This window comes from Rhodococcus baikonurensis, from assembly GCF_040489275.1.
GTDB lineage: Bacteria > Actinomycetota > Actinomycetes > Mycobacteriales > Mycobacteriaceae > Rhodococcus_F > Rhodococcus_F baikonurensis.
This window is the reverse complement of sequence record NZ_JBEUOQ010000002.1, coordinates 172,393-399,848: the sequence shown is the minus strand read 5'-3', so window position 1 is coordinate 399,848 and position 227,456 is coordinate 172,393. Positions and strand designations below refer to the sequence as shown.

The following is a 227,456-nucleotide window of genomic DNA, read 5'->3' as shown; positions in this document are numbered from 1 at the left end:
CGACGCGGCGGCGCTCACCGCCGGACAGTCCGTCGACCTTGGCGTCCAATGCGGACCGCTCGCCGCCGGCGCCCAGGTTGTCGATACCGATTCCGGAGAGCACCGAACGGATGCGCGCGTCACCGGCCCATTCGTGCTGAGCTACCCCGAGCGGCCCCAGGACCACTTCACCGACCGTGGAGCCAGGAGGCAGTACTCCGCGCTGGGTCACGACGGCCATGCGCAATCCGCCTACGCGGCTGACGCGTCCCGAATCCGGCTGCTCCACACCCGCGAGGACTTCGAGCATCGTCGTCTTGCCGCCGCCGTTGAGGCCGACCACGCCGATGCGCTCGCCTTCCTCGACGCCCAGAGAGACCCCGTCGAGCAACGGCTTGACGCCGAACGACTTCGACACGTTTTCCAGATTGATCAGATTCGCCATCAGTGCTGTCCCTTTGCCGCATTGTCGAGTATTCGTGCTCCGGGAACGGGTCCGCTCGCCACGCGAACGGTGCGGCACACCCCCGCTCCCGCAAGTTCTGCGCTCACTTCCACCGCAGACTGTGCGTCCGCGCAGAGGAACGCGCATGTCGGTCCGGAGCCGGAGACGATCCCGGCCAAAGCTCCGGCCTCGACGCCCGCTCGCAGCGTCCGTCGTAGATCCGGGTTGAGTGAGAGCGCTGCCGCCTGCAGGTCGTTGCCGAGGAGCGGGGCGAGTAGATGAGCATCACCGGTGGTGAGCGCCTGAATCAAGGCGTCGGCGCTCCCCAACCGTTTCGGAGAACCTTCGGCCCGCAGCTTGTCCAGTTCTCGAAACACGACGGGCGTACTCAAGCCGCCCTTGGCCAGCGCCAATACCCAGTGAAAGGTATGGCGAGTCAAGACGGGGACAAGTTGTTCGCCGCGGCCGGTTCCGAGCGCGGTGCCACCGTGCAGGGAGAACGGAACGTCGCTCCCGAGCCGTGCCGCGAAGGCATCGAGATCAGGTCGCGAGAAGTCGAGCTTCCACAAAGAGTTGAGCGCAACCAACGCGGCGGCTGCGTCGGCGCTCCCGCCGGCCATTCCGCCCGCGACGGGAATGCCTTTCTCGATGACGATCTCCACGTTCGGGGCCACTCCACCCTCGACGGCGAGCATCTCAGCGGCACGCCAGACGAGATTGGTGCGATCGGTAGGCACAGCCGCGGCGTCGTCGCCGATCACCCGCACGGTCAGGGTGTCGGCAGGCGCCACCGTGACCGTGTCTGCCAGCGACAATGCCTGAAACACCGTCGTCAGTTCGTGATAACCGTCGTCGCGCAGGTCCCCGACGGCAAGGTGGAGATTCACCTTGGACGGGGCCCGGACAACTACGGGGCGGGGAACGACGGAGAGCACAAGGAACAACAATAGGCGCTGCGAACACCTGGGCGAAAACCTGCGACCGGGGCACCGTCCGCCGCGCCCCGTCCGACAGCCGACACACCCACGCTATTTCACCGCGCGCACACCTACGCCCAGACCGACGACCGCAACGCCCACAGCGGCCACTATTCCCGCCAGAACGCTGCCCGACGCGAAGTCACCGGCAAACAGTGCCCGCTCGGCGTCGACGACATAGCCCAGCGGATTGATGTTCACGAGGACCTTCATCCAACCCGGCGCATCGTCGAGCGGAAGCATGGTTCCGGACAAGATGAGGAGCGGGAACATCAGCGTCTGCTGAACGACCCAGAACATCCAATCCTGCTCCCGCACAGCCAGAGCGAGAGCATACGAGAGCGCACCGAGTCCGACGCCGAACACTCCGAGCAGGACGATCCCGAGCGCGGCGCCCGCTGCGTTGACGTCCAACCCGAGTGGTAGCGCGACCAGGATGATCAGAATCGCCTGCGCGGCAAGCGGAACCATCTCCTTGCACGCCCTCCCGATCAGCAACGACGAGCGTCTGAGCGGAGTCACCAGCATGCGCTCGTGCGACCCCTGCTGCATCTCCATCAGAAGGTTGGAACCGGTCATCGTCGTTCCGAAGATCGCGATCATCACCAGTACACCGGGAATGAACCAATTCCACACGCCGTCACCGGTACCCGGGACCCCTTTGAGCAGAGGACCGAACAACGCCAGCAGGATCAGCGGCTGAACGAGGCTGAAGATGACGCTGACCGGGTCACGCAACATCGGGCGCAGCTCACGGCCCATCACTATTGCGCTGTCTCGAACAATGTTGCCGTGCACGGTACGTGGGGCGTCGAGTGTGATTGTCATGGCAGATTCCTGTTCGTCGTAGTGGTTCTAGGAAGCGACTGCGGCGGCGCTCTCGCGCAGACTGCGGCCGGTGAGGGTGAGGAAGACGTCGTCGAGAGTCGGCCTGGTGATGTCGGCGGTGAGAGCGCGTGCACCGCGGGCATCCGCTTGACGCAACAACACCGGCAGCGTCGAATCACCCTCGCCCGCACGAATACTCACCACGTTTGCGTCGACGGCGACTTCACGAACGGTGACAAGTTGCTCGGCCACCGACGCTGCGACGCCGGCCGCCTCGGTGCTGTCGAAGGTGAGCAGAAGATGGTCTCCTGCAAGATCCGCTTTGAGTGCGGTAGCGGTGTTGTCGGCGATGACTGTGCCGTCGTCGATGACGATGACCCGCTCTGCCATCGAATCCGCTTCTTCGAGATAGTGCGTGGTCAGCACGATGGTGGTGCCCATCTCTCGCCGCAACCGGAGAATGTGGTCCCAGAGGTTGGCCCGGCTCTGCGGGTCCATCCCCGTAGTGGGTTCGTCGAGGAAAAGCAGTGGAGGGCGATGAACCAGACCCAGCGCGATATCGAGCCGCCGTCGCTGCCCGCCGGACAATGTACTGACCTTTCGAGTGCCCAGATCGGTGAGTTCGAGATCACCCAGCAGCTCGTCGGCCCGGACCTGCGAGTCACCCTTCGACATTCCGTAGCACAGTCCCTGCGTCACCAACTCGTCGCGAACCCGCTGGTTATGGCCGGCGCCGTTCCCCTGACCGACGTATCCGAGGCTGGAGCGCACTTCGTTTCGCGCCGCAGCGATGTCGAAGCCTGCGATCCGCGCACTTCCGGACGTGGGCTCGAGCAAGGTGGTCAGCATGCGCAACGTCGTCGATTTTCCGGCGCCGTTCGGTCCCAGCAAGGCAACCAACTCACCCTCCGCGACGTCGAGGGTGACCCCCTTGACGGCTTCCACGAGCTTCTTACCCTGGGCGAAGTGCTTGGTGAGCGCCTTCGTCTCGATCATCGGTCTGTCGTTTCCGCGACTCATGATGTGGCCTCAATTTCTTCTCGGCTGGTCGGATGTGGACCAACCTAAAATCAATTGCGGACTCGTACGGTCCTAAATGTTTGGCAGACTTCCTTCCATGAAGGAGACATCGGCTCGCCTACTGCGGTTGCTGTCACTGCTCCAGACGCGTCGAGACTGGTCCGGTGCCGAACTCGCAGACAAGCTCGCGATCACCCCGCGCACAGTGCGCCGGGACGTGGACCGCCTCCGCGATCTCGGATACCCAGTCGACGCGACGGTCGGCGTCGGCGGTGGATATCGCCTGGGAGCCGGTGCGGAAATGCCTCCGCTTCAGCTCGATGACGAAGAAGTGCTCGCGGTGGCGCTCTCTCTGCAGTCCGGGGCGACCGGATCCGTGGTCGGCATCGGCGAGGCTTCGATGCGCGCGCTCGCGAAATTACGACAGATCATGCCGTCGAGACTGCGGCACCGTCTGGAGTCCCTGTCGATCGACGTGGTGCCACGAGAGCCGGCAGCGAGCGCAGTCGATGCGTCGGTCCTGTCCGCCATCGCGTCGGTGTGCCACAACCACGAACGCCTGAGGTTCGACTACAGCACGCACGACGGGACGCAGAGCCGGCGCGAGGTGGAACCGTACCGACTCGTGAGGTCGGGAGTTCGGTGGTACCTGGTGGCCTGGGATCTCGCTCGCGAAGACTGGCGGTCGTTTCGCGTCGACAGGATGGAACCCAAGATCCCTACCGGTCCACGATTCACGCCTCGGGACCTACCGGCCGGGGGCGCAGCAGACTTCGTCTCGCGCGGTGTTGCTCGTGCCTATTCCTCCACGCGCGCAACAGTTCTACTGCATGCACCCATCGAGCAGATTGCACCCATGGTCAGTGAACAGTGGGGATCAGTGGAGTCCACCGACGAAGGCCGTTGCGTCATAGTGCTTTCGGGCACGTCCCTGCGGTCGATCGCACAGTGGCTCAGGGCCTTCGACGCCGATTTCACGGTGGTGAATCCACCTGAACTCCGTGAGGAATGCCGCACGATCGCGGCGGAAACGGCAGTGGCCGCTCAGCGGTATCTCAATGCATGACAGCACTTTCGCGCAAAATACAACAAGACCCCAACTCCGAAGAGCTGGGGTCTTGTCAGTACGTCATGCGTCGGTTGCCCGACTTACATGGACGTCTTAGACGATGGTAACGCCGGTGGCCTGCGGGCCCTTGTTGCCCTGACCGATCTCGAACGCCACGCGCTGGTTCTCCTCGAGAGTGCGGAAGCCGCCACTCTGGATCTCGGAGTAGTGAACGAAGACGTCAGCACTGCCGTCTTCGGGAGCGATGAAGCCGAACCCCTTCTCGGAGTTGAACCACTTCACGATGCCCTCTGCCATGTAAATCTCCTCTAACACAGTGTCAACAGGCAGTCGCTTCGACCGCCCGGGTCACTTACTACGACCGTTCTGAGACAAATCCGTGGAGGATGTCCAAACGCTCGCAACCTAACCATTTGCGAGCGTGGAAACACAAACACAAACACTTACGACCAACACAAGTAGACCACACATCCGCCGTGTTGTCTTCCCTGAGGCCTTCGTCACTGCCCAAGCCGTTGACAGGCATACCCCCTGGGGGTACCTTCAGATGCAGAGCGATACCTACACCGGGTATCCGTAAAATGAGTTTTCCACAATCGAGAGGATCTGCGATGACCACCGCCGAATACACCGTTTCCGGAATGACCTGCGGACACTGCGTCGGATCCGTCAAGGAAGAGATCGGCAACATCGCGGGCGTCACCGCGGTGGATGTCGAATTGGCGAGCGGACGCGTCGTCGTCACCAGCGATGCTCCCGTCTCCGCAGCCGACGTCGTCGCAGCAGTCGACGAAGCCGGCTACACAGTCGTACCAAGCTGAGTCAGCCGTGCGCACCTCGACAACACTTGCCGCCTACGCCGTAGGGCTGGTCGCCGTCTTCGGCGCCGCCCTCGGCGTGGGGGCCGCAATCGGAAGCCCGATAGACATGTCCACCACCCAGCACAGCACCCACGAATCAACCACCGAATCGATGCCAGGCATGGATTCCGCAACACCCGCAGGCCTCGAAGTCTCCTCCGGCGGATACACACTCACCGAAGTGACCGCACCCGGTCGGGCCGGGGAGCAGGGAACGTTGGCCTTCCGGATTCTCGACGGCAACAACGCACCCGTCGTCGATTTCGACCTACTGCACGAGAAGAAGCTCCACCTCATCGTCGTCCGAAACGACACGAGCGAATTTCGCCACGTACATCCTTCACTCGCCGCTGACGGCACCTGGTCGATCGACTGGACCTGGCCCGTCGCCGGTACCTACCGGGTGTTCGCGGACTTCGATCCCACCGACGGCACCCAACTGACGCTCGGCCGAAACTTCGACGTGGCAGGCGAATTCACTCCTGCACCGCTGCCGGCGAAGAGCGCTACCGCAACTGTCGACGGATACACCGTGACTCTCGACGGTGATCTGAGCACTGCCGGCGGCCCGATCACGCTGAGCGTTGCTCGCGACGGAGTCCCGGTCACCGATCTCGATCCGTACCTCGGCGCCTACGGCCATCTTGTGGCTCTGCGCACCGGCGACCTCGCCTATCTGCACGTCCACCCCGAGGGTGAGCCGGGAGACGGCGTCACAGCTCCTGGTCCGGACATTTCCTTTCACGCACAGGCGCCGAGCGAAGGCACCTACCGACTGTTCCTCGACTTCCAGCACAAGGGTGTGGTTCGCACCGCCGAATTCACCGTTGATGCAGGCACTTCCACAGCTTCAGTTCCAGACAATCACGAGGAAGGGCACTGATGACGTCACCGACTGCGGTCGACAATGCTGCCAACTCGAGCAGCGTCGAACTCGCGATCACCGGGATGACCTGCGCCTCCTGCGCGTCACGAATCGAGAAGAAACTCAACAAGATCGACGGCGTCACGGCCACCGTCAACTACGCGACGGAAAAGGCCAAGGTCACCTTCCCGGACGGGGTACCCGTCGAGGAGTTGGTGGCTGCCGTCGAGAACGCCGGCTACGCCGCCGCGCTCCCCAAGCCGCCCAGCTCGACTGACACCGTCGACCCGGATGCGGAAACACCGCAGGATCGCGATCTGCGCGAGCTTCGCGCGCGCCTGATCATCTCGACCCTTCTCTCCGTCCCTGTCATCGCGATGGCGATGATTCCCGCGCTCCAGTTCGACAACTGGCAGTGGCTCTCCCTCACGCTGGCCGCACCGGTCATCGTGTGGGCAGCCCTGCCCTTCCACCGGGCCGCCTGGGTCAACCTGCGTCACGGCGCCGCCACGATGGACACGCTCATCTCCCTGGGCACCATCTCGGCATTCATCTGGTCCCTCTACGCACTGTTCTTCGGCACCGCGGGCGAAGCAGGGATGAAACACGCCTTCAGACTCACGGTCGACCGGATGGACGGCAGCGCCAACATCTACCTCGAGGTTGCCGCGGGCGTCATCACGTTCGTGCTGGCCGGACGCTACTTCGAGCACAAGTCCAAGCGCACGTCCGGGGCCGCACTACGCGCGCTCATGGAACTCGGCGCGAAAGACGTCGCGGTATTGCGAAATGGTGTGGAAGTACGAATCCCCGCCGAAGAACTGACAGCGGGCGACTCCTTCATCGTTCGGCCCGGCGAGAAGATCGCCACCGACGGCATCATCGTCGAAGGCCACTCAGCCGTCGACATGAGCATGTTGACCGGCGAATCCGTGCCGGAGGAAGTCGGTGTCGGGGACACTGTCGTCGGCGCAACCGTCAACGTCGGCGGAACCTTGACCGTCGAGGCAACCCGCGTCGGGAGCGACACCCAACTCGCCCAGATGGCGGCACTGGTCGAAGACGCACAGAACGGCAAGGCCGAAGTTCAGCGCCTCGCCGATCGAATCGCCGGCATCTTCGTACCGGTCGTCATCGCGATTGCCGTTGCGACCCTGGGCTACTGGCTCGGCACCGGCAACCCCATCGAGATGGCCTTCACCGCTGCTGTCGCCGTGCTGATCATCGCGTGCCCCTGTGCCCTCGGATTGGCAACGCCCACAGCCCTGTTGGTGGGCACCGGCCGCGGAGCCCAGATGGGAATCCTGATCAAGGGTCCCGAGGTACTCGAATCGACCCGGGCAGTCGACACCGTCGTGCTCGACAAGACGGGAACCGTCACCACCGGTCAAATGACATTGCTCGACACCGTGGTCGGCGAAGGTACAACCGTCGACGAGGTGCTTCGGCTGGCCGGCGCCCTCGAACATCGCTCCGAGCACCCCATCGCAGCAGCAATCGCGAAGGGCGCGACCGAAGTCGTGGGCGAGTTGCCTCCGGTCGAGGACTTCGTGAACGTCGCCGGACGCGGCGTGCAGGGAATGGTCGACGGTCATGCCGTCGTCGCCGGCCGAGACGCACTGCTGGCCGACTGGTCGATGCCGTTGCCGGAAAATCTCCGTGAGGCGAAAGCTGAAGCAGAGAAGGCCGGGCGGACCGCAATTGCGGTGGGCTGGGACGGCCAGGCGCGCGGCGTCCTCGTGATCGCCGACGCGGTCAAGGACACAAGTGCCGAAGCAATCGCGCAGTTGAAGGCACTCGGCCTGGAACCGGTCCTGCTGACCGGCGACAACGCCACTGTTGCCCGCACCGTGGCGGATCAGGTCGGGATCAGCACCGTCTTCGCCGAGGTCATGCCGGCCGACAAGGTCGACGCCGTCAAGAAACTGCAGGCGGAAGGACGCGTCGTGGCCATGGTCGGCGACGGCGTGAACGACGCGGCAGCTCTCGCTCAGGCTGATCTGGGTCTGGCAATGGGCACGGGCACCGACGTTGCAATCGAGGCCAGCGACATCACCCTGGTGCGCGGTGACCTGCGGTCGGCAGCCGATGCAATTCGGCTGTCCCGCAAGACGCTCAAGACCATCAAGGGCAACCTGTTCTGGGCTTTCGCCTACAACACGGCTGCGATCCCGCTGGCCGCGGCCGGCCTACTCAACCCGATGCTCGCCGGTGCCGCAATGGCATTCAGCAGTGTGTTCGTGGTGAGCAACAGCCTGAGGTTGCGGCGGTTCAAATAGGGGGGCAAGCCCCCTGTGCGCGGTTAGGGAGTCCCTGCACTCCTTAACCGCGCACGGGGCTATTCGCCTCCAGCCAGCCGAACGAAGGCTGCTGCGTCTAGCATCTCACCACGCGTCTGTGGCTCGATACCGGCAGCGAGGAGCCGTCGTTCGGCCTCGGCGGGCGAACCTGCCCAACCACTGAGCGCGGCACGCAAAGTCTTGCGGCGCTGCGCGAATGCGGCGTCGATAGCCGCGAAAACCTGCTTGCGGTGCTTCTCGTCCATCGGCCACGGCGGCTCCGCGTACCGGTCGATACGAACCAGACCGGATTCGACCTTGGGCACCGGCCAGAAGACGTTGCGTCCGACGGCACCGGCGCGGCGAACCTCGCCGAAGAAGTTGGCCTTGACGCTGGGAACACCGTAGATCTTGCTCCCCGGATCAGCCGCCAGGCGATCGGCGACCTCGGCCTGCACCATCACGAGTGCGGTCCGCAAACTCGGCAACGAAGCGAACAGGTGCAGCAACACCGGCACCGCGACGTTGTACGGCAGGTTCGCGACCAGCGCGGTCGGCTCGCCGGGAATCTGCGAAGGCAACACACGCATCGCGTCGGCTTCGACGACGGTCAGGCGATCGGCCAACTCCGGCGCTCGCTCGGCCACCGTCTTCGGCAGGCGAGCCGCGAGGTTGGGATCGATCTCGACTGCGATGACCCGATCGACCACGTCCATCAGCGCCATCGTCAGCGAACCGAGACCAGGCCCGACCTCGAGAACGACGTCGTCACGAGTGACGCCCGCCGTGGTGACGATGCGCCGCACGGTATTGGCGTCGTGAACGAAGTTCTGCCCCAACTGTTTCGTGGGCCGAACACCGAATTCCTCGGCAAGAGCGCGCACCTCGACCGGACCGAGCAGGGCTGCCTGCCCGCGCGGAGTAGCGATGGGTTCGTTCGATTGTTCGGCGTCTGACACCAGTAGAACTTATCCCAGTCCGAGGCGACCCGAGCACGACGGCCATGCGCCCCAGCCCTGAGTGCGCTGCGTTTGCGTCGCGATCGCGATCTGCTCTTCACGGGTTGCGAGGTCGGCGCGAGGCGCATACTTCAACCCGCCCTGCCGTTCCCACGTGTTCTGATCGAACTGCACGCCGCCGTAGAAACCGTTGCCGGTGTTGATAGCCCAGTTGCCGGTGGCTTCGCACTGTGCAAGCGCATCCCACGTCGCACCGTTCTCCACGGGCGGCACCTCGGTGCCCGGCTTCGTTCCGACACGCACGACCTTCGGCTGCGCCGGTGTGGTGATCGTCTCCGATACCTGTGTACGTCCGGCCTCGACACCGTTGACGAGATTCACGGCGAACGTCACGTCACGCACGCCCGGAACCCCCGGGTTCTCGACGATCGTCCGGCTCTGGTTCATCGTCGGATCCTCGATGCGCTGATCCGGCGGATCGAGCGGCAAGGTCTCGACTTTGTTCTCGGTGCGGTTGCGCGTCACCGTGACCTCGAGACCCTCGGTCAGCGGAGCGTCGGCAGCCGGAACCACGGTGTCCGACTGCTCGAGCGGGGTGCCGTTGGCGGTGAGGAACTCCCCGACCGTGGGCGCTGCGATACGCACGTCTGCTGCTGCGTTCGCGCCGTCGACCAGTTTTGCGACGACCGGTGTCAGGACATCGAGAGCAGCGCCGTCGAGCGGAAGACGCTGCGAGCGCGACGCCGACACGTGCACATCCGCCGCGACGTCCAACTGCTCGAGCGCGTCGTCGACGGTCAAGGCAGTGGTCCAGAGCTTCTGCGGCTGACCGTCGACCGTCAGCGTGATCTCACGAGCGCGACGGAGCACTACGGTGTCGCCGTCGGACAGTGACGCGTCGGCCGCGGGAGCAACTGCGTCCTTGTCACCGATCGGGTAACCCGCATCCTCGAGAGCGCCGTCGACGTTGGTCGACATGGTGCTCAGGCGGATCTGTTCACCGTCGACGTCGAGGGTGATGGTCTTGTGCCGGACGACGGCCAGAACGCCACCCACGAGAACCGTCAGGAGAAGCGCGGCGATCACCGAGTACAACAACGGCGACCTGGTCGAGTTGATCTTGGCGAACGGTGACATGGGTTCCTGAGTTCTGTGTGGAGTGAGGCCGCGTCAGCGCAGGCCCAATTTGCTGGTGCAGGACGGCCACGCACCCCAGCCCTGACCGGCGCGGACCTTCTCGCCGATCGCGATCTGCTGTTCACGTGATGCGAGGTCGGCGCGAGCTGCGTACTGACCGCCGCCGAATGCTTCCCAGGTGCTCTGGGTGAACTGAAGTCCTCCGTAGAAACCGTTGCCCGTGTTGATGGCCCAGTTTCCGGTCGCTTCACATTGCGCAATGGAGTCCCACGTCGACGCGTTGGAAACGGCAGGCGCGGAAGCCTGCTTGGTACCGACCTTCACCACTGCTGCGACGGGTTCCTTGATCACGGTCGCGGACAATTCGGTTCGCCCGGCCTCGACGCCGTTGACGGTCTTGACCTCGACGGTGGCCGTGCGCTCACCCGGAACACCGGGGTTCTCTACGACCGTCTTGTCCTTCTCGAGCTCGGGGTCTTCGACCTTGTTCTCCGGCGGCGCGATCGGCTGCGTCTCGACGCGGGTGTCCGTGCGATCGCGGGTGACCTGGATGGTCAGGCCGTTGGTAACGGGTGTGTCAGCGGTGGGAACAACCGAGTCGGCCTGCTCGAGCGGCGCATTCTTGGCCGCGAGAAGATCACCGACGGTCACGGCGGCGAGCTTGATCTCCGCCGCGGGAGCGCCACCGTCGCTGACGCTGACGGTCTTCGGGCTGACGACGTCGAGCTCGGTACGTTCGAGGGGCAGACGATGCGAGCGCGAAGCCGAGACTGCGAAGTCGTCGGAAACATCGACCTGCTTGAGTGCCTCGTCGACCGTCAATGCGGTGGTCCAGATTGTGGTCGGCTGGCCGTCGACGGTCAGAGCCAACTCACGGGCACGGCGCAAAACGACGGTATCGCCGTCGGACAGGGAGGAATCGGCGCTGGGTGCGAGAGCATCCTTGGGATCGACCGGGTATCCGGCGTCCTCGAGGGCGGTACCGACGCTGCTCGACATCGTGGACAGCGAGATCATGTCGCCGTCGACGTCGAGGGTGATCGTCTTGTGCCGAACCACGGCGAGCGCACCTCCGACGATGAGCGTCAGAAGCAACGCACCCACCACTGAATAGAGAAGTGGTGACTTCGTGGAGTTGATCTTGGCAAAAGGCGACACAGGAAATCCCAAGGCAGACGACGTTCGATCACAATACGGTAACGACCGAGCGTTGCATCGGCAACCAAATCACAACGAAATGCGACTTTTGTCACGGAACGGCAACGGCGTGTCGTGTGTTCTGCACTTTCCGGCTCCGATACCCGTGTATCGATTCAGCTCTGGGCGCAGTATGTTCTCGTCTGGTTCAAAGCAGTCCGGCGATCCCGGGCGCGACAGAAGAAAGCTGGGCGATAGTGCGAAGAAGATTCGACAGACCACGTAATGCCAGGTGGCCGATCCTGGCCATCCTGCTGGCGCTGATCGCAGCGCTGTTCGCCCCAGGAATAGCGAGCGCGCAACCCGGACGCACCTACACGATCGCCACCGATCTGACATTCGCCCCGTTCGAATTCGAGAACGAAGACGGCAAACTCGTCGGCATCGACATCGACCTGCTCAACGCGATCGCCGAGGATCAAGGTTTCAAGGTCGACATCAAGCAGCTCGGCTTCGACGCTGCGCTTCAGGCCGTGCAGGCGGGACAGGCCGACGGCGTCATCGCCGGCATGTCCATCACCGACGCCCGCAAGCAGGTGTTCGACTTCTCCGACCCGTACTTCGAGTCCGGCGTCCAGATGGCAGTTCTCGAGACCGACAACGACGTGAAGTCGTACGAAGACCTGAAAGGCAAGCGCGTCGCCGTCAAGAACGGCACCGAGGGCGCCAGCTTCGCAGAGTCCATCAAGGACCAATACGGCTTCACCACAGTCTATTTCGCCGACTCCGCCAGCATGTACGACGAGGTCCGCACCGGAAACTCCGTCGCAGTCTTCGACGACTACCCCGTCCTCGCCTACGGCATCACCCAGGGCAACGGCCTCAAGACGGTCACCGAAAAAGAGGTGGGCGCGAGCTACGGCTTCGCAGTCAACAAGGGCCAGAACGCCGAACTGCTCCAGATGTTCAACGCCGGTCTGCAGAACCTGCGCGACGACGGCCAGTACGACGAGATCGTCTCGACCTATCTCGGCCAGGGCGCATCGACGTCGGACAACTCGATCATCGGCTTGATCAAGAGCACCTACCCCCAACTCCTCAAAGGTCTGTGGCTGACGATCGTTCTCTCGGTCGTCTCGATCGCGATCGCTCTGGTTCTCGGTGCGATCTTCGGCCTCTGCCGCGTATCGACCAACGTGTTCGTCCGCGGAATAGGCACGACCTACGTCGACATCTTCCGCGGCACACCGCTGTTGGTGCAGGCATTCTTCATCTACTTCGGCATCCCGGCAGCGCTGCATTTCCAGATGTCCGCCTTCACCGCAGGCATCATCACGCTCTCGCTCAACGCCGGCGCGTACATGGCTGAAATCGTCCGCGGCGGCATCCTGTCCGTCGACAAGGGACAGATGGAAGCGTCACGAAGCCTGGGCATCAGCTACATGAAGTCGATGCGAAAAGTCATCATGCCGCAGGCAATTCGCACGATGATCCCGTCGTACATCAACCAGTTCGTCATCACCCTCAAGGACACGTCGATCCTGTCGGTCATCGGACTCGCCGAGCTCACTCAGACAGGGCGCATCATCATCGCGCGCAACTTCCAGTCGTTCAACATGTGGCTGATCATCGGCGTCATGTACTTCATCATCATCATGGCGCTCACCAAGCTGTCGAACCGCCTCGAGAAGAGGATCAACAAGTGACCGAAACAGCCGTCAACATGGGCAAGTCAGACACCGAGGTCAAGATTTCGGTCAAGGGACTGAAGAAGTCCTTCGGCGACAACGAGGTTCTCAAAGGCCTCGACGTCGACATCAAGAGCGGTGAAGTGGTCTGCGTCATCGGACCTTCCGGTTCGGGCAAGTCCACCTTCCTGCGCTGCCTCAACCGCCTCGAAGACATCACCGCCGGATCCGTGCGCGTCGACCAGTTCGACCTCACGAACAAGGACGTCGACATCGACAAGGTTCGCCAGCACATCGGGATGGTGTTCCAGCACTTCAACCTGTTCCCCCACATGAGCGTCGTCGAAAACGTGATGCTCGCTCCGGTACAGACCGGGCGATCGACCAAGGAACAGGCCCGCGAGATCGCCGTCAAACTGCTCGGCCAGGTCGGCCTCGCAGAGAAGGCAGATGCCAAGCCCGCCAGCCTGTCCGGTGGGCAGAAGCAACGTGTCGCCATCGCCCGCGCGCTGGCGATGAGCCCGGACATCATGCTGTTCGACGAGGCCACCAGCGCCCTCGACCCGGAGATGGTGGGTGAGGTTCTGCAGGTGCTGCGCGACCTCGCCGAGCAGGGCATGACCATGGTCGTCGTGACCCACGAGATGGGCTTCGCCCGTGAGGTTTCCGATCGCGTCATCTTCATGGCCGACGGATACATCGTCGAAGAAGGTAAGCCGGAGAGCCTGTTCGGCAACCCACAGCAGCAGCGCACCCAGGACTTCCTGGCGAAGGTTCTCTAGGGCCAAGCCCCCCTGTGCGCCTTTCGGTAGTGGTGACTACCGGAAAGGCGCACGGGTGGTGGCCAATTCGACGACCAGTCCGGTCTCCATCCGATTCTGCGGCTCGAAGTCGAAGTCGCCGAACCTGCGGAACCACCGAGGACTGGCGTCGACCCTTCGATATGTCTCGCTGTCTTCGACGGGTAACCACATCTTCGGGTTTCCGACTTCCACGTAGCTGGTGGTCTCCACCAGAATCCCGAGGACTACGCCGGCGGTCTGGACTCCTGCTGCCGGCATCCCGCCGTGAACCCAACCGTCGAACTCGTCGACCTGCGATCGCGGTGTCAATGTCCACGAGCATGGTTCACCGACTACAGGAAACGGACCGCAGCACTCGACTTCGACCGCGTCGACATGAACGCTGACAATCCGGACCGAAGAGTCGACGGGCGTCGGCTCAGTGAAGCTGTGCCCCTTCATCCCCTCGCAAGAACAGCAAGCTCGACGACAACGGCCGTCTCCATCCAGCCACGACGACCGGCAACCAGTGATGACATGCCGCGAAAAGACCGTGGGACCTTCTCGACTCGAACAAAATCGATGCTCCCAGGCACCAACACCCAGCGCCCGGACCCTTGTTCGAGAAATTCACCGCGCTCGAGCCGAATCGAACGAACGATCCCGGACGTAGGTTCCACCTCGTCGGGATAGATTCCCCCATGAACCGACCCGTCGAACCACAGCGACTTCTGAATCGGGTGCAAAGCCCACGAAGATTTTTCGCCGACCACCGGTAACGGTGCACAGCACTCGAATTCCCACGTTTCGATGCGGACTGTGACCACGTTGTAGTCATCCATCTGAATACTCCGCGCAGTAGACGAACCGGAACACGACGGTCCCGGGCGCGGAGTTACCTGTCAGACCACAATAGCGTCAGAGCTTGTACACGCGCTCCGCTGTCGCCGTGGACGCTGCGGCCAGCGCCTGTGGATCCTCGCCGCGGATGTCCGCGAGTGCGCGCACCGTGTACGGCAGGCAGTACGACTCGTTGGGGGCGCCGCGGAACGGGTGCGGCGTCAAGAACGGCGCGTCCGTCTCGACGATCAGCTGATCCGAGGGCACCAACAGCGCGGCCTCACGCAGCGCCTTCGCATTCTTGAAACTCACGGTCCCCGAGAAACTCAACACGTAGCCAGCGTCGATGCATGCACGGGCCATCTCCGAATCGGAGGAGAAGCAGTGGAAGACCACGGTCTCCGGCGCGCCTTCCTCGTGCAGCACCCGTAGCAAATCCTGATCGGCTTCGCGATTGTGAATCATCAGCGTCTTTCCGAGACGCTTCGCCAGATCGATGTGCCACCGGAAACCGTCGACCTGCTCCTCGATGGTGGCACACCCCTCGAGCTTGCCGGGCCAGTAGAGGTCGAGCCCCGTCTCCCCCACGGCAACGACTCGTGGATCGGCCGCCAACCGCTCGATCTCGGCTCGCGTGCCGGCATCGAGAACGTTTGCCCTGGTCGGATGGATTGCGACGGCTGCGTAGACTCTCGAATCCCAATGAGCCGCTTCAACTGCAAATCGCGCGGCATCAAGGTCGTCGGCCACCGTGACGACTCGTCCGACGCCGACGGCCTCGGCTCGATCGACTATTTCGGCCACGGTCACAGCGTCGTGCGCACCACACGCGTCGAGGTGCGTATGGGCGTCGATCAGAGGCGACAAGGGCTCAGGGGCATCGGGGGCGGGACGGTCTTTGCTCACGCCCGATAGAGTAAGCGCACCATGACTGTGCCTGCCTCACCCTCCCAGACCCCGCGCCCGGACTCCGCCGCCCAGGAAGGCGCGGAACGACCGCCGTTCTACATCACGACAGCGATCGCGTATCCCAACGGCGCTCCGCACATCGGCCACGCGTACGAGTACATCTCCTCGGACGCGCTCGCCCGCTTCAAGCGGTTGGACGGACATGAAGTGTTCTTCATGACCGGCACCGACGAGCACGGTCTGAAGATGCAGCAGACAGCGATCAAAGAGGGCATCGACGTCCGCGAACTCGCGGCTCGGAACTCCGACGTGTTCCAGAACCTCGACAAGGTCCTGAACATCTCGTACGACCGGTTCATCCGCACCACCGACGCGGATCATCAGGTGGCCAGCAAGGCGATCTGGGAGAAGATGGCCGCATCGGGCGACATCTACCTCGACACGTACTCGGGGTGGTACTCGGTTCGTGACGAGGCTTTCTACACCGAAGCCGAGACCACACTGCTGGAGGACGGCACACGTCAGTCCACCGAGACCGGCACGCCCGTGGAGTGGACCGAGGAGTCGAACTACACCTTCCGACTCTCGGCATACGAGGACCGTCTCCTCGCGCTGTACGAAGAGCACCCCGAGTTCATCGCCCCCACGACGCGCCGCAACGAGATCGTCAGCTTCGTCAAGGGCGGCCTCAAGGACCTGTCGATCTCACGCACCACGTTCGACTGGGGCGTCGAGGTTCCCGGCGACTCCGACCACGTCATGTACGTCTGGGTCGACGCGCTCACCAACTACCTGACCGGCGTGGGTTACCCGAACGTCGACTCGGCGGAGTTCGAGAAGTTCTGGCCCGCGAGCCTGCACATCATCGGCAAGGACATCACGCGGTTCCACACCGTGTACTGGCCGGCGTTCCTCATGTCTGCCGGCATCGAACTACCGGAGCGGGTCTTCGTCCACGGGTTCTTGTACAACAAGGGCGAGAAGATGTCGAAGTCCGTCGGCAACGTCGTCGACCCCATCGCGATGGTCGATCAGTACGGCCTCGACGCGGTCCGTTTCTTCCTGCTCCGCGAGATTTCGTACGGCCAGGACGGCAGCTACAGCCACGAAGCAATCGTGACACGTATGAACGCAGACCTGTCCAATGAACTGGGCAACCTCGCGCAGCGTTCACTGACGATGGTCGCGAAGAACTGCGATGCCCAGGTCCCCACCCCCGGCGAGTTCACCGAGGACGACCTGGCGATGCTGGCGTCGGCGGACGCCTTGCTTGCCAAGTGCCGCAGCGAGTTCGACGTGCAGGCTCTGCACCTCGCGTTGGAAGCCATCTGGGGCGTTCTCGGCGAGACCAACCGGTACTTCTCCAAGCAGGAACCGTGGGTTCTGCGCAAGACCGATCCCGCACGCATGGCGACGGTTCTGTACGTGACGCTCGAAGTGGTCCGCATTGTCGGGCTTCTCGTTCAGCCGGTGATGCCCGACGCTGCGTCGCGAATCCTCGATCTGCTCGGCCAGAGCGAAGAGAACCGTCAGTTCGCCGACATTGCGGTTCGCATCGACGCGAACCGGAAACTACCTGCTCCGGCGCCAGTTTTTCCCCGCTTCGTCGAAGAATGAGCTAGGCGAGAGTGCCGCACGTGGGGTCCGAGATATCCGGTTACAGGCGGATGTGTCGGACCCCACGTGCACACTCCAGCCATGACGACGAATAGAACATACATTCGAACCAGCGCTTCGGCGCAGACACTGCCATGGAACGGAGCACGGGTGTCCACTCAGGAGGTCAGCCCTCAATCCGTTTCCGCGGCGCGAGATCTCGTTTCCGAACTGTCCGCGGCGTACGACCGCGGATGGCAGCCGGCGGATCTGATTCATCTGGCGCGCCGAAGCAAAGACGCGTCCGACGCCGATCTCGCCGCCACCACCATCCTGTTCGACGCGAAAGCGTCGCGCGCCTCCGATCGCGCACCGCTCGAATGGGTGGGGCAGTTGCAGACGATCGGCGAGCAGTATCCGAAGTCTCGGCACATCGCTTCTCGAATCACCGTGGACGACCACGTTTTTCGCTCCCTCGCGGCCGGCCTCTTGTTCCAGGATCCATACTTCCTCGTTTCGCAGATCGTCGACGTCGCGCGATCGTGGATGCGCCTGCCTCAGTGGACGGTATTGCTCGCGCCACCGTCCATCTGGCCGTCGCAACGCACCGACACCAGCTATGCCGGCGTCGGTGATACCGAGGTCGACGCCAAGGTACTCAAGCGAATTCGTGGGCTGCTCGCCAAAGCGGAAGCCACCAACTTCGCCGAAGAAGCCGAGATTTTCACCGCGAAGGCACAGGAGTTGATGACTCGATACGCGATCGATTCCGCGCTGCTCCACAGTCGCGCCGGGGTCACCGACACGTCCGTGAATGCCCGACGCATTCACATCGAGAACCCGTACGTGAAGGAAAAAGTTCACCTCCTGACCGAGATCGGTGAATCGAATCGAGTCAGGACGGTCTGGTTCAGCGACATCGCACTCGCGACCGTCGTCGGCACTCCGGTCGACCTTCAGCAAGTCGACATGCTGTTCACTTCCCTGCTCGTACAGGCAACCCGTGCAATGCAATTCGCCGACTCGAGCAATCGGGGTGGCTCACGCACCACCTCGTTCCGAAAGGGCTTCCTCTCCGGATTCGCCAGCCGAATCGGACACCGCCTACGCGACGCCGGCACCAAGGCCACCGCCGAAGCGGCCGACGCGGCGTCGATGGACGTCGCGGACCTTCTGCCGATTCTCGCCACCACATCCGAGGCTGTCGACGCCGAGTTCGATCGATTGTTCCCGACAACCCGCAAGACTCGCGGACGGTCCGTCGACGCCGAAGGCTGGCATGCCGGCCAAGCCGCGGCCGACGACGCCAACCTGCGTCCCGGTGCCCCTGCAGTGCACCGCTCCCGCTAGTCCTTTCGAGAGGCCAGGACCGTCTCGTACAACTCACGCTTGGAGACGCCGGCCGTTGCGACCAGAGCACACGCGTCCTTCAAGCGCGCTCCCCCCTCGACCAACCGTTCCACCTCGTCGACAAGATCGGCAGGATCAGATGCCACCAACACGGCGCCTTCGAGCACCACCGTGATCTCGCCGCGAACACCCTCGGCCGCCCAGGCAGCTAACTCTCCGAGAGTGCCGCGCTTCACTTCCTCGTAGGTCTTGGTCAATTCCCGGCACACGGCCGCGCGGCGATTCGGTCCGAGGACGTCCACCGCGTCTGCAAGGCAATCGGCAAGGCGATGGGGTGCTTCGAAAAAGACGCATGCTCGCTGCTCTGTTGCCAAGGCAGAGAGCCACGTCTTGCGCTGCCCCTGCTTACGCGGCGGGAACCCGTCGAAGCAGAACCGTTCCACGGGCAAGCCCGAGAGCGCGAGCGCCGTCGTCACCGCCGACGGACCAGGGAGGCACGTTATCGCGAGGTTCTCGGCTACGCACGCGGCAACAAGGCGATACCCGGGATCACTGACCGACGGCATGCCTGCATCCGTGACCAGCAGGACGGTCTTGCCCTCGGCCACATCTGCGACCAGCGCGGGCAGCCGCGAAATCTCGACCTGATCGTAGAAACTGACGATCTTCCCGGTGATGGTGACGTCGAGCGCGGACGCCAGAGACTTGGTGCGTCGTGTGTCCTCCGCAGCGACGACGTCGGCGGTTGCGAGAGCAGACCGAAGACGCGGGGATGCGTCACCGACATCTCCCATGGGTGTTGCGGCGAGTACCAAACGACCAGTCATACCTGACAGCCTACGATTGCCAGGTGACTGTGCAGACGGACGAGCGGCCAACGCCCGCCACGAGCGATCGGGTAGTGCGTAGTCCCGGCCCGCTGGTACCGGATCCTGATTTCGGCCCGACAGACAGATTGCGCGGCTGGATCGTCACCGCTTTCATCACCGCCGTCGCAGCGATCACCCGCTTCACGATGCTCGCCTACCCGACCGACGCCGGCACACCGGTCTTCGACGAGAAGCACTACGTTCCGCAGGGTTGGCAGGTCCTCACCGGCGGCGGCATCGAAGACAATCCCGGTTACGGGTTGGTGGTCCACCCGCCGATCGGCAAGCAGATGATCGCGATCGGCGAAGCACTCTTCGGTTACAACGGTTGGGGGTGGCGCTTCTCGTCGGCCCTGGTCGGAACGCTGATGGTCTTGCTGATCATCCGCATCGTGCGCCGCATGACGCGGTCGACGCTCATCGGCGCCATTGCCGGAATCCTGCTCATCGTGGACGGCGTCACCTTCGTCTCCTCACGCCTCGGGATGCTCGACATCTTTCTGGCATTCTTCGTCCTTGCGGCGCTCGGATGCCTGGTGGTCGATCGCGACCAAGTCCGCGAACGAATGGCGAAGGTGTACGACGAGGGCCGCATCGGCGATTCCGCCTGGGGTCCACGGCTGGGTTTCCGGTGGTGGAGGTTCGGCGCCGGCATTCTGCTCGGCCTGGCCTGCGGAACCAAGTGGTCCGGCATGTACTTCATTCTCTTCTTCGGGTTGCTCAGTGTTGCCTTCGACCTGTCGGCGCGCCGCGCATACCGTGTTCAGCGCCCCTGGGTCGGCACCGCCGTTCGCGACATCGGTCCAGCTCTGTATGCGCTGGTGATCATTCCGCTGGGTGTGTACCTCGCGAGCTACTGGGCCTGGTTCACCAGCGAGACCGGCGTCGACCGTCATGCCGTCGGCAACGAGATCGGTGAGGGCGGTACGTGGAGTTTCATCCCGTCTGCGCTGCGCTCACTCTGGTACTACAGCGGAAATGTTCTGCAGTTCCATGCCGGTCTGACCAACTCCGCCGGAAACCACCACCCGTGGGAGTCGAAACCGTGGACGTGGCCGATGGGGCTACGACCGATGCTCTATTACTATGCCGACGGCGAGCAGGTCACCGGTTGCGGGGCCGCCAGCTGCGTCAAGGCAGTCATGCTGATCGGCACACCGGCAATGTGGTGGCTGGCGCTACCGATGTTGGCGTGGGCGATCTGGCAGACGTTCGTGCGCCGTGACTGGCGATACGCAGTGGTCCTGACGGGTTACGGCGCCGCTTACCTTCCGTGGTTCGCGACGCTCGACCGCCAGATGTACTACTTCTACGCCGTTGCGCTCGCCCCGTTCATGGTCATGGGATTCGCGCTGGTCCTCGGCGACGTTCTGGGCAAGGCGAGCGCGTCCGTCGAGCGTCGTACCACCGGACTTCTTGCAGTCAGTCTGTACATCGGTCTGGTCGTAGCCAACTTCGTCTACCTCTGGCCGATACTCACAGCCATGCCGATCACGCCCGAATCGTGGCAGAACCATTTGTGGTTGCCGAGCTGGAAATAGGGGGACAAACGAAGGAGGCACCGAACCGGGTTCGGTGCCTCCTTCGTTTCACGATTACTCCGCCGGTTTGCCGACGCGGCGCCCCCGCCGCGGGCGTAAGAGGGCACGTTTCTGTTCCTTCGCCGCAACGATGATCGGGTCGTGCGAAAGATCCTTGTACAGCGAGAAGCACAGGCCGATCATGACCAGCACGAACGGCGCCGCCGCGATGATCGTCATCGTCTGCAAGCCGTCGAGCGCTTCGGAACCACCGGTCCAGAGCAGAAGTGCTGCGACGCCACCGGTCAACATGCCCCAGAAGACCACGACCCAGCGACTCGGTTCGAGCGTTCCGCGTTGTGAGAGCGTCCCCATCACCATCGACGCAGCGTCGGCGCCGGAGACGAAGAATACCGCGACGAGCAGCATGACCAGGACGGTCGTGACACCGGCAAGCGGCAGATTGTCGAGCATGCCGAACAGTTGAGCCTCTTCCGAGCCTCGGCCGGACAAGCCGATTCCGTCGCGTTCCTCGCCGATACCCGCGCCTCCGAAGATCGCGAACCAGAGCAAGCTGACAGTCGTGGGAACGGCGATGACGCCGACGATGAACTGGCGGATCGTGCGGCCGCGGCTGATGCGCGCCAGGAACATGCCGACGAACGGCGTCCAGGACACCCACCATGCCCAGTAGAAGATCGTCCACGACGAAAGCCACGCGCCCGTTTCAGGATTCGACGATGCACCCGTGCGAGCGGACATCTGGGCAAGGTCGGAAACGTAAGCACCGATGGTCGTCGGGAGCAGATTGAGAATCAGCACGGTCGGCCCGAGAACGAACACGAACAGGGCCAAGATCAGCGCGAGCACCATGTTGATGTTGGACAACCACTGAATTCCCTTGGCCACACCGGAAACTGCCGACGCGACGAACGCCAGGGTCAGTACCGCAACGATGGCCACGAGCAGGAATACACCGGCTTCTTCCATCCAGCCGACTACCTCGAAACCGGAGCCGATCTGAAGTGCGCCGAGCCCCAAAGATGCTGCGGTACCGAAAAGTGTGGCAAAGATCGCCAGGATGTCGATGACCTTGCCGATCGGCCCTTCGGCTTTGCGACCGAGCAAGGGGATGAAGGCCGAACTGAACAGTTGCTTGCGTCCTCGGCGATACGACCCGTACGCAATGGCAAGGCCCACAACGGCATACATCGCCCAAGGATGAAGACCCCAGTGAAACATGGTGGTGGCCATGGCAGTTCCGACGCCACCGTCGGTGCCGGGAGGCGGAGTCACGTAGTGCGCCAGCGGTTCCGCGACACCGAAGAACATCAGGCCGATACCCATGCCGGCGCTGAACATCATGGCGATCCAGCTGACGGTGCGGAACTCGGGCTTCTCGCCGTCTTTGCCCAGCGGAATGTCGCCGAATCGACTGACGGCAAGGTAGATGGAGAACAGCACGAAGGCCGAAGCCGCAAGCACGAAGAGCCAGCCGATGTTGGTCACCAGCCAGTTGAGAACACTTCCGGTTACCGAATCGAGGTTGTCGGGAGCTACGAGACCCCATACGACGATTGCCGACACGGCTGCAGCCGCGACGGAAAACACCACGTAGTCGGTCCGAACGCCTACCCGAGTAAAGCCCGTCTCCGGGCGCTCTTCGTTGGCCCCGGAATCTTGTTCGGATCGATCAGATTTCGTCACCATAGATGACTACGTTCGTCACTTTGTGGGCCAAAAGCAAGCCGGAAGGCGGGCTCAACGTCCGTTGAGCCCGCCTTCTCACCCCAATCAAGCTGGGGTTTTAACCCAACCGTTGCCCTTGCCGATCAATCCGTCGATACTGATGCGTCCTGCGCCCATCACGGCGATCAAGAGCGATCCGACACCGAGTGCGACGACGAGTTCGTAGCCGCCGTTGTCGATGAAGACACCCTTGTCCGCGTGCACGATGAAGAACGCGCCGACCATGTCGAGGAACAGCAGGGCTCCGACGAGCGGGGTCAGCAGACCTGCGATGAGCAGGATGCCGCCGCCGAGTTCGATCGATGCCGCCAGAACTGCCGAAATCTTGGGGAGCGGGGCGCCCATCCCTTCGAATGCAGCCTGCGTTCCAGCGATCTTGTAGGTGAAGAACTTCTGCCAACCGTGGGCGATGAAGATGATCCCGAGGCCGACACGGGCGATGAGGAGTCCGAGGTCACGAGCAATCGACGAATTCATGAGCCAAGACTGACAGCTTTAAGTTGAAGCGTCAACTTAATCATTGTGTCACGCACCTCTCAATGCCGACTCCACCATGGCGACGATCTCACTGTCGGAGTACCCGAGCGAGCGCACGTTATGCGCGAACGCGGTCGCCGCCTGTTCTGCCTGCGCCTGCACCGGATCAGTCCCCGAAGCGATGAATGTCCCTTGCTTGCCTCGTGTCTCGATGACGCCCTGATCGCTGAGCGCGCGATAAGCCTTCGCGACGGTATTTGCCGCCAATCCCAGCTCCGACGCCAACGCACGCACCGTCGGAATCTTGGTTCCCGCGATCAACCCACCGCCGTGCACCTGCTCGATAATCTGTTGCCGCAGTTGGTCGTACGGAGCTGTGGAGGAATCGTGGTCGATCGCGATCTTCATCGTCACCCTCGTCGTATCTTCTCGGTCACAGGCCCTCGATCGCTTCGCGGATCGTATGCGGGCCGGAGGTCAGAACCAATATCTTGCCGACACTGGACGGGGCATCGGTGAGCGCTTCGACCACCGCGGCGACATCGGCACGAGGCACCGAGCCTCGATCGACGGGCGGCTCGGCCAGAAGGACTTCACCGGTGGGATCGTCGTCCGTCAGAAGCCCTGGCCGAAGAATCGTCCAGTCCAGCGAAGTCCTAGTCTTGAGATCTTCCTCCGCTGCAGTCTTCGCTCGTAGATAGGCGGCAAAAACCTCGTCGGTGTTCTCTGGTATTTCGTCACCAGCACCCATGGCGCTGATCTGGATGAACCGACGCACTCCGGCTTTCTCGGCAGCATCGGCCAACAGCACCGCCGCGGCCCGGTCGACGGAGTCCTTGCGCTCGATCGAGCTACCAGGTCCGGCACCTGCGGCGAAGACCGCGACGTCGGCACCGTCGAGTACCTTCGCAACTTCCTCGACCGTGGACGATTCCAGATCGATCACCACGGGGAACGCGCCGAGTGTGCGGACGGCACCCTCGTGCGCGGAATTACGGATCAGCGCTACCGGCCGATCACCGTGCCCTGCCAGCAAGTACGTCAGGTGCTGCGCAATCTTGCCGTGCCCACCGGCAATGACCACGCGTCGTTCGTCCACACTGCGATGTTCCGTCATCGTTTTCTCCTCACAAATCGGTACTTCAAGTGCAGCGCGCCGGAGGTGTCCGTTGTTCCCCTGTTTGTCCCACGAGTTCGGACTCAGAGGCAGAATGACGGACATGGCATCTGCAACCATCTTCCACAATCAACGGTGCAACACCTCGCGAACTGTTCTCGGGCTCATCCGGGACGCGGGCATCGAACCCACCATTGTGAAGTACCTCGATACTCCGCCTACCCGATCCGAGCTGGAAAAACTCCTCGCCGACGCCGGCCTCGAGCCCAGCCAAGCGGTTCGCAAGCGCGAAACGCAGTACAAGGAACTCGGACTCGCCGATGCTTCCGAATCCGAAATCCTCGACGCGATGATCGAGCACCCGATTCTGATCGAACGCCCGTTCGTGGTCACGGACAAGGGCACCGTGCTCGCGCGTCCGGCAGCCAAGGTGGAAGAAATTCTCTGACAGCGTCGACGGCTTACAGCGGATCGCGGGCGATCGGGCAGGACATACACCGAGGTCCACCACGGCCGGACCCCAGTTCCGAACCCGCGATTCGCAAGACCTCGATACCCGAGGCCTCGAGCCTGGCATTCGTTTCGACGTTGCGCTCGTAAGCAACCACGACGCCAGGTTCGACGGCCAACGTGTTGTTCCCGTCGTCCCACTGCTCACGCTCGGCCGTCACCGTGTCGAGTCCGGTGTCGATCACACGAAGTTTTCCGATTCCCATGGCGTCGGCTGCCGCTTCGAGGAACGGCGTGGCCCCGCGAATACTCACCCCGTCGTCTTCCTTGCGCAGGGTGAACGCCGACAACGTGTCCTGGATGGCCGGATACATGACGACTGCGTCGGCCTCGACCATGGTGCAGACCGTGTCGAGATGCATCGACGCTCGGCGTTGTTCGATCGGAACGACCAGCACCGTATGGGCGAGACCATCGTCGAACACGCTACGCGCCAACGCTTCTGCTCCAGCGGGCGACGTCCGTTCACCGACACCGATTGCGATCACCCCTGATGCGAGAAGCAGCACGTCGCCTCCCTCGACCGGAGCCGTGTGCGACTCGTACGCGCGGCGCACGCCCTTGAATCGAGGGTGATGCGCGTACACGAGATCCGTGATCGAGGATTCGCGAGCTCGCGCCGACAACGCCAAGGACGTGATGATCACCCGTGGTCCCACCCAAAACGACGAGTCTCGCGTGAAGAGCAGATTGGGCAGGGGGTCGATCACGAAGTCACCGCCGTGATGCATCCTGCGTACCAACGAGGTCGAGTCGGCATCGATCGGCAGCTCGTCGAACGTCATTCCCGCGGTGAGGATCGACGACAACTCCTTCGGCTCCACCTTTCGCAGGTACGCAGCCAGGTGTTGCCCGAGCGCGTGCCCGATCTTGCGTGCGTCGACGGCGGCCGCGATCCCCTGGATCCGCGCAGCGCCGCTGACCTCGAGCGCTTCGGTGAGGAGATCGGACAACAGCAGGACCTCGACGCCGCGCTCACGAAGGACGGTCGCGAACTGATCGTGTTCTTCCTGCGCACGGTCCACCCACGGCAACGCGTCGAAAAGCAACTCGTCGTTGTTGCGTGGGGTCAACCGTTTCAGCTCGTCGCCAGGACGATGAAGAATGACCGATCGCAATCGGCCCACCTCGGAATCGACACCGAGGGGGACGGAGCCAGAAGCGTTCATGACTGAACACTAATCCCGTGGGCCCCACCCAGCAGGGAGGAGCAGCTGCCGTACCGGCCCGCGTAACGTCTTGTCCGACGCAGGCGAGAGGACCACCAAATGGGCAGTACGGATCAGGCGGCGCTGAGCGGCGCCGGAATCGACCGGTTCACCGGACGCTGGGTCGGCGCTGGAGCCGGACATTTCCCCACGATCGACGACTTCGAATATTCCGAGGAGATCGAGTTCGCTCCGACTCCGAAACCGTTCGTCACCTACTCGTCGCGCACTCGTGGGCTCCCCGACGGCCGACCGCTTCACATGGAATCGGGTTACCTACGCCCGACACCGGGTGGCGAGCTCGAACTGCTCGTCAGTCAACCCACCGGATTTGTCGAGATCCATCGCGGAACCGTCGACTCCGAAGGCACTCTCGCCTTGACCCGTCACACGCTCGCAGCATCACCCGACGCCAAACCGGTCCACGACGTCCGGCGGGTCATGCGGGTCCAGGGCGACACGCTGACGTACGACTTGTGGATGGCGCACGGTGACACCCCGCTGACGCATCACCTCCACGCCACCCTTCACCGGGCCACGGACCGGTAGTCGCCATGGAGATGCCTTCGTGGAAAGCCAAGGAATTGACTCCCGGTCAGCTCTCCGAGCGCAGCGGTGTCGCCGTCTCGGCCCTGCATTTCTACGAACGGGAAGGCCTCATCGTCAGTCGCCGGACCAGCGGTAACCAGCGTCGATACCAACGAGACACGCTTCGACGCGTCGCCTTCATCAGAATCTCGCAGCGCGTCGGGATTCCGTTGTCGGAAATCCGGGAAGCCCTCGGCACACTTCCTGAGGGCCGCACCCCGAACCGTGCAGATTGGGAGAGGTTGTCGACCGGATGGCGGCGCCACCTCGATCTCCGTATCGAGCAACTGGAACGTCTGCGAGACAACCTCACCGGTTGCATCGGCTGCGGGTGTCTCTCACTGGAGGGGTGCTCACTGGCCAACCCTCACGATCAACTCGCGGCCGCCGGCCCCGGTGCGCGCGTGCTGGAGGTCGATTTCGGCGCCGATTCAGGCGAGAAATGACTCGACGGCATCTCGATCGCGCCCCAGCAAGTCCTCAACGGTCTTCTTCAGCAACTTCTCGATCTGACCACCGATAATCGGCATCTTCACTTCGGCCGTTCCGTCGACGGCCAGTCGCGTGCGGGACTCGGCGGCTGTGAGGTCGAGCGTCGTCTCGATTCGTATCGGCAGTCCGTGCGCGATTCCGGTGACCGACCCAGCTGCCTTCCCGTCAGACAGGGGTCCCCAGTGGTCGACCCGTGTCAGACCGAGTCGACTCGGCGCAACCTTGGCGACCAGGCTCGGGAGGGACGCGGAGTCGATTTCCTCGGACACCGATACTTGAATCGACCCGTCTGCAACGTCGATGTCCGAGGTGGCATAGAGGTCTCCAAGTCGGACTTCCCAATAACGCGGGTCCGTCAGAGTTCGATGAACGTCGTCGATGGGATATTTGAATTCGATATCGAAGTGAAAACTCTTCGGCATGACTTTGGTCCCTATTCGACTAGATAAAAGTCCCGGCGGAGTTAACGCTCATCGCTTGAGCAATTTACTGAACTGGTCGTTCGCTTTTTGCATCACGAACTCGTATGGCGGTGCGAATTTACGCGCCCACCAGTATCCGAATCGGATGTCATTGGACGTATATACGAGATACGTGTTCTTCTCGATTCCCCGCAGAATGCACGACGCCACCTTCTCCGGCGAAACCGCACGCTTCTCGAATCGATGCGTGAGCTTTTCGACCCGCGGGTCGCCTCGGTCGATACCCGCAATTTCCACTGTTCCCACCAATGGCGTCTTCACGCCACCCGGCACAACCAGACTGACGCCGATTCCGTGCCGCTTCAGATCGAATCGCAGCACTTCGGAGACACCGCGAAGGCCGAACTTGCTCGCACTGTAGGCGGCATGCCACGGCAGGGCCAGGAGCCCGGCGGCCGAAGACACATTGACCAGGTGCCCACCCTTGCCGGCACGAATCATGGGCGGAACAAACGTCTCCATGACGTGGATCGGCCCCATCAGGTTGACGTCCACCATGGACTTCCAGTGCCGGTGTTCGAGGTTCTCGATAGTTCCCCACGCCGAAATGCCGGCGATATTCATGACGACATCCATCGGAGAGAATTGAGTGTGAATCTCGGTACCGAATTTCACGACCTCGTCGTAGTCCGAGATATCGAGCGCCTTCGCCATGCTGACCGTGCCGCCGGCGGCGCCGACCATCGCGACTGTCTCTTCCAATCCGAGGTTGTTGATATCGGTGAGAAACAATTCGGCGCCGGCCTCGGATGCACGGAGCGCAGTTGCGCGTCCTATTCCACTACCAGCGCCGGTGATCAGGCATTTCTTGCCGTCGAGCGACCTTACAGACATGGATGAACACTCCCCCGCACTCGTACTGTGGACATGCGGGAAAGTCTACGCACGCGCGGTGTGACCGCCCCGAAACACGCAAGACGGCCGAAGGGGTGCGGCCGCACTCTGCAAACCTTGCGTGGAGACGACCGCAGCGAGCACTACAGACGCTGCATCATCTGCTCTTGATAACCCCTGACCGTACGGTCGAGTTCTTCCGCCGCTACATCGTCCCCACGCTTGCGCGCGTCGTGGGCTCGATCCTGAATTTCACGGATTGCGCGGCGCAATTCATCATCGCTCATCGTGTGTTTCATGTCACAATTCTGCGCCTGCTCGCAGGGTTTAGCTAGCACAGATTGGAATCCGGCAAACCGTTCAAGGTTCAACTCGCAGGTGATCCGCGCGACACCGTAAACAGCGGCCCCGATTGCGGCCCTAATCCCTCAAACCTCGCTTGAACTGCAGTTTTTCAATCGAAATAGTCGCGGAAAACCAGGCTAACGCATAGCTAATATCGCCAAAACAGGTAAAAGGTTTGATATTGGGCACATTGGCCAAGTACTGGAAGGTTCGAATAGCGCAGTCGTAGCTGCGCATTTCCGCGCGGCGGAAACTCAATGTGCGCTGAGACATAGCTGAGCACTCATTGGCCGGACGAATCGAATCTCGGACACATTTGACAACTAGTCCACTAAACAGACTACGGTGAGCTACCGATCGGTTATCCGCGTGATACCGTAGGATTCACTGAACGGACAATTGCTAGCTAGAGAGGATTACGGGGCGGTTCACAATGGCTGACTTTGCAGAACGATTGAACAAACTGTTCGACAGTGTTCATCCTCCGGGGCGCAAACCCCACACCAATGCCGAGGTTGCGGCAGCGCTCATCGAAGACGGCCATCAGATCTCCAAGCCGTACATCTCGCAGCTCCGCTCGGGACAGCGCACCAACCCCTCCGACGAGACAGTCGCGGCGTTCGCCCGGTTCTTCAAGGTGAAGCCCGACTACTTCTTCAACGACATCTACGCAGCCAAGATCGATCACGACCTGGAACTGCTCTCGCAGCTCCAAGGCTATGGTCTTCGCCGCCTCTCGAGCCGTGCATTCGACCTCTCGGAAGAATCGCAGAATCTACTCACCACGATGGCTGAAAAGCTCCGCGCGAGTGAAGGTTTGCCAGAGGTTCCGCCTGACGCGTCGCGCTGATGCGAATGTGCTGAAGCTCTGCATTGACCTGAAGCACTGCATTGACCGGAAGTACTGAAATGACATGGAGTAGGTCGACTATGAACGTCGACCTACTTTTGTCGTTTCATCGAGTTCTTTCGCCAACAACAACACCCATCGGCGCGCCGACATCTTCTCCGGTGGCGCGATCCACCTGGTGTCCAACACATCCGAGGCCAAGGGATCAGCGATCCACCCAGCCAATATCCCCGCGTGTGCAGTGACCGCCCGCGGCGGTTCCTGTCCACCGACGTCGAACATCCCGGCGCCGGACTGGATGTACATCGCATCCATGATCTGAGCGATCATGTCAGATGCCCGCAGCACGGACGTACTCCCGGCACTGTCCGCGTCGACTACCTCGGGGAATCGCTTGACGAGAAGCGCGTGCATCCGCCGCAGACGGTACAGATCACGTCGCGCACGTACCCAGGTCTCGAGAAGCACCCACGTGATGCCCAGCGCTATCAGAACACTCGACGCAGCGATGAACCACACTCCTGCGCCCGTCCAGATATCCGATTCGAGTGCGCCGGTGCCACCGATCGATTCGACCAGCATCACGACGACCACGACGAGCAGGATCGACGAACCGGTCACGATCAACGCGATTCCACGCCCCAATGGTGCCCACGCGACGTGCCGTAACCCCGTCGAAATGACAAGGGACAGTGCAACGATGATAAAGATGAGCGCCGGCGCCGGGTAACCGAAGAGCACCGCGATCGCCACCAGCAACCCCACCGAGTACAGCACCGTGGCGAGACCGCGCATGGCTGGACGCGACATCACCGGCCAAGCGGACACGGCGCCGACTGCGCTGGCCGCAGACAACGCGGTCCACAAGACGATGACGATCATCGCTGCGGCATGTTGCTCCGGCGCAATGCGATCGACGATGTCCCACACCGCCGGAACCATGACCGTCGAGGACAATGCGACCGAGAAGCCTGCGAAGACCATCGACATCCGCAGAGGCGTCGCGGTGCGCGCGACAACTCGACCCAATCTCGCACCGGCTGCAACCCAGACGAGAAGGGCCACAGCCCAAAAGATCATCCGATCGCCTCGTCGTACCGCAATACCGACAGCGGTGTTCCACGGCCACTCATCGTTCGCAGACGCATGATCAACATCGACGCGAACGTCTCGGCTTCCCACTCCGCGATGTCATCCATCGGTACGGGTTCATTGCGCCGCAGAGAACGTTGACTCAGCATGTACGCGATCAAATCGTCACTGACCTCGAGCGTTGCCTCGGCAATCTCGGCACCCTCGTGACGAAAAACTATGTGCCCCAACTCATGTGCCAGAGTCCGCTCGACATTGGGCAACCCGGGGGCCAAAACGATGACGTCGTGATCGTCGTAGGCCCGGCGCTGACCGCACACTCCGGTGGCGAGCGGGGTTTCCAGATCGATCTCGATCGGGCGACCACGCTCGCGGGCGACTGTCTGCACCACTGTCAGCAGTGACACAGCCTCCGACGACGCTGCTGCGTCACATACAGCATCCACCGCAGCCAGAACGCGGCGATGTGAACGTCTGTCCGGCACGACTCACGCACCTCCCTGTGATCCGGGTGCCAGGAATTCGGCACGCGCTGCAGCCAATCGCGCCTTCTGCAGCGAAGCTCCACGGAAAGTCATAGCTCCCGCACCGGCCGCTACAACTGCCATGCCGCCCACACCACCGGCGACGGCGGCAGCATTGAGAATCGGTGGAAGCCCTTGAGTGAACGCCGTCGGGAATGCCTGCGGGTTCTCACTCGGACTCGCAATGTTCGGCGCGTTCGACGGTGCCTGGGGAGCTACGGGTGCCGGTGCGGCCAGAACCTCGGGCGCGGAAGGCGCTGCGACTGCGCCCGGTGCTGCGTTCGCCGGTCCACCAGCAGACGGTGCCGGTGCTTCGCCGCCGGCCGACGGCCCTTGCGGATCGGACGGCCCCGCCGGTGGAACTGCTACCGCCGAAGACTCCTCTGAGCTCTCCTGCGACTCGGAAGGGGACTGCGTCTGAGAGGTCTTCGACTCGGAGGGCGCTTCGCTCGAAGGACTCTCGGCCGGCGAGGTTGCATTGGTCGCCGGTGAGACACTGCTGCTCGGACGGTGCGACACCGAAGGGTTCGCCGAGGGCTCAGTCGTCGTGGTCGCCTCAGTCGTCGTCGTGGTGGGCTCAGTCGTCGTGGTCGGCTCGGTCGTCGTCGGCTCAGTCGTCGTCGTGGGCTCAGTCGTCGTCGTGGGCTCAGTCGTCGTCGTGGGCTCAGTCGTCGTCGTGGGCTCAGTCGTCGTGGGCTCAGTCGTCGTCGTGGGCTCAGTCGTCGTCGGCTCAGTCGTCGTCGTGGTCGGCACTACCGTCGTCCCGCAGTTGTGGTGGTGACAATGCCAGCCGTAGTTGCCGTTGTTGTTGCCGCCGTAATTGCCGTTGCCGTTGTTACCGCCACCGTTGTTGCCGTTGTTGCCGTTGTTGCCGTGGCCGTAATTACCGTTTCCGTTGCCGTTGTTTCCATTGCCGTTGTTGCCACCGGGCTGGGCGGCGACGATGGCCGGGAAAACCGACACGGCAAGGACGCCGATACCCATCAGGCACATCACAGCAACAAGCATCATCGCTAGCCGTCGTGGCTGGCTCATCGACATTCCTCCCCGACACATACGTCCGACCTGCGGAAAACTGCGGCAGACTCACCGTGCCTATCGCACCGGACACACCCTCGTTACATTTCCGGCAAACATGTATCCGCCCAAGGATCATCCCTCACTTGGAAGCTCAACGGTCCGGATCAGCGGTCGCAATCGTATGAAACGGCGCACACTCGAGCTGAATCTTCACAATTCGGGCAGGCTCTGAAAATGCAGGAAAGGGTCGTTCAACTTTCGTTGAAAGACCCTTTGCGCTGGTACTTCTTGGTGGAGCTGAGGGGAATCGAACCCCTGACCTCTTCGATGCGAACGAAGCGCGCTACCAACTGCGCCACAGCCCCGTGCCACCGCCTGAGCGGTGCTCGGCAACTCTAACAGGAGCGAATACTCCCGTTGGAATCACCCGACACGAACTTTCGGCCCTACAAGATCGGCCCAGAAGATCCTCGGTCGATCACTGTCCGGATGCGCGACGCATCTCGGTGTGCCTGACCTCTTCTTCGTAGTGATCCAAGTGATCGAACACCGGATCTTCGTCGTCGACCTCGAGGACAACCGCTCCTGGTCGGCGCAGTCGCGCGGGAATCAGGCGCAGCTCTTCGTCGGTGTGCGATTCGACTCCGAGTCGCGATCGGTTGAGGCGTTCGGTACGACGACGGCGAATCTCCTGCTCGATCCGAACCTGCCGACGCAAGTACGCCATGTACCCGCCGAGACCGCACACGGTCAGCGCAAACAACCACCACACCATCGGCGAGATGATCAATGCGAGAGCGCCCGAGAGAATCGCGACGAAGGCAAGCCCCAGCAATGTCCGCTGTCGGAAGGCGTACCGCGCCTCCCGGGCGATGGCATCCGCTTCGGGGTCGAACCCGCCTCGTCCGCGTCGTACGGGAACAAATTCTCCGACCGGTGCACGACCGCCGGCGTAGTCGTCTTCTGCGTGAGTGTCCATCTGGTCCTCCGCGTCGTAGCTGCTGCGCACTGGTTCTGGTTGCCAGTTCGGATCGCTTCGGTGTCCTGCTGCCGGTCCGCGCTGAACAGGGTTGCTGTCGCCGCGGTGGAGTACTCGAGTCGCGAGCGCCGCGTCACTCGTCTGCCGGATCCTGGGGCGCTTGTTGACGAGCATCGGCACCAGGACGAACAGCCACACGGCCACCAGCCCGATCCACACGAATGAGCTAGGCATGCCGCGGCCTCCTCCCGATCACCTACCAGCACCTATGCCAGCCGTTGACGAGTCAAGGTTAACGGCCGACGCCCTCGCATCGTTGCCGACGCGCCGAACCCCACCATACTCATGTGTCACACGCGTACCGAACTGAACTTCCGGTTCAGTCCCAAAAGTCTCAAGTTCTAGTTGAATCAAAAATCACAATTTGCCGACCAAAAGTAGGACTACTCAGCGGTAACTGCCGTTTAGCTCGCGTTTCCCACGCTACTTGCGCCGTCTTCGTCACACCCACGAAGCGCGTCCGGACCGCACCAATCTGTCGACAACGGTGGTGGGTACTTCCTCGATGGTCATTCCGACCAGAAGATGGTCGCGCCATTGGCCGTCGACATCGAGATAGCGCTTGAGGAGACCTTCCTCCCGGAACCCCACATTGCGCAGGACTGCGCGACTCGACGCGTTCTCGGGGCGAACTGTTGCCTCGACTCGATGCAGACCGACCTTCGAGAACGCGTGATCGAGCGTGAGCGCAACGGCCGCTGTGGCAACGCCACCGCCGGTGACGTGCGAGGCGACCCAATAGCCCACCCAGGCGGACCGCAGAGCGCCGCGCACGACATTTCCGATGGTGACCTGCCCGCAGTACTTCCCGTCCAGTTCGATGACCAACGGAAGGATCCTGCCCTTACGCGCTTCGGAGCGAAGATTTCCGCACAGAGACGGCCAGACGGTGATGTGATGACGCGCATCCCAGGGCGACTCTCCGGTGGGCTCCCACGGCTCGAGGTGCTCACGATCGCGTATGCGGAGTCGACTCCACACCGCAGCGTCACGAAGCTTGACGGGGCGGACGGTCACGACTCCAGCGGGCACTCGCAGCGGGCCGAGATCGTCCGGCCATCCTGGATGGACTGACATCACACCCCACTCGGGTCGGCGTTACCCACGTTGGGCGAGAAAAGCTACGTCGACTTCTTCACCGATGTGCACTTCGGTGACGTCTCGATCGACAAGAACCAAACAATTGGCTTCCGCCAAGGTCGCGAGGAGATGTGAGGACGCACCGGGCGCACCGCCGAGGGCCTGCACCAGGTACTCCCCCGTCGCTTCGTCACGCATCAGCTGACCACGCAGGAAACCCTTGCGATCGGCAATCGACGTGATCGTTCCGACCGTGCGCGCCTTCACCACTCGCCGCATCGGTTGGCGGCGTCCCAGCGCGATTCTGATCAACGGTCGAACCATGACTTCGAATACCACCAGTGCACTGACCGGGTTGGACGGTAGGAGAAAGGTCGGAACCTCGTCTCTTCCCAGCTTGCCGAAGCCCTGCACTGATCCCGGATGCATGGCTACACGCTCGACTTCGAGTGTCCCCAGATCGGCAAGTGCCTCACGGACTTCGTCGGACGCTCCGCCGCCCACGGCACCGGCGATGACGACGATTTCGGAGCGAATCAGCTGCCCCTCGACTACTTCGCGGAGACGGCGCGAGTCGTTGCCCGCGATTCCCACGCGGTTGACGTCGGCGCCGGCATCGCGAGCGGCGGCTGCGAGAGCATACGAATTCACGTCGTAGACCTGACCAGGCCCCGGCGTGCGATCCACGTCGACGAGTTCTCCACCGACGCTGATGACGGAAAGCCGGGGACGCGGGTGGACGAGCACTTTGTCGCGACCGACCGCGGCAAGCAAACCGACCTGTGCGGCTCCGATGATGGTGCCTGCCCGAACGGCCACGTCGCCCGGCTGGACGTCGTCGCCTGCACGACGAACGTAATCGCCCGAACGCACCGGCTCGAAGATCCGGACACGAGCGCGACCACCGTCGGTGTTCTCGAGCGGAAGAACTGCGTCGGCGAGTGTGGGCAACGGCGCGCCGGTGTCGACTCGGACGGCCTGACGCGGTTGCAGCCGGATCGGTTGGCGTGAGCCCGCCGTCACCTCGCCGACCACCGGCAAGCTGAGGTCCGTAGGCTCGCCGTCCTCGCCTCGGAGGTCGGCTCCAGCGCCGGCGACATCGACACTGCGAACCGCGTAACCGTCGATGGCAGCTTGATCGAATCCCGGCAATGGGCGTTCGGTCACCACTTCCTCGGCACACAGCAGTCCCTGCGCTTCCGAGATGGCGACCCGAACCGGACGGGGTGCCACTGCAGCAGCGGTAACCCTGGTCTGCTGCTCCTCAACCGACCGCATCTGGTCCGCGTCCTCCTGTGTCTCGAAATTCGGTGATATCCGTCAGCTCATGATGCCTTGCCTTCGAAAAGGGACAAGCACATTGATACTGCGTTATTGGGCGATCAACCACCGTGGCGACACGCTCAGCGGTCGAGTCGATCCGCGAGCCACTTGCGCAAGGACGGGCCGTAGTCGTCACTGTCGAGTGCCAGGTCAACCGAAGCGCGGAGGTACCCACCAGGGTTGCCCAGGTCATGACGCGTTCCGCGGTGCACCACCACGTGAACGGGATGCCCCTCGGAAATCAGGAGAGCGATGGCGTCGGTGAGTTGCAACTCACCGCCGGCTCCCGGCTTGATGCGACGAAGTGCGTCGAAGATCGCACGATCGAGTAGATAGCGACCCGCAGCGGCAAAGGTCGACGGCGCGTCTTCCACAGCCGGCTTCTCGACCATGCCGACGACCTTGAGCACGTCGGGGTTGACCGCGTCGGGAACGATCTCGACGTCGAACACGCCGTAGGCGCTGACTGCGTCTTTGGGGACGTCGATTGCACAGAGAACGGACCCGCCGCGCTTGGCCCGAACTCGCGCCATGATCTCCAGGACACCACGCGGCAGTACGAGATCATCGGGCAGAAGGACGGCGATGGCATCTTCGTCGTCGTCGAGAACCGACTCGACGCAACCGACTGCATGCCCGAGCCCGAGGGGCTGTTCCTGAATGACGGAATCAACTTCGAGCAAACCCGGCGCTTTGCGCACCTTTGCCAGGGCAGCAAGTTTTCCGCTTGCTTCCAGCTTGCTTTCGAGCACGAGGTCCTCGACGAAGTGTGCAACCACCCCGTCTTTGCCGGGGGACGTCACGATGACGAGCCGCTCGGCTCCCGAGTCCGCGGCTTCACCTGCCACCAGTTCGATGCCCGGTGTGTCCACGACCGGCAGCAATTCTTTCGGAACCGTCTTGGTGGCAGGCAGGAAACGAGTACCAAGTCCGGCTGCGGGAACCACGGCCGTACGGAAGGCCCTCGTGCTGCTAGCGACAACGTCTGTCATGCCAACACCTTAGCCGCCGCTTGTTACCGCTCGGTCAGCACGACGAATATCGTTGTGGGGTGACACCGCGGACAAAAGCACAATGGCGACAAATCGCACTCGCAGCACGTGAAGCAGTCTCCGAGCACGCTCGAAAAGCGGAAACTGCGGCGTTGATCACGCACATACCTTCGGTGATAGTCGAAGGAACAACGGTGTGTGCGTACGTCCCCACTCGCACCGAACCAGGATCCACCGACTTGCTCGACGCCGTTGCCGAGGTCGCCGGGCGTGTACTACTTCCGATCACCGGGGAGCCCGGACCGTTGTCCTGGGTCGAGTACAGCGGCGCGGACGGTTTGCGACCGGCGAAGTACGGCATTCGGGAGCCTGTCGGACCCGTCCTACCACCGGAAAGCCTGTCCGACGTGGAATGCATGCTGATCCCTGCACTTGCAGTGGACGTGCGCGGAACACGCCTCGGCCGCGGCGCAGGCTTCTACGACCGCACACTGGGGTCGGTCGGTCCGCAGACTCGGCTTGTGGCAATTGTCAGAGACTCCGAACTCGTCGAGACCTTGCCGGCCGACGACCATGACGTACCCATGGGCTGGGCATTGACGCCGGGCGGCGGGCTGACGCAGCTGCAACGTGATTGATCTGCGGGAATAGATCCCTGATTAGCGCTGTTGGCACTGTCACTTGTAGAGTGCTAAAGGCTGCGGTGTAAATACGCAGCTGCTCGAACATCACAGTGCGGAGGAAGCCCGGTGCCCACCTACTCATACGCATGTACGGAATGTGACAACCGTTTCGACATCGTCCAGTCCTTCAGCGAAGATTCGCTGACGGTCTGCCCAGCTTGCTCAGGCAAGCTCCGCAAGCTGTTCAACTCTGTCGGCATCGTGTTCAAGGGCAGCGGCTTCTACCGCACCGACAGCCGCGGCGGCTCCGGAACTGCGAGCGAGCCGGCCAAGAGTGATTCGGCACCCGCTGCGAAGTCCGAGTCCAAGTCGGACTCCTCGTCGACCTCGAGTTCGTCGACCAGCACGCCGGCGCCCGCCAAGGCTGCCGCAAGCTGATTTCCACAACCTCCGGGTTGTCCACAGGTTCACATCGTTAGGGCCGGAAGCACCGCTTCCGGCCCTAACGTGCATGAATGCCGTCAGCACGTTCTCGCTCGCCGAGGCGCTCCGACCCACTGCGCGCCCAGCTCGATCTCACCCCGAGCACCCTCGATCGCGTCGTCGAACTGACGCGCGGCACACGATTCCGCCCGGCGACAGTCCGCAAGATCGCAGCCGTTGCCCTGGCCGCACTCGGCGTCGTTCTCTTCTTCCGAGGCGATCCCGCGACCGATACGGTCGCTGTAGTTGTCTCGAGTCGCAATCTCACTCCCGGACAGGTGATCGCGAATTCGGATGTCGAGATCCGCGAGATCGACTCGAAACAACTTCCCGAAGGAGTTGTCTCCGATACCGAACTGGTAGTCGGAAGAACCGTTGCCGGCCCGATACGCACCGGTGAAACAGTCACCGACGTGCGCGTTCTCAGCCCACGGCTGGCCGGGTTGTCCGTAGGAACCGACGACGCCCGCATCGTGCCCGTGCGACTTGCCGATGCGGCCGTTGCAGACATCTTGCGCAGCGGGGATGTCGTCGACGTCCTCACCGTCGGCCCTGACACATCCCGGTCTGACACATCCCGCCCCGACACACCCAACGAATCAATTGCCGACAAGGCCCCGCAGATTCTTGCGGCGGGGGCGGTAGTCGCGTTGGTCACCACGTCGGAAAGTACACGTAACCAGCAGGAACAGGTGATTCTGCTGGCTCTGCCGACACCGGCAGCCAACGTCGTTGCCGCGGCATCGCTGTCCAATGCGATCACCGTGACATTCCGCTGACCGCACAAAGCGGCCGAAGCTCCTCTAGGATTTTTCCAGTCGGTTCGGTATCAACGGACCATCTGGCACTTGCCATCGGAGACTCGAGGGGACACCGACATGCTCAAGGGATTCAAGGACTTCCTGCTTCGCGGAAACGTGCTCGACCTGGCCGTCGCGGTTGTCGTGGGCGCGGCCTTCACCGCCATCGTCACGGCATTCACCAGCAACATCATCAACCCGCTGATCGCCGCAATCGGCGGTTCCAACGAGATGGGCTGGGGAGTCGAAATCATCTCCGGCAACCCGGAAACGTTCTTGAACGTCGGCGCTGTGGTCACCGCGATCATCAACTTCATCATCATCGCAGCGGTCGTCTACTTCGTGCTGATCGTCCCCGCGAATGCGGCGAAGAAGAAGTTCGTCTCCGAGCCCGAGGACAAGGAAGCCAGCGAAACCGATCTGCTCATCCAGATCCGCGACATCCTCTCGGCCAATGCCGGTAGCGCCGACACGGGAGCGCACGCGAAGACGCTCGAATAGTCAGTGCCCGCAGATCAAATCAGGCCCTCGGACAGTGCGTCCGAGGGCCTGATTTTTCAGCTGAGGATCTTGTCAACCACCGTGGTGCGGGGGTCGCTGACTACGCAGCCAATCGTCGTCCGATGATCCCGGCGACCCTTCCGGTCCACGCTCGTCCGACGTCGTCTCGGGAAAGACGTCCCCGAAGATGCGTGCCAGGCGCTTCTTGTCGACTGGCGGCTTCTTCGGGGTATCTGGTTGCTCCGACAAGCTGTCTCAGCCCTCGAGGCTGGACAGCTCGGCGATGACGTGGCTCGCCAATGCCGTCAGGGTTGCCATGCCGTCGCGAATCGCCGGCCTGGTCGAGGCCAGGTTGGCCACCAACGTGCTGCCCGAAACTCCGACTAGGCCGCGGGACAAGCCTGCTTCGAGCGATCCGGCCGAAAGACCGGAGGCGCGAAGTGCTTCGGCAATTCCCGGGATCTCGCGATCGAGAACCTCTGCGGTCACATCGGGAGTGACGTCACGCGGAGACACCCCGGTACCGCCGACCGAGATGACGAGGTCGACGCCGCCGATGACTGCGGTGTTGAGAGCGTTGCGGATCTCCACTTCGTCGGCTGCGACGGCAACCGTCGCATCGACGAGAAAACCCGCTTCGTTCAGCAGTTCCGTCACCAGTGGACCGATGGAGTCGGTGTTGTCGCCGTGGGCTGTGCGATCGTCGACGATGACGACCAGAGCGCGGCCGGCCGATGTGGCTTCGAGTTCCATGACTCCTACCGTAGTGTCCGATCCCGACGCCGTTGCGATCTGGCCGAAGATCGGCTCGATCGTCTGCTGATCACCGAACATCATCGGCCGCCCTGCGCCGCCGCGGTTCCCAACGTGACATCGACGGTCTTGGTCTGTCCACCGTCGGTGTAGGTGATCGAGACCTTGTCTCCAGGAGCATGCGAGCGAACCGCCGCGATCAGCGAATCACCATCTGCGACAACACGATCGTCGACCTTGGTGATGACTGCACCCTTCGGGATACCGGCCTTGGCGGCCGGCCCGTCGGCAGTGACATCCATGACGGTCGCGCCGTCGGCGTTGTCCTGCGACGGCACGGTCACGCCGATCATGGCTTGGGTCGCCTTGCCGGTCTTGATCAGTTCGTCGGCGACGCGGCGCGCCTGATCGATCGGGATGGCGAAACCGAGGCCGATGGAGCCGCCCTGGGTACCCGACGACGCTCCAAGTGAGGCGATCGCCGTGTTGATGCCGATCAGCTGGCCGTCCATGTTGACGAGGGCGCCACCGGAGTTGCCGGGGTTGATCGCCGCGTCGGTCTGCAGAGCGTCGATGACGGTGTTCTGGTTGCCCGACTCGCCGCTCGTGGACACCGGGCGATCGAGGGCGGAGATGATGCCCTCGGTGACCGTTCCGGCCAGGCCGAGCGGGGACCCGACGGCCACAACCTGCTGTCCGACCTGAACGTCGCCGGAGTTGCCGAGATCGATGGGAGTGAGGTCGTTGCGGCCGTCGACCTTGATGACGGCGATGTCGGAGACGGGATCGGCACCGACCAGGGTGGCCGAGGCCTTGGTTCCGTCGGAGAACGCGACCCGCAGTTGCGCTCCCTGGGCACCGGCAACGTGATTGTTGGTCAGGATCAGGCCGTCGGAGGACAGGATGACACCGGAACCCTCACCGCCCTGTCCCTGCGCGGTGGCCACCTCGATCTGCACGACGCTGGGCACCACCTTCGAGGCAACGGCCTGAACCGAACCGGCGGGAGCGTTGGACGTGTTGGTCGCGGTCGGCTTCGGGGCGTTCAGCGAGTTGGTGACCGTCGCGGTTCCACCGTTGCGGTCCGCGACGACGGCTCCGACCACGCCACCGACGCCGCCGCTGACCAGGACCAGAGCGAGAGCGCCGGCAACCAGGGCCATGCGTCCCGACTTCGGCTTGGTGGTGGTCGAACCGGAGTTCGGCCCCTGTAGCGGTGCGGGGATCTGGTTGTGGCCGCCGCCTGGACCGTTCGGGCCACCGGGGCCACCGGCATTGGGTGCGCCGTACGGGGCGCTCTGCTGATACGCCGCTTCATGGGCACCGTGCGGGTGGCCGAAAGCCTGAGTGGGCTGCTGCGGCGCCTGCCCGAAGGCCTCGGTGGGTCGGGCTTCGGTGGGTCGGGCAAACGACTCGGTCGGCTGGTACGGCTGCTGAGGCGCCTGCCCCTGTGGCTGCTGGGGTTGCACAGGTGGCTGCGCCTGAGGTGCTGCCGGCTGCGCCTGAGGTGCTGCCGGCTGCGCCTGGGTAGTGGGCTCGTTGTTGGGCTGCTCGGGCCGGGTCGGCCCGACGTTACGGTCCTCGGTCATCGGCTCGCTTTCGTCTACGGTGACCACCGGACGGGCAGTCACAACTGTTCTGCCGACAATGCTGCCTTGCGCTGCTGAGAAGGCGCTGAGACGTGCCTGTCACTTTACCCAGAGTTCGTCGTGAAAAACCGGTGCCGTCCGGCTCGGCCCGAAAGACTCTCGGGCCGAACACATTAACCCGTGACGTCAGTCACCGAAGCCCGGGACCAACGGGTCTGCAGAACACGCTACTCGGCACTCGGCCCGGGTTCGCCGGGAAGCACGATACGAACAAGTGCTCCCCCACGATCGGATTCGTCGATCGCGATGGTTCCGCCGTGCTTGACGACAACCTGACGCACAATCGCAAGTCCCAGACCCGATCCCGGCATCGAACGTGCCGCAGTCGACCGGTAGAAACGATCGAACACCAACTCCCGATCCTCCTCCGGAATGCCCGGTCCCGCATCACTTACGGTCAATTCCAACAATCCTTGGCCCACCGGACGCATTTCGACGCGTACCTGTTCGCCCTTCGGACTCCACTTCGCAGCGTTGTCGAGGACGTTCAGCACCGCACGCGACAGGCCTGCCTGGTCTCCGTAGACGTACCACGGGGTGGTGACCGCTTCGAACTCGATTTCGTTGCGCCTGCGCCGTGCTCGCTCGAGTGCACGTTCGACGACGTCGCTGACGTCGACGCGCTCGTACACGGTCTCGGGAGCGTCTTCGCGGGCCAGGTCGACGAGGTCGCCGACAAGGGTCGACAGTTCCTCGATCTGCGCGACGACATCGGCACGAAGTTCCGCCATGTCCTCGTCGGGAATCTGCGGCGCACCTGGGCGACTGGACGCGATCAGCAATTCCATGTTGGTACGCAACGACGTCAGCGGCGTTCGCAACTCGTGTCCGGCATCCGCAACGAGACGCGACTGACGCTCGCGGGACTCGGCGAGCGCCCGCAGCATCGTGTTGAAACTCTCTGTCAGGCGCGCCAATTCGTCGCTGCCGGTCACGGGGATCTGCGTCAGATCGTCGGTCCTGGCGACTCGTTCGGTGGCAGCGGTCAGCCTGGCAATAGGTCGTAAACCGGTGCGGCCCACGGTGGTACCCGCCACCGCAGCCAGGATGACGCCACACCCGCCGACCACGAAGAGAACCCACGCCAGCCGGTCCAGGACCGCAACCGTGGGCGCGAGTCGCTGGCCGATCACCAAAGTGCTTCCGTCATGGGTTCGTTGGGCCAACACACGCTGGCCGTCGACGGTGCGCAGCGAGGAATCCGACTCGCCACGCGCGACGGCGTCTTCGGCTTCACCGATCGGCACGTCGGAACCGGGCGGCTGATACGTGCTCAGATCCGAGAAGATCAGCGCCACACTGATGTCGGTGGTGTAGAGCGTTGCACCGGAGATGTACCGAGGATCGAAGCGCACGACATTGCTGTCGATGAGCACCGCCGCTCTGGTACGCAACTGGTGATCCACGTCCGCGTAGAGCGCACGCGAAACCACCGCGTACGCCGCGATCGCCATGACGGCGACGGCGATGGCCACCACCGACGCAGCGAGGAGCGTCACACGCCAACGCAACGACACCGAGCGGGTGAGCGGCATCGGCGGGCGCATTTCGACGGATGCGTTGGTGCTGGTGGACTTCTTCGGTTCGGCACTCTTGCCGAACGGAGCGGTGATCACGGAGGCGTCTCCCGCAGGACGTAGCCGACTCCGCGGACGGTGTGGATCAACCTCGGCTCGCCGTCGGCTTCCGTCTTACGACGCAGGTAGCCGACGTACACCTCGAGCGCATTGCCGGACGTCGGGAAGTCGTATCCCCACACTTCTTCGAGAATGCGTCCACGGGTCAGCACGCGGCGCGGGTTGGCCATGAGCATTTCGAGAAGGGAGAACTCGGTGCGGGTCAGGCTGATCGATCGTTCGCCGCGCTTGACCTCGCGGGTGACCGGGTCGAGGGTGAGGTCCTCGAACGCCATCATTTCGGAATCGGCGTCCAGATCGGGTGCGGTGCGACGCAGTAGTGCACGCAACCTGGCAAGCAACTCTTCCAAAGCGAAGGGCTTGGGCAGGTAGTCGTCGGCACCGGCGTCGAGGCCGGCGACTCGCTCGCTGACCGAATCGCGGGCGGTGAGCACGAGGATGGGCAGGTCGTCGCCGGCACTTCGAAGACGACGGCACACTTCGAGTCCGTCGAGTCGCGGCATCATGACGTCGAGTACGACGGCGTCGGGCCGGTTGGCGAGGATCTTCTCGAGTGCGTCGAGCCCGTCGACCGCGAGCTCGACCGTGTAGCCGTTGAAGCTGAGCGACCGCCGAAGCGACTCGCGAACCGCCCGGTCGTCGTCGACCACCAAAATACGCATACCGACAGTTTGGACTGAAGTGCTGAGATGCGGCTGAGAGGGTCCGATTCCGGGCTCCGGCGTGTCGCGGTCAGTCCCGGGTTCGCCTCGGTCCGGGCAGGCTCCAATGACGCCACAACGCAAGCAGTCTGAACACCGCGGCGAACGCGGTGCCGCACACCAGCGCTGCGTTGGTGGACAGTCCGGCTTGCGAGACTGTGACCACCAACGCAGCGCCGAGCAGTGCGGGAACCGCGTACAGGTCCTTGTGCAGGAGCAGCGGCACCTCGTTGACGAGGACGTCGCGGATCACTCCGCCGCCGATCGCAGCGGTCGCACCGATCAACGTCGCCGCCAGCGAGCTGGCGTTGTTGTCCAGCGCGATGACGGCGCCGGTACTCGCGAACAGGCCCATTCCCAGTGCGTCGAGCGCCAGGATTTCACGGCGCAGGCGATTGAGCGGCTCGTGTAGGTAGAACACGGCGAGTGAGGTGGCGGCGGCCGTTCCGAAGTACGGCCAACTGCTCAGGGAGCTGGGCGGATGGACGCCGAGAAGGACGTCGCGGACGATACCGCCGCCGATGCCGGTGAACACACCCACCGAGCACACCCCGAAGATGTCGAGTCGCTTGGTGACGCCCACCAAGGCACCCGAGGCCGCGAACGCCACGATGCCCACCAGTTCGAGGATCCTCAGCAGCACCGGCCAAGGATCGCACGGTCAGAGGCGGCTCGGGTCGATCACCCCGAGTCGAACTGCTTTGACCAGTCGGCGCGGAACCCGGTGGGTCTGTCCGAAGGCCGTGACCTCGACCAGATCGGGCGCCGTCGCCTTCCACTGGGCACGGCGACTGCGGGTGTTGGAACGGGACATCTTCCGCTTGGGAACGGCCATCAGAGCGCCTTGCGCTTTCCGTAGCGACGCTCGAACTTCTCGACGCGTCCGGCGGTGTCCATCACGCGTTGCGCTCCGGTCCAGAACGGGTGCGAGTCGCTCGTGACATCGACGACCAGCAGCGGGTAGATGGAACCGTCTTCCCATTCGACGGTGCGGTCACTCGTCACGGTCGATCGGGTCAGGAAGCTCTTGCCGGTGCTGGCGTCCTGGAAGACCACCGGGTGGTAGTCGGGGTGCATCTGCTTCTTCATTCGTTTCCCTCTCGCGTTGATTCGGTTTCGGCATAAGGTGATTCGGATTCGTCGCACGGGTCTTCGTGGAACTCGCCGAACGGGTCTTCCCAGGTGACCCACGACGCTTCGTCCGCCAACTCGTCGTCGGTGACCAAGGCGTGCTGCAGTGTTCGGTCGATCTCGAGCGGATTCGCACCGCATGTCAGAACAACCATCGAGGTGTCGCGATCACCGAAACGCTCGTCCCATTTCAGGGCGGCGAGCGCACGGCGTTCGGCCGGCACGCGGTCTCGTTCCTGAGGCGTCATCGCGGCCAGCCAGGTGTCCGCGCTGGCAACTCGCAGGCCGCCGCCCGCCGATTCGAGCCAGAGCGCTTCGCCAGGTTGCGTCGCCACCCAGACTCGCCCGCGGGAGTACACGACGCCTTCGAGCAGGACGTCGATCGCCTCGTGCAGACGCCCGGGGTGGAACGGCCGGTTCGCGGTGAACTCGACGAGCATCACTCCGCCGTCGTCGTCGAGCGGCGGCTGACGACGCAGCAACGGCGAGTGTGCGTCGGCCAGCTCACCGCGTCGCGCGTCCGCAGGCACCTCGAGGAGCAGTGCCTCGATGTCGTCTCCCTCATCGAAGACGGGTACCCGCGGGGCGATGCGTGCGAGAACCGCGTTCAGGCGGGACCGCTGCCAGCCGTCGAGTCCATCGGACCCGCGTAGGACGAGCGCGTCGGCGAAGTCGACCTGCCCGACGACGACCTGCGCCAGGGTGCGGTCGTCGTCGAGAGCGTCGTCGCCGGTGGCGTCGGCCAGCCAGGTCTGCGCGTCGATACACGTCACGACGGCGTCGACACGGACGTCACGCTGTGCCGGTCCGTCCAGTTGGCCGACGACGCCGGTCACGACGACGTGCTCGATCGCCCAACACAGCGCTTCGGGTTCGAGTTGGCGGTCCAGCAACAGGACGATGCGCTGCACCGAACTGTGCGAGTGAAGTCGACGCAGAAGCGGCAGCAGGTCTTCGCGCAGGGTGCAGGAGACGCAGCCGTGCGCGAGCTCGAGGATCGTCTCGCGCTCGGACACTGTGCCGGCAGACCCGGTACCCCCGGTCATCGAGGTGACCGTCCGCCTGACCACCCCTTCACGGACGTGGCTCAGGTCGTGGTGAACCAGAACAGTTCCGGTTCGCAGCAACGCTCGTGCGGTGTGTGGGGTGGATTCGCTCATACCGGCGACCAGGACCAGCGGAGTCCTGCCGTCCAAGATCGTGTTCACAGCGGGCCTTTCTGGGAATGATTGTCATTACCGAAGTTGAACGCTACATTGATCTCACCGCATTGTCGAAAATGATTGTCATCTGCAAGTTGAAAGGAATACCCATGTCGGCTCACTGCCAAGTGACCGGACGTGTGCCGGGGTTCGGAAAATCCGTCTCGCACTCCCACAAGCGTTCGAACCGTCGCTGGAACCCGAACATCCAGCGCAAGACCTACCTGCTGCCCAGCGAGGGTCGTCGCATCACGCTCACTCTCTCGACCAAGGGCATCAAGACGATCGACCGCGACGGCATCGAGTCCGTCGTCGCCCGGATCCGCGCGCGCGGCGAGAAGGTCTGAGCAGATGGCACGCAACGAGATCCGCCCGATCGTGAAACTCAAGTCCACCGCGGGCACCGGGTACACGTACGTGACCCGCAAGAACCGTCGCAACGACCCCGATCGACTCGTACTGAAGAAGTACGACCCGGTGCTGCGCAAGCACGTCGATTTCCGAGAAGAGAAGTAGGCATGGCCAAGAAGTCGAAGATCGCGAAGAACAACCAGCGACGGGTCGTCGTCGAGCGATACGCGGAGCAGAGGTCGGCACTCAAGGAGACGATCCGCTCCCCGAAAAGCTCACCCGAGGAGCGCGCGAAGGCCCAAGCGACCCTGCAACGTCTACCACGCGACGCCAGTCCGGTACGATTGCGCAATCGAGACGCTGCGGATGGACGTCCGCGCGGCCACCTGCGGAAGTTCGGGCTCTCCCGGATTCGCGTGCGAGAAATGGCGCACCGTGGGGAACTGCCTGGCGTACACAAGTCGAGCTGGTAAGGAAGTCGGATGGCAGTCAAGCGTTCACCGTCGAAGAAGCCACGCCCCGTAGAGGGTCGTAAGCCCAAGAAGAACCCGTTGTTCGCAGCGAAGATCACGCATGTCGATTACAAGGACATCAACCTGCTTCGCACGTTCATCTCGGACCGCGGCAAGATCCGCAGCCGTCGCGTCACGGGCCTGACCCCGCAGCAGCAGCGTCAGGTCGCCGTTGCAGTGAAGAACGCCCGCGAAATGGCGTTGCTCCCCTTCACCGCCGCACGGTAGTCATACGTAGAAGTACCGAAGAGGCCGCGCAGTCACTCGACTGCGCGGCCTTTTCGTTGCCCGGACTAAGATTTCCCGGAGTCGTTCATTCCAGTCGAGAGGTGCCCGCAGCGTGTCGGGAGTTGTTGCGGGTTTCACCGTCATTTTTGTGGTCATCGCGGTCGGGTATCTCCTCGGTCGCCTCGGCACCCTCGGTAGCCAAGGACAGTTCGTACTCGGTCGGCTCGTCTTCTTCGTCGCGACGCCTGCCCTGCTGTTCACCACGCTCGCGTCGTCCGATCTGTCGGTGATCTTCTCGCCGACGCTCGCGGTCGCGTCGGCCACCGCCTTTGCCGTCGGCGCCTTGTACGTCGTCGTCGCAAAGATCTGGCTCGACCGGCCGCTGCCCGAGCTGACCATCGGCGCGCTGTCGGCGTCGTACGTGAATTCGGCCAACCTCGGTATCCCGATCGCGGTGTTCGTGCTCGGCGATGCCACGTTCGTCGCGCCGCTCCTGCTCTTCCAGATCGTCGTCTACTCCCCCATCGCCTTGACGATCCTCGATCTGACGGCCCTTCGCGGCGCTGACGCCGAGAAACTCTCGCTGATCGACACCGTCACTGCCCCGTTCAAGAATCCGATCGTGCTCGCGGGCGCTGCGGGGTTGATCGTCGCGTTGATCGGTTGGGTACCGCCCCGGCCGCTGATGCAGCCTTTCGAATTGATCGGCGCGACGTCCGTACCCGGTGCACTGTTGGCATTCGGGCTCTCGTTGTACGGCGTACGGGTACTCGAGAAGGGCTCGAGTCCTCGACGCGACGTCGCGCTGGCGTCGACGCTCAAGATCGTCGTCCAACCTGTGCTGGCCTATCTGATGGCGCATTTCCTCCTCGGCATCGACGGCCATCAGCTGTTCGCCATCGTGGTCGTCTCGACGTTGCCGACGGCTCAGAACGTTTTCATCTATGCAAGCCGCTATCGGCGCGGAATGGTCCTCGCCCGAGACAGTGCCTTTGTCACTACTTTGGCGTCTATTCCGGCAATTGCGCTGGTCACAGCACTACTCGCTTGAGCAGGGTTACGGTGGATTCATGCGTGTACTAACCCTCGCCGTTCTGGCCTGCCTTGCTGTGGCCGGATGCTCCGTCGGGGCCCAGACCACGGGGCCGGTTGCCGCACCGAATCCGATGGCGGCCAACGAAGCGAGTCCCGCCGACTGGTCGCTCGGAACCCCCGTTCCCGACGAGGTCGACGACAGCGAGATGGGCACGGAGTTCGACAGCCGCGCCGACATCGTGGGTGCGACGGCCACGATGTTCGAATCGTGGTCCGAGGTCGACGATCACACGGTGGCCGTCCACTTCGTGACCGGCACTCCGGAGTGCTACGGCGCGTACGCGACCGTCGAAGAGACCGATACGACGGTGATCGTCACTCTCCGAACCGGAGCACTGCCAGAGGCCGCGGACAAGATGTGCATTCTGGTTGCCGTGTTCGGCAGCTTGGACGTCCCGCTGAGCCGACCGCTCGGCGACCGTCACGTCATCAACGGCTAGCAAGCGCGCCTAAACGGCACAACTTCGACGATCGAACACTCCGTTTCGTCAGGTGTGGCGTGCGTCTCCTCAGGACAGACTGAAAACCGACACCCGTTCACTCGCTCGTCGGCAGCTTTTCGACTCGAGCGGTGCTCAACATGAAGGAGCTCGCAAGTGCCTACTCTCCAGAGAGATGTTGCAATCGTCGGCGCCGGCCCCTCTGGCCTGGCAGCGGCAACCGCGCTGCGCAAGGCCGGCTTGTCCGTCGCCGTGATCGAAGCACGCGATCGTGTCGGCGGCCGCACGTGGACCGACACCATCGACGGCGCAGTCCTGGAGATCGGCGGCCAGTGGGTCTCCCCCGACCAGACTGCTCTGATCTCCTTGCTCGACGAACTCGGCCTGAAGACTTTCGAGCGCTACCGCGAGGGCGAGTCCGTCTACATCTCGTCAGCAGGCGAGCGGACTCGATACACGGGCGATTCCTTCCCCACGAACGAGACCACCAAGAAGGAGATGGACCGTCTCATCGACGAGATGGACGATCTCGCAGCGCAGATCGGCGCCGAGGAGCCGTGGGCACATCCCCTCGCCCGCGATCTCGACACAGTCTCCTTCAAGCAGTGGCTGATCAATCAGTCCGACGACGCCGAGGCCCGTGACAACATCGGCCTCTTCATCGCCGGTGGCATGCTCACCAAGCCCGCCCACTCGTTCTCCGCCCTGCAGGCCGTACTCATGGCCGCTTCCGCAGGCTCGTTCTCCCACCTCGTCGACGAGGACTTCATCCTCGACAAGCGAGTGATCGGCGGAATGCAGCAGGTATCGATCCGCATGGCGGAGGCCCTCGGTGACGACGTCTTCCTCAACGCACCCGTGCGTACGGTGAAGTGGAACGAATCCGGTGCAACGGTGTTGGCGGACGGCGACATTCGCGTCGAGGCAAGCCGAGTGATCCTGGCCGTACCACCCAACCTCTACTCCCGGATCTCCTACGATCCCCCGCTGCCGCGTCGTCAGCACCAGATGCATCAGCATCAGTCTCTCGGCCTCGTCATCAAGGTGCACGCCGTGTACGAGACGCCTTTCTGGCGCGAAGACGGCCTCTCCGGCACCGGCTTCGGCGCGTCCGAGGTAGTGCAGGAGGTGTACGACAACACCAACCACGAGGACGATCGCGGCACCCTGGTCGCTTTTGTCTCCGACGAGAAGGCCGACGCGATGTTCGAGCTTTCCGCCGAGGAGCGTAAGGCCACGATTCTGGCCTCACTCGCCCGCTACCTGGGCCCGAAGGCCGAAGAGCCGGTTGTGTACTACGAATCCGACTGGGGCTCGGAGGAATGGACCCGCGGTGCGTACGCGGCGAGCTTCGATCTCGGCGGCCTGCACCGCTACGGCGCGGATTCCCGCACGCCCGTCGGACCGATCCACTTCTCGTGCTCCGACATCGCAGCCGAGGGGTACCAGCACGTCGACGGTGCCGTTCGGATGGGTCAGCGCACCGCCGCCGACATCATCGCCCGCAGCAAGGCCTGACGGCCGCTTCGCCAAGTCTCGATCATTGCCCGGCAGTCACGATTGCCGGGCAATGATCGAGAGCAGCAGTTCCGCACGAACTCTCGCTACCTCCAGCCGACAGTCGATCAGGCTCTCCACCTTCGCCATTCGACTTCGCAGGGTGTGCCGGTGGACGCCCATCGTGATCGCTGCCGCTTCCCAATGCCCGTTGGCCTCGAGAAATGCCCGCAACGATGCCAACAGTTCGGTGCCGTTGTCACGATCGTAGTCCTCGATCGGGGTGATCATCGTTTCCGCCAGCGTATTGAGCACTTCACGCGTCGAATCGAAGGACAGCAGCACACTGCCGGTCAGAGCCGCGAATTCCAAAGGCTCGCCGCCGATTTCCGCCGCCGACGCACACAGCTGGGACTGTTCGACGGCGACCGCCAGTGCTGCGACCACGCGCCGCGCACTCAGACCCACACGAAGCGCGCGAAGATCCGACCTCGATGCCCCGCCCAGTAGCTCGCGGGCGAACTGGACGTCGTCGGTTCCACGCAGCAGCACCGTGACCCGAGTGTCGTTGATCCGCGAGAACAACTGCCGCCCTGCCTTGTTCATGAACTCGGCAATCTCGACTCCGACCCGTCCCGCGACGTCGGCCGTGTCCGCCAGAACGGTCAGGCCACGGATCATTCCCTCGCCGTCTGCGGCTTGGCGGATCTGTTGCCACGCCGGCGCCGGGTCACGATCTTCGGTGAGCAGCAGCCCGAGGGCATGCGAATTCAGCTGATCCTGAGTGGCGCGCAGGCGCGCAGGTTTCTCGAAGTCCAACGCCAGCAACGAGTTCGCGTGACCGAGAAGTATCTGATCGACGTAGCTGAGCGCCGACGCACTGATCACCGCCAGGTATCCGTACGGCGTTCGCCCGACACTGATCTGTTGCACGGCGATGGACGCTCCGGAACTGGCGAGCGTCACGCTACTGGACGCACCGCCCCCGAGAGTTGCTCGCAGTTCGTCGATCACCTCGTCGGTCGGCAGTTGAGGTGAGCTCTCGAGAACTCGTCCGGCGACGTCGAGCAAGAGCACCGTCGCCGACGTTGCGATCGCCAGCTCACGCACGGTCGCAGCCGTTCCGCCCGAAATGACGGCACGCGTCATCCGCGGTTGCGCCCGCGACGCCCGAAGGACCGCTTCGTATTCCTGCTCTGCCAACCGGCTCATCACACGCTTGACGACGGCGGCAAACGGCGTCGGCAGCGGCACCTCGATCAGCGGCAGGCCGATCTCGTCGGCGACAGCCACCAGATCAGCCGGAACTTCGGGGTACGAGAGTCCGGTCCCGAACCCGACCGCAGCTACGCCTGCCGCATCGAGCATTCGAAGGTAGCGGCCGCGCTTTTGCTGAGTGGACGGCAAACGGATGCCCGTCGTGAGAATGAATTCGCCGCCGGTCAACCATCGGAACGGGTCGAGCAACTCCGTGGCGTGCGCAAACGTGATTTCGCGACCGACCCCCTGCGCCCCGCCTTTGAGTTCCAGCGCGAGGTCCGGCTGCGCCAACATCCACCGCACAGCGATCGTCATGGGCAGGACTGTACAACTCGGCGCGTCAGCGATCAAAGATTTCACCTTTTTGGCAGCTGTCTTTACTTGTGAGTCAGCGCACACTTGCTCACACACGCCCCACACAGTGCGAGTTCTGTGTCGATCACCTCGGCCGGGACTCGTTCGACCTCGAGAGGAACCGGTACCGATGTCGATCGTCGTACTCGAGAACTACATCAACGGTGAATTCGTCGCCTCAACCGCGACGGAAACACTCGACCTGATCAACCCCGTGGACGAGAGTGTGGTCGGGCGTACGCCGATCTCCACCAAGGCAGACGTCGACGCCGCCGTCGAAGCCGCACAGCGCGCATTCGAGACCTGGGGCAAGACGACGCCGAGCGTGCGGCAGGCCGCACTCCTCAAGCTCGCCGACGCCATCGAAGCGCACAGCGACGAAATCGTCGCAGCCGAAAGCGCCAACACCGGCCAGGCGCACCAGATGATCGCCGACGAAGAGGTCAAGGTCGGAGCCGATCAGATGCGGTTCTTCGCCGGAGCCGCACGCCTTCTCGAGGGGAAGGCCGCCGGAGAGTACATGGAGGGTTTCACGTCGTACGTCCGTCGTGAGCCCATCGGTGTCGTCGGTCAGGTCACTCCCTGGAACTACCCGTTCATGATGGCGCTGTGGAAGATCGGGCCTGCCCTCGCGGCCGGCAACACGATCGTCCTCAAGCCCAGCGACACCACACCGGGCAGCACGCTGGTCCTGGCGAAGCTCTCGAAGGGCATCCTGCCGGACGGCGTGTTCAACGTCGTGCTCGGCAACGGCGGTACCGGCGCGACGTTGGTGGAGAACCCGGCCCTCGGTCTCGTCTCCATCACCGGTTCGGTACGGGCAGGCATCGCGGTCGCCGTGTCCGCGGCGCAGCAACTCAAGCGCGCGCACCTCGAACTGGGCGGCAAAGCACCGGCGATCGTGTTCGGTGACGTCGACATCGAGAAGACCGCCACCGGCATCGCCGAAGCCGCGTTCTTCAACGGCGGTCAGGACTGCACCGCGGCCACCCGCGTGCTCGTCCACGAATCCATCCACGATCAGCTCGTGGAAGCCCTCGTGCGCAACGCCGAAAAGCTGCGGCCCGGAGCGCCTTCCGACCCTGATGCCTTCTACGGCCCGCTCAACAACATCAACCACTTCAACGCCGTGAGCGACAAGATCGCCAACCTGCCGGCATCAGCCAAGATCGTTACCGGCGGAAAGCGTTCGGGCGAAACCGGATTCTTCTTCGAGCCGACGGTCATCACCGGCGTCGCACAATCCGACGACATCGTGCAGGAAGAGACTTTCGGTCCTATCCTCACAGTCCAGAGCTTCTCCGACGAGAAGGAGGCGATCACGCTTGCCAACGACGTTCGCTTCGGCCTCGCCTCGAGCATCTGGACCAAGGATCACGGTGTCACACAACGCGTCTCCGCTGCTCTCGATTTCGGTGCGGTGTGGATCAACTGCCACATCCCGCTCGTCGCCGAGATGCCGCACGGCGGCTTCAAGTACTCCGGCTACGGCAAGGATCTCTCGGCCTACGGAGTCGAGGATTACACCCGCCTCAAGCACGTCATGAGTTCGCACGACTGAGTCGCCGCCCCTCCTGCTGTGCGCCTTTATCAACCCCCCGCGGTTAATAAAGGCGCACAGCAGATTCCTCCAATCCGGAAAAGAGCCACCATGCGCCTTATCGTCGGATACCTCGCCACACCCAGCGGTAAAGACGGGCTGGTCCTCGGGACCCAGCTCGCGCGCAGTCTCGGCGCGCAACTCGACATCTGCATGGTCCTCCCTCCGGATCGGACACTGCCGGCCAAGGTTCCCTCGGAGGCCGGCTACGACGACATCCTCGCCGCACGTGCACACGACTGGCTTGCCGAAGCGAAAGCCTCGGTGCCCGAGGACATCCAGGTGGAAGTACACCTGAGCTTCCACGAGTCGTTCGCTCAGGGACTGCTCGACGAGGTGGACCGGCTGAACGCTCTGGCGATCGTGGTGGGCGCTTCCGGCGACGGTCTGCTCGGCCGTCACGCGATAGGTTCGGTCTCGACCGAGCTGCTGCACTCCGCTCACGTCCCGGTGGCTCTGGCCCCTCGCGGAACGCGGCACTCGGCGGCTTCGGCGATCCGAGAGGTCACCTGCGCACTCGGCACCCGCGTCGGCGCCGACATCGTCTTGAACACAGCGGTGCGCACCAGCGAACTGATGCAGGTTCCTCTGCGACTGGTCTCACTCGTCGCGCTCGACCCGCAGAACGATCTTCGCGATCATCGCGACACTGCCGAGTCGGCGAGAGAACGGGCACGAAATCACGCTCAGGACACACTCGACGTCGCCCGAGCGGCACTCCCCGCGGAGTTCCCGATCGAGGTCATCATCGCCGACGGTTCCACGGTGGAATCCGCAGTGCGCCAACTGGACTGGCAGGACGGCGACCTCGTGATGGTCGGTTCCAGTCGCCTTGCACAGCCCCGCAAACTCTTCCTGGGCTCCACCGCCGCCAAGATGCTGCGTGTGCTGCCCGTTCCCATGGTCGTAGTGCCCAAGCACGAATTCACCCAGCCGGAGGCACTGTCATGACCAGCACCGAACTGAGTTCCAAAGGCCTCGCCACCGGCAAGATCGGCATGATCTCCGGTGCCGTACTCGGAATCTCCTCCGTGGCACCGGGTTACACCCTGACCGCCAGCATCGGATTGATCGTCGCCGCCGTCGGCCTCAAGATGCCCGCCATCTTCATCGCCGGCTTCATCCCGATGTTCCTCACTGCGTACGCGTACCGTGAACTGAACTCGGACACTCCTGATTGCGGGGCGTCGTTCACGTGGTCCACCAAGGCATTCGGACCGTACGTCGGCTGGATGTGCGGTTGGGGCATGGTGATCGCCACCATCATCGTGCTCTCGAACCTCGCGGCCATTGCCGTCGATTTCTTCTATCTGTTCATCGCGCGGGTGGTCGACAATCCCTCCATCGCCGATCTACCGGGCAACAAATTTGTCAACGTCGGTACGACGCTGGTGTTCATCGCCCTGGCCACCTGGATTGCCAGTCGAGGAATCACCACCAGCGAGCGCGTGCAGTTCGCGCTCGTCGGTTTCCAGATGGTGCTGCTCGTCGTCTTCGCCGTCGTTGCACTGGTTCACGTCGGTGCCGGCGACGCCCCGGCCGGATTGTCCTTCGACCTGAGTTGGTTCAACCCGTTCAGTGGACTCGCCATCGGAGCGTTCGTCATCGGACTCACCGGATCGATCTTCGCGTTCTGGGGTTGGGATACCTGTCTCACGCTGGGCGAGGAGTCGAAGAACCCGAAGAAGACCCCGGGCCGCGCCGGTTTGCTCTGTGTCGCAACCATTCTCCTGACCTACCTGTTGGTCGCCGTTGCCGCGATGATGTACGCCGGCGTCGGCGAGGAAGGTCTCGGCCTCGGCAATCCCGACAACTCCGAGAACGTCTTCGGCGCTCTGGCCGACCCGGTACTGGGCAACTGGGGTGGCATGCTCCTGTTCCTCGCCGTCTTCGTCTCTTCCGTCGCAAGCCTGCAGACCACGTTCCTGCCTGCAGCGAGAACCATGCTCGCCATGGGTGCATACGGAGCGTTCCCCAAGAAGCTCGCCGAGGTCTCCCCTCGCTTCCTCGTGCCGTCGTACGCCACCGTGGTCGCGGGTGCTGTGACCGCAGTGTTCTACAGCGTTGTCACCTTCCTCTCCGAAAGTGCGCTGCTCGACACCATCGCCGCCCTCGGCATCATGATCTGCTGGTATTACGGCATCACGGCATTCGCGTGTGTGTGGTATTTCCGCAAGACGCTCTTCGAGAGCGTACGAAACTTCGTCTTCCGGCTCGCATTCCCGCTCATCGGTGGGCTCATGCTGCTTGCGGTGTTCGTGATTTCGGTTCAAGAGAGCATGAATCCGGACAATGCCAGCGGGGCATCGATCGGCGGCATCGGCCTGGTCTTCTTCCTCGGCTTCGGCATTCTCATCCTCGGCGCGGTTCTGATGATGGTCATGCGAGTGCGCAATCCCGCGTTCTTCGAGGGCAAGACCCTCAACCGTGACACGGAGGCTCTGCGCGACGAGAACGACCTCAGCGTGTCCTAGGAGACAGTAGCGTCGGGGGCCTGTGCGATCAGGCCCGCCATCAACACACGCAAGCCGAATTCGAAGGCGGCGTCGGCACGTTCGGGATTTTTCCCGGATGTCGCCAACGCCGCCTTCATCGCATCGTTGGCCTCGGGCCCCGACGCCCACTGGACATCCGGCGCCGCCAGATCCAACGCCGAACCGAGAACAAAACTGTCGACGGTTGTAATTGCATGCAGCGTTTCGGCCGGGTCGAAGCCGCCGTCCGCGAAGGCCTGCGCCAACGCGTTGTACAGGGTGAACGCCACACCGGCTTGCACGGTCTGCGCCGTGAAGAGCGGAATCAGACGAGGATGCGCGGCGTAGCTTCGCCGATACTCGGCCGCCAACGCCGCAACCGTCTCACTCCAGGTGCCCGAGGCCGACTCGACGTCGATTCCCGCCATCAGTTGAGCCCTCATCAGTTCGACGATCTCGGCTCGTCCGGACACGTGGTTGTACAGCGACGACGGTCGAACCTTCAGTCTTGCGGCGAGTCCCGGCATGGTGAAATCGCCGGACTCGTCCACCGACTCGATCGCTGCCTCGGTGATGATCGCCGGTGAGAGCAGTCGTTGCGATGGCCGCGGCATATGTCCTCCTGTAGTGATCCACACCGTTCGGGGCGCCGCAAAAAACAATTCCTCGAAAGTCCTTGATCAATCAGCGCTCACCCACCATACTTAACGAATCACATTCGTTTTACGTTGAACGTCGAATACCCGAGCACCGAGGAAACCCCATGCTGACGATCACCGCCCTCACCCCACCCGAGTCTTTGGCCGCGACCACGCCGTCCACGTCCGCCCCTCTGCGTGTGGGTCTCGTCCAACATCGCTGGCACGAGGACCAAGACGACCTCTACACCGAATTGAGCGAGGGCATCGCGGCCGCAGCGAAGCTGGGCGCTTCCGTGGTCTTTCTTCCGGAGCTGACGCTCAGCCGGTACCCCGCCTCCAGCCCGGCCGACGACAATCCCGGACGCCAAGCGGAAGACCTACTCACCGGACCCACTCTCGCCTTCGCCGCCAAGGCCGCCGCCGAGAACCAAGTCCTCGTTCACGCGTCGTTGTACGAGCGCAGCGAGGCCGAGGACGGCCTGGGCTTCAACACCGCGATCCTGGTCTCACCCGGAGGCGAACTCCTCGGTCGTACCCGCAAGCTCCACATTCCGGTGACGGCCGGGTACTACGAGGACACGTACTTCCGCGGCGGTCCGTCCGAGGACGCATACCCCGTTCACGAGGCACTCGGCGCCAAGTTCGGACTCCCGACATGTTGGGACGAGTGGTTCCCCGAGGTCGCGCGTGCATACTCCCTCGCCGGTGCCCAGGTTCTGGTGTACCCGACGGCGATCGGCTCCGAGCCCGATCACCCGGACTTCGACACCCAACCGCTGTGGCAGCAGGTGATCGTCGGAAACGGTATCGCCAACGGCACCTTCATGGTTGTTCCCAACCGTCACGGCAGTGAAGGTCTCATCACCTTCTACGGTTCGTCCTTCATCTCGGACCCGTACGGACGCATCCTCGTTCAGGCTCCCCGCGACGAATCTGCCGTGCTGGTAGCCGATCTCGACCTGCAGCACCGTGAAGACTGGCTGGCACTGTTCCCATTCCTGGCCACTCGCCGACCCGACACCTACTCGACTCTGACCGCACCGGTGAAGACTGCGGGAGCCAACTGATGACCTGGCGCATGCCCGCGGAAAGTGAGCCGCACGAACGTACCTGGATGGCGTACCCCAGTGCCGGGTACTCCCTCGGGGACACCGCCGAAGAACAGCATGAAGCGCGCTCGACGTGGGCGGCCGTCGCCCACGCCGTCGCCGAATTCGAGCCGGTCACCGTCGTCGTCGATCCCGCCGAGGTCGAGCAAGCACGAAAGTACCTGTCCGAGAAGGTCGACATCGTCGAGGCACCTCTCGACGACGCGTGGATGCGCGACATCGGACCGACGTTCGTCTTGTCCGACGACGGCCGTCTCGGCGGAGTCGACTGGGTGTTCAACGGCTGGGGCGCACAGGATTGGGCACAGTGGGACAAGGACTCGAAGATCGGCAGGTTTGTCGTCGAACAATCCGGTGCCCAGTTGGTCGACTCACCAATCGTCAACGAGGGCGGCGGCATTCAGGTCGACGGTCTCGGCACCGTGCTGGTCACCGAAACCGTCCAACTCGATCCGGGGCGCAATCCCGACCTGACGAAGGCGGACATCGAGGCCGAACTCGCCCGCACCATCGGAGCCAAACACGTCATCTGGCTTCCCCGCGGATTGACCCGCGATCAGGAGACCTACGGAACCCGCGGACACGTCGACATCGTCGCTGCCATCTCTTCCCCCGGAGTGGTACTGGTCCATGACCAACGCAATCCGGTGCACCCCGACTACGCCGTCAGCAAGAGGATCATCGAGTTGTTCGAAAGCTCGACGGACGTCGGTGGCCGGCCGTGGAAGGTCATTCGGGTACCCGCTCCCGAAATCCTGCGCGACGACGAGGGATTCGTCGACTACAGCTACATCAACCATCTCGTGGTCAACCGTGGAGTGATCGCCTGCAGCTTCGACGATCCTGCCGACGCCGAAGCGGTAGAGATCCTGTCAGCCGCCTACCCCGGACGCACTGTCGTCACCGTCGACGCCAGACCGCTGTTCGAACGCGGCGGCGGCATCCACTGCATCACCCAGCATCAGCCCGCTGAACAGAATTAGCAGCGACAGAATTAGCAGCGACGGGGCTAACGGCGACCTCGCATGTAGTCACTCACGACGGCTGCGCCGAGGCCGTCCAGGTCCGGCGCGATGACGCGTCCACCCACCCGGTGCGCCATCCGGTCGACCACCCTGGCCAGGCCTGGATCCTCACCGAGGCGGAAAAACGTGACCTTGGCGCCCAGCCTGGCCACCGCGTCGAGTGCTCGAACCGTCAAACCGAGGGTTCGCGCACTCGGCGGGTAGTCGAACCTGGCTTCTCCGTCCGCTTCGAGATGAGCCGTCGGCTCACCGTCGGTGACGATCAGTACCACCGGCTGCGCATTGGAATGGCGTCGAAGGTGCCTGGCTGCCAACAACAGTGCGTGGTGCAGGTTGGTTCCCTGATCCCAGGCGCCGTCCAAACCGGCGAGCTCCGACGGGCTCAGTACGTGCGCGTGGCGTCCGAAGGCGATCAACTGCAGCTCGTCGCTGCGAAACCGCGTGCTCACCAGATGATTGAGTGCCAGAGCGGTGCGCTTCATCGGCACCCAGCGATCCTCCATCACCATCGAGAACGACGTATCCACCAACAGAGCCACCGCAGCCTGGCTGCGCTGTTCGGTCTCGGCAACTTCGACATCGACGACGCTCAGCCGCACCGGCATTCGGCCCGGGTCACGCAGGACGGCGTTGGTGATGGTTCTGGTGACGTCCCACGGTTCGGTGTCCCCGAACTCCCATTCGCGGGAAGCTCCGGTGGGTTCCCCCATCGCACCGGCCCGACGCGTATCGCGTTGACCGGTTCGTGACGACAGTTGCCCGGCGACGTCACGCAGAGCGGTCTGCCCGAGCTGCCGCATGGCCTTGGGCGACAAGCGCCATTGACCGTCCGGTGCACGATCGAAGAAACCCTGCTCCTGCAAGGCCTTTTCGAGATCGGCCAGGGTGCGAGCGTCAGCAGCGGCTTCGTCGCCGAGTTGCCGCGCGAGTAGCTCGGGGTCGATGTCGTCGAGCGCCGCGCCCGCGTACTGCTGAGACAGCTGATCTGCCAAGGATTCCAGCTCGGCGATGTCCTGCAGTGCGCCGGTCCCCTCACCCAACCCCATTCCGTTGTCGCCGCGGAACTGTTGCGAACCTTCCCAGTCCTCACCCGGCCGAGCCGCCTGAAGAAACTGGTCGAGTTGACTCAGCTCACTCATCAGGCTCGGATCACCGAACGCCTGCTGCGCCAACGCATCCAACTCGTCACGCTGCTCCTGCGAGAGCGAGTTCCGCAATCGTTGTGCGGCCGCCGCGCGCTGCGCCAACGAATCCAGAAGTTCCTCGACGTTGCGAGGGTTGTCCGGGAAATACTGCCCGTGCTTGTCCATGAACTCCGCAAACTGCTCCGGAGTGTCGACACCCCGAGAGTGCGCATCGAGCAGTTGATTCAGATCTGCCAGCATCTGGCGTATCTGCTCACGATCCTCGTCGGTAGCGCCCTCGAGCGCCTGCTTCATTCCCGAGAAGCGTTGATCGAGGACCTCACGTCCGAGCAGATCACGAATCTTCTCGTAATCCGCGCGAGCCTGTTCGCTGCGCCAGTTGTAGTCGGCCAGATCTTGCACTGCCTGAGCTGTCGACGGTGGCAACTCCTCGATCCGCATTTCGTTGAACCGTGCGTCGTCGTCGAGAGCACGCGCCAGTTCCTTGCGCTCTTCGAGCACCGCCTTGTCGAGAAGCTGCCGAACCTCGTCGAGCGTCCCGTCGAGATTGTTGCGGCGCAACAACTCGCGTCGACGTCGGTTCGCCTGTGCGGCAAGCTCGTCCAGCCCGCGCATATCTCGATTGCCCCGCCGCAGCAGCTCCCGCAGGGCATGGCGCGGCGACGTGCCGGACAACACGTCGTCGCCGATTGCTGCCAAGGCATCGCGCAGATCTACCGGTGGCGCCAGCGGATCGGGACCACCGTCGTACGGCCCGTACCGCGGATTGTGAATCATCACTGCCCCTTACGAGTACACCGAGCGGCCGCCCGGGCCTTGATCTTTCGAGATCCGGCGCGCGAGGTAAAGCCCTTCGAGGGCAAGTTCGGCACCGGCGGCACGCTCGCCGTCGGATTGCGCACCCAGACGCTCGGCTACTTCGTCCAGGACCTCGAGGTCCGGAAGCTCGTCGAGAAACGCCTTGGCCGTGACAGATTCACCGGTGACGATCGTATTGCCCATCTCCACAGCGGAAACCAGCATCCCCAGATCGATTCCGCCCAGACGTACCCGAACCGTATCGGCCGTCGCGCGACGCAACAGGTGCTCGAGCACCTCCAGTTCGCGGCCCTCTTCACCGGATTCGAACTCGACCTTGCCGCGAAGCACCTCGACCACGGACTCGAGATCGACGGGCCGGGCAACAGGATCGGCCTCGCCGAGCACCGCCGCGCGTCGTACCGCCGCTGCACTGACGGTTTCGGCGCCGGCGACGGCAAAGCGAGCCGACACACCCGATCGCTGGTCCACCGAGGTGGATTCGCGGAGCAGGCGAGTGAATCTGGCAAGAATTTCGAGGAGATAGTCGGGCACCTCGGCGGGCAGATGTGCCTCCTGCTCGATCACCGCGATCTCGCCCGCCAACTCGACGGGGTAGTGCGTGCGGATTTCTGCGCCGAAGCGGTCCTTGAGCGGGGTGATGATGCGGCCACGGTTGGTGTAGTCCTCGGGGTTCGCGCTCGCGACCAGAAGAACGTCCAACGGAAGCCGAAGCGTGTACCCGCGGACCTGGATGTCCCGCTCTTCCATCACGTTGAGCAACGAGACCTGGATGCGCTCGGCGAGGTCGGGAAGCTCGTTGATCGCCACGATTCCGCGATGCGCACGGGGCACGAGGCCGAAGTGAATGGTCTCGGGATCGCCGAGGCTCCGCCCCTCGGCAACCTTGACCGGGTCGACGTCGCCGATCAGGTCGGCGACCGAGGTGTCCGGCGTTGCCAGCTTCTCGGAGTATCGCTCGCTGCGGTGGCGCCAGGCGATCGGGAGGTCGTCCCCCAGTTCCTTGGCTCGACGTATCGAAGCCGGGGTGATCGGCTCGTACGGGTGCTCCCCCAGTTCCGAGCCTTCGATGACGGGCGTCCACTCGTCGAGAAGGAGCCCGAGGGTGCGAAGCAACCTCGTCTTTCCTTGACCTCGTTCGCCGAGCAGAACCACGTCGTGGCCGGCGATCAGCGCCCGCTCGAGTTGCGGGGCGACCGTGTCCTCGAACCCGACTATCCCGGGCCAGGGGTCACGGCCGTCCCGCAACGCGGCGAGAAGGTTCTCTCGTAGTTCTTCCTTGACACTTCGCTGTACGTGTCCGGAGGCGCGTAGCTCTCCGAGGGTTTTTGCGACAGTCACCACTCCACGCTACGAGTGTTTGCGGGGTTTCGCCTCTCGCCGAGGAAGTTCGGTCGCTCAGCCCTCGATGTTCTCGGGATTCATCCAGATGATTTCCCAGATGTGGCCGTCGGGATCCTGGAAGCTGCGGCTGTACATGAAGCCGTGATCCTGCGTCGCGTTTCCTTCGGAACCGCCGGTCGCGAGCGCTTTGTCGACGAGGCTGTCGACTGCCTCGCGAGTCTCGGCCGAGAGTCCAAGAAGCGCTTCCGTCGACGTCGAGGTGTCGGCGATGCCCTTCGTGGTGAAGGTCTTGAAGAAGGGCTCGGCCAACAGCATCACGACGATGGTGTCACTGATGACCATCGACGACGCATTCTCGTCGGAGAACTGCGTGTTCTTGGAGTATCCGAGCCCCTCGTAGAAGGTGGTGGCCTTGCCCAGGTCCTTGACGGGCAGGTTGAGGAAGAACATCGGCTGCGGGTTTGTCGCCATGGAAGGTCCTTTCCGAGACTTTGCTGTGCGCCTTTATTAACCGCCGGCGGTTAATAAAGGCGCACAGTAGACCTAAACTCCACCCATGGATACCTGGGTGTTGCCCGCCATGCTCGGCCTCGGACTCGCCGCAGCGTCCGGAATGCGAACCTTCCTGCCGCTGCTGATGCTCAGCGCTGCCGTCCACTTCGAGCTCTTCGGGATCACCGTCGGTGAGTCGATGCGGTGGATCGGATCGACCGGCGCGCTGGTGGCATTGGCAATCGCCGCTGTGGTCGAACTGGGTGCCGACCTCATTCCCTTCGTGGACAACGCACTCTCGGTGATCGGCAACGTCACCGGACCGATTGCCGGAGTGATCGCCGCCTGGGCGGCATTCAGTCATCTCGACCCTGCGATGGCCGCGTTGGCGGGCATCATCGTCGGAGCGCCGACGGCGTTGACGTTCAGCGCCGCCCAGACCGGGACTCGCGCGGTCAGCACGGCCACTACCGGTGGACTGGCGAATCCCGTCGTGTCCGTCATCGAGGATGTGCTGACTTTCTTCACCTCGTTGATCGCGATGATCTTGCCGCTCCTGATCATTCCGTTGCTCGCCGCACTCTTGTGGTTCAGCTGGCGTGGCTGGCGTCGTGTCCGGAGTCTGCGCACCGCCTGACCGCACCGACCTGGTAGACAAGTCGTCATGTCCGACACCGAGATCTCGTTCCAATCCGGCGACGTCACCCTGTACGGGAGTCTTCGCCTGGCCGCCTCACCCGACGCCCCTGCCCCGGCCGCGCTGATTCTGGCCGGTAGCGGCCCCACCGATCGCAACGGCGACAGCGCACTCCTCGAAGGCGATATCGGAACTCTGCGGTTCATCGCGGATCTTCTTGAAAATCAAGGCATTTCAAGCCTGCGTTACGACAAGCTCGGTAGCGGCGAAACGGCCCTCGGCGACTACGACATCGAAGACATCGCCGATCTCGGCTTCAACACGTTTGTCGACGCCGCCTCGGACGGACTCGACTACCTCGCCGGACAACCCGGCGTCGATCCCGAGCGACTGTTCGTCGTCGGACACAGCGACGGCGCCGTCGTGGCACTGGCACTAGCCACTGCGACAGAGGGCTCGAGAGTCAGCGCCCTCGCACTGCTCGAGCCACTGAGCGTGCGGCTTCTCGATCTACTCACGACGCAGATTCACCGCCAACTCGACGCCGTCGTCGGTGCCGGTCAGCTGCCGGTCGAACTGGCCGACGAACTTCGCGTCGCGCTGGCCGACGCCGTCGAGTCCCTTCGCTCCGAGGGCACGGTTCCGGATGATCTGCCCGAGCCGCTGCAGAATGCGGGACTGGTGCATGCCAACGCCAAGGCACTCGCCGAGGAAGACGCATTGGACCCGGTCGCGCTCGTGGCGGCGCTGCCGGCCGGGATGCCCGTCCTCACCAGCTGCTCGGACAAGGACATCCAAGTCATTCCCGCCGACGTGGCGGCACTCGACGCCGCACTCTCCCATACAGCGCTGACGTCCGTACGGATGCGCAACGCCAACTTCGTACTCAAGGACATCGGCGACGAACAGTCCACCGGAGCCGACTACGTCGCGCCGCTTCCGTACTCGGCAGAGTTCTCGGAGCCCTTCACAGCGTGGGTCCGTTCGTTCTCCTGATCACGTACAGACCGAACGTCCTCTTTTTCAGGTAGAAAGTTCCCTCCGCGAACCATCGCGGAGGGACTTCTGCTTTCTACGCCTGACCTGCAACGAAGACTCTTTCGATCCGGCGAATCCGGGGACAGAAGTCACGCGGAGTTTACGTTCGCGGCGCTTTTTATTGGTGCGAACCCTCGATCCGTGCTGTACGGTCATCCATTAACCAGCAACGCCACCCAGAAAGGAACGGACATCATGTCGCTACACCCGAACGTCGTATCCGTACTTTCGTGGCGCAGCTGCACCGCAGACAAGCACATTTTTTCGGCCGCAATGTCGGCCGAGCACATGGGCAACAAGCGCGGTGTACCCCGAGAATGATCCCCAGTTTCACCGGATTCGTTCTCGGGCACCCAGGGCAAACGCCTCGGGTGCCTTTTCTTTTACCTTTCACACGCAGGAGCACCACATGAAACTTCGAGTCAACCAACTGTCCATCGCGCCGCCGTATGTCGATCTGCCCGGTGACCTCACCGGATACGCAGTCACGCTGGATCTTTCGCACTCCGATGCTGCCCACGAAGCCACCCTCGGCGCACTGATCAGCGAGATCCGCAGTCGCGGAGCCTCACGCGTCGTCATCACCGGCTCCCCCCGCGAACTCCAGGGCACCCACAGCAGCGCCGCCTGAAAGAACCGGGCCGCCTGAATGCAGAACGGGCCCCGAACTCCCGTCGAGGAGTCGAGGCCCGCTACCGAAGCAGGAATCAGTGCGCGAAGTGGCGCGCACCGGTCAGGTAGAGAGTGACGCCGGCTTCCTTGGCCGCGGCGATCACTTCGTTGTCACGAACCGAACCACCCGGCTGAACTACAGCCTTGACGCCGGCGTTGAGCAGTACCTGCAGGCCGTCAGGGAACGGGAAGAATGCGTCCGAAGCTGCAACCGAACCTACGACGCGGTCACCGGCCCGTTGAACAGCAAGATGCGCGGCATCGACGCGGTTGACCTGGCCCATGCCGACGCCGACGGACGCGCCGCCGGAGGCCAGCAGGATCGCGTTGGACTTCACCGATCGGCTGGCGCGCCAAGCAAATTCGAGGTCAGCAAGGGTCTCGGCATCGGCTGCCTCACCGTTGGCGAGAGTCCAGTTGGCCGGGTTGTCGCCGTCGGCGTCCAGGACGTCGCGCTGCTGGAGCAGGGTACCGCCCGAGATCGGACGCAGTTCGATTCCGGTAGCGGTCGGAGCCGCAGCCTTCAGAACACGAATGTTCTTCTTACGCTGCAGAACCTCGACAGCTCCGTCTTCGTACGAGGGCGCGATGACAACCTCGGTGAAGATGTCGGCGATCTGTTCGGCCAGCTCGACGGTGACCTCACGGTTGGCTGCGATGACACCACCGAAAGCACTGACCGGATCGCATGCATGCGCCTTGCGGTGAGCGTCGGCGATGTCGGTGCCGATGGCGATGCCACACGGGTTGGCGTGCTTGATGATTGCGACGGCCGGATCAGTGAAGTCGTACGCTGCACGCCACGCTGCGTCGGAGTCCGTGTAGTTGTTGTACGACATCTCCTTGCCGTGCAACTGCTCTGCCTGAGCCAAACCCGCAGGGGCCGCCGGGTTTTCGTACAGCGCCGCGTCCTGATGCGGGTTCTCGCCGTAGCGAAGAACAGCGCTGCGGTTCCAGGTAGCACCGACCCAAGCCGGGAACAGCGAACCGTCCTCGTCAGCTGCGATCGTGCTCGTCATCCAACTTGCAACAGCGACGTCGTACGACGCGGTGTGCTGGAACGCCTGCGCCGCAAGCACAGTGCGCTCACGCAAGGTGAATCCGCCACCGGCAACGGCAGTCAGGACATCGGCGTAACGAGCCGGATCGACCACGACGGCAACCGACGGATGGTTCTTGGCTGCAGCACGCACCATCGACGGGCCACCGATGTCGATCTGCTCGACGCACTCGTCCGGGCTGGCGCCCGAGGCAACCGTCTCGGTGAAGGGGTACAGGTTCACGACGACCAATTCGAAGGTCGCGATGCCGAGCTCCTCGAGCTGAGCGAGGTGATCCGGCTTGCGGGTATCGGCGAGAACGCCGGCGTGGACGCGCGGATGCAGCGTCTTCACACGGCCTTCGAGGCATTCCGGGAATCCGGTCAGAGCCTCGACCGGCGTCACGGGGATACCGGCGTCGGCGATCTTCGACGCGGTCGAACCGGTCGAGACCAACTCGACACCGGCCTCGTGCAGGCCCGTGGCCAGCTCGATCAGACCACTCTTGTCGTAGACGCTGACAAGTGCACGGCGCACAGCCTTGCGTTCACTCACTGGGGATCACGGCCTTTCGTCCATCGGAAACCACTCCGCGCGTAGCAACAGCGGCGATGACGTCCGCCAACAACCGTCGCTCCACAATTTTGATGCGTTCATGCAACGAAGACTCGGTGTCGTCGTCGTGCACCGGCACAGCTTCCTGCGCCAAGATCGGCCCGGTATCAACTCCACCGTCGACGAGATGCACCGTGGAACCGGTGACCTTCACGCCGTACGCCAGAGCGTCGGGAACCGCGTGCGCGCCAGGAAAGGCAGGCAGCAACGCGGGATGAGTGTTGATGATTCGGCCACCGAAACGCGCGAGAAAGGTGGGGCCGAGGATCTTCATGAAACCTGCACTGACCACCAGATCGGGTTCGTGCTCGTCCACCGCTGCCGTAAGTGCGTCGTCCCAGGCGGTGCGATCCTCGTAGGCCTTGATCGACACCTTGAAGGACGGAATCTTCGAGTCCGCGGCGTGCTCGGCAGCGAGGCAGTCCCGATCGACGCCGACAGCAACGATCTCGGCCGGGTATCCGTCGGCGTGCGAAGCCTCGATCAGCGAAGTCAACAGGGTTCCCGCACCGGAAGCGAGTACGACTACCCGCGCGATCGAGTCGCGAAATTGGACCCTGTCGGGCATTGTCGGCTGCGGATTGTCGGCCGAGGCAGTCAGCGCACTACTCCTGAGAACTGGAAGATGATGCGGCCGGAGTATCGGCCGCATGACAGCCTAGTCGCTGGACTCCTGCGGCTTCGAGGGCAGGTCTGTCTCCGGCTCGGGCGCGGCTGTGGGGTCGACTGCCGGGTCCGCCTCAGGTGCCGCGACAACCTCGGCGTCGACTACTTCGATCTCGACGGTTTCCTCCGTCACGACCAGCGCAGGTTCGCCCGATTCCTCGACGATTTCGGCTTCGACGACCTTGGTGACGACCACTGCAGATTCCTGGGCGAGCACTTCGTCGGTGTTTTCGTCGTCCGCCGCTTCCGGTGTGGCCGCGGCTGTGATCGCCAGTTCGGGCTCGACTGTTGGAGCAGGTTCAGCGGTCGGTACTGCAACCTCGTCCTTCATGTGTCCACGATGAGAGAACCACATAGCGATCAAGGCCGAGACGGTCCCGAACAACCCCAGCCACGCAAAGGTCAGGAGACCGAAGCCCCACCACAGGACCTCGACGGTGCCGAACTGCCCCAGGTCTCCCCCGGCAGCAAGAGCAAGCAGCGCCATGACGACGCCGGCACCGGCAGCTGCCGTCAGCACTGCGAGCACGCTGTCCTGCCCGGCGATGCGTCGGGCACAATCACGGCCGAGAATCACGCCCACCGCTGCCGGAACGATCAACAACACAGGCCAGATTCCACCGGCGACGCCTTCCGGAATCGCTCCGAGAAGGGGCAAGGGTGGCAGATCTCCGCCGATGTTGCCGAACACACTGATGGAGACGCTGCCGAAATCGGCCGTCGACCCGGTCATCACCGCGGCAGCGCCGACTACGAGGTTCGGCAGATAGAGCAGCGACAGCACCGTCAATCCCAGAATGCCGACAAACCCGTTTCCGCGCGCGAGTAGGTCACCGACCGTCGACCACGACACGAGTAGTGACACGACGACAGCCACGGCGCCCGCGGCCAGCAGCGCTGCCGACGCAGCCGCGGCCGGACGAACAGCGGCAGATGCCCACGGCGGAATCTCGGCGACGACGCGATCCCAGTGCGCAGCAGCAACACCGACGGACGCGGCGATCAGGTGAATCCCGGCGACCCAGCCGAAAGCGGCCAACGTGTTGGGGCTCGACAGCGGAATCGCCGCGGAGGCGTCGGCGACCACTGCGAGCGCGATTGCCGTGATAGTCAACGGTCCGGCTACTGCGGCTCCCATCAGGCGGAGGGTGTCGTCACGGGAGTCGGTGTGCACCGCAGTCGACGCGCATCGGCGTGCGACCACCCACATCATGACGGCCGTCGGGAGCAATGGCAGCACGCCGAGTTGGACGCCGCTGATAGTCGCCGGCACTTGGTGGATGACCAACCAGGTGGTGGCTATGGCGCCGAAAGTTCCGGTCAGGTCGCTGCTCGCCGATACCAATGTGACCACAACGACAGCCGCGATCAGCAGCATCGTCAGGCCCGACGGCCGGAAGGCGACGGTCAGCAGCTTGCGCGCCAGGTCCGGGTTCGGTGCCGGGCGACCGCCGCCGACGCGGCCGCCGCCAGCACGACCACGCCCGGGTCGTGCGGACGCGGGACGGGACCGGGTGCCATCAATCAAAGAACTCATCCCCTCGAGGGTTTCACTCGATAGTGCGCCGCGCACTCAGGCGCGCCGTCGGGCTCATGAATGTGGCCTCCACCCGCAGCGGGTCGGAGGCCACATCCATGTTCGTGAAACGAAAAAGTACTACTGCTGACGCTCGTCGGGGTTCTGCGAGCCGAAGACCTTGGTCTCGGCAGCGGAATCGCCGCTGCCCTGGTCAGGCTCAGCAGACGGCGTCGGCGCTTCGAATGTGGGCGGCTCGAAACCCGTCGGCTGCTCGGTCGAGCCAGCCTGCTGCTGGTTGTACGGCTGGCCGTAACCGCGCGGTGCGGTGAACTGGTCCGACGAGTAACTCGGGTTCGGCTGACTCGCGGGCTGCGAGGTCAGCGGATAGTAGGACGACGTCGTTGCTGCCGACGAGTCGGTCTGTGCGGGATTCTGCACCGGGTTCTGACCGTAGGGAGACGCAGTCTGGCCGTAAGGCTGCTGCGAAGCACTCGGATCGGCGGGGGCGGCGTGCGCTCCCCCGTATCCCTGCTGCTGCGCCTGCCCGTACTGCGGATTCTGCTGGTACTGGGGCTGCTGCTGAGCCTGCTGGGGCTGGCCGTACTGGGGCTGGCCGTACTGGCCCTGTCCGTAACCCTGGGACTGACCCGGCGCCTGACCCTGCGGCTGGCCGTAGCCCTGCGGCTGACCGTACTGCTGAGCTACCGGACGCGGCGCGGGAGCCTTCAGGATTCCGATCTCGAACAGCAACGCGGCCACTGCGACGACGGTTTGCACGAACGAGAGGATCAGCACGATGATCAAGCCCCAACCGAGGCTGATGTCGACGTAGTCGCTGGTACCGACGGAGAACGCGGCGAACACCAAAGCGAAGAATCCCGTGAGGGTGAGCGCTGCGGCGATGCCTGCATACGACTGCTTCGGGAGCAGCGACACGCCTGCGACCACACCGCCGGCGAAAACGAATCCGAGGCCGTAGATGCTCGACTCGAAGAAGCTCGAACTGGTGTCCAGGCCGCTACCGATGCCGCTACTGCTGCCGCTGATCGACGTAAACGGCGCAAAACCGAGCAGGAAATTGATCAGGCCGAGTGCCGCGACGGCGATGAGCAGGATGAATCCGAGATTCTTGGTTCCACCGCCCGCTGCCGGCTGATTCGGTGGCCCGAAGCTGGGCCCTTGCGGCGTGAACGTCATGACTTCTCCTCGTAGACGGTCTTCGATGGTTACCAGCGTATGTGTCTCGACTTCGCACGCTAACACCGACAGGAGACAATGGGCAGATGCCCTTCACCCTCGCGCCCGGCGCCGACCATGTCGTCGAAACCGAGGTGAAGCACTCACGATTCATCGCCGCGCTTCGCCGAGTAGACGACGCCGAAGCCGCCACGGAGTTCGTCGCTGAGCAGAAGTCGCTGTATCCCGATGCGCGCCATCATTGTTCGGCTTTCGTGATCGGATACGAGGCGAACTCACGCGTCGAGCGTGCACACGACGACGGCGAACCAGGCGGGACTGCGGGGGTGCCGATGCTTCAGGTTCTCAAGTCTCGAGATCTGGTCGATGTGATTGTTGTCGTCACGCGCTATTTCGGCGGAATCAAGCTCGGCGCCGGTGGGTTGGTCCGCGCGTATTCGGGAGCCGTTTCGGTTGCTCTCGATTCGGCCGAGGTGGTGGCCAGGGAGAGGAAGGTCCTGCGCACTTTGGCGATCCGGCACTCGGAGGCCGGTCGGGTGGAATCGGAGCTGAGAGCGCGGGGCGTCTCGGTGCTCGGAACTACATATGGATCGAAGGCGGTGATGACGCTCGCCGCCGGTGACGCCGACGACCTCGACTCGATCGTCGCATCCATCACATCCGGTGCCGGGCAGTTGGAACCTGCCGGGTCGATGTGGGTCGATACCACTGTGCGTGGTTAAGGAGTCCGGAGACTCCCTAACCACGCACGGGGGCGAAGCCCCTTACAGGGACTGAAGAATCTCGCGAGCGAGAGCAGCGGTGGCGGACGGCGTCTTGCCGACCTTCACGCCTGCAGCTTCGAGAGCTTCCTGCTTGGCCTGAGCCGTTCCCGAGGAACCGGAGACGATGGCGCCTGCGTGGCCCATGGTCTTGCCTTCGGGAGCGGTGAAGCCAGCCACGTAGCCGACGACCGGCTTGGTGACGTTGGCCTTGATGTAGTCGGCTGCACGCTCTTCCGCGTCGCCACCGATCTCACCGATCATCACGATGACCTTGGTCTCGGGATCCTTCTCGAACGCCTCGATGGCATCGATGTGGGTGGTTCCGATGACCGGGTCGCCGCCGATGCCGATGGCGGTGGAGAAGCCGAAGTCACGGAGTTCGTACATCATCTGGTAGGTCAGGGTACCCGACTTGGAGACCAGGCCGATGGGGCCGGTGCCTGCAATGTTGGCGGGCGTGATGCCGACGAGGGCCTCGCCCGGGGTGATGATGCCGGGGCAGTTCGGTCCGATGATGCGCGTCTTCTTGCCCTTGGACTCGTTGTACGCCCAAGCGTAAGCGGAGTCCTGAACCGGGATGCCCTCGGTGATGACCACGAGGAGCGGGATCTCCGCGTCGATGGCCTCGACGATGGCGTCCTTCGAGAAGGCCGGGGGAACGAATGCGATGGAGACGTCTGCGCCGGTCTCCTTGATTGCCTCTTCGACCGTCGCGAAGACGGGGAGCTCGACAGGGGAACCGTCAGCAGCAACGTGCGAGACCGTGGTGCCGGCCTTGCGAGCGTTGACGCCGCCGACGACCTGGGTGCCGGCCTTGAGCATCAGAGCGGTGTGCTTGGTGCCCTCGCCGCCGGTGATGCCCTGGACGATGACCTTTGAATCCTTGGTGAGGAAGATTGCCATTGTTCTGTGAGTCCCTTACTTCGCTGCGTGAGCGAGTTCGGCGGCCTTGTCGGCGGCCTCGTCCATGGTTGCGACGACCGTGACCAGCGGGTGGTTGGCCTCGGCGAGGATACGACGACCCTCTTCGACGTTGTTTCCGTCCAGGCGAACGACGAGCGGCTTGTTGGCCTCGTCGCCCAGGGTCTTCAGTGCGCCGACGATGCCGTTGGCAACTGCGTCACACGCGGTGATGCCGCCGAAGACGTTGACGAACACGCTCTTGACCTGTGCGTCGTTGAGGATGACATCCAGGCCGGCAGCCATGACTGCAGCGGAAGCTCCGCCGCCGATGTCGAGGAAGTTGGCGGGCTTGACGCCACCGTGGTTCTCGCCGGCGTATGCGACGACGTCCAGGGTGGACATGACCAGGCCTGCGCCGTTGCCGATGATTCCGACCTCACCGTCGAGCTTGACGTAGTTGAGGTCGTTTTCCTTGGCCTTGAGCTCGAGGGGATCGGTAGCGTCGCGATCCTCGAATGCCTCGTGGCCGGGCTGACGGAACGCTGCGTTCTCGTCGAGGGTGACCTTGCCGTCAAGAGCGAGGATCTGATCGTCAGGCGTACGAACGAGGGGGTTGACCTCGACGAGGAGTGCGTCTTCGCCGATGAAGACCTCCCACAGCTTCTGGATCGTCACGGCCGCTGCGTCGAGCACCTCTGCGGGCAGCTTTCCTGCCTCGGCGATGCTGCGCGCGAACGCGAGGTCGACGCCCTTGACTGCGTCGACGGGGATCTTGGCGAGAGCGTCGGGGTTCTCCTCGGCGGTGACCTCGATCTCGACGCCACCCTCTACCGAGCACATGGCCAGGTAGGTGCGGTTGGTGCGGTCGAGCAGGAAGGAGATGTAGTACTCCTCGGCAATGTCACTTGCCTCTGCGACCAGCAGCTTCTTGACGACATGGCCCTTGATGTCCAGGCCCAGGATTGCCTCGGCGTTCGCCACTGCGGCATCCACGTCGGGCGAGTACTTGACGCCACCGGCCTTGCCGCGGCCGCCCACCTTGACCTGTGCCTTCACCATCACGGGCTTACCGATTTCTTCGGCAATCTCGCGTGCGCCGGCGACTGTGTCTGTAACACGTCCAGCCGAAGTCGGCACTCCGTGCTTGGCGAAGAGTTCCTTCGCCTGGTATTCGAAGAGATCCATCTGCTCACCGTCTCGTCTGCGTTGTCACCCGCTCGAGGGGTAGGAGCGGGTCTGTTCTGGACTTTAACCAGTTGCCGCGTTCGGTTTGCGCCCGCATTGATGCTATGTGGCCCAAGTCACGCGCAAATGCCCGATGAGGCGCGCCTCACCGATTCGGCAAGGTGGCCACACCGAATTTGTCAAGCATCAGTCTCACTGATTCTTGCGCTCGAGAACGCTGCAACGAGAAGCAACACTATGCCCGTGGCCGCTGTGATCGCACCCACCCCCACGGTTGCGTCCGATATGCGCGATGACGTGAGCGGCCACTCACTGACGTACACCAGCGCTGCCACGGCAGATCCGATCAGCAATGCCGCGCCCCGCGACGGCCGCGCGGACGCTGCGATCACGGCGGCGATCACGACGGTGACGCCGACGAGTAATTGACCCCAGACGTCAATTCCCCACGGCCACTCCAGAACTGAGGCCGCTGTGTAGGTGTCACCCTGATAGAGGGGGAGCGCGGTTCCGATCAGGACAGCGACGGCGCCGATCCCACCGACGAGAAGCACCAGCCCTCTCGAACCGCCGTCCACCGACGTGTCGACGTCCTCGCGCTCGGCGCTTCCCGCGAGCCAGACGAGCAGTCCCGTCGCCGCAGCGAGGAAAGCCGCGCCGCAGAGTACGAAGGCACCGATCCCCAACCCGACTCCCGGCACGTCGGTCGCGATGACCGCCGACTGCATGACCGCGGCGACTCCCATCACGACCGTCGTCCACAACACTCCGACGGCCGGACGCACTACGGCGGCGCGGCCCGGGGCGAACAGGCCCAGCGCGGCGAGGAGCAATACGGCAGCGGCGAGCAGGACCAGTCGAGACGACAGCATCGACGGCTCCGGGATTCCCTCCGGCAACGACAGGACAGGCAAAGCCGAGCCGACGCCCGCAACAGCCGCAGTGATGATTGCGGCGGCGCCGGCAACGCGGTGAAGTCTGTCGACCCGCGCCTGCGCCGCCCGGGACTGCGCCACCATCGCTGCTTTGAGCGCACCCTTTGTTGTCTTCGTAGGCGCGCGGACCACACTTTCCGCGGGAATAGCGCCTGTTTCACGTCTGGATGCGAGGTAAGGCGCTGAAACTCCGATCACGACGATGACCACTGCGGCCAGTGCCCCGACCACGGATCCCGAACCGACGCCGATCCGATCGCCGGCTGCGAACCCAGCCATCACCCTGGTTCCACTGACTGCGAGTGCGCCCAGACCGACACCGATCAGGGCGCCGCAGCCAACCGGCAGCGAGATGGACGTCAATGCCGCTGCGACCGCAACGAGCACCGCGACGCCGACCAATCCTGTACCGACGGCGGTGGCCGACGCCGAGTCGACGAGCGGTTTGACCAGAAAGATCGGATCCTGCGAACTGAAGGAAGGACCGAACAGTGAGAGCACGAACACCACTGCAGCCAATATCAGCAGCGCAGTCGGCCATCCGCCGATCCGCCCGCCAACCGATCGCCCGTCGAATTCTGCGGCGCGAGCACTGCCGTATCCGTCTCGTTCCGATTCACGATGGACGACCATGAGCCCGAGAACACCGGCCACCACAAGGAGTCCGTGGCCCGCAAGCGCGAGATAAGCACCGGGACCCGCCTCGATCGAACCCGCCGAAATCGGACGGAAAAGGTCCAAGCGGTTTGCATCGATTGCGTCGACGAACAACTGAACGTCGAGAATCGCCGCGCCGAGCGACACCGCGCCGATACCGGCGAGGAGTCCACCTGCCATGGCGGGTCTGCGGCCCGAAACGAGTAGTGCCACCAGGGGCGCGACGATGGTGCAGACGGCTGCGAAGAGCGCCGCAGAAGTGACAGCGCCCGTCGTGTCGACCCCGCGGCCACTTCCGACTCCGACGACGGGACTTGCCGCCACTCCGACGGCACCGAGCAGTCCGATGACCGCCGCGAGAGGCGCGCCGGACTTCACTCGGGGGTCGTCGATACGCGCCTGCGACGTAGTTCCAGGTGTTGTGGACACTCGATCGACGGTAGTGCCTGAATGGACCGGTGATCCGGTTGTGACACGCGTGATCACGAAACGAGATGATTCGTCCGTTTTGCCCGGATCGACATATTCCCAGGTCAAGCTGTGAGGCACGTCACATAATCGGACAGGTTTCCGCTACGGCTTGCGCCCATCGCAATCATTTCGTTACCGTCAGTCGGTCTAAGTCACGGGCTGATCACGAACTCGAGGAGAGAACCGGCATATGCATCACCGCAGCCAGTTCACCGCTAGTAGGTTCTCGAACTCAGCTCCAGACGAGGTCACGACCACTTATCCAACGCACTCGGCCAGGCGTTACACCGAGACCAAAAGTTCTGAGATCTCTACCGATATGTTCACTCGAAATTCATCCTCCACGTCGTCAGATTCCGACTCTCACGAGTTCGTCGAGTCCGACGTGATCAGCACCCCCACTTACGCCTCCTCCGCACCGACAGTCGATGTCGAATCTCCGGTTCGCCGCAGCGGTGCTCACCGACTCCCCACCCCTCCCTCTGCTCTCAAGGGCCGTGCCGCCGTTCTGGCAGTTGCAGCCGGCGCAGTTGTCGCCGCGGGCCAGGCAGTTGTCAACGACGGTTCCTCTTCCGCCGCCGACCACTCGGAAGTTGCACTCGCCAACGAGTCCTCCGCGATCGGCACCACCGCAGAACCGCAGGCCGCTCAGTTCGCTCCGGCCACCTCCACGGCAGCCACCACCGAAGCCGACGCTCCCCAGGTCCTCAACGTCGCAGCACCGACCGACCTCTCCCAGTTCAGCAACCTGCTTGCCAAGGGCCAGCGTTTCAGTGACGAGCGCGCAGCACGCGAAGCCGCTGCCCGACGCCCGCTGTTCGTCCTGCCGGCAGTCGGCACGTTCACGTCCAACTTCGGCACCCGCTGGGGCACCCTGCACGCCGGCGTCGACATCGCCGCCCCGATCGGGACGCCCATCGTCGCAGTCGCCGACGGCAAGGTCATCGATTCAGGTCCGGCTTCCGGATTCGGCATGTGGGTCCGCCTGCAGCACGCAGACGGAACGATCACCGTCTACGGCCACATCGACACGTCCACCGTCACCGTCGGTCAGCAGGTCATGGCCGGCGACCAGATCGCCACTGTCGGCAACCGCGGCTTCTCCACCGGCCCGCACCTTCACTTCGAGGTTCACCTCGCCGGCGAGAACAAGATCGATCCCCTCCCCTGGCTTGCCTCACGCGGCATCAGCCTCGGCGTCGAGCAGGACTGATCGCAAGCCCAACGCTTCTGAGCAAAAACTTCCGGCCCGCACCTTTCCAGGTACGGGCCGGAAGTTTTTTGCCTGTCTTTTACAGCTTGACCATCGGCACACCGCCGATGAGCATCAACCGCACCTTGCCCGCACTACCGAAGTCGATGGTGACCGTCGCGGTGGGTCCGGTGCCCTTGGTTTCCAACACGGTGCCCAGACCGTACTTGTCGTGGCTGACGCGGTCCCCCGTGGCGAGGACCAGAACGTTGTTGCGGCCACGCGCGGCACCGAAACTGGGAGTCGACGCGGCCTTGCCGGACCCTCCCCCGTAGTTCTGCCCGCCACCGTATCCCTGGCCGCCCTGGCTGCCGTAGCGGCTTCCGCTGCCGTAACCCGGCCTGCCGCTTCCGAATCCGCCACCGGTGCCCGGATCCTCACGGCGCCAGTTGATCAGGTCCTCCGGGATCTCCTGGATGAACCGTGACGCCGGGTTCTGGATCGGCTGCCCCCAAGCCGAACGCATGATCGCGCGGGTCAGGTACAGGCGCTGCCGGGCACGCGTGATGCCGACGTAGGCGAGGCGACGCTCTTCGGACAGCTCTGCCGGATCGCCGAGGGCGCGCATGTGCGGGAACTGCCCGTCCTCCCAACCGGTGACGAAGACGACCGGGAACTCGAGGCCCTTGGCGGTATGAAGCGTCATCATGGTCACGACGCCGTCGTCGGAGTCCGGCAGCTGATCGGCGTCGGCGACAAGTGACACCCGTTCGAGGAAGGCGGCAAGCGAACCCGGATCGGGTTCGCCCTCACGCATTGCTGCGGTTTCCTCGTCGTCTGGATCGATCAGTCCGGCCGCGTTTCGTGCGTCGGAACTGAATTCCCTTGCCACACTGACGAGCTCGTTCAGGTTGTCGAGTCGCGCGCCGTCCTGCGGATCGCTACTCGCCGCAAGCTCGGCGCGGTAGCCGGTTCGCTCGAGCACCGCCTCGGCAACCTCACCGATGTCACCGAGCTCGAAGGGTTCGTCCTCGTCGGCGGCCGCTGTCGGCAGCAGGGCCCGCAGCCCGTCCATCATCTCGAGGAACGACGCGATGGCCTTCTGTGACCGCGTATTGAGCAGCGCCACTTTACCTTCCGCGCCGTCACGGAGAGCGGCGGCGAAGCTGATGTTGCGGTGCTCGGAGTGCACGGCGACGCATGCTTCGGCTCGATCACCGATACCGCGTCGTGGCGTGTTGAGGATGCGTCGCAGGCTTACTGTGTCGTCTTCGTTGGCGAGGACGCGCAGATACGCGACGATGTCCCGAACTTCCTTGCGCTCGTAGAAGCGAACGCCGCCGACCACCTTGTACGGCACGCCGAGTCGGATGAAGATCTCCTCGAGCGCACGTGAGGAGTTGTTGGTCCGGTAGAACACCGCGATGTCGGCGAACTTGGTGTCGCCCTGGTCCACCAGCCGATCGATCTCCGAGGCGACAAACGATGCTTCGTCGTGCTCGTTGTCTGCAACGTAGCCGACGATCAGTTCGCCTTCACCCGAATCGGTCCACAGACGCTTTTCTCGTCGACCGGTGTTCTTGGAGATCACGGAGTTGGCCGCAGACAGAATGTTCTGCGTCGAACGGTAGTTCTGTTCGAGGAGGATGGTCCGAGCGTCCGGGTAGTCGCGTTCGAACTCCTCGATGTTGCGGATCGTGGCTCCGCGGAATGCGTAGATCGACTGATCGGCGTCACCGACGACGCACAATTCGGCCGGGGCAACGGCATGGTCGGACTCTCCGGCTCCGCCGACCAGTTCACGCACAAGCATGTACTGCGCATGGTTGGTGTCCTGGTACTCGTCGACGAGCACGTGACGGAAGCGGCGGCGGTAATACTCGGCGATCTGGGGAAACGCCTGCAAAAGCGCAACGGTCTCACCGATGAGATCGTCGAAGTCGAGTGCGTTCGCAGCACGCAGCCGCTGTTGGTAGTGGCCGTAGACCTTGGCGATCAGTCGCGGCAGTTCGGCCGGATCCTGATCGGCTGCGACAACCGCCTCTTCCGGTCCGACGAGTTCGTTCTTCAGGTTGGAGATGTGAGTGGCGAGTAGCCGCGCGGAGAATCGTTTGGTGTCGAGCTCGAGGTCCTTCGAGATCATCGTCAGCAGTCGACGCGAATCGTCGGAATCGTAGATCGAGAAATTGGAGTTCAAACCGGGCAGGAGCGCCGCCTGCGCTCGCAGGATGCGCACGCAACTCGAGTGGAACGTCGATACCCACATAGCGTTGGCACGCGGTCCGACAAGAGCTGCCACACGCTCGCGCATCTCGGCCGCAGCCTTGTTGGTGAACGTGATGGCCAGGATCTGACCGGGGGTGACACCCCGTTCGGCCAGCAGATAGGCGATGCGACGCGTCAGCACTGCCGTCTTGCCCGAGCCGGCGCCCGCGACGATCAGCAACGGCGAACCGGCATGGACCACGGCCTCGCGCTGTTGCGGGTTGAGACCGTCGAGGAGGGCGTCCGAACCCGCGTCGTGTCCCCGCGCGCCGCCCCCGTCGTGCTGGGAATGTCCGTCGTGCTCACCGAGTGCTGGGTACGTGTTCATCGCCTGTCCACGCTACCGGCGTCCACCGACACGGTCGTCAGTGCGTCCACCTGCTGGTAGAGGCACTTGGATTACCTGTGTCGAGCATGGCAAACTGGACGCTATGTTCAGCATTTCCGTTCGCGACAACACGGCCGACCCCGTCGGCCCGCTGTGGCGTTACTTTACGTGCCCCGGACCTCGGTGCACGTGATCTGAACAGCTCACCCGCCCCTGGTCCGAATCGGATCCGGGGCATTTTCGTCAGTGTGCCTGGATCGGTAACGACCCGAGCCGAGACCACGATCCACGCAGTAGGAAGAGGAGACGAATAGCAATGAGCACCCAGGCTGCAGCCCCCAATGGAAATACTGTGAAAACTGTTCCGACCGACGTCGAGGTCCCCCAGAGTGAGGCCGAGATCGACGAACTCCGGAAAGAAATCGACCGGCTCGACGCCGAGATCCTCGCGGCCATCAAACGCCGCTCCGAGGTCTCCCAGATCATCGGCCGTACCCGGATGGCATCGGGTGGTCCGCGTCTGGTGCACAGCCGAGAGATGAAGGTCCTCGAACGGTTCAACGAGCTGGGCCAGGAAGGCCACACTCTCGCGATGCTGCTCCTGCGCCTGGGCCGCGGACGCCTGGGCCACTAGCGCACGCCCTGTTCACTCGAGAACGGCCACATCGGATGCCTCTGGCAGTCCCGATGTGGCCGTTCGCGTATGTATCAGCTCTCGAGCGCGATGTACTTCGTATTCAGGTATTCCTCGATCCCCTCGGTCCCGCCCTCGCGGCCGAATCCGGATTCCTTCACACCACCGAACGGCGCTGCCGCGTCCGAGATCACTCCGCGGTTGACGCCGATCATTCCTGATTCCAGTGCGTCGGAAACTCGAAGCGCACGGTCGAGATCCCTCGTGAAGATGTATGCGGCCAGGCCGAACTCCGTGTCGTTGGCGGCTGCGATGCCTTCGGCTTCGGTGTCGAAGCCGGTGATCGCGGCGACGGGCCCGAAGACCTCTTCTTTCAGGATCCGTGCGCTCGCCGGAACGTCGGCCAACACCGTGGCCGGATAGAAGTACCCCTCACCACCTGGCGCTTCGCCGCCGAGCCGCACCTTCGCCCCGGCATCCACCGCATCTGCAACCAACTCTGCGACCGTGTCGAGTTGGTTCTGATTGATCAGCGGGCCGAGCTTCGTCTCCGGGTCGGTACCGGGTCCCATGGTGAAAGTCGCCATCTTCTCGGTCAGCTTGGTCGTGAACTCTTCACGCACGGCGTTGGCGACATGGAACCGGTTGGCGGCGGTGCATGCTTCGCCACCGTTGCGAAGCTTGGCGAGTACCGCGCCCTCGACTGCCTTGTCGACGTCGGCGTCGTCGAACACGACGAAGGGTGCGTTGCCACCCAATTCCATCGACGTACGCAGCAACCGCTTCGCGGACTTCTCCACCAGCATCTTGCCGACACCGGTGGACCCCGTGAAGGTGAGCTTGCGTAGTCGAGGGTCGTCGATGAGTGGGCCGGTCACTTCACCGGATTTCGATGTCGGCAACACCGACAGGACTCCGTCGGGCAGCCCTGCTTCGGCCATGAGCTGAGCGAGCAGCAGCATCGTCAACGGGGTCTCCGAGGCGGGCTTGACGATGATCGTGCAGCCGGCAGCCAACGCCGGTCCGATCTTGCGGGTACCCATCGCCAGCGGGAAGTTCCACGGTGTGATGGCCAGACATGGTCCGACCGGTGCCTTCGTGACGAGGATCCGACCGTTGCCCGCCGGTGCCGGTGTGTAGCGTCCGCCGATACGAACGGCCTCCTCGCTGAACCACCGGAAGAACTCGGCGCCGTACTTGACCTCGGCACGGCTCTCGGCGAGTGCCTTGCCCATCTCGAGAGTCATCAGCAGCGCCACGTCCTCGGCGCGCTCGGTGATCTTCTCGTAGACGGCTCGCAGGATTTCTCCGCGCTCACGTGCAGGAGTGCTCGCCCACGTCGACGAAACCGCCACGGCTTCGTCCAGCGCGCGCAACGCATCCGCCGGGCTCGCATCGGCGACGTCGGTCAACGATTTCCCGGTCGCCGGATCCGATACCGAAAATGTCGCGTTGTTCTCCGCGGGCACGAACCGGCCGCCGACGAACAACTGGGTGGGAACTGATCGAATGAATTCGAATGTGTCCATGGGTTCCATGATGCTCGCCGCCGGCGCGTACGTCTGCTGGCGAGTAAGACTCGCGAGGAAGTTTCCAGCCTGTGCCACTAAAGTCGATGATCGTGAGCACTGATATCACCGGAACCTCAGCCTGGCAGAAACTGCGCGCTCATTACGCCGACATCGAAGGCGTTCACCTGCGAGAACTCTTCCAGGACGATCCCGCCCGCGGGCGCGAGTTGACGATCGACGCCGGTGATCTTCACATCGACTACAGCAAGCATCGCGTCAGCCGCGAGACTCTCACGCTGCTCGTCGACCTGGCCCGCGAGGCCGGCGTCGAGGCACGACGCGACGCGATGTTCGCGGGCGATCACATCAACACTTCGGAAGACCGCGCCGTACTGCACACTGCGCTGCGTCTGCCCAAGGGTTCTGCTCTGACCGTCGACGGTCAAGACGTCGTGACGGACGTTCACGAAGTTCTGGACGCGATGGGCGCTTTCGCTGATCGTGTGCGCAGTGGCGAGTGGACCGGAGCTACCGGCAAGCGCATCCGCACCGTCGTCAATATCGGCATCGGCGGTTCCGACCTCGGGCCGGTGATGGTCTACCGTGCACTGCGGCACTACGCCGATGCCGGAATCAGCGTCCGTTTCGTCTCCAACATCGACCCGGTCGACCTGGTCGGGCAGCTCGACGACCTCGATCCGGAGACGACGCTCTTCATCGTCGCATCCAAGACATTCTCCACCCTCGAGACGCTCACCAACGCGACGGCGGCAAAGCGTTGGCTGTTCGCCGGTCTGGGCAGCGAGGACGTCTCGGCCGTAGCCAAGCACTTCGTCGCAGTCTCCACCCACGGCGACCGCGTGGCGGAGTTCGGCATCGACACCGCGAACATGTTCGGGTTCTGGGATTGGGTCGGCGGGCGCTACTCCGTCGACTCGGCGATCGGCTTGTCGGTCATGTGCGCCGTCGGACCCGTTCGCTTTACGGAGTTCCTCGACGGATTCCACCAGATCGACACGCACTTCCGAAACCAACCGCTCGAGCAGAACGCGCCGGTCCTCCTCGGCCTCATCGGGCTCTGGTACTCGAACTTCTTCGGTGCTCAGTCGCGCGCGGTGCTGCCCTACTCCAACGACTTGTTGCGCTTTCCTGCCTACCTGCAGCAGCTGACCATGGAGTCCAACGGCAAGTCGGTGCGCGCCGACGGTTCACCGGTGACCACGTCCACCGGTGAAATCTTCTGGGGCGAGCCGGGAACCAACGGCCAGCACGCGTTCTATCAGCTCCTGCATCAGGGCACGTGGCTCGTGCCCGCCGATTTCATCGGCTTCGCGGAATCCACCGACGACCTGCCGACGGCGGACGGCACCGGATCCATGCACGATCTGCTCATGAGTAACTTCTTCGCTCAGACCAAGGTTCTCGCGTTCGGCAAAACGGCAGAAGAGATCGCGGCAGAGGGCACGGCACCGGAGTTGGTTCCGCACAAGGTCATGCCAGGCAACCGGCCTTCGACCACCATCTTGGCGAAGGAGCTGACCCCATCGGTCGTCGGTCAGCTGATCGCTCTCTACGAGCATCAGGTCTTCGTCGAAGGTGCTGTGTGGGGTGTCAATCCGTTCGATCAGTGGGGCGTCGAACTCGGCAAGACACAGGCACTGGAACTGGGGCCTGCGCTCTCTTCCGAAGAGGCACCCGGCGACCTCGGCGACACGTCAACCGACGCACTGGTGCACTGGTACCGCACAGAGCGCGGACGGGCCTGACGTCACGCGGCGAACCTGACTTCACGCGGCTGCCGGGCCGAACCAGCTTTCCGTTGTGTACACGCGTCCGGATCGGTCGACGAGCCGAGCGCGAAGCTCTTGCTGTTCAACCCATTTGATGGCACTGATCCCCCGGATCAATGCTGCTTCGCTCGCGGCGTACGCCCACACCGCGTCGTCAGCAATCACCGAGACCTGTGCCCACTCCGTGGAGGGCCGCTCCTGGTTCGGCTCCCAGGAGGGCAGCTCTCCCGCCCGCGCCGTCGCCATCGCAGTTCCGTTGACCAGTTCGACTTCTTCGCTGCCCGGCACCGGAATCTGCCAGCCACCGGCCGGTGCGTGGCCGGCCGTGGCGATCACGTCACCGATCCGTACGGCAACGCCACATTGTAATTCGGCGGCGACGATCTGCGCGGCGCGATCGACGGTGTCCGCCTTGGCAACTCCGGTGATGTCGAACGACGCACCCCACGGTGCGTACACCACGTCTCCGTCGAGCTGTACGTCCTCGAATGTCGGGGTCGGGTGCACCGGAGGAATGGATTCGTCCTCGGAGAAGTTGTCGGCAAGCGGATTGACCGCCCCACCGGTCATACGGGCCGCCCACAGCGCCGATCGCAAAAGAGCAGACATACGCCGAGTCACTTTGACCGGAGTTCCCTGAGCGAGGTTGACGGCGTGAATCTCGGCGTCGCCCCGGCGAAGGTCGCACACCGCCTCGGTTTCGTCGATGGCAGATGCGATCAACGCGTGCGCAGTGGGCAGCGCAGCGCCCTCGGTGACATCCACCTCCACGGCGGAATCCCACATCGCCCACTTCTCGACACTGACCATGTCAGTCCTGCCCTTCGAACACCGCGTTGTAACCAGTATGCGCCGGTCAGCAAGCCCCGTGCCATAAAGCGTTTCCGAGGCCGAGGCCCACATGCTGCAGGCTGAGCATCGCGGCACGGCACCACCGGCTGGATCTGTGCGACAGAATTGCCGCCCGGACTGTCGCTCTCCGTGGGCAAGGCGCGTAGTCCTCCGAATGGCGCTGACGTGCACCCGACTGCGACGGACGTCGACTACTGCTGGTGCAGCAGGCAATTCCGATCAGAAAGACGCAGAGGCGACGCTCGACGTGTCCGGCGGGGATGCTGCGCCTCGAGCCCGGTGTGCCGCAGCAACACGTCCGAGCGGCGCCGATATCACCGCACGAGATAGTGGCGAACGACGAGAAGCACTGTGTTCCAACATCGGTGACATACCAATCGGCCGCTTTCGACGCGCGTCACTTTCGACAGGTGAACGCACCCGACCGCTCACTCTCGACCGCAAAAAAAAATACGCTTCATCACTGCGCGCGAGAGTCGAGCAGAGCACCGGGACGGAGTTCCGAACACGCGGCGCGCCAACCGCCGCAGAGAGTGACGCCGTGCGCCCGCCAGCAGCTCCTGCACGTTACAGACCAAGCAGGAATGCATCGACTCGAAATGGATAGGACCGGCTGAAAGAACCTGCAGCACAATGGCGTAACCACCGCCGTTTGGCTTATACGCTACCGCCGCACACCTTGGCAAAACGAACGGTCAGTACGCGGCGAAAATCACATACTTTACAAAGTCTTTGGAATCTCTCGGCGCCAAATATCCGCAGGTGAAAGGACTTTCGACCGGAGTCCAGAATAACCGTGTCGTCTACTATGTGAAAACTGCGAAGTAGCTGTGACGCTGGGTCACGCTCGAGGGAGGAATTGTGACCGATTCATTCAAGGACCGCTTGAACGCCTTGTACCCGGCCACAGCACCGAGACTCACCAACGCACAAGTTGTGGAAGCCCTTTCACAACGCGGATGCAAGATTTCGACACCGTACCTCTCTCAGCTCCGGAGCGGTGTGCGCACCAATCCGTCGGAGCAAGTCGTTTTGGCATTGGCCGATTACTTCGGCGTAGCAGCAGAGTACTTCTTCGGTCCGACGCCTCGGCAGGATCCCGAACTGATTCCGGAAGAAGACCGTTCGGTTGTCGAAGAGTTCCACGACAGCGAATTGCGTTCTCTGGCCATAAAAGCGGTCGATCTCTCCCCTGAATCGCAGGATTTGCTCTCGTCGATTGCGGAGAAACTTCGCTCGTCCGAAGGACTCCCGGCTGTACCTCCGGATTGCAGCACGTACACCCCACCGTTCACTCGTGACTGATCCAGCGTGACTATCAGCGAGTCAACCGGCCCAATAGTGCCGAGGCGGTGACGATTCCGAGCAGCGCCGCCCCGATCAGCACGCCGAAGTCGACGAGGTAGTTGGTCGGCATTCCGATCAGCAGACCGCGCAGTGCCGACACCTCGTAGCTCAGCGGGTTGATGCGGCTGAGCCACTGAACCCACGTCGGCATGAGTTCGACCGGGTAGAGCGCATTGGACGCAAAGAACAGTGGCATGGTGATTGCCTGCCCGATGCCCATCAATCGATCTCGTTTGAGCACGATCCCCGCGATCGCAACCGACAGACAGGCGAAGAACGCGGAGCCGAGGACAACGACGGCCACGACGCCGAGCAGCTTGATCGGATTCCACGTCATGCTCACGCCCAACAGTGCCGCCACGACGACTACGACCACGGCCTGGGCTACCGCGCGGATCCCGGCGGCGAATGCCTTACCGGTCACCAATGCAGCGCGCGGCGTCGGTGTGACCATCAACTTGGTGAGGACTCCTGCATCACGCTCCCAGATGATCTGGATTCCGTAGAAGATCGCAACAAAAAGAGCGGACTGCGCAATGATGCCCGGCGCGAGAAAGTCGAGATACGGTACGTCGCCAGTCGGGATGGCTCTGATATGACTGAACGTCTGACCGAAGATCACCAACCAGAGGATCGGCTGGATTGCGCGCGTGACCAATTCAGATCGGTCGTGCCGCAACTTCTGAACTTCCACGAGGCAGAATGTGTAAATTCTCGAGAGCAATCGGGCAAAGCCGTTGGTAGTGGGATCAGCCCAAGCGGCGCGCTGTGCGACGGGCAGTGCGGACATCGCGGAGGCCTCCTGACGTGTCGCCGGTGAGGTCGTCGCCGGTGTAATGACGGAACACGTCTTCGAGAGTGGACTCCGGCCCCAGTTCGGCGGCCAACGCGCTCGGCTCGCCCACTGCACGAAGTTCACCGTGATGCATCAACGCAACACGATCACAGAGCTCCTCGGCTTCTTCCATGTAGTGCGTGGTGAGCAGGACAGTCATGCCGTACTGCTTCTGCATCTCCGTCACGCGCTGCCAGACGGATTCGCGGGCAATGGGATCCAGCCCCACCGTCGGTTCGTCGAGTACCAGCAGCGACGGTCGGTTCACCAGTGCCTGCGCAAGTTCGAGCCTTCGCACCATACCGCCGGAGAAACTCGACGCGAGACGATCACCTGCATCGAGCAGATCCACCATCTCGAGCGCTTGGTCGACGCGCTCGCGTCGTTCGGACCGCGGAACGTCGTACAAGCGCGCGAACCAGGTCACGTTCTCGCGTGCGGTCAACGCGCTTTCGATCGAGAGCTGTTGTGGCACGTACCCGAGGTAGCGCCGAATCGCCATCGCTTCGGTACGAACGGAGCGACCGAGAATTCGAATGTCACCGTCTTGCAGAGGAAGTAACGTGTTGAGCAATCTGATCGTCGTCGTCTTTCCTGCACCGTTGGGACCGAGCAGGCCGAAGCACTCCCCCGCGTTGACAACCAGACTCAGGTTGTCCACCGCACGGTGATCACCGAACTTGTATGTCACCGAGTCGATCTCGACCGCGTGTGCGCCGGGGTCAGGTGAACCTGCCGCTCGGCTCTTCCACCACTGTGTCAGCATCTCACTGCCCCTCGCCTTCTGATCCGGCTGCTGCCAGAGCGCTCGCCAATCGCGACAGGGCCGGAAGCGCAGCCTCGATACTCGCCCTGTCTTCCTCGGTCAGACTCGACAATGCCTGGCCGACGATCACGCTCCGGCGATCGCGCCACACTTCGACGCGGGCGCGCGCCTCGTCCGAGAGCACCAATCGCGCGACGCGTCGATCGGACTCGTCGGCAACGCGTTCGATCACTCCTTCGTCGACCAGCTGCCGAACCAAGGTGGACACCGTGTTTGCCGCAACACCCAATCGCCCGGCAGCCTCGGCCACAGACAGACCCGGGTTGCGTCGTAGCAGCCTGACGAGTTCGATCTGGGCTCCTCCGAGCGGTCGTTCTGCAAACGGCCGCCCCGACGCCTTCCTGGTGCCCCGGCGCAATTGACCGAGCGTTTCCAGGACGTCGTCCGCAAGATCTGCTCCGAATTCATCCACTCCTCACAATAGCTCTGTAACAGAGCTATTGTCGAGGCAACAATCGACCAGCGTTTTCAGCTCGCCTTCACCGGGTATCCCCGACTGCTTGCCCCGAGCACTCCCGCCCAGAACGGAGACGTCATGCGCAGACAGTGGTTGTTCGCGACGGTTGCGAGTACCGCCCTCGTCCTCACCGGTTGCTCGCCCGACGCCCTCGATTCCGGGGACAGCGCAGACAACGTCACTGCCATTTCAACGTCGCTGTCGCCACCCGCTGCCGCTGATGCGCCCCTGCTGAAGACCGCCGACTCCCCGCTCGGGACGATCGCCGTCGACGGCGAAGGCATGACCGTCTACGTCTACAACCCGGACGAGGAGAACTCACAAGCCGGTTCGTGTGACGAAGCGTGCCTTCGATACTGGCCTGCGGTCACCTCGGTCACCGACTCACCCATCGTCGAAGGAATCGACGCTGTCATCAGCACCGTCGACGGGCCGGAGGGATCCTTCCAGATCACCGTCAACGGCAAGCCCGTTTATCGGTACCTCGACGACAAGGTTCCCGGCGACATGCTCGGGCAGAGCGTCGGCAGCCTGTGGTGGATGATCGACGCCGCCGGGAACCCCGTGTTCAAAACCGAGTAGCCCTCAGTTGTACGGCTGCCGAGCGGTTTCGGGGTCGCCGTACGTGATTGCCCGTTCCCGACGGGTTTTCGACGCCAGGGTCGCGCCCCAGTTCAGCACCGTGCTGGCGCGGTTGCGGAACCCGGCGAGGAACGCGATGTGGATGATTCCCCAGGACACCCACCCGATGAACCCGGACAACTGGACCGGCCCTGCCTGCAGCAACGCATGGCGACGTGAAATGTAGGCCGCAGTTCCAAGATCGCGGTACTTGAATGGTTTTCGGCTGGGTACACCGTTCTCGACGGTTGCCGCGATCCGGGCCCCGGCGTGCCGACCGCCCTGCATCGCCACCTCGGCGACACCGGCAAGTTTGTCCCGAGACATGAGATCGCCCACCACGTAGACGTTGGGGTGCCCGGGGACGGTCAGATCGGCTTCCACTTCGATGCGGCCACCGCCGACCTGCTTCACACCCAGCGCAGTGGCCAGGGCCTCGGCGAACGGCACTGCTTCGACGCCTGCGGTCCACAGAATCGTCCGAGTCTCGTACTGCCGCTTCTCTTTTGTCTTCTTGTCCGTCGTCTCGATGCTGGTCTCGCACACATCGGTGACATGCACACCGAGGTGCGTCTCGACGCCGATCCCGTCGAGAGTGCGTTTGGCTGCGGCCGAGAGCTTGCGACTGAACGAGGGCAACACACGATCGTCCCCGTGGAAAAGCAGCACCCGCGCTTCGTCCGGGTCGATGGACCGAAACTCGTTGGTCAGAGCGTGCATTGCCAATTCACGGATCTGTCCGGCCAATTCGACTCCGGTCGGCCCACCGCCCGCCACGGCGAAGGTCAGCCACGGTCGACGCTCCTCCGCCGTCGGGAGCGATTCCGCCATCTCGAACGCGGCAATGAGACTGCGCCTGATGGCCAAAGCGTCGTCGAGCGTTTTCATGCCGGGCGCCCATTTGATGAACTCGTCCTGGCCGTGGTACGACTGCCGCATTCCGGCCGCCACGATCAGGTAGTCGTACGGCAGCTCGAAGGTGGAACCGTCGAAACGACTGGCAGTCAGTACCCCGGCGTCCGCGTCGACCGACTTCGCCTCGCCCAGCACGACGTTCGTGTTCTTGTTGTCCTCGAGCAGATGACGCAGCGGACTCGCGATCTGTCCTTCGGAGAGCAGACCCGTAGCGCACTGGTAAAGCAGTGGCTGGAAGACATGGCTGGTTCCCCGGTCGATCAGAACCACCTCGACGTCGGCCTTCTTGAGTCGTCTAGCCGCGTACAACCCACCGAAGCCGCCACCGACGATCACTACCCGGGGCTTACCGTTCGAAATGTGGATGCTCATCAGACGAACCTCGCTGTCACGGAGTTGGGCAGGAATCGTAGGGCCGCATCTATTCCCTGCCACTTGAGGCCGGGTAGCGCCGCTCTAGTGGTTTCCTTCTCGATGGCGTCGACCATGGCGCTGACGCCTTCGTCCAAACTCGCCATGAGTGCCGCGTCGTCGCCCGCGCCGGCCGACATGTCGGTCTTGATGAACCCCGGCAGCAAGGTGGTGACCCGAATAGGTGTGCGCGACAACTCGATACTGAGCGCCTCACCGAGAGCCGCTACCCCGGCTTTGCTGGCCGAGTAGGCCGCCTTTGACCCGGGTAGCCCTCGATCCGCGCTGATCGAGGAGACGAGAACCAGGTGTCCGGCGTCCTGCGCGCGGAAGATCTCGAGTGCCGCTTCACACTGCGAAAGCGCACCGACAAAATTCGTCTGGGCTGTTGCGAGATTGGCGTGCGCTTTGCCGGTGCCGATCTTCGCGCCCTTGCCGAGTCCGGCGTTCACGATCACTCGGTCCAGGCCACCCAACTCGTCGCGCAGTTCGCCGAAAACTCGGACGACGGAATCGTGTTCGGTCACATCGAGTTCGCGTACCGCGACGCTGATCGAGGGGTACTGCGCGACCAACTCCTCACGCAGCGAGTCGAGACGATCGGTCCGCCGGGCACACAGTGCGAGGTCGCGACCTGCTGCGGCAAATCTCCTGGCCATCTCCTCCCCGAGACCCGAACTGGCACCCGTGATCAAAATCTTCTGCCGCGTCATGGGTGCAACTGTAGCCACCATCGAGCTCTCGTACCCGGCAGTAACCGAGCGAACTCGGACCGATCCGGCATACCGTGGAGCCATGACCGACGAATTCGATGTCATCGTGATCGGCGGTGGGCCCGCCGGCGAGAACGCCGCTGCATACGCCATCGCCGGAAGCAATCGCACCGCCGCAATCGTGGAACACGAACTGGTCGGTGGTGAATGCTCGTATTGGGCTTGTATGCCGAGCAAGGCGCTGTTGCGTCCAGGGCAGGTCCTCGAGGCGGCCGAGGCATTACCGGGAATTCCAGCCGGACCGCTCGACGTCGAGGCCGTCCTGAAACGGCGTGACTCGTTCACCCACAACCACGACGATTCGTCCCAGGTCGACTGGGCCACCTCAGTCGGGATCACCGTGATCAGAGGCCACGGGGTGATCGACGGTGAGCGGGCCGTGACCGTCGACGGGACCCGCAAACTCCGCGCCCGCCAGGCCGTTGTACTCGCGACCGGCACTACTGCCACTGTCCCGACGACGCCGGGGTTGCGAGAGGCACTCCCGTGGACTTCTCGCGATGCGACCAATCTGCACGAAGTTCCGTCGCGCGTGGCGGTCATCGGCGGCGGAGTTGTCGCTACGGAGTGCGCAACGTGGTTGTCGTCGTTCGGCGCTCACGTGACACTGCTCGTGAGGGGCGATGCGCTGTTGAAATCGGCGGAACCGTTTGCCGGAACGATGGTGGCCGAAGCACTCGGCGCCCGCGGGGTGGACGTTCGACTGAGCACCGCGGTCAACTCGGTGTCGCGACGCGATGCCAAGGACACCGGTGAGGGCTACATCCACGGTGGAACTGCCAGCATCGAGACCTCTTCCGGTGTGATCGAGGTCGACGAGGTCATCGTCGCGGCGGGCCGCGGGCCGACATCTGCCGAGCTCGGCTTGTCCGTCATCGGCCTCGAGGACGGCAAGTACGTCACCACCGACGATCACCTCTGTGCCCAAGGTGAATGGCTCTACGCCGTCGGCGACATCAACGGTCGTTCTCCCCTCACTCACATGGGCAAGTATCAGGCGAGAGTCTGCGGAGATGTCATCGCCGCGCGGGCCGAGAGTCGCGGACTGCGGGGACCTCGATACACGGCCTCGGCAGACAACGGACAGGTGCCCCAGGTGGTGTTCACCTCACCCGAGATCGCCTGGGTGGGGCGCACCGAGAAGACAGCTCGCGCCGACGGCTACGACGTCGAAGTCGTGGAGATCGAACTCGCCGTCGCGGGATCGTCGCTGCTGCGCGACGACTACTCGGGACGCGCGAAGTTGGTGATCGACAAGGCCACCGACGTGATCCTCGGCGCCACCTTTGCCGGACCCGAAGTATCGGAGCTGGTGCACGCGGCGACAATCGCGGTTGTCGGCGCCGTACCGTTGGAAACTCTCTGGCATGCTGTGCCCTCGTATCCGACGGTCAGTGAGGTCTGGCTTCGACTACTGGAGGCTCGCCGCTGACGCGCTCCCGAAGTACGTATAGTCGCGACATGGCGTCCGACATACTTGTGACCACGGCCGACGGCACCCTGCGCGGCCGCCGGGTGGGAAAACTTCGTGCCTGGCGCGGAATTCCCTACGCTCGGCCACCGGTCGGAACGCTGCGTCTGACGCGGCCTCAGCCCGTCACGCCGTGGACCGGAGAACGCGACGCGACCAGGTTCGGCGACGCCTCGGTCCAACACAAGAAGGGGCTGTTGCTCGCGCCAGGGAAGTACCAGCCCAGTAGCGAGGACTGCCTGACACTCAACGTGCTCGCTCCGGCGAACACCGGCAGTACGCCGCTCCCCGTCATGGTTTTCATCCACGGCGGGGCGAACACCATCGGAACCTCCGCCACCGGCCTGTACTCCGGCGTGTCCCTCGTCGAACGCGGCAACGTCGTCTACGTCTCGATCAACTACCGCCTCGGTGCTCTGGGGTACCTCGATTTCACACCCTTCTCAACGGCCGAGCGGGCATTCGATTCCAACCTCGGACTGCGCGATCAAGTCGCGGCCCTGCAGTGGGTGCAACGCAACATCGCCGCCTTCGGTGGGGATCCCGAAAAAGTCACGATCTTCGGTGAATCCGCCGGAGCCACTGCCGTCACCACCTTGATGGCTACACCGGCTGCCAAGGGACTGTTCGCTGGTGCCATCGCCGAGAGTTCGGCTCCGGACCTGGTCTCGAGCACGCAGCGATCGCACGCCTGGGGTGCACGTTTCGTCGAGATTCTCAATTCCGGACTACCACCCGCGAAAGCTTTGACCTCGGCGACAGCCGTCGAATTGGGCCGAGCGGGCAGCAAACTCGGCGCCGAGGTGCTGGCGAACACGCCCGGACTGCATCCCTTCGGGCCCGTCGTCGACGGCGACTTCCTGCCGCGCGCGCCCTTGGATGCCTTCAAAGAAGGATCGGCACACCGGGTTCCGATGATCATCGGAACCAACAGGCGGGAGGGAACGCTGTTCCCGAAGGTGCTCGACGCGCTCCCGACCAACCCGTCGCGCATCGACACCATGTTCGCCCTCACCGATCCCGAGGCCGGAAAACGCATCCTCGCAACCTATCCCGGATATCCGGACGAGCAGTCCGCGATCGACGTCGGCGGCGACGTCACGTTCTGGCACCCTTCCGTGGAGTTGATGCAGGCTCACGCGCAATCGGCGCCGACGTACGCCTACCGGTTCGACTTTGCTCCGACGATGATGCGCTGGCTCGGCCTCGACGCCACTCACGGATTCGAGATGTTCGCGGTCTTCGGTATCGGTGACACCGTGATCGGTCGCGGTCTCACTCTTCCCGGCGGTCGGCGAGGATTGCGGGCAGTCACCGAATCCGTTCAGGGACACTGGCTTCACTTCGCCAAGCACGGGGTTCCGCGCGGATCGTGGCCACGGTACGACGCACAGCAGCGCCCGACCATGATCTTCGATCAGATCGTGCGCGTCGAGAACGACCCGAGGCGTGAACAACGCTTGGCCTGGGCCGGATACAGCGGTTACCGTAGCCACGGCACCGACATCTCTCTACCGTGACGAGCTCTCTCGAGATCACTCTCGATTCCGGAGTCGTGCGCGGTCGCGTCGATCGAGGGCTGCGCACTTGGCGGGCTATCCCCTACGCTGCTCCCCCGATCGGCCCCTGGAGATTTCGCGCGCCACAGGCTGTAGAGGCCTGGGATGGAGTCCGCCCGGCGGAAACATTCGGTTCTCCGTCTCCGCAGCGTAAGAGCAACTTCGACGAGAACTCGCTCTTCGTCAACGTCGTGGCCCCGCAGTCCCCTTCGGATTCGCTGCGACCGGTCATGGTCTTCATTCACGGCGGCGCGTACAACGGCGGGAATCCGTCAACGCCCATGTATCGCGGAACGACTCTGGTCGAGCGGGGCGACATCGTCTACGTTTCTGTCCAGTACCGGCTGGGCGCACTGGGTTACCTCGATTTCAGCGAATACTCCACTGCCGAAGAAGTGTTCGAGACGAATCTTGGATTGCGCGATCAGATTGCCGCACTGGAGTGGGTCCAGCGGAACATCGCTGCGTTCGGTGGTGATCCGGATGCTGTCACCGTGTTCGGTGAATCATCCGGCGCAAACGCGGTGACAACTCTGATGGCAACGCCGGCGGCCGAAGGTTTGTTCGCCCGGGCAATCGCTCAAAGTCCCCCGGCTGCTTCGGCATACGGAAAAGATCGAGCGCATCGGTGGGCGCGCGAGTTCCTCGAGATCGCACACGCACCGGCAACCGATCCGGCCTCGTGGCTGCGTTCCGCTTCGGTGAGGGAACTGGTCGATGCCGGCGAAGAACTTGCGCGACGCGGCGCGGACGAAGAACCGGGAACGCGGGCATTCGCCCCTGTAGTGGGTGACGATGTCCTTCCCGAACACCCGCTCGACGTATTCGCCGCCGGACGCGCCCACCCCGTTCCGCTGCTCGTCGGTTCGAATCTCCATGAGGGGCGGATCTTTCCGCGCGTTCTCGACATCTTGCCTACCAACCCGGTTCGTATCGAGAAGATGTTCTCCCACACCTCACCGGAGGTGAAAGAGCGCGCGCTTGCGGCCTACCCGACATATCCGCATCGTTTCGCTGCCGCCGATCTCGGCGGCGACATCACGTTCTGGGAACCGGCAATACTGTGCGCACAGGGCCATTGCCAGGTAGCTCCGACCTACAGCTACCGCTACGATTTTGCGCCGCGACTGCTCAGACTCATCGGCATGAACGCCACCCATGCCACCGAATTGCTTGCCGTCTTCGGACGTTCGGACGCACTCACCGCGGCCCTGACCGCGGTCGGTGGCCGGCGCGGACTGGCTGCAGTGACCTCCACCGTCCAGCGCCACTGGATTCATTTCGCCCGTCACGGAGCGCCGGACCTGGATTGGCCCGCCTACTCCGTGCCGAAGCGGCAAACGATGATCTTCGACGAGACGTCCCGGCTGGAGGACGACCCGATGGGTGAGCGTCGACGAGCCTGGATCGGTTACGAGCACCGACGCTGAAGTCCGATCAGAAGAACTGGCCCTTCACGAAACCTGCCAGCAGGACCGCGAATCCGCCGACCTCACCGAGAATCAGCAGAATCATTCCGAGATGCAGCGGCGGACCGGCAGACTCGAACTGGTTGTCGGTGTCTTTCATCGCACCGTGCGCGATATAGCTGAATATCGCTGCGAGAAAGAAGAACACGACCACTGCTGCACTGGTCAGATTGATCCACGTCGGCCACACACTGAGTTCGACGAACACCGCGATCAACAGTGTTGCGAACGAATACATCAGAGCCGCACGGTGCGCGATGTCGACATACGGATGCGCGAGGTGATTGTCCGAGGTGGCCATCTGTCGGTACTTCCAGATTCCCAGGCACAGCGAGAGCAGGAAGATCAGACCGGCCGCGAGCAGCGTCAGTGACGTGTCGATCCCGAGCATCATCTGCTCACCCCGCAGTGAGCTTCCAGAGAGTCACCGCTGGGTGATCCAGTCGAAGGCGTGTCGTAGACGACGACAAGCACCGTCGCACCACCATCCGACACCGACCGCATCCGGTGTGGCGTATTCGCGTCGAAGTAGAGACTGTCACCGGCGTCGAGGTGAATCGTCTGCCCGGGAATTTCGAATTCGACGGAACCGGAGTGCACGAACACGAACTCCTCTCCCGTGTGATCCATGAACTTCGGGCCCATCACCGAGGCGGGGTGAACTACGAACGGCTGCATGGCCTTTCCGACCAGAGCGGGAGCGATCGGATCGTAGACCGAGGACTCGGCCGAGAAAGCCTGGTCGATAACGCGATCCTTGGCGCGCGCGATCGTCATGACATTGCCCTCCATGCTGTCCGAGAACAGTTGTCCCACATCGGCATCGAGCACGCGCGCAATCTTGAGCGCCACCGCGATCGACGGTGTACTGATGCCCCTCTCGACCTTCGAGAGGTAACTCTTCGTCAGACCGGTCTGCTCGGCCAACCCCTCGAGCGTCAGACCGGCGCGACGCCGATGTGTTCGCAAAAACGCTGCCATTCGAAATCCTCTCACGAGACTTTGTGTCATCACCCTACCAACACATTGACCTGCGGCAATCAGTGCCGAACAAGTCAAGGGTTGCGCAATTCCGTCTTATATGACACTTTGTGTCCTATAGGTGACTTAATGTCTTCCCACCCGGATCCCGAGAAAGGCACACCCCATGACCGACACGATGCAGGCGAGCAAGCAAGAACTCATGGCCACCGCCGAAACGAAGATGCTCACCGAAGTCGCCACAGGTAGCTGGACCCTTCGACAGAAGATCGCACTGACCTGCAGGGCACTGTCGGACGCCGGCCACGATTCCGGCCTCGCCGGCCAGATCTCCGCCCGCGGTGAGCAACCCGGCACATTCGTCACCCAGCGACTCGGCCTCGGGTTCGACGAAATCACCGAGGACAACCTCCTGCTCGTCAACGAGGATCTCGAGGTCCTCGACGGCCAGGGAATGCCGAATCCGGCCAACAGATTCCACAGCTGGATCTACCGCGCGCGGCCCGACGTGAACTGCATCGTCCACACGCACCCACTGCACGCGACGGCATTGTCGATGCTCGAGATTCCCCTCGTCGTATCACAGATGGACATTGCTCCCCTCTACGACGACTGCGCATTTCTCGCCGACTGGCCCGGAGTTCCCGTGGGAAACGAGGAGGGCGAGATCATTTCGGCTGCACTCGGAGACAAGCGAGCAATTCTGCTCGCCCACCACGGCCAACTCGTCGTCGGCAATACCGTCGAAGAGGCATGTTCCCTCGGGCATCTGATCGAACGGGCCGCGCGGCTGCAGTTGCTGGCGATGGCTGCCGGTGACATCAAGCCGCTACCGCCTCGCCTGGCGAAAGAGGCACACGATTGGACGCTGACTCCTCGGCGCAGCGAGGCGAACTTCGCGTACTACGCCCGCCGTGCTCTCCGCAATCATCCAGACACGCTGACCAACTGAATTTCGTTTCTCCCCAACAGAACAGAGAACCTCATGAGCAGCACCATCAAGGGAATCGTCGCCTATCCCATCACCCCGTTCGACCGGGACACCGGAGCCTTCGATCCCAAGCCGCTACACACGCTCCTCGACAGCATGATCAGCAATGGTGTCGACGCGATAGCCCCTCTCGGCAGTACCGGCGAGAGCGCCTATCTCGACGATGCAGAGTGGGAGACGGTCGCTCGGGAAACTGTCGACTACGTCGACCGCCGAGTCCCCACCGTCGTCGGAGTGTCGGATCTGACGACGGCGGGAGCACTCCGCCGAGCATCGATCGCGGCAGACGCAGGCGCCGACGCAATGATGATCCTCCCCACGTCGTACTGGCATCTGGGTGAGCAGGAGATTCGTGAACACGTCACTGCGGTCGCCGATTCCGTCGACATTCCGACGATGATCTACAACAATCCGGCAACCACCGGCATCGACATGTCGCCGGAGTTTCTCGTCGATCTCGTCTCCACCGTCGACGGCATCACGATGATCAAGGAATCCACCGGCGACATCACCAGGATGAACCGCATCAACGAACTGGGCGGTGGCACGATCCCCTTCTTCAACGGCAGCAATCCTCTTGCACTGCAATCTTTCTCTGCCGGCGCAAGCGGATGGTGCACGGCAGCGCCGTGCCTGGCACCCGAACAGGTTGTGCACTTCTGGCGTCTCCTCGAGGCCGGTGATCGGTCGGGCGCCGGCGCCGTGTTCGAACAGATCGAGCCACTCCTGAAGGTCCTCGTCAGTCGCGGACTGCCGTCGACGGTCAAAGCCGGGTTGGAATTTCTCGGCGTCGACGCCGGCCTTCCCCGTCGGCCTCTCCTTCCACTCGACGACGGCACGAGGACAGCTTTGTCCGACGCTCTGTCGGTGGCTCGCGGTGTAATCGTCGCGTCGTGACCTGAGGTGGGAGTGGGTTCCGGCAAGATGGGATGCACACCGACCGAAGGAGGGGCACCATGTCCGTAGATTCACGGTCTGCGAGGATCGCCGTCACCGGCGCTACCGGTCATATCGGCGGACTGGTGGCCCAGTCGTTGGCGGACGCCGGTGTCCCGCAGCGGCTGATCGCACGGTCGGTCAACCGATTACCGCAGCTCGCCGGTGCCGATTCGGCCGAGACCACGTACGGGGATCAGGAGCGCGCTCTCGCGGCTCTGGCCGGAATCGACACCCTCTTCATGGTCTCGGCGGCCGAAAGCGCAGATCGCCTGGTTCAGCACCGCACCTTCATCGACGCTGCAGCGGCAGCCGGGGTCAGGCACATCGTCTACACGTCTTTCCTCGGCGCCGCCCCGGACGCGACGTTCACCCTCGCTCGCGATCACTGGGTCACCGAAGAACATATCCGCGCTTCCGGACTCGCATTCACCTTCCTGCGCGACAGCTTCTACCTCGATTTCCTACCCGCTCTCGCCGGTGAAGACGGTGTGATCCGCGGACCCGCAGGGGATGGTCTCGTCGGCGCGGTAGCGCGGTCCGACATTGCTGCAGTCGCTGTGTCGGTTCTGCAGGATCTGGATTCTCATGTCGGACAGACGTACAACCTGACCGGACGGGAGGCACTGACGCTCTCCGAGGCCGCGAGCATCATCACCGAAGTCACCGGCAAGCGGACCACGTATGTCGAGGAAACGCTCGAGGAAGCCTACGAGTCGCGGGCGTCGTACAACGCGCCCGCTTGGGAGCTCGACGCTTGGGTGTCGACGTACACCGCGATCGCGCAGGGCGAGTTGGCTCTGATCACGACCACAGTGGAGGACCTTGTCGGCAGACCGCCGCTCACATTGCGTGAATTCCTCACGGCGCAGCTCGATATCGCCTGATGCCGCCACGCAAAGCAACCACGGCACGCAAGGCTGCCGCAAAGAAGGCTTCACCCAAGAAGGCTTCACCCAAGAAGGCTTCACCCAAGAAGGCTTCACCCAGGAAGGCCGCCCCGAAAAAAGCAGCACCGAAAAAGAGCACGGCCAAGAAGACCGCCACCAAGACTGTCGCGAAGAAAAGGTCACGCGCGGCGATGCCGGAGGTTCCGACAGCCGGTCCTGGTGAACGAGTCTGGCTCCTCGACGTTCCCTTCCGAACGCCGGCCCCTGGTGCGCAGTTCGTCAAGAAGTGGAAGAGCTACGCGTGGGTAGGTGCTGATCTGCCCGCAGAACTCGCACCGTTCAAGGCACTCCCGTTCTCGTATCAGCAGTGGGTCGAGGACGACATCAATGACAGCATCGGGGAGCGTCCGGTTGCCGCCGCCAAAACTCCTCGGCCCGAGCAGGTTTCGGGGGCGGAGGCTGTTGTCGCCGCTGCACGCTCCGGCAAACGCGGATTTCTGTTGGCCGACAATGCCGGTCTGGGAAAAACGCTGATCGCGGTGATGTCGGCCAAGACAATTGCCGAAGAGCGCGGCGAAACCAACATCCTCGTCCTTGTCGATCGGCCAGCACAGATCACCATTCCGCATTGGCGCTATTCCATCGCCTCGGTGGGCGACGGCGGATTCCGTTGGCTGATCATGTCGCCGGACCAATTGAAGAAGCTGATTGCACGAAACGGCCGTCCCAAGTACACGTTCGGCGTGGTCATTGCGGACGAAGCCCAGCTGTACAGCAACGACACACAGCGCACGGCTGCATTCGAGAAGGTCGCACGCTTTTCTAATGCGCACGAGCAGGCTCCGTTCGTCCTGTCCGTGACGGCAACTCCGGGACATACGCCGGCAGATCAGCGTTACCTGGCACCACTTTTTGCGCAGCTGCATTCAGAACCTTCGGAGTACTGGTCCGACCTGGGTGCCAGGCTTGTCGAGTCCGGCCTGCCACTGGACAAGTCCTACGGGAAGTGGACGTGGAGCGCAGAGGCGAAGGAATCACCGGCACTGCAATCTCAGGCGCTCGAGACCGTGCGCGGGTGGATGTCGAACAGTACACCGCCCTTGATGATTCATCGGCCGACTCCGTGGGGGCCGGTTCCGCTCGACGGTATGCCCATCGACCTCACCCATGCCCAGCGCGCCGAGTACGAGACCGAATGGGCGGAGTACGCCTACGAAATGGGATTGGCTCGTAAGAGCCGCAACGTTGCGCGGGGCCGTGCGCTGGTTCTCCGCTATCGACAGAAAGCGGGAATGATTCGCGCCGAGTCGACGGCACAGTGGGCGCAGGCCCAGGTCAAGGCGGGCAAGCAGGTGTTGGTTGCTGTCGAATTCGTCTCCACGGCAGGCGATCCACTGGTCGAGATGATCGAAGACGCCGGGATCTCTGTGGCAAAACTGTTCGGCGCAGTGCCGGACAAGGAGGGTCAGCGTCTGCGGTTTCAACGCGGGGACGCACCGGTCATCGTCTTCAATGTCACGACCTCGATTTCGCTGCACGCCAACGAAGCGCTCCCCGACGGCACTCACGCGTCCTCGCTGCCACGGACGGGGATCTTTCATCAGCCTCGATACTCGGGAATCGCGGCAGAACAGACATTCGGTCGGTCACATCGCGACTACCAGACGTGTCCGTGGGTCATACCCTTCGGCGTGGGCACCAAGGAAGAGGACGTCGCCACCGTCATGCTGCGCAATCTCAATTCCGTGACCGGTCTGAAGGGCGGCGATCGATCCGGACTGCGTTCACTGTCCGAATTGCTCGGCGTCGAGTGGCTCGAGCCTGACGTCTTGACGTCAGATCCCTGACCATCCACTCGGCATCCAATGGGCACAGACGAACGGTTTCGGAGTTTTGCCCCAATTCCGCTTCACTGAAACCGAATTCGCTTGACCGCTTCCTTCCTTTTGGGACTTTGGGACTCAGATATCTGTGACGCGGCGTGGCACACTGTTTCGAGGTCGGCAGGCCCGATCCCGAAACAGTGCCGAGAAAGCGAGAGGTCCGATGCGCAATATCTACCGTTCATTGATGCGCAATGTCGGCCATACACAATGGTTCTCGGATCTCGGGAAGGATCTGGTTCCGCTCGATCGGGCGGTACAGAAGGTGTCGGGTGGCAAACTCTCACTTGTCGGAGAGAACACCGTGACTCAGCTACTGCTCACCACGACGGGCCGTAAGACGGGCCGTTCTCGCACCACACCCCTTCTGTACGCACCGGACGGCGATGCCTTTGTCGTCGTCGGATCCAACTGGGGGCAGGATACGCATCCAGCGTGGACACTCAACTTGATGGCAAACCCCGCCGCGATCGTGACGGTGAAGGGCGTTGAAATACCGGTCGGTGCGAGTCTGGCGGAGGGCGCCACGCGTAAGAAGCTGTGGGAACTCGCGACCACCACGTGGCCGCCGTACGAAACCTACGCCGATCGAGCATTCGGGCGCCAGATCCGCGTATTTCGACTCCAACCTGTCAAATAGCTGCTGCCAGGCGCAGGATGGGAAGGACCACCCTGCCGATCTCAGGAGCATTCGCGCATGTCCACAGCACTGACTCACGCAGTAGACGCACAGACCAAAGCCTCCAACGGGCGGATCGCACTGGAACCCAATCCTCGCCGAATTCGAGCGTTCTTCGCTGGTCACGCCATCGCAGACACCACTGGTTCGGTGTATCTGTTCGAGCGCGGTCGCCTGCCGATGTACTACATCCCCCTCGCCGATGTTCGCACCGAATTTCTCGTTCCGACGTCGACGACCACTCATTGCCCGTGGAAGGGTGACGCGACGTACTGGAACATCGAAATCGGGGATCACCGCGCCGAGGACGCCGTGTGGTCATATCCCGAACAGTTCGACGGTTCCTTGGACCTGAGTGAGTACGTCGCGTTCTACTGGGATCGCATGGACGCCTGGTACGAGGAGGATCAACAGGTCTTCGTCCACGCCCGCGATCCATACGTACGTATCGACGCACTCCCCTCGTCCCGCCACGTCGAGGTTTTCGTCGGCGACGTCCTGGTCGCCGAGACGACACGACCCAGACTGCTCTTCGAAACCGGTCTGCCCACGCAGTACTACATTCCGAGAATCGACGTTCGCAGCGAGCACTTTGCGCCGTCGCCGACCACCACGGCCTGCCCCTACAAGGGCACTGCATCGTATCTGTCGTTCACCGGCACAAGCGAACTCGCTCCGATCGAGGATCTGGCGTGGTTCTATCCGTTCAGTACCGACGAAGCGTCCGGGATCGACGACCACGTGTCGTTCTATCCCGAACGCGTCGGCAAGATCCTGGTGGACGGTGCCGAAATCTGAGAGGCGGGAGCCGAGAAGGAGTGGGTGCCTATCCCACCGCGACAGGGGATTCCGGGACCAGTAGTTCGGCCGTCTCCAACCGGCGATCGTGCATCCACACCAACGCCGTTGCGACGGAGAAGACCAACCCGGCGATGCAGACTCCAGTCCATCCGTACGACTTCCACACCACCGACCCCACTGCCGAGCCCACCGCAGCACCGACGAAGTAGGTGGTCATGTACACCGAGTTCACACGCGAACGCGCTTCGGGGACAAGGGCATAGATGACGTTCTGGTTGCTGACGTGCACTCCCTGCAGTGCGAGATCGGCAAGAACGATGGCGACGAGAAACCACACCACGTGCGTGGCACCGGCGACAAAGGGAAGCCACGACACCAAGAGAATCGCAATAGCGCCGCCGGTCGCCACCTGACCCAATCCCCGATCGGCCAGTCTGCCCGCCACCGTCGCCATCAATGCTCCCGCCACACCGAGTAGTCCGACCAAGCCGATTTGAGTGTCGCTGTAGCCGAACTCGCTGGAGAGAAGAAAGGCCATCGTCGTGAAGACGGTGCTGACAGCAGCAAAAGCCAACCCGCCCATGGCCGATCGGGTTCTCAGGCGTGGCAAGGTCGCAGCCAACTTCCCTACCGAAGCAAGCGTGGCGCCGTAACCGGCCTTCGGTCGATCTGCGGAATCGGAAGGCAGAGATCGCCACAATGCGACGGCCATCACCACCATCAACACCGCCGCCACCTTGTAGACCGTCGACCAACCTCCCAGTCCGGAGAGCACGCCGGCAACGCTGCGCGCCAACAGGATTCCGATCAGCAGCCCGCTCATGATCGTGCCGACCACCTGACCGGACCTCTCAGGTTCGGCCAGTGAGGCGGCGAACGGAATCAGCACCTGGGCAGCGACCGAAAAGACTCCAGCGACTGCGATTCCCACTGCCAGCGTGGCAAAGTTGGGTGCAAATCCGCTGACCGCTTGACCGGTCGCCGCCAACAGCATGAGCCCTACCGTCAGCTTGCGTCGGTCCACCATGTCGCCTACCGGAACCAGAAGTATCAATCCGAGTGCATACGCGACCTGTGCGATGGTCACCGTCGCGGCCGCTGCGGAGGCCGACACATTCAGGTGATCCGCGATGGAATCGAGGAGTGGCTGATTGAAATAGTTACCGCCCGCGCACAGGCCCGTCGCGGCAGCCATCAGCAGCACTATGGGTAGTCCGAGCCTCGGACGCGCGTCGCTTGAAATCATGTCGTCAAGCATGACCGCCCACACCGACGCGCGTCCAATAGATAGATATGCATGATCTATCTCCAGAAACGATAGATTGGTCCAATGGAACTACGTCACATCCGCTACGCCCTCGCCGTTGCGGAAGACAGACATTTCAGCCGAGCGGCCGCGCGGTTGCACGTTTCCCAGTCCGCCCTGAGTGCCCAGATCCGAGACCTCGAGAAGGAACTGGGAGTGGAACTGTTCAACCGGAACAGTCGAAACGTCGGACTGACCGCCGCCGGCGAGGTTTTTGTTGCCCGCTCTCGTGAAGTGCTCGGTGCCATGTCGAGGCTGGTCAGCGACGTCTCGGCGCAGAGCAACGAGCAAGTGCGACTGACGGTGGGCACCATCACCTCGGCCGGGCGCGTCGACGTCGGCCGCGCCCTGGCAGATCTGACGCGTCGGCATCCCGCCATCAACGTCACCGTGCGGCCCTACGGCAGTGAAGTAGTTATCGAAGGAGTCCGGTCCGGCGCAATCGACGTCGGCATCGTCGGATTGGCCGCAGGTCGCCTACCCAAGAGCTTTGCCGCCGCGCCGTTGTGGAGTGAACCCACCGCGGCGTTTGTTGCTCCCGACCATCCCTTCGCCCAGGCCTCGTCGATCAGGCTCGAAGACTTACGAGATCACACTCTCGTGGACTTCGCCTCCGGCAGCGAGGCTCGCGTCCAGACCGATCAGGCGTTCGCCGAATCACAAGTTCCTCGCGGAAAAACGCTCGAAGCCAACTCCGTGGACCTGATCTGTTCACTGACCGCCAACGGCCTGGGCGTCGGCTTGCTCCCCCAGTCCATGAGCGCTCCACATCCCGAACTGGTCTGCATTCCCATCACCGACGCACCGCATCGGATCGTCCACGCCATCACCGAACCAGCCCATTCGTCGGCACTCGCTCGCGAATTCGTCGAACTGCTCGCCGCGCAATTCACTACTTGAGTAATTTCGACATTCGCCTGTCCGCCAACGGCTTACCGCCAGTCTGACACGTCGCGCAGTACTGAAAAGAACGCTCCGCGAACGAGACTTCGCGTACGACATCACCGCACACCGGGCAGGGAAGTCCGGTGCGAGCATGTACTCGCATCCCCGAGCGTTTCTCACCTTTGAGCCTGGCCGCGTCCTGGCCTTCCGAACGCTCGATCGCGTCGGCAAGTGTTGATCGCATCACGGCATACAGCACCGAAATCTGTTCCGGCGTCAGCCGCGACGAGGTCGCGAAGGGCGAGAGTTTCGCGGTGTGAAGAATCTCGTCCGAGTAGGCGTTCCCGATGCCTGCGATCAACGACTGATCGACTATCGAGTTCTTGATCCGCGCCGAGGTTCCGCCCAGAATCTCTGCGAACTCCGCTTCGGTCACAGCCATCGCGTCCGGCCCCAGTCTGGCGATTCCCGGAACCTCCTGCGGATCGTTCACCACCCAGACGGCGAGGCGCTTCTTGGTACCTGCCTCGGTGAGATCGAATGCCGGCGTCAACCCTTCAGGTGTGAAGAAATGAATGCGCAGCGCCAACGGCCCCTTGCCGGGCTTCGGCGGTGTTGCCGACGGATTGTCGAGCCAGCGCATCCACCCTGCTCTGGAGAGATGCGTGACCAACCACAATCCGTCGCAATCGAGGGCCAGATGCTTTCCGAAGCGGGCAGCGCCCGTCACATCGCGCCCCTGCAGAGCAGTGATCGGCGGATCGAAGGTCTTGAGCACACTCAGTGCAGCGATGTCGACGCGTCCCACCACCGCGCCTACCGCGTGCTGACGAAGGAACCCTGCCAGCGCTTCCACCTCGGGTAGTTCAGGCATGGCAACAGACTAACGCCGACCACGGACACACACAGTGCGCTCAGTCCGTTTCGGTATGCAGAACCACCGAGTGCCCACCGCGTGCCTTCGCGGAGTACATCGCCCGATCCGCTCGTCGCAGCAGAGTCGGGTAAGCGACCAGCGCACCTTCCGATGATTCGAAAGGCCCTGCGATCTTCGCGATTCCGACGCTCATGGCTACGGCGGGATGATCGTAGGACGTAATCGTCGAGTGTCGAAGTTCGTGCGCGAGTCGATCGATCGAGCGTTGATCGACCGAATCGACGATGACGAACTCGTCGCCGCCGATCCGTGCGATCAACGCTGTCGGGCCGGCACATTCGACCAGTCTCGCGCCGACTTTCTCGATCACAGCGTCGCCGACGGTGTGTCCGTACTCGTCGTTGATGGCCTTGAATCGATTGATGTCGACCGCAGCGACAACCAAGAGCGCCGGGTGCGTGTACGACTTCTCCAGCAACAGTCGTACTTCGTCGGCCAGTCCCCTCCTGTTGAGCAGTCCAGTTAGCGGGTCCAATTGCGAATTCAGCGCGTCGGTGCCGAGGATGGAGAAAACGAACTGACAGGCAAAGGGAATCACGTAGATCGCCGCGCCGACCAGTACTACCAACGCAACCAGAACCGGAACATCAGAATAGTTTCGGACAACGGAAATGCGTGTCACGATTCCGATGACAACGACGAATACCCACACCATGTGCAGGGTCTGCATCCGAGCATTGTGGAAGAACGCGATGTAACCGCCGATCACCGAGAACATCACGGCATGTGCCAGTGCCGCAAGTGGGTTGGAGTACAACAGCATTGCGGCCGCTATTCCCACCTCCGAATAGAGCACGAACGCGTACGACCAGGAACGGGAGAGATTACGCCTCGTCGAGAGGGCGACGGCCATGATCACAGTGACGACGATGATGACGGTATTCGCGGTGCGTGCATGGGGACTGGTCGGCCCCTGTGGACTGAAGCGAGTCAGGAACATGATGACGGTGACCAGCACCAACGAGCAGACGACAAGAAACCGCGAAGCGACGGTCAGCCCTTTGTCCGCGAGATAACGATTGAAGGTGTCGAATTGGTCCGGCCGCCGATACCAATCAGCCAGTTGAGACGAGATCAGGCGGAACGCAGAGGCCGAGAGCGGTCGGTGCGACGCGACGGCGTCCGTTCGCTCCACACTCTCGGCAGATTCCATAAGGTCAGGGTAATCCAGTCAACTCCCCGCAATCAGACAATTCTCACTGTTTGCCGTCCCACATCACAACCTGATCGCCGCCGGCGGCCTTCGCGCGATACATCGAGGCGTCTGCTACTCGAAACAGGTCCGTCAACTCCTCGTCGGAAATAATCGAAGACCATTCGGCGGAGGTGATCGCAACTCCGACGCTGGTTGTCACCGCCGGATCACGGTCGTCGATTCGCAAGTGTCTTCGCAGACTGTCCTCGAAAGCAGGCGCTGCCCCGACGTCGATCGTGTCCACCAAGACGAACTCGTCCCCACCGAACCTGGCGAAGAGCGCGTTCTCGCTGCCGCACCATCGCAGTCGATCAGCAATCTGGCGGAGGACGAGATCGCCTTCTTCGTGCCCGTGCGAGTCGTTGACGGTCTTGAACGAATCGACATCGACGATTGCGACGACATACGAAGATTTGCTCGACGCACGTCCAGTCGCTCCCATTTCGACAACAGCTCGCTGCAGCCCACGACGATTCAGCAGGCCGGTCAACGGATCGACATCCGAACTGTCGGCGTCGGATCCGAGAAGAGAGAGGACGAACTGGCAGGCGAACGGAATGACCACGATCCCGGTTGCGATGATCAGACAGAGCGCCGTGGCCAGCGCAGGATCCGCGTAGATCGCGACCTTTCGGCCGATCAATGCCAGCACCACGATGGAGAACACCATGTGGAACGCCTGGAGTCGGGCGTTGTGGAAGTAGGCGATGTAACCGCCGATCAACACGAAGAGCACACACTGGATCAAGCCGATGAACGGATCGCTGTTGAGGAACACGCCGACGAATACGCCGACCTCGCAGTAGGCGACGAAAAAATACGACCACCGTCGTGTGATTTCGAGCAGAAGGCAGAAGAGCACGATCACCGCGCCCGTGGCGGCGATGATCACGGCGTTGACGACGCTGGTGACATGGCTGTGAACGCCTGCGTCGCTGAAGCGCAACATGGTCATCGCGATGATGACCGTCGTCAGGGAGCCGATTACCAGCAACCGAACAGCTAGCTCGAGGCCCTTCGTGGCGAGGTATCGATTGAAACTGTCGAATTGATCAGGACGCCGATACCACTGGACGAGAAGGCCGAAGGCCGACTTCACAGCTGACTTTTCACGGCCACGAGGCGCGGGCAGAATCGACTGCAGTCGGTCCGGCCCGAACGATGTCATGCGCAGATCATAGGTGCGCAGACCGTCGTCGGGGCTCAAGAGCGCAGGATCGAATGTGCAATCCGCGGCCGGTTGTCAGCGCCGAAGGAGGTACGTATCCATGATCCAGCCGTGCTTCTCACGCAACTCCGCCCGGCGCGCGACGATCCGATCTTCGACCTCACGCAGGTTGCCGGAAATCAGCTCCTCGTCCGAGGTTCCGAGGTACGCGCCCCACCAGATTTCGGCTTCGTCTTCGCTCACCTGAGTAAACGTGCAATGCGCGTCGAGCATGACGATGGCGTTGTCCACTCCGTCGGGCAAGCCCTCGGCCAGTTTGCGGCCGGTCGTGATGTGGATCGGTTCGCCGATTCGGTTCAGGACGATTCGGTGTTGTGCAGCCAACGACTGCACACTCGTGATTCCCGGGATGACGGAGTAATCGAACGACACTTTCCCGCGAGCGAGCACGCGCTCGACGATCCGCAGAGTGCTGTCGTAGAGGGACGGGTCACCCCAGACGAGAATGGCGCCGACTCCAGGTTCGGCCGCGAATTCCGCTTCGAATTTCGCTGCCCTGCGCTCGTGCCAGTCCTCGACGACACCTTCGTAATCGGTCGGGGTTCGATCCCGCGGTGGGTCCGTGATCTCGACCACCTTGTAGTCGAGGTGAACGTGTTCGTCGAGGATTCCGGTTCGCAGGTCGACCAGAGCCTGCTTCTCGTCACCCTTTCCGATGATGAAGAAGGTATCGGCCCTGTTCATGGCCTTGATCGCCTGGACAGTCACCTGGTCGGGATCACCAGCACCGATACCGATCACCAAGAGTTCGCGCATGTGCCGAGGCTATATTGCTGTGCGCCTTTATTAACCGCCGGAGGTTAATAAAGGCGCACAGCAGGCTAGGCCCTAGACTGAATCCCGTGACTGTCTCCACTGCTTACGAAGACCTCCTCCGGCTCGTCATGGAGACGGGTACCGCCAAATCCGATCGAACCGGAACCGGCACCCGCAGCATCTTCGGTCACCAGATGCGCTTCGATCTTGCCGACGGCTTTCCGCTCGTCACCACCAAGAAGGTCCACCTCAAGTCGATCGTCAACGAGCTCCTGTGGTTCCTGCGCGGCGACTCCAACGTGGCGTGGCTGCACGAGAACGGCGTCTCCATCTGGGACGAGTGGGCCGACGAGAACGGCGAACTCGGTCCCGTCTACGGCGTCCAGTGGCGCAGCTGGCCCACTCCGTCCGGAGAGCACATCGACCAGATCACGCAGACCGTCGAGACCCTGCGCTCGAATCCCGATTCGCGGCGGATCATCGTCTCGGCGTGGAACGTCGCCGACATTCCGCAGATGGCGCTGGCGCCGTGCCACGCTTTCTTCCAGTTCTACGTCGCCGACGGCAAACTCTCGTGCCAGCTGTACCAGCGCAGCGCCGACATGTTCCTCGGCGTTCCGTTCAACATCGCCAGCTACGCACTGCTCACCCACATGATGGCCCAGCAGGCCGGACTCGACGTCGGCGAGTTCGTCTGGACCGGCGGTGACTGCCACATCTACGACAATCACGTCGACCAGGTCACCGAGCAGCTCGGTCGCGAGCCCCTCCCGTTGCCGACCCTGAAATTGAACAAGCGCGACTCCATCTTCGACTACACCTTCGAGGACGTGGAGATCGTCGACTATCAGCACCACCCCGCGATCAAAGCGCCGGTAGCGGTCTGACGATGCCCGATCGCACAGTCAACCTTGTCTGGGCGCAGGCCCATGACGCCGTCATCGGCGCCGACAACACGATCCCGTGGCGCGTCTCCGAGGACATGGCTTACTTCAAACGCGTCACCATGGGACATCCGGTGATCATGGGGCGGCGCACCTGGGACTCCATTCCACTGAAGTTCCGGCCGTTCAGCGGGCGTCGGAATATCGTTGTCACGCGCGATCTGCAATGGAACGCCGAAGGCGCCGAGGTGGTCCACAGTCTTCACGACGCCCTGGCGTTGCCGGACGGCGACGTCTTCGTCGTCGGTGGCGGGCAAATTTATTCGGCTGCACTGCCATTCGCGACGCATCTCCTGGTGACCGAGATCGACCTCGACATCGCCGGTGATGCCTTCGCTCCCGAGATCGGCCCCGAATGGAACCTGAAGTCCGACGAGCCGTGGCAGACCTCGGAGAAGAGTGGGCTGCGCTTCCGCTGGCTGGAATACACTCGCTGACCGACTTCCGCCGATAACGAGGCACCTCGCGAGTGAGTCGGTCATACTCCTAGAACGACATTCACCGCTTTCGAGAGGTCTTCGATGGACAAGAAATCACTGACCGCTCTCGCTCGTCAACAGCTGAAACTGGCGGGCTCGGCGACCAGCGGTCGCAGTTCACAAACCGTCTACGGCGGCCACCAGCGCAGCCTGCGACAGACGGTTATCGCGCTGAGCGCCGGCAAGAGCCTCGCCGAACACGACAGCCCGGGCGAAGCCACCCTGTTGGTCCTGAGCGGGAAGCTGAATCTTGTGTGTGGGAGCGACCAGTGGAAAGGATCCACCGGCGATTTCCTCACCGTTCCAGCCGACCGGCACAGTGTCGAAGCGCTCGAAGACGTTGCATTTCTACTGACCGTCGCGATGAAGGGCTGAAGTCGGTAGCGTCTTCCGCGTGAGCGAAACCGTGATCGAAGTGTCCATCGTCGCAGCCCCGTCCGTACTTTGGCCCGCGCTGCGCGACCCGTCGCTGATTCGTCGTTGGTTCGGCTGGGAGTACGACGGACTCGACGACGAAATCACCCAGATCTACTCCACCGCTGATGCCGACCCCGAAGCGTTGACGCTGAAACTCGGAAACGGCGACCGTTTCTCACTTCTCGAACAGGACGGCAAGACGGTCGTCCGCATCGATCGTCCGGCCAAGTCCGCCGACGACGACTGGTACGACGACATCACCGAGGGATGGACGACGTTCCTCCAGTTGCTCAGATTCGCAGTGGAGCACCACGGACTCGCTGAGCGAAGAACCATCTATCTCGACGGCCTACTGCTCCCCGGCGAGAACGTGGCAACCGTCCTCGGGCTCATCGAAATCGAATTGGCAGCGGGAAGTCGGTACGCGGCGACAATCGCTCCCGGCGACTATTTCGAAGGCGTCGTCGACTACGTCACCGATCACCAATTCGGGTTGACAGTCGAAGATCTCGGCCCTGGTCTACTCTCCGTGGCGACCCAGTCGGTGACTCCGCAGCGGCCCGACGGAGGCATGTCGATCCTGCTGACCACCTACGACCTGAGCGATGACGAGTTCGACGAGATCAAGCATCACTGGACTTCGTGGTGGGAAGGCCGCCGTCAGGGTGGCTGACGTGCGGTGAGGCGATATGCTTCGACCATGGTCGAAGCATCGGGTCACAGTCCGGCACGCACGTTCGGCGAGTTGCTCGACCGCCTGGGCGATTCCAACGCCGACATCCCGACACTCCACCGTCTGCTCGAGGCGGTCCTGGTCGTCGGCTCCGGCCTGGACCTCGACCTGACGCTCCAACGGATCATCACCTCTGCGACAACGGTTCTGGATTGCCGCTACGGCGCCCTGGGAGTCGCGGCGCCGGGGGGTGGGCTCTCGGAATTCGTCTACGAGGGAATCTCCGGGTCCCAACGCGCGACCATGGGACATTTCCCCGAAGGTCATGGCGTTCTGGGTGTTCTGATGAATCATCCGCAGACGTTGCGTGTGGCGCATCTCGGCGATCATCCCGAGTCCGTCGGTTTCCCCGCGAATCATCCACCGATGGAGAGTTTTCTCGGAGCGCCGATCATGATGCGAGGAAAGGTGTTCGGAAGCATCTACCTGACCGAGAAACGAGGAAAAGCCGAGTTCACGCAAGAGGACGAGGTCATTCTCGAAGCCCTCGCCATTGCAGCCGGCATAGCTGTGGAAAACGCACGACTGTTCGAGCAGTCTCGAACTCGTGAAAGATGGCTCACCGCAACATCTGCCATCCGCTCGCGGTTGCTGGCCGGTGACTCACTCGAGGACGGCCTACAACTTCTCGCGAGCCGCGTTCGGGATCTGACCGGCGTCGACGACGTGATCGTGGTGATCTGCGAGAACGGTTACGCCCAGGTCCACGCCGCGGCCAGCGCCCGTACCACGTCACGCGGGGTCAGAATTCCAGCAACGACCTATCCGTTCGACGTTGTCCGAAGCACCCGAAAGCTACAGGTACTCACCACTTTAGGCGCGCTCACGGAACTCGTGCCGTCGGCCGGGAGTGCGGTCGTGGCACCGATGTGCGTCGCCTCGGGCGTAGTCGGCGCGGTCATCGTGGCGTCGAATTCCACCAACACACACTGGGATCACGACGAACTGACCCGGATCGAGTCGATGGCCGAACTCGGCTCCGTTGCAATCGAGTTCGATGAGAAGCAGAAGGCGCAACGCCTGCTGTCGGTCCTCGCCGACCGCGATCGCATCGCACGAGACCTGCACGACAACGTCATCCAGAGACTGTTCGCGAGCGGAATGAGCTTGCAGAGCACGCTTCCGGACGAGACCCTCCCCGAGTCGGCGCGCGCGATTGTCAAACGATCTCTCGAACAGCTCGACAAGACCGTCCGCGAGATCCGGACAACGATCTTCGATCTGCAGACTCCCACTGCTGCCGGGACGTCGAGCCTGCGACGACGCCTCCTCGATGTCATCGGCGATGCCACCGCCCAGTCCTCCGTGACCCCCAGCGTCCAATTCTCCGGCGCCATCGACACTCTGGTGAACCCCGGGATCCACCAGCACGCCGAGGCTGTACTGCGAGAGGGACTGAGCAACGTCCTTCGGCACGCACACGCACACCACATCACCATCGCAGTGACCGCGGATGTCGAATTCGCCATCACGATCGAGGACGACGGCGTCGGACTCCCCTCCGACTTCCACAAGAGTGGACTTCACAATCTCGAGCGCCGTGCCGAACATTGCGGCGGTACGTGCACGATCGTCAACCACGATCCGAGCGGTGCACGTCTGCTCTGGCGAGTACCGCTCGGCCGCACCAACTCGAATCGACCGAAGTCCAGTCGATAACCTATCGACTGCCGCTGCGGATTTCGGTGGCCAGCACCGCAGCCTGAGTACGACGCTGCATGCCCAGCTTCGAGAGCAGACGCGTCACGTAGTTCTTGACCGTCTTCTCCGCGAGGAACAATCGCGCGCCGATCTCCCGGTTGGTGAGTCCCTCTCCGATGAGGTCGAAGACTGCTCGCTCCTGATCGGAAAGTTCGGCCAGTGGATCAGCTGTACGGTCGCTACGGATCCGCTGCATCAGCGCCTCGGTTGCCCGACTGTCGAGCAGTGAACCGCCGCGCCCGACTGTGCGGACAGCAGCAACCAGATCGGTTCCAAGGATCTGTTTGAGGACGAATCCAGAAGCGCCCGCCATGATCGCGTCGAGTAGCGCCTCGTCGTCCGCGTACGAGGTGAGCATCAGGCAGCGCAGGTTGGGCAGCATCGAGCGGAGTTCGCGGCACAGCTCGACGCCGTTGCCGTCAGGCAGCCGCACGTCCAGAACAGCGACGTCGGCATTGCTCTGCGGTACCGCCGCCAGCGCTTCCCCCACCGACGCAGCCTCGCCCACCACCACGAAGTCCTCGACCCCGCCGAGCAGATCGAACAATCCGCGTCTGACGATCTCGTGATCGTCGACCAGGAATATCCGCGTTGTCATCGAACCCCTCCAAAAGACATCTCACGTCGAACGGTACCGGAGATGGTGGACTCAGAACTCATGGAATACATTCTCTTCACTTGTTGACGTGACGGACGATGAGAACCGGGCAATCCGCAGTGTGCAGGAGCGCCCGACTGGTCGATCCGAGGAGCATTCCCGCGAATCCGCCGCGCCCGCGACTGCCGACGACTATCAACTGCGCCGTCTCCGCGTACTCGCTCAGAACTCGGACCGGACGGTCACGCGCGACGACTCTCTCGACGACGACGTCCGGGTAACGCTCGGTGAATCCGGCCAATTGCTCGGCGAGGACAACTTCCTCACCCGTCTGGATGCTGCTCCACAGCGGGTCGTCGGGGGTGGCGCCCAGCGAGGGCTGCACACTCACGTCGCTCCACACGTTGACGGCAATCAAGGTGGCGCCCCTCGCGGATGCCTGCTCGAAAGCGTGCTCGATTGCCTCGATGCTGCTTTCGGATCCATCGACACCGACCACGACGGGCCCTTCGGTCGGCGGTCGACCGTCGAGCGTCCGTCCTCGGACAACTGCCACCGGAGATTCGCCGTGCGAGACGACCGAGACCGTCGCGGAACCGACGACCAATCCGGTGAATTCGCCGTGTCCGCGGGGTCCGAGCGCAATGATGTACGCGCTCTTGGACAATTCGATCAGCCGATCGGAGACACTGCCGTCGAGAAGTTCGGTGACGATCTCGAGGTCGTCGTCGATGCTTTGCCGCGCAAGGATCTGCGCACTGTCCAGACGAGCGGTGGCAGTGCGTCGCAGTTCGTCCTTGAAACTCTCGGCGAGGTACGGCTCGGAGTAGTAGAAGGCAGGGATGTGCACCACCGTCGCGATGTGGAGCGGTCGACCGAGCGCCACTGCCGTCCTCGCCGCCCAGACGACAGCCGACGACGCCGATTCCGAACCGTCTACCGCTACGACGACGGGTTTGGTTGCACTCATGTTCGTCCCTCCACAATCGACCACAGAATCTCTTCGCCCCCACACTATTGCCCAATGACGGCAAAAAGGATTCATCAGCCGACGCGAGTCCCGAATCGGACATTCGGTGTTCGAGTGGACTGCGGCAACGGCCCCGCCAACATCCCTTTCGGGCGTCAACGAGGCCACCGGTGCCGGATTCGCACGCAAACCCTGGCTACTCGATCCACGTTAGGCGAAGAACCCGACCGGTCAGAAGTGAAAAAAGTCCTGTCAACAAGCGCCTAAATTCGGGTTTCGTGCGCAGGAGATCCCGAATCACCCGCTGTGCGCCTTTATTAACCGCCGGCGGTTAATAAAGGCGCACGGCAGGGTCAGTCACAAATCTTGCGGAACTTCTCGATCAGCTGCACTCGGCCGTTACGGTCGGCTGCCAACGGCGTGACGTTGAGCGTCGTGACACCGGCTTCGGCGAAGGCCGCGACGCGTTCCTTGACGTAGCTCTCGGGACCGATCAACGACACGGCGCGAACAAGATCGTCGGGGACGGCTGCTGCGGCCTCGTCCTTCTTGCCCGCGAGGTACAGGTCCTGAATCTTCTCGGCAGCTTCTTCGTAGCCGTAGCGCACCGCGAGATCGTTGTAGAAGTTCTTTCCCTTGGCGCCCATACCGCCGATGTACAGCGCGAGGCTCGGGCGTACCCAGTCGAGCATGTGGTCGACGTCGTCACCGATGGCGAGGGCCGGCGACGCGTACACCTGGAGCTCGCCGAGGCTCGGATCACGCTTGGCCTTGCCCTTGGCGATCGGCTCGCCCCACACGCTGGCCGCCTTCTCCGGATGGAAGAAGATGGGCTCCCAGCCTTCGGCGATCTCTGCCGTCAGCTCGACGTTCTTGGGTCCGAGCGAAGCGATCAGGATCGGGATGCGCTCACGCACAGGATGATTGATCAGCTTGAGCGGCTTGCCCAGCCCGGTGCCCTTCTCGGCGGGGAGCGGAACCTGGTAGTACTTGCCCCGATATTCGACCTTCTCGCGGCGCCACACCTTGCGACAGATTTCGACGACCTCACGGGTGCGTCCCAGCGGGGCGTCGTACTTGACGCCGTGGAATCCCTCGATCACCTGCGGTCCAGAAGCACCCAGGCCCATCACGAAGCGACCGTTGGAGACGAAGTCCAGGCCCGCTGCCGTCATCGCGGTCAACGAAGGGGTACGGGTGTAGATCTGGAAGATTCCCGAAGCGAGTTCGATGGTCGACGTCTTGGCCGCCAGGTAGCCGAGCTGGCTGACGGCGTCGAACGAATACGCCTCCGGGACGAAGGCGATGTCCAGGCCCGCCTTCTCCAGGTCACCGACCTCTTCGACGGTTTCGGCGAACCCGCCGCTGTAGTTCAAACCCATACCGATACGCACGTTGTAACCCCAATCCTGACGATTGCTGCCGTGTGCGACGCGCACACGAGCAGTGGTACTCCCATCGAACACTTACTCACATCGAACACTACGGAACCTGAGTCCGCATTCATGTGACTACCCCGTTCAAATTCGATGACCGAAATGAACGGGGTAGCGGGAGAACCTGGAGAAAGTCAGGATTCTTCGGGGCGAACCACCATGACGGGGCACTTGGCGGAAGCGATCAGAGTGTTGCTGGTCGAGCCGAGCAACATGCCGCGGAATCCGCCACGGCCACGGCTGCCGACCACGACGAGCTGCGCTTTTGCCGACCAGTCCAACAGCCGTCCGCGCGGGTTGTCGAGATAGACCTCGCGCCGGACCTTGACGTCCGGGTACTGCTCGGACCAGCCTGCCAAGCTCTCACTCAGTACGGCGTGTTCTTCCTCTTCGAGGGACTGCGGTGCCAGTGCTGCTGCCCTCGGGTCTTCGAATGCCGCGCTGCCGAGGTCACTCCACACGTGTAGAGCCACCAACTCGACTCCGCGGAACGACGCTTCCTCGAAGGCCGCACCCACGGCCTGGGCGCTCAATGCGCTGCCGTCGACACCGACCACGACCGGCCCCTCCGAGGGCACTGCACCGTCACGGTCCCGTACGACGATGACCGGACACTTGCCGTGACTGGCCACCCCGACCGCGGTGTTGCCGAGGACGGCCGTCGCGGCTTTGCCCGAAGCAGACGCTCCGACAACTACCCGCCTGGCTTGTGCAGAACTCTCGATCAGCCACTGAGTTGCGCTGCCGATGGCGATTTCGGTGTGAACTTCGAGTTTCGGATCGATCTCACGGGCGAACTGTTCCGCCTCCGCCAAGATCGCTTTTCCTGCCTCCTCGACCCATTCGTACACCCCACCCGCGTCGACGTACGGTCCACCGAAACCGTACGGCGCGAAGTCGAGAGCGTGGATGATGTCGAGTCGCAATTCGCGCTGGGCGGCGATTTTCGCGGCCTCGCGGAGCGCAGTGGACGCCGTGTCCGACCCCTCGACTCCGACAACAACACTGTTATGTTCGCGTGAACTCATGTGCCCACCTTCCTGAAGAAGTAACCGAGCCACTTTCACTCTAACCATCCCACTTGTCCGGCTTTTTTGGGGTCGCCCCCTCCTCATTTCCGGGACTTAAGTCCCCGAAACTGTTGACGGATAGGAGAATTAGCAGAGCACTCAGGACCAGGTGTGAACAGGATCTCCCGTGCGCATGTTCTCCACGTAACCCCGGAGCATTCCGGTGAGCGCCGTCGAGCGGTCCGCGCCCGAGGCCTCCTCCCGCGCCACGTGCTCTCGTTGCCAGGCGGCACCCGTCTGCCGATTCATGCACCGCCCCTCGATGACACCGAGGTAGCGATCGCGGGCAGCGGACGACAATCCGAAGTCCGCCAAACCCTCGTCCGCCAACGGCAACAGCCTTCGCAGGACCAACTCGTCGGCGCCGACCCACCCGATCTCCGGCCAGTACAGGGTGGCGTCGAGTCCGTACTTGGCACCGATGTGCAGGTTCTCTTCCGCCGCGTGGAAAGACATGTGAGACCACAGCGGCCGATCCGCGTTCACCAGTGCGCGAACGGTTCCGTAGTAGAAGGCCGCATTGGCCATGATGTCGACGACGGTCGGTCCCGCCGGCAGCACCCGATTCTCGATACGCAAGTGCGGCTTGCCATCCGAGCAGTCGTACACCGGCCGATTCCAGCGATAGACCGTGCCGTTGTGCATCTGGAGCTCGCTCAACTCCGGAACCCCACCCGCAGCGAGCACCTCCAGCGGATCGGTGTCCGACACATCGGGGAGCAGGGCCGGAAAGTACCGTGAGTTCTCTTCGAACAAGTCGAGTACCGAGTGGATCCATCGCTCACCGAACCACACTCGCGGGCGCACACCTTGGTTCTTGAGCTCGAAAGTTCTGGTGTCCGTGGCCTGTTCGAAGATCGGGATGCGCGATTCGTGCCAGAGTGCCTTACCTGCCAGGAAAGGAGAATTGGCCGCCAACGCCACCTGCACGCCGGCCAGACACTGCGCGGCGTTCCAGTGCGCGGCAAATTCTTCCGGCGCGACGCGCAGGTGCAACTGCATGGACGTACATGCCGCCTCCGGCACCACCGAATTGGTGTCGGCCCGAAGAATTTCCACGTCGCCACCAGGCAGCGCGACGCCTTCGACGTCGAGTTCGATGTCTTCTCCTCGCGCGGCAAAGATCTGCTCGTTGAGCAATTCGTAACGCGGGTTGGCGGTGATCCACTCTCGATCGAGATGCTCGAGCTGCAGTGTCGGCAACATCCCGATCATCACCATCTCGGCGTCGTGAGCGTGGATTCGCGCGTCTGCGACATCGAGGGACGCCCGCAGTTTCTTCTCCAATTCGAAAGTCGCGTCGCCGGTGAGTGGACCGGGCTCGACGTTCATCTCGACGTTGAACTGTCCGAGCTCGGTTTGGAAAACCGCAGCGTCGTCAATGGATTCGAGTACTTCACGATTCGACATCGCCGGAGCCATGTCCCCGTTCACCAGGTTGAACTCGATCTCCATGCCCAGCAGTGGGGCAGGCTTGTCGACGGCGTCCCGGAAGTCGCCGCCGTCAAGCATCTGCTTCATGGCGTCGACGCACGCGCGCACCTTCTGACGAAAGAGCCTGCGGTCTGCTCTGGTGAATTCTCTCGCCGTGACCTCTGCACCCATCGCACGTTCCCCCTTCGACGATCAACGTCACTGAAGGCTATCCGGCCGGTGTCACCGACAAACGAGAACTGCGGTGGCTCCAGGAAGAATTTCCCGGCGCCACCGCAGTTCTACAAGACGTTTTCTTAAGAGTTGTCCACCCAGGTGACAGCGACGCCACGAGCCTGCAGCCATGCTGCCGGATCGACCTTTGCGCCGTTCTCGGCGACCTCGAAGTGCAGGTGCGGGCCGGTGGACTGGCCACGGTTACCGACGGTGGCGATCTGCTGGCCGGCGTTGACGCGCTGGCCGACGTTGACCTGGTAGTCGTTGACGTGGCCGTACGTGGTGACCGTACCGTCGTCGTGCTGGACGCGAACCCAGAGGCCGAAACCCGACGCCGGGCCGGCGTCGATGACCTGGCCGTCGGCTGCAGCGAGGATCGGGGTGCCGATCGGGGCCGCGATATCGAGACCGCCGTGGTGTGCTCCCCAACGAGACCCGAACGTGGAGGTCAGCGTTCCGGACACCGGCTGCACGGTGCGAGCGGTCGTGCCGGGGTTGATCCCCGCGAGGAACTGCTGTGCCTGCGTGTTGAGGTCGGCAGCAAAATCGGGAAGCTCGGGAATGTCGAGAGCGGGAAGCGCCGCAAGCTCAGCCGGAACGACAACGCCCTCGGGAAGCAGGCCCTGCGGGATCTCGAAGCCGGCGATGGTCTGCGTTGCCGGCGCCGCAGCAGCGGTTCCTGCACCCATCTGGCCTGCACCGACGAGAAGCGCACCCGTAGCCGCAGCTACGACACCAGCCTTGACACCGGCACCAGGGCCAGCCGACGGGGTGCGGTGGCGGCCGCTTGCTGCCTCGGGATCGATCTCGAAGACAACATCGTCATTGCCCGTGCGGTGGTGGTTTCCCACAGTGTGTACTCCGTCAGTCGTCGGCGTGCAGCGTCCTTCTGATGAAGCCCGCTCCTCTGTCTGCCGAAGAATGTAACAGTTTGATCAAGGCGGCCGCCACCGTTACCCGATCTTGACCAAAACTATTTGTCGCCGTTCTGTCGGCTGGCGTCCAGTTCTGACTTGAATGCGTCGTATCGTGCCCGGTGAGCGGGTCGGCGCCGAATGATCGCCCAGGCGATACCCAGAACCACGAACCAGATCGGTGTGACGACAAGTGCCTGCAAGGTGTCGTCCTTGGTTGTCAGCGCCCAGAGAATGAAGACGAAGAACGCGAGCACGACCCAGCACATCACGATGCCGCCGGGCATCTTGAACTTCGACGCCTCGTGCAGGTGCGGGCGACGCTTCCGGTACACCATGTAGCTCGCCAGGATGATCGTCCACACGAACATGAAGAGCAGCGCCGAGATGGTCGTGACGACGGTGAAAGCCTCGATCACGGAATCACCCGAGAACAGCAGGATCAACGACGCCAGCAGGAAGATGCACGAGAACATCAGGGCGTTCGCGGGGACCTTGCGTGAGTTCAGCTTGCCGAGCGCCCTCGGTGCGTCGCCCTCCTGCGCAAGGCCGAACACCATGCGCGAGGTGGAGTAGATGCCCGAGTTGGCGGAAGATGCGGCGGAGGTCAGCACGACGAAGTTGATGACCGAAGCAGCAATGCCGAGACCGGCCAGGGTGAACATGGCGACGAACGGGCTCTTGTCTGCGCTGATTTCGCGCCACGGAGTCACCGCGATGATCACGGTCAGTGCAACGACGTAGAACAGCAGCACGCGAATGGGGATGGAGTTGATGGCCTTCGGCAGGTTCTTCTCCGGTTCCTTCGCCTCGGCCGCGGTGGTGCCGACGAGCTCGATTCCCACGAAGGCGAACACGGCGATCTGGAAGCCGGCCACGAAGCCCATGAATCCGGTCGGGAACATGCCGCCGTCGTTCCAGAGGTTGTCGATACCCGAGGTGGCACCGTTCGGCGCCGTGAACCCGGAGACGACCATGACGATGCCGACGATGATCAAGCTGACGATGGCGATGATCTTGATCAGCGCGAACCAGAACTCGGTTTCACCGAAGGCGCGAACGGTCGGGAGGTTGAGCAGCAACAGCGCCGCGATCGTCAACAATGCGGGAATCCACGCTGCCAGACCTGGCCACCAGTATTTGAAGTACCCGGAAATCGCGATGACGTCCGCGATGCCGGTGACGATCCAGCAGAACCAGTAGGTCCATCCGGTGAAGAACCCTGCCCAGGGGCCCAGCAGATCCGCGGCGAAGTCGGAGAACGACTTATATGCCATGTTCGAGAGCAGCAACTCCCCCATCGCCCGCATGACGAAGAAGAGCATGAAGCCGATGATCATGTACACGAAGATCACGGAAGGCCCGGCGAGCGAGATCGTCTTACCCGATCCCATGAACAGTCCGGTGCCGATGGCCCCACCGATGGCAATCAGCTGGATATGTCGGTTGGACAGCTGACGTGAGAGGTGGGGGTCTTCGCCGGACGGCTTCGTCAGGTCTGGTGTATTCGCGTGGTCGGACACGGAGGATCCCCCTCGTCGTTCGGTTCATCCGGAGCATCGAAATCGTGCCCATCGGGGGAACCTCGGAAAATGTGCCCTCTCAAAGTACGCGTGCACTGGCTCACATCAAGCATCGGAAAGCCGACGCCGATAACCTGTCGAGGTGAACACTGACAGCACGGCCCATCAAGACGGACATATCGCCGCGACGCTGTTCGATTTCTCCGGAACCCTCTTCCGTCTGGAGGAGAGCGACGACTGGACCGAGCACCTCGTCGATCACCAGGGCGATCCCCTCGACGTGCACGCTCAAGCCGAGCTCATGCGTCGGATGACCGCGCCGGTGGGCCGAACCGTCGAAATGGACGAAGCCGGGATCTACGCGTGGGAGAACCGCGACCGGGATCCGAAGTTGCATCGTCAGGCTTACCTCGACGTGTTGAGCAAGTCCGGAGTGCCCGATCCGGTTCGCGCCGAGGCTTTCTACGCGCTTCTGGTCGATCCGGACCAGTGGTCGCCGTACCCGGATACCGGAGAGGTCCTGAAGTCGTTGTCGGAGAAGGGCATACGCACCGCAGTACTGAGCAACATCGCCTTCGACATCCGTCCGGCGTTCGTCGACCGCGGCTGGGACGTCTGGGTCGACGAGTTCGTACTGTCATTCGAGGTGGGCGCAGTCAAACCGGAACCCGCGATCTTCGAATACGCCCTGGCGCAGCTGGATGTGGATGCAGCACAGACCCTGATGATCGGCGACAGCGACGTCGCCGACGGCGCTGCCCGAGACGTCGGTTGCCAGTTCGCCCTCGTCGATCCCCTGCCGACGACCGAACGCCCGCACGCGCTACTCGACGCAGTTCGAAAGTTCGGCCTGCTGTAAGGAGCGCTCAGACGCCTTCGGTGAGTTCACGCAGCGACGCGTAGCGCTCACGCACATGGGGAGCTGGTTCGGCGTCGAATCGCCGCTCGTCCGGTTTCGGCCACACCGGTGGCTGCGTGTCCCCGGACAGTACCCATGCTGCTTGCCTGCATGCCCCTTCTGCGACGTACTCACCCGGAGCAGGGATCACGACCGGGACTCCGAGAATTGCCGGCGCGATCTCACAGAGAGCACGAGACTTCGCTCCGCCTCCTACGAGGAGAACTCGCTTCACCTCGACGCCCTGGCGAACCAGATCGTCGACGCCGTCGGCCAAGCCGCACAGGAGCCCTTCGACTGCAGCACGCGCAAAGTGCGCCGGCGTCGAGTTCTGCAAGCGGAGACCGTGCATTGCTCCCGTGGCGTCGGGGCGGTTGGGCGTCCGCTCACCCTCGAAGTACGGAATCATGACCAGTCCGTCGTTTCCGAGGGGCGCGGTCAACGCCAACCGGGACAGTTCGGCGTGATCGACGCCGAGAATGGACGCCGTCGCGTCAAGGATGCGTGCCCCGTTGAGAGTGCACACCAGCGGCAGGTGCAATCCGGTCGCGTCCGCGAATCCCGCCACGTTTCCACTGGGATCGTGCGTGGGAGTGGTCGATACAGCCGACACGACGCCGGATGTTCCGATCGAGATGATCACGTCACCGGGAACTGCCCCCAAACCCAGTGCGGCTGAGGCATTGTCACCGGTGCCAGGTCCGACAATCCCTCCGGAACGTGTACTTCCGATCTTGTCGTTCGGAGATGCGACTCGGGGAACATGCGGGGTTCGGCCGCGAAATGCCAACGCCAGCAGGTCGGTACGGTATTCGCGCGTCGAGGCAGCGTAATAGCCGGTTCCGCTTGCGTCGCCCGCATCGGTGGCAAGCTCCTCGATCGAACCGGACCCGCTGAGCTTCCAGGACAGCCAGTCGTGCGGAAGACACACCGCGGCAGTGCGATCAGCGTTGCCGGGCTCATGATCTGCCAGCCATCGAAGCTTGCTTGCCGTGACTGCGGCGACTGGAACTACGCCAACTGCGTCGGCCCACGCCTTGGGTCCGCCGAGTTCTTCAACCAGATCGGCCGCGGCCTTCGCCGAACGAGTGTCGTTCCACAGCAACGCCGGCCTGACCACCTCGCCGCCGTCGTCCAGACACACCATTCCGTGCTGTTGAGCTCCGACCGATACGGCTGCGACGTCGCCGAGCCCACCCGCCGCGGCGATTGCACTGTCCATCGCCTCGAGCCAGCATGCCGGATCTATCTCGGTACCGACGGGATGGGCCGCCCGTCCTTCTCGTACCAGCTCGCCCGAATCCGCATCACGGACAATGACTTTGCACGACTGGGTAGACGAATCGATACCGGCAACGAGGGTCACACTGGCGTCCTTTCCGAAGGACCGTCAGCTCGCGTTGGCGACCGCGGGCATCCGGTTGCTGCGCTTACGCAGCGATCGCACATATTCTGCGCGCTCGGTCTCCGTCATTCCACCCCAGATGCCGTAAGGCTCGTGGACGGACAGTGCGTGTTCGCGACACTGCTGGAGTACAGGGCACGTCGCGCAGACCTTCTTGGCGTTGCGTTCACGGTTTTCGCGAGCATGTCCACGCTCGCCGTCCGGGTGGAAGTACACCGCGGAATCGTGCCCACGGCACGCTCCCTGCAGCTGCCAGTCCCACACTTCGGCGGTCGGGTACGGCATCGGAAGGTGCTTGTGCATGATGGCGACCTCAATTCCTTACTCGGGTGAAACGCATTCGGGTGACTCGGGAGTTACGCTGCGGCGGACTCGTCGACGCCTGACCGTTTCGTCGATCGGCGGAGTCGATGTGCGCAGACCGAAGCGAGTTCGCCGGCGACCGGCGGAGTCAGCGCTGCGGCGCCGTCGTCGAGAATCGCCTGCAGCCTGCGGAAATACTCGTCCGGGGCGAGGCCGAAGGTCACAAAGATCTCTTCGTCAGGTCCACCGTCGAACTGCTGCCACTTACGTGCGAATTCGACGATCTCTTGTGTATCGGTGCGGCTCATCAGGTTCTCCCCTGTTTGTGCGCCCTGCTTCACAGAAACTGCGACTCGTCTCCTCGGACGCCCGTGGCAGTGAGTCAAGACACAGACTATGCCTACTTCTGCTTTTTCACAAGACCTACTTAGGTCTTTTTGTGGACAAAGTACGCAACTTTCGCACGCTGAAGTTACCGACGAGGAATGCTTGAATAGGACAATGACCCGACCGTCCACGACTCCGGCTACCGCAGGAGAGGTATTCACGCTGATACGCAGCGGTTCCGCGACCACGCGCAGCGAGATCGGGAAGCTCACCGGCCTGTCCAGGACGGCGGTTTCGGCCAGGGTTGCCGCACTTCAATCGCTCGGATTGATCGCCGATGACGACGAGGGCCCGTCGACGGGCGGTCGGCCGCCGTCCACACTGACGTTCGCGAACTCGTCCGGCGTGGTTCTGGTCGTCGCAATCGGTCGATCGCGGGCACAACTTGCCGTCACCGACCTGGCGGGCACGATTCTCGCCGCGGAAGACATCGACAAGTCGGTCGGAGTAGGCCCGGACGAACTGATGCCCGAAATCGCCGAGCATCTTTCGTCACTACTGGCTCAGGTCCAGCGTTCGTCCTCCGAAGTCATCGGAATCGGGCTGAGCATTCCCGGCACCGTCGACGTCGCCGCGGGAGCAAGCCTCGACTCTCCGATGATGGCGGGATGGGACGGAGTTGCTCTTGCCCCCTATCTGGCATCGGTGACCACGGCGCCGCTGTTTGCCGACAACGATGCCAACGTGATGGCTCTGGCCGAATTGAGCGAACGACGCGAGAGCGCGCCCAACCTCCTGATGATCAAGGCGTCAACCGGCCTCGGCGCAGGAATCGTCATGGGCGGAATCCTCCAACGCGGTTCACTCGGAGCGTCCGGCGAGATCGGACATACGAAAACCGCTGCGGCACGGGGCATGAAATGCCGCTGCGGCGACGTGGGCTGCGTCGAGACCGTTGCCAGCGGTTGGGCTCTCGTGCACGCACTCTGCGACCAGGGCCGAAGTGTCGGGCACGTTCGGGACGTCGTCCGCCTCGCCCTGGACGGCGACAGCGAAGCACGCCGGCTCATCAGAAGCAGCGGGCGACTGATCGGCGACGTGATTTCCGGCGCGGTCAACCTCCTCAATCCCGAGGTCCTGATCATCGGCGGCGACATGGCCGAGGCGGACGAACTCTTCCTGGCCGGGCTTCGAGAGTCCGTGTACGGCAACGCAACAGCACTTGCCACCCGAAAGCTGCAGATCGCCTCGGTCAGCCACGGTGCACAATCCGGCATTCTCGGCTGCGCGGTCCTCGTCCTCGACCACCTCCTCAGCGCCCGGGAAATCGACTTGCGCATCGCCGCCTCGCCCCAGAACTGACCACCCGCTCTCTCGCTGGCTCCGCATCTGAGAATCAGACCTTTCCAGCACCTCTTGTGTTGACGCTCACACATCTGCATAATCCTTTACCTACCGATCATTCGGTTGCCAATTTCGACAATGCGATCGCGCAGGAAAGCTCCGAGTCAGCCAAAAGCATGAACCGAGCACACCGGCAACGTCACAGATCGAACAGCGTTTCTCCCCTGTTCCGACTTCGCAGTTCACCGCATCGGTGAACCACGTGACTGGCAGAAAGTAGCTCGATGACCACAACCAGAACTGGCACCAAGCCCGCCGCCAAGGAGTACGACCGCGCCGCGATGGCGTCGATGGTCGGCACCACCGTCGAGTGGTACGACTTCTTCATCTACGCCCAAGCTGCAGCATTGATCTTCGCGGACCTCTTCTTCAAGCCGATGGGCTCGGCGGGCCAGATCGTCTCGTACGTCACGGTCGGCATCAGCTTCGTCTTCCGTCCTCTCGGCGCCATCGTTGCCGGCTATCTCGGCGACAGGCTCGGCCGCAAACGTGTCCTGGTCGCGACGTTGGCGATGATGGGTGCCGCGACGGTTCTGATCGGCGTGATGCCGACGTATGCCTCGATCGGCATCTGGGCGCCGATCCTGTTGATCCTGCTTCGTGTCGTCCAGGGATTTTCGACGGGCGGCGAATGGGGTGGTGCTGCTCTGCTTGCCGTCGAACACGCACCGACCAAACGTCGAGGGTTCTTCGGAGCGTTCGTCCAGATGGGTGTACCGCTCGGGATGTTGCTCGCCACCGGCGTTTTGGCACTGTGCACGTTCACCCTCACGGAAGAACAGTTCACCACCTGGGGATGGCGAGTGCCGTTCCTGCTCAGCATCGTCTTGATCGGCGTCGGTTTCTACATCCGAAGCAAGGTCAGCGAGTCACCTGTGTTCGCCGAACTCAAGGAACGCCGCACCGAGAGCACTACTCCTGTCCGCACTCTGTTCAAGAAGCAACCGAAGCAGGTCGTACTCGCGGCCCTGTCCTTCATCGGCACAAACGGCAACGGCTACATGGTGATCGGAGGATTCATCGTCGCGTACGCAACCAAGACCTACGGCCTGGGTAAGACCGAACTACTGATTGCCACGCTCGCAAGTGCCGTCACGTGGGGCGTTTTCACCATGATCGGAGCCTACTGGTCGGATCGCCGTGGGCGCACCACGGTGATGAACGTGGGCAACCTCGCGATGGTCCTGTTCGCGGTGCCGTTCTTCCTCCTCATCGACACCGGCAATCTCGGCTGGATCTACGTGGCAATGATTCTGTTCTCGGTCGGACTCGGGCTGTCGTACGGACCTCAACCGGCATTGTTCGCCGAACTGTTCCCGGCGTCGATCCGCTACAGCGGCGCGTCGATCTCCTACGCCGTCGGCACCATTTTCGGTGGCGCTTTTGCTCCCACCGTCGCGCAGTGGCTCCTCGGCAAGACCGGTGGAACTCTCGCCATCTCGATCTATCTCGCCCTGTTGGCCGCAGTGTCGTTTGTCGCGACGATGCTCATCAAGGACCGATCTGGCCGCGACCTGATGGTGTGATCGACCTCGATGTGGACGCCCCGCGGCGTCGCGACGCCGGAGTTCGTCAGCCGAACTTTCGAAAGGCGAACTCCGGCAACTTCTTCGCGGCATTGGCGGTGCGTACGATCTTGTGGTTCTTGCCTCGCATCAGCGCCAACTGAATCCGCGACTCGATCCAGAACGCACCGCGAGGCGAGCGGTTCCAGGTCTTGTGCAGCAAGGTCTTCGTCGCTGCGACGGCGTCCGGCGAGCGAGTCGTGATCTGCGACAACAGTTCCTGTGCCGGTTTGATCGGATCGTCGCTGACTCCGCTCACGAATCCCCATTCGAGAGCCTGATCTCCGTCGAACAGTTCAGCAGTCATGGCAAGGCGTTTCACGACGTCCATCGTCGCGAGTTCGCGCATCGTGACCGTTCCGGTCATATCGGGGATCAATCCCCACTTCGCTTCCATCACCGAGAACGTGCAATCGGGCGTGGAGAATCGAAAGTCTGCGGCGAGCGCCAATTGCAGTCCACCACCGAAGCAGTGCCCATGAACGACCGCGATGACCGGCACGGGCAATTCGCGCCACACCCAGCACGCGCGTTGAAAGAGGTTGGTCTTCTGACCGGGAAATTTCGCGAAGGCCTTCGCCATGCGCCTCGGTTGCTTACCCGCAGAGGCGAAGTCCAACCCGGCCGAGAACGCGTCACCCGCGCCTTGAAGAATCACGCCCCGGATCGAACGATCAGCTTCGATAGTTCGAGCGGCGTCCACCAGGGCGTCGAGCATGTCCAGATCGAGACCGTTGAGTTTCTCCGGTCGGCTGAGCGTCACGTACGCCACCGACTGCACTACCTCGACACGAACGCGATCACTCACGGCTACTCCTTCGGTTAGACATACCCCCGACGAACTTACCTGAGAGTAAGTTCGTCGGGGGTTCGTCATGCCATCTCCGCAAGAAGTTCCATGGTCACTTTCCCGGCCGGATCCGAATCAGTGGATGAAGGCACGGCCACGACGGAGTCCACTCCCGCCGCTCGGTACGCCTCGAGTTGCTCGCGGGCATCGGCCGGAGTGCCGACGATTCCCACCGTTGCCACCATCGCGTCCGAGACCTGGCTCAAGAGCTCGCGCGGCGCGGCCCCGGCCCTGGCTGCCTCGATCACATCAGCGAAGCCCGCGCGGACGAACATGTCCGAGTACCCCGGAGCAGCCAGATACGGTACGAGCCCGCGTCGAAGTTGATCGATCGACACCTGTGACGGTCCATTCTCGGCGACGGCAGCCGGTGCCCACACCGACACGAAAGGCATGCCGGTTTCCAACTCGGCAGCGATTTCCTTGCACCGTGTGATCAGGCGCCCCGCTTGCTCCGGGCTGACCAGATTGAGCACCAGTTCGTCGCCCAACTCCACCGCGGCCCGAAGCGCCTTGTCCCCGAATGCCGCAACGATCAGCCGGCCGCCCGGCGTTTGAAGTCGCAGCCGGTATCCACTGGTCCGCATCACCGTGCCGGCGACTTCGCCCCGCTCGCCGTTCATGAGCGCTCGCACACCGCGGGCGGACTCCGCGAGCGCCCGAGCTGCCCCGGACCTGCTTCGTCCATGCCATTTTTCGACCACGACAGTGCTGGACGTACCCAAGGCGATCGATACGGGGCGCCCGGTGAGATCGGCCACCGACGCCGCCCCGATCGCGATCATCGCCGGATCACGAACCGTCACCGCGAGCGGGCCGACCACCAGTTCGGAGTGCTCGAAGCCGACGCCGACCGACGTCGCCAGCGCAAAGGCGTCGTACGTCGCCATCTCCCCCACCCACACTCGGCCGAACCCCAGTTTGTCGGCGAGGCGCGCGGTAGTGGTCACCTCCTGCGGCGGACGGTCCTGCCACAACCCCAGGGAGATGTCGATGGTCGGCAAACCTCTACTCGAAGTCGGAGACAAGACCCATTCCCTTCAACAGTGTCGGACGGTCGTAGTACTCGAGCCACTCGGTGATCCGTCCATCTGCCATGCTGAGGATTCCGACAACAGGAACGACGCCATGGGTACCGTCGAAGTGGAAGTCGTCCACTCGCTGCACAAATACCCTTCCGTCGATCACGCCGAGAGACTCGATCTTCAGGGTGATTCGTTCACACTTGCTTGCCAGTAACGCAATTCGGCCCGCAACGGCCTCCTTGCCGACAAGAGGTTCCTGCATGACGCTGTGGAGCACACCGTCATCGGCGAACAAGTCGACGACGCGTGTCCAGTCCATGACGTCCCAGGCCTGGAACATCTCACGTGCCAGCGCGAGTTTGTCACTGTCGTTCATCACACTCATGCCACACTCTTCTGTCGAAGTTCACGCTTGAGAATCTTTCCGGTCGAATTGCGCGGCAACTCTTTCCGAACCTCCAGCCGCTCGGGAAGCTTGTACGAGGCAATGCGCTTGTCTTTCAGGAACGCAACCAGAGCATCCAGCTCTAGTTCCGCCTCGGGTCGCAGTGTCACCACTGCTGCGACGCGCTCACCGAGTACTTCGTCGGGGTCGCCGATGACGGCCACGTCCGCAACTGCCGGATGCTCGGCGATCAATCCCTCCAATTCGGCTGGAGCGATGTTCATTCCACCGCGGATCACAAGGTCTTTGCCTCGATCCAGGTAGCGGAGGAACTGTCCATGGTCACCGGCGATTTCGAAGATGTCTCCGGTGCAGAGGAATCCGCGTTCGTCGAACGGTGACGGACGATCGCCGAGATAGCCGGCAAAGACTGTCGGTCCGCTGATGCGCAACTCACCCGGTTGCCCGACTTCGGTGATGTCCTTGCCGGTGACCACGTCGACCAAGCGCACGTCCATCCAGTCCGAGATCCTGGTGCTCCAGTGAAAGTTCTCGACACCGAAGCGAGGGAAGTACCGTGCGCGGTCGTCCGGATCCGGCATGTCCGCGGGCGAAGAGAGCAGACTGATTCCTTCGTTGGAACCGAAGAAGTTGATGACTCCGATTCCGAACCGCTCCTGCCATCCCCGCACCATCGGAGGTTGCAGCGGCACCGAACCCGAACCTATCCGCGTCAGGCTCGACAGGTCGACTGCCGCGAGCATCGACTCGTCGGCGAGCAGCATCCACAACAACGCAGGCGGCGCTACCGTGTACGTCACTCGCTCGGCCTCGATCTGCCCGAGGAACACTCGAAGGTCGAACGGGTGGTGTTGTACCAGTACACATCCCGTGCGAAGCCACGGCAGGAACATTCCGTTGATTCCGGCCATGTTGACCATCGGGAACGGGTTCAACAAGACGTCGTCGACGACGATGTCGGGAGCATCGATCGTGGCCCAGCAGATGGCCAGCCATTCGTAGTGTGAACGTGGGACCCCCTTCGGCTCGCTTTCGGTTCCGGAGGTCCAACAGATCGTCATCGCGTCGTTGGGGTCGTTCGGATCTTCGGTGTTCCGCCTGTCCAATTCACTGCGCTGCGTTTCGGTGGCCGCCTGAGGACTCAGCCCATCGACGCCTGCCGGCAACTCGGCCGGAAGCTCGGACGCGGGAGCGTAGGCGAATACCGATCTCAGGGAGGGGATCCTGGATCTGATTGCTGCGATCTCCGTAGCGGGGAGTCTGTCCCCGAAGCTGGGTACGGTGACAAACGCTGCAAACGCTGCCTGGTTGGCCATTCCTTCCACTTCACGTTCGCGGTACTGCATGGGCAAGGGTGAGACCACGACCCCCAGCGACCACGCGGCAAGGTAGACCTCGACCAGTTCGACCGTGTTGGGCATCTGCACGCCCAGAACATCTCCCCGGCTCAAGCCCACCTCACTGAATCGAGCAGCGAGCGAGATGACTTCACTGTCCAGTTGGTTCCAGCTGAGGCGTCGTGGATCTCCGCCGGACAACTCGCTCCGGTTCGCCGGATCAACCACCGCGAGTTCGTCACCGCGCACCCGCACTTGCGTCCGGAACACCTGATCGATCGTCTCTTCGGACCACCACCCCTTCGAGGTGTATTCGTCCACCTTGCTGCGAGGGTGCAATCCCCTGTGTGTCTTGTTCATTCGCGTCTCGTTTCAGTTCTCGTAACGGCCGGAAATGTCGATCACGTCGCCCTGCTTCTCGAACGCCTGGGTGGCGGCGTTCCACTCGAACGGCTGGAATGCCAGGATTCCCAATGCATGATCGGCGGTCATCGTGAACTTGATTCCGTCGATGAACATCGGCGGGTGGTAGTCCTGCGTTCGCGCGGCACTCATGATCGTGGCGCGTGAGAGTCCGTCGGACGACTGAGAGGCCCGAGTGAAGTTGTCCACCAACAGGTCACCGATGGCCCAGCCGTTCACGGTGTAACTGTTGGTCGGGGAATCGGCACCGTGAGCAGCTGCACCGGACAGGTAGTCACGCACCGCCACGTCGTCCTTGTAGAGAGCGTTGTTGGGATCCTTGAGCCACACCATCACCTGCTGCCCGTCGGCAGCATCACCGGCGGGTGCGTACAGGGTCGCACCGTCGACGCAGTTCGACGGCTGAATCACGGTGTCGGGCTTCCATCCGACACGTCCGATCGCCTGAGTGATCGCGAGGCAGTCGGTGGTGACACCGGCAACCACCAAAACCTCGGCGCCGCTGGCCTTGAGAGTCGACGCCGCCGTCTTGGGGTCGGTCAAGGCTTCCTCGGCCGCAATCTCGAAGTTGGTTCCTTCGATCGCGGATTTGAAGCCGTTGGCGATCCCCTGTCCGGACTCCGTCTGGTTCGTGGCCAGTGCAACCTTGGCGCCGTTCGGATACTTCTTCTTCAAGCTTTCGACCACGACCTCCATCTCGACGCCCGGGTCCGGTAGATACTCCGTGGTCCACGGAAAGTCTTCGATGACCCGGAACTCGGGCATGCCTGCCTGCGCAAAGAGGAGCGGCACGCAGGCGGTGGTCTGATCGTCCGCGATCGCGTTCAACTGCCCGGCTCCGAAGGTGCCCAGAACGTCGACCTTGTCCTTCTGGATGAACTCTCCGACATTGGCTTTGGCGCGCTCCGGGGAGAATGCATCGTCCTTGACCACGACGTCGAGCTTGACACCGCCGACACCACCGGCCGCGTTCGCCACCTCGAACCGTGCTCGCATTCCTTCGATCACGTTGCCGACTGCGTCGGCGAGCGGGCCGGACGTCGGCCCACTCCATCCCACCGTGAGTTTGTCGGTGATCGGCGCTGCAGCACCACTGGGGTCGCTGCAGTCGTCGACCGATACTGCGCCGGCCGATGTCGACGTGTCGCTCTCTGCGTCGGAGCTGCCTCCGCAGGCCGAAAGGAGTAGTGCTGCAGCGGCGATGACTGCGGGAATCGTGGTCTGCCTTTTCATGTCGTCCAATTCCTTGCTGTGAGTGGAGAGAAACGATTGCGGGCGAGGGAGATGGTGCTCAGGTGCGAGGCTCACCCTCGCGATATTTGGGATGATCTGCGGGAACCACGAGGACGAACCGTCGGAGAACGCTGTTGATTCGGCCGACGATTCCGTCAGGCATCAAGAACACGATCGCGATCAGTACCGCGCCGAACACCACTCCCGACACGGGGCCGTCGGTGACGCTGCCGGTGTAGTACGGCAGGAACACCACTGCCGTTGCCCCGACGATCGGGCCGAATTGGGTTGCGATTCCGCCCAATACCAGTCCGGTGATGAACTCGATCGACTTCATCAGCGAGAAGGACTCGGGCGAGAGCGCGCCGATGTACATCGTGAACAGCGAACCTGCCAGGCCCGTGATCGCGCCGGAAAGCCCGAAGGCGAGAATCTTGACCTTCGCGACATTGATGCCGTTTGCGGTCGCCGCGATCTCGTTGTCGCGCACCGCGACCATAGCCAGACCGAATCGACTCTTGACGAGATTACGGATCAGGAGCATGACAACTGCCAGCGTCACCACCGACACCCAGAAGATCCAGAGGTAGGTGTCGGCTCGGGTCAGACCGGTCCATTTCGGCGGGATCAGAAGATTTGCACGAACGACCATGCCGGCGGCGCCACCGGTCAGATCGCCCGTCTTGCGGATCACTTCGGGAAATGCCACAGCAACGGCGAGCGTAACGAGAGCCAGATACAGCCCCTTGATCCGCAACGAGGGAAGACCGACGAGAAGCCCTAGTGCAAAACACAATACGACTGCCATCGGAATCGTGGTCAAGGGTGAGTATCCGCGATCGACGATCAGAACGCCGGTCGTGTACGCGCCTAGGCCGAAGAAAGCAGAATGGCCGATCGACAGAAGTCCGGTGTAGCCGCTGACGATATTCAGTCCGGCAATGGCAATCGCAATGATGAAGACGCTCGTGAACTGCCCCACGCGAAACGGCGCGCTCTGTGACGCGAGAAGCAACGCACACACGGCGGCCACAAGCAGAACCAACTGGAGTACCCGGTACGACGTCGATCCGGCGACCACTACACGCGGTCGCCCGACCGCCTTCTCGGCGACCGCAGGTTCATTTCTCTCGGCAAGCGTCGTCATACCCGCTCCAGTTTCTTGGTACCGAACAGTCCATTGGGTCGGACGAAGAGGATCACCACGATGATCAACAGGGCGGACGTCTGCTGCAGCGAGCCGCCGATCACCGAAATGTAGCCGCTGAGCATCGATTCCAGGACACCGATCGTCAACCCGCCGACCACGGCGCCGACGAGACTGTCCAGACCGCCGAACAGCGCTGCGGCGGATGCTGCGATGAAGATCGGGAACATGGTCGTGAGACCGAGTTGTTGCGGCGAGAGCGGAGTGACCAGGACACCGGCCAGGGCACCGATCGCGGCCGCAGCACCCCAACCGATCGCCAGGATCCGGCTGGTCGAAACCCCCGCGAGAGTGGCAGATTCGGCATTGTCCGCGACTGCACGCATGTGCAAACCGACTCTCGTCTTGCGAAAGAGCAAGGACATCAACACAAGTAGGACAACGAGCGCCACAAGTACGCCGAGTGCGTCGCCGTACACGCGCGCACCGCCCACCGAGATGTAGTCGGTGGGACCGTTCGGGAACGGGCTTGGCATGATCTTCGTATCGCTCCCCCACAGCATCCCGGCGAGTGAGTTGAGCCCGGTGAACAATCCCAGTGCCACGATCAGCACCGCCATGTCGCTTCGACGCTGTACCGGCCGGATCAGCAGACGCTCCATCAACGCTCCGAGCAGGAACCCCAATGCAAGGGCCGCTCCGATCGCCGACCAGATCGGCCACGACATCGTCGTCAGCCACCAAGCGACAAAAGTTGTGAACAGCGCCAACTCGCCCTGAGCGAAGTTGATCGTGCCGGTGGCACGAAACACCACCACGAGTGCCAGCGCGAGAATTGCGTAGATCGACCCGTTGGTCAATCCCGAGATGAGTCGTTCGAGAAAGAGTGTCACCGTTTACTCCTGGTACCCGAGGTAAGCGCTGCGCACGACGTCGTCGGAACGAAATTCCTCGGGCGTTCCGGCAGCGACGATGATGCCTACGTCGAGCAGGAATACCTTCGTCGCGAGTTTCATCGCGAGATCGGCGTTCTGTTCCACGATCAGCAATGCAGTTCCATCGCTCCGGTTGATCGCACCGAGCGTGTCGAATAATTCGGCGATGACGATGGGGGCCAGTCCCAGGCTCGGCTCGTCGCACAACAGTAAGGTGGGACGGCTCATCAACGCCCTTGCGACTGCGAGCATCTGCTGTTCACCGCCGGACAGCGAACCGGCCAACTGTGTGGACCTCCTCGCGAGCACCGGGAAAGTCTCACACCACCGCTCGATGTCGGCCTCGATCTCCGCCTTGTCCTTACGAAGCGCAGCGCCGACGAGAAGGTTGTCACGTACCGACAGTTGACCGAGAGTTCCACGGCCCTGTGGGACAAGGCTGACGCCGGCGGCGACGGCGCGTTCAGGTTTGGATCCCAACGGCGAACCGTTGAAAGTGATCGCTCCCTGATGCGGAATCAATCCGGCCAGAGCACGCATCATGGTGGTCTTGCCGGCACCGTTCGCGCCGAGAACGACAGCTACCCCGCCGGGTTCCACGTCGAGCGAAATCCCGTGCAGTACGTTGCCTCGCCCGTAACCGGCATGTAGATCGTCGACGCTGAGCAGGGTCATGCCGCACGCCCCAGATAAGCATTGATCACGGCGTCGTTCTGCTGGATCTCCGCCGGAGTACCTTCAGCGATCTTGTGGCCGAAGTTCAGTGCGACAACATGATCGGAGATACCCAGCACCAATCCCATGTGGTGTTCGACCAGAAGCGCGCCAAAGCCGAAGTCGTCGCGGAGCGAGACGATCAGTTCTCCCAACTCCTTGACTTCGCTGTGTGTGAGCCCACCGGCGGGTTCGTCGAGCAGAAGCAGCGAAGGCTCGGACATCAATGCTCGTGCCAGTTCGACACGCTTGAGAGTTCCGAACGGTAGACCGGACGCGGGTGCGTTGGCGACGTCGACGAGTTCGAGACGTTCGAGCAGGTACCAGGCCTTCTCTCGTAGTTCTCGGACTCGGGCGCGCGCCGGAGGCCAACCGAGAAGCCCACTCGCGAGCCCGAAGCGACCTCGCGACGATCCCCCGACCATCGTGTTGTCGAAGACGCTCATGCCGCCGAACAGAGCGAGATTCTGAAAAGTTCGGGCGATCCCGGCAGATGCCAACGCATAGGGGCGCAATCCCAAGAGGTCGGTTCCTTGCCAGGTGATGACACCGCGACTCGGTTCGTAAATCCTTGTGATGCAGTTGAACAGCGTGGTCTTACCAGCGCCGTTGGGTCCGATGAGTCCGCAGATCTGACCCGCGCGGACGTCGAAGCCGACGTCGTCGAGAGCCGTGACTCCGCCGAACTCGATCGACACGTCGGAAAGCGTGAGTACGACCGGTGCATTCCCAGGTTGTGCGGGTGGTGTGTTTCCAAGCATTGGTTTCACCTCCTCGTGACACTTCAATTAACAGTGTGATAGAGATTACTACAGTAAGCAGAGGCACTCCGTCAACGTGCGGCCCCCGATCCGGAGCCGAGAAGGGACATCATCGTGAGGTCCAACAACATTCACGCAGTCGACAGCGGCGGGGGCCCAGATGTCAGGGACTACAGCCCGGTCGACGCTCTCGTCGCCAAGCAGGAAATCTACGAAGTTCTGGCTCGTTTCCTCCGAGCCGCAGACCGCGGCGACGTCGAGGACGCCAGGCGGTGTTATCTGCCCGGCGCAACCGAAGACCACGGGGGTGTCTTCACCGGCACCGCCGACGACTACATCGACCACATCGCCGGGGCCATCACCCACCCACGGTCGCTGACCACCCACGCAATGACCAACGTCTTGATCGAACTCGACGGGAATGCCGCAGACGTCGAGTCTTACGTGCTCGCATTCGCGCGAATCAAGCACTCGGACGGCATAGCCGACACACTCACCTCGGCACGCCTGATCGACCGCTTCGGGTACGAGGACGGCCGGTGGGGAATCCGCCACCGCGCACTGCGGTGGGACTGGAACCACGACATGGCCACAGCCGAAGGCTGGATCTTCGGGATGCTCGCACCTGAAACGTCATTGAAGAAGAGCAAGAAATTCCCCGACGACCTCATCTACACCCGCCAGACACAGGAGAACTCATGACAACGTTTCGCGGAACTCCGGTCGAGGGCGCGACCGTCCTCGTCACCGGAGCCAATCGAGGCCTCGGCCTGGCTTTCGTCCAACAGGCGAAGTTGATGGGCGCAGCCAAAATCTATGCAGGGGTGCGAAATCCCGACGAGGTGCCGGCAGAGCTCCGAGCCGCCGGTGCACACATCGTCGAACTCGACGTCACCGATCCAGGACTCGTCGACGCGGCCGCCGGGGCGTGCGGTGACACCACGGTCGTCGTCAACAACGCCGGACTGTTCACCGGGAATCGCTTGATCGAGGCCGACGACCGAGAGGCCGCTCGAGCCGAGATGGAGGTCAACTACTTCGGGCCTTTGACGATGATTCGAGCCTTCGCGCCGGTGCTCGCAGCCCGCGGTGGAGGATCGATAGTCAACGTCTTGTCAGTCGCCGCAATCGCACCCACCGCCTTCATGGGCGGCTATTCACCAGCCAAGGCGGCTGCTCTGTCACTCGGCGGCATCGCTCGCGCCGAACTCGAACCGCACGGCATCACCGTCACCTCGTTGATCGTCGGCAGCGTCGACACCCGCATGGCGTCACACGTGCAGGGCCACAAGGAGAATCCTCTCGACATCGCCGCGACCGGACTCGCCGCGATGCAACGCGGCGAGTGGACGTGCGACACCGATTTCATGGCAATCGATGCCCGTGCGCGCCTGGCACGCGACCCGATTCGGTACGAACGTGGCCTGGGCAAGCTCCTCTTCGCCGGCGAACTGACCACCCGATCATGACCGATCCGATTCGTGTTGCCCAGTGGGCGACCGGAGCCATCGGCAAGACCGCGCTACGCGGAATCATCGATCGCCCCGACCTGGAGTTGGTCGGCCTGTACGTCTACAGCGACGCCAAGGCCGGTCGCGATGCCGGCGACATAGCCAGACGCGCGCCGACGGGCGTGATCGCCACACGCAGCGTGGACGAGATCATCCGCTCGCGCCCACAGGTTCTCATCCACAGTCCACGTTTGCAGATTCCGTACGAACGCCACGACGACGATCTGTGCCGTCTGCTTCGCGCCGGGATCAACGTGATCACGACGGCCGGGCAGCACTTCCCCCGCGCACACGGCACCGAGCGCGAGCACATGTTCGCCCAAGCATGCAAGGAAGGTGATTCGACGCTCTTCGGCGTCGGGGTGAGCCCGGGTGTCATCGGTGAGCGATTGGCGTTGGCGCTGACGGGAACATCCATCGAACTCGACCGCATCACGATCGACGAAGTGCTCGACGCTCGCGGCATGCCTGACCCCGACTTCGCGTTCACCGTCATGGGAATGGGCTCGCCCCCGGAAGAACTGGACGGCACCGGGCCGTTGCCCTCGCTGTACGCGTCGCTGTATCTGGAAACCATCGCGTTCATGTGCGAACGACTGGGCATCACCTACGACGAAGTCGTGTCCGATCACAGGGTCGTCGCGGCGCGAACGGATCTCGACGTCGCCGCCGGACGCATCGCCGCGGGAACCGTCGGAACCACCGAATGGCGCTGGCACGCAATCGTCGACGGAAAGCAGTTCCTCACTCTGGCCATCATCTGGACCATGGAACCCGATCGCGAGGAATACGTGGGGCGCGATCAATGGGAGGTCCACCTGTACGGCAAACCCGAGATCGTGATGACCGTCAATCTCGTCGAACCACAAGATCCGAACAGCCGGACAACCGCCGGTCAGTTCATCACTGCGGGCCCGGCACTGCGCGCCGTCGAGCATGTACTCGCTGCTCCCACCGGCATTTTCGAACCCCCTGTCTTTGCCCCCTTCAGATTGGAGCATTCAGCATGACCACTCAGCCGACGGCCGTAGGTTCGACTGCCACCCGTGAACCCGGCACCCGCGAACCTTCTGTGAACGCGCTCCTACCCGATGGTCGCCCCGTGCAGAATCTCGAAGACTTGCTGCGCAGCCGGGCGATTGCCAGTCCGGAGAGCACCGCCGTCATCTCCGATGACGGTCGTACCAGTTTCCGCGAGCTGGACATCGAAGCAAATCGTGTCGCGAATGCACTTCTGCGCGATGGTGTTCGAACAGGTGACCGGGTGGCGTACATCGGCGCCAATGCACCGTCCTTTCTCTCCGTTCTGTACGGATCTTCGAAGATGGGCTCGATTCTGACGGCCGTCAACAATCGGCTGGCACCGGGCGAGGTCGACTACATCCTGAGCAACAGCGAGCCGACCGTCGTCGTACTCGGAGCAGGCGATGAGGGCCTCTCCGACGTCGCTGCGGCGGTCGGTAGCGTCCGGACCGTCGTCACGGTGGACGGCGCCGGAAACTCGGTCTCGTGGAACGACTGGCTTTCCGGTGTCGGGGACGACGATCCGGGGGCGTCGCGCAGTCCCGACGACACAGCGCTGATCTTCTACTCGTCGGGAACCACCGGCCACCCCAAGGGAATCGAACTCACCGGCGCCAACCTCGGCCGCGCACTCGCGACCATGTATCACCTGCTCGATCTCGACACCGATTCGGTGGCCATGTGCCCGGTTCCCTTCTTCCACGTAGCCGGACTGGGTCTCGCCCTGGTCACGACGCTCGGCGGCGGTGCCCTCCTTCTCAAGACCATCGCCGGACCCCTCGAGTTAGTGGCGCTGATGCAGGAGTACAAGGTCACGCATGCGGTTGCCGTTCCCGCGGTGATCAGCGTCTTGACCTCGCTCCCTGCTGTACGCGAGGCGGATTGGAGCGCCCTGCAGTTCCTGGTCTACGGAGCCGCTCCGATGCCACTGCCGCTGTTGCAGGACGCCACCAAGGTCTTCGGATGCAGTTTCCTGCAGGCTTACGGACTCACCGAATCGACCGGCGGTGTCACGATGCTGACCCCGGAAGATCATCGGGCAACCGACGAGTCGACCGCGCATCGGTTGAAGTCGGTCGGGCAGCCGATGTTCGGCGTACCCATCCGCATCATCGATCCCGTGACCCTCGAAGACGTCCCGGTCGGAGCCCGCGGCGAGGTCGTCATCGGCGGCGCTCACGTCATGAAGCGCTACTGGCGCAACGAGGCGGCTACTGCCGCCACCATGTTGGACGGGGGCTGGCTTCGCACCGGAGACGGCGGATCGTTCGACGAGGACGGGTATCTCTATCTCCACGACCGTCTCAAGGACATGATCGTCTCCGGCGGTGAGAACGTCTATCCCGCCGAGGTGGAGAGCGTTCTCTCCGGCCACCCCGGAATCCGGGAGGTCGCCGTAGTCGGCGTTCATTCCGATCGCTGGGGTGAGACTCCCGTTGCGGTGGTCGTTCGAGCCGGCGACTCCGATGCCGCCGAAGCCGAGATCATCGAGTGGTCACGCGAGCGGCTGGCTCACTTCAAGTGCCCCAGTGCAGTTCGGTTCGTCGAGGAGCTGCCACGTAACGCGAGTGGAAAGCTTCTCAAGACTCGCTTGCGACAGGACTTCACCTGAGTCCATGACAGGAAATCGGGGCCGATCGCTACGAGCGATCGGCCCCGATTTCTGTCATTCGACGTCAGGCAGGCTCAGTGTGGGTGAATCCGAAACTCGACGCCGCCGAGACTCGGACCGGGCTCGATGGCAGGCGCGCCGCTCGACGCGGCCAGATCGATTGCACTGAGCATCGACCGCTCTCCCGGAACAAACGACACGACGCGCGATCCCAGCCTGATCGAGAGTGATTGCGTCGAATCCGGTTTCTTGCCGAACACTTCGGCCCAGAGCGTCGCCGTCTTGGCCGGATCGGGAGAGGACACGTCGACCCCGAGGATGTCGTCGACCCATGGATCGACCGAAACCTCCTTCTCCGTCTCGTCCCAGAACCACTCGTCGGCGTCGGGAATCTCGTCGAGTTCTACGAGCAGTCCGAGATCACCGGGATGGAGCTGGACGATCCGGTGACCGTAGGCCTCGAGATCAGCTACCGTCCGAACACCGACTGCGGCTGCACGTTCCAGATAGGGCGCGATATTCGATACCTGGATCGAGAGTGCATAACCGCCCTCCCCTCCGCCCTTTCGGATCCATCTCGCCAACGAGACAGTCTCGTCGAGCGGTGCGACGATCTCCAGAAAGGCTTGCGGCCCGACGGCCAGGGTCTCGTCGGCCAAACCGATGTCTTCGAGCAGTGGATCCGCGAATCCTGGTGCCAGATTCAACGCTTCACGTAATTGCCGGCCGGTCTTGTCCAGATCTCGTGCACCGATCACCACTTGCCGCAAGATCTCCCACGTGCCCGTGCCGGGCGCGTCCGTCACAGTCCGACCGCTTCGGCGGCGCTGTCGGCGGTCTGCCAGCGACGAAGCTCGGCCCCCGGAGCCCATGTCGAATGGGTACCACTCGAAATCCGTTCGGGGAGGCGAAGTTTGCACAGCGGACCGTCTCCGACGCGGGCGGCGTCGAAGATAAGACAGAAGGACGCATCCTCGTTCATGTCAGTGGTCAACGTGATGAGGTAACCGTCGTCTTCCGCGGTACCGCCCACACGTGGTGCCATCGACGTCTCGCTGCCGTACACACCGTCACCGAAGGAGAATCGCTCCTCGTTCCCCGTCAGCAGGTCGTGTTTGACCAAGCCGTCGAACAGGAACCACGACGGTTTACCCGAAGCCGCATATGCGTATCGGTACTTCTCCCCCGCGAAATTCCCGTTCATCATGCCGAATTCGGTGATCGAGTCACTGAGCTGCTCTTCACGCGTGGCTCCGGTGACCAGGTTCAGACGCCAGCGGTGCAGTCGGGTCTGCATGCGATCGAGAGCGAGGAAGCGGAAGGCGCGTTCCCACTGATTGCCCATCCCGTTGTCCGACGGCTCCGGATCGCCCTGGTAGAAACCGTCCAGAACGATTTCGTCCCCCTCTTCGTAGGCGTTCACGAAGTGCAGGACATAGGTCGGATCCGCCTCGAACCACTTGATGTCGGCGGTGTTTCCGCGGCGTGGGATGACTCCGAGACGTAGCGGGATATCGGGATGGAAATTCGCGACGTGCGCGCCCTTCTGGAGCAGAACCGGATCCCAGAACAAGGGGCAGTCGTTGAGGATCGCGTAGTTCTCGGTGAAGGCCATGTCGTGTGGCAACCGCGGACCGGGAAGTGGCACGTCGACGTAGTGGACCAACTCGTTGGCCGAGTCCACGACGCCGTAGTGCATGTACGGTGCTTCCTTGCTGTAGTTGAAGAACAGCATTTCTCCGGTCTTGTCGTCCACCTTCGGATGCGCGGATACACCCCATTCGAAGGGGAACTTGCCGTTCCAGCTTTCCTTTCCCAGTGTCTCCGCCGACATCGGATCGAGCCGATACAGATCTCCGCACTGGTAGAAGCTGGTGAGAGCAGTCCCCCGGTGAACGACGACGTCGGTGCTGGACGCGTCCTTCATCCGGGTGCGCGCACCCTTGCCGCCCTCGGGGCGACTGAGTTTGGGAGACTCTGCGAGCCCGGCCCACAAGGCGGCGCCGGCATCCTGCTCGGCCGCCAACCCGTCAGTCCGTACGAATCGATTGCGGTAGAACGACTCTCCGTCACGAAAGCCCACGATGTGAATCATTCCGTCGCCGTCGAAGGGATGATAAGCCTTCATCGAGGGATGGAGCGGATTCTCGGTGTTGCGCAGGTAGACACCGTCGAGGTCTTTCGGAACCTCACCGAATACGACTTCGAGGTTGTCCGCTTTGAACTCGGTGGTCTGGGGTTGCCACGGGCCGGTGCGATACGGGTGATCGTCATCGGCGGGAAGGGTGGACAACAACTTGCCTACGATTTCGACGTCCATGGAATTCTCTTTTCGACTGATGGGGAAAGGCTGGGCTGCACTTTCAGGAAACGGCGTCGACGACAAAACTGACGGTGGTGGCTGTACTTCCACCGAAGTTCAGCGTCGCAAAGCGGTTCGCGCCCTCGACTTGGTAACCGCCGGCCGTTCCCGTCACCTGACGGGCCGCGTCGAGAAGCATTCGGACACCGCTGGCGCCCACCGGATGACCGCCGCCGATCAGACCGCCGCTGGGGTTGATCGGTAGCTTGCCGCCCATGGCGATGTCGCCACTCTCGATGGCTTTCCACGACTCGCCGGGCGCGGTCAGACCGATGTGGTCGATCGCGAGATACTCACTCGCGGTGAAACAATCATGTGTTTCGATCCCGTCTATCCCGGCCAGGTCGACTCCCGCCCGGGAGAAGGCGCCCATCACCGCATCCCGAACGTGTGGCATCACGTAGGGATTCTCCGCGTCACGCGTCAGTTTCTGTTCGAGACCCAAACCGACGGTGCGGTGACCCCAGCCTGCGATCTGGGCCAGTGGAGTCGCCGCAGCACCAGGGTGGTCACGGAGGTACTTGTCCGTCACCAGCACCACCCCGGCGCCACCGTCGGTCACCTGGCTGCAATCGAATCGTCGAACACCACCTTCCACAACAGGATTGGTGGTGTCGTCACCACCCGCATTTCCGAGTAGATCGGGCACCGCCCAACCGCGTGTCTGCGCATTGGGGTTGTTCTTCGCGTTCGCGAAGTTGATCTGCGAGATCGCGCGAAGGTGAGATTCGTCGATCCCGTAACGCCGCCCGTATTCCTTCGACACACGATCGAACATGTACGGCCACATGAATTTTGCTTCCTGACCTTCGTGTCCGACCCAGGCTGCAGCGCCCAGATGGCCGGCCGCGTCATCACCCGGAACAGTCTTCTCCAGTTCGATACCCATCACCAGAGCCGCGTCGTAGTTGCCGGCGCGCAGGTCTGCCATCGCTGCAAGTACAGCGATACTGCCCGATGCGCACGCTGCCTCGTGCCTGGACGAGGGCACACCCCAGAGTTCTGGATGCACGGTGGCGGGCATCGCACCCAGCTGACCTTGGCCGGCAAACAATTGACCGAAGGCATTACCGACGTGGATCACCTCGATGTCGGTGGCAGGAACCTTCGCCGCGGCCAGAGTGTGGTTCACCACCTCTTCGGCAAGGTTCGCGAAATCGAGTTCCTCACGGGTGAAGTTTCGTGCGAAGTCGGATTGGTACCCGCCGAGAATCCAAATGTTCGAAACAGTCATGACCTCTCCCCTTGCCGATCCGGCCTCGGTGACGTCACCGAGATACCCGTGCATCGGCGGTTGTAATTTCATCGCAACCGTACTACAACTAGCAGAGTAACTCTACTAATTGAAGGGTTGAAAATGACTGATGCTTTTGTCCTCGACTACGTGCGCACGCCGCGCGGCCGAGCATCGACGCGAGGCGCCCTCCACGAACACAGCCCAGTGGATCTTGTCGTCCATCTGGCCAAGGCACTGCAAGGTCGAACGAACCTCGCCGCAGAGCAGATCGACGACGTCGTTCTCGGCTGCGCATCGCAGGTGGACGAGCAGGGAGCGAACATCGCGAGAACTGCAGCCCTCCTGGCCGGTTGGGGTGATTCCGTTCCCGGCGCGACTCTCAATCGTTTCTGCGCATCCGGCGTCGACGCGGTCGGCCAGAGCGCAGCCCGCATTCGCAGCGACGACGTGTCCCTCGTCGTGGCCGGTGGCGTCGAAAGCGTCTCCCGCACTCCGATGTTCAGCGATCGAGGACCTCTGTGGACCGACCCGGCAACCATTGCGCAGATCGGCTCCATCCATATGGGTGTTGCCGCCGATTTGAATGCCACGATCGAGGGGTACTCCCGCGACGAGCTGGACGCCTACGGCGTCGAAACCCAGCACAAGGCTGCCGAGGCCTGGCGCAACGGCGCATTCGAGCGGTCCGTTGTACCTGTTCCCGGAAGACACGGTGAACCTGGAATTGCGCACGACGAACTGGTCAGGGCAGACACGACAGCAGAGGGGCTCGCAGCACTGCCTGCCGCCTTCGAAGGGCTCGGCTCCGCCGGTCAGGATGCACTCGCGCTCGCCGCCTACCCTGAGGTCAGCAAGATCGAACACCTGCACACCGTCGGATCCTCTCCCGCCATGGCCGACGGCGCAGCACTCCTTCTCCTCGGATCCGAAAAGGCCGCGGCTAGAGCCGGCTTGACCCCTCGCGCACGGATCATCGGATCCGCATCGACTTCGGTGAATCCGGTTCTCATGCTCACGGCGGGCCAGAGCGCCGTCGAGGCAGTCATCGCACGGGCCGGGCTTCGTCCGCAGGACATCGACGTGTTCGAGTTCGCCGAGGCGTTCTCCGCGCTCTGCCTACGGTTCCGTCGCGATCTCGACGCCGGGCCGGACCGGATGAACCCCAACGGAGGCACGATGGCGATGGGCCATGCATTCGGCGCTACCGGAGCAATTCTCGTCGGTGCCTGCGTCGACGAACTGGTACGGAGCGACGGACGCTACGGTGTGGCCGCGGTCAGCGGCGCCGCCGGTGTCGGAGTCGCGGTTCTCGTCGAACGAATCGCCTCATGACCGCCAGTACGCTTTCGGGCCGCGTTGCCGTCGTCACCGGAGGGGGTAAGGGCCTCGGCCGCGCCGTCGCAGTGCATCTCGCGAGCCGAGGGGTCACGGTGATCGTCAACAATCGAAATCGCACACTCGACGCGCGCGGCCGTGGCCCTGCAGATCAGGTTGCCGACGAGATCCTCGAAGCCGGTGGCCACGCCGTCGCCAACCACGACGACGTTACCGACCCCGAGGTCGGACGAAAGTTGGTGGACGAGGCTCTCACTCGCTTCGGACGACTCGACTTCTGCATCACCAGCGCCGCGGTCAGCGGTCCACAGATGCTCCATCGCACCACCGCCGAAAACCTCAGTACCGTCATCACGACAAACGTCGTCGGGACCGCACTGGTTGCCGCCGAAGCCTCCCGAGTGATGCGCGAAGCCGGATTCGGGCGCATCGTGATGATTGCCTCGACCGCAGGACTGCACGGCGAACCGACCGTATCCGCCTATGCCGCCAGCAAGGGAGCCGTGATCGCCCTGGGGCGCACCGCAGCGGCCGAAGGTGCGAGCCACAACGTCTTCACCAATGTCGTTCTGCCCTACGCCACTACGCAGATGACCGAGTCCGGAATGGACCCGCGATTCATCGACATCATGGGTGCCGACCTGGTAGCTCCGGTGGTCGCTGCCCTCGTCGATCCCGAGTCCACGACCAACGGGCAGGTGATCGTCACGGCAGGCAACGGGGTGCGTTCGGCCGACGCCGTCGAAGGCTCGACCGCCTTCCTGCCCACCACCACAGAACTCGATGCCAAAGCACTCGACGCACTACTCGTGACCAGCCGGCTCGGCACTTCCCACACCTATCCGAGCGCTCAGGAAGCCTTCGCGGACTTTGCTTCCGAACTGCTCGACCACCACAATCAGAAAGCGCGCGCATGACCGACATCCCACTGGGCGATCTTGCACTGAACTTCGGTGTGAGCGCACTCGCCGTGCTCGTCTTCATCGCAGTCGTGATGGCCGTCGCCATCCGGATGAACAATCACTCGATCATCGACATCTGTTGGGGGCCTGGATTCGCCGTCGTCGCCGTCGTCTCGTACGTGACGTCCATCGGATCGGACGGCAACGATCTGCGTCGCCTCGTGGTCCTGGCGCTGACCGTGGTGTGGGGAATGCGACTGGGCCTCTACATCGGTTTCCGTAACCGTGGGCACGGGCAGGACAAGCGCTACACTGCCCTGCTCAAACACCAACAGGGCCCGCTGGTTCCGTTCCTGATCCGTAAGATCTACGGACTCCAGGGCGTCCTCATTCTCGTGGTCTCGCTGCCCGTTCAGTTCGCGATGTACGAGTTTCGGACTCTCGGAGTCCTGGGCGCGATCGGCATCGCAGTCTGGACAATCGGCTTCGTCTTCGAATCGGTTGGCGACTACCAACTTTCCCGCTTCAAGACTGACCCGGCCAATGCCGGCAGGGTAATGGATCGTGGGCTCTGGGCCTGGACCCGCCATCCCAACTACTTCGGTGACGCATGCGTCTGGGTCGGACTCTTCATCCTCGCATTAGGTGATCCATTGGCACTGATCACGATCGTCTCGCCGATCGTCATGATCAAACTGCTGGTGAGCTACAGCGGGAAAGCCCTGCTCGAACGCGGCATGCGTAAGAGCAAGGGGCAGGCCTACGACGACTACGTGGCCCGGACCAGCGGATTCTTTCCCCGCCCGCCACGCCCGGCACGAAACCACGCGTCATGAGCGCCCCCACGAGTGGTCTCGCCGACGTCTTCGACCTGGAATCGACCGGCCCGGACCGGTGGCAAGGGTCGAATGACGGTGTTCGGCTACCTCAGTTGTTCGGCGGCCAACTGGTCGCCCAGTCGATTCTCGCGGCCGGGCACACGGTCACCGACGGAAAAGCGATCAGTTCCGTCCACACGCACTTCCTTCGCCCGGGTTCGCCGAATCACGCGACAGAGTTCTCGGTAGATCGACTTCGCGACGGAAAACGCCTGTCCACCAGAGGCGTCGACGTCCACCAGGACGGACGACTCGTCTGCCGCTCGACGGTCTCGGCCTCCTCGATCGACGAGGGCATCACTCACAGTCGGGCAACTCCCGCAGCGCTCCCACCCGAAGAGTGCGTGACCCTGCAAGAGTTGGCCGAGGCTGACGGCGGACTGGGCGAAGTGTGGGAAGAGTTCTCCGCCATCGAAATTCGTGTGTCTCCACTCGATCTGCAGTCCCCTACGACGCATTCGGCGGCGCCTCCGCGCAACATCTGGATGCGGTCGGCGCAGCCCCTGAGCGACGATCCGCTGATTCACGTCGCTGCTCTCGCCTATGCCAGCGATCTGATGCTGATGGCAACCGCGCTGACTCCGCACGGCTACGACATCGGGCAGGAGCACTCGCTCGACACGGACTGGACGGGTGTGTCCCTCGATCACACGATGTGGTTTCAGCGTCCGGTACGAGCGGACGAGTGGCTGCTCTTCGAGCACTCGACACCCACAGCTCACGCCGGCAGAGCAGTCGTGAATGCCGCGGTCTTCGATCGATCCGGACTCCAGATCTGCCAGATCACTCAGGAAGCGTTACTCATTGCCCGTGTCGAGTGATTCCCGACTCTTTCTGCAGACCACTCGGTACGGTCTCCCGGTGCCCCAGGATGCGCGGCCTATGATTTCGGGGTGGTACGAGTGAATGCAGCCGGATCTTCGACACCCACCGCGTCGGCGGGCGTCACCGAGTTGCCTGCCGGTGGTCCCAACGCACTGGCCGTCACGCTCGGACTGTTGGGGGACGAGTGGAACCTCTGGATTCTGCGATTCGCCCTGTTGGGGTCGCGACGATACAACGACTGGCTGGCTCTCGGGGGAATCTCCAACTCCGTATTGTCCTCACGGTTGGCGGTCCTGACGGCCGGCGGAATGCTCGAGCGTCGTGAGTATCAGCAGAACCCGCCCAGGCACGAATACTCGGTCACCCGCAAAGGGCAGTCGATCTGGCCCGTCCTCATCACCATGTGGTCGTGGGAGAAGCAGTGGGCGCCCAACGAAACCCAGCCGCTTCCACCACTGCGGCACAGCACCTGCGGACACGACTTCACCCCGATCCTGCGCTGCAAGGAGTGCGGCGAGGACGTGGACGTACGGTCCCTGGACTCCGAAATGGGCCCGAGTGGCGACTTCTCACGCAGTGTCCCGGAAGCAACATCGCGGCGACGCTCCACCAAGTCCGAACGCCGTCCGGAAATTCTGGCTCACACGATGGAACTCGTCGGCAATCGCTGGTCAGCGGCGATCATCGGTGCAGCTTTCCGAGGCGCTCGCCGCTACGGAGAGTTCGCCGAGATCACCGGGGCACCACCGGCGATAGTCGCGGATCGCTTGAAGCACCTCACCGAGATCGGTGTGATGGAAACGCGTCCGCTTCCGGATCGCCCACAGTGGTCGGAGTATCGACTCACCCCCAAGGGCACGGCGTACTTCCCCGTCGTGATGTGCATGATCTCCTGGGGTCAGCGTTGGTTCAGATCCGCGGACGGCCCCGACATCGTTCTCCATCACAAGACCTGCGGTAAGCGATTCGAAGCACGCTTGGGTTGCAGTGTGTGTGGTGAAGAATTGAGGTCTTCGGACATTGAGGCGATCGACCTCACCACCTCGGTTCACGTGCCGGGGTCCGGCTGGTCTTGAGGTCCCCGCTCAGCCGGTCGTGCGGATCCGGTCGAAGCTCCGACCTCGGTGTTCGAGCGGCAGCCGGTCCCCTCGCCCGAACAATTTGTTGCGCAGCGTCCCTGCTTCGTAGTCGCTCTGGTAAGCGCCCCGTCTGGTCAGCTCCGGAATCACATGCTCCACAATGTCTTCGAAGGTTCCCGGAGTCACCGCGTACGCCAGATTGAACCCGTCGACGTCGGTCTCGGCGACCCATTCCTGCAACTCGTCGGCGACCTCCGCGCCGGAACCGACGACGATCGGGCCCAGCCCTCCGATGCCCGCCCACTCCGCGATGTCTCCCACCGTCCACTCGCCACCCTTCTCGTCGGCCTGACGAAACGACGCGACCGCGGATTGAATGGCGTTGCTCTCGACGTTCCCGATCGGCTCGTCCGCTCGGTATCCGGAGAGGTCGATTCCCATCCACCCCGAGGTGAAAACGAGCGCGCCTTCACTACTGGCGTAACTGCGGTAGTCCTCGAGCTTCGCCTGCGCCAACTCGGGGGTTCGGTCGGTGATGATCGTCAACAGTGTGTAGATGCGGGCCGAGTACGGATCTCGTCCGACCTTGGTCAGCTCGTTCCGGATGCGCGCAACGGTGTCTTTGAGAATCGCTTTTGTCGGTGCACCGACAAAGATCGCCTCGGCATTCTCGGCGGCGAACCGAACCCCGCGAGGCGACGCGCCCGCCTGGAAGATGACCGGCGTCCGCTGCGGAGAAGGTTCGGAGATGTGGATTCCCGGAACCGTGAAGTGCTTGCCTTCGTGCTCGATCGGATGAACTTTGGCGGGGTCCGTGTAGACCCCGGTGCTTCTGTCACGCACCACCGCGTCGTCTTCCCACGAGGTTTCCCACAACTTGTAGAGAACTTCGAGGTACTCGTCCGCGTGGTCGTAGCGATCGTCGTGCTGGAGTTGGTCGTCCTCGCCCATGTTCCGTGCGGCCGACGGGAGGTATCCGGTGACCACGTTCCACCCGATTCGCCCGTTCGTCAGATGATCGAGGGTGCTCAAGCGCCGAGCGAACGGGTACGGATGCTCGAAGGCTGTACCTGCGGTGATACCGAAGCCCAAGTGCTCGGTCACGGCAGCCATCGCCGATGCCAGTAGCAGCGGGTCCGAGACCGGAACCTGCGCGCCCTGCCGCAGCGCTGCGTCGTGATTACCGCCGTACACGTCGTATGTTCCCAAAACATCGGCCAGAAACAACCCGTCGAATCGTCCACGCTCGAGGAGCTTCGCCAATTCCGTCCAGTACCTCAGATCCGTGTACCTGGACGACTGGTCTTCCGGGTGGCGCCACAGACCAGGCGATTGGTGGGCGACGCAGTTCATGGCAAAGGCGTTGAAGCGGATTCTGCGGGTCATTCCCGCACCATGCCGCGCCTGCTCCGCGGTGACTACCATTACGATCAGTGCGATCGGTTCGGCCGGCAGCTTGCACGCGATAACACCGTCGACTTCGCGACCTCGTCGGCGGGCCGCTACACTGACTAGCGCAGCTGTGACGCCTGAGGCTTCGTGCCGACAGGCAGAGCGGAGGCAACAGCAGCACCGAGAAGCGAAAACCCCGGCAGCACAGGGTTTTCAGCGCTTGTCGGTAACGCTCCCCGCCCTCGTAGCTCAGGGGATAGAGCATTCCTCTCCTAAAGGAAGGGTCGCAGGTTCGAATCCTGCCGAGGGCACCAGGTGGGACTCTCCCCCACATCGGCGCGACCGACGTGCCATTCTTGAATTCATGACGACGCCTCACTCCACGGCAACTCCCCCGAAGAACATGTCTTTGATCCCGGGTGGGACGTACTGGATGGGCTCCGAAGACTTCTATCCGGAAGAACGCCCAGTTCATCAGGTCACCGTCGATGGATTCTGGATGGACACGACGGCGGTGACGGTCGCCGAGTTCCGACGCTTCGTGAAGGCAACCGGCCACGTCACCACTGCGGAAATCGCCCCGGATGCCGCCGACTATCCCGGCGCCGATCCTGCCCTCCTCGTTCCGGGCTCGTTGGTCTTCACTTCACCACCCGGTCCGGTCTCACTCGACGACTACACCCAGTGGTGGTCGTTCACTCCCGGCGCCGACTGGCGCCATCCCGAGGGAGTCGACAGCAACATCGGGGGACGTGAACGGCACCCGGTCACCCACGTGTCGTATTTCGACGCTCAGGCCTACGCCGCGTGGGCCGGCAAGGAACTCCCGACCGAGGCCGAGTGGGAGTTCGCCGCCCGCGGTGGACTCGATCGCCAGGCCTATGTGTGGGGCGATCACGACTCTCCGGGCGGGCGGCCTGGTGGCAATGTCTGGCAGGGACAGTTCCCCTGGGAGAACCTGCTCGAGGACGGGTACGAGCGCACAGCGCCGGTCGGAAAGTTCCGGCCCAACGGCTACGGGCTGCTCGACATGGCCGGGAACGTGTGGGAGTGGACAGCCGATCACTACACGTCCGACCACGCCCACAGTTCCAAGAACGTCGCGCCGACCTCGTCGTGCTGCATTCCTCGTAATCCCCGAGCGGAGTTCGCCACGGAGGCCTTGGCGGGCGAACCCTACGCACGACGGGTGATCAAGGGCGGCTCACATCTGTGCGCACCGAACTACTGCTTGCGCTACCGCCCTGCCGCGCGGCAGGGCGAATCCGAGGAGTCCTCGACCTGCCACGTCGGCTTCCGGTGCATTATCCGCATTCCGCAGACGTAGATCAGAAGGGCACGTCTCCGAGGATTGCCACACGCTCCATCACGCGGCGATGGGGGAAGTAATCGCTCGCCGCGTAGTGCTGGGTGGACCGGTTGTCCCAGAAGGCAATGGAATTCGGCGCCCACTTGAAGCGGCACTGGAAGTCCGGGACCTTGACCTGTGCAAACAGCAGGTTGAGCAGATCGTTGCCTTCGGCAGGATCCATGTCCGGAATGTGGGTGGTGAAGAGGCTGTTGACGAACAGCGTCTTTCGCCCGGTTTCCGGATGCTTACGAACCATCGGATGCAGGACCGGCGGGTACTGCTCCTTCATCTGTTCCAACTTCTCCGGGCTCATGCCGCGTCCGAAGGACGGCACAAAATCGTGGATGGCGTCCTTGCCGTCGATCAAGTCCTTGATCTCGTCGGGGAGGCAGTCGAAGGCGTTACCCATATCGGCCCAGAGGGTGTCACCACCGGCGGGCGGTACGTCGATCGCCCGAAGGACCGAACCGAGGGGCGGTGTCTTGGTCCACGTGACGTCGACGTGCCAGATGTTTTCGGTTCCTGGACTGTCTTCTCCGCGTTCGAATCTGACGACGGCCGGAACGTCTCCTTGCGGGAGAAGTGGATGAACCTCGAGTTCACCCCAATGGGCCGCGAAGTCACGATGATTCAAGCTCGAAATCGGCTGGTCCCGAAAGAACACGACCTTCCATTCGAGGAGAGCCCGACGTAGATCCTCGATCTGCTCCTCCGACGGATCACGCAAGTCGATGTCGGTGATCTCCGCACCGATGAACGGTGTGACGGGCGTCAGAGTGAACCGCTCGTACGGCATCGATTCAACGCCTTCCGGATTGCGGCGCATGCCACGTGGTCCGAATTCAATTGTGTGATTGCCGATTTGAACTGTGCGTGATGATGTAAGGATAGCCATCGGATGACTCCGTCCTGTCGGGGCTGAAGGGGTCACACGTCAGTCGACGCGTGCACCCGCTTTGCTCGTGTGCGTTTGTGTGCGCTTTGGGGTGCGGTCAGTGCTCCTACCGCGAGATCGACCAGATGATCCACCGTCGTATCGAAATCTGCCTGCACAACCGGGTTTTCGTCTTCGCGGCGCTGCTCGAAGATGGCCAGAGCGGAGACGCTCATGTTGAACGTCAGATCGATCCGTTCAACCGCGACGCGGCGGGGCAGATGCGTCAAGGCCCGCGTCAACCTGCCGACAACCTCGTTGATTCCTTCACTGACCTCACGAAACTCAGCACTCTGTGTATCCACAGACGGTGAAATTCTCGCAATGAAACGCGCGTAGTTGGACCCGTCGACTGTAGCCATGAAATCGGCCAACGGGTACAGAAAGGCTTCGACCAAGGCGCGGACCAAGTCGGTCCGCCCACTGGCGTCGATGTCGTCGAGATATGTCAGTCGTGCTGCATTGATCTGATCCATCCGATGCCGGAATACGGCCAGTACCAGACCGTCTCGCCCACCGAAGTGATACTGAACTGCAGAGTTGTTGCGCTGCCCGGCAGCAGTTGCCACGTCCCTCATGGACACTTCGTGAATACCGTGCTCGGCGAACATACGCTCGGCGACGGCGATCATGGCGTTCTTGGCATCCAACGAGGCGGGCATGCACCGACCATATAAGTCACTGCCTTAATTCTGCAACACCCACCCCCTGTGAGTGGTTAGGGAGTGCAGGGACTCCTTAACCACTCACAGGGGTGATTGTCCCAGTCAGCGAGACCGAGGCTGCTAGCGAAGTCGTGACCGTTACGCTCCAATTTAAGACGACCGCTTAATCGACCCGGTTTTGCACACGCCAAGGAGCCTGCTGGTGAATCGCCATTCCATCCCGATCATTCCCGAGACGCCGAACGTCGCGGCCGCCGTGTACTACCCCGATCAGAATCCCCCGTACACCCGCCCGGAACCGCTTCGCCCGCCTGCCGGGGCACCGAACGTGCTGCTGATCATGATCGACGACGTCGGATTCGGCGCACCTTCGGCGTTCGGTGGCCCGTGCCGCACACCCACGGCCGAGCGTTTGGCCGAGACCGGTGTGAAGTACAGCCGATTCCATACCACAGCTCTGTGCTCACCGACGCGTGCCGCCACTCTGACCGGACGCAACCACCACAGCGTCGGCATGGGTGTCATCTCCGAAATGGCGAATGCTGCACCGGGATACAACGGGACGCGTCCAGCTTCCGCGGCGACTGTTGCCCGTGTCCTGCAGGGAAACGGTTATGCGACGGTCGCTTTCGGCAAGATGCACCAGACCCCGACGTGGGAGACCACCGCCGCCGGGCCGTTCGATCGGTGGCCGGTCCGTGAGGGCTTCGACAAGTTCTACGGTTTTCTCGGCGCCGAGTCCGACCAGTTCACCCCGGTTCTCTACGAGGACTTCACGATGGTGGACTTACCCAGGACGCCACGGGAGGGCTACCACCTCTCCGAGGATTTGGTCGACCACGCGATCGAATGGGTAGAGGGTGTCAACACGATGGACCCGGACAAGCCGTGGTTCTGCTACCTCCCCTTCGGCGCCTGCCATGCCCCACTACAGGTTCCGGACCGCTACCTGGACAAGTACGTCGGCGAATTCGATCACGGGTGGGATCGTCAACGCGAGATCACCCTCGAAAAGCAGAAGGAACTGGGCGTCGTCGCTCCAGATACCGAGCTGGCCCCGTGGGCTCCGGGACTCCCACACTGGGACGAACTCGACGACGACCAGAAGAAGGTCTCGGCCCGCTTGATGGAGTTGTACGCGGCATTTCTCGAGCACACCGACGACGAGGTAGGCAGGCTCGTCGACCGGTTGCAGGACATGGGCGTCCTCGACAACACACTGGTGCTCTACATGATGGGTGACAACGGCGCTTCCGCCGAGGGCGGTATGGAGGGCTCGTTCAACTATCTCGCCGGCCTCAACGGTTACAAGAGTGCGACATCCGACGTGCTGGCGCGCTACGACGAATTGGGAACCGAAACCAGCTACCCGCACTATCCGGCGTCGTGGGCTCTGGCTCTCGACACCCCGTATCAGTGGGCCAAGCAGGTCGCGTCTCATTACGGCGGCACCCGTAACGGTCTGATCGCCCACTGGCCCAAGGGGATCGACAAGCCAGGCATCAGAGAGCAGTGGCATCATTGCGTCGACATCACGCCGACAATCCTGGAAGCTGCCGGTATTCCGGCGCCGACCAGCGTCGACGGCGTCACCCAGAAACCGATGGAGGGCGTGGCGATGAACTACACCTTCGCCGAGCCCGAAGCCGAAGAGCGCCACACCACACAGTATTTCGAAATTTTCGGCAACCGCGGAATCTACGATCACGGCTGGACGGCAGTCACGGCGCACCGCGCACCCTGGCTGATGGCCACTCACGGCCTCGAGCTCACACCGATGAGCGAAGATCGTTGGGAGTTGTACGACACCTCGGTCGACTGGTCGCAGGCCCGCGATCTCGCGGACGAGCATCCCGAGATCCTGGCCCGGCTCAAGGAAAAATTCCTCGTCGAGGCCGCCAAGTATCAGGTACTGCCACTGGACGACAGAACGGTCAGCCGCCACGCCACCGCGGAATCACGACCACCGCATCCGATGATGGGCCGCACAACCCTCACTCTGTACCCACACATGAACGGACTGGTCGAGAAGGCTGCGCCGACGTTCTTCAACCGCTCGTACACACTCACCGCGAGTCTGGGTAGCGTCGCCGACGGCATGCTGGTCAGCCTCGGCGGCCGGTTCGGCGGATTCGCTTTGTACATACTCGATTCCGTTCCGGTCTACTGCTACAACTTCAGCGGCGGCGGCCGGACCTTCGTGCGTGGGCGCAACCCGCTGACACCCGATACGCGTGAAGTCTCCGTCCACTTCGAGTACGACGGCGGCGGAATCGGCAAGGGCGGAACCGCCACCCTGAGCGTCGACGGCGAGGTGGTCGCCGAGCGCCGGGTCGAGAAGACCACACGGGCGATCTTCAGCATGAACGAACAGCTCGACGTCGGCATCAATCGGGGCAGTCCGGTGGCGGAGGAGTTCGCCGAGCACGGCACCTTCCGTTACGGCGGCAAACTCAACAGCGTGACCATCGACTTGCGCTCCACGCGCGACGTGGTGTCGGCGCAGGAGAGGGAGAAGATCTCACTCGCCGTGCACTGATCGACCAAGTGACGCTCGCCGATTGTGCAGCCGCGCGCCATATCCGGCGCGCGGCTGCACAATGGCCCTGCGTCTATCCGACCGTGTACATCTGCAGGCACGGCCCGACCGGGCGAGCGTCCAGGATGTCGCGGGCCTTCTCACGCGCAGCATTGAACTCCCAGGGCACAGTGGTACCCGGCACTCCGAATCGATATCTACTCAAGGCACATGAACGCTGCGGTTCCGGTAGACGATCCAAGGCAGGCACCGCGTCGACGGAGAGCCCGTGTAAGTAGGAAACGTCGATGCTCTTGCCGCCCTCGAACCGCTCCACGTTCTTTTGCGCGATGTACGCGTCGGGGTTGAACACCGCGAAGGCCAGCAGCGCGACGGCTGAAGTGGCGAGAACGGCTGTGGGCAGCCACTTCCCGGACATCCGGATACCCGCGACGAGCAACAATACGAACACGAATCCCAGAAGTAACTCTGTGGCGAAGACGCTGACCCGGAGCACCGTGAAACCGTACTGATTCTCGTACAACCACATCCGGTGTACTGCGGACGCCACGATCACCAGGCTGAAGAGACACAGTGCACCCAACAGTCCGCGGGCAAGACGCCTCGATCCGGCGTCGCGGCGGTCGATGAACCGCACTGCGACGGCGATGACGAGCAGCGTCAGCACGGTGACCGCCATGAGCTGCCAGAAACCCTCACGCGCGTAGTCCGCATAGGTCAGTCCGTCGGTCACCTGTACGTGCTCGTCTCCCCCGAACAGCGTTTTCGTCTGCACTGCAACAAAACCGAGAAACAGCACGTTGAGCACTCCAAGCGGGACCGCCCACTCCCACATCGGCAACGGCGTCGCCGGTGCAGGCGCAAATGCGTCCACCGTCGGCGTTCTCCGACGCAGATACACCGCAACCAGCGTGCCGAACGCCATCACGACACCGGCGAAGATCCGTGCCCCCGGGTTCGACACCGAGATGGCAGGAGCGAAGCCGCCGAAGATCTTCGCGAACTCCGGATCCGCGCTCACGAACAAAGATCCGAAGATCAGCAGGAGGACAACCGATACTGCGCTGACGACGACAACTCGCACGGCCGGCACCCGCGGAGCAGAGCGGGTCGAAAGTTTGCGACGACGAACGAAGTTGACCGTCCTGTGGGGCGCCCGCCAGGGAGCGACCGTTCCGAGAAGTATTCCGGTCCACGTCCGCCCGCCGATCAGAGTCCACGTGAACAGAACCCACGCGGCTACGACGCAGAGGAACACCAACCACTCTGCACCGCGAACGGCGGCAACGCCCAGTAGTGCGAGCATCCCGATGGCGGCGACCCACTGCGTCACGGTCATCCGCGGCGGCGTCAGAATCCCGAACACGATCACCACGCCGACACCGACGATCACGTACGCGACACTCACGAACCCTGGATCAAGGATCAGAGCCGCAAGCACCCCTACTGCGACCGCGCCGACGAGCATCGAGCGGGTGGCCATCGACGTGCGATCGGGACGCCAGAACCGGCTGGGACGCTTGGGTTTCACGGCCGGCATCGGCGCTTTCGGTGGAATGACTATCGGAGCGCTCATGTGATCTCCTATGTTTCTGGTTCAGATTTCAGGGTCGGAAATACAGACGAATGCCTGATGTAGGCATGCGCCATCGCGAGATCTCTCGATCTCGTCAGAGACTTCGATTCAGTTCTGCGGCAGCACTACTCGAATGCAGCAGCCCGACGGGGCGTCGACGACGGCGATCCTGCCGTCATGCAATTCGACGGCCCACTTCGCGATCGCGAGGCCGAGCCCGGTGCCACCGTCTGTCGATCCGCCTCGTATGAAGCGGTCGAACACTCGCTCGCGGGCTTGTGGTTCGATGCCGGGGCCGTCGTCGTGGACGTCGAGCACCAACTCCCCTGCACTGCCGGTACGCACTCGGATGACAACTTTCGTGTCGACGTTCCCGTGCTGAACTGCGTTGCCCACCAGGTTGGTCACCACCTGATGGAGGCGATCCGGATCGGCTACGACGGACAATTGCGGAGGCTTCACGTCGATCTCGATGTCGCCCGCGCTCACACTCGACAGCTCGCGTAGGAACGGCTCGACCTCGAATCGGCGCCGCTTCAACGGCATCGCGCCACCCTCGAGTTTCGAGAGGTCGAGAAGGTCGGCCACCAGCGCGCCCAGTCGTTCCGTCTGCCGCAGCGCCGATTTCATCATCGCCGGATCCGGTTCTTCGACACCGTCGACGACGTTTTCGAGCATCGCTTGCAAAGCGGTGATGGGCGTCCGTAATTCGTGGGAGACGTTGCCGATCAGTTCGCGGCGGTACCGGTCGTCTGCACCGAGGTCCTCGGCCATCCGATTGAACGCATGGGCGAGCTCGCCTACCTCGTCGCGGGAAGTCGCTCGCACTCGCCGTGAGTAGTCACCGCGCGCCATCGCCTTCGCTGCGGCCGTCATCTCGCGAAGCGGTGACGTCATTCCGTGTGCGAGCACCTGCGTAACTCCGAGTGCGACAACCAACGCCGTCAGAAGGGCGAAACGAAACGGTTGTTGCGAGGTCAACCAGAAACCACCCGCGGCGAACAACAGCGCTGCGACAACCAGGAGGCCGACCTTCACTTTGAAGGACCGCATCGGGTCCAGCGGCCGCGGCCATCGTGCGAAAAGCCGGTCGACGACGCTCATCGCGGCACGTCCCAGGCGTACCCGACGCCGTGAACGGTCCGGATCACGGAAGGTCCGAGCTTGCGTCGTAGCGCCTTGACGTGGCTGTCGACGGTCCGACTACCCGCTCCCTCTCCCCATCCCCAGATTTCCTCGAGCAGCGACTCCCGCGGGATCGCAGCTCGCGGCCGCTCCGCCAGGTAGGCGATGAGATCGAACTCGGTGCGGGTCAGGTGGACTTCTTGGGCATCACGGCGTACTCGACGCTCGGTCAGGTCGATCACGACATCGCCGAACTCGAGGAGGTCGGTCACCGGGCGAGCAGCGTGCTCCGCACGATCAGCGCGCCGAAGCAATGCCTGAACACGGGCGACGAGGACACGCATGCTGAACGGCTTGCTCAGATAATCGTCGGCCCCGACACCGAGACCGATCAGCATGTCGGTTTCATCGGCACGGGCGGTCAGCATCAGCACCGGCACCGGGCGCACGGACTGAATGCGGCGGCAGACCTCGAGTCCGTCGAATCCTGGCATCATCACGTCGAGCACCACCAGGTCGGCGTCCATCTCCTCGCAGCGGGTCACCGCACTGGGACCGTCGAACGCCAGCTCGACGTCGTAGCCCTCGGCACGCAGCCTCGCCGCGATGGACTCGCAGATACTGACCTCGTCGTCGACCACGAGCACTCTTCGCTGACTCATGGAACTGACTGTATTCGGCCGTCGTGGATGAACCTGGGAGGACTTGTGAAGGTTCTGTGCAGGTTCTAGAACCTTCGGATGTTGTTGATCGGCAGATCCGCCAGCGGCGTCAGTCCGGTCGGAACACCAACTCCATAGGCGTTGAACACCATTCCGAACCCAGCGTAGATGCCGACATGGGTCGCACCGGGGTAGAAGGTGATGACGTCGCCGGGCGCCAGGGCCCACCGCGGAACCGGCTGTCCGACGTTGGCCTGCTGCTGACTGGTCCGTGGCAGATTCACTCCGGCCTGCCGAAACGCCCACTGCACCAGCCCGGAGCAGTCCCACGAGTTCGGACCGACGCCGCCCCACTGGTAGGGCTTTCCGGTCTGAGTGCTCGCTGCTGCCAGCGCGATCAGGCCTGCCGGACTCGGGATGGGCAGGGCGGCTGATCCACTGCTGATGCTGCCCGCGCTTCCCAGGCTGCCGGAGCTCCCGCTACTGCCGCCACTGCCGAGGCTTCCCGGATCGGCCGAGGCAGGGGCAGCGGAGAGCAACAGGACACTTCCGGTCAGCAGAGCCGCGACCGTTCCCGTGCGGAGTGTCGACTTCTTCATGCATCCGTCCTTCGTGGGAGTCGTTTCGGCGCGCGGCAGCGCACCTCGATAGCCGTGAACTGGTAAGACACGTGAAAACAAACACTTCGTTCGGATGTTAACGGCGTGGACGTGGTGTTCGGACAGGAATGATTGATCCGATTTGTCGGTTTTCAACAAACAGGCCTTACGTCCCGGCCTGGCAGAAGATCAGGGAATGATGGGGGATTTCCTGGATCCGATCCAGCGACGAAGTCCATAAATTCGACTCATGCGCTCATACCTGCTCGTCGCCGCGGTCATCATCGGAGCCACCACGGCGCTGATCGGTTGCTCGACGCTCCAGCGCGCAGTGGAGATTCAATCGGATCTCGACGGACTCACCAGGTCGGGTGTCGTCGGGTCGATCGCAACACTCGACGACGGCACCACGACGGCTGTGATGACGAGCGGCGTGCCCAACCGGACCAACGGCGATTCGATCGGCAAGAACGACCGCGTCCGGATCGGTAGTGTGACAAAGACATTCACCGCTTCGCTCGTTCTGCAGTTGGTCGCCGAAACCAAGATCGACCTCGACGCACCGATCGAGCAGTACCTCCCGGGCCTACTGCACGGCAGTGGCATTGACGGCAGGGGCATCGACGGCAGCGCAATCACCGTGCGACAACTGCTGCAACATCGCAGCGGCCTTCCCGAATTCGCCGGAGAACCCGGCGCCGACGAATGGATTGCCGCAAACGAGGACCGTACGCTGACGCCGTCCGCCGCGGTCGCCATCGCCCTCGGTAAACCGGCGCAATTCGTCCCCGGAACGTCGTTCGTCTACACCAACACCAACTACATCGTTCTCGGAATGCTCGTCGAATCCGTGACCGGCCGCAGCTACGCCGATGAACTCCAGTCTCGAATACTCGATCCACTGGACCTGGAAGACACGTACCTCCCGCCGGCCGGCGAGCGCGACATCAGGGGCGACCACCTGACGGGCTATCAAGATCTCGAAGGTGGTCTGACCGATGTTTCCCGCACCGAACCGTCGATCCCGTGGTCTGCCGGAGCGATGGTCTCGACGGGCACAGACCTGAACGTCTTCTGGCGAGCACTACTCGACGGGCAGGTGGTGCCGGCCGAGCAGCTTGCCGAGATGACCACCCCTCAGGGCGCCGCCACCGAAGCCGAGGGATCCGGGTACGGATTGGGCGTTGGCGCCACCGAACTTCCCTGCGGCGTCACCTATATCGGCCACAGCGGCGGGATCTACGGGTACTACACGCTGTCCGGTGCGACGCCCGATCGTGCGTTCACCGTGACGCTGACGTCGACGCCGAAGGACCAACCGGACACCATCGCGATGCTCTCGCACGCGCTCTGCCCCTGACGCTCTTACCAGTACTGACGACGTTTTCCATCAGTATCCGCGACGAAGATGACCGCGTCCGCTCCGTTCAACTCCGAAGGTTTCAGCGGCAGATGGCCGGGCAGGATGGGTTCGCCCGCAGTGACCGACGTGCCGAGCGCCGCTCGCAGGGCCGGAGTCGAGAACAGGGCACGCCGAGTGGTCACTTCGGCCAACGCACCCTGCAGAGTGCCCGGATCACTGTCTGGGTTGGCGTCGGTCGCCACGACTACGTAACGCTCTCCGAGGGCAAGTCCGACGAGTGAACCGGCGCTTCCCCAACTGACCACGTCGCCGTTGACCGGCATGTCGGACTGCACTCGCAAGAGATGGGCATTGTGTGCGAACAGCAGGCCCGGCCCGCGTCGCTGCTCCTGGGCGACGACGGCCAGCAGGTTCTCGGCCATCATCTCGGCACGCAGGCTGAGCAGAGTGCCGATGCGATCAGGAGCGGAACTCGCCATCGCGGCGTGGTATCGCAGAAGACCTACAGCGGTGCGTGCGTGTGCGAGGGCCAGGTCGTACCTGCCCGGGTCGGCGGACCGCAGCACCGGTGCGGCGCGCCGCAGGACGCTGCCGAGGTCGTCCGCAATGATGCGCAGGGCGCGAGCATGATCGGAGTTGCCGATAGACGCAGCCGGATCGAACATCGCCGCCGGGTTGCTCCAGTCGGTGTCCTGCCCGAGCAGAAGGTCGATGTCGTCGAAAGAGTGCGGCCGCATCGCAGCGGGCAGGAAGTCACCTGCCGCAGACAGCGCGCCACGTGGGCTCGGCGCGCCGGAATACTCCACCGGAGCGTCGAAGCCGTAGAAGCGAACTCGGTCAGCCGGAGCGCGACCGTCGTTGTAATCGCGTAGCCATTCGACGAGTTCGCGGTTACCCGGTACCGCCCCGAATCCGTGGCTGAAGCCGGTGGCGAGCACCTTCTCGATGTCCACCTCTCCCCCGTTCACGTAGTCGTCGACGAGCAACGCCGCTAAGGCATCTGTTTCGAGCACGATCGACCGATATCCTCGTTCGACGAGTTGGCCGAGAAGTTCGTTGCGCAGCAACGGAAATGCCTTGATTCCGTGGGTCGGCTCTCCGAGGGCGAGTAGAGCCGGCCCCGTGGTTCGCGTTGCGAGCAGTTCGTCGACGGCACGACCAAGACTTGCCGCGTCTTCGAGTTGGCGGCCGAACTCACTCAGCGCTGGGGCAGTGGACATGATCATCCCTTTCGAAGGTGGACTGCCTTCGACAGTATCGTTGAAGGTTCGAGTGAAACTTTCACGAAAACTACCTGGGGTATACCGTGAAAAGCCTCAATCGGAGGTGATCAGTGCGGCCCATCGACCTTGCCCGTGAACACGGGTTGTCCGCGCAGGCGATCCGCAACTACGACGATGCCGGCGTCCTTCCTTTATCCGAGCGCAGCAACCACGGCTACCGGCGATACACCCCAGTGCACGCACAAGCCCTGCGTACTTTCCTCGCATTGCGCGGCGGTCACGGGCACCGGCGGGCCACGGAAATCATGCGTGCGACCAACCAGGGCGACACCGAGTCCGCCTACCGCCTGATCGACAGTGCGCACGTAACGCTGCTCGCCGAGCGAGGAACTCGCACCGAGGTAGCCACTGCGCTGGGGACTCTGTCCACCACAGCACCGGCACAGGTACACGGTCCAGCGCTGACGGTGGGTGAGCTCGCGCGCCGTCTCGGCGTTCATCCGGCGACACTGCGCACATGGGAAGAGCACGGCATCCTGCGTCCCGAACGCGAACAGGCAACGGGTTATCGCGAATACGGTCCCGAGTGTGTGCGCGACGCCGAGATCGCACGGCAACTGCGGCGCGGCGGCTACCGACTGTCGCAAGTCGCCCAGTTTCTCGACTCGCTGCGCGAGGCAGGCGGAGCGGACGCGTTGGCAGCGTTCCTCGAATCCTGGCAAGACCGGCTGACCACGCGCAGTCGCAACCTTCTCGCCGGCGCGGCTCAACTCGATGCCTATCTCACGATGCTGGATCAGACCTGGCTGCGTCGTCGATCACCGAACGATCAAGAAGTCAGTTCACAAGCCGCGCAAGGCTCCTCACCATCTCACTGACGGTGTCCGTCGACGGCCACGGAAACTCCGGGAGATCCGCACGCAACATCACCTGTCCGTGGAGCGAGGTCCAGATCGACACCGCATCGACGAAAGTATCTGTGCTGGTCGACTTCCCAGCATCGACACACGATTCGAGATTGGTCACCAGCGTGTTGAATGCGGCCAGCCCTCGCGTATCCGATTGTGGAGACTGACCTTTCGGCCGAGACCACCCGAACAAGACCCGATACCGAGCAGGCTCGGAGATGCCGAACTCGACGTATGCCGAGCAACCAGCATACAAACCCTCGACAGGGTCGGCGTGCGCGGCAACGGCGTCGGCCACCGCGAGATGCAACTGCTCCAGCGATTCGGAGACCACCGCTTCGACAATGGCGTCGCGATCGGAAAAGTGTCCGTAGATAGATGGTGCGGATATCCCGACCTCGCGAGCGACCGACCGAAGCGTCACCGCTTGATCCGATCCGGTGCGGGCGATGAGCGTCGCCGCTGCGGCGACGATCTCTCCACGGAGCCGTGTGCCGCTTCCTCTCGGATTTCGGGCGCGAGTACTCCGAGAACCGTTCGTCCCAGTTTCATCGGCATCCTCGGAAACATCACTCACCCGACAAACTTTACACACGTAAGGCGACGGGGTACGTTTTCATCACTAAACATCCGTAAGGTTACGTTCGTAAGGACATAATGAATTCTCTCCACCTCACTGACCGGCGACGATGGGCGGCGCTGGGCGCCCTCTGCACTTCCCTCGTCGTAGTCACGATCGACAACACCATCCTCAACACCGCCATCCCGACCCTTGCCCGCGAACTGCCGGCGACCACCGTCGACCTGCAATGGATCAACAACGCATACACATTGGCGTTCGCCGCCTTGCTCATCACGGCAGGTGGACTCGGCGCGAGATTCGGTCACCGTCGGATACTTCTGACCGGCCTCACCTTGTTCACCCTCGGGTCAGCCTTCGCAGCCCTCTCGCAGACGTCGTTGCAGCTGATCGGCTGGCGAACAGTGATGGGGGCAGCCGCCGCACTGGTCATGCCGGCCACGCTGTCACTTGTCGTCTCGATGTTCGTTCCGCACGAGAGAGGCCGGGCGATAGGCATCTGGTCTGCAACCGCCGGACTCGGAATCGCGATCGGCCCTGTAGCCGGTGGCGTACTACTCGAACATTTCAGTTGGGGAAGCGTCTTCTGGATCAACGTCCCATTGGTCGCCGTTGTGATAGCCGCGACGGCTTCTCTTGTGCCCTCAGTTGAAGGAATGGGAAAGGGTTCCTTCGACATCCCCGGACTCCTGTTGTCCGCCGGCGGACTGGCTTTGATCGTGGATGCCCTCACTCAAGCAAGCCTTCGCGGATGGTCTTCGCCCATCACGCTGCTGGAGATCGTCAGCGCAACAGCACTTCTCGCCGGATTCGTCTGGTGGGAGCTGCGGGCCCCGGCGCCGATGACAGATGTGCGCATCTTCACCAGCCGAGTGTTCAGCATCTCCAATGCCATCTTGGCCGCCACGTTCTTCGCCTTGTTCGGAGTTCTCTTCACGTACACGCAATACCTTCAATTCGTTCGCGGGTACGGTCCATTGATTGCCGGCGTCGGTGCAGTTCCGTTTGCACTGGTGATGGCAGCTGTAGCGTCGAGCAGCGATCGTGTGGTCGGCCGACTCGGGGTGCGCAGTTCGATCGCGGGCGGCCTCACGCTTATGTCCGTGGGACTGTTGGTCTTGTCGATCGCCGCAGGTAGGTTCGCACCGTTCGGGATCCTCGCTGCGATCATGGCACTGGTCGGCGCCGGGATGGGGCTGGTCATGGCTCCAGCCACAACTGCGTCCATGTCGTCGGTTGCGCCTCAACAGGCTCCGATGGCAAGTTCGATCAACAGTGTCGTACGGGAATTGGGTGGAGTTCTGGGCGTCGCCGTCGTCGGGACGGTCGTAGCAACGGTTTTCCGGTCCCGCTTCAAACCAGGAGTCGGCACTTCCACAGTCGATCTGGCGCAGATCCACGCCGACGCTCCCACGGTGAGCGCTGTGGCCGACGCAGCGAACCAGGCTTACAGCTCGGCGATGTGCATCGGAATCCAGATCTGTGCCGCAGTCGCGTTCCTCGGTGCGTTGACCATCATTACGTTGTTTCCCGCACCACGTCGCCCGGCTTCTTGTCCTCCCGCAGACCCCGCCAACTCGGATGGCGAAGGCGTCCGGTCGCCGTCCAATCCATGAACCGCACCTCACCGACGAGTTCAGGCCTCACCCAGACCGCCCCCTTTCGGTCATCTGCTGGAAGTTCCTCCTCGAACGGACTTTCCTTCTGACGCAACGGTTCCAGCACCGCAAGCAGTGACTCCAAATCACGATCACTGAATCCGGTACCGACGCGGCCCACGTAGGTCAACCCGTCCTCACCCGGAATTCCCATGAGCAGCGCCCCGATCCCCTGCGCTCGATTGCCCTGTCCGGTGCGCCACCCACCGATCACCACCTCTTGAGTGCGCCAGTTCTTCACCTTGATCCAACTCGACCCACGCCGTCCCGGAAGGTAGACCGATGCACGACGTTTGGCGACGATCCCTTCCCACCCGGCATCGGTACTCACCTCCAACGCGTTCTCCGCCGTACCCTCGATCTGTGGGGGCACCTCGAGCTCACCGACCTTGCCCGCCAACGCATTCAACACGGTGCGGCGATCCGAATAGGATTTCCGCAGCAAAGACACTCCGTCGAGGTACAGAAGATCGAAGGCCAGGAATACCGGTTCCCCACCTCGTTGGAGGAGGCCGAAATCTGTAACTCCCGCGTCGTTGTACGCCACCACTTCACCGTCGAGAACCACGTCATGACCGTCCAGCACCTCGGCCAACCCGGCAAGGGCTGGATAGTCCCGGGTCTTGTCGTTACCCGCGCGACTGCGAAGCGACATTGTGCCCGAATGATATTCGAGGATCACTCGAATCCCGTCCCACTTGCCTTCGAAGGCCCACTCCTGCGGGTCGAGACCTTCGAGCGTTCCAGCGGTGGCAAGCATCGGCTCGAGATTCTTGGGAAACTCCGTTCCGAAACTCGCGTTCTGATCCTTCATCAGATGCATCAGCCACTGGTCGCCCTTCGTCCGGATCAGCGCGAATCGTCCCTGCACCCGTTCGCCGCTGAGGCGCACAATCACTTCGTCTTCACGCCACTTCTCGGTCTCGTACGTCCCGGAATCCCAGATCGTCATCGAACCGCCGCCGTACTCCCCCTTCGGAATCGTGCCCGAGAACGTGGCGTATTCGAGCGGGTGATCCTCGGTGTGCACGGCCAACCGATTCTCTCCGGCACTGGTCGGCACGCCCTTCGGAACAGCCCAGGACACGAGCACACCGTCCCGCTCGAGGCGAACGTCGTAATGCAATCGTCTGGCGTGATGTTCCTGGATCACAAAGGTATTGCCCGCGCTCTCCTTGGTCACCGCAGCAGGGATCGGCTCCGGTGTCCGGTCGGCCGACCGCTTGTTGCGATAGTGAGTCAACGTGTCGGCTACAGCCGCCGAGACCGGCGGATCCAGATCGCTCAGCAGATCACCGTCGGATTCGACGCGCTCCAGAACCTCGTCGAACAACAGATGCCGTAGTTTCGGATCGTCGAGTTCATCCCAACTGCGCGGCGCGGCAACATAGGGTTGATCGCGACCGCGCATCGAATACGGCGCAATGGTTGTCTTGGCTGCGTTGTTCTGACTCCAGTCCACGAAAATCTTGCCTGCCCGGACATTTCGAGCCATCGTCGCGGTGACGAGATCCGGGTGAAGCTTCTCGAGCCCGGTGGCGATCTGCTTGGCGACAGTCGACGCACCACTGCCGTCCAAGGCTCGATCCAGTGGAACGTAGAGGTGAATTCCCTTGCTACCACTGGTTACCGGATAGGCAGTCCACCCCAGAGTTGCGACCAGATCGCGAATCGACCTCGCCACCTCGGCGCACTGGGTCAACCCGACGCCTTCGCCCGGGTCGAGGTCGAATACCAGTCGTGTCGCCGGACCACGCTCGGAACCGTCGAATCGCCATTGGGGAACGTGCAATTCGAGTGCGGCCTGCTGACCCAGCCACGCCAGGGATGCAACGGAATCGAAGATCGGGTAGGTGACGACACGATCAGAATGTTGCAGCGACGCACGCGTGAGCCACTGCGGGGCTGACGACGCAAGGTTCTTCTCGAAGAAGGACTGACCGTCCACACCGTTGGGCCAACGCTTACGAGTGCCCGGCCTACCGACGACATGCGGAAGCATGACTGCGGCGATACGGGTGTAGTAGTCGATGACTTCGGCCTTCGTGGTGCCGCTCTCGGGGTAAAGGATCTTGCCCAGATTGGTCACGGACACGGTTGTGCCGTCGAGTGTGATCTGACCCCGATCCGTCGTTGCCATTTTCTCATTGTGCTGGATAGCGCTGTGTCTGGCAGTAGAAATCTGACGGATCGGAAACCTGCCGCTGCACCAGGCCACGGGCAAGACTGGTTTCTCGATGGGAGAGGAGACCACGATGACAGTTCGCAGTTCCGTGGAGCCGTTGGTCGACAACAATTGGCGGATGTTCGCCACCTGTAAAACAGTGGACCCGGCGGTGTTTTATTCGCCGGGTGAAGAACGCGGACGCAATCGGGCTGCACGGGAAAGTTCGGCGAAGCAGGTGTGCTTCCGCTGCCCGGTCATTCGGGACTGCCTGGCCTTTGCACTCGACACCGCCGAACCACACGGAGTATGGGGTGGGACGACACCGTCGGAGCGCCTTGCACTACGACGCTCAGCTGCGTGAACTCCGCTCATACGAGACCCCCGTCACGTCGATACCGGACAAACAGGCAAGATGGCCTTGTGCCTATGACACGACGCGCAGTTGCCGTGACCGCGATCTTCGCTTCCTCGATCTTGTTGGGCTCATGTTCGCCGCAGCCGGAGGCCCCTGCGGCAGCAGACACCACCACCACGGTTCCCGAGGCGTTCACCAAACTGCCCTCGACCACCGCCGTGGACAAGTGCGGACCCCAGAGCGGGACCACCCTCGAGGACGGTTTCTTGACCATCGCCACCGATTCACCGGCGTACGCGCCGTGGTTCGTCGACAACACTCCGTCGAATGGCAAGGGCTTCGAAGGTGCGGTGGCCCGGGCCGTCGTCGACAAGCTCGGATACAACACCGACCAGGTTCGCTTCACCACGGTCGCCTTCAACGACGCGCTGAAACCTGGCCCCAAGGATTTCGACTTCGACGTCAATCAATTCACGATTTCCGAAGATCGCCGCGCGAACGTCGACTTCAGCTCGCCGTATTACGCAGTCGCGCAGTCGGTGATCGCCTCTGACGGAAGCAAAGCAGCCGGTGCAAAGAATCTTGCGGATCTCGCCGGCTACCGCTTGGGCGCTCAAACCGGTTCCACCAGCCTCGCGGCAATCACCGACACGATTGTTCCGACCACTGCGCCCCGCGAGTTCGCGACCACGGACGACGCGAAAGCTGCGCTGGCCGCGGGCGAGATCGACGCACTGGTCGTCGACATTCCGACCGGATTCCACATCACCGAGAACGAACTGCCCGGGTCGGTCATCGTGGGTCAGTTTCCGCGCCCCAACGCGGTCACCGAATTCTTCGGGTTAGTGCTGGAGAAGAACAGTCCACTGACCGCGTGCGTCTCTGCCGCCGTGGATGCGCTCTACGCCGACGGCACCCTCGAGAAGCTCGCTACCGAATGGATCACGGACAGCGCCGACGCACCCGTTCTCGAGTAGCTCAGCCGGCGCGCCCACTGATCGCGCCGACGAAGACCTTCGGGATGTCTGCCGGTGCCGGAGCGAAGTGACTGTTACCGCCGGTGAGAGCCGAAATCTGCTCGAGCACATCGGTATCGGCGTCGTCGGTGACACCGATGGTGATGATCGGTACCGGCCGCGCCGGGTCCTGCTCGCGAGTCAGGGTGTCGAGAAGTTCCTGCAGCGAGATACCCGACGGGTCGTCGTTCGCACCGTCGGTAAGGAGAATCACCGAATTGATCGAGGCCGGATCGTAGGACTGTTGCATGGACCGATACGCGGCGAGAACGCTGTCGTACAAACCTGTTCCGCCGCCGACGATCGAAGAGAGATTGTCGATCCGAGACAGCAGTTTGTTCCGATGATCCGTGTCGCCTTCAGTTGCATCCATCCGGGCGACGGGTTCGAGTTCGCGGTAGTCCGTCCCCTCACCGAGATCTACGGAAAATGCCCAGAGACCCAATTGTGCGTTGGCAGGAAACATTCGGATCGCGATGTCACCGGCCTGCGCCGTCGCGGCCATTCGAGTGACCCCGTCCTGCATGTAGTCCATGGACCCCGAGACGTCGACAACTGCCAACGCACGGGAAGGCCTGGACAGAATCTCCTACCGCGCAAGCGCTTTGGTGACCACAGTCGGATCGGACGGCACCAGTGACACGACCTTTCCCACTCCACCGGCGACCGGTGGGGCCTGATCTGCGCCGCGGAACCCGAGGCCCGCAAGTACCGAGCGCCCGGTGTCCGATGTCAGCGCTGCCGCCAGTAGTTTGCCGGCGCCGTCCGCCGCTGACGAGTCTGCACCCACACGTGCCATCGGGTAGTCCATGAAGACCGAACCGGACGACGGCACCGACGCGGTGAGTCGACTGTCCGCATGTGCGGCGAGATAGGCCTCGAAGGTCTGCTCGGTAGTCACCGCGGTCCCGCCGTCCGCGTCCACGGTTTGGATGCGTCCGGTCGAACCGGTTTCCTTCAGATTTCCGTACTGCGCTTGCGCCACCGGAACCAAGGCTGCCGATATGGACGTGAGGTCCCCGCCCCGCGACTGGGTCTCGGCAAAGGCTGCCACGATCGGTGCGCTGGAGACGGCACTGGTCAGGGGATCGCCGATGTGCAGTGCTGGAGCGCCGAGGACGTCCGTCCATGCGCCGGGTGCCTCGGTGCCTGGCGCCGAGACGGCGACAACCGGGGTGGACGCGACCGAGTTGCTGATCCGGCGAACCTCCTGCCCGCTTGCGGAAACCTTGTCCAGCCATTCGCTCGAATCAGGTATCCACAGGGCGGGCGCCGTACCGTCGGCGATCGCCGCGACAGTGAGCACGGGATCTTGCGGCGTCACGCTGAGCGAGATGCACCCGAGTTCCGTAGCGGGGATGGCAGCGGCGACAGCTTCGAGTCCCGAGGCGATCGACGGATCGGCCGCCACGGTCACGGTTTCAGGGTTGTCACAATTGGTTGCCGTAGCAGCTGCAGCGGCGCCCGCACCGAGTTCTCCCTTGTCGCTGACGCTTTTGAATGTCACGGCGAATGCCGCGGTTCCACCGACTGCAACTACCGCCAAGAGTCCGATCAGAACCTGCACGGATCGAGGCATGGACGCAGGTGGTGCGCCGTACCCATGACGAGACGACATTGATCGAATCCTTTCCGGCGGGACCCGCACCAATAACCAACCGATGCCCGGTTTATCCCGCCGAAAAGAATCCTAACCCATGTTAGCGGTGAAGTAGCTCAATGTGTAGATCTCGACAAACTAGGTGTAGATCTGGACAAACTGGGCCAGTGACTTCTCCACATCGCCCTTGAGTGCCCGCGCCACGCTCGAACCGATCGGGCCGAACAACGGAGCGCCGCCCAACTCGACTGTCAGCGCGAGTTCCGACCCGTCGCCCTTTGCCTTCACGTCGAGTTCGAGACCGAGCTTGACCCCACCCTTGCCGTCTCCCTTGAGCGAGATCGCCTTCGGGACGTCGTACTTCTTGATGGTCCACCGAACGCGGTTGCGCAGGCCCTTCACGGTCACGACCGAGCTGATCTCGGTGCCCACACCCAACTGCTCGGGAAGTTCACTGCGCCATCCGTCGTGAACCACGAGCCAGTTCTCGTATCCACTGAGATCGGACGCCTTGTCCCACACTTCTTGGGGAGGAAGCGGAACATCGATTTTCACTGTGAGCTTTGCCATGGCAGAACAATAAGCCCCGTGCGCCTTTTCCGTAACCGGAGGTACCAGAAAGACGCACGGGGCTTTGCCCGTACTAGTGGCTGACAGCCTTTTCGACGCCGACGCCGGTGAGGGAGCGAACTTCCATCTCCGCCTGCTTTGCCGGATCTTCGATCTTGTTGCGTCCGATGTACGTACCGACGATGCCGAGGACGAATGCCAGCGGGATCGAGACGATGCCGGGGTTCGAGAGCGGGAACCAGGCGAAGTCGGAGTTCGGGAACATCGACGACGGCTTACCCGAGACTGCCGGGGAGAACACGATCAGCGTCAAGCAGCTGATCAATCCGCCGTAGATGCTGAACAGCGCTCCGGTGGTGTTGAACTTCTTCCAGAACAGCGAGTACAGCAGGGTGGGCAGGTTCGCCGAGGCCGCCACGGCGAAGGCGAGAGCCACCAGGAAGGCGATGTTCTGTCCCATCGCCATGATGCCGAGAACGATGGAGACGAGTCCGATGACCACGACGGTGATTCGAGAAACTCGCACCTGCTGCTCCTCGGTTGCGTTGCCGCGCTTGATGACACTGGCGTAGATGTCGTGAGCGAACGACGCCGAAGCAGTGATCGCGAGGCCGGCCACGACGGCGAGGATGGTCGCGAACGCCACCGCCGAGATGATGCCCAGGAAGATGGTGCCACCGAGCTCGAAGGCGAGCAGCGGGGCCGCCGCGTTCTCCTTACCGGGTGCTGCCAAGATCTTGTCCGGTCCGACCATGCTGGCCGCGCCGTAGCCGAGAACCAGCGTGAACAGGTAGAAGGCACCGATCAGCGCGATCGCCCAGGTCACCGAGCGGCGAGCTTCCTTGGCGGTGGGTACCGTGTAGAAGCGCATCAGCACGTGCGGCAGGCCAGCGGTGCCGAGCACCAAAGCGATTCCGAGAGAGATGAAGTCGAGCTTGGTCATGCCGGAGAGTCCGTACTTCGCACCCGGCCCGAGGATGTCGCGTCCCTGCACACCCTTGGTGGTGGAACTGTTGACCATGTCCTGCGCATTGGCCAGCAACTGGGAGAAGTTGCCGCGTACTGCCCACAGAACGAGCACGAACATGATTCCGGCTCCGGCAACCAGCAGAACCGCCTTGACCATCTGCACGTAGGTGGTGCCCTTCATGCCGCCGACCAAGACGTACACGATCATCAGCACACCCACGATCGCGACCACGATCGACTGTCCCACCTTGCCGTCGATGTTGAGCAGCAACGCGACCAGCCCGCCGGCGCCGGCCATCTGAGCGAGAAGATAGAAGAGGGAAACGGCGAGCGTGGACAGGGCTGCCGCCATGCGCACCGGACGCTGCTTGAGTCTGAAGCTCAGCACGTCGGCCATCGTGAATCTACCGGTGTTCCTGAGCAATTCGGCCACCAGAAGCAGCGCAACCAACCAGGCGACAAGGAATCCGATGGAGTACAGGAAACCGTCGTAGCCGTACACGGCGATCGCACCTGCGATACCGAGGAACGATGCCGCCGAGAGGTAGTCGCCGGCGATGGCGAACCCGTTCTGCGGGCCGGTGAACTGCCCACCGCCGGTGTAGAAGTCGGACGCCTTCTTGGTGGTCCGGCTGGCGCGGATGACCAGCGTCATGGTCACGACGACAAACGCGAGGAAGATCGCGATGTTGAAGGCGGGGTTTCCTACGTCCGTTCCGGACGCGGCGAGTGTGGTGATCACTGTGCGGGACCTTCCAGTTCTTCACGGATGGCAGCGGAGCGGGGATCGAGCTCACGCCCGGCGAACTTCACGTACCACGCGGTGATGGCGAAGGTCGTGACGAATTGCCCGAGGCCGAGGATGATGCCGAGATTGATGTTGCCGAGGACCTTGGTGGCCATGAAGTCGTGGGCATAGGTAGCCAGGACGACGTACACCGCATACCAGAGCAGGAAGAATGCAGTGATGGGGAAAACGAACTTGCGCAGACGCGTTCGGAGTTCCTGGAATTCGGGACTCGCTTGCATGTCTATGAATGCCTGGGCATCCGGGGTGCGTCGCTCTTGCGGCGACCCCTCACTGATTTCTGCTGTGGACACTGCCGGCTCCTCGCCTCGCGTGTGAAGTGAACTACGCACAGACGTTAGTGAGATCGGAGTCACATGAAGATGCTGTGGTGCCAGTCACACGCTGAGCAGTCGCGCGCTGCGCCGAACGGTCAGGCAGGCGCGACCAACGGCAGAGACTTCGGGCGACTTCAGGCGGTGACTGTCAGGGTTGGCGGAGATCGTCTTCGCGATCGGAGCCCATTCCGAGCCGTTCCGGGGCGTGCATCCGCGTGAAGATTCGCGCAATATCTGCCGGTACCTGCTTCGACGACGCCTTGCTGACGACGATCATCGTGAGGAACGCCAGCGGCACGCTCACCGCGGCCGGGAACGCGAAAATGGCTGCCGGCCAGCCACCGAGGACGCTCTCCGACAAGCCCCCCAGGACCGCGACAGTCGCAGCGGTTCCCGCGACGAACCCGCCTACCACCATCCCCGCCCCAGCGCCGACAGCAGTCAGACCGCGCCACCAGATGCCCAACACGAGCAGTGGGCAGAGCGTCGACGCGGCAACCGCGAACACCAACCCGACGGTTCGCGAGAGGTCGACCGACACCACCGCCAGCGACAGTACGAGCGGGACGACACCGGCCAGGAGTGCGGCAATGCGGAAGTCTCGGACTCGCCCGCGGAGAACATCGGTACTGACGACACCCGCGATGCTCACGAGCAATCCGGACGACGTCGACAGGAAGGCGGCAATGGCACCGGACGCCACGAGCGCTGCCAGCAACTGTCCGCCCCACCCCGAGAACACCGAGCCCGGCAACAGCAGCACCGCGGCGTCGGAGGTGCCCGTGATCAGAAGTTGCGGAACGTAGAGGCGAGCGAAGACACCGAGGAGTGTCGGGAACAGGTAGAAGACACTGACCAGAGCGACAACGGCGAGCGAGGTCAGACGGGCGGCCCGTCCGTCGGGGTTGGTGTAGAACCGGACGAGGACGTGCGGCAGGCCGAGCGTTCCGAGGAAGGTGGCGAGCATCAGCGAGTACACCTGATACATCGGATGGGGCCCGCCGAACCCCCAACCCGGAGTGATCCAGTCCGAGTTCTGCGCAGGCGCTCCGGCGACGACGGGGACCGCCGCTCCCGCGTCGAGAACCATCGACATGCCTTCACCGAGGGTGTGCTCCCCCGGACCCAGCGTGACGGTACCTTCTACTGCTTGCCCGTCGACTGTGCCGCCGCTGACCGTCACCGGCTCGGACACCTGGACGACGACGTCGGTGGTGATGTCGACGGTCGTCGCAGTGGTGACCGTCGGCGGCATCGACGCGCCGACGTCGTGGTGATCGCCGAAGAAATAGAAGGTCAGTGCCACAGCGGGAATCGCGACGGCAGTCAGTTTCAGCCAGTACTGGAAGGCCTGGACGAAGGTGATCGAGCGCATCCCACCGCCGACGACGTTGGCGATGACGATGACTCCGACCGCAACGCCCCCGATCCAGCTGGGAACACCGAGCAGGATGTTGAGCGTCAGCCCCGCGCCTTGGAACTGCGGAATCAGATACAGGATGCACACCATCGCGACCACGAGCATCGCGAGCTTGCGCAATCGCGGTGAGCCGAGACGGAATTCGGCGAAATCGGGGACGGTGTAAGCGCCGGAACGTCGAAGCGGTGCCGCGACGAAGAGCAACAGTGCGAGGTATCCGGCGGTGAATCCGATGGGATACCAGAGAGCGTCTGCCCCGTATTTCGCGACCAGTCCGGCGACACCGAGAAACGAAGCAGCAGAGAGATACTCGCCGGAGATGGCCGTCGCATTCCACCGCGCGCTGACGGTTCTGGACGCGACGAGAAAGTCGGAGGTGGTACGAGCCAGCCGAACTCCGTAGATACCGATCGCCACCGTCGCCACAGCCGCCGCCACGATGCCGAGCACCGTCAACACCGGGATTGGTTGTCCTCCCACAGCGCCGCGCTCAGTCGTCCACGATGTCGGTGAAGTCCTGCTCGTTTCGTTCCGCCCGACGCACGAACACCCAGCCGGTGATCAGCAGCAAGGGATACACGGCGCCGCCCATCACGAGCCACGGCAAGCGGATGCCCAGCACTGCGACCTCCGACAGCGTCGGGAAGAGATGGGTCAGAAGCGGCACCGCACACAGGAGTCCGGCTGCGACGACGGCAAGGCGGATCGCCAGTCCCAACTGCGCGCGAACGAGACCGCGAATCATGGCGTCACCGACTTCGGTCTGTTCCTGCACCTCCACCCGGGTACGCACGATCCGAGCGCCACTGCGTTGCGCCAACACAACGCGCTCACGCTGCGGGGGGTCGGACTGCGACGTCACCGCGACAACCAACTCTGTTTGGGCGCACGAACCAGTCGATCCTTGAGTTCACGCGTGTGTCTGCGGCTGACCGGAAGCTCGACGGGCGGCTTGTCGCCGTGCGGGCGCAGACAGACCACCAACCCGCTTCCTACCGTGCGGATGCCGGTGACCAGGGCCAGAGACACCAGATATGAACGATGCACGCGCAGGAACCCCGCGTCGGCCCAGCGTGATTCGAGCGTCGAGATCGGGATGCGCACCAGGTGTGACTTCCCGGCGGTGTGCAGACGCGCGTAGTCCCCGTCGGCTTCCACCCACTCCACCGAGGAACGCTGAACGAGCGTCGTGACGCCGCCCAGTTCCACCGGGATCACCTCGTCGGTGGACGCAGCTTCGGGCTTGCTCTCGCTCTTGGTTCGCCCGGCCAAGCCCACGATCCGTTGAACGGCCTGAGCGAGGCGCTCCTCTCGGAGCGGTTTGAGCAGATAATCGACGGCACCGAGATCGAAAGCCGCAACCGCTCGATCGTCGTGCGCCGTCACGAACACCACGGGTGGTGGAGTCGCGAAGTTGGAGAGAATGCCGGCCAGTTCGAGACCGTCGAGGCCTGGCATGTTGATGTCGAGAAATACCGCGTCGATGCTTCCACCGCGCAGGATTCTCAGCGCGGTCGTCGCATCCGACGCCGTGTGAACGTGCGCAACCGCGCCCTCTGCGCGCAGCAAGAATGCCAGCTCGTCGAGGGCTGGTTTCTCGTCGTCGACGGCCAGGACGGTCAGCTGGGCATCAGTGTCAGTCTCGTTCACAACAGGTCCATGTTCCCACGACCGTTTCGGCCTGATCATCGAAGGCGAGAATCAGACGTGAATCCCCTGCTTGAACTTGGGAACACGCATACTGACCTTCGTTCCGGCGCCCGGCGCTGTCTCCACCACGAGTCCGTAGTCGTTTCCGAATGCGGCACGAAGCCTGTCGTCGACGTTGGCCAAACCGACGTGAGCGGCTTCCCGAGCGCTGGGTCGTCCCGACCCCGACTCGATGGCGTCGAGCGAACCGGACCGCAGCAGTTCGGGATCCATCCCCACACCGTCGTCTTCGACGCTGATGATGCAGTCCGGTCCCTCGTCCGCGGCAACGATGCTGACCGTGCCGCCCTCCGGCTTACTCGAAATGCCGTGACGAACCGCGTTCTCGACCAGAGGCTGGAGCGCCAGGAAGGGAAGGACCACGTTGAGCACTTCGGGTGCGACTTGAAGTCGGACGTTCAGAGCGTCCCCGAAGCGCGCGCGTTCGAGAGTCAGATACCGATCGATGTTGCGTAGCTCGTCGGCGAGCAGAGTGAACTCACCCGCAGATCGAAACGAGTACCGGGTGAAGTCCGCGAACTCGAGAATCAGTTCCCTGGCCCGCGCCGGGTCGGTCCGTACGAAAGACGCGACGGTGTTGAGGGCGTTGTAGATGAAGTGGGGACTGATCTGAGCGCGCAGAGCCCGCACTTCCGCTCGATCCAGCAGGGCCCGGGACGCGTCGAGGTCGGCGAGTTCGATCTGACTGCAGGCGTACCGGGCGACCTCGGTGACGGCTCCGAGCATTCCCGGCCATGGGTCCTCGCTGGTGACGATTCCCATCACCCCGACGACGCCGATGTCCTCGATCAGCAGTGGTTGAGCGATCAGCGCGCGCACGCTGTGATCGCTCGACCCGCGTACCAAGTCCGCTTGGGAGACGAGCACCCGGCGCTCACCTTCGATCGCGCGAATGGCGGCGTCGTGGAATTGATCGGCCAATGCCTCGTGACGACCGTCCCACGCCAGCAGATTTCCCGACGCATCGGCCAGGCCGAAACCGGCGCCGCCGGTCAGCTCGCGCAGGTGAGGCGCTGCCTCGGCGGCCGAATTCTTGTCGAGCCCGCGCCGAAGCGGGCGTGCGGCAAGCGAAGCCGTGTGGAGCGCGGCATGGACGGCTCGTTCGGTGGGCGTGGTCACCTCACGTCTGGTGCGCATCCACACCACTGTCAGTGCCCCGGCCACTGCGAGGATCAGCACGCTGAGAAGTGCGACCACGGCCGGGCTCAACGCGAATCCTCGTCCAGTTTCCGGATCAGTGTTCTCGGAGCCACCGTGCGGTACGCCTCTTCGACGATGTCGGCGACGTCGTTCCAGAATTTCCCGTCCTCGGTGTCGTCGGCACTCGGAACGTCGAGGTACACGCCGATCCATCCACGGCCGCCCACGTACGGCGGCACGAAGAACCGCGACGGATCACGGCCGACCCAATCTGCCTGCGCCCCAGGCGGTGCTGCGGCCCAGATCGCGACACGATCGTCGTGGTGGTGATCTGCCATGGAGACGAACTGCGGCGCCTTACGCACGAACCACGACGGTTCACCGTGGCTGACCCGCTCGGTCGCCTCCGGCAGTGCCAGTGCAAGCGCGCGGATTCGTTCCAGCGGCGTCACCGATTCACGACCCGCAGGTATTCGGCGCCGGCACACCTGCAAATCTATCCTTCACCCACGCAACAGCTCCGGGCACCGCGGCACCGTCCGCGTGACCTTCGCCCGGCCGCGCCTGGAATTCGATGACGTCGCCGTCGGCGCAGGCACGTTCGACCGCCGCCTCGGTCCATTCCGGACGGATGAGGTTGTCGTTGGTACCGACGACCACGTACATGGGACCGCTCGCGCGTTGACGTGGGAGCGCAACGTCGCTGAGCCACGCGTGAATTCGGTCCGCATCCTCGGCGGTGGCGGGCCGGGTGTCTGCTGGCGTCACCTTTCCGACAAGACCCAACTTCTCGGTCGCACGGGAGGTCAGGCACGAGGTGAGCAGGTCGTAGTTCTGCTCGAATGCGCCGCGCACGTAGTCGGTTCGTTCGAGGTCCGGATGGGTGAGGGACAGCCCTTCGAGTACATAGGGCAGCAGCAGTTGCTGAGGCAGTGACAGATTCACCTCGGAATCACTCGAGATGATCGGTGAGATGTCCGCTGCCGGGGACAGGTTTGCCGCACCTACGAATTCGAGTCCGTCCCCGTAGGAATCGGCTTCCTCGGCTGCTGCCCAGGAAGCCTGCCCGCCTTGGGAAAGTCCCAGCGTTGCCCAGCGAGTCGAGGTGTCCGGAACGACGTTGCGCGCCGCTCGAACAGCGTCTATGACGTTGAACGCCGCAGTGTCCGGTTGCAGGTACGGATGCGGGTCCGGAGTGCCGAGGCCCTCGAAGTCGGAGACAGCGACCACGTATCCCGAGTCGAGGAACGGCGCGACCAGACCGATCGTGCCGAAGAGGGTCGGCGAGGCCGACGGCGCGCAGTCGTCCGAAATACCCGTCGTGCCATGGCCGATGGAGACGATCGGCCAACCACCCTCGGGCGGAGTTCCAGCCGGCGTGAACACCGTTCCCGACACCTGAGTCTCCCGGCCGTCGATGCCGGAGGTGGAGCCGTACAGGATCTTCGTTGCGCTCACTCCGGACGCCGCCACTTCGGCTGTGCTGGTGAAAGGTTCACTGGCGAAGACGACGCCGCGTTGAGCACTGCTCACGACCGGTGGAGTCGTCGTGGTCGCGGTGTCGGTGACAGAGATGTCCGGCGACGCATCCGATCCGCAGCCCACGCTGACGAGAAGTGCGCTCGCCACCATGACTCCCCAGCCTGCGCGAACTCTCGAACTCCGAACCGTCATACGCAGTGTTCCCCTCTATTTGCCCGCGCCGCTACCGGCTCGGCGACGCCTGACACGTTCCTCGGCTGCGGCCTCTTCGATGTCGAGTCCTTCCAATACGGTACGCAATACCTCGTCGTCGAGATCGCCGTCGTCACGTGCGGCGATCAAGGCAACTCGTTGCGAGCGCAGTGACTGATGCCGGAACTTGTCGAACAATGCTCCCGCATTCCACAAAGCGGCCTCGCGATCGGCGTCCTCGTCGACTTCCTGGAGTTGAAGCCTCGCCTGCATCGAGCGTCGTACGCGCTCGACGATTGCCTGCAATTCCTTTCCGTCGATCCCCGGCGGAGGGTGCGCGGCTGCGTCTGCCAGCGCCTTCTCGCCCGCCTTGCGAGAAATGTTGCGGGCCAACTCCATCTGTTCCTGTGTCCGCAGCTGCTCGTAAGGATCCGCGACGTCGAGGCGACGGATCATGAACGGCAAGGTCGATCCCTGGATGAGCAGAGTCCCGACAGCGACGATGAACGCGATCGCCTGAATGACGCCGCGACCGGGGAACGGCTCGCCGGACGAGAGCGCGAACGGGATACCGCCGGCCGCAGCAAGAGTGACGACGCCGCGCATTCCCGCCCACGAGACCACCAGATTCTGTTTCCACGTCAGTTGATTCTCGCGGTCACGGCGCAGGGTCACACCGAATCGCACACGCGAGTAACTCAGGAACAGCCACAGCGGCCGAATTACGATGACCACGGCCAGGACTGCGAGACCGTACGCGAACACGTGAAGCACCGGAAGCCCGTCGGCGACAACATCGTCGATCACGAAACTCAGCTGCAGCCCCATGTACGCGAAGACGAACATCTCGAGAAGGGTGTCCAGGCTCGACCACACCGAGCGCTCCTGCAGTCTCGTCATGATCGACGCGTCCGTCGAATAGTGCCCGATCACCAAACCTGCAACCACGACGGCCAGGACACCGGACGCGTGCAGTTCCTCAGCGGCCAGGTAGGCGGCGAACGGAAGCACCAACCCCAGGCCGGTTTCGAGTGGAGAGTCGTACATGCGTGCACGAACGAACTTGACGACGAACGCGAGCACCAAACCGACGACGACGCCACCGATCACTTCGTACGCGAAGAACAACAGGGGCGAATCGGTGGCAATTCTGGTTCCGGTCACTGCTGCGACGGCAACGGTGAAGAGCGTGAGCGCGGTGGCGTCGTTGACGAGCCCTTCGCCCGTGAGGATGGCGATGACCCGTTTCGGGAGTCCGAGTTTCTGACCGACCGCTACCGCGCTGACGGCGTCGGTCGGCGCGATCACGGCTCCGAGCACGAGGGCGGCGCCGATCGTGAACTCGGGAACCATCCATTCGGCGAAGAAGGCCACCACGAACGCCGTCACCAACACCATTCCGACGCCGAGGCGCAGGATCGGTGCAAGGTTGCGTTTGAAGGTCGCCACCGAGAATTTGAGAGCTGCCGAGTAGAGAAGCGGCGGCAGGACCACACCGAGAATGACGTGGGGATCCAGCTCCGGCCGCGGCATGCCGGGTATGAACGAGGCGACCGAGCCCACCGTCACCAAAACCAGCGGGGCCTGCAGGTTTCGCCGATTGGACAGCCCGGTGACTGCGATGGCGGCAATGACGACCAGCAGAATCCAGGTGAAGTTCACGCGTTCATTCTGCCCGCCGACCCTGGGAGTTCACCCAGCGGACGCACAGAAGCCCGCAACCATTTCGGTTACGGGCTCCTGAGCAACGGTATTGCCGAATCCGGTATTACTGCTTCTCGGGAACGGCCTTCTTGGCAGCCTCGGCTGCCTTGTCGATCTGATCGCCGTACTTGTTGCCGGTCTTGTCGTCGGCGATGTCGGCGACCTTGTCGATCGCGTCGTGAACCTTGTCGGAGTTCTCCGCTGCGAGCTCCTGGCCCTTTTCGACCAATCCCTTGACGTTGTCCAAGAAACCCATGTCCGTGTCCTCTCCCGGTGCTGACGCACGTCCTTCGGCGGAATCGTTCCTCCGCGCCCTTCGATTCTCACAGGTCGAGGGCCTCTGCGCCAGAAAGCAGGTCCGTGCGTCCGGGCCACGCACAACTCGAGGTAGCGTTAACCCGCCAATAGCTGATTGCCCATCCATCGACATCGACAGGTACCCGGTTTGAATGCAGGACTGCGCGGGACGGGGAGCAACCCCCACCCGACGCGTGAACTGCTGTCACGGTGGTGGTCAGATCACACGGATTACACCTGGCTCCCCCGATTCCTCGACGCTCGCGGGTTGACCGTTCCCGGACGCAAATTGGTCGCGGTCTGGTGTTTCCTCTTCGCCCTGATCGCGGTGACGATGCAGTTGAGCCGGTTCGGTTCCGACACTGCTCTGGCTCGGTCGATCTTCGCCCTCGGAACGATCAGTGGCGCCTATGCGGGCTACCGCTGGGCGCGTAATGAATCGTGGCCCACCTGGCGACAATCCGTGGCTTTCGTCGTGTGGGCCGACCTATGGCTCGCCGTCACTCTTTTCTTCGCCGTACGCACCGCTTTCGTCGGGACCATCGGCTGCATTCTGTTCATCATGATCGGTTTCTACGCGGCGATCGTTCACAGCCCACGCGTTGCCATCACCCACATCGGCTGGGCTCTTGCTGTCTGTACGGCGTTGGCCGCCATGGCGATGTCCGAACCGGTCAACGACAACTGGGTGGTCCTGAACCTCTATCTGATGGTGGCCGGCGTGGTGTTCTCCACGGCGTGGATTCTGCAGATCGTCTGGCTCCGATTGACCGACGACGCACGCAACGCCCACCGGGACTACCTCACCGCGACGCTCAATCGCCGCGGACTCCAGGACGAGGCCCAGCATCTGCTGCGCAGCGATCGAACGCAAGCGCTGATCGCGCTACTCATCGACGTCGACTCGTTCAAGATCCTCAACGACACGCACGGGCACGTCGCTGGTGACGACGCGTTGACCGCCGTCGCCGACCGCCTCATCGCTGCCGCCGGGCCGGACGCGGTGGTGGCGCGAATCGGCGGCGACGAGTTCGTCGTCCTGCGCGGAGTCGATCGACAAGAAATCGAACAGGTCGCCACCGAGATACATTCGGCAGTCTCGTCCGACTCCGATCCGTATCCCGTATCCGCCAGTACCGGCGTCAGTGTCTATCTGAGCCCCGAGACGGACTTACCGGATCGGGCTGTCAACGAACTGATCGAGCACGCAGACAATGCGATGTACCGGGCCAAGAAGCGCGGCGGCGATCGCATTGCCTGGGTGCAGATGTTCAGGCGCTGAAACTACTTACTCGCTGTGAGCATGGTGATGCTCACCGGGCAGATCGTCGGGCGTCGCGAACATCTTCCGCTTCTCCCCGTGCAGGCGCGCGCTGATCCACCACGAGAGTTCCACGAGTACGACGCCGATAGCGCCGAGGGTGATCGCGAGCGTCGTGGCAGCGACGTTGCTCGGATCCAGCTTGAAGAACTCGCGGGTGAACGGCAGCGCGAACAGGATCAGGTAGCCGGCCACCGATCCGCCGATCAGAACGAGCTTCCACCACACATACGGCCGGGCCACGACGGCCAGGACCCACACGGCGATCATGATCAACGTGATGAGAGCGCTGGTTCCGGCCTGGATCTCCTGGGTCTCCGTCTGGTCGGGGCCTTGATAGGCCAACACGTAGGAGATGAACGTGGTGATGCCGATGATCAGACCGGACGGCAGCGCCAAGCGCATCACGCGAGAGACGAAACCGGTTCGCGCGCGCTCGTTGTTCGGTGCCAGAGACAAGATGAAGGCCGGTATACCGATCGTGAACCACGCTGCGATCGTGACGTGGCGGGGCAGAAACGGGTACGGCAGCGGCTCGAAATCGAAGACCTGGGACAGGACGCCGGTGATGCCGATCAGGAACGCGAGCACCACCGAGTAGACGGTCTTGGTCAGGAACAGATTCGACACGCGCTCGATGTTGCCGATCACTCGGCGGCCTTCCGCGACGACGTACGGGAGCGTCGCGAACTTGTTGTCCAGCAGCACGATCTGGGCCACGGCTCGCGTAGCCGGGCTACCCGAACCCATCGAGACTCCGATGTCGGCGTCCTTGAGCGCGAGAACGTCGTTGACGCCGTCACCGGTCATCGCGACGGTGTGCCCGCGAGACTGCAAGGCCGCGACCATTTCCCGCTTCTGATCCGGTCGCACTCGCCCGAACGTCGTTGCTCCGTCGAGAGTGTCCGCCAGCTTTTCCTGATCGCTGGGCAACTCCCGCGCGTCGATGGGGCGGTCGCCGCCCTCGAGTCCGAGGGACCCGGCAACGGCACCGACGGAAACCGCGTTGTCGCCGGAAATGACCTTGACTGCGACCTTCTGGCTGGCGAAGTACTCCAACGTCTCCTGGGCGTCGGGACGCACCTTCTGCTCGAGCACGACCAGAGCTTCGGGGGTGATGGTGCCCGGTGCGTCGGCATCGTCGACGGGGAGGTCGCTGCTGCCGAGCATGAGGACACGAAGCCCGCTCGATCCCACTTCTTCCGCCTTGCGGGCCATCTCCGAGTCCGGGTCGAGCAGCACGTCCGGGGCGCCGAGCACCCAGTTGCCGTTACTGCCGTACGACTGGCCGCTCCACTTCTTCGCCGAGGAGAACGGCGCCACCGCGGTGGCTTCGCCCCAGCCTGGATCGTCGGAGAGCGACTCGCGAATCGCCAGCACACTCGCGTTGGGGCGAGGGTCGGACGCAGCCATCGCGCTCAACGCGGACTTGACCGCAGACTCCCCCGAACCACCCGGTGCGACGTCGACCTCGGACAGGCGCATGCCGTTCTCGGTCAGGGTTCCGGTCTTGTCCGCGCACACCACGTCGACACGGGCCAAGCCTTCGATCGCCGGCAACTCCTGAACGAGGCACTGGCGCTTGCCCAATCGGATGACACCGACCGCGAACGCGATGGAGGTCATCAGCACCAGGCCTTCGGGAACCATCGGAACCAGCGCTGCCACCATTCCGTTGAGGGCGGGTCGGATCGGCAGGCCGATGGTGAAGAGCTGATTGAAGATGATCAGCGCACCCGCGGGAATCATCAGGTAGGTGATGAATTTCAGGATCTTGTCGATACCGCTGCGCAGTTCCGAGTGCACGAGAGTGAACTTGCTCGCCTCTTCGGCAAGCTTGGCCGCGTATGCATCGCCACCGACCTTGGTGGCGCGATACGCGCCGCTGCCGGCGGCAACGAAACTGCCCGACAACACTTGCTGGCCACTCGCCTTGTGAACCGGATCGGCTTCACCGGTGAGGAGCGATTCGTCGACCTCGAGTGCAGCGGAACTGACCACCTCGCCGTCGACGACTATCTGGTCACCGGAGCCGAGTTCGATAATGTCGTCGAGCACAACGTCTTTGGGCGCCATCGCCACGGCGACGCCGTCACGCCTGACCATGGGCTTTGCCTGACTCACGATGGCCAGTGCATCGAGCGTGCGCTTGGCACGAATCTCTTGGATGATGCCGATACCGCTGTTCGCGATGATCAACAATCCGAACATGCCGTCGATGATCGAGCCCGTCGCGAGCACGATCACCAACAACACCGTCAGGATCGCGTTGATGCGAGTGAAGACGTTGCCGCGAATGATGTCCTTGACCGAGCGGGACGCCCGATCCGGCACGTCGTTGGTTTGCCCCGACGCGATCCGGGCCGCAACCTGATCGGCGGTCAAACCGCGGGCGACGTCGACGTCGTCCGGCAATCGCTCAGTGGCTACCGCCACTGCTGTCTCTTCTGAACCGGTGTGCTCGTGAGCCATGGTCAAAGATTACGCACCCGGAGCAACTAATCAGGGTTCGACTCGAAAGGCAACCACGTCCGCTGCTCTTCTGGTCAGCTGAGGGCAATCCACCACTTCGACGGCGGTGTCGGCGACAACGCGTCGATCCGGCCGCCCGGCATCGGCACCGACACGCTGGTGCCCGCCTCCGCCGCGGCCTCGTTGAGGCGAATGATCGGCTCCGACCATGAATGAAACGCGAGGTTGAACGTCGCCCAGTGGATCGGGACGAAGACACCGCGAGACCCGTCGCCCTTGTTGAGGTCGATGTGCGTCTGCACTGCCTCTTCGGGGTTCATGTGAATGTCCGGCCAGCGCACGTCGTAGGCGCCGACGGGGAGAAGCGTCAGATCAAACGGCCCGTACGTTTCACCCAACTGTTCGAAGCGCTGCGTGTATCCGCTGTCGCCGCCGAAGAACACCCGGTGCTCCGGACCGGCGAACACCCACGACGCCCACTGAGTCGTGTTCCGGACAAGACCACGACCGGAGAAGTGACGAGCCTCGGTGCACGTGAGGACCAGGTCGCCGATTTTTGTCGACTCGTCCCAGTCCAATTCCACGATCCGGTTCTCGGGCACCTTCCAGTGCCGCAGGTGAGCCCCGATACCGATCGGCACGACAAACGGAGCGGTCTGAGTACGAGTCAGCGTCTTGACCGTAGCCATGTCGAGATGGTCGTAGTGATCGTGAGAGATGACTATCGCATCTACTGCAGGCAGTTCGGTCAATGCCACCGGAGTGGGGTGCATCCGTGCGGGACCTACTGTGGCCGAGGGTGATACGCGCTCGCTCCACACCGGATCGGCGAGAACACGGTAACCGTCGACCTCGACGAGAACACTCGAATGGCCGTACCACGTCACCGCTGCGTCGCCGGCTACCGCCGGTGCCAGCGGAGTGGCCAACGGAATCGGCTGACGCGGCCGACCCGTCGACCCTCGCGTTGCCATCGACTTGAACATTCCGGCATCAGTGCCCGGCACCAGTGTGCTGCTGGGCTCCGAGTTGTGGAACTGGCGGTCCCGATATCGCGGAGACATCGCCGCATACGGTTGCACCGTGTTTCGCGATGCCCCGATCTGCGTCGGGATTCCCCATGCGGCTCGCGCCACCCACCCCGTCGCCGCGGCAACAGCAGCAACTCCGAGAACCGTCGTCTTCTTCATTCAGACGAGCGTAGCCACTATCCGCCCTGTGTGCCCGGCGCCTGTTTACCCTGCAACCGGCTTTACTTGCCCTTGAATACGGGAGGGCGGTTCTCGATGCGGGCCGCGCGGGCTTCCTGGACGTCCTCGCTGAGCCAGGCGGCGTGAAGAGCGTCGAGTTGCTCGGGAGACTGCTCCTCCATGGTGCCGTCGTCGTTGAGAACCATCTTCATGTGCCGCAACGACAGCGGTGCGAGATTGGCGATGCGGTGTGCCCATTCCTGGGCGTCGTCGAGGGTGCCGATTTTGTTGGCGAGGCCCCGAGTGAAGGCTTCCTCAGCGCCGATCTGTTCGATACCGAGCAGAATGGTGCGCGCGGGACCGCCGCCGACCAGCGACGCGAGCCGACGCATCGTCCACTTGTCCACCGAGACACCGAGGGTGGCTGCCGGGATTCCGAAACGAGCGCTCGGCGCCACGACGCGCAGATCCGACGCGATGGCCAGCTGCGTGCCCGCGCCGATGGCCGGACCGTTGACGGCAGCGATGACCGGGATGGGCGCCGTGTCGATAGACCGAAGCATCTCGAACAGGCGATCGGTGAAGCCCTCCATGTAGACGTCGCCGGAGAGATCTGCCCCTGCGCAGAATGCCGATCCTTCACCGGTGATGACGACGACGTGCGCATGCTCGGCGACTGCCGCGTTCATCGCGTCCCGAATCGCAATGCAGAGTTCCGCGCTGAGTGCATTGCGACGCTCGTGACGCTGCAACTCGATGGTCACGACGTTGCCGTCACGGGAGAACCCGATCATGTCCGCTCACTTTCGTTTCTGGAAGGCTCGACGCAGGGACGTTCCGAGGCGCCGATACCGTCCGCATACTTCTCTGCAGCTAAGTTCTGTACATCAGGAGGTTAGATTACCGATGAGTACAGACGACCTTGCCTCACCGGAACCGCACCCGGTTGACGTGGTGGTGATCGGCGCCGGACAGGCCGGACTCTCCGCCGCGTACTACCTGCGCAAGTTCGGAATCGAACCCGAATCGGGTTTCGTGGTGCTCGATCATGCGTCCGGGCCGGGCGGGGCGTGGCAGTTCCGCTGGCCGAGCCTGACACTGAGCACCGTCAACGGTGTGCATGATCTCCCGGGAATGTCCTTCGCGGAAACCACCGGCACCGACGCCGAACAGGTGCCTGCATCCGTCGCGGTCCCCCATTACTTCGAACTGTACGAAAAGCAGTTCGAACTTCCCGTCCACCGCCCGGTGCACACCCGAGTGGTGTGTCCTCGGGAAGAGCGACTGCGGATCGAGACCGACCACGGAGTGTTCGCGGCGCGAGGCTTGATCAATGCGACAGGAACCTGGGAGCGGCCTTTCATCCCCCACTATCGCGGGGCCGAATCATTTCGTGGGCGACAGCTCCACACGAAGGACTATCGAACCGCCGCGGAGTTCGAGGGCAAACATGTGGTCGTGGTCGGCGGCGGTATCTCGGCCGTCCAACTGCTCGACGAGATCTCACGCGTCACGACCACTACCTGGGTGACGCGTCGTGAACCGGAGTTCCGCGACGAGCCGTTCACTCCGGACATCGGCCGCGCCGCGGTTGCCATGGTCGAGGATCGTGTACGACGCGGTCTGCCACCGGGATCCGTTGTTTCGGTGACCGGCCTCCCGGTGACACCGGCCATCCGGGCAGCGCGAGAGCGCGGTGTCATGAATCGACTCCCGATGTTCTCCGAAATCCTTCCGAACGGCGTGAAGTGGGCCGACGGTACTGTCATCGATGCCGATGTGATCCTGTGGTGCACCGGTTTTCGCAGCTCACTCGATCACCTGGCACCTCTGCACCTGCGAGGACCAGGTGGCGGAATACCGATGACCGGACGCCTCGCCACGCAGGTCGAAGCCGACCCTCGCGTACATCTGGTGGGATACGGGCCGTCGTCGTCGACGATCGGAGCCAACCGCGCCGGCCAAGCGGCCGCCCGCGAACTGACGTCATACCTGGGAATCGGCGAATGAACAGAATTCTTGTACCGGGAGAAACCTGCTGGCGCATCGAACCGGCCGACAATCTGGCCTGCATCGTCGACGCCGCTGACTACTTTCATCACGCGAAGTCCGCAATGCTGCAAGCCGAGAAGCGAATCATGTTGATCGGCTGGGATTTCGACACGCGCATCAAACTCGAGCCAGGCAAGCAGACGCTCGACGGCCCCAACCGATTGGGGATGTTCCTCCGCTGGCTCGTCCGCGAGAAACCCGATCTCGAAATCCTCGTACTCAAATGGAACATCGGCGCCTTCACCGCAATCGGGCGCGGGATGACTCCCGTCTTCGTGTCCAACTGGTTGACCGACGAGCGTCTTCGGTTCGAGATCGACGGCGCACATCCAGTGGGCGCGGCGCACCATCAGAAGATCATCGTCATCGACGACGCCCTGGCCTTCTGCGGCGGCATCGACATGACGGTGGACCGCTGGGACACCTCGGATCACGTCGACCGCAACGACTACCGGATCACACCGAGCGGAAGACGTTACGGCCCTTGGCATGACGCCACCACAGCAATCGACGGCGATGCGGCCGCGGCAATCGGCGAATTGGCGCGGGCACGCTGGAAATCCGCAACCGGCGAGGATCTGGTACCGGTTCAGAGCACAGCGACGCCATGGCCGGTCAATCTGGCTCCCACGTTGCGGGTCGTCGACGTAGCCGTAGCCAGAACACTGCCGGAACTCGGCGAACGCACGGAGGTACGTGAGATCGAGGCGCTCTATCTCGCGGCCATCGCCGGGGCGGAGCGGACGCTGTACATCGAGAGCCAATACCTCGCCTCCCGCACTCTGGCCGAGGCAATTGCCGCGCGTCTACGTGAGGCCGACGGGCCGGAGATCGTTCTGGTCATCCCCCGCAATGCCGATGGATGGCTGGAACAAAAGGCGATGGACGGGGCACGCCACGACCTCTTGCATCTGTTGTGGAGCGCCGACATCCATGGCCGGTTCGGTGCGTTCTATCCCGTGACCTCTTCTGGCGCACCCATTTACGTGCACGCCAAGGTCCTCGTGATGGACGATCGACTCTTGCGAATCGGGTCGTCGAACCTCAACAATCGATCGATGGGCTTCGACACCGAGTGCGACATCGCCGTCGAATCCGTCGACGACGCAGATGTCGAGCTGCGAGCGTCGATCATCGGATTGAGGCGGCGGCTACTCGGCGAGCACCTCGACGTCACCGAGGAAGAAGTCGACGACGCGTTGGGTGAGCAGTCACTGTTGTCGACGGTTCGCGCTCTCTCGACCTCCGACGCTCGCAGTCTGCGCGAATTCGACCGGAACACAGTCGACGGCGAAGACCACGTGCTCGCCGAAAATGCACTGATGGATCCCGAGCGCACGCCGCCCAGACTGAGCGATCGAATCGAAGGATTACGCCGCCTGCTCGGCAAACGCTGAGACTCTAGAACACGCGCACACAGTGACCGGTTGCCAGCGCGAGTTCGACGAGAGTTGCACTTTGAACACTCGGGACGAACACGATGAGAAACGTATCGCTGTCGCTGTCGAGCCAGGCAACGGAAACTCCTGACCCGGCGATGTTGGCGCCGACGCAGGCAAGAAGCGTTTCGAGGCCAGCGGTGCGGTCATAGCCTGCGGCAAGCTCGTCCGCCCATTTCCATGAATGGGCCGCTCCGGGTGCAGACTCCAGCTGCCGCAGTCGACCGAGAACCTCGGCGGCGTCCTCGTTCCAGTCCACCCAGGCCAGGAGTTCTTGTTCGTGCAATGCATCGACGAGAGCAAACCACGCCATTTCCGGGTGCGGCTTCTCGAGCGTCTGTGAGTACAGATCGTTCTGTACCTCGACATACCGTTCCGGGTAGTCGATCGCGAGAGTCACACGATCGCTGACTGCGGGGCTGTCAGAGGCGAGCAGTTCGGCGATCGCACGCAACGCGTCGCGAGCAGGTCCACCCACTACGGCTCCAAGGTTCGATTCGGTCATCGGTGCGGTTCCCACAGTCTGACATGCGAGTGCGCCGTCTTCGGATATGTCTCGATGTCGGGACACGAGCCAGATGCTTACCCCGAGTTCCACCGATTCCCGAGCAGCGCCGGTGTCGAGCTACCAAATTGGACTACCCGGCTATCCCATTCGCCGCACTTGTCCGTTTACCCTTTCACCTGGTCTTACAATCCGGATATAGTCATCGTCGGTCCGAGAAGCCAACTGGGATGTAGCGAGCCAGCGAACAGTCTGTTACCGTTCAGCTAACTACTTCTTCTGGTCAAACCGGATCGAAGGGGTTCGGGCAATGACCCACGGGGGGTTGACGTGAAGGGGCCATGTTCCGCATGAAACACGATTCACACACGACAACCTCTTGGTGGTCGATCGGCGAGTGGCGCCTGGGTTGGAAGGTCATCGCCGTTCTCGCATTGCCGATGATCGTCGCCGTCGTCCTCGGAGCCCTTCGCGTTCAGACCGAACTCGAAGAAGCCGCGCAGCTGAGTTCCTCGTCCGAACGCGCCCTCGCTGTGCCCGCCGCGATCAACCTCGAATCCGCGCTGTACGAACTCGCCGAAGCGGCCTCGGCACGCACTGACACCGGCCCGGCCACACAAGCGGTTTCGGACGCAATGGACCAACTGGTCGACGCGGCGCGCGCGTTCCAGTCCGATGACGCCCTCAACGACCAAGTGACTTCGGCACTTGCCGAGAGCCGATCCATCACCGAGGAGATTTCCGCCGGCGCGGTGGCTCCCGCACGCTTGGTTTCTCGGGTCGGTGAAGTCTCGCGCGCACTCTCGAGCACCTTCACCAGCGTCGTCGAGCATTCTCAGCGTCCGGCGCTGCGCGAAGAGGGTGGCCGACTCGCCGCACTCTGGGATGCGCGACGAGCACTGGCCGAACAACGAATTCTCTTCGGCTCAGGTGATCCGGACCAGCAGGCTCGTACCTCGATGGTCAGTGCCGCCGGTGCCGAACTGGTCGCTCTGAACAACATTCTCGCCATCGACGGGAGTAACGACACCGTCCAGACCCTCAGCAACTCAGCTCAGAACCGGATCAACGCCCTCGGATCAACTCCGTCGACCTCTCCTCTGGGAAGCCGCGTCGGCGCAGACCTGAAATCCGGCAACGACCAGTACAACAGCCTGACCGATACCACCGTCACCGAGTTCGGCGACACCGTCACCGCTGAATCCAATGCAGCACGAACCGCAGCACTTCGTGACACTGCCATCGTGCTCGGCGCGGTCCTGCTGGCACTGGCGATCGCCCTCGTCATCAGCCGATCGCTCATTGATCCGATCCGCCGGTTGCGGTTCGCCGCTCTGCAGGCCGCGAGGCGCGGACTTCCCGACGCGATCGAACGAATCCGCGCAGGTGCCAGTACCGACGAACTCGACTTCGCCCGTGTCCCGATCCGCACCCACGAGGAAATCGGCGAACTTGCACGCGCCGTGGACGACATGCACGGTCAGGCCATCACGCTTGCCGGCGAGCAGGCGACCCTGCGGCGCCAGGTCAACGACATGTTCGAAACGCTGTCGAGGCGGAACAAGTCCCTCGTCGACCAGCAACTCGGTTTGATCGAACAGCTCGAGCAGGACGAGGACGACCCGCGTCGCCTCGAGAATCTGTTCCGGCTCGACCACATCGCCGCGAGAATGCGTCGAAACGGCGACAACTTGTTGGTTCTCGCCGGAACCGATGTGCGCCGCGCCAGGACTGCACCCGTCGCTCTCGGCGATACCCTTCGCGCCGCGGTATCGGGTGTCGAGGAGTATCGACGCGTCGAACTCGGGCAGATCCCGCCCGGAGTCGTCACCGGTCACGCTGCGCCGGACGTCGTTCACCTCATTGCCGAACTGCTCGACAATTCGCTGCGGTACTCCCCACCGGAGACCACCGTCTCCATCAACGCTGCCCGCACCATCGACGGCTCCATGATCGTCGAGATCGCAGATCTCGGTATCGGTATGTCGCCTGCCGACATCCTCGATGCCAACGAGCGCCTCGCGGCCGGCGGCGAGATGAGCGCGGACACAGCGCGTCGCATGGGTTTGTTCGTCGTGAGCCGAATCAGCCGTCGCTACAACATCTCTGTGCGCCTGCGCCCGACGGCAACGTCGTCGACACACAGCGGCATCACCGCAACGGTGCTCCTACCGACCTCGATTCTCGATTCCTCGCAGTCTCCCGAAATCCGCACGCCGCGAACAGGACCCGTTGCCACAGTCGATCGGACACCGCCGCCCGCACCACCTGCCCCGGTATGGTCACAGCCGGTCCCGACCGCTTCCGCACCCCCACAGCCTGCGACCAGAAGCTTCGCCGACCTCCCCCGCCGAACGCCCGGCATCAGCACCGATCGGACCGAGACGTTCGCCCCGATCACGCCGGAGTCGACACCGACGGCAACACCCTCGGGACTACCTCGCCGCACCCCGGGCACGAGTGGAGTGCCGCAGGTCAGTACCTCGACCACTCCGGCACCAACTGCGCCGGTGTCATCCTTCGCTCCCCAACTCGATCCCGCGGGCGCGAACGCATCGACGTCGCTTCCCGTCCGTACTCCGTCGCCGGAATCCAACTCGTCTGCACAGGGTCCCGAGATCCCGGTGGGTCCACAGCCGTCGACAACTCCGGCGCCGCGGCACCGACTCTCGGCACCGACTCCGACAAATACTGCGGCCTTCTTCTCCTCTCGTACCCGTGACGGGATGTCGGCTCGCACGTCTGCGCGTACTGACAGCAGCAACAACAACAACGGCGGCGCGAACGGTGGAACGTCTGCCCCGTCGACGATGCCGATCTTTGCTCGGATGGTGTCGGAGTGGCTCGTGGATCCGACGGCGGAGTCGTCAACGGCTTCCACCGGTGGTTCCTGGACCACGGACGCAGATCAAGGCTGGCTGGCTGCCCGGACGTCGTTCGAGATGCCGGTCACCAAGATCGCCGATTCCGGATTGCCTATTCGGGATCGAGGAGCTCGCTTGGTTCCCGGCGCCGTCGGAGGAGGTGGTACAGCCCAACGTCAAGCATCCAATCCCGCCGACGTTCAACGTGGTTGGAGCAGTTACCAATCCGGCGTGCAGCGTGGGCGTCGGCATGCTGCCGTCCACCAGTCCGATGGCGGACAGTCTTTCGAATCGTCCACGATGTTGCACAACGATGAAGGAGAACAGTGAACACTGTCGGAGCCCAAGAGACTCCCCGCGCACTCGACTGGCTGGTTTCGGCTTTTGCCCGAGACGTGCCGGGTGTGAGTCACGCGATCATCGTCTCAGCCGACGGGTTGTTGACGGCCTCGAGCACACACCTTCCGCTCGACCGGGCGGATCAATTGGCCGCTGTCACTTCCGGACTCGCCAGCCTGTCCGCGGGGGCGTCACGCCTCTTCGACGGTGGGGCCGTCATGCAGTCCGTCGTCGAGATGGAGAACGGCTACCTGCTTCTCATGGGCGTCGGTAGTGGCGCTTACCTCGCCGCACTCGCTGTCGCCGGATGCGACATCGGCCAGGTCGGTTACGAAATGGCGACTCTCGTCGATCGCGTCGGGACCACCATGGACATTGCCCCGCGAACATCGCAGGGTATTTGAGTTCGATGCCTCACCATCAATCCGAGTACGACGACGCCGAACCGAGCTTGGTCCGGCCGTACGCGCTCACCGAAGGTCGGACCCTGCCGTCCATCGACCTCCCGCTCGAAGCGATCATCGCGACGATCGAAGACGTGGTCTCGAACAATCTTGCACCGCAAGATATTAGTGCATCGATCGTCGCACTCTGCGAGCAGCGGATCTCGGTTGCCGAGATCGCCGCCCACCTGGGTGTTCCGATCGGAGTCGTGCGGGTACTGGTCGCCGACCTCGTAGTAGCCGGATCACTGGAAATACATGCCACTCTGCGAAGCGACGCATCTCGAGTCGAGCGACGCGAACTGATCGAAAGGACCCTCAGTGGACTTCGGGCACTCTGACTCATCGTCTCGCGTGAAATCGACGAAAATCGTGATCGCCGGGGGTTTCGGTGTTGGCAAGACAACGCTTGTGGGGACCGTCTCCGAAATCGTCCCCCTTCGCACGGAGGCAATGGTCACCGACGCCAGCGACGGTATCGACAATCTCGGTTCCACTCCCGACAAGAGCACCACGACGGTCGCGATGGACTTCGGGCGCATCACTCTCGCCGACGACCTGGTTCTCTATCTGTTCGGAACCCCGGGACAGCGCCGCTTCTGGTTCATGTGGGACGACCTGATCACCGGTGCGATCGGTGCGGTCATTCTGGTCGACACGCGTCGCTTGGAAGACAGCTTCGCCGCAGTCGACTTCTTCGAGGCGCGAGGCCTCCCGTTCATCGTGGCGGTCAACCGTTTCGACGGCGCACCCATCCATTCGGCGAGCGATCTCCGCCAGGCGTTGGCTCTACCCAACCGCGTTCCCATGATCGAGATCGACGCCCGAAACCGCGAATCGGCCAAACGCGCGCTGATCGCCGTCACCGAATACTCCCTCGAACGACTTGCAGCTGAAGCAGTCGTCTAGATGAATCACCAGATGCGAATCGTCACCGAAAGGAACTGGCATGTCGGATGAAATGCACCATTTCTCGATGGGAATCTGGCTGCTCGGGCTCGCCTACGTCGTGTCCGTGGTCGGGTCGGTAGTCGGCCTGGCGTGCACCAGGCATTCAGCGTCGGCGACGACGACCGCCACACGCATGCGCTGGCTCGCCATGGCCGCCCTGTCGATCGGTGGCGTCGCCATCTGGCTGATGCATTTCATCGCCATGCTCGGCTTCGCAGTCCCCGGCAGTCCCATTCGATACAACCTCGGATGGACCGTGATCTCGGCGATCATCTCGGTAGGGGCCGTGTTTGTCGGCCTGCTGATCATCGGGACCGAATTCCGCTGGACTCGACTTCTGATCGGCGGCCTGGTGACCGGTCTCGCCGTGAACATCATGCACTACACCGGTATGCGCGCCTTACGCTTTCAGGGTGAGATCCACTACGACCTGCTCTTCGTCGCACTGTCGGTTCTCATCGCAGTCGTCGCCGGAACGGCCGCACTGTGGTTCACCATGGTGCTCGAGTCCACGATTCTTCGTTTTGTCGCCGGAATCATCATGGGTATCGCCGTCGTCGGAATGCATTACACCGGAATGGCCGCGGTCGAGGTCGTTCACGACGCAGCAGCCCCGGCGCCGCAGGGACTCGAAGTGTTCTCCTTCCTCTTCCCCGTCTTCGTTCTCGGCTTGTTGGCGTTGGCGGTTCCGATCGTTGCAGTGCTGACAGCGCCCAACCGTGCGACGGCACGAATGGAGTCCGCCGCCGACGACCTGGCGTTCGAAGCACGCGAGTTCGCGATCTCGAACTGAGCGAAGTACGAGGCGAGTCAGTGTGAATCGACGACGCCCCGTACATTTCGAGGATGGTGGATGCCGGACACAACCCCCAGCCGTCGGCCCGCGCGACACTGGTCGTGATCGGAGGTTTGCCGGCCACCGGCAAGTCGACGATCGCGCGAGCGCTTGCCCAGCATCACCGAATCCCTTTCGTGCGGATCGATACCATCGAACAGGCACTGACCCACAGCGGTATCGCTGACGCATCCGGGACCGCTGGATACATCACCGCCTATGCGCTCGCCGCCGAACAATTGCGGCTGGGACTCTCGGTCGTGGTCGAGTGTGTCAACCCGATCGAGGTGACGCGAAGCGCCTGGTCCGCTACCGCACAACACAATTCGGCGTACTTGCTCAATGTCGAAGTAGTCTGTTCGGATCCCGACGAGCATCGCAGACGCGCTGAACAGCGAGTCGTCGACATCCCGGATCTTGTACTACCGACGGGGCAGGAAATTCTGGATCGGGACTACGAGCCGTGGACCACGGAACGGCTGGTGCTCGACACCGCAATCATGGACTCCGACAGCGCAGTACGACGCATCACCGCCACGATGCCGTAGCGTGCGAGCTGCTCACAGGGCGAGAACGAAGAATGCACTGTTCGGATCTTCGCGGTAGTTCCCGAACGGTGGACAGGGCACGAACCCGAATCTCACGTACAACCGGCGAGCTGGATCGAAGAAGTCCTGTGTGCCGGTCTCCAATTCGAGTTGACGGTAACCTCGTTGTCTCGACTCGTCCACGACGTGTTGAAGAAGTCGCGTACCTACTCCACGCCCGCGAGCTGCCGATGAAGTCCGCATCGACTTGATCTCGCCGCCGGTCGACGACCGTTCCTTGAGTGCTACGCAACCGAGTAGCTCGTCACCGTCGCTCCACAGCGTCCACATGGTCACAGAGCTATCCGTCAGCCCCGTGACGTCCAGCGCGTGAACGCTGTCCACAGGGGAGGTCGCATGCATGTCCGCGAGGTGCTCGGCCAGGAGAGCCCGGACCGCGTCCCGGCTCAGGTCGTCAGTTTCGATTCGCACAGATCCCTCACTGTCCACGTCGCCTCCGGCAGCATCGCATGAAAGTATGACTTTCCGTCACTTCGCCGAAGGCTTGGCCCGAACGTGAATGCGTTCTCCTTGTGGGCCGAACAGACTCAGCACTTCGACCGGGCCTTTGCCGTCACTGCCGAACCAATGCGGATTTCGGGTGTCGAATTCAGCAGCTTCACCCGTTCCCATGATGATGTCGTGATCGGCCAACACCAATCTCAGCTTCCCCGACAACACGTACAGCCATTCATAGCCGTCATGCACCTGCGGATTCGGCTCGGTCTGGTTTGCCGGGATGGTCATCTTGAATGCCTGCAGCCCACCCGGTTGCCGAGTCAGCGGCAAGACCGTTCGCCCACTGACGCTTCGAGGCGCACTCTGGATACGCGGATCGGCGACCTGTGGCGCCGCCACCAACTGGTCCAACGGCACTTGGTGGGCGAGCGCGATCGGGAGCAGCAACTCCAAACTCGGGCGACGCTCCCCCGCTTCGAGCCTCGACAGGGTGCTCTTCGAGATACCGGTCTCGGACAGCGCCGTGAGCGTGACATTGCGCTGTGTACGAATGCGTTTGAGGCGCGCGCCTATCTGCGAGATGGCGGCATCGATGTGCGGGCCGTTGACATTCATGGTCCGAGTCTGACGACGATTCCCAGAAATGGCAACAATAGTTGCTGAGCTGTCTCGTTCGCGGGCAACCTGTGCTCATGCGAACACACACTGAAACACAGGTCCTCGACACCGTGATCGTCGGTGGTGGAGCCGCCGGACTCAGCGCAGCCCTGGTGTTGGGGCGCGCTCGGCGCAGCGTCGCCGTCATCGATTCCGGCACTCCCCGCAACGCACCCGCGGCACACATGCACGGCTTCCTCTCGCGCGACGGCATGGCGCCGGGCGAGTTACTCACCGTCGGACGCAGCGAATTACAGACGTACGGAGTGGAATTCACACAGGATGACGTTGTCGACATCTCGTGGCGCGGTATCGAACCCGGCTTTGTCGTCGCGCTTTCAGGCGGCACGACGCTCACCGCTCGCACCGTGCTGGTTGCCACCGGCCTACGGGATTCACTTCCGGAAATACCAGGCATCCAAGAACTTTGGGGACAGAGCGTGCTCCATTGCCCCTACTGCCATGCGTACGAGATCAGCGATCAACCGATCGGCGTTCTCGGCGGCGACGTTCGCGAAATGTCACTTCACCAGGCGCTTCTGCTCCGGCAGTGGTCGTCGGATGTGACGTTCTTCCCTCATCACATCTCGCTCACACCGGAAGAACGCAGGCGACTTGCGGCGCGCGGTGTCGAGGTGGTCGACGGGCAGGTCACCGCAGTGACCTCCGAGCACGGCGAACTGAAGGCAATCGAGTTGGACAACGGTCAATTGGTTCCTCGTTCAGCGCTGTTCGTCGCACCTCGCCTCGTCCCGAACGACGGGGCCTTGTCACAACTCGGTTGCCACGTGGGCACAAACGGATTCGTGACTGTCGATCCTTCCGGCGCCACCAGCGTTCCTGGCATTTGGGGCGCCGGCAATGTCGTCGACCCTCGCGCTCAGGTGATAGGCGCTGCCGCTGCCGGTTCGACAGCGGCAATCGCGATCAACGAATACCTGGTCGAGCAAGACGTCGAATCGGCCCTGCTTACGACCGCGCCAGAGGTTGATTTCTCGGCCACCGTGGAGCAACGCGTCTGCGAGATGAACGGCGGCAGCGCCCTCCACGGCTTCTGAGAGAAGAGTCTACGTCGCGGGGCCGCCGTGCAACTTCTCGTAGGCGGCCTTCTCGGCGTCGTGGCGCGAGATCTTCTTCGGGTTCTCGAGGTCGGAAGGCAAACCGTGACGCTCGAGGCGACGCGACCTGTTCTGAGCCATGTAGGAAACCGAATAGAACAGTGCCAGGAGCACTCCGAGCAGCACCATCGATGCCCGCAGAGCCCACGGCCCCGGAAAGAGCATGAAGGCAGCGAAGACTGGAATGAACGGCACCATGCTTCGGATCAGGTGACGCGGCACAGCCCAATCACCGATCAGGTCGTTTCGCACCCAGTCCTGCATGGAGTCGGGCAGCTTACGGCCCACTGAATAGCCCAACCACTGAAGGGGATTCGGGCTCGTACGTTGCTTTTTGGAAGTCACGGAAGTCACCTGTTCGGTACGCATCGACGGTACTGACGCAGTCATCACGTTTCTTTCGGATGCAGTCATCAAATTTCTCTCATTGGTCCAAGGCTCCGGCGCGGAGCGCGGCCTCGTTGACCCGCGTCAGAACGTTGTGGAGTTCTTCGAGCTCGGCGAGGCTCACGCCCAACTTCGCGACAACCGCCGGCGGGATCTTCTCCGCCTCGTCGCGCAGCGCCACACCCGCTTCGGTGAGGTCGACGTCGAGTTGACGCTCGTCGGCGCGGCTACGGGTTCGCGTGATCAACCCGGACGCCTCGAGTCGTTTGAGGAGCGGCGACAAAGTCGGCGAATCGAGCTGAAGCGCCTGCCCGATTTCCTTGACCGCCATCGGCGACTTTCCCCACAGTGCCAGCATCACCAGATACTGGGGATGCGTGAGGCCCATCGGCTCGAGCAGGGGCCGGTAGACGGAGAGCACTGCCCGGTTCGCGACCGCAAGTGCAAAGCACACCTGCCGGTCGAGAGCCAGCGGATCGTCCATCTGCGTCTGCGGAGCCTTCGTCGTCATGAATCCGATGTTATCAGATTAATTAGTGCAGTAACTATTATTGCACTAATCAATCTGGCGATGATCGTCACTCTTCTCCAACGTCGACGTGGGTTGCCCGGTCAGACCCACGTGCGCTTCCGCCCTCATTCGCTCGACCATGTGCGGGTAGTGCAGCTCGAACGCCGGACGCTCGCTACGGATGCGCGGCAACTCGGTGAAGTTGTGACGCGGCGGCGGGCAGGTGGTCGCCCACTCGAGCGAGTTTCCGTAACCCCACGGATCGTCGACGGTGACCACTTCGCCGTAGCGGTAACTCTTGAAGACGTTCCACAGGAAGGGCAGCGTCGAGGCACCGAGCACGAAGGCGAAAATGGTCGAGACCGAGTTGAGCACGGTGAACCCGTCCGAGGGCAGGTAGTCGGCGTACCGACGCGGCATGCCCTCACCGCCGAGCCAGTGCTGAACGAGGAACGTGCCGTGGAAACCGACGAACGTGGTCCAGAAGTGCCACTTGCCCAACCGTTCGTCGAGCAGACGTCCCGTCATCTTCGGGAACCAGAAGTAGATACCGGCATACGTGGCGAACACGACCGTACCGAAGACCACGTAGTGGAAGTGGGCCACGACAAAATACGTGTCGGTGACGTGGAAGTCGAGCGGCGGGCTCGCGAGGATGACACCCGACAGACCACCGAAGAGGAAGGTGATCAAAAAGCCCACCGAGAACAGCATCGGCGACTCGAAAGTCAACTGCCCCTTCCACATCGTTCCGATCCAGTTGAAGATCTTCACGCCTGTCGGCACGGCGATCAGGAACGTCATGAACGAGAAATACGGCAGGAGAACAGCACCCGTCGCATACATGTGGTGAGCCCACACAGCGATCGAGAGAGCGGCAATCGCGAGTGTCGCATAGACCAATCCCGTGTAACCGAAGATCGGCTTACGGCTGAAGACCGGGAAGATCTCCGAGACGATGCCGAAGAACGGCAGCGCGATGATGTACACCTCGGGATGACCGAAGAACCAGAACAGGTGCTGCCACAACAGAACTCCGCCCGACGCCGGATCGAAGATGTGACCACCGAGGTGACGGTCGACGAACAGCCCCATGAACGCGGCGGTCAGGAGCGGGAACGCCATCAAGATCAAGATGCTGGTGATGAAGATGTTCCAGGTGAAGATCGACATGCGGAACATGGTCATGCCGGGTGCGCGCAGGCAGATCACGGTGGTGATCATGTTGACCGCACCGAGAATCGTGCCGAGCCCACCGACCGTCAGACCGAAGACCCACAGGTCGGCCCCGACGCCGGGGCTGTGAACCGCGCCGGAGAGCGGGGTGTACGCCGTCCAACCGAAGTCGGCAGCGCCGCCCGGCGTGAGGAAGCCGCCGAGAACGATGAGGCCACCAAAAGTGAAGAGCCAGAACCCGAATGAGTTCAGCCGAGGAAAGGCGACGTCGGGTGCTCCGATCTGCAACGGAAGCATGTAGTTCGCGAAGCCGAAGACGACGGGGGTCGCGTACAGCAGCAGCATGATCGTGCCGTGCATGGTGAACAGCTGGTTGAACTGCTCATTGGAGAGGAACTGCATTCCGGGGACAGCCAGTTCGGCGCGCATGAACAGCGCCATCAGGCCGCCGATCAGGAAGAACGCGAACGCAGTGATCAGGTACATGATCCCGATCTTCTTGTGATCGGTGGTCTTGATCATCTCGAGCATCCACGACCCCTTGGGATCACGACGCTTCGGGTACGGCCGCTCCGGAATCGGCTCCAAGTCTCCGGTCCGCTCGTCCGGCACCGTTGTTGTCATGCTCGCGCGTCCTCTTTCGTGCTCGATACCGCCCTCAAGAACTTTCCGCACGACCATATCGCATGTTAATAGTTAATGCACAAACTAAGTTTCGACGACCGACGCACCGATGAAAACCGAACGTACGCAACCTTTTGCACATTTCAGCGAGATGAACTCATGCAGCGGAATAGGTCGAGAGCCGGCCGCGTTGAACAAACCCGTGACTCTTCCCGACACATCGACAGCACCCGAGGCCTCCGCGTTGCGCGGCCTCTTCGAGCCTTTCGAGGTCAAATCACTCTCGTTGCGTAACCGTTTCGCCATGGCCCCGATGACGCGCGCCTTCTCGCCGGACGGAATCCCCGGCGCCGACGTGGCCGAGTACTACCGTCGTCGCGCAGCAGGTGGTGTCGGCTTGATCATCACCGAAGGCACGTACATCCCGGACCCGGCGGCCGGCCCGCACACCCGCGTACCGCGCATCTACGGCGATTCGAGCCTGGGCGGCTGGAAGTCGGTAGTCGACGCCGTCCACGCCGAGGGCGGATCGATCATTCCCCAGCTGTGGCACCTCGGAGTCGAGCGCGGCGAGAATTCGCGCCTGAACCCAGAGGTCGAAACCGTCAGCCCTTCCGGCCTGGCGCTGGACGGCACCCGTCTGGGTCGAGAATTCACCACCTCGGATCTCGACGACTTGAAGCAGTCGTGGGTCGACGCGGCACTCAACGCGAAGAACACCGGTTTCGACGGTCTCGAGTTGCATGGGGCGCATGGCTACCTGCTCGACGAGTTCCTCTGGGCAGGAACCAATGTCCGCACCGATGGATACGGCGGATCACTCGAAGCCCGCACCCGTTTCCCGGCCGAGGTCGTCGCCGCGATCCGGGAGGCAGTCGGAAACGAGTTCGCGATCGTCTACCGCTTCTCGCAGTGGAAGTCCGGCCACTACGACGCTCGTATCGCCCAGAACCCGGCAGAACTCGGCCGCATCCTCACTCCCCTGGTCGACGCCGGTGTCGACGTTCTGCATCCGTCGACGAGGCGTCACTGGGAACCGGCGTTCGCTGAACTCGACGGTGAAGACGGCAAGCTCGGCCTCGCGGGCTGGACGAAGAAGCTGACCGGGTTGCCGACCATCACCGTCGGCTCGGTCGGACTCGACTCGGTGTTCACGACGGCATTCACCGGCGACGCTGCATCGGCTGTCACGGGGCTGGAGCGTCTCGAAGCTCAGTACGAGAACGGTGAATTCGACATGGTTGCCATCGGGCGCGCGCTGCTCGCCGATCCCGAGTGGGTCGAGAAGCTCCGCACCGGACGCGCGGACGAACACATCGCATTCACTGCAGAACATCGCACGCACCTGAACTGACCTCGCACGACAAAACGGCACTCCCGCGATCGCGGGAGTGCCGTTTGTGGGTCTACCGGAAGTTCTAGCTGCCGAGCGTGACCGGATCGGGGCCGATGCGGCCGGCCGGGTCGTCGAGAGCACCGATCGCGTTGATCTGTTCCGGCGTCAGTTCGAAGCCGAAGACATCGAAGTTGGCGGCGATACGTTCGGGGGTCACCGACTTCGGGATCACCACGTTGCCGATCTGCAGGTGCCAGCGAATGATCACCTGAGCCGCGGTGACGCCATGAGCGTCGGCGACAGCGGTGATGACGGGGTCACCGAGAACGGTTCCCTGGCCGAGCGGGCTCCATGCTTCCGTCGCGATTCCCTTGCCGGTGTGGAAGGCGCGCAGTTCGGCCTGGTTGAACTTGGGGTGAAGCTCGATCTGGTTGAGGACCGGTACCTCACCGGTTTCACCGATGACACGCTCGAGGTTCTCGATGGTGAAGTTGGAGACGCCGATGGATCGAACCCGTCCGTCGGCCTTGAGCTTCTGGAATGCCTTGAAGGTCTCGACGTACAGGTCCTTGGACGGTACCGGCCAGTGGATCAGGTACAGATCGAGGTAGTCGAGACCCAACTTGTCGAGGCTGGCGTCGAATGCGGCAAGCGTCGAGTCGTAGCCCTGATCGTCGTTCCACAACTTCGTCGTGATGTAGAGGTCTTCGCGTGCGATGCCGGATTCGGCGATCGCGCGGCCGACGCCCACCTCGTTGCCGTAGATCTTGGCGGTGTCGATGCTGCGGTAGCCGGTCTTCAGGGCGGTGGAGACGGCTTCCTGCGTCTCGTCGTCCGGAACCTGGAACACACCGAATCCGAGTGCGGGGATCGTCTTACCGTCGTTCAGAACAATTGTCGGTACATCGGTCACATCATTGGTCTCGGTCATAAGTGAATCCAACGCCCGAGAGCAGGGAGGCATTCCCCGCCGAACCTCCGCGCGGTGCCCTTGTACCGCCCGAAATGCCGGTCTACCTTGGAAGACAAGTATTGGAATCGCCTCGAGAAAAGAGAGAGCGATGAATCTCGGATATCGTCTCGCCTACAAGGTCGGCGTCACTCCGTGGGAGCACACCGGCCACGGCTTCGACGCTCAACTGTCCGGCCTTCTGGACGCGATCCCCGTCCCGGAAGGTGGCCGTGCACTCGACATCGGCTGCGGCACCGGACGCCATTCCATCGAGCTGGCGCAACGCGGTTGGCACGTCACCGGCGTCGACGCCGAGCAGGAACCCCTGGACAAAGCGCGCATACATGCACGCGAAGCACACGTCGACGTCCGGTTCCTCCACGAGGACGCGGCAGACCTGCACATAGCCGTCGACGGTGGGCACATGCTGGTACTCGACATCGGCTGCTTTCACGGGCTCACCGACCACCAACGACGGGACTACGGGAGGTCGGTCAACGCGATCACCGCACCGGGAGCGTCCCTGGTGATGTTCGCGTTCGGGCCAGGTCACCGCTGGCCGATGCCACATGGTGTCTCCGAGGAGGACGTCACGCGAGCATTCGACGGTTGGTCGATGGCCTCGAGTACGGCCGCCGATGTGAGTGAATCGCCACTTCCGGTCCGTGCGGCACATCCGTGCTGGTATCACCTGGTCCGCGGCTGACTGCTGTGCGCAGCACCGATTAACACTGGCGCACAGCGCCGGGGATACTTCTCAGGTGACTGCAACACTGCGCATCAGCGGCCTCTCTGCCTCCCGGGGAGAACGCACCCTGTTCTCCGACCTCGATCTCACCGTCGCGCCTGGCGACGTCATCGGCCTCGTCGGCGCGAACGGCGCCGGCAAGTCGACGCTTCTCACCGCACTGGCCGGAATCGGCACTGCTGATGTCGAGGGTTCGATCATTCTCAGTCCGCCGGATGCTGCGGTCGGTTACCTCGCGCAGGAACCCGACCGCATCGAGGGTGAGACCGTCCTCGAGTTCCTCGGCCGCCGCACCGGCGTCGCGCACGCCGAGGAAGTCATGAACGCGGCGGCCGAAACCCTGGCCGAAGCGGAAGAGGATCTGTACTCCCCGGCACTGGAACGCTGGCTCGCTCTCGGCGGCGCCGATCTGTTCGAGCGCGCTGAGAAGGTGGTCGAAGAACTCGGGCTCGGAGTTCCGCTCGATGCGCACATGACGGCGTTGTCCGGCGGTCAGGCCGCGCGCGCCGGCCTCGCGTCACTGTTGCTCTCGCGCTACGACATTCTCCTGTTGGACGAGCCCACCAACGATCTCGACCTGCGCGGTCTCGAGCAGTTGGAGCGATTTGTCGCCGAGACCCGAGCGGCGCTGGTTGTCGTGAGCCATGATCGCGAATTCCTCTCGCGCACCGTCACCGGAATCGTGGAACTCGACCTGGCGCAGCAGGACATCGCCGTTTACGACGGCGGCTACGAGTCGTACCTCGCCGAACGCGAGATCGCCCGCCAGCACGCACGCGAGGCGTTCGAGGAATACGCAGGCACCCGCTCCGATCTCGAGGATCGCGCGCAGATGCAGCGCAACTGGATGGAACACGGCGTCCGCAACGCGCGTCGTAAGGCCAAGGACAACGACAAGATCGGACGCGGATTGCGGACCGAGTCGACGGAGAAGCAAGCCGCGAAAGCCCGCCAGACTCAACGCCGAATCGAGCGCCTCGAAGTCGTCGAGGAACCGCGCAAGGAGTGGGAACTTCGCATGGAGATCGCGGCGGCGCCGCGATCCGGATCCGTTGTCGCGACCACGAACGGCGCCAAGGTAACTCGCGGTCAGTTCACGTTCGGTCCGGTCACGACGCAGATCGACTGGGGTGATCGGATCCTCGTCACGGGCGCGAACGGAGCAGGCAAGACCACCCTCCTGAACGTCCTACTCGGCAAACTCGTCCCCGACGAGGGCATCGCGTCGCTGGGTTCCGGTGTCGCGATCGGTGAGATCGACCAGGCGCGCGGATTGTTCGAAGGCGATCAGCCAGTCGTCGAGGCCTTCGGTGCACAGGTTCCGGACTGGCCCGATGCCGATGTCCGCACTCTGCTCGCCAAGTTCGGCCTGCGCGGACACCACGTACTCCGATCTGCCGCTTCCCTGTCCCCCGGCGAAAGAACAAGGACTGCACTTGCTTTACTGCAAGCTCGCGGCGTGAACCTACTGGTACTGGACGAGCCGACGAACCATCTCGACCTTCCGGCGATCGAACAGCTCGAGCAGGCGATGGAATCCTTCGAGGGAACCCTCCTCCTGGTCACTCACGATCGACGCATGCTGCAGTCCACCAGAAGCACGCGCCGGTGGCGAATGGAGAACGGACAGCTCTTCGAGGAGTAGCCAATCGACTGCGCTTGCGCAGACAACCCGCGTGTGCAACTATTTATCCGGCGCACGCAATAGTTGCATGCGCGGCATAGGTGGACCACGGGCGACACGATCGCCCCTAGAACCGCCACACCCAGTCCTGAAAGGCACTCTTCAATGTTGTCGATCCCCGACCGCGCACTGACCCACGGAACCACCGGCGAGCCGATCACCATCCCGCAACTCGGGTACGGCGTTTTCCAGGTACCGGACGCACAGACCGAAGAGGTCACTTCCACCGCTCTCGAGATCGGCTACCGCCACATCGACACGGCCGCAATCTACGGAAACGAAGCCGGTGTCGGCCGCGCCATCGCAAGTTCGGGAGTTCCGAGGTCAGAGCTTTTTGTCACCACCAAGTTGTGGAATGACGATCAGGGCCACGACCGAGCACTCGCCGCGTTCGACACGAGCCTCGACAAGCTCGGCCTCGACTTCGTCGACCTCTATCTGATCCACTGGCCGGCACCGGCAAAGGGCCTGTTCGTGGAGACGTGGGCAGCTTTCGAGGAGATCCTCGCCTCAGGCCGCACCCGTGCGATCGGTGTGTCGAACTTCCTCCCCGAGCACCTCGAACTGCTGGCCGAGCACAGCTCGATCATCCCGGCCGTCAACCAGATCGAATTGCACCCCCGCCTGCAACAGCACGCATCACGGGAGTACGCACAGAGCCGCGGCATCGAAATCGAGGCATGGAGCCCATTAGGACAGGGAACGATCCTCGACGACCCGACCATCGGGAAAATCGCTGCAGCACACGGCAAGAGTCCCGCGCAGATCATTCTGCACTGGCACCTCGAACAGGGACACACCGTTCTGTCGAAGTCGGTCACCCCTGCCCGCATGCGCGAGAACGCCGCGATCTTCGACTTCACACTCGATGCTGACGAGTCAGCTGCCATCGCAGCGCTGAACACCGACAGCCGTGTCGGACCCGATCCAGTCGAATTGAACTGAATCGAAACGGCTTCAAGAATTTTCGTGGGGAGTCAACGTCAGCAGCACGGAATCGACGGACTGCTCGGCCAGGAGCGCGTCCAACGGTAAGTGACGGAACAACGCTCGGTAATAGATCGGCGACGCCAGGGCATCCAGGACGAAGTCCAGGTCGAAGTCGCTCCGAATGTCGCCGCGCAGCCGCGCCGATTCCAGCACTGCCGCAGTGGAATCGCGTCGTGGCTGAAAGAATGCCGACTGGAAATCCCGCGCCAATTCCGGGTCCGCCGCCAGATCCGCAACCAACGCGGGCAGGATCCGCCCAACTACCGTTTCGCTCAGCCCCACAACCAATGTCGTGATGCCGGCGACCAGGTCTGCCCTGAGATCGCCGGTGTCCGGCGTTGGATCAGTACCGATATGCCCCACGACGACGTCGACCACCAGATGCCGCTTCGACGGCCATCTCCGGTAGATGGCGGGTCGATGTACGCCCGCTTTCGTCGCCACCGAACCGATCGAGAGCTCCGCATACCCGTTCTCCCCCAACAGTTCCAGGGTCGCGGACAGTACGGCGTCGTCGATCCGTTCGTCGCGGGCGCGCACCATCTACAGCACCGGCCGGGGCATGAGCACCAGACGCCAGCCGTCAGGATCTTCGAAGGTCATTCCCGCATTCTCCTCCCAGTACGGATTCTCGGCCTCGACGGGTTCGTGCCCCGCCGCACCCAGCCGATGCACCACCTCGTACATCGCCGACTCGCCGGTGAAGTAGAGCACCAACAAATTGTCCTGCGTCGGAGCCGGGCACGGGCTTCCGTCTTCGTGGGTCGTGAATTCGAGGTGATAGTTCGCATCCGGCAAACCCAGCATGATTCCGTCGTAGCCGGCATGTCCGGAGAACCGGTAGAGCTCCGGCAATCCCACGCAGTCGCGATAGAACGCAATCACGTCGTCGAGCCGGTCGGTGGGTCGCGCTACTCGCACTTGGACTACTTCGAGGTCGTTCGGCCACGTTGTCATATCTAAACGGTACAGTACGTACCGTAACAAATCGAGGACAAGTCGGACCGCCCTCCGCGGCCGACCTCGCCAGGACTACAAGCGATCGTTCTCCGGAAATGCGGCCTTGGGCATGAACTTCGGCCGGGCGAACAGCACCGACAGTTTGGTGGGCTGCGACTCCACCGGGCGATCGGACCGGTACAGCAACGCCTGCTGCGGGGTACTCACCCATTCGGCGGCGAAGATCTCACCGATACGGCCCACCTTCACGTGCGATCCATCCTCGAGCCGAACGGTGACGTCGGCCGTGGTGTCGGACTGGCCGTACACGACCCACCACGATTCTCCTTCCACATCCCCCGGAGTGTGCTGACCGATACCGATGACGGCACCCTTGTCCATCGGATCGCGCCAGATCGCTTCGAGCCCTTGTGATCCCACGCTGTAGTTGCCGTCCTCGCACACCTGCACGACCAGGCGAGACTTCTCGAGCATCAACTGTTCGACCACCATGTCAAGCCCCTTCCGTTGCCCGAACCTTATCCGTCGGCACGGCCCAGCAGCAGAACAATCTCGGTTCCAATTGACAAACTGTTGGGTTTTTACAACACTTTGATGTATGAGCCCAGTCCGGCGGGGAGACGCGCTCCCCATCTTCAACCGCATCGGAGTGCTTCGCGCCGAGCGGAAGATGAGCCGGGCCCAGCTCGCGCAACTCGTCGACGTCAATCCGCAGACTGTGGGGGCACTCGAACGCGGTGACCACTACCCCAGCCTGGATCTTGCATTCCGAATCTGCTGGGTGTTCGACCTCCCGGTGGAGGCGGTGTTCTCTCGGACGGAGTTCGGGCCGCTGTCGACGGAGGTCTACCGGAATGCACAGTCGACGGAGATCAACCGGAGTCACCGCACTACCGAGGGGAGTGAAAAGCCCAGTGCCTGAATCGAATCTGATCGACCGCTACCAGGCCCACCGCACTCGGCGGTTCCTGCAGAACGAGGAGACGTTCCGACATTGGCTCCCGAATTGGCGAACCCGTCGACGTCGGCGCGTGCTCGTCGTCGCCCTCGGAGTCCTGTTCACCACGATGGTTGTCGTCGGGATCGCGTGCCTGTTCAACCCACTGTTCGCGGTGGCATGGCCGATCATCACGGTGTTGTTCCTGCCGACGTGGTCCTCACTTCAAATCGTGTCGGGTCGGCAGGGGGATGCGCCGCGGCACGCTCTGGACGAGTGGGAGATCCAGCAACGCAACGACGCCCGCTCCGTCGGGTTGAGCGTGACCCAAACGTTGGTCTTCATTGTCGCCATTTTCCTCATTTTCACCTCGTCGGTGCAGTGGAATGTAGAGAGACTGCCTTACACAGGAGGTTTATTGGCACTGACTGCAATGCTGATCGGCGCGTGCACGCCCGCGATGATTCTCGCGTGGACCAATCCAGACCCGGATCCGATTGATTCCGAAGAGTTCGACCTCTGACCCGTATTACCGAAGCGCACCACTCGACCGATGGGAAGGACCCATGTCAGCCACCCTCACGATCGACGGCATCTCGAAACGCTACGGCGACGTCGTTGCACTCGACAACCTGAGTTTCGAAGTGCGCCCAGGCGAGATCTTCGGATTCGTCGGCAGCAACGGCGCCGGCAAGACGACCACGATGCGCATTGCGCTGGGTGTACTCGGAGCAGATTCGGGGGAAGTTCGTCTCGGCGGCAAACCCGTCGACCTCGACGTGCGTCGCACTATCGGATACATGCCGGAGGAACGCGGCCTCTACCCCAAGATGAAGGTGGGAGCGCAACTTTCCTATCTGGCCGAGCTACATGGGCTCTCGAAGGCCGACGCGCACGCGGCCACGGAGCGGTGGACCGAACGTCTGGGCATCGCCGAACGCGTCAAGGACACCGTCGATTCACTCTCCCTCGGTAATCAGCAACGTGTGCAGCTTGCGGCCGCGCTTGTTCACGATCCAGCGGTACTCGTTCTGGACGAACCGTTTTCGGGCTTGGACCCTGTAGCGGTCGACGTCATGAGTGACGTGTTGGTCGAGAAGGCTCGCACCGGCGTTCCGGTGATCTTCTCCAGCCATCAGCTGGATCTGGTGGAGCGCCTGTGTGATCGCGTCGGCATCATCAGTCGCGGCAGCATGCGAGAGATCGGAACTGTCGACGAACTACGAGGCAAGGGGGACGGCCGAATCGAGGTCTTCGCTCCTGACGCACCGGTCGGCTGGGCACACCATCTGATCGGTGTCACCACGCTGAGTCACCTCGACGGTCGAACGCTCCTGAGCGTCGACGGCACAGCCGACGATCAGCAGATCCTGCACGCCGCCTTGAAAACCGGACCGGTGCACGAGTTCACGCTTCGACGTCCGTCACTGACCGACATGTTCCGAGAGGTAGTAGCCGCATGAGCAACCAGTTGAGCGGAGGTCGAGCCATCGGGTTGGTCGCCCGACGCGAATTCATGACGCAGATCTCGAAGAAGAGTTTTGTGATCAGCAACGTCATCATTCTGGTCGCGATCATCGGCGGCATCATCGCCTTCTCACTCTTCTCCGGCGGCGACGAGGACAAGTCGAAGATCGGCCTGGTCGGCAACCAGTCGCTCAGTGCCACGATGGTGTCCATCGGCGACACACTCGGAAATCCGGTGACGGTGACGGAGGTTTCCGACGACGGAACCGCGCGTGATCAGGTCAAGGACGGCGACCTCGACGTGGCCGTGATTGCCGGATCGGGCGGCGGCGTCACTGTCGTGACCAAGAAGGAAGTAGCCACGAATCTGAGGGCCGTCATCGAGAGTTCCGTTGCACAGCAGGCACAATCGAATGCGCTGGCCGCCGCGGGAATCGATCCGGCTCAGCTCGCCGAAGCCACGTCCACGGCAGTGGTCACCATCGATGCCATCGATCCGCCGGATCCCGAACAGGGCCAACGCATTGCGATGTCGATCGCGGCTGTGGTGCTCCTGTACATGCAGATCCTGCTGTTCGGAACGTACGTGGCGATGGGCGTCGTCGAGGAGAAGTCCAGCCGTGTCGTCGAGTTGCTGCTCTCCACGCTTCGTCCGCTGCAGTTGTTGTGGGGCAAGGTTCTCGGAATCGGTGCTGTCGGGCTGATGCAGATGGCCGCTTACGCTGTCGCGGGCGTCGCCACCGGATTGGCGACGGGCGTCCTGACCGTGACGGGCACGGCGATCGGCGTTCTGTTCGGCACTCTGGGGTGGTTCATTCTCGGCTTCCTCTTCTTCGCCGTGCTGTACGCCGCCGCCGGGTCCATGGTCTCGCGGCAGGAGGACGTCAATGCCACCGCGATGCCTCTCGCGCTGCTCGTCATGGCAATGGTCAGCGTGGCTTTCGTTTCGGTGAGCAATCCAGAAGGAACCCTGAGCAACGTGTTGAGTTGGATTCCGCCGTTCTCGGCAATCCTCATGCCCCTGCGCATCTCCGCCGGCGTTGCTTCTCCGTTCCAGATCGTGGGAACCATTCTGCTGATGCTGGTGGTGACTGCTGCGCTGTCGATGATCGCGGCAAAGATCTACCAGCGCTCCATCCTTCGTATCGGCAAGGTCGTTTCATGGAAAGAGGCGTTCGGACGCTGATTCTCCGGCGCACAACTGGCGCCGCGCGACCCCGGCGGCACCCCGTCCAGGTAGGTTCATCCTGGACGGGGTGCTGCTTACTTGGAGGACGTTGTGCGAATCTCGGCCGAAGAACTACTCACTGCGGTACTCGATCCCGAGAGCTTCGTCTCCTGGGACTCCCCGCCGGTCGACGTCGGGCCCGGCCCGAAATACGCGGAAGACCTGGCGAAGGCCCGCGAGAAGAGCGGAGTGGACGAGTCGGTCGTCACCGGTGTCGGTACCGTTCGGGGACGTCGGGTCGCGGTAATTGCCTGTGAATTCAGCTTTCTCGCCGGTTCCATCGGAGTCGCCGCGGCCGAGCGGATCGTGACCGCCGTCGAACGTGCTACGGCAGAACAACTCCCGCTGCTCGCCTCGCCCACCTCCGGCGGAACGCGGATGCAGGAGGGCACCGTCGCCTTCGTTCAGATGGTGAAGATCGCTGCGGCAGTGGCTGTTCACAAAGCGGCACACCTGCCCTACCTGGTTTACCTGCGCAATCCCACCACCGGCGGGGTCTTTGCCTCGTGGGGATCCCTCGGTCACATCACCGTCGCGGAACCCGGCGCTCTGGTGGGATTCCTCGGACCCCGTGTCTACGAATCGCTCTACGGCGAAAAGTTTCCCGACGGAATCCAGACGTCCGAAAACTTGTATCGCAACGGCGTTATCGACGGCGTCGTACCCGTCGACCGCCTCCGTCTGCTGGTCATTCGAGCGTTGTGCGTGCTCACCGATCCCCCGGCTCCGGCGGCCGCGGACCCGATTCCCTCACCCGAGATTCCCGATGTTCCCGCCTGGCAGTCGGTGATGCTCTCGCGCCGGGCCGATCGACCAGGCATTCGGCAGTTGCTCCGCCATGCCGCGACCGAACAGGTACCGCTCAGCGGCACCGGGCAGGGTGAAACCGACAAGACGATCTTGCTCTCACTCGCCCGCTTCCGAGGCTTTCCGTGCATCCTGCTCGGCCAGGACCGCAGTGGCCAATCCGCGCTCACCACGATGGGACCGGCCGCGCTTCGTGAAGCCAGACGGGGCATGAAACTTGCCGAAGAACTACAACTCCCGCTTGTCCTCGTGATCGACACTTTGGGCGCGTCGCTGTCCAAGGAAGCGGAGGAACGTGGACTGGCCCCTGAGATCGCCCGCTGCATCGCCGACCTCGTGACGCTGAAGACCCCGACAGTGTCGGTGTTGCTCGGCCAGGGAACAGGCGGCGGGGCTCTCGCGCTGCTGCCCGCCGATCGGGTACTCGCGGCACAGAACGGGTGGCTCGCTCCCCTGCCGCCGGAAGGCGCCAGCGCGATCGTCCATCGCGACATCAGTCACGCACCGGAGATGGCCGCCGCGCAGGGCATTCGTTCGCTGGATCTGCTTCGAGACGGCGTGATCGACGTGATCATTCCCGAAACGCCTGACGCGGCCGACGAACCCGTGGAATTCTCCAAGAGGGTAGGGGCTGCGATAGCGCACGAACTCTTCGTGCTCGCCGAAGAGTCGGACACCGATCGCCAGTCCTCCCGTATCGCGCGCTATCGAAACCTGGGAGTTCCGCAATGACGACGAAGGACCGGAATGCGCTGACTCTGCCGCACAGTTACGACCGCGCGGCACTGGCTCGTTTCGAATTGTTCCTGTTCGCCGGCGTCGCGACCGTGCTGATCACTCGCGCCTATCTGGCAGCAACGGGCTATCCCCAGATCGGGGGCGGCGCCCTCCACATCGCACACGTTTTGTGGGGCGGATTGCTGATGGCCGTCGCCATCGTCGCTACCGCCATCACCGAGGGCTCTCGCACGCGTGACCTGGCCACGCTGGTCGGCGGAATCGGGTTCGGTCTCTTCATCGACGAGGTCGGAAAATTCGTCACCGCCGACGTCGATTACTTCTACCAGCCTGCCATCGCGATCATGTACGTCGTCTTCGTTCTCTTCTATCTCGCCGCGCGCGAGGTGGTGATTCGGCGCGGAATGAATGATCGTCATCGGCTCGCCATCGGCGCGCGGGCGCTCTCGGACCTCGCTCTCGGTCAGCTCGACGAGATCCAGTACAACCACGCCCTCCGCGTACTCGACGGCGTCGAAGACCGCAGCCTCACCGACCTCGTCGATTCGATCAAGGCCGGCCTGCATTCCCAGACTCCGCCGGTCGGCGGTATCGAATCGAAAATCACTCGTGGCCGCAATGCCTTCTTCCACCGCGCCGAGGAACTGCTCCGACACCGTGTCGTCCGCCGACTGGTACTCACCCTGTTCGTACTGCAGGCTGTTCTGGCGATAGTCCAGGTGATCTACGCGTTGGTTTCCGAGAACGTCGTCGAGGCCGACGACGTCTCCGACCTCGTAGTCCAGATCTCCACCGTCGCAACCGGAATTCTTGTGGTTCTGGGAGTGTGGTTCCTCTTCCGCGGTCCGTACCTGCGAGCCCTGAGACTCCTGCGCGCATCTCTCATCGTGAGCCTTCTGGTGACGCAGGTGTATCTGTTCACGCAGGACCAGTTCGGCGCGCTGTTCGGATTCGCAGTGTCACTGTTCATGCTCGCGACTCTTCGCATCGCGATTCGAAGCGAAGAGGCAACAGCAGCTCTACCGCAGTGATTTCTCTACCGCAGCGAGATCGCAGGCCGACTCGGTAGATCGCGGACGCCGCGGAGCGGGCTCAAGAGCAAGACCAATCCGCACGGCGCAATCAGTCCGGCCATGATCCACATTGTCCCGCGCAGCCCCACGAGGTCACCGAGGAAGCCCGCCAGCAGCGCACCCAGCGGAATAGTGCTGTGCAACAGGAACATACTCGTCGCCACTACTCGACCGAGACGGTCCGGCGGACAGTAACTCTGACGGAAGCTGCCGAGCACTACATTGCAGGACACGACGCCGGCAATCATCACCATTCCTCCGGCACAGAACCAGAGCAGGCCGGCGCCGTACGTCGTCAGGGGCGCCAACAGGACGAACGGTCCCGTGACCAACTGACAGATGAGAACGCTTCGGGCAGTGCCGAATCGGCGCCCGAGCGGGCGCGCGATCATCGACCCGACAATTCCGCCCACCCCCGCAATCGCCAACAGAAGCCCTAGCCCGAACTCGCCCACACCAACCGTCTTCTCGAGGAACACGATCTGGATCGTGGTGTTCCCGGCAAGACCGAAATTGAGAAGAGTCCCGTAGACGACGATGGGCCGCAGATACGGATCGACTGCGACGAATCGCAGTCCGAGCGCTATCTGGCGCCGCAACGGCTCTCGGGCGTCGAGTCCGCGATCAACCGTTTCCTGCGCACGAATCAGGCAGAGGCACACGAAGCAGAAGACGAAGGTGAACGCATCGACCAGCAGACCGGCAGCGAGCCCGACCGTCGCTACCAACAGCCCGCCGAAACTGGGGCCGATCACCCGGGTTGCGGCCTCGGCGCCCTGGATCTTCGAGTTGCCTTCGACAAGATCCGCTTCGGCGAGCACCGTGGGGATATACGCGTGGTAGGCCGCCTGGAAGAAGACGGTGGCGGTACCGGTGAGCAGCGCAACCAGAAGCAGGTGGCCGTACGTCACCGCCCCCATGAGGCCCGCAATCGCGACGCTCGCGAAGAGCACCGCGCACGCAGCGTTCGCGATCATCATGATCGGACGGCGGCGCAGCCGGTCGATCCAGGCACCGGCAGGTAGTCCGACGATCAACCACGGCAACCAGACCGCCGAGGCCAGCACACCGATCTGGAAGTTACTCGCTTCCAACTCGCGAAGCGCGATCAACGGCAGCACGACGGTCGTCACACCGTTACCGATTCCGCTGACTGCGTCGCCGGTCCACAGAAGTCGGAAGTCACGCTGAGCGAGGACTCCCCAGAAGCCTGCGCGTTGCGCTGCACCTGTCACGTCGATCCCCCTTCCAATCCCTGGCCCATCCCACCCCACCCGCACACACCACTGACCGACGGGACAGGCCCGCCCGGCGCAAAGGGACGGTACCCGCACCGCCACTGAGGCGCACCACACTGACGGTGACCTAAGGTGTTTCAGGTCACCGGTAAGCGAAGTTCACGAGAGGACACACGTCGATGAGCTCTTCCGAGCAGGCGTCCCACACCACGTATGCCGACGCATACCGCGAGAGCATGGATCAGCCGGAGAAGTTCTGGCTCGACGCTGCGCGTGCCGTCGACTGGGATGTCGCCCCAACGAGGGCTCTCGACGATTCGGCCGCACCGATCTATCGCTGGTTCCCGGATGCTTCGCTGAACACCAGTTTCAATGCACTCGATCGGCATGTGCGCGACGGCCGCGGCGATCAGACCGCGCTGATCTTCGACTCCGCGATGGTCCCAACCAAGGCCACGTACACCTACGCCGAATTGCTCGAGCAGGTCTCACTCTTCGCCGGCGTCTTGAAAGATCAGGGTGTGGTGGCGGGCGACCGCGTGATCATCTACATGCCGATGATCCCCGAGGCTGCGATCGCGATGCTCGCGTGTGCGCGAATCGGCGCGGTGCATTCGGTGGTGTTCGGCGGCTTTGCGGCCAAGGAGCTCGCAACCCGTATCGACGACGCCGGTCCAGTGGTGCTCGTGACGGCGTCCGGCGGCCTCGAACCCGGACGAACAATCGAGTACCTGCCGATGGTCGAGAAGGCTCTGCAACTGTCCGCCACTCCCGCGCACACCGTGATCGTGAAGAATCGCGAGCAGATTCCCGGTGCAGCTTCCGACTACAAGTCAAGTGCCGCAGCCTGGTTCGACTGGGACGAGCTGATCGCCGACGCCACCCCGGCCGACCCGGTGTCGGTCGCCGCGACGGATCCGCTCTACATCCTCTACACCTCGGGAACGACCGGTAAGCCCAAGGGCGTCGTCCGGGACAACGGTGGCCATGCCGTTGCGCTGACGTGGACCATGAAGAATCTGTACGACATCAGCCCAGGACAGGTGTGGTGGACCGCCTCCGACGTCGGCTGGGTGGTCGGCCACTCCTACATCGTCTACGGACCGTTGCTCGCCGGAGCCACGACGGTCATGTACGAAGGCAAGCCCGTCGGCACCCCCGACGCCGGTGCGTTCTGGCGCATCATTTCCGAATACAACGTGTCGGCACTCTTCACCGCTCCGACAGCGATCCGCGCGGTCCGCAAGGCCGACCCGGACGCAAAAGAGCTTGCCAAGTACGACATCTCGTCGCTCGACACACTGTTCGCGGCCGGCGAGCGCTTGGATCCCGACACCTACGAGTGGGCTACTCGGATTCTCGATCGCCCGGTGGTCGATCACTGGTGGCAGACCGAAACCGGTTGGGCCATCTGCGCGAACCTGCGCGGCCTCGAACCGATGGAGATCAAAGCAGGCTCACCCACCGTCGCCTGCCCCGGATACCGCGTCGAAATCGTCGACGGCAAGGGCGAACTCGTGGGTCCGGGCACCGAGGGCAACATCGTGATCGGCCTGCCGCTTCCTCCCGGAACACTCGCCGGACTGTGGCGTGACGAGGACCGGTACGTGAAGTCCTACCTGTCGACTTTCGAAGGGTATTACCTCACCGGCGACTCCGGGTACATCGACGAGGACAACTACGTCTTCGTGCTCGGACGAAGTGACGACGTGATCAACGTTGCCGGACATCGCCTTTCGACCGGAAGCATGGAGGCCGTCGTCGCCGGCCACCCGGCTGTCGCCGAATGCGCGGTCATCGGCATTCACGACGAACTCAAGGGGCAACGGCCGAGCGGTTACGTCGTGCTCAAGTCCGGCGTCGACATCGATCCCGAAACACTCCGACAGGAACTGGTCGCGCGGGTGCGAGACCAGATCGGTGCCGTCGCCACGTTCCGGGACGTCACCGTCGTCGCCGCACTACCGAAGACTCGTTCCGGCAAGATCCTCCGCAAGACCATGCGGCAGATCGCCGACAACGAGGAGTACACGGTCCCGTCGACCATCGAGGACGCGAGCGTATTGGACGAGTTGTCCAAACTCCTTCGCGGATAAGGATTCAGCGAATTCCCCTGTCTGTCTGCCTCCGGACGTAGCAGTATGAACACGTTCCAGTTTCGGCGATTCACACGGGCAGGGGAAGTTCGATGGGCAATTTGGACGGTCAAGTCGCATTCATCACCGGAGCGGCGCGTGGGCAAGGTCGTGCGCACGCCGTCAAACTCGCATCCGAGGGCGCAGACATCATCGCGGTGGACCTGTGCGCGCCGGTCGCCACGGCGGGGTACGACATGGCCACCGAGGCCGACCTCGCCCAGACCGTCGCCCTGGTCGAAGCTCAGGGCCGGCGCATCGTCGCGTCCGTAGCGGACACTCGCGACCTCGATGCCCTGAAATCAGCTGTCGACGCCGGAGTCGACGAGCTCGGCCGACTCGACATCGTGATCGCCAACGCAGGCATCGCGGCGTCGGCAAAGTTGTCCTGGGACCTGAGCGCCGAAGAGTTCCGCGAGCTGATGGACATCAACGTCACGGGCGTGTGGTTGACGACCAAGGTGTCGATTCCGCACATCATGAACGGCAATCGAGGTGGATCGATCGTGTTGATCAGCTCGATGGCCGGGCTTCGAGGTGTGCCGGGTATCGCACACTATTCCGCGTCGAAGCACGCCGTTCGAGGGTTGGCGAAGTCTCTGGCCAACGAACTCGGCTGGGCGGACATTCGGGTCAACTCCGTACACCCGGGCAATGTGCGAACGACGATGATCGACAACGAACCGATGGTTCGTGCGTTCCGTCCGGACTTGGAGAATCCTGTCCTTGCCGATACCGCTCCGATCATGTCGAAGCTGAATCTGCTGCCCCACCCGTGGGTCGATCCCGAAGTGATTGCGGATGCGGTGTTCTATCTCGTAGGGCCGGCCGGGCGCGGGATCACCGGCATCGCGTTGCCGATCGATCTCGGTACCTCGGAAAAATTCGCCGGCGGCTGAGGGCCCGAATTGATGCAGAATTGCCTCTGCCGGATGGGTCTCGAGCACCATCCGGCAGAGGCAATTCCGGCTTGATCAAGCCTTCGTAGCAACAGAACAAGTAGTCGACAACCTCATAGGCGCTCCTCGTCTGGCGTGGGAAAAACCGTTGTGGGATGCGCAACAAACCCAAGACCCAGAGTAGAAGCATTTCGCCGCAAACGCGCGTCATTCCGCACTATTTTTTTGGATTCGGGCATACTGGACAACGCTCCCACCACGTATTATGGACCCGAGTTCACACTTACAGGGGGTAGGCACAGTGACGGTCAAATACGCCGCAACGGACCCGATTCACGGAAAAGTCGAGATCTCGTTCGACGTCGACACGGGGGTCGTCGACGTCCGAAACGGCAACTCACATGCTCTGTTGACGCGTCGAGTCGATTCCCCGCGCCGCGAAGGCACTCCCATCGGAACGCGCGCCGCCGCAGACTTGTTCTTCACTGTCGGTGGTGACGAAGTCGAACTCACTGTCGGCAAAGGGTTTCTGTCCCGTCGCTCGTACTCCGTCACGGCACTCGTCGACGGCGTGAGTTTGAACTTCGCTCCAGTCGACGACGCGAACAGTGCCTTCACCCGCGACGGTGTACGGATCGGGCACTTCTCCAAGAACGAGGAATCCGATCCCAGACAGACCGACGCAGTCTGGTCGAGCACTCCGAGCACAGACGAACTCGTCATCGGTTACGCCCTGGCCGAGGCCTTCGATTGCGGAGCACTCAACGGAGCTTTCGCTCTGATCGAATCACTGGTGCTCGGCGGCGGATAGAGGCCCCGCTCAGAGCAGGTGGATTACCAGCAGAACTACGGCAATAGCTGGGAAAAGCATCTGCACGACGGCTGCGCGGGCTTTGTCGGGAGACGAGAGAATCAGCACCAACCCCGCGGCAACCATCGATCCTGTGCCTGCCAGGACGAGGGCAATTCCGACCGACGCGGAACCGGTCGCCGCAATCACGATGCCGACCGCCGACACGATCGCCAGGAAAAGGTTGTAAAAGCCCTGGTTGAAGGCGAGCGGCTGCGTGGTGATCGCCTCTTCCTCGGACTTCACGCCGAACGTGGCGCGGGTCTTCGGGGCCGTCCAGAGGATCGATTCGAGGACGAAAATGTATACGTGCACTGCTGCGGCAAGTCCCGCGAAGATGTAGCCGGCGACGTTCATCGGTGAGCTCCTGTTGCTTCGAGTAAATTCTGTATCGTTCAGTCCAATATATACTGGACCGAACGATACAGAAAGAGCGAGGCTTTGATGGGCAGATCACAAGAATTCGACACAACAGCCGTGGTCGCTGCCGCCTTGGACGTGTTCTGGGCACGAGGGTACGAAGGCGCATCCCTCGGAGACCTCGAATCCGCGACGGGGCTGAGTCGGTCAAGTCTCTACAACTCGTTCACCAACAAGCGCGGATTGTTCGACGCCGCCGTGCAGATGTACCTCGAACATGTCATCCGGCCACGTCTGCGCAGCCTCACGACAAATCCCGGGGCAGACGCCGTCGACGACTACCTTTCCTCGCTTGCGCACGCGATCGGCACCATGACCGCCGACTCACCTCGGCGCGGTTGCCTACTTCTCAATACGGCTGCCGGACTCGGCGCGCACGACGATGCGGTGGCAGCCGTGATTCGCGCGTATCGGCAAGAACTTGCCGTTGCGATTCGCAGTTGCCTACAAGCCGCCTTTCCGAACGAGACGGACGCCGCACTGGAGGATCGCACTCGAATCCTTCTCTCCTGCACGGTAAGCGCGCTGGTCCTCGCGCGAGTTGACACCGAAGAGGCGATCGCAACCCTGGAATCTGCGCATCGACTGAACGCAGAGTGGCAGAGCCGGAACATGTAGCTCGCGTCGTTACCCACAATCGAACGGGTAGGCAATGATGCTTCACATGCCCACGTTGACTACGCCTGCGATCGCCAGTGGCTGTCTCGGAGGGATGGACCAACCCTCGATCCACGTCGGGACTTCGGCGATTCTCCGGCCGTGGACCTACGACGACGCCCCGGCTGTCGTGGAAGCCTTTCGGGATCCGTCGATTCAGCGTTGGCACGTCCGCCGCGCCGACTCGATCGACGAAGCACGGAATTGGCTCACCCAGTGGCGAGACGGGTGGGCAAGCGAATCCGAATGCCATTGGGCGATTGCCGCCCCCGAGACGAATGAACTCCTCGGCCGAATCGCGGCAAAGGGGGTGAATTTATGGGACGGCACTGCTGAGCTCGCATATTGGATGACTCCAGCGGCGCGCGGCCGCGGACTCTGCACCCAGGCTGTAACCACACTGTCCGATTGGGCGTTCCGCGATGCCGGGTTTCACCGCCTGGAACTCGAACACTCGATCCACAACCCACGATCGTGCCGGGTCGCGACCAAAGCAGGGTTCAGCGAAGAAGGTGTTCGACGAGGCTCCGCCAGGCATGCCGACGGCTGGCACGACATGCACGTCCACGCCCGCCTACGCAGCGATCAACCTTCGGCAACGACCCGCGCCGCGAGAGCAAGTGTCTGATCCACCAATTCCGCAACGCGCTGCGGCGCGACCGGTTCGAGGTCGAACAGAATTCGGTAGACGATCGGCGCCACCACGTGGTCCACTACCGAATCACCATCCACGCCGGCCGCTTCCGGCCAACGCGCGAGGATCACGTCGATCTGCGTCCGACAGAAGAAGGCACACTTGAACTTCTTCGTACCGTCCGGTGCATGCGTCTGATCGTCGCTCATCAACACATCTCGCAGCGACGCGCGACCGACAGGCGCAGACATCTCCTCGAGATACTCTTGCGCCCAAACCGTCAGATCCCCTCGGAGCGAACCCGTTTCACGCGGGTCCGCGTCCGGGCGCAATCTCTCGATCGAGACGTCGGCAAAAACTTCGTTGATGTCTCCCCACCGCCGATAGATGGTCGACGGGGTCACACCCGCATCGGTCGCGATCATCGGCACCGTGATCTCTGCTCGATCACGCTGTTCCAACAACTTGCGCGCCGACGCATGCACTGCCTGTTGGATACGCGCACTGCGGCCACCGGGGCGCGGACCTGCGGACGGACTCATAAAACCAATACTAACGCAAAGATGTTGCATTAGGCTACGGCCAGGCGTAGCGTCCCAAACGCAAAGTATTTGCGTTTGAAGTCTTCACCACCCGCACGGGAAGCGCCTACGACAATGACAACGACCGTTTCACCACCGACCGAGAGCACTTCGCGCCCACGCTTGGGGCGAGGCGTCGCTTTCACTCTCATCGCCGTCATCATCGCCACGTTCCTGGGTGCCTCCGCGACCCCGACGCCGCTGTACGAGCACTATCAACAGTTGTGGGGATTCTCCTCGCTCGCGTCGACGCTCGTGTTCGGCATCTACGCTCTCGCATTACTCGCCACGCTCTTGACCGCCGGATCCTTGTCCGATCACATCGGCAGGCGCCCGGTCCTGCTCGGAGCGCTCGCCTTGGAGGCGGTCTCGCTCGCCCTGTTCGCCTCGGCCGACGGTTTGACCGTTCTGCTGATCGCCCGCGTCGTGCAGGGTGTTGCCACCGGCGCTGCAATCAGTGCTTTGGGTTCTGCGTTGATCGACCTCGAACGCACTCCGGGCCGCGGATCGATCATCAACAGCGTTGCCCCGACTGTGGGGCTTGCCGTCGGAGCCGTGGGTTCGAGTCTCATCAGCGAGCACCTGCCCAGGCCAACCAGCACTGTCTACCTGGTCCTTCTCGTGCTTGTCATTCTCGAGATCTTCGGAATATGGGCAACTCCCGAGACTTCGGGTGGTCGGCCCGGAGCCTGGCAGTCCCTGCGCCCCACACTGGCCGTTCCTCGTCAGGCGCGCACGATGATTGCCCTGACCGCGCCGTGCCTGATCGCGGTGTGGGCACTGGGCGGGTTCTACCTCTCACTCGGACCTGCATTGGCGCGCAACGCACTTGAGGTTCACAGCTCGCTCATCGGCGCCGTCATGGTCGCAACACTGACGGGATTCGGCGCCGCAGCGGTGCTCACCTTCCGTAAACTCGGTGGCCGAACCGTGATGCTGATCGGAACCACAGCCTTGGTACTCGGGGTGGCCGTCACACTCGTCGGGGCTGAAATATCCTCTGCAGTCTTCATTCTGGCCGGCACGGCAATTGCCGGTATCGGCTTCGGAGCGGGATTCCAGGGAACCATCCTCACCGTCATGCCACTAGCCGCCAACCACGAACGCGCAGGATTGTTGTCCACCGTTTACGTCATCGCATACTTGGCCAACAGCCTTCCGGCACTGCTGGCCGGCTACCTGGTCGGCAAGGTCGGACTGGTGGATACGACGCGTGGCTACGGCGCACTCGTCATGGTGCTCGCGGCCGCCGCGCTGATCGGATTGCTGGTCACCGGCGAGCGGAAGGGTACGACTACCTCCGTGCCGGAGTAGGTGTCCCCCGATCGGTGGACACACCGTTCGTCCTGCACAGGGTCCGGAGAGTGGACAGACGGCATCGATCTGCTCCGACATAGTTGTCTTCGAGACAGACAACCGAACGCCCACCCGGACAAGGACACCGACGATGACGAACCCCCGCTACGTAGTTGCCGCAATCACAGCTCTGGCCGCCGGCGCCCTCACCTTGGGATTGAGCGGAATCGCCAGTGCCGGAACTCTTCCCACAACGGGCAACACCATCACGATGACGATCAGCAACGACACCGAACAGACGATTCGTCTCGAAGGTGCCGACAATCCCTACGGACAGTGGATGCAGAGCCCACGCCAGTCGCTCGCACCCCACGAGACCGAGATCGTCACCGCGTACAACGAGGATCCGCGAGGCCTGACGGTCGACGTCGTCTATTCCACTCCCGGCGGCGGACAAGCCGTCTTCATGGCCAACGACTATCCGCAGTTCGACACCGACGGAACTCGAACCACGGACGCTGATCGCTACTTCATCTCGAGCTACATCGACGGCTTCTACCCGAACCTGAGCGTCGGGTACCACCTCGGTGCGGTGTGACTGCAGCGAAGGTGCGGTGTGACTGCAACGAAGGTGCGTCGTCATAAGAAATCCGTCTGCCTCTCAGACGCACTTGTTCTTGGACATTCGTCCGGCGCGCGGGGATTGTTGAACGCAGCCCCGCACGACCAGGCACACGCCCCGCTGCCGGTGGCCCGAAAATCAACGGGAGAGGGAAAACCACAGTGCGACTACCCAACCAGTTTCTGATCTACGTCAGCGATGCCGCCTCCGCAGCAGCGTTCTACGGCGAATTGTTCGACGCGAAGCCTGAGGTCCTCAGCCCTCGGTACATGACCTTCGACCTCGGCGGCGGTGTGGTCCTTGCACTGTGGAGCGGCAAGTCCCGCGACCTCGATCCCGCGACACCGCGCAATTTCGAAGTCGGCATCTTGGTCGACGGCGGGAGCAGCGAAATACGCGCGATCCACGACGAGTGGGTAGCCAAGGGCGTCGAGGTCGTCGAGGAGCCGAATGAAGATGTCTTCGGTCTGACATTCGTCATTTCAGATCTGGACGGGAACCGCCTCCGCGTAGCGCCCGCAGATCACTGAGCACTCAACCCTTGATCTCGCCGTATCTACGGAGGGCTTCCTCACGCTCTTGCGCATGGTCGACGATCGGATCCGGGTAGTCGACCGGGCGCATCGCCTTCAGCGAGTGGACCGCTTTCCCGGGAACATCGCGGAGTTCGGGAACCCACCGGCGGACGTATGTGCCGTCGGGATCGAACTTCTCCCCCTGCGTGATCGGGTTGAAGACGCGGAAGAACGGCGAAGCGTCCGTGCCAGACCCGGCAGTCCACTGCCATCCGTGCTGATTGGAGGCCAAGTCACCGTCCACCAGTTGCGACATGAAGAACCGTGCGCCGCGCCACCACGGAATGTGCAGGTCCTTCACCAGGAAAGACGCGACGATCATTCGCACCCGATTGTGCATCCAGTTCTCGGCTGCGAGTTGCCGCATGCCGGCATCGACGATCGGGAAGCCGGTCTTGCCCTCACACCAGGCTTTGAAAGCGGAGTCTGCGTCGGCTCCGCCATCGTGACGTATGCGGTCGAACTTGTCGTCATAGTTTTTCCGGGCGCTGTCCGGTCGTTGAAACAGGATGTCTGCGTAGAAGTCTCGCCAAGCCAGTTGGCGACGGTAAGCCTGCGCACCGTCGCCGAGCCGCTGGGAGAGATCTGCCAACATCGTTCGCGGATGGATCGTGCCGTACTTGAGCGGAATCGACATCCGGCTCGTGGTGTCGAGGTCGGGTCGATTTCGTTCGTCGTCGTACCGGTCAAGATCGTTCTCGCAGTATTCTTTCCACTGCTCGAGGGCACCGGCCTCACCGACGAAATCGCACACGGTTGCGGATGGCGCGGGGATACTCACTCGGCGCGGGCCACCGTCCTTGTCGCTCGGATCGAACCAACGGACGGTCTGCGCGTCGGTCGACGCGGGGCCTCGCCATCCGTGTTCCATCCACTGACGGAAGTACGGCGTGAACACCTTGTACGGATCACCGTCGGCCTTGGTGACACGCCCGGGCGCTACGGCATACGGAGATCCCGTGGCGATCAACTCCACCTTCTCGGCCACCGCCGCGTCTCGCCGTCGGCCGTAGGGTCCGTAGTCAGCACTGATGTGAACTTCTTCGGCGCCAACGGATTTCGCCACGCGAGGTACCACGTCTGCCGGATCACCTCGAACAACCATCAGGTTTCCGTCGAGTTGGTGATCGAGCGCCGTCAAGTTCGCGAATAGTTGATCCTGCCGCGGTGAGCCTGCCGGTCCGAGCAGTTTGTCGTCGAGAACGAACAAACCCAACGTCTGTCCGCCGCCATCCGACGCTGCACTCAGCGTGGGAAGGTCACCTACCCTCAGATCGCGTCGAAACCAGACCACAGAGTTGCTCACCCCGTCGAGCCTACCGATCAGATCCCAGAACGCACCCCACCGCACGAGCCGCAAGTTGCGCAGCTCTTTCGGGTGTCGGAGCGCAGGCGAGCCCGAGCAGTCGCCGTCGGTGCTCCTCCCCGAGCAGCAATGTGTACAACTGATCCGCGCACAGCGCAGCCTTCCGGCCGTGCCGATCGAGCAATATCTTCTCCAGAAAGGCAATCGACTTCGCCGGGCCGGATTCGTAGAACGCGGCGGCCAGTTCAGGGAACTGTAGAGCCTCGCCGATCATCATGCGGTGCAGCGCAATCGAGTTGTCGCTGTGCAGGGCGATCACGATGTCCACTGCGGCGGCGAGCAGGTCCGACTGGTCGCCACCGGCGTTCTCGACATACGCGTGCTGACGCGCAACAGCAGCAGCGAAGACCGCGGATTTGTCGCCGAAATAGCTGTACACGGTGCGCTTGGCGACGCCTGCCGCCGTGGCAATGGCGTCGATGGTCGTTCGCGCGAACCCGACTTCCCGAAACGAGTCGACCGCGACGTCGAGAATCTCGTTGCGTCGATCAGCTCGCTCGGCGTCGCTGGTTCTCCCACGTCTGCGCGGTTGCTCCATCAAGTCCCCTGTTACCGTGCCGGCAAATTAATGCTACGTTGACGTTTCATTATTTCGAACACTACAGGAGCACTGCATGACCGGACAACGACTCGTCCACGTCGCCATCGCCGACGACTGGGAAGCGTGCAAGCGTTTCGGTGAGTACGAGGTCTCGACGCGCGGAATCAGTTACGACGAGGCTGGATTCATTCGCGCAACCAAGCCCGACGCACTCCCTTCGGTGCTCGATCTGGTGTTCGGCGACCTCACCTTGCCGCTGATCGTCGCCGTCATCGACGAGGACGCTCTGACCGCCGCAGGCATCGACGTCGAATGGGAGGCAGGAAAGGCCCGAATCCTCCGACCACTACCGATGGACGAGGAAACAGTGGTCGCCGAACTGGCCGTGGAACGCGTTGACGGGGCCTGGCCGATTCCCGACCTGACCCCGTACGCAAACCACGCCGGCTAGACCAGCGCAGCCTCGGGTTCGACCACGGGAGTCGACGCCTTCTTCCGGCCGGCGGCGACACACAGCGCGATCCCGACCGCAATCCAGCACGCCAACACCAGAAGTGGCGTGGCGGCGCCATGGCCGTCGAAGAACGCCGTCGAACGGACGGATGCCCCTGCGGCGCCAGGTGGGAGCAACTGCCCCAACGCACCCCAACCTGCAGGCAACCACGCCGCAGTTGTCGCCATCCCCGAGAGCGGGTTTCCGATGAACATCATCGTGACCGCTCCCAACGCGAATCCCTTCATCCCGAGCAGGGATTCGAGCCCCAGAATGGGAAGTGAGATGGCCGACATGCCCAGGGTGAGCGCGAGCGCGGTGAGCAGGTAGTTTCCGTCGAGACTGTTGGTGCCGAACTGCAGAATGGCAGTCAGTGCAAAACCCGCGACAACCGCGACGCCGCCTGCACCGAGCACTCGCTTGACGATGCTGCGCGGAAACAGTTGCACGAGAACAACAGCAGGCATGATTCCACCGAACACCAGAGGCAATGCCAATGCCGTGAGTCCCGCACCGGTCGGGTCGTCCGCCGTCAGCGGCACAACGTCTTCGACGGGCACCTTCGCCCCTGAACTCTCCGCGAGCCCACTGGCCACACCGGTCAAGGTTTGAGCGATCGGGGTTCCGCCGGCGGTCGCGATCAACACGTGAGGGCCGGTGGCATCAACGGCGATTCCGCCGACCACGTCGCGATTCCGAATCGCATCACGTAGGGCATCCGCGTCGGCGAAGTCTCGAGTATCGAAGGCGCCCGGTTTACTCGCCTCGAGCGAGGCACTGATCTGGGTAGTGGCCTGAACCGGACCGGTGATGCCCAACTTCAGTTCGTGCGGGCCACTGTTGATCGAGGGCAACACGAAGGCGAGCAGCATCAACCCGATCACAGCGGACAAGCCCAACACCACAGCCACCAACTTCTTCCGGTCCTGCGCTTCGACGTTCATAACCCACCTCCCTAAGTGGAAGGTTTTCCTCCACTATTTGTGGAAGATATTCCTCCGGTTATGATGAACTGTCAATACCGGAGGTGAATGTGCGAGCCGATGCACGTGAACGCAGGAACGCAATAGTCGACGCCGCACGCGCGGTGTTCACCGAGCGTGGGCACGACGCGCCCCTCGACGCGGTCGCGGAACTCGCGAAAGTGGGCATCGCCACGCTCTATCGGAACTTTCCGACCCGCGAGGACCTCGTGACCGCCGTCGCCGTCGCAACACTGACCGATGTCCGCGAGGCTGCCGACGTCGCACTCACTGCGATGCCCACCGATCCGACGAGTGCGTGGCACACGCTGGTGGCCCGACTCGTGGAACTGCGCCTGGGCGCACTCATTCCCGCGCTGGTGGAACGTAGTTTCACCGAGTTGGCGCCTGAAGTTCTGGCCGTGCGCGAGGTGACGAAAGCGAAGATGACCGCGACGATCGGCGCCGCTCAGAGCGCCGGGCTGGTCCGCCCCGATCTGCAACCCCTCGAATTTGTCATGGCTCTGGCCAAACTGACGCGCCCGCAAATCGAATTGTCGGACGAGGCCATGCCGAACCTGGTCCCGCGGTTGGTCGCGGTGTTCATGGCCGGTCTGCGTCCGGACGGTACCGACTTGCCGGTCTGATCGGCGAAACCCGACGTACCAGGCAAGGCACAATGGGGCTGTGACCGAGATACCGAAAATCCTCGTAGTCGACGACGACGCAGACGTCCTGACCTCACTCGAACGCGGATTGCGGCTCTCGGGATTCACCGTACTGACGGCGGTGGACGGAGCCGACGCGCTCCGAGTGATCTCCGACAAGCGACCGGACGCGGTGGTCCTCGACATCAACATGCCGGTTCTCGACGGCACCGGAGTGGTGACGGCGCTTCGTGCCGCCGGCAACGAAATCCCGATCTGCGTGCTCAGCGCACGCAACTCGGTCGACGATCGCATCGCCGGACTCGAATCCGGTGCAGACGACTACATGGTCAAACCGTTCGTCCTCGCCGAACTGGTTGCCCGGATCCGCGCGATGCTCCGGCGCAGCAACACTCCGGCCGGCGATCACGCGGAAGGTACGAACACCCTGCGCGTCGGAAACCTCGACATCGATCTTTCCGGCCGCCGAGTTCGTGTCGACGGCAAGGAAGTACCGCTCACCAAGCGCGAATTCGAGCTACTCGAAGTGCTCGCACACAATTCCGGCATCGTGCTCACCCGCGAACGTCTCCTCGAACTGGTCTGGGGCTACGACTTCGTCGCCGACACGAACGTCGTGGACGTCTTCATCGGCTATCTGCGTCGAAAGTTCGAATCCGGCGGTTCACCTCGTCTGCTGCACACCGTTCGCGGCG

General features: G+C 62.9%; 230 protein-coding genes and 2 tRNA genes (2 of these 232 only partly in view). 104 read left to right on the top strand and 128 right to left on the bottom strand.

Features of this window, described 5'->3' with window-relative positions:
- The 4 genes from ABWI03_RS06125 to ABWI03_RS06110 all read right to left on the bottom strand — a co-directional run.
- A protein-coding gene (locus tag ABWI03_RS06125; RefSeq protein ID WP_003946255.1) for an ABC-F family ATP-binding cassette domain-containing protein crosses the window boundary here: on the bottom strand, positions 1 to 424 show its 5' portion. 1,385 nt of this gene lie to the left of the window's left edge; 424 of the gene's 1,809 nt are visible here — the first part of the coding sequence; its start codon is at positions 422 to 424; its stop codon lies beyond the left edge, outside the window.
- Positions 424 to 1,359: a 4-(cytidine 5'-diphospho)-2-C-methyl-D-erythritol kinase gene (locus tag ABWI03_RS06120; protein ID WP_095971028.1), complete on the bottom strand. Its 936-nt coding sequence runs from the start codon at positions 1,357 to 1,359 to the stop codon at positions 424 to 426. The genes ABWI03_RS06125 and ABWI03_RS06120 overlap by 1 nt, the downstream gene beginning before the upstream one ends.
- Before the next feature lie 93 nt (positions 1,360 to 1,452).
- Positions 1,453 to 2,229, bottom strand: coding sequence for an ABC transporter permease (locus tag ABWI03_RS06115; RefSeq protein WP_124567428.1), 777 nt, complete (start codon positions 2,227 to 2,229; stop codon positions 1,453 to 1,455).
- A gap of 27 nt (positions 2,230 to 2,256) precedes the next feature.
- A complete protein-coding gene (locus tag ABWI03_RS06110; protein WP_298777700.1) occupies positions 2,257 to 3,249 on the bottom strand; it encodes an ATP-binding cassette domain-containing protein in 993 nt (330 codons plus the stop codon).
- Between the two features lie 97 nt (positions 3,250 to 3,346).
- On the opposite strand from ABWI03_RS06110, the gene ABWI03_RS06105 reads away from it, so the two are divergent.
- Positions 3,347 to 4,315 (top strand): helix-turn-helix transcriptional regulator, encoded by a 969-nt coding sequence (locus ABWI03_RS06105; protein ID WP_124567429.1) that lies wholly within the window; start codon positions 3,347 to 3,349, stop codon positions 4,313 to 4,315.
- A gap of 96 nt (positions 4,316 to 4,411) precedes the next feature.
- On the opposite strand, the gene ABWI03_RS06100 is transcribed toward ABWI03_RS06105, so the two are convergent.
- On the bottom strand, positions 4,412 to 4,615 hold the full coding sequence (locus ABWI03_RS06100) for a cold-shock protein (RefSeq protein WP_003946232.1): 204 nt from the start codon (positions 4,613 to 4,615) through the stop codon (positions 4,412 to 4,414).
- 314 nt (positions 4,616 to 4,929) lie between these two features.
- Here ABWI03_RS06100 and ABWI03_RS06095 point away from each other — a divergent pair, with 314 nt between their 5' ends.
- Genes ABWI03_RS06095 through ABWI03_RS06085 form a run of 3 tightly spaced genes read left to right on the top strand, consistent with a single transcriptional unit; the run spans position 4,930 to position 8,322 of the window.
- Positions 4,930 to 5,139, top strand: coding sequence for a heavy-metal-associated domain-containing protein (locus ABWI03_RS06095; RefSeq protein WP_095971032.1), 210 nt, complete (start codon positions 4,930 to 4,932; stop codon positions 5,137 to 5,139).
- Between the two features lie 7 nt (positions 5,140 to 5,146).
- The gene (locus tag ABWI03_RS06090) at positions 5,147 to 6,061 is read left to right on the top strand and encodes a DUF8832 domain-containing protein (RefSeq protein ID WP_298777694.1); all 915 of its coding nucleotides are present in this window, start codon (positions 5,147 to 5,149) and stop codon (positions 6,059 to 6,061) included.
- Positions 6,061 to 8,322, top strand: a complete 2,262-nt coding sequence (locus ABWI03_RS06085; RefSeq protein WP_124567431.1) for a heavy metal translocating P-type ATPase — start codon at positions 6,061 to 6,063, stop codon at positions 8,320 to 8,322. The genes ABWI03_RS06090 and ABWI03_RS06085 overlap by 1 nt, the downstream gene beginning before the upstream one ends.
- Positions 8,323 to 8,381: 59 nt before the next feature.
- Here ABWI03_RS06085 and rsmA read toward each other — a convergent pair whose 3' ends face one another.
- From rsmA to ABWI03_RS06070, 3 genes are read right to left on the bottom strand one after another with little or no spacing between them, the layout of a single operon-like run.
- Positions 8,382 to 9,281 (bottom strand): 16S rRNA (adenine(1518)-N(6)/adenine(1519)-N(6))-dimethyltransferase RsmA, encoded by a 900-nt coding sequence (gene rsmA, locus ABWI03_RS06080; RefSeq protein WP_003946263.1) that lies wholly within the window; start codon positions 9,279 to 9,281, stop codon positions 8,382 to 8,384.
- 9 nt (positions 9,282 to 9,290) lie between these two features.
- The gene (locus ABWI03_RS06075) at positions 9,291 to 10,418 is read right to left on the bottom strand and encodes a resuscitation-promoting factor (RefSeq protein ID WP_095971035.1); all 1,128 of its coding nucleotides are present in this window, start codon (positions 10,416 to 10,418) and stop codon (positions 9,291 to 9,293) included.
- Positions 10,419 to 10,451: 33 nt separating this feature from the next.
- Positions 10,452 to 11,576: a resuscitation-promoting factor gene (locus ABWI03_RS06070; protein WP_095971036.1), complete on the bottom strand. Its 1,125-nt coding sequence runs from the start codon at positions 11,574 to 11,576 to the stop codon at positions 10,452 to 10,454.
- Positions 11,577 to 11,812: 236 nt separating this feature from the next.
- Between ABWI03_RS06070 and ABWI03_RS06065 the strand changes: the two genes are divergently transcribed.
- On the top strand, positions 11,813 to 13,261 hold the full coding sequence (locus ABWI03_RS06065; protein ID WP_095971037.1) for an amino acid ABC transporter substrate-binding protein/permease: 1,449 nt from the start codon (positions 11,813 to 11,815) through the stop codon (positions 13,259 to 13,261).
- A complete protein-coding gene (locus tag ABWI03_RS06060; protein WP_124567434.1) occupies positions 13,258 to 14,025 on the top strand; it encodes an amino acid ABC transporter ATP-binding protein in 768 nt (255 codons plus the stop codon). Before ABWI03_RS06065 ends, ABWI03_RS06060 begins: the two co-directional genes overlap by 4 nt.
- Before the next feature lie 36 nt (positions 14,026 to 14,061).
- Here ABWI03_RS06060 and ABWI03_RS06055 read toward each other — a convergent pair whose 3' ends face one another.
- The 3 genes from ABWI03_RS06055 to ABWI03_RS06045 form a co-directional block, all read right to left on the bottom strand.
- On the bottom strand, positions 14,062 to 14,487 hold the full coding sequence (locus ABWI03_RS06055; protein ID WP_166813925.1) for a DUF6578 domain-containing protein: 426 nt from the start codon (positions 14,485 to 14,487) through the stop codon (positions 14,062 to 14,064).
- Positions 14,484 to 14,867, bottom strand: a complete 384-nt coding sequence (locus tag ABWI03_RS06050) for a DUF6578 domain-containing protein (protein WP_298777681.1) — start codon at positions 14,865 to 14,867, stop codon at positions 14,484 to 14,486. Before ABWI03_RS06050 ends, ABWI03_RS06055 begins: the two co-directional genes overlap by 4 nt.
- A 76-nt stretch (positions 14,868 to 14,943) precedes the next feature.
- Entirely contained in the window at positions 14,944 to 15,771 is an 828-nt protein-coding gene (locus ABWI03_RS06045; RefSeq protein ID WP_095971040.1) for a TatD family hydrolase, read from the bottom strand.
- 21 nt (positions 15,772 to 15,792) lie between these two features.
- On the opposite strand from ABWI03_RS06045, the gene metG reads away from it, so the two are divergent.
- Both metG and ABWI03_RS06035 read left to right on the top strand, forming a co-directional pair.
- Positions 15,793 to 17,391: a methionine--tRNA ligase gene (gene metG, locus ABWI03_RS06040; protein ID WP_095971041.1), complete on the top strand. Its 1,599-nt coding sequence runs from the start codon at positions 15,793 to 15,795 to the stop codon at positions 17,389 to 17,391.
- 81 nt (positions 17,392 to 17,472) lie between these two features.
- Entirely contained in the window at positions 17,473 to 18,720 is a 1,248-nt protein-coding gene (locus ABWI03_RS06035) for a DUF2786 domain-containing protein (protein ID WP_298777676.1), read from the top strand.
- Here ABWI03_RS06035 and rsmI read toward each other — a convergent pair.
- The gene (rsmI, locus tag ABWI03_RS06030) at positions 18,717 to 19,547 is read right to left on the bottom strand and encodes a 16S rRNA (cytidine(1402)-2'-O)-methyltransferase (protein ID WP_095971043.1); all 831 of its coding nucleotides are present in this window, start codon (positions 19,545 to 19,547) and stop codon (positions 18,717 to 18,719) included. The two genes, ABWI03_RS06035 and rsmI, sit on opposite strands and share 4 nt — an antisense overlap.
- A 74-nt stretch (positions 19,548 to 19,621) precedes the next feature.
- On the opposite strand from rsmI, the gene ABWI03_RS06025 reads away from it, so the two are divergent.
- Positions 19,622 to 21,130, top strand: a complete 1,509-nt coding sequence (locus ABWI03_RS06025) for a dolichyl-phosphate-mannose--protein mannosyltransferase (RefSeq protein ID WP_378375547.1) — start codon at positions 19,622 to 19,624, stop codon at positions 21,128 to 21,130.
- A 54-nt stretch (positions 21,131 to 21,184) separates the two neighbouring features.
- Here the strand turns inward: ABWI03_RS06025 and ABWI03_RS06020 are convergent, their stop codons facing one another.
- From ABWI03_RS06020 to ABWI03_RS06005, 4 genes are all read right to left on the bottom strand, one after another.
- A complete protein-coding gene (locus tag ABWI03_RS06020; protein WP_095971045.1) occupies positions 21,185 to 22,819 on the bottom strand; it encodes a BCCT family transporter in 1,635 nt (544 codons plus the stop codon).
- 84 nt (positions 22,820 to 22,903) lie between these two features.
- Complete coding sequence (locus ABWI03_RS06015; RefSeq protein WP_095971046.1) at positions 22,904 to 23,335, bottom strand: DoxX family protein; 432 nt, start codon at positions 23,333 to 23,335, stop codon at positions 22,904 to 22,906.
- Positions 23,336 to 23,383: 48 nt separating this feature from the next.
- The gene (locus ABWI03_RS06010; RefSeq protein ID WP_095971283.1) at positions 23,384 to 23,743 is read right to left on the bottom strand and encodes a GntR family transcriptional regulator; all 360 of its coding nucleotides are present in this window, start codon (positions 23,741 to 23,743) and stop codon (positions 23,384 to 23,386) included.
- 25 nt (positions 23,744 to 23,768) lie between these two features.
- On the bottom strand, positions 23,769 to 24,452 hold the full coding sequence (locus ABWI03_RS06005; RefSeq protein WP_298777671.1) for an SDR family oxidoreductase: 684 nt from the start codon (positions 24,450 to 24,452) through the stop codon (positions 23,769 to 23,771).
- Between the two features lie 94 nt (positions 24,453 to 24,546).
- Here ABWI03_RS06005 and arsC point away from each other — a divergent pair, with 94 nt between their 5' ends.
- A complete protein-coding gene (arsC, locus tag ABWI03_RS06000; RefSeq protein WP_003946209.1) occupies positions 24,547 to 24,900 on the top strand; it encodes an arsenate reductase (glutaredoxin) in 354 nt (117 codons plus the stop codon).
- Between the two features lie 13 nt (positions 24,901 to 24,913).
- Here arsC and arcA read toward each other — a convergent pair whose 3' ends face one another.
- Positions 24,914 to 26,131 (bottom strand): arginine deiminase, encoded by a 1,218-nt coding sequence (gene arcA, locus ABWI03_RS05995; RefSeq protein WP_095971047.1) that lies wholly within the window; start codon positions 26,129 to 26,131, stop codon positions 24,914 to 24,916.
- Positions 26,132 to 26,230: 99 nt separating this feature from the next.
- Between arcA and ABWI03_RS05990 the strand changes: the two genes are divergently transcribed.
- Complete coding sequence (locus ABWI03_RS05990) at positions 26,231 to 26,719, top strand: heme-binding beta-barrel domain-containing protein (protein WP_095971048.1); 489 nt, start codon at positions 26,231 to 26,233, stop codon at positions 26,717 to 26,719.
- Between the two features lie 5 nt (positions 26,720 to 26,724).
- Positions 26,725 to 27,204 carry a redox-sensitive transcriptional activator SoxR gene (soxR, locus tag ABWI03_RS05985; protein WP_095971049.1) on the top strand — a complete coding sequence of 160 codons (480 nt, stop codon included), beginning with the start codon at positions 26,725 to 26,727 and terminating at the stop codon, positions 27,202 to 27,204.
- Here the strand turns inward: soxR and ABWI03_RS05980 are convergent.
- The 3 genes from ABWI03_RS05980 to ABWI03_RS05970 all read right to left on the bottom strand — a co-directional run bounded on the left by ABWI03_RS05980 (position 27,190) and on the right by ABWI03_RS05970 (position 28,865).
- Positions 27,190 to 27,672: a DUF2505 domain-containing protein gene (locus ABWI03_RS05980; protein ID WP_095971050.1), complete on the bottom strand. Its 483-nt coding sequence runs from the start codon at positions 27,670 to 27,672 to the stop codon at positions 27,190 to 27,192. The genes soxR and ABWI03_RS05980 overlap by 15 nt on opposite strands.
- A 48-nt stretch (positions 27,673 to 27,720) precedes the next feature.
- Positions 27,721 to 28,566, bottom strand: a complete 846-nt coding sequence (locus ABWI03_RS05975) for an SDR family oxidoreductase (protein WP_095971051.1) — start codon at positions 28,564 to 28,566, stop codon at positions 27,721 to 27,723.
- Between the two features lie 143 nt (positions 28,567 to 28,709).
- Positions 28,710 to 28,865, bottom strand: coding sequence for a hypothetical protein (locus tag ABWI03_RS05970; protein WP_166813907.1), 156 nt, complete (start codon positions 28,863 to 28,865; stop codon positions 28,710 to 28,712).
- A gap of 479 nt (positions 28,866 to 29,344) precedes the next feature.
- On the opposite strand from ABWI03_RS05970, the gene ABWI03_RS05965 reads away from it, so the two are divergent.
- Complete coding sequence (locus tag ABWI03_RS05965; RefSeq protein WP_003946231.1) at positions 29,345 to 29,761, top strand: helix-turn-helix domain-containing protein; 417 nt, start codon at positions 29,345 to 29,347, stop codon at positions 29,759 to 29,761.
- 78 nt (positions 29,762 to 29,839) lie between these two features.
- On the opposite strand, the gene ABWI03_RS05960 is transcribed toward ABWI03_RS05965, so the two are convergent.
- The 8 genes from ABWI03_RS05960 to ABWI03_RS05925 form a co-directional block, all read right to left on the bottom strand.
- Positions 29,840 to 30,841 carry a hypothetical protein gene (locus ABWI03_RS05960; protein ID WP_166813905.1) on the bottom strand — a complete coding sequence of 334 codons (1,002 nt, stop codon included), beginning with the start codon at positions 30,839 to 30,841 and terminating at the stop codon, positions 29,840 to 29,842.
- Positions 30,838 to 31,338: an ImmA/IrrE family metallo-endopeptidase gene (locus ABWI03_RS05955; protein WP_003946241.1), complete on the bottom strand. Its 501-nt coding sequence runs from the start codon at positions 31,336 to 31,338 to the stop codon at positions 30,838 to 30,840. The genes ABWI03_RS05960 and ABWI03_RS05955 overlap by 4 nt, the downstream gene beginning before the upstream one ends.
- Before the next feature lie 3 nt (positions 31,339 to 31,341).
- Entirely contained in the window at positions 31,342 to 32,412 is a 1,071-nt protein-coding gene (locus ABWI03_RS05950) for a hypothetical protein (RefSeq protein WP_353798752.1), read from the bottom strand.
- 274 nt (positions 32,413 to 32,686) lie between these two features.
- A tRNA-Ala gene (locus ABWI03_RS05945) sits at positions 32,687 to 32,762 on the bottom strand.
- A gap of 113 nt (positions 32,763 to 32,875) precedes the next feature.
- Positions 32,876 to 33,610, bottom strand: coding sequence for a divisome protein SepX/GlpR (gene sepX / locus ABWI03_RS05940; RefSeq protein WP_095971057.1), 735 nt, complete (start codon positions 33,608 to 33,610; stop codon positions 32,876 to 32,878).
- Between the two features lie 267 nt (positions 33,611 to 33,877).
- Positions 33,878 to 34,513, bottom strand: a complete 636-nt coding sequence (locus ABWI03_RS05935) for a GNAT family N-acetyltransferase (RefSeq protein WP_298777505.1) — start codon at positions 34,511 to 34,513, stop codon at positions 33,878 to 33,880.
- A gap of 21 nt (positions 34,514 to 34,534) precedes the next feature.
- The gene (glp, locus tag ABWI03_RS05930) at positions 34,535 to 35,794 is read right to left on the bottom strand and encodes a molybdotransferase-like divisome protein Glp (protein WP_003946353.1); all 1,260 of its coding nucleotides are present in this window, start codon (positions 35,792 to 35,794) and stop codon (positions 34,535 to 34,537) included.
- Between the two features lie 125 nt (positions 35,795 to 35,919).
- A complete protein-coding gene (locus ABWI03_RS05925) occupies positions 35,920 to 36,831 on the bottom strand; it encodes a UTP--glucose-1-phosphate uridylyltransferase (protein WP_019744725.1) in 912 nt (303 codons plus the stop codon).
- A 59-nt stretch (positions 36,832 to 36,890) separates the two neighbouring features.
- Between ABWI03_RS05925 and ABWI03_RS05920 the strand changes: the two genes are divergently transcribed.
- From ABWI03_RS05920 to mscL, 4 genes are all read left to right on the top strand, one after another.
- The gene (locus ABWI03_RS05920; RefSeq protein WP_095971058.1) at positions 36,891 to 37,469 is read left to right on the top strand and encodes a 5-formyltetrahydrofolate cyclo-ligase; all 579 of its coding nucleotides are present in this window, start codon (positions 36,891 to 36,893) and stop codon (positions 37,467 to 37,469) included.
- A 111-nt stretch (positions 37,470 to 37,580) separates the two neighbouring features.
- Positions 37,581 to 37,892, top strand: a complete 312-nt coding sequence (locus ABWI03_RS05915) for an FmdB family zinc ribbon protein (RefSeq protein ID WP_003946378.1) — start codon at positions 37,581 to 37,583, stop codon at positions 37,890 to 37,892.
- 77 nt (positions 37,893 to 37,969) lie between these two features.
- Positions 37,970 to 38,716 carry an SAF domain-containing protein gene (locus tag ABWI03_RS05910; RefSeq protein ID WP_298777498.1) on the top strand — a complete coding sequence of 249 codons (747 nt, stop codon included), beginning with the start codon at positions 37,970 to 37,972 and terminating at the stop codon, positions 38,714 to 38,716.
- Between the two features lie 99 nt (positions 38,717 to 38,815).
- On the top strand, positions 38,816 to 39,238 hold the full coding sequence (gene mscL / locus ABWI03_RS05905) for a large conductance mechanosensitive channel protein MscL (RefSeq protein WP_298777495.1): 423 nt from the start codon (positions 38,816 to 38,818) through the stop codon (positions 39,236 to 39,238).
- A gap of 72 nt (positions 39,239 to 39,310) precedes the next feature.
- Here the strand turns inward: mscL and ABWI03_RS05900 are convergent, their stop codons facing one another.
- The 9 genes from ABWI03_RS05900 to mrf all read right to left on the bottom strand — a co-directional run bounded on the left by ABWI03_RS05900 (position 39,311) and on the right by mrf (position 46,317).
- Positions 39,311 to 39,487 carry a hypothetical protein gene (locus tag ABWI03_RS05900; protein ID WP_185564585.1) on the bottom strand — a complete coding sequence of 59 codons (177 nt, stop codon included), beginning with the start codon at positions 39,485 to 39,487 and terminating at the stop codon, positions 39,311 to 39,313.
- Positions 39,488 to 39,493: 6 nt separating this feature from the next.
- Positions 39,494 to 39,991 (bottom strand): MogA/MoaB family molybdenum cofactor biosynthesis protein, encoded by a 498-nt coding sequence (locus tag ABWI03_RS05895; RefSeq protein WP_185564609.1) that lies wholly within the window; start codon positions 39,989 to 39,991, stop codon positions 39,494 to 39,496.
- Between the two features lie 80 nt (positions 39,992 to 40,071).
- Positions 40,072 to 41,580, bottom strand: a complete 1,509-nt coding sequence (locus tag ABWI03_RS05890; protein ID WP_296554338.1) for a S1C family serine protease — start codon at positions 41,578 to 41,580, stop codon at positions 40,072 to 40,074.
- 227 nt (positions 41,581 to 41,807) lie between these two features.
- Positions 41,808 to 43,187, bottom strand: a complete 1,380-nt coding sequence (locus tag ABWI03_RS05885) for a HAMP domain-containing sensor histidine kinase (protein ID WP_020908630.1) — start codon at positions 43,185 to 43,187, stop codon at positions 41,808 to 41,810.
- Between the two features lie 65 nt (positions 43,188 to 43,252).
- Positions 43,253 to 43,939, bottom strand: a complete 687-nt coding sequence (locus ABWI03_RS05880; protein WP_003946387.1) for a response regulator transcription factor — start codon at positions 43,937 to 43,939, stop codon at positions 43,253 to 43,255.
- Between the two features lie 70 nt (positions 43,940 to 44,009).
- The gene (locus ABWI03_RS05875; RefSeq protein ID WP_003946409.1) at positions 44,010 to 44,621 is read right to left on the bottom strand and encodes a trimeric intracellular cation channel family protein; all 612 of its coding nucleotides are present in this window, start codon (positions 44,619 to 44,621) and stop codon (positions 44,010 to 44,012) included.
- A gap of 18 nt (positions 44,622 to 44,639) precedes the next feature.
- Positions 44,640 to 44,813, bottom strand: a complete 174-nt coding sequence (gene rpmF / locus ABWI03_RS05870) for a 50S ribosomal protein L32 (RefSeq protein ID WP_200316259.1) — start codon at positions 44,811 to 44,813, stop codon at positions 44,640 to 44,642.
- Positions 44,813 to 45,067, bottom strand: a complete 255-nt coding sequence (locus tag ABWI03_RS05865) for a type B 50S ribosomal protein L31 (RefSeq protein WP_124567445.1) — start codon at positions 45,065 to 45,067, stop codon at positions 44,813 to 44,815. The genes rpmF and ABWI03_RS05865 overlap by 1 nt, the downstream gene beginning before the upstream one ends.
- Entirely contained in the window at positions 45,064 to 46,317 is a 1,254-nt protein-coding gene (gene mrf, locus ABWI03_RS05860; protein ID WP_200316260.1) for a ribosome hibernation factor-recruiting GTPase MRF, read from the bottom strand. Before mrf ends, ABWI03_RS05865 begins: the two co-directional genes overlap by 4 nt.
- Positions 46,318 to 46,421: 104 nt before the next feature.
- Between mrf and rpmB the strand changes: the two genes are divergently transcribed.
- The 7 genes from rpmB to ABWI03_RS05825 all read left to right on the top strand — a co-directional run bounded on the left by rpmB (position 46,422) and on the right by ABWI03_RS05825 (position 50,455).
- Complete coding sequence (gene rpmB, locus ABWI03_RS05855) at positions 46,422 to 46,658, top strand: 50S ribosomal protein L28 (protein WP_003946346.1); 237 nt, start codon at positions 46,422 to 46,424, stop codon at positions 46,656 to 46,658.
- 4 nt (positions 46,659 to 46,662) lie between these two features.
- Positions 46,663 to 46,827 (top strand): 50S ribosomal protein L33, encoded by a 165-nt coding sequence (rpmG, locus tag ABWI03_RS05850; protein WP_003946358.1) that lies wholly within the window; start codon positions 46,663 to 46,665, stop codon positions 46,825 to 46,827.
- 2 nt (positions 46,828 to 46,829) lie between these two features.
- On the top strand, positions 46,830 to 47,135 hold the full coding sequence (gene rpsN, locus ABWI03_RS05845; RefSeq protein ID WP_095971064.1) for a 30S ribosomal protein S14: 306 nt from the start codon (positions 46,830 to 46,832) through the stop codon (positions 47,133 to 47,135).
- A gap of 9 nt (positions 47,136 to 47,144) precedes the next feature.
- Entirely contained in the window at positions 47,145 to 47,402 is a 258-nt protein-coding gene (rpsR, locus tag ABWI03_RS05840) for a 30S ribosomal protein S18 (RefSeq protein WP_003946414.1), read from the top strand.
- Between the two features lie 112 nt (positions 47,403 to 47,514).
- A complete protein-coding gene (locus ABWI03_RS05835) occupies positions 47,515 to 48,453 on the top strand; it encodes an AEC family transporter (RefSeq protein WP_058037885.1) in 939 nt (312 codons plus the stop codon).
- Positions 48,454 to 48,472: 19 nt separating this feature from the next.
- Positions 48,473 to 48,937, top strand: a complete 465-nt coding sequence (locus ABWI03_RS05830) for a hypothetical protein (protein WP_124567448.1) — start codon at positions 48,473 to 48,475, stop codon at positions 48,935 to 48,937.
- A gap of 156 nt (positions 48,938 to 49,093) precedes the next feature.
- Positions 49,094 to 50,455 (top strand): flavin monoamine oxidase family protein, encoded by a 1,362-nt coding sequence (locus ABWI03_RS05825; protein ID WP_095971067.1) that lies wholly within the window; start codon positions 49,094 to 49,096, stop codon positions 50,453 to 50,455.
- 36 nt (positions 50,456 to 50,491) lie between these two features.
- On the opposite strand, the gene ABWI03_RS05820 is transcribed toward ABWI03_RS05825, so the two are convergent.
- The gene (locus ABWI03_RS05820; RefSeq protein WP_235169999.1) at positions 50,492 to 52,009 is read right to left on the bottom strand and encodes a PucR family transcriptional regulator; all 1,518 of its coding nucleotides are present in this window, start codon (positions 52,007 to 52,009) and stop codon (positions 50,492 to 50,494) included.
- A 169-nt stretch (positions 52,010 to 52,178) separates the two neighbouring features.
- On the opposite strand from ABWI03_RS05820, the gene ABWI03_RS05815 reads away from it, so the two are divergent.
- The 3 genes from ABWI03_RS05815 (at position 52,179) to ABWI03_RS05805 (ending at position 56,122) form a co-directional block, all read left to right on the top strand.
- The gene (locus ABWI03_RS05815; protein ID WP_124567450.1) at positions 52,179 to 53,609 is read left to right on the top strand and encodes a gamma-aminobutyraldehyde dehydrogenase; all 1,431 of its coding nucleotides are present in this window, start codon (positions 52,179 to 52,181) and stop codon (positions 53,607 to 53,609) included.
- A gap of 90 nt (positions 53,610 to 53,699) precedes the next feature.
- Complete coding sequence (locus ABWI03_RS05810; RefSeq protein WP_124567451.1) at positions 53,700 to 54,599, top strand: universal stress protein; 900 nt, start codon at positions 53,700 to 53,702, stop codon at positions 54,597 to 54,599.
- Complete coding sequence (locus ABWI03_RS05805; RefSeq protein WP_095971071.1) at positions 54,596 to 56,122, top strand: APC family permease; 1,527 nt, start codon at positions 54,596 to 54,598, stop codon at positions 56,120 to 56,122. The genes ABWI03_RS05810 and ABWI03_RS05805 overlap by 4 nt, the downstream gene beginning before the upstream one ends.
- On the opposite strand, the gene ABWI03_RS05800 is transcribed toward ABWI03_RS05805, so the two are convergent.
- Positions 56,119 to 56,736: a TetR/AcrR family transcriptional regulator C-terminal domain-containing protein gene (locus ABWI03_RS05800; RefSeq protein WP_124567452.1), complete on the bottom strand. Its 618-nt coding sequence runs from the start codon at positions 56,734 to 56,736 to the stop codon at positions 56,119 to 56,121. The two genes, ABWI03_RS05805 and ABWI03_RS05800, sit on opposite strands and share 4 nt — an antisense overlap.
- A 149-nt stretch (positions 56,737 to 56,885) precedes the next feature.
- On the opposite strand from ABWI03_RS05800, the gene ABWI03_RS05795 reads away from it, so the two are divergent.
- Both ABWI03_RS05795 and ABWI03_RS05790 read left to right on the top strand, forming a co-directional pair.
- The gene (locus ABWI03_RS05795; protein WP_166809454.1) at positions 56,886 to 57,830 is read left to right on the top strand and encodes a nitrilase-related carbon-nitrogen hydrolase; all 945 of its coding nucleotides are present in this window, start codon (positions 56,886 to 56,888) and stop codon (positions 57,828 to 57,830) included.
- Positions 57,830 to 58,855, top strand: a complete 1,026-nt coding sequence (locus ABWI03_RS05790) for an agmatine deiminase family protein (RefSeq protein WP_166809453.1) — start codon at positions 57,830 to 57,832, stop codon at positions 58,853 to 58,855. The genes ABWI03_RS05795 and ABWI03_RS05790 overlap by 1 nt, the downstream gene beginning before the upstream one ends.
- 26 nt (positions 58,856 to 58,881) lie before the next feature.
- Here ABWI03_RS05790 and ABWI03_RS05785 read toward each other — a convergent pair whose 3' ends face one another.
- The 3 genes from ABWI03_RS05785 to ABWI03_RS05775 are packed head-to-tail and all read right to left on the bottom strand — an operon-like array spanning position 58,882 to position 62,676.
- Positions 58,882 to 60,819 carry a vWA domain-containing protein gene (locus ABWI03_RS05785; RefSeq protein ID WP_124567455.1) on the bottom strand — a complete coding sequence of 646 codons (1,938 nt, stop codon included), beginning with the start codon at positions 60,817 to 60,819 and terminating at the stop codon, positions 58,882 to 58,884.
- A gap of 9 nt (positions 60,820 to 60,828) precedes the next feature.
- Positions 60,829 to 62,205 (bottom strand): ATP-binding protein, encoded by a 1,377-nt coding sequence (locus ABWI03_RS05780; RefSeq protein ID WP_298777454.1) that lies wholly within the window; start codon positions 62,203 to 62,205, stop codon positions 60,829 to 60,831.
- 54 nt (positions 62,206 to 62,259) lie between these two features.
- Positions 62,260 to 62,676 carry a VOC family protein gene (locus ABWI03_RS05775; RefSeq protein ID WP_298777451.1) on the bottom strand — a complete coding sequence of 139 codons (417 nt, stop codon included), beginning with the start codon at positions 62,674 to 62,676 and terminating at the stop codon, positions 62,260 to 62,262.
- 85 nt (positions 62,677 to 62,761) lie between these two features.
- On the opposite strand from ABWI03_RS05775, the gene ABWI03_RS05770 reads away from it, so the two are divergent.
- The 3 genes from ABWI03_RS05770 to ABWI03_RS05760 all read left to right on the top strand — a co-directional run bounded on the left by ABWI03_RS05770 (position 62,762) and on the right by ABWI03_RS05760 (position 65,003).
- Positions 62,762 to 63,334, top strand: coding sequence for a DUF4126 domain-containing protein (locus ABWI03_RS05770; RefSeq protein ID WP_007727593.1), 573 nt, complete (start codon positions 62,762 to 62,764; stop codon positions 63,332 to 63,334).
- A gap of 27 nt (positions 63,335 to 63,361) precedes the next feature.
- A complete protein-coding gene (locus ABWI03_RS05765) occupies positions 63,362 to 64,330 on the top strand; it encodes an alpha/beta hydrolase family protein (protein ID WP_095971078.1) in 969 nt (322 codons plus the stop codon).
- A 451-nt stretch (positions 64,331 to 64,781) separates the two neighbouring features.
- On the top strand, positions 64,782 to 65,003 hold the full coding sequence (locus ABWI03_RS05760) for a hypothetical protein (protein ID WP_003946391.1): 222 nt from the start codon (positions 64,782 to 64,784) through the stop codon (positions 65,001 to 65,003).
- Positions 65,004 to 65,079: 76 nt separating this feature from the next.
- On the opposite strand, the gene purH is transcribed toward ABWI03_RS05760, so the two are convergent.
- From purH to ABWI03_RS05740, 4 genes are all read right to left on the bottom strand, one after another.
- Positions 65,080 to 66,639: a bifunctional phosphoribosylaminoimidazolecarboxamide formyltransferase/IMP cyclohydrolase gene (gene purH, locus ABWI03_RS05755; protein ID WP_003946407.1), complete on the bottom strand. Its 1,560-nt coding sequence runs from the start codon at positions 66,637 to 66,639 to the stop codon at positions 65,080 to 65,082.
- Complete coding sequence (purN, locus tag ABWI03_RS05750) at positions 66,632 to 67,351, bottom strand: phosphoribosylglycinamide formyltransferase (protein WP_435054173.1); 720 nt, start codon at positions 67,349 to 67,351, stop codon at positions 66,632 to 66,634. The genes purH and purN overlap by 8 nt, the downstream gene beginning before the upstream one ends.
- A gap of 6 nt (positions 67,352 to 67,357) precedes the next feature.
- A complete protein-coding gene (locus tag ABWI03_RS05745) occupies positions 67,358 to 68,902 on the bottom strand; it encodes a cell division protein PerM (protein ID WP_166809449.1) in 1,545 nt (514 codons plus the stop codon).
- Between the two features lie 120 nt (positions 68,903 to 69,022).
- Positions 69,023 to 70,081, bottom strand: a complete 1,059-nt coding sequence (locus ABWI03_RS05740) for a DUF5336 domain-containing protein (RefSeq protein WP_298777443.1) — start codon at positions 70,079 to 70,081, stop codon at positions 69,023 to 69,025.
- A gap of 86 nt (positions 70,082 to 70,167) precedes the next feature.
- Between ABWI03_RS05740 and ABWI03_RS05735 the strand changes: the two genes are divergently transcribed.
- Positions 70,168 to 70,803, top strand: coding sequence for an IMPACT family protein (locus ABWI03_RS05735; RefSeq protein WP_298777441.1), 636 nt, complete (start codon positions 70,168 to 70,170; stop codon positions 70,801 to 70,803).
- Between the two features lie 42 nt (positions 70,804 to 70,845).
- Here the strand turns inward: ABWI03_RS05735 and sucD are convergent, their stop codons facing one another.
- The 3 genes from sucD to ABWI03_RS05720 form a co-directional block, all read right to left on the bottom strand.
- Positions 70,846 to 71,748: a succinate--CoA ligase subunit alpha gene (gene sucD / locus ABWI03_RS05730; RefSeq protein WP_003946432.1), complete on the bottom strand. Its 903-nt coding sequence runs from the start codon at positions 71,746 to 71,748 to the stop codon at positions 70,846 to 70,848.
- Positions 71,749 to 71,763: 15 nt separating this feature from the next.
- Positions 71,764 to 72,933 carry an ADP-forming succinate--CoA ligase subunit beta gene (gene sucC / locus ABWI03_RS05725; RefSeq protein ID WP_003946426.1) on the bottom strand — a complete coding sequence of 390 codons (1,170 nt, stop codon included), beginning with the start codon at positions 72,931 to 72,933 and terminating at the stop codon, positions 71,764 to 71,766.
- Positions 72,934 to 73,112: 179 nt separating this feature from the next.
- On the bottom strand, positions 73,113 to 74,954 hold the full coding sequence (locus ABWI03_RS05720) for a hypothetical protein (protein ID WP_298777437.1): 1,842 nt from the start codon (positions 74,952 to 74,954) through the stop codon (positions 73,113 to 73,115).
- Between the two features lie 232 nt (positions 74,955 to 75,186).
- Here ABWI03_RS05720 and ABWI03_RS05715 point away from each other — a divergent pair, with 232 nt between their 5' ends.
- Positions 75,187 to 76,209 (top strand): M23 family metallopeptidase, encoded by a 1,023-nt coding sequence (locus ABWI03_RS05715; RefSeq protein ID WP_030534879.1) that lies wholly within the window; start codon positions 75,187 to 75,189, stop codon positions 76,207 to 76,209.
- Between the two features lie 79 nt (positions 76,210 to 76,288).
- On the opposite strand, the gene pcrA is transcribed toward ABWI03_RS05715, so the two are convergent.
- Entirely contained in the window at positions 76,289 to 78,781 is a 2,493-nt protein-coding gene (gene pcrA, locus ABWI03_RS05710; RefSeq protein WP_095971084.1) for a DNA helicase PcrA, read from the bottom strand.
- Positions 78,782 to 79,097: 316 nt separating this feature from the next.
- Here pcrA and ABWI03_RS05705 point away from each other — a divergent pair, with 316 nt between their 5' ends.
- Positions 79,098 to 79,415: a chorismate mutase gene (locus ABWI03_RS05705; RefSeq protein ID WP_095971085.1), complete on the top strand. Its 318-nt coding sequence runs from the start codon at positions 79,098 to 79,100 to the stop codon at positions 79,413 to 79,415.
- Between the two features lie 74 nt (positions 79,416 to 79,489).
- Here the strand turns inward: ABWI03_RS05705 and ABWI03_RS05700 are convergent, their stop codons facing one another.
- Positions 79,490 to 80,944: an NAD-dependent succinate-semialdehyde dehydrogenase gene (locus ABWI03_RS05700; RefSeq protein ID WP_200316283.1), complete on the bottom strand. Its 1,455-nt coding sequence runs from the start codon at positions 80,942 to 80,944 to the stop codon at positions 79,490 to 79,492.
- A 92-nt stretch (positions 80,945 to 81,036) separates the two neighbouring features.
- On the opposite strand from ABWI03_RS05700, the gene pgi reads away from it, so the two are divergent.
- On the top strand, positions 81,037 to 82,692 hold the full coding sequence (pgi, locus tag ABWI03_RS05695; protein ID WP_298777429.1) for a glucose-6-phosphate isomerase: 1,656 nt from the start codon (positions 81,037 to 81,039) through the stop codon (positions 82,690 to 82,692).
- Positions 82,693 to 82,713: 21 nt separating this feature from the next.
- On the opposite strand, the gene ABWI03_RS05690 is transcribed toward pgi, so the two are convergent.
- Positions 82,714 to 83,526 carry an FAD:protein FMN transferase gene (locus tag ABWI03_RS05690; protein WP_095971087.1) on the bottom strand — a complete coding sequence of 271 codons (813 nt, stop codon included), beginning with the start codon at positions 83,524 to 83,526 and terminating at the stop codon, positions 82,714 to 82,716.
- 903 nt (positions 83,527 to 84,429) lie between these two features.
- Here ABWI03_RS05690 and ABWI03_RS05685 point away from each other — a divergent pair.
- Complete coding sequence (locus ABWI03_RS05685) at positions 84,430 to 84,873, top strand: helix-turn-helix domain-containing protein (protein ID WP_003946341.1); 444 nt, start codon at positions 84,430 to 84,432, stop codon at positions 84,871 to 84,873.
- A 13-nt stretch (positions 84,874 to 84,886) separates the two neighbouring features.
- Here the strand turns inward: ABWI03_RS05685 and ABWI03_RS05680 are convergent, their stop codons facing one another.
- From ABWI03_RS05680 to ABWI03_RS05670, 3 genes are read right to left on the bottom strand one after another with little or no spacing between them, the layout of a single operon-like run.
- Positions 84,887 to 85,705: an ABC transporter permease gene (locus tag ABWI03_RS05680; protein ID WP_095971088.1), complete on the bottom strand. Its 819-nt coding sequence runs from the start codon at positions 85,703 to 85,705 to the stop codon at positions 84,887 to 84,889.
- The gene (locus ABWI03_RS05675) at positions 85,665 to 86,516 is read right to left on the bottom strand and encodes an ABC transporter ATP-binding protein (RefSeq protein ID WP_298777424.1); all 852 of its coding nucleotides are present in this window, start codon (positions 86,514 to 86,516) and stop codon (positions 85,665 to 85,667) included. The genes ABWI03_RS05680 and ABWI03_RS05675 overlap by 41 nt, the downstream gene beginning before the upstream one ends.
- Position 86,517: 1 nt before the next feature.
- Complete coding sequence (locus ABWI03_RS05670; protein ID WP_124567468.1) at positions 86,518 to 86,988, bottom strand: MarR family winged helix-turn-helix transcriptional regulator; 471 nt, start codon at positions 86,986 to 86,988, stop codon at positions 86,518 to 86,520.
- A 123-nt stretch (positions 86,989 to 87,111) separates the two neighbouring features.
- Here ABWI03_RS05670 and ABWI03_RS05665 point away from each other — a divergent pair, with 123 nt between their 5' ends.
- Positions 87,112 to 87,615 carry a COG4315 family predicted lipoprotein gene (locus ABWI03_RS05665; RefSeq protein ID WP_095971091.1) on the top strand — a complete coding sequence of 168 codons (504 nt, stop codon included), beginning with the start codon at positions 87,112 to 87,114 and terminating at the stop codon, positions 87,613 to 87,615.
- Positions 87,616 to 87,618: 3 nt separating this feature from the next.
- Here the strand turns inward: ABWI03_RS05665 and ABWI03_RS05660 are convergent, their stop codons facing one another.
- Both ABWI03_RS05660 and ABWI03_RS05655 read right to left on the bottom strand, forming a co-directional pair.
- Positions 87,619 to 88,941 carry an NAD(P)/FAD-dependent oxidoreductase gene (locus ABWI03_RS05660; RefSeq protein ID WP_166809443.1) on the bottom strand — a complete coding sequence of 441 codons (1,323 nt, stop codon included), beginning with the start codon at positions 88,939 to 88,941 and terminating at the stop codon, positions 87,619 to 87,621.
- A complete protein-coding gene (locus ABWI03_RS05655; RefSeq protein ID WP_296552562.1) occupies positions 88,941 to 89,693 on the bottom strand; it encodes an SDR family oxidoreductase in 753 nt (250 codons plus the stop codon). The genes ABWI03_RS05660 and ABWI03_RS05655 overlap by 1 nt, the downstream gene beginning before the upstream one ends.
- Before the next feature lie 82 nt (positions 89,694 to 89,775).
- Here ABWI03_RS05655 and ABWI03_RS05650 point away from each other — a divergent pair, with 82 nt between their 5' ends.
- Genes ABWI03_RS05650 through ABWI03_RS05640 form a run of 3 tightly spaced genes read left to right on the top strand, consistent with a single transcriptional unit; the run spans position 89,776 to position 94,213 of the window.
- Entirely contained in the window at positions 89,776 to 91,185 is a 1,410-nt protein-coding gene (locus tag ABWI03_RS05650) for a dihydrolipoyl dehydrogenase family protein (protein ID WP_298777822.1), read from the top strand.
- Between the two features lie 29 nt (positions 91,186 to 91,214).
- Positions 91,215 to 92,744, top strand: a complete 1,530-nt coding sequence (locus tag ABWI03_RS05645) for a carboxylesterase/lipase family protein (RefSeq protein WP_298777417.1) — start codon at positions 91,215 to 91,217, stop codon at positions 92,742 to 92,744.
- On the top strand, positions 92,741 to 94,213 hold the full coding sequence (locus ABWI03_RS05640; RefSeq protein WP_298777416.1) for a carboxylesterase/lipase family protein: 1,473 nt from the start codon (positions 92,741 to 92,743) through the stop codon (positions 94,211 to 94,213). The genes ABWI03_RS05645 and ABWI03_RS05640 overlap by 4 nt, the downstream gene beginning before the upstream one ends.
- Positions 94,214 to 94,220: 7 nt before the next feature.
- Here the strand turns inward: ABWI03_RS05640 and ABWI03_RS05635 are convergent, their stop codons facing one another.
- Together ABWI03_RS05635 and ABWI03_RS05630 are read right to left on the bottom strand one after the other, a co-directional pair.
- Positions 94,221 to 94,646: a hypothetical protein gene (locus ABWI03_RS05635; RefSeq protein ID WP_095971096.1), complete on the bottom strand. Its 426-nt coding sequence runs from the start codon at positions 94,644 to 94,646 to the stop codon at positions 94,221 to 94,223.
- Positions 94,643 to 95,233: a helix-turn-helix domain-containing protein gene (locus ABWI03_RS05630; RefSeq protein ID WP_298777415.1), complete on the bottom strand. Its 591-nt coding sequence runs from the start codon at positions 95,231 to 95,233 to the stop codon at positions 94,643 to 94,645. Before ABWI03_RS05630 ends, ABWI03_RS05635 begins: the two co-directional genes overlap by 4 nt.
- A 166-nt stretch (positions 95,234 to 95,399) precedes the next feature.
- Here ABWI03_RS05630 and ABWI03_RS05625 point away from each other — a divergent pair, with 166 nt between their 5' ends.
- The 6 genes from ABWI03_RS05625 to ABWI03_RS05600 all read left to right on the top strand — a co-directional run bounded on the left by ABWI03_RS05625 (position 95,400) and on the right by ABWI03_RS05600 (position 101,410).
- Positions 95,400 to 96,185, top strand: a complete 786-nt coding sequence (locus ABWI03_RS05625) for an aldolase (RefSeq protein WP_200316299.1) — start codon at positions 95,400 to 95,402, stop codon at positions 96,183 to 96,185.
- A gap of 33 nt (positions 96,186 to 96,218) precedes the next feature.
- A complete protein-coding gene (locus tag ABWI03_RS05620; protein WP_095971099.1) occupies positions 96,219 to 97,121 on the top strand; it encodes a dihydrodipicolinate synthase family protein in 903 nt (300 codons plus the stop codon).
- A gap of 59 nt (positions 97,122 to 97,180) precedes the next feature.
- Positions 97,181 to 98,047 carry an SDR family oxidoreductase gene (locus tag ABWI03_RS05615; protein WP_298777414.1) on the top strand — a complete coding sequence of 289 codons (867 nt, stop codon included), beginning with the start codon at positions 97,181 to 97,183 and terminating at the stop codon, positions 98,045 to 98,047.
- Positions 98,047 to 99,897, top strand: coding sequence for a DEAD/DEAH box helicase family protein (locus ABWI03_RS05610; protein ID WP_298777412.1), 1,851 nt, complete (start codon positions 98,047 to 98,049; stop codon positions 99,895 to 99,897). The genes ABWI03_RS05615 and ABWI03_RS05610 overlap by 1 nt, the downstream gene beginning before the upstream one ends.
- Before the next feature lie 223 nt (positions 99,898 to 100,120).
- On the top strand, positions 100,121 to 100,573 hold the full coding sequence (locus ABWI03_RS05605) for a nitroreductase/quinone reductase family protein (protein ID WP_234036838.1): 453 nt from the start codon (positions 100,121 to 100,123) through the stop codon (positions 100,571 to 100,573).
- Positions 100,574 to 100,630: 57 nt separating this feature from the next.
- A complete protein-coding gene (locus ABWI03_RS05600) occupies positions 100,631 to 101,410 on the top strand; it encodes a DUF427 domain-containing protein (RefSeq protein WP_298777408.1) in 780 nt (259 codons plus the stop codon).
- A gap of 28 nt (positions 101,411 to 101,438) precedes the next feature.
- Here ABWI03_RS05600 and ABWI03_RS05595 read toward each other — a convergent pair whose 3' ends face one another.
- Positions 101,439 to 102,671 carry an MFS transporter gene (locus tag ABWI03_RS05595; protein WP_298777407.1) on the bottom strand — a complete coding sequence of 411 codons (1,233 nt, stop codon included), beginning with the start codon at positions 102,669 to 102,671 and terminating at the stop codon, positions 101,439 to 101,441.
- A 72-nt stretch (positions 102,672 to 102,743) separates the two neighbouring features.
- On the opposite strand from ABWI03_RS05595, the gene ABWI03_RS05590 reads away from it, so the two are divergent.
- A complete protein-coding gene (locus ABWI03_RS05590; RefSeq protein WP_095971105.1) occupies positions 102,744 to 103,619 on the top strand; it encodes a LysR family transcriptional regulator in 876 nt (291 codons plus the stop codon).
- Here ABWI03_RS05590 and ABWI03_RS05585 read toward each other — a convergent pair.
- The 4 genes from ABWI03_RS05585 to cobF form a co-directional block, all read right to left on the bottom strand.
- On the bottom strand, positions 103,612 to 104,478 hold the full coding sequence (locus ABWI03_RS05585; RefSeq protein ID WP_200316312.1) for an Fpg/Nei family DNA glycosylase: 867 nt from the start codon (positions 104,476 to 104,478) through the stop codon (positions 103,612 to 103,614). The two genes, ABWI03_RS05590 and ABWI03_RS05585, sit on opposite strands and share 8 nt — an antisense overlap.
- A gap of 40 nt (positions 104,479 to 104,518) precedes the next feature.
- Entirely contained in the window at positions 104,519 to 105,694 is a 1,176-nt protein-coding gene (locus tag ABWI03_RS05580) for a GGDEF domain-containing protein (protein WP_298777400.1), read from the bottom strand.
- 43 nt (positions 105,695 to 105,737) lie between these two features.
- Positions 105,738 to 106,904 carry a GGDEF domain-containing protein gene (locus ABWI03_RS05575; RefSeq protein WP_298777398.1) on the bottom strand — a complete coding sequence of 389 codons (1,167 nt, stop codon included), beginning with the start codon at positions 106,902 to 106,904 and terminating at the stop codon, positions 105,738 to 105,740.
- A 75-nt stretch (positions 106,905 to 106,979) separates the two neighbouring features.
- Positions 106,980 to 107,720 (bottom strand): precorrin-6A synthase (deacetylating), encoded by a 741-nt coding sequence (gene cobF / locus ABWI03_RS05570; RefSeq protein ID WP_298777396.1) that lies wholly within the window; start codon positions 107,718 to 107,720, stop codon positions 106,980 to 106,982.
- Positions 107,721 to 107,806: 86 nt separating this feature from the next.
- Between cobF and ABWI03_RS05565 the strand changes: the two genes are divergently transcribed.
- The 5 genes from ABWI03_RS05565 (at position 107,807) to ABWI03_RS05545 (ending at position 111,952) form a co-directional block, all read left to right on the top strand.
- Complete coding sequence (locus tag ABWI03_RS05565) at positions 107,807 to 108,607, top strand: thymidylate synthase (protein ID WP_095971110.1); 801 nt, start codon at positions 107,807 to 107,809, stop codon at positions 108,605 to 108,607.
- A gap of 2 nt (positions 108,608 to 108,609) precedes the next feature.
- On the top strand, positions 108,610 to 109,101 hold the full coding sequence (locus ABWI03_RS05560) for a dihydrofolate reductase (RefSeq protein WP_298777394.1): 492 nt from the start codon (positions 108,610 to 108,612) through the stop codon (positions 109,099 to 109,101).
- Between the two features lie 84 nt (positions 109,102 to 109,185).
- Entirely contained in the window at positions 109,186 to 109,518 is a 333-nt protein-coding gene (locus ABWI03_RS05555) for a cupin domain-containing protein (RefSeq protein WP_003946336.1), read from the top strand.
- 19 nt (positions 109,519 to 109,537) lie between these two features.
- Positions 109,538 to 110,233, top strand: coding sequence for a hypothetical protein (locus ABWI03_RS05550; RefSeq protein ID WP_298777391.1), 696 nt, complete (start codon positions 109,538 to 109,540; stop codon positions 110,231 to 110,233).
- Between the two features lie 27 nt (positions 110,234 to 110,260).
- A complete protein-coding gene (locus ABWI03_RS05545; RefSeq protein WP_124567483.1) occupies positions 110,261 to 111,952 on the top strand; it encodes a sensor histidine kinase in 1,692 nt (563 codons plus the stop codon).
- Between the two features lies 1 nt (position 111,953).
- Here ABWI03_RS05545 and ABWI03_RS05540 read toward each other — a convergent pair whose 3' ends face one another.
- From ABWI03_RS05540 to cycA, 7 genes are all read right to left on the bottom strand, one after another.
- Positions 111,954 to 112,592, bottom strand: a complete 639-nt coding sequence (locus ABWI03_RS05540) for a response regulator (RefSeq protein ID WP_019744786.1) — start codon at positions 112,590 to 112,592, stop codon at positions 111,954 to 111,956.
- A gap of 76 nt (positions 112,593 to 112,668) precedes the next feature.
- A complete protein-coding gene (locus ABWI03_RS05535; RefSeq protein ID WP_095971114.1) occupies positions 112,669 to 113,562 on the bottom strand; it encodes a universal stress protein in 894 nt (297 codons plus the stop codon).
- Positions 113,563 to 113,915: 353 nt separating this feature from the next.
- Positions 113,916 to 114,956 (bottom strand): LLM class F420-dependent oxidoreductase, encoded by a 1,041-nt coding sequence (locus tag ABWI03_RS05530; protein ID WP_296552594.1) that lies wholly within the window; start codon positions 114,954 to 114,956, stop codon positions 113,916 to 113,918.
- Between the two features lie 176 nt (positions 114,957 to 115,132).
- The gene (locus ABWI03_RS05525; protein WP_007727672.1) at positions 115,133 to 116,026 is read right to left on the bottom strand and encodes a universal stress protein; all 894 of its coding nucleotides are present in this window, start codon (positions 116,024 to 116,026) and stop codon (positions 115,133 to 115,135) included.
- Positions 116,027 to 116,167: 141 nt separating this feature from the next.
- Positions 116,168 to 117,673, bottom strand: coding sequence for a glutamate-cysteine ligase family protein (locus tag ABWI03_RS05520; protein WP_095971115.1), 1,506 nt, complete (start codon positions 117,671 to 117,673; stop codon positions 116,168 to 116,170).
- A 125-nt stretch (positions 117,674 to 117,798) separates the two neighbouring features.
- Positions 117,799 to 118,569, bottom strand: coding sequence for a M23 family metallopeptidase (locus tag ABWI03_RS05515; protein ID WP_095971116.1), 771 nt, complete (start codon positions 118,567 to 118,569; stop codon positions 117,799 to 117,801).
- A gap of 122 nt (positions 118,570 to 118,691) precedes the next feature.
- Entirely contained in the window at positions 118,692 to 120,155 is a 1,464-nt protein-coding gene (gene cycA / locus ABWI03_RS05510) for a D-serine/D-alanine/glycine transporter (RefSeq protein ID WP_298777388.1), read from the bottom strand.
- A 142-nt stretch (positions 120,156 to 120,297) separates the two neighbouring features.
- Here cycA and ABWI03_RS05505 point away from each other — a divergent pair, with 142 nt between their 5' ends.
- Positions 120,298 to 121,014 carry an HAD family hydrolase gene (locus ABWI03_RS05505; RefSeq protein WP_166809429.1) on the top strand — a complete coding sequence of 239 codons (717 nt, stop codon included), beginning with the start codon at positions 120,298 to 120,300 and terminating at the stop codon, positions 121,012 to 121,014.
- A 7-nt stretch (positions 121,015 to 121,021) separates the two neighbouring features.
- Here the strand turns inward: ABWI03_RS05505 and xylB are convergent, their stop codons facing one another.
- From xylB to ABWI03_RS05490, 3 genes are read right to left on the bottom strand one after another with little or no spacing between them, the layout of a single operon-like run.
- Entirely contained in the window at positions 121,022 to 122,419 is a 1,398-nt protein-coding gene (gene xylB, locus ABWI03_RS05500; RefSeq protein WP_298777387.1) for a xylulokinase, read from the bottom strand.
- Between the two features lie 24 nt (positions 122,420 to 122,443).
- Entirely contained in the window at positions 122,444 to 122,761 is a 318-nt protein-coding gene (locus tag ABWI03_RS05495) for a WhiB family transcriptional regulator (protein WP_003946343.1), read from the bottom strand.
- Between the two features lie 53 nt (positions 122,762 to 122,814).
- Positions 122,815 to 123,069, bottom strand: a complete 255-nt coding sequence (locus ABWI03_RS05490) for a DUF3263 domain-containing protein (protein ID WP_206028823.1) — start codon at positions 123,067 to 123,069, stop codon at positions 122,815 to 122,817.
- 193 nt (positions 123,070 to 123,262) lie between these two features.
- Between ABWI03_RS05490 and ABWI03_RS05485 the strand changes: the two genes are divergently transcribed.
- Together ABWI03_RS05485 and ABWI03_RS05480 are read left to right on the top strand one after the other, a co-directional pair.
- Entirely contained in the window at positions 123,263 to 124,450 is a 1,188-nt protein-coding gene (locus ABWI03_RS05485) for an ROK family transcriptional regulator (protein ID WP_298777386.1), read from the top strand.
- 266 nt (positions 124,451 to 124,716) lie between these two features.
- Positions 124,717 to 126,018, top strand: coding sequence for an MFS transporter (locus ABWI03_RS05480; RefSeq protein ID WP_298777385.1), 1,302 nt, complete (start codon positions 124,717 to 124,719; stop codon positions 126,016 to 126,018).
- Positions 126,019 to 126,064: 46 nt separating this feature from the next.
- Here the strand turns inward: ABWI03_RS05480 and ABWI03_RS05475 are convergent, their stop codons facing one another.
- From ABWI03_RS05475 to ABWI03_RS05435, 9 genes are all read right to left on the bottom strand, one after another.
- Positions 126,065 to 126,865 (bottom strand): crotonase/enoyl-CoA hydratase family protein, encoded by an 801-nt coding sequence (locus ABWI03_RS05475; RefSeq protein ID WP_200316326.1) that lies wholly within the window; start codon positions 126,863 to 126,865, stop codon positions 126,065 to 126,067.
- 65 nt (positions 126,866 to 126,930) lie between these two features.
- Entirely contained in the window at positions 126,931 to 127,911 is a 981-nt protein-coding gene (locus ABWI03_RS05470; protein WP_234036840.1) for an LLM class F420-dependent oxidoreductase, read from the bottom strand.
- A 4-nt stretch (positions 127,912 to 127,915) separates the two neighbouring features.
- Positions 127,916 to 128,317: a nuclear transport factor 2 family protein gene (locus ABWI03_RS05465; RefSeq protein WP_298777384.1), complete on the bottom strand. Its 402-nt coding sequence runs from the start codon at positions 128,315 to 128,317 to the stop codon at positions 127,916 to 127,918.
- Positions 128,314 to 130,035, bottom strand: coding sequence for a class I adenylate-forming enzyme family protein (locus ABWI03_RS05460; RefSeq protein ID WP_298777383.1), 1,722 nt, complete (start codon positions 130,033 to 130,035; stop codon positions 128,314 to 128,316). The genes ABWI03_RS05465 and ABWI03_RS05460 overlap by 4 nt, the downstream gene beginning before the upstream one ends.
- 12 nt (positions 130,036 to 130,047) lie before the next feature.
- Positions 130,048 to 131,331 carry an ABC transporter substrate-binding protein gene (locus ABWI03_RS05455; protein ID WP_298777382.1) on the bottom strand — a complete coding sequence of 428 codons (1,284 nt, stop codon included), beginning with the start codon at positions 131,329 to 131,331 and terminating at the stop codon, positions 130,048 to 130,050.
- Positions 131,332 to 131,389: 58 nt separating this feature from the next.
- Entirely contained in the window at positions 131,390 to 132,478 is a 1,089-nt protein-coding gene (locus tag ABWI03_RS05450) for a branched-chain amino acid ABC transporter permease (RefSeq protein WP_298777381.1), read from the bottom strand.
- A complete protein-coding gene (locus ABWI03_RS05445; protein WP_298777380.1) occupies positions 132,475 to 133,371 on the bottom strand; it encodes a branched-chain amino acid ABC transporter permease in 897 nt (298 codons plus the stop codon). Before ABWI03_RS05445 ends, ABWI03_RS05450 begins: the two co-directional genes overlap by 4 nt.
- Before the next feature lie 3 nt (positions 133,372 to 133,374).
- Complete coding sequence (locus ABWI03_RS05440; RefSeq protein ID WP_298777379.1) at positions 133,375 to 134,088, bottom strand: ABC transporter ATP-binding protein; 714 nt, start codon at positions 134,086 to 134,088, stop codon at positions 133,375 to 133,377.
- The gene (locus ABWI03_RS05435) at positions 134,085 to 134,888 is read right to left on the bottom strand and encodes an ABC transporter ATP-binding protein (protein ID WP_095971128.1); all 804 of its coding nucleotides are present in this window, start codon (positions 134,886 to 134,888) and stop codon (positions 134,085 to 134,087) included. The genes ABWI03_RS05440 and ABWI03_RS05435 overlap by 4 nt, the downstream gene beginning before the upstream one ends.
- 114 nt (positions 134,889 to 135,002) lie before the next feature.
- On the opposite strand from ABWI03_RS05435, the gene ABWI03_RS05430 reads away from it, so the two are divergent.
- The 4 genes from ABWI03_RS05430 to ABWI03_RS05415 are packed head-to-tail and all read left to right on the top strand — an operon-like array spanning position 135,003 to position 139,034.
- Positions 135,003 to 135,590 carry a nuclear transport factor 2 family protein gene (locus ABWI03_RS05430; protein ID WP_235170039.1) on the top strand — a complete coding sequence of 196 codons (588 nt, stop codon included), beginning with the start codon at positions 135,003 to 135,005 and terminating at the stop codon, positions 135,588 to 135,590.
- On the top strand, positions 135,587 to 136,357 hold the full coding sequence (locus ABWI03_RS05425; RefSeq protein ID WP_124567495.1) for an SDR family oxidoreductase: 771 nt from the start codon (positions 135,587 to 135,589) through the stop codon (positions 136,355 to 136,357). Before ABWI03_RS05430 ends, ABWI03_RS05425 begins: the two co-directional genes overlap by 4 nt.
- Positions 136,354 to 137,409 (top strand): NAD(P)H-dependent amine dehydrogenase family protein, encoded by a 1,056-nt coding sequence (locus ABWI03_RS05420; RefSeq protein ID WP_124567496.1) that lies wholly within the window; start codon positions 136,354 to 136,356, stop codon positions 137,407 to 137,409. The genes ABWI03_RS05425 and ABWI03_RS05420 overlap by 4 nt, the downstream gene beginning before the upstream one ends.
- Positions 137,406 to 139,034 carry a long-chain-fatty-acid--CoA ligase gene (locus ABWI03_RS05415; protein WP_298777378.1) on the top strand — a complete coding sequence of 543 codons (1,629 nt, stop codon included), beginning with the start codon at positions 137,406 to 137,408 and terminating at the stop codon, positions 139,032 to 139,034. Before ABWI03_RS05420 ends, ABWI03_RS05415 begins: the two co-directional genes overlap by 4 nt.
- Positions 139,035 to 139,108: 74 nt before the next feature.
- Here ABWI03_RS05415 and ABWI03_RS05410 read toward each other — a convergent pair whose 3' ends face one another.
- Genes ABWI03_RS05410 through ABWI03_RS05400 form a run of 3 tightly spaced genes read right to left on the bottom strand, consistent with a single transcriptional unit; the run spans position 139,109 to position 142,630 of the window.
- Positions 139,109 to 139,840, bottom strand: a complete 732-nt coding sequence (locus tag ABWI03_RS05410) for a VOC family protein (protein ID WP_298777377.1) — start codon at positions 139,838 to 139,840, stop codon at positions 139,109 to 139,111.
- Positions 139,837 to 141,354 (bottom strand): carotenoid oxygenase family protein, encoded by a 1,518-nt coding sequence (locus ABWI03_RS05405; RefSeq protein WP_298777376.1) that lies wholly within the window; start codon positions 141,352 to 141,354, stop codon positions 139,837 to 139,839. Before ABWI03_RS05405 ends, ABWI03_RS05410 begins: the two co-directional genes overlap by 4 nt.
- 43 nt (positions 141,355 to 141,397) lie before the next feature.
- The gene (locus ABWI03_RS05400) at positions 141,398 to 142,630 is read right to left on the bottom strand and encodes an acetyl-CoA acetyltransferase (protein ID WP_298777375.1); all 1,233 of its coding nucleotides are present in this window, start codon (positions 142,628 to 142,630) and stop codon (positions 141,398 to 141,400) included.
- Positions 142,631 to 142,753: 123 nt separating this feature from the next.
- Here ABWI03_RS05400 and ABWI03_RS05395 point away from each other — a divergent pair, with 123 nt between their 5' ends.
- From ABWI03_RS05395 to ABWI03_RS05375, 5 genes are all read left to right on the top strand, one after another.
- Positions 142,754 to 143,965 carry an acetyl-CoA C-acyltransferase gene (locus ABWI03_RS05395; RefSeq protein WP_298777374.1) on the top strand — a complete coding sequence of 404 codons (1,212 nt, stop codon included), beginning with the start codon at positions 142,754 to 142,756 and terminating at the stop codon, positions 143,963 to 143,965.
- Positions 143,962 to 144,885, top strand: a complete 924-nt coding sequence (locus tag ABWI03_RS05390) for an SDR family NAD(P)-dependent oxidoreductase (RefSeq protein WP_095971137.1) — start codon at positions 143,962 to 143,964, stop codon at positions 144,883 to 144,885. The genes ABWI03_RS05395 and ABWI03_RS05390 overlap by 4 nt, the downstream gene beginning before the upstream one ends.
- Positions 144,882 to 145,706, top strand: coding sequence for a DUF1295 domain-containing protein (locus ABWI03_RS05385; protein ID WP_298777373.1), 825 nt, complete (start codon positions 144,882 to 144,884; stop codon positions 145,704 to 145,706). The genes ABWI03_RS05390 and ABWI03_RS05385 overlap by 4 nt, the downstream gene beginning before the upstream one ends.
- Positions 145,703 to 146,569 carry an acyl-CoA thioesterase gene (locus ABWI03_RS05380; RefSeq protein ID WP_166809406.1) on the top strand — a complete coding sequence of 289 codons (867 nt, stop codon included), beginning with the start codon at positions 145,703 to 145,705 and terminating at the stop codon, positions 146,567 to 146,569. The genes ABWI03_RS05385 and ABWI03_RS05380 overlap by 4 nt, the downstream gene beginning before the upstream one ends.
- Positions 146,570 to 146,650: 81 nt before the next feature.
- Positions 146,651 to 147,649 (top strand): winged helix-turn-helix transcriptional regulator, encoded by a 999-nt coding sequence (locus ABWI03_RS05375; RefSeq protein ID WP_298777372.1) that lies wholly within the window; start codon positions 146,651 to 146,653, stop codon positions 147,647 to 147,649.
- Positions 147,650 to 147,658: 9 nt separating this feature from the next.
- Here ABWI03_RS05375 and ABWI03_RS05370 read toward each other — a convergent pair whose 3' ends face one another.
- Positions 147,659 to 149,038, bottom strand: coding sequence for an LLM class flavin-dependent oxidoreductase (locus ABWI03_RS05370; RefSeq protein ID WP_298777371.1), 1,380 nt, complete (start codon positions 149,036 to 149,038; stop codon positions 147,659 to 147,661).
- 244 nt (positions 149,039 to 149,282) lie between these two features.
- Between ABWI03_RS05370 and ABWI03_RS05365 the strand changes: the two genes are divergently transcribed.
- Positions 149,283 to 149,358 (top strand) — tRNA-Arg (locus ABWI03_RS05365).
- A 50-nt stretch (positions 149,359 to 149,408) separates the two neighbouring features.
- A complete protein-coding gene (locus ABWI03_RS05360) occupies positions 149,409 to 150,371 on the top strand; it encodes a formylglycine-generating enzyme family protein (protein WP_095971199.1) in 963 nt (320 codons plus the stop codon).
- Position 150,372: 1 nt separating this feature from the next.
- Here ABWI03_RS05360 and ABWI03_RS05355 read toward each other — a convergent pair whose 3' ends face one another.
- Positions 150,373 to 151,290 (bottom strand): TauD/TfdA dioxygenase family protein, encoded by a 918-nt coding sequence (locus ABWI03_RS05355; protein WP_095971200.1) that lies wholly within the window; start codon positions 151,288 to 151,290, stop codon positions 150,373 to 150,375.
- Positions 151,291 to 151,322: 32 nt separating this feature from the next.
- Positions 151,323 to 151,991, bottom strand: a complete 669-nt coding sequence (locus tag ABWI03_RS05350) for a TetR family transcriptional regulator (protein ID WP_298777370.1) — start codon at positions 151,989 to 151,991, stop codon at positions 151,323 to 151,325.
- A gap of 205 nt (positions 151,992 to 152,196) precedes the next feature.
- Between ABWI03_RS05350 and ABWI03_RS05345 the strand changes: the two genes are divergently transcribed.
- Positions 152,197 to 154,533, top strand: coding sequence for an arylsulfatase (locus ABWI03_RS05345; protein ID WP_298777369.1), 2,337 nt, complete (start codon positions 152,197 to 152,199; stop codon positions 154,531 to 154,533).
- 73 nt (positions 154,534 to 154,606) lie between these two features.
- Here the strand turns inward: ABWI03_RS05345 and ABWI03_RS05340 are convergent, their stop codons facing one another.
- The 4 genes from ABWI03_RS05340 to ABWI03_RS05325 form a co-directional block, all read right to left on the bottom strand.
- Positions 154,607 to 156,109, bottom strand: a complete 1,503-nt coding sequence (locus ABWI03_RS05340) for a DUF4153 domain-containing protein (protein WP_353798863.1) — start codon at positions 156,107 to 156,109, stop codon at positions 154,607 to 154,609.
- A gap of 108 nt (positions 156,110 to 156,217) precedes the next feature.
- Positions 156,218 to 157,213, bottom strand: a complete 996-nt coding sequence (locus ABWI03_RS05335; protein ID WP_095971203.1) for a HAMP domain-containing sensor histidine kinase — start codon at positions 157,211 to 157,213, stop codon at positions 156,218 to 156,220.
- Positions 157,210 to 157,896, bottom strand: a complete 687-nt coding sequence (locus ABWI03_RS05330) for a response regulator transcription factor (RefSeq protein ID WP_095971204.1) — start codon at positions 157,894 to 157,896, stop codon at positions 157,210 to 157,212. Before ABWI03_RS05330 ends, ABWI03_RS05335 begins: the two co-directional genes overlap by 4 nt.
- A 65-nt stretch (positions 157,897 to 157,961) precedes the next feature.
- Positions 157,962 to 158,495 (bottom strand): NlpC/P60 family protein, encoded by a 534-nt coding sequence (locus ABWI03_RS05325; RefSeq protein ID WP_029255974.1) that lies wholly within the window; start codon positions 158,493 to 158,495, stop codon positions 157,962 to 157,964.
- Positions 158,496 to 158,745: 250 nt separating this feature from the next.
- Here ABWI03_RS05325 and ABWI03_RS05320 point away from each other — a divergent pair, with 250 nt between their 5' ends.
- Positions 158,746 to 159,855 (top strand): serine hydrolase domain-containing protein, encoded by a 1,110-nt coding sequence (locus tag ABWI03_RS05320; protein WP_298777368.1) that lies wholly within the window; start codon positions 158,746 to 158,748, stop codon positions 159,853 to 159,855.
- A 5-nt stretch (positions 159,856 to 159,860) separates the two neighbouring features.
- Here the strand turns inward: ABWI03_RS05320 and ABWI03_RS05315 are convergent, their stop codons facing one another.
- Positions 159,861 to 161,084 (bottom strand): erythromycin esterase family protein, encoded by a 1,224-nt coding sequence (locus ABWI03_RS05315; protein ID WP_298777367.1) that lies wholly within the window; start codon positions 161,082 to 161,084, stop codon positions 159,861 to 159,863.
- A gap of 107 nt (positions 161,085 to 161,191) precedes the next feature.
- On the opposite strand from ABWI03_RS05315, the gene ABWI03_RS05310 reads away from it, so the two are divergent.
- Positions 161,192 to 161,959, top strand: a complete 768-nt coding sequence (locus ABWI03_RS05310; RefSeq protein ID WP_298777366.1) for a TioE family transcriptional regulator — start codon at positions 161,192 to 161,194, stop codon at positions 161,957 to 161,959.
- Here the strand turns inward: ABWI03_RS05310 and ABWI03_RS05305 are convergent.
- Positions 161,919 to 162,566 (bottom strand): TetR/AcrR family transcriptional regulator, encoded by a 648-nt coding sequence (locus ABWI03_RS05305; protein ID WP_298777365.1) that lies wholly within the window; start codon positions 162,564 to 162,566, stop codon positions 161,919 to 161,921. The two genes, ABWI03_RS05310 and ABWI03_RS05305, sit on opposite strands and share 41 nt — an antisense overlap.
- A gap of 80 nt (positions 162,567 to 162,646) precedes the next feature.
- Here ABWI03_RS05305 and ABWI03_RS05300 point away from each other — a divergent pair, with 80 nt between their 5' ends.
- On the top strand, positions 162,647 to 164,185 hold the full coding sequence (locus tag ABWI03_RS05300; RefSeq protein WP_298777364.1) for an MFS transporter: 1,539 nt from the start codon (positions 162,647 to 162,649) through the stop codon (positions 164,183 to 164,185).
- On the opposite strand, the gene ABWI03_RS05295 is transcribed toward ABWI03_RS05300, so the two are convergent.
- Positions 164,088 to 166,367, bottom strand: a complete 2,280-nt coding sequence (locus tag ABWI03_RS05295; protein ID WP_298777363.1) for an ATP-dependent DNA ligase — start codon at positions 166,365 to 166,367, stop codon at positions 164,088 to 164,090. The genes ABWI03_RS05300 and ABWI03_RS05295 overlap by 98 nt on opposite strands.
- A gap of 115 nt (positions 166,368 to 166,482) precedes the next feature.
- Between ABWI03_RS05295 and ABWI03_RS05290 the strand changes: the two genes are divergently transcribed.
- The gene (locus ABWI03_RS05290; protein ID WP_235170069.1) at positions 166,483 to 166,755 is read left to right on the top strand and encodes a WhiB family transcriptional regulator; all 273 of its coding nucleotides are present in this window, start codon (positions 166,483 to 166,485) and stop codon (positions 166,753 to 166,755) included.
- 65 nt (positions 166,756 to 166,820) lie between these two features.
- Positions 166,821 to 167,726: an ABC transporter substrate-binding protein gene (locus ABWI03_RS05285; RefSeq protein WP_095971210.1), complete on the top strand. Its 906-nt coding sequence runs from the start codon at positions 166,821 to 166,823 to the stop codon at positions 167,724 to 167,726.
- Position 167,727: 1 nt separating this feature from the next.
- On the opposite strand, the gene ABWI03_RS05280 is transcribed toward ABWI03_RS05285, so the two are convergent.
- From ABWI03_RS05280 to ABWI03_RS05220, 13 genes are all read right to left on the bottom strand, one after another.
- Positions 167,728 to 168,327 carry a VWA domain-containing protein gene (locus ABWI03_RS05280; RefSeq protein ID WP_298777362.1) on the bottom strand — a complete coding sequence of 200 codons (600 nt, stop codon included), beginning with the start codon at positions 168,325 to 168,327 and terminating at the stop codon, positions 167,728 to 167,730.
- Between the two features lie 27 nt (positions 168,328 to 168,354).
- Positions 168,355 to 169,383 (bottom strand): substrate-binding domain-containing protein, encoded by a 1,029-nt coding sequence (locus ABWI03_RS05275; RefSeq protein WP_298777361.1) that lies wholly within the window; start codon positions 169,381 to 169,383, stop codon positions 168,355 to 168,357.
- A gap of 120 nt (positions 169,384 to 169,503) precedes the next feature.
- Positions 169,504 to 169,935, bottom strand: a complete 432-nt coding sequence (locus ABWI03_RS05270; protein ID WP_003939735.1) for a type II toxin-antitoxin system Rv0910 family toxin — start codon at positions 169,933 to 169,935, stop codon at positions 169,504 to 169,506.
- A gap of 73 nt (positions 169,936 to 170,008) precedes the next feature.
- On the bottom strand, positions 170,009 to 171,646 hold the full coding sequence (locus ABWI03_RS05265; protein ID WP_007727752.1) for a monocarboxylic acid transporter: 1,638 nt from the start codon (positions 171,644 to 171,646) through the stop codon (positions 170,009 to 170,011).
- Positions 171,643 to 172,005 (bottom strand): DUF485 domain-containing protein, encoded by a 363-nt coding sequence (locus tag ABWI03_RS05260; RefSeq protein ID WP_003939976.1) that lies wholly within the window; start codon positions 172,003 to 172,005, stop codon positions 171,643 to 171,645. Before ABWI03_RS05260 ends, ABWI03_RS05265 begins: the two co-directional genes overlap by 4 nt.
- A 172-nt stretch (positions 172,006 to 172,177) precedes the next feature.
- On the bottom strand, positions 172,178 to 173,929 hold the full coding sequence (locus ABWI03_RS05255; protein WP_124567517.1) for a sodium/solute symporter: 1,752 nt from the start codon (positions 173,927 to 173,929) through the stop codon (positions 172,178 to 172,180).
- Positions 173,930 to 173,939: 10 nt separating this feature from the next.
- Complete coding sequence (locus ABWI03_RS05250) at positions 173,940 to 174,311, bottom strand: hypothetical protein (RefSeq protein ID WP_095971213.1); 372 nt, start codon at positions 174,309 to 174,311, stop codon at positions 173,940 to 173,942.
- Positions 174,308 to 175,099: a LytR/AlgR family response regulator transcription factor gene (locus tag ABWI03_RS05245; protein WP_095971214.1), complete on the bottom strand. Its 792-nt coding sequence runs from the start codon at positions 175,097 to 175,099 to the stop codon at positions 174,308 to 174,310. Before ABWI03_RS05245 ends, ABWI03_RS05250 begins: the two co-directional genes overlap by 4 nt.
- Positions 175,100 to 175,150: 51 nt before the next feature.
- A complete protein-coding gene (locus ABWI03_RS05240; protein WP_095971215.1) occupies positions 175,151 to 176,368 on the bottom strand; it encodes a sensor histidine kinase in 1,218 nt (405 codons plus the stop codon).
- Complete coding sequence (locus tag ABWI03_RS05235; protein ID WP_124567520.1) at positions 176,365 to 176,751, bottom strand: MmcQ/YjbR family DNA-binding protein; 387 nt, start codon at positions 176,749 to 176,751, stop codon at positions 176,365 to 176,367. The genes ABWI03_RS05240 and ABWI03_RS05235 overlap by 4 nt, the downstream gene beginning before the upstream one ends.
- A 4-nt stretch (positions 176,752 to 176,755) precedes the next feature.
- Positions 176,756 to 177,973 (bottom strand): lipase family protein, encoded by a 1,218-nt coding sequence (locus tag ABWI03_RS05230; protein WP_235170072.1) that lies wholly within the window; start codon positions 177,971 to 177,973, stop codon positions 176,756 to 176,758.
- 15 nt (positions 177,974 to 177,988) lie between these two features.
- Complete coding sequence (locus ABWI03_RS05225) at positions 177,989 to 179,635, bottom strand: Na+/H+ antiporter (RefSeq protein ID WP_095971218.1); 1,647 nt, start codon at positions 179,633 to 179,635, stop codon at positions 177,989 to 177,991.
- Between the two features lie 106 nt (positions 179,636 to 179,741).
- The gene (locus tag ABWI03_RS05220) at positions 179,742 to 179,933 is read right to left on the bottom strand and encodes an antitoxin (protein WP_003940164.1); all 192 of its coding nucleotides are present in this window, start codon (positions 179,931 to 179,933) and stop codon (positions 179,742 to 179,744) included.
- 189 nt (positions 179,934 to 180,122) lie between these two features.
- Between ABWI03_RS05220 and ABWI03_RS05215 the strand changes: the two genes are divergently transcribed.
- On the top strand, positions 180,123 to 181,256 hold the full coding sequence (locus ABWI03_RS05215; RefSeq protein WP_298777360.1) for a GGDEF domain-containing protein: 1,134 nt from the start codon (positions 180,123 to 180,125) through the stop codon (positions 181,254 to 181,256).
- A gap of 6 nt (positions 181,257 to 181,262) precedes the next feature.
- Here the strand turns inward: ABWI03_RS05215 and ABWI03_RS05210 are convergent, their stop codons facing one another.
- The 3 genes from ABWI03_RS05210 to ABWI03_RS05200 all read right to left on the bottom strand — a co-directional run bounded on the left by ABWI03_RS05210 (position 181,263) and on the right by ABWI03_RS05200 (position 185,751).
- A complete protein-coding gene (locus ABWI03_RS05210; RefSeq protein WP_298777359.1) occupies positions 181,263 to 183,767 on the bottom strand; it encodes a cation-translocating P-type ATPase in 2,505 nt (834 codons plus the stop codon).
- A gap of 74 nt (positions 183,768 to 183,841) precedes the next feature.
- Positions 183,842 to 184,957: an MBL fold metallo-hydrolase gene (locus tag ABWI03_RS05205; RefSeq protein ID WP_095971220.1), complete on the bottom strand. Its 1,116-nt coding sequence runs from the start codon at positions 184,955 to 184,957 to the stop codon at positions 183,842 to 183,844.
- A gap of 62 nt (positions 184,958 to 185,019) precedes the next feature.
- The gene (locus ABWI03_RS05200; RefSeq protein WP_003940192.1) at positions 185,020 to 185,751 is read right to left on the bottom strand and encodes an enoyl-CoA hydratase; all 732 of its coding nucleotides are present in this window, start codon (positions 185,749 to 185,751) and stop codon (positions 185,020 to 185,022) included.
- Positions 185,752 to 185,863: 112 nt separating this feature from the next.
- Here ABWI03_RS05200 and ABWI03_RS05195 point away from each other — a divergent pair, with 112 nt between their 5' ends.
- Together ABWI03_RS05195 and ABWI03_RS05190 are read left to right on the top strand one after the other, a co-directional pair.
- On the top strand, positions 185,864 to 186,967 hold the full coding sequence (locus ABWI03_RS05195; protein WP_095971221.1) for an NAD(P)-binding domain-containing protein: 1,104 nt from the start codon (positions 185,864 to 185,866) through the stop codon (positions 186,965 to 186,967).
- Positions 186,964 to 188,406 (top strand): phospholipase D-like domain-containing protein, encoded by a 1,443-nt coding sequence (locus ABWI03_RS05190; RefSeq protein ID WP_095971222.1) that lies wholly within the window; start codon positions 186,964 to 186,966, stop codon positions 188,404 to 188,406. The genes ABWI03_RS05195 and ABWI03_RS05190 overlap by 4 nt, the downstream gene beginning before the upstream one ends.
- A 4-nt stretch (positions 188,407 to 188,410) precedes the next feature.
- On the opposite strand, the gene ABWI03_RS05185 is transcribed toward ABWI03_RS05190, so the two are convergent.
- Positions 188,411 to 188,953 (bottom strand): DUF6630 family protein, encoded by a 543-nt coding sequence (locus ABWI03_RS05185; protein ID WP_296552523.1) that lies wholly within the window; start codon positions 188,951 to 188,953, stop codon positions 188,411 to 188,413.
- Positions 188,954 to 189,303: 350 nt separating this feature from the next.
- Between ABWI03_RS05185 and ABWI03_RS05180 the strand changes: the two genes are divergently transcribed.
- From ABWI03_RS05180 to ABWI03_RS05155, 6 genes are read left to right on the top strand one after another with little or no spacing between them, the layout of a single operon-like run.
- Complete coding sequence (locus ABWI03_RS05180) at positions 189,304 to 192,147, top strand: ATP-binding protein (RefSeq protein WP_296552522.1); 2,844 nt, start codon at positions 189,304 to 189,306, stop codon at positions 192,145 to 192,147.
- Positions 192,144 to 192,560, top strand: coding sequence for a roadblock/LC7 domain-containing protein (locus ABWI03_RS05175; protein ID WP_298777358.1), 417 nt, complete (start codon positions 192,144 to 192,146; stop codon positions 192,558 to 192,560). The genes ABWI03_RS05180 and ABWI03_RS05175 overlap by 4 nt, the downstream gene beginning before the upstream one ends.
- 5 nt (positions 192,561 to 192,565) lie before the next feature.
- Complete coding sequence (locus ABWI03_RS05170; protein WP_296552520.1) at positions 192,566 to 192,940, top strand: DUF742 domain-containing protein; 375 nt, start codon at positions 192,566 to 192,568, stop codon at positions 192,938 to 192,940.
- The gene (locus ABWI03_RS05165; RefSeq protein WP_003940118.1) at positions 192,921 to 193,508 is read left to right on the top strand and encodes a GTP-binding protein; all 588 of its coding nucleotides are present in this window, start codon (positions 192,921 to 192,923) and stop codon (positions 193,506 to 193,508) included. The genes ABWI03_RS05170 and ABWI03_RS05165 overlap by 20 nt, the downstream gene beginning before the upstream one ends.
- A gap of 40 nt (positions 193,509 to 193,548) precedes the next feature.
- Positions 193,549 to 194,343, top strand: a complete 795-nt coding sequence (locus ABWI03_RS05160; RefSeq protein WP_095971225.1) for an MHYT domain-containing protein — start codon at positions 193,549 to 193,551, stop codon at positions 194,341 to 194,343.
- Positions 194,344 to 194,396: 53 nt separating this feature from the next.
- Positions 194,397 to 194,933, top strand: coding sequence for a P-loop nucleotide/nucleoside kinase family protein (locus ABWI03_RS05155; protein ID WP_298777357.1), 537 nt, complete (start codon positions 194,397 to 194,399; stop codon positions 194,931 to 194,933).
- 12 nt (positions 194,934 to 194,945) lie between these two features.
- On the opposite strand, the gene ABWI03_RS05150 is transcribed toward ABWI03_RS05155, so the two are convergent.
- Complete coding sequence (locus ABWI03_RS05150) at positions 194,946 to 195,404, bottom strand: GNAT family N-acetyltransferase (RefSeq protein WP_296552510.1); 459 nt, start codon at positions 195,402 to 195,404, stop codon at positions 194,946 to 194,948.
- A 57-nt stretch (positions 195,405 to 195,461) separates the two neighbouring features.
- Positions 195,462 to 196,046 (bottom strand): helix-turn-helix domain-containing protein, encoded by a 585-nt coding sequence (locus ABWI03_RS05145; RefSeq protein WP_351648479.1) that lies wholly within the window; start codon positions 196,044 to 196,046, stop codon positions 195,462 to 195,464.
- Between the two features lie 71 nt (positions 196,047 to 196,117).
- Here ABWI03_RS05145 and ABWI03_RS05140 point away from each other — a divergent pair, with 71 nt between their 5' ends.
- On the top strand, positions 196,118 to 197,146 hold the full coding sequence (locus ABWI03_RS05140) for an NAD(P)/FAD-dependent oxidoreductase (RefSeq protein WP_387409907.1): 1,029 nt from the start codon (positions 196,118 to 196,120) through the stop codon (positions 197,144 to 197,146).
- Between the two features lie 9 nt (positions 197,147 to 197,155).
- On the opposite strand, the gene ABWI03_RS05135 is transcribed toward ABWI03_RS05140, so the two are convergent.
- From ABWI03_RS05135 to ctaD, 3 genes are read right to left on the bottom strand one after another with little or no spacing between them, the layout of a single operon-like run.
- A complete protein-coding gene (locus tag ABWI03_RS05135) occupies positions 197,156 to 197,575 on the bottom strand; it encodes a DUF5313 family protein (RefSeq protein ID WP_042451127.1) in 420 nt (139 codons plus the stop codon).
- 55 nt (positions 197,576 to 197,630) lie between these two features.
- Positions 197,631 to 198,104, bottom strand: coding sequence for a MarR family winged helix-turn-helix transcriptional regulator (locus ABWI03_RS05130; RefSeq protein ID WP_019744857.1), 474 nt, complete (start codon positions 198,102 to 198,104; stop codon positions 197,631 to 197,633).
- A 45-nt stretch (positions 198,105 to 198,149) separates the two neighbouring features.
- Positions 198,150 to 199,904 carry an aa3-type cytochrome oxidase subunit I gene (gene ctaD / locus ABWI03_RS05125; RefSeq protein WP_095971300.1) on the bottom strand — a complete coding sequence of 585 codons (1,755 nt, stop codon included), beginning with the start codon at positions 199,902 to 199,904 and terminating at the stop codon, positions 198,150 to 198,152.
- Positions 199,905 to 200,106: 202 nt separating this feature from the next.
- On the opposite strand from ctaD, the gene ABWI03_RS05120 reads away from it, so the two are divergent.
- Positions 200,107 to 201,258 (top strand): NADH:flavin oxidoreductase, encoded by a 1,152-nt coding sequence (locus ABWI03_RS05120; RefSeq protein WP_296552502.1) that lies wholly within the window; start codon positions 200,107 to 200,109, stop codon positions 201,256 to 201,258.
- Between the two features lie 64 nt (positions 201,259 to 201,322).
- Here the strand turns inward: ABWI03_RS05120 and ABWI03_RS05115 are convergent, their stop codons facing one another.
- Complete coding sequence (locus ABWI03_RS05115) at positions 201,323 to 202,171, bottom strand: aldo/keto reductase (RefSeq protein WP_095971230.1); 849 nt, start codon at positions 202,169 to 202,171, stop codon at positions 201,323 to 201,325.
- 130 nt (positions 202,172 to 202,301) lie between these two features.
- On the opposite strand from ABWI03_RS05115, the gene ABWI03_RS05110 reads away from it, so the two are divergent.
- From ABWI03_RS05110 to ABWI03_RS05100, 3 genes are all read left to right on the top strand, one after another.
- Complete coding sequence (locus tag ABWI03_RS05110) at positions 202,302 to 202,898, top strand: class I SAM-dependent methyltransferase (RefSeq protein WP_200316363.1); 597 nt, start codon at positions 202,302 to 202,304, stop codon at positions 202,896 to 202,898.
- Positions 202,899 to 202,953: 55 nt separating this feature from the next.
- Positions 202,954 to 204,585 (top strand): ABC-F family ATP-binding cassette domain-containing protein, encoded by a 1,632-nt coding sequence (locus ABWI03_RS05105; protein ID WP_298777355.1) that lies wholly within the window; start codon positions 202,954 to 202,956, stop codon positions 204,583 to 204,585.
- A 144-nt stretch (positions 204,586 to 204,729) separates the two neighbouring features.
- Positions 204,730 to 205,569 carry an aldo/keto reductase gene (locus tag ABWI03_RS05100; protein ID WP_298777354.1) on the top strand — a complete coding sequence of 280 codons (840 nt, stop codon included), beginning with the start codon at positions 204,730 to 204,732 and terminating at the stop codon, positions 205,567 to 205,569.
- A gap of 12 nt (positions 205,570 to 205,581) precedes the next feature.
- Here the strand turns inward: ABWI03_RS05100 and ABWI03_RS05095 are convergent, their stop codons facing one another.
- The 3 genes from ABWI03_RS05095 to ABWI03_RS05085 form a co-directional block, all read right to left on the bottom strand.
- On the bottom strand, positions 205,582 to 206,157 hold the full coding sequence (locus ABWI03_RS05095; protein ID WP_298777353.1) for a TetR/AcrR family transcriptional regulator: 576 nt from the start codon (positions 206,155 to 206,157) through the stop codon (positions 205,582 to 205,584).
- Positions 206,158 to 206,571 (bottom strand): VOC family protein, encoded by a 414-nt coding sequence (locus ABWI03_RS05090; RefSeq protein ID WP_166809378.1) that lies wholly within the window; start codon positions 206,569 to 206,571, stop codon positions 206,158 to 206,160. It lies immediately after the preceding gene.
- A gap of 75 nt (positions 206,572 to 206,646) precedes the next feature.
- Complete coding sequence (locus tag ABWI03_RS05085; RefSeq protein ID WP_298777352.1) at positions 206,647 to 207,066, bottom strand: hypothetical protein; 420 nt, start codon at positions 207,064 to 207,066, stop codon at positions 206,647 to 206,649.
- 106 nt (positions 207,067 to 207,172) lie between these two features.
- Here ABWI03_RS05085 and ABWI03_RS05080 point away from each other — a divergent pair, with 106 nt between their 5' ends.
- From ABWI03_RS05080 to ABWI03_RS05055, 6 genes are all read left to right on the top strand, one after another.
- Entirely contained in the window at positions 207,173 to 207,496 is a 324-nt protein-coding gene (locus ABWI03_RS05080) for a helix-turn-helix transcriptional regulator (RefSeq protein WP_124567536.1), read from the top strand.
- Positions 207,489 to 208,034 (top strand): hypothetical protein, encoded by a 546-nt coding sequence (locus ABWI03_RS05075; RefSeq protein WP_166809376.1) that lies wholly within the window; start codon positions 207,489 to 207,491, stop codon positions 208,032 to 208,034. The genes ABWI03_RS05080 and ABWI03_RS05075 overlap by 8 nt, the downstream gene beginning before the upstream one ends.
- Positions 208,035 to 208,077: 43 nt before the next feature.
- Complete coding sequence (locus ABWI03_RS05070) at positions 208,078 to 208,974, top strand: ABC transporter ATP-binding protein (RefSeq protein WP_298777351.1); 897 nt, start codon at positions 208,078 to 208,080, stop codon at positions 208,972 to 208,974.
- A complete protein-coding gene (locus ABWI03_RS05065; protein WP_095971239.1) occupies positions 208,971 to 210,164 on the top strand; it encodes an ABC transporter permease in 1,194 nt (397 codons plus the stop codon). Before ABWI03_RS05070 ends, ABWI03_RS05065 begins: the two co-directional genes overlap by 4 nt.
- Before the next feature lie 93 nt (positions 210,165 to 210,257).
- Positions 210,258 to 211,745, top strand: coding sequence for an acetyl-coenzyme A carboxylase carboxyl transferase subunits beta/alpha (locus ABWI03_RS05060; protein WP_298777350.1), 1,488 nt, complete (start codon positions 210,258 to 210,260; stop codon positions 211,743 to 211,745).
- A complete protein-coding gene (locus ABWI03_RS05055; RefSeq protein ID WP_298777349.1) occupies positions 211,742 to 212,782 on the top strand; it encodes a hypothetical protein in 1,041 nt (346 codons plus the stop codon). Before ABWI03_RS05060 ends, ABWI03_RS05055 begins: the two co-directional genes overlap by 4 nt.
- 5 nt (positions 212,783 to 212,787) lie before the next feature.
- On the opposite strand, the gene ABWI03_RS05050 is transcribed toward ABWI03_RS05055, so the two are convergent.
- Positions 212,788 to 214,059 (bottom strand): MFS transporter, encoded by a 1,272-nt coding sequence (locus ABWI03_RS05050; protein WP_298777348.1) that lies wholly within the window; start codon positions 214,057 to 214,059, stop codon positions 212,788 to 212,790.
- A 182-nt stretch (positions 214,060 to 214,241) separates the two neighbouring features.
- Between ABWI03_RS05050 and ABWI03_RS05045 the strand changes: the two genes are divergently transcribed.
- From ABWI03_RS05045 to ABWI03_RS05035, 3 genes are all read left to right on the top strand, one after another.
- Positions 214,242 to 216,158 carry a propionyl-CoA synthetase gene (locus ABWI03_RS05045; RefSeq protein ID WP_298777347.1) on the top strand — a complete coding sequence of 639 codons (1,917 nt, stop codon included), beginning with the start codon at positions 214,242 to 214,244 and terminating at the stop codon, positions 216,156 to 216,158.
- Positions 216,159 to 216,250: 92 nt separating this feature from the next.
- On the top strand, positions 216,251 to 217,096 hold the full coding sequence (locus tag ABWI03_RS05040) for a mycofactocin-coupled SDR family oxidoreductase (RefSeq protein ID WP_095971244.1): 846 nt from the start codon (positions 216,251 to 216,253) through the stop codon (positions 217,094 to 217,096).
- A 301-nt stretch (positions 217,097 to 217,397) separates the two neighbouring features.
- Positions 217,398 to 217,907, top strand: a complete 510-nt coding sequence (locus tag ABWI03_RS05035; protein WP_235170091.1) for a hypothetical protein — start codon at positions 217,398 to 217,400, stop codon at positions 217,905 to 217,907.
- Positions 217,908 to 217,916: 9 nt separating this feature from the next.
- On the opposite strand, the gene ABWI03_RS05030 is transcribed toward ABWI03_RS05035, so the two are convergent.
- On the bottom strand, positions 217,917 to 218,303 hold the full coding sequence (locus tag ABWI03_RS05030) for a DUF1304 domain-containing protein (protein WP_003939752.1): 387 nt from the start codon (positions 218,301 to 218,303) through the stop codon (positions 217,917 to 217,919).
- A gap of 87 nt (positions 218,304 to 218,390) precedes the next feature.
- Here ABWI03_RS05030 and ABWI03_RS05025 point away from each other — a divergent pair, with 87 nt between their 5' ends.
- Together ABWI03_RS05025 and ABWI03_RS05020 are read left to right on the top strand one after the other, a co-directional pair.
- Positions 218,391 to 218,984: a TetR/AcrR family transcriptional regulator gene (locus ABWI03_RS05025; protein WP_298777346.1), complete on the top strand. Its 594-nt coding sequence runs from the start codon at positions 218,391 to 218,393 to the stop codon at positions 218,982 to 218,984.
- 46 nt (positions 218,985 to 219,030) lie between these two features.
- Positions 219,031 to 219,651 carry a GNAT family N-acetyltransferase gene (locus ABWI03_RS05020; protein WP_298777345.1) on the top strand — a complete coding sequence of 207 codons (621 nt, stop codon included), beginning with the start codon at positions 219,031 to 219,033 and terminating at the stop codon, positions 219,649 to 219,651.
- Here ABWI03_RS05020 and ABWI03_RS05015 read toward each other — a convergent pair.
- The gene (locus ABWI03_RS05015; protein WP_095971248.1) at positions 219,609 to 220,199 is read right to left on the bottom strand and encodes a TetR/AcrR family transcriptional regulator; all 591 of its coding nucleotides are present in this window, start codon (positions 220,197 to 220,199) and stop codon (positions 219,609 to 219,611) included. The genes ABWI03_RS05020 and ABWI03_RS05015 overlap by 43 nt on opposite strands.
- Before the next feature lie 114 nt (positions 220,200 to 220,313).
- Between ABWI03_RS05015 and ABWI03_RS05010 the strand changes: the two genes are divergently transcribed.
- The 3 genes from ABWI03_RS05010 to ABWI03_RS05000 all read left to right on the top strand — a co-directional run bounded on the left by ABWI03_RS05010 (position 220,314) and on the right by ABWI03_RS05000 (position 222,686).
- Positions 220,314 to 221,552 (top strand): MFS transporter, encoded by a 1,239-nt coding sequence (locus ABWI03_RS05010; protein ID WP_298777344.1) that lies wholly within the window; start codon positions 220,314 to 220,316, stop codon positions 221,550 to 221,552.
- A gap of 133 nt (positions 221,553 to 221,685) precedes the next feature.
- Entirely contained in the window at positions 221,686 to 222,132 is a 447-nt protein-coding gene (locus ABWI03_RS05005; RefSeq protein WP_095971250.1) for a hypothetical protein, read from the top strand.
- Between the two features lie 185 nt (positions 222,133 to 222,317).
- A complete protein-coding gene (locus tag ABWI03_RS05000; RefSeq protein ID WP_095971251.1) occupies positions 222,318 to 222,686 on the top strand; it encodes a VOC family protein in 369 nt (122 codons plus the stop codon).
- 4 nt (positions 222,687 to 222,690) lie between these two features.
- Here the strand turns inward: ABWI03_RS05000 and ABWI03_RS04995 are convergent, their stop codons facing one another.
- Both ABWI03_RS04995 and ABWI03_RS04990 read right to left on the bottom strand, forming a co-directional pair.
- A complete protein-coding gene (locus tag ABWI03_RS04995; protein WP_298777343.1) occupies positions 222,691 to 224,037 on the bottom strand; it encodes a cryptochrome/photolyase family protein in 1,347 nt (448 codons plus the stop codon).
- 10 nt (positions 224,038 to 224,047) lie between these two features.
- A complete protein-coding gene (locus ABWI03_RS04990; RefSeq protein WP_200316379.1) occupies positions 224,048 to 224,635 on the bottom strand; it encodes a TetR/AcrR family transcriptional regulator in 588 nt (195 codons plus the stop codon).
- Between the two features lie 76 nt (positions 224,636 to 224,711).
- Between ABWI03_RS04990 and ABWI03_RS04985 the strand changes: the two genes are divergently transcribed.
- Positions 224,712 to 225,089, top strand: coding sequence for a DUF952 domain-containing protein (locus tag ABWI03_RS04985; protein ID WP_298777342.1), 378 nt, complete (start codon positions 224,712 to 224,714; stop codon positions 225,087 to 225,089).
- Here ABWI03_RS04985 and ABWI03_RS04980 read toward each other — a convergent pair.
- On the bottom strand, positions 225,086 to 226,075 hold the full coding sequence (locus tag ABWI03_RS04980; RefSeq protein WP_298777341.1) for an ABC transporter permease: 990 nt from the start codon (positions 226,073 to 226,075) through the stop codon (positions 225,086 to 225,088). The two genes, ABWI03_RS04985 and ABWI03_RS04980, sit on opposite strands and share 4 nt — an antisense overlap.
- A gap of 89 nt (positions 226,076 to 226,164) precedes the next feature.
- On the opposite strand from ABWI03_RS04980, the gene ABWI03_RS04975 reads away from it, so the two are divergent.
- A complete protein-coding gene (locus ABWI03_RS04975; RefSeq protein WP_353798864.1) occupies positions 226,165 to 226,740 on the top strand; it encodes a TetR/AcrR family transcriptional regulator in 576 nt (191 codons plus the stop codon).
- A gap of 40 nt (positions 226,741 to 226,780) precedes the next feature.
- Positions 226,781 to 227,456 carry the 5' portion of a response regulator transcription factor gene (locus tag ABWI03_RS04970; protein ID WP_095971255.1) on the top strand. 29 nt of this gene lie beyond the right edge of the window, so the window shows 676 of its 705 coding nt (coding positions 1-676); the start codon lies at positions 226,781 to 226,783; its stop codon lies off the right edge, out of view.

Coding starts and splice junctions, on each gene's coding strand:
- ABWI03_RS06115 (WP_124567428.1), bottom strand. CDS start 2,229: ATGACAATCACACTCGACGCCCCACGTACCGTGCACGGCAACATTGTT.
- ABWI03_RS06110 (WP_298777700.1), bottom strand. CDS start 3,249: ATGAGTCGCGGAAACGACAGACCGATGATCGAGACGAAGGCGCTCACC.
- ABWI03_RS06105 (WP_124567429.1), top strand. CDS start 3,347: ATGAAGGAGACATCGGCTCGCCTACTGCGGTTGCTGTCACTGCTCCAG.
- ABWI03_RS06100 (WP_003946232.1), bottom strand. CDS start 4,615: ATGGCAGAGGGCATCGTGAAGTGGTTCAACTCCGAGAAGGGGTTCGGC.
- ABWI03_RS06095 (WP_095971032.1), top strand. CDS start 4,930: ATGACCACCGCCGAATACACCGTTTCCGGAATGACCTGCGGACACTGC.
- ABWI03_RS06085 (WP_124567431.1), top strand. CDS start 6,061: ATGACGTCACCGACTGCGGTCGACAATGCTGCCAACTCGAGCAGCGTC.
- ABWI03_RS06075 (WP_095971035.1), bottom strand. CDS start 10,418: ATGTCACCGTTCGCCAAGATCAACTCGACCAGGTCGCCGTTGTTGTAC.
- ABWI03_RS06055 (WP_166813925.1), bottom strand. CDS start 14,487: ATGAAGGGGCACAGCTTCACTGAGCCGACGCCCGTCGACTCTTCGGTC.
- ABWI03_RS06050 (WP_298777681.1), bottom strand. CDS start 14,867: ATGGATGACTACAACGTGGTCACAGTCCGCATCGAAACGTGGGAATTC.
- metG (WP_095971041.1), top strand. CDS start 15,793: ATGACTGTGCCTGCCTCACCCTCCCAGACCCCGCGCCCGGACTCCGCC.
- ABWI03_RS06035 (WP_298777676.1), top strand. CDS start 17,473: ATGACGACGAATAGAACATACATTCGAACCAGCGCTTCGGCGCAGACA.
- rsmI (WP_095971043.1), bottom strand. CDS start 19,547: ATGACTGGTCGTTTGGTACTCGCCGCAACACCCATGGGAGATGTCGGT.
- ABWI03_RS06020 (WP_095971045.1), bottom strand. CDS start 22,819: ATGGTGACGAAATCTGATCGATCCGAACAAGATTCCGGGGCCAACGAA.
- ABWI03_RS06015 (WP_095971046.1), bottom strand. CDS start 23,335: ATGAATTCGTCGATTGCTCGTGACCTCGGACTCCTCATCGCCCGTGTC.
- ABWI03_RS06010 (WP_095971283.1), bottom strand. CDS start 23,743: ATGAAGATCGCGATCGACCACGATTCCTCCACAGCTCCGTACGACCAA.
- ABWI03_RS06005 (WP_298777671.1), bottom strand. CDS start 24,452: ATGACGGAACATCGCAGTGTGGACGAACGACGCGTGGTCATTGCCGGT.
- arsC (WP_003946209.1), top strand. CDS start 24,547: ATGACGGACATGGCATCTGCAACCATCTTCCACAATCAACGGTGCAAC.
- arcA (WP_095971047.1), bottom strand. CDS start 26,131: ATGAACGCTTCTGGCTCCGTCCCCCTCGGTGTCGATTCCGAGGTGGGC.
- ABWI03_RS05990 (WP_095971048.1), top strand. CDS start 26,231: ATGGGCAGTACGGATCAGGCGGCGCTGAGCGGCGCCGGAATCGACCGG.
- soxR (WP_095971049.1), top strand. CDS start 26,725: ATGGAGATGCCTTCGTGGAAAGCCAAGGAATTGACTCCCGGTCAGCTC.
- ABWI03_RS05980 (WP_095971050.1), bottom strand. CDS start 27,672: ATGCCGAAGAGTTTTCACTTCGATATCGAATTCAAATATCCCATCGAC.
- ABWI03_RS05975 (WP_095971051.1), bottom strand. CDS start 28,566: ATGTCTGTAAGGTCGCTCGACGGCAAGAAATGCCTGATCACCGGCGCT.
- ABWI03_RS05970 (WP_166813907.1), bottom strand. CDS start 28,865: ATGAAACACACGATGAGCGATGATGAATTGCGCCGCGCAATCCGTGAA.
- ABWI03_RS05965 (WP_003946231.1), top strand. CDS start 29,345: ATGGCTGACTTTGCAGAACGATTGAACAAACTGTTCGACAGTGTTCAT.
- ABWI03_RS05960 (WP_166813905.1), bottom strand. CDS start 30,841: ATGATCTTTTGGGCTGTGGCCCTTCTCGTCTGGGTTGCAGCCGGTGCG.
- ABWI03_RS05950 (WP_353798752.1), bottom strand. CDS start 32,412: ATGAGCCAGCCACGACGGCTAGCGATGATGCTTGTTGCTGTGATGTGC.
- sepX (WP_095971057.1), bottom strand. CDS start 33,610: ATGCCTAGCTCATTCGTGTGGATCGGGCTGGTGGCCGTGTGGCTGTTC.
- ABWI03_RS05935 (WP_298777505.1), bottom strand. CDS start 34,513: ATGTCAGTCCATCCAGGATGGCCGGACGATCTCGGCCCGCTGCGAGTG.
- glp (WP_003946353.1), bottom strand. CDS start 35,794: ATGCGGTCGGTTGAGGAGCAGCAGACCAGGGTTACCGCTGCTGCAGTG.
- ABWI03_RS05925 (WP_019744725.1), bottom strand. CDS start 36,831: ATGACAGACGTTGTCGCTAGCAGCACGAGGGCCTTCCGTACGGCCGTG.
- ABWI03_RS05910 (WP_298777498.1), top strand. CDS start 37,970: ATGCCGTCAGCACGTTCTCGCTCGCCGAGGCGCTCCGACCCACTGCGC.
- mscL (WP_298777495.1), top strand. CDS start 38,816: ATGCTCAAGGGATTCAAGGACTTCCTGCTTCGCGGAAACGTGCTCGAC.
- ABWI03_RS05895 (WP_185564609.1), bottom strand. CDS start 39,991: ATGGAACTCGAAGCCACATCGGCCGGCCGCGCTCTGGTCGTCATCGTC.
- ABWI03_RS05890 (WP_296554338.1), bottom strand. CDS start 41,580: ATGACCGAGGACCGTAACGTCGGGCCGACCCGGCCCGAGCAGCCCAAC.
- ABWI03_RS05885 (WP_020908630.1), bottom strand. CDS start 43,187: ATGCGCCCGCCGATGCCGCTCACCCGCTCGGTGTCGTTGCGTTGGCGT.
- ABWI03_RS05880 (WP_003946387.1), bottom strand. CDS start 43,939: ATGCGTATTTTGGTGGTCGACGACGACCGGGCGGTTCGCGAGTCGCTT.
- rpmF (WP_200316259.1), bottom strand. CDS start 44,813: ATGGCCGTTCCCAAGCGGAAGATGTCCCGTTCCAACACCCGCAGTCGC.
- ABWI03_RS05865 (WP_124567445.1), bottom strand. CDS start 45,067: ATGAAGAAGCAGATGCACCCCGACTACCACCCGGTGGTCTTCCAGGAC.
- rpmB (WP_003946346.1), top strand. CDS start 46,422: ATGTCGGCTCACTGCCAAGTGACCGGACGTGTGCCGGGGTTCGGAAAA.
- rpmG (WP_003946358.1), top strand. CDS start 46,663: ATGGCACGCAACGAGATCCGCCCGATCGTGAAACTCAAGTCCACCGCG.
- rpsN (WP_095971064.1), top strand. CDS start 46,830: ATGGCCAAGAAGTCGAAGATCGCGAAGAACAACCAGCGACGGGTCGTC.
- rpsR (WP_003946414.1), top strand. CDS start 47,145: ATGGCAGTCAAGCGTTCACCGTCGAAGAAGCCACGCCCCGTAGAGGGT.
- ABWI03_RS05830 (WP_124567448.1), top strand. CDS start 48,473: ATGCGTGTACTAACCCTCGCCGTTCTGGCCTGCCTTGCTGTGGCCGGA.
- ABWI03_RS05820 (WP_235169999.1), bottom strand. CDS start 52,009: ATGACGATCGCTGTGCGGTGGATGTTGGCGCAGCCGGACCTCGCGCTG.
- ABWI03_RS05815 (WP_124567450.1), top strand. CDS start 52,179: ATGTCGATCGTCGTACTCGAGAACTACATCAACGGTGAATTCGTCGCC.
- ABWI03_RS05810 (WP_124567451.1), top strand. CDS start 53,700: ATGCGCCTTATCGTCGGATACCTCGCCACACCCAGCGGTAAAGACGGG.
- ABWI03_RS05805 (WP_095971071.1), top strand. CDS start 54,596: ATGACCAGCACCGAACTGAGTTCCAAAGGCCTCGCCACCGGCAAGATC.
- ABWI03_RS05800 (WP_124567452.1), bottom strand. CDS start 56,736: ATGCCGCGGCCATCGCAACGACTGCTCTCACCGGCGATCATCACCGAG.
- ABWI03_RS05795 (WP_166809454.1), top strand. CDS start 56,886: ATGCTGACGATCACCGCCCTCACCCCACCCGAGTCTTTGGCCGCGACC.
- ABWI03_RS05790 (WP_166809453.1), top strand. CDS start 57,830: ATGACCTGGCGCATGCCCGCGGAAAGTGAGCCGCACGAACGTACCTGG.
- ABWI03_RS05785 (WP_124567455.1), bottom strand. CDS start 60,819: ATGATTCACAATCCGCGGTACGGGCCGTACGACGGTGGTCCCGATCCG.
- ABWI03_RS05775 (WP_298777451.1), bottom strand. CDS start 62,676: ATGGCGACAAACCCGCAGCCGATGTTCTTCCTCAACCTGCCCGTCAAG.
- ABWI03_RS05770 (WP_007727593.1), top strand. CDS start 62,762: ATGGATACCTGGGTGTTGCCCGCCATGCTCGGCCTCGGACTCGCCGCA.
- ABWI03_RS05765 (WP_095971078.1), top strand. CDS start 63,362: ATGTCCGACACCGAGATCTCGTTCCAATCCGGCGACGTCACCCTGTAC.
- ABWI03_RS05760 (WP_003946391.1), top strand. CDS start 64,782: ATGAAACTTCGAGTCAACCAACTGTCCATCGCGCCGCCGTATGTCGAT.
- purN (WP_435054173.1), bottom strand. CDS start 67,351: ATGCGGCCGATACTCCGGCCGCATCATCTTCCAGTTCTCAGGAGTAGT.
- ABWI03_RS05745 (WP_166809449.1), bottom strand. CDS start 68,902: ATGAGTTCTTTGATTGATGGCACCCGGTCCCGTCCCGCGTCCGCACGA.
- ABWI03_RS05740 (WP_298777443.1), bottom strand. CDS start 70,081: ATGACGTTCACGCCGCAAGGGCCCAGCTTCGGGCCACCGAATCAGCCG.
- ABWI03_RS05735 (WP_298777441.1), top strand. CDS start 70,168: ATGCCCTTCACCCTCGCGCCCGGCGCCGACCATGTCGTCGAAACCGAG.
- sucD (WP_003946432.1), bottom strand. CDS start 71,748: ATGGCAATCTTCCTCACCAAGGATTCAAAGGTCATCGTCCAGGGCATC.
- sucC (WP_003946426.1), bottom strand. CDS start 72,933: ATGGATCTCTTCGAATACCAGGCGAAGGAACTCTTCGCCAAGCACGGA.
- ABWI03_RS05715 (WP_030534879.1), top strand. CDS start 75,187: ATGCATCACCGCAGCCAGTTCACCGCTAGTAGGTTCTCGAACTCAGCT.
- pcrA (WP_095971084.1), bottom strand. CDS start 78,781: ATGAACACGTACCCAGCACTCGGTGAGCACGACGGACATTCCCAGCAC.
- ABWI03_RS05705 (WP_095971085.1), top strand. CDS start 79,098: ATGAGCACCCAGGCTGCAGCCCCCAATGGAAATACTGTGAAAACTGTT.
- ABWI03_RS05700 (WP_200316283.1), bottom strand. CDS start 80,944: ATGGACACATTCGAATTCATTCGATCAGTTCCCACCCAGTTGTTCGTC.
- ABWI03_RS05690 (WP_095971087.1), bottom strand. CDS start 83,526: ATGGTCAGTGTCGAGAAGTGGGCGATGTGGGATTCCGCCGTGGAGGTG.
- ABWI03_RS05680 (WP_095971088.1), bottom strand. CDS start 85,705: ATGTCCGCACTGCCCGTCGCACAGCGCGCCGCTTGGGCTGATCCCACT.
- ABWI03_RS05675 (WP_298777424.1), bottom strand. CDS start 86,516: ATGCTGACACAGTGGTGGAAGAGCCGAGCGGCAGGTTCACCTGACCCC.
- ABWI03_RS05665 (WP_095971091.1), top strand. CDS start 87,112: ATGCGCAGACAGTGGTTGTTCGCGACGGTTGCGAGTACCGCCCTCGTC.
- ABWI03_RS05660 (WP_166809443.1), bottom strand. CDS start 88,941: ATGAGCATCCACATTTCGAACGGTAAGCCCCGGGTAGTGATCGTCGGT.
- ABWI03_RS05655 (WP_296552562.1), bottom strand. CDS start 89,693: ATGACGCGGCAGAAGATTTTGATCACGGGTGCCAGTTCGGGTCTCGGG.
- ABWI03_RS05650 (WP_298777822.1), top strand. CDS start 89,776: ATGACCGACGAATTCGATGTCATCGTGATCGGCGGTGGGCCCGCCGGC.
- ABWI03_RS05645 (WP_298777417.1), top strand. CDS start 91,215: ATGGCGTCCGACATACTTGTGACCACGGCCGACGGCACCCTGCGCGGC.
- ABWI03_RS05635 (WP_095971096.1), bottom strand. CDS start 94,646: ATGATGCTCGGGATCGACACGTCACTGACGCTGCTCGCGGCCGGTCTG.
- ABWI03_RS05630 (WP_298777415.1), bottom strand. CDS start 95,233: ATGGCAGCGTTTTTGCGAACACATCGGCGTCGCGCCGGTCTGACGCTC.
- ABWI03_RS05625 (WP_200316299.1), top strand. CDS start 95,400: ATGACCGACACGATGCAGGCGAGCAAGCAAGAACTCATGGCCACCGCC.
- ABWI03_RS05620 (WP_095971099.1), top strand. CDS start 96,219: ATGAGCAGCACCATCAAGGGAATCGTCGCCTATCCCATCACCCCGTTC.
- ABWI03_RS05615 (WP_298777414.1), top strand. CDS start 97,181: ATGTCCGTAGATTCACGGTCTGCGAGGATCGCCGTCACCGGCGCTACC.
- ABWI03_RS05610 (WP_298777412.1), top strand. CDS start 98,047: ATGCCGCCACGCAAAGCAACCACGGCACGCAAGGCTGCCGCAAAGAAG.
- ABWI03_RS05605 (WP_234036838.1), top strand. CDS start 100,121: ATGCGCAATGTCGGCCATACACAATGGTTCTCGGATCTCGGGAAGGAT.
- ABWI03_RS05600 (WP_298777408.1), top strand. CDS start 100,631: ATGTCCACAGCACTGACTCACGCAGTAGACGCACAGACCAAAGCCTCC.
- ABWI03_RS05595 (WP_298777407.1), bottom strand. CDS start 102,671: ATGCTTGACGACATGATTTCAAGCGACGCGCGTCCGAGGCTCGGACTA.
- ABWI03_RS05590 (WP_095971105.1), top strand. CDS start 102,744: ATGGAACTACGTCACATCCGCTACGCCCTCGCCGTTGCGGAAGACAGA.
- ABWI03_RS05585 (WP_200316312.1), bottom strand. CDS start 104,478: ATGCCTGAACTACCCGAGGTGGAAGCGCTGGCAGGGTTCCTTCGTCAG.
- ABWI03_RS05580 (WP_298777400.1), bottom strand. CDS start 105,694: ATGGAATCTGCCGAGAGTGTGGAGCGAACGGACGCCGTCGCGTCGCAC.
- ABWI03_RS05575 (WP_298777398.1), bottom strand. CDS start 106,904: ATGACATCGTTCGGGCCGGACCGACTGCAGTCGATTCTGCCCGCGCCT.
- cobF (WP_298777396.1), bottom strand. CDS start 107,720: ATGCGCGAACTCTTGGTGATCGGTATCGGTGCTGGTGATCCCGACCAG.
- ABWI03_RS05560 (WP_298777394.1), top strand. CDS start 108,610: ATGCCCGATCGCACAGTCAACCTTGTCTGGGCGCAGGCCCATGACGCC.
- ABWI03_RS05555 (WP_003946336.1), top strand. CDS start 109,186: ATGGACAAGAAATCACTGACCGCTCTCGCTCGTCAACAGCTGAAACTG.
- ABWI03_RS05545 (WP_124567483.1), top strand. CDS start 110,261: ATGGTCGAAGCATCGGGTCACAGTCCGGCACGCACGTTCGGCGAGTTG.
- ABWI03_RS05540 (WP_019744786.1), bottom strand. CDS start 112,592: ATGACAACGCGGATATTCCTGGTCGACGATCACGAGATCGTCAGACGC.
- ABWI03_RS05535 (WP_095971114.1), bottom strand. CDS start 113,562: ATGAGTGCAACCAAACCCGTCGTCGTAGCGGTAGACGGTTCGGAATCG.
- ABWI03_RS05525 (WP_007727672.1), bottom strand. CDS start 116,026: ATGAGTTCACGCGAACATAACAGTGTTGTTGTCGGAGTCGAGGGGTCG.
- ABWI03_RS05520 (WP_095971115.1), bottom strand. CDS start 117,673: ATGGGTGCAGAGGTCACGGCGAGAGAATTCACCAGAGCAGACCGCAGG.
- ABWI03_RS05495 (WP_003946343.1), bottom strand. CDS start 122,761: ATGCACAAGCACCTTCCGATGCCGTACCCGACCGCCGAAGTGTGGGAC.
- ABWI03_RS05490 (WP_206028823.1), bottom strand. CDS start 123,069: ATGAGCCGCACCGATACACAAGAGATCGTCGAATTCGCACGTAAGTGG.
- ABWI03_RS05485 (WP_298777386.1), top strand. CDS start 123,263: ATGACCCGACCGTCCACGACTCCGGCTACCGCAGGAGAGGTATTCACG.
- ABWI03_RS05480 (WP_298777385.1), top strand. CDS start 124,717: ATGACCACAACCAGAACTGGCACCAAGCCCGCCGCCAAGGAGTACGAC.
- ABWI03_RS05465 (WP_298777384.1), bottom strand. CDS start 128,317: ATGAGTGTGATGAACGACAGTGACAAACTCGCGCTGGCACGTGAGATG.
- ABWI03_RS05460 (WP_298777383.1), bottom strand. CDS start 130,035: ATGAACAAGACACACAGGGGATTGCACCCTCGCAGCAAGGTGGACGAA.
- ABWI03_RS05455 (WP_298777382.1), bottom strand. CDS start 131,331: ATGAAAAGGCAGACCACGATTCCCGCAGTCATCGCCGCTGCAGCACTA.
- ABWI03_RS05450 (WP_298777381.1), bottom strand. CDS start 132,478: ATGACGACGCTTGCCGAGAGAAATGAACCTGCGGTCGCCGAGAAGGCG.
- ABWI03_RS05440 (WP_298777379.1), bottom strand. CDS start 134,088: ATGACCCTGCTCAGCGTCGACGATCTACATGCCGGTTACGGGCGAGGC.
- ABWI03_RS05435 (WP_095971128.1), bottom strand. CDS start 134,888: ATGCTTGGAAACACACCACCCGCACAACCTGGGAATGCACCGGTCGTA.
- ABWI03_RS05425 (WP_124567495.1), top strand. CDS start 135,587: ATGACAACGTTTCGCGGAACTCCGGTCGAGGGCGCGACCGTCCTCGTC.
- ABWI03_RS05420 (WP_124567496.1), top strand. CDS start 136,354: ATGACCGATCCGATTCGTGTTGCCCAGTGGGCGACCGGAGCCATCGGC.
- ABWI03_RS05415 (WP_298777378.1), top strand. CDS start 137,406: ATGACCACTCAGCCGACGGCCGTAGGTTCGACTGCCACCCGTGAACCC.
- ABWI03_RS05405 (WP_298777376.1), bottom strand. CDS start 141,354: ATGGACGTCGAAATCGTAGGCAAGTTGTTGTCCACCCTTCCCGCCGAT.
- ABWI03_RS05400 (WP_298777375.1), bottom strand. CDS start 142,630: ATGACTGTTTCGAACATTTGGATTCTCGGCGGGTACCAATCCGACTTC.
- ABWI03_RS05395 (WP_298777374.1), top strand. CDS start 142,754: ATGACTGATGCTTTTGTCCTCGACTACGTGCGCACGCCGCGCGGCCGA.
- ABWI03_RS05390 (WP_095971137.1), top strand. CDS start 143,962: ATGACCGCCAGTACGCTTTCGGGCCGCGTTGCCGTCGTCACCGGAGGG.
- ABWI03_RS05385 (WP_298777373.1), top strand. CDS start 144,882: ATGACCGACATCCCACTGGGCGATCTTGCACTGAACTTCGGTGTGAGC.
- ABWI03_RS05380 (WP_166809406.1), top strand. CDS start 145,703: ATGAGCGCCCCCACGAGTGGTCTCGCCGACGTCTTCGACCTGGAATCG.
- ABWI03_RS05370 (WP_298777371.1), bottom strand. CDS start 149,038: ATGACCCGCAGAATCCGCTTCAACGCCTTTGCCATGAACTGCGTCGCC.
- ABWI03_RS05360 (WP_095971199.1), top strand. CDS start 149,409: ATGACGACGCCTCACTCCACGGCAACTCCCCCGAAGAACATGTCTTTG.
- ABWI03_RS05355 (WP_095971200.1), bottom strand. CDS start 151,290: ATGGCTATCCTTACATCATCACGCACAGTTCAAATCGGCAATCACACA.
- ABWI03_RS05350 (WP_298777370.1), bottom strand. CDS start 151,991: ATGCCCGCCTCGTTGGATGCCAAGAACGCCATGATCGCCGTCGCCGAG.
- ABWI03_RS05340 (WP_353798863.1), bottom strand. CDS start 156,109: ATGAGCGCTCCGATAGTCATTCCACCGAAAGCGCCGATGCCGGCCGTG.
- ABWI03_RS05335 (WP_095971203.1), bottom strand. CDS start 157,213: ATGAGCGTCGTCGACCGGCTTTTCGCACGATGGCCGCGGCCGCTGGAC.
- ABWI03_RS05330 (WP_095971204.1), bottom strand. CDS start 157,896: ATGAGTCAGCGAAGAGTGCTCGTGGTCGACGACGAGGTCAGTATCTGC.
- ABWI03_RS05325 (WP_029255974.1), bottom strand. CDS start 158,495: ATGAAGAAGTCGACACTCCGCACGGGAACGGTCGCGGCTCTGCTGACC.
- ABWI03_RS05320 (WP_298777368.1), top strand. CDS start 158,746: ATGCGCTCATACCTGCTCGTCGCCGCGGTCATCATCGGAGCCACCACG.
- ABWI03_RS05315 (WP_298777367.1), bottom strand. CDS start 161,084: ATGATCATGTCCACTGCCCCAGCGCTGAGTGAGTTCGGCCGCCAACTC.
- ABWI03_RS05300 (WP_298777364.1), top strand. CDS start 162,647: ATGAATTCTCTCCACCTCACTGACCGGCGACGATGGGCGGCGCTGGGC.
- ABWI03_RS05295 (WP_298777363.1), bottom strand. CDS start 166,367: ATGGCAACGACGGATCGGGGTCAGATCACACTCGACGGCACAACCGTG.
- ABWI03_RS05290 (WP_235170069.1), top strand. CDS start 166,483: ATGACAGTTCGCAGTTCCGTGGAGCCGTTGGTCGACAACAATTGGCGG.
- ABWI03_RS05285 (WP_095971210.1), top strand. CDS start 166,821: ATGACACGACGCGCAGTTGCCGTGACCGCGATCTTCGCTTCCTCGATC.
- ABWI03_RS05275 (WP_298777361.1), bottom strand. CDS start 169,383: ATGTCGTCTCGTCATGGGTACGGCGCACCACCTGCGTCCATGCCTCGA.
- ABWI03_RS05270 (WP_003939735.1), bottom strand. CDS start 169,935: ATGGCAAAGCTCACAGTGAAAATCGATGTTCCGCTTCCTCCCCAAGAA.
- ABWI03_RS05230 (WP_235170072.1), bottom strand. CDS start 177,973: ATGACGGTTCGGAGTTCGAGAGTTCGCGCAGGCTGGGGAGTCATGGTG.
- ABWI03_RS05220 (WP_003940164.1), bottom strand. CDS start 179,933: ATGGGTTTCTTGGACAACGTCAAGGGATTGGTCGAAAAGGGCCAGGAG.
- ABWI03_RS05210 (WP_298777359.1), bottom strand. CDS start 183,767: ATGGCTCACGAGCACACCGGTTCAGAAGAGACAGCAGTGGCGGTAGCC.
- ABWI03_RS05205 (WP_095971220.1), bottom strand. CDS start 184,957: ATGAAGAAGACGACGGTTCTCGGAGTTGCTGCTGTTGCCGCGGCGACG.
- ABWI03_RS05200 (WP_003940192.1), bottom strand. CDS start 185,751: ATGATCGGGTTCTCCCGTGACGGCAACGTCGTGACCATCGAGTTGCAG.
- ABWI03_RS05195 (WP_095971221.1), top strand. CDS start 185,864: ATGAGTACAGACGACCTTGCCTCACCGGAACCGCACCCGGTTGACGTG.
- ABWI03_RS05190 (WP_095971222.1), top strand. CDS start 186,964: ATGAACAGAATTCTTGTACCGGGAGAAACCTGCTGGCGCATCGAACCG.
- ABWI03_RS05185 (WP_296552523.1), bottom strand. CDS start 188,953: ATGACCGAATCGAACCTTGGAGCCGTAGTGGGTGGACCTGCTCGCGAC.
- ABWI03_RS05180 (WP_296552522.1), top strand. CDS start 189,304: ATGAAACACGATTCACACACGACAACCTCTTGGTGGTCGATCGGCGAG.
- ABWI03_RS05170 (WP_296552520.1), top strand. CDS start 192,566: ATGCCTCACCATCAATCCGAGTACGACGACGCCGAACCGAGCTTGGTC.
- ABWI03_RS05160 (WP_095971225.1), top strand. CDS start 193,549: ATGTCGGATGAAATGCACCATTTCTCGATGGGAATCTGGCTGCTCGGG.
- ABWI03_RS05155 (WP_298777357.1), top strand. CDS start 194,397: ATGGTGGATGCCGGACACAACCCCCAGCCGTCGGCCCGCGCGACACTG.
- ABWI03_RS05145 (WP_351648479.1), bottom strand. CDS start 196,046: ATGAATGTCAACGGCCCGCACATCGATGCCGCCATCTCGCAGATAGGC.
- ABWI03_RS05135 (WP_042451127.1), bottom strand. CDS start 197,575: ATGCGTACCGAACAGGTGACTTCCGTGACTTCCAAAAAGCAACGTACG.
- ABWI03_RS05130 (WP_019744857.1), bottom strand. CDS start 198,104: ATGACGACGAAGGCTCCGCAGACGCAGATGGACGATCCGCTGGCTCTC.
- ctaD (WP_095971300.1), bottom strand. CDS start 199,904: ATGACAACAACGGTGCCGGACGAGCGGACCGGAGACTTGGAGCCGATT.
- ABWI03_RS05115 (WP_095971230.1), bottom strand. CDS start 202,171: ATGACCGAGACCAATGATGTGACCGATGTACCGACAATTGTTCTGAAC.
- ABWI03_RS05110 (WP_200316363.1), top strand. CDS start 202,302: ATGAATCTCGGATATCGTCTCGCCTACAAGGTCGGCGTCACTCCGTGG.
- ABWI03_RS05100 (WP_298777354.1), top strand. CDS start 204,730: ATGTTGTCGATCCCCGACCGCGCACTGACCCACGGAACCACCGGCGAG.
- ABWI03_RS05095 (WP_298777353.1), bottom strand. CDS start 206,157: ATGGTGCGCGCCCGCGACGAACGGATCGACGACGCCGTACTGTCCGCG.
- ABWI03_RS05090 (WP_166809378.1), bottom strand. CDS start 206,571: ATGACAACGTGGCCGAACGACCTCGAAGTAGTCCAAGTGCGAGTAGCG.
- ABWI03_RS05085 (WP_298777352.1), bottom strand. CDS start 207,066: ATGGTGGTCGAACAGTTGATGCTCGAGAAGTCTCGCCTGGTCGTGCAG.
- ABWI03_RS05080 (WP_124567536.1), top strand. CDS start 207,173: ATGAGCCCAGTCCGGCGGGGAGACGCGCTCCCCATCTTCAACCGCATC.
- ABWI03_RS05070 (WP_298777351.1), top strand. CDS start 208,078: ATGTCAGCCACCCTCACGATCGACGGCATCTCGAAACGCTACGGCGAC.
- ABWI03_RS05065 (WP_095971239.1), top strand. CDS start 208,971: ATGAGCAACCAGTTGAGCGGAGGTCGAGCCATCGGGTTGGTCGCCCGA.
- ABWI03_RS05055 (WP_298777349.1), top strand. CDS start 211,742: ATGACGACGAAGGACCGGAATGCGCTGACTCTGCCGCACAGTTACGAC.
- ABWI03_RS05045 (WP_298777347.1), top strand. CDS start 214,242: ATGAGCTCTTCCGAGCAGGCGTCCCACACCACGTATGCCGACGCATAC.
- ABWI03_RS05040 (WP_095971244.1), top strand. CDS start 216,251: ATGGGCAATTTGGACGGTCAAGTCGCATTCATCACCGGAGCGGCGCGT.
- ABWI03_RS05030 (WP_003939752.1), bottom strand. CDS start 218,303: ATGAACGTCGCCGGCTACATCTTCGCGGGACTTGCCGCAGCAGTGCAC.
- ABWI03_RS05025 (WP_298777346.1), top strand. CDS start 218,391: ATGGGCAGATCACAAGAATTCGACACAACAGCCGTGGTCGCTGCCGCC.
- ABWI03_RS05020 (WP_298777345.1), top strand. CDS start 219,031: ATGCCCACGTTGACTACGCCTGCGATCGCCAGTGGCTGTCTCGGAGGG.
- ABWI03_RS05015 (WP_095971248.1), bottom strand. CDS start 220,199: ATGAGTCCGTCCGCAGGTCCGCGCCCCGGTGGCCGCAGTGCGCGTATC.
- ABWI03_RS05010 (WP_298777344.1), top strand. CDS start 220,314: ATGACAACGACCGTTTCACCACCGACCGAGAGCACTTCGCGCCCACGC.
- ABWI03_RS05005 (WP_095971250.1), top strand. CDS start 221,686: ATGACGAACCCCCGCTACGTAGTTGCCGCAATCACAGCTCTGGCCGCC.
- ABWI03_RS04990 (WP_200316379.1), bottom strand. CDS start 224,635: ATGGAGCAACCGCGCAGACGTGGGAGAACCAGCGACGCCGAGCGAGCT.
- ABWI03_RS04985 (WP_298777342.1), top strand. CDS start 224,712: ATGACCGGACAACGACTCGTCCACGTCGCCATCGCCGACGACTGGGAA.
- ABWI03_RS04980 (WP_298777341.1), bottom strand. CDS start 226,075: ATGAACGTCGAAGCGCAGGACCGGAAGAAGTTGGTGGCTGTGGTGTTG.